The 230,686-nt window shown below is 64.3% G+C and carries 205 protein-coding genes, 2 pseudogenes and 1 riboswitch (1 of these 208 running past the window's edge); of the genes and pseudogenes, 132 read left to right on the top strand and 75 right to left on the bottom strand.

Features of this window, described 5'->3' with window-relative positions; genetic code table 11:
* Positions 1-37 precede the first annotated feature (37 nt).
* The 6 genes from CH294_RS27375 to CH294_RS04885 all read left to right on the top strand — a co-directional run bounded on the left by CH294_RS27375 (position 38) and on the right by CH294_RS04885 (position 3,436).
* Positions 38-814 carry a hypothetical protein gene (locus tag CH294_RS27375; protein ID WP_170944585.1) on the top strand — a complete coding sequence of 259 codons (777 nt, stop codon included), beginning with the start codon at positions 38-40 and terminating at the stop codon, positions 812-814.
* Complete coding sequence (locus tag CH294_RS27370) at positions 811-1,392, top strand: cytochrome c oxidase subunit 3 (RefSeq protein ID WP_170944584.1); 582 nt, start codon at positions 811-813, stop codon at positions 1,390-1,392. Before CH294_RS27375 ends, CH294_RS27370 begins: the two co-directional genes overlap by 4 nt.
* Entirely contained in the window at positions 1,389-1,667 is a 279-nt protein-coding gene (locus tag CH294_RS04900) for a cytochrome C oxidase subunit IV family protein (protein WP_249305055.1), read from the top strand. The genes CH294_RS27370 and CH294_RS04900 overlap by 4 nt, the downstream gene beginning before the upstream one ends.
* 95 nt (positions 1,668-1,762) lie before the next feature.
* Complete coding sequence (locus tag CH294_RS04895; RefSeq protein WP_249305054.1) at positions 1,763-2,491, top strand: hypothetical protein; 729 nt, start codon at positions 1,763-1,765, stop codon at positions 2,489-2,491.
* Positions 2,492-2,507: 16 nt separating this feature from the next.
* Positions 2,508-3,158 (top strand): cytochrome c oxidase subunit 3, encoded by a 651-nt coding sequence (locus CH294_RS04890; RefSeq protein ID WP_094737152.1) that lies wholly within the window; start codon positions 2,508-2,510, stop codon positions 3,156-3,158.
* Positions 3,155-3,436, top strand: coding sequence for a cytochrome C oxidase subunit IV family protein (locus CH294_RS04885; RefSeq protein WP_094737151.1), 282 nt, complete (start codon positions 3,155-3,157; stop codon positions 3,434-3,436). The genes CH294_RS04890 and CH294_RS04885 overlap by 4 nt, the downstream gene beginning before the upstream one ends.
* A gap of 13 nt (positions 3,437-3,449) precedes the next feature.
* On the opposite strand, the gene CH294_RS04880 is transcribed toward CH294_RS04885, so the two are convergent.
* Together CH294_RS04880 and CH294_RS04875 are read right to left on the bottom strand one after the other, a co-directional pair.
* Positions 3,450-4,181 (bottom strand): nitroreductase, encoded by a 732-nt coding sequence (locus CH294_RS04880; protein WP_170944583.1) that lies wholly within the window; start codon positions 4,179-4,181, stop codon positions 3,450-3,452.
* A complete protein-coding gene (locus CH294_RS04875; RefSeq protein WP_094737150.1) occupies positions 4,178-5,152 on the bottom strand; it encodes an NADPH:quinone oxidoreductase family protein in 975 nt (324 codons plus the stop codon). The genes CH294_RS04880 and CH294_RS04875 overlap by 4 nt, the downstream gene beginning before the upstream one ends.
* Positions 5,153-5,246: 94 nt before the next feature.
* Between CH294_RS04875 and CH294_RS04870 the strand changes: the two genes are divergently transcribed.
* Positions 5,247-5,681: a nuclear transport factor 2 family protein gene (locus CH294_RS04870; protein WP_094737149.1), complete on the top strand. Its 435-nt coding sequence runs from the start codon at positions 5,247-5,249 to the stop codon at positions 5,679-5,681.
* 78 nt (positions 5,682-5,759) lie between these two features.
* On the opposite strand, the gene CH294_RS04865 is transcribed toward CH294_RS04870, so the two are convergent.
* Positions 5,760-6,800 carry an LLM class F420-dependent oxidoreductase gene (locus tag CH294_RS04865; protein WP_094737148.1) on the bottom strand — a complete coding sequence of 347 codons (1,041 nt, stop codon included), beginning with the start codon at positions 6,798-6,800 and terminating at the stop codon, positions 5,760-5,762.
* A 130-nt stretch (positions 6,801-6,930) separates the two neighbouring features.
* Here CH294_RS04865 and CH294_RS04860 point away from each other — a divergent pair, with 130 nt between their 5' ends.
* The 3 genes from CH294_RS04860 to CH294_RS04850 all read left to right on the top strand — a co-directional run bounded on the left by CH294_RS04860 (position 6,931) and on the right by CH294_RS04850 (position 11,260).
* A complete protein-coding gene (locus CH294_RS04860) occupies positions 6,931-8,583 on the top strand; it encodes an AMP-binding protein (protein WP_170944582.1) in 1,653 nt (550 codons plus the stop codon).
* A 122-nt stretch (positions 8,584-8,705) separates the two neighbouring features.
* On the top strand, positions 8,706-9,866 hold the full coding sequence (locus CH294_RS04855; protein WP_032367203.1) for an acyl-CoA dehydrogenase family protein: 1,161 nt from the start codon (positions 8,706-8,708) through the stop codon (positions 9,864-9,866).
* Positions 9,867-9,937: 71 nt separating this feature from the next.
* Positions 9,938-11,260 (top strand): FAD-dependent oxidoreductase, encoded by a 1,323-nt coding sequence (locus CH294_RS04850; RefSeq protein ID WP_094737147.1) that lies wholly within the window; start codon positions 9,938-9,940, stop codon positions 11,258-11,260.
* Between the two features lie 84 nt (positions 11,261-11,344).
* Here CH294_RS04850 and CH294_RS04845 read toward each other — a convergent pair whose 3' ends face one another.
* The 8 genes from CH294_RS04845 to CH294_RS04810 all read right to left on the bottom strand — a co-directional run bounded on the left by CH294_RS04845 (position 11,345) and on the right by CH294_RS04810 (position 19,886).
* Positions 11,345-12,907: a carboxyl transferase domain-containing protein gene (locus CH294_RS04845; RefSeq protein WP_094737146.1), complete on the bottom strand. Its 1,563-nt coding sequence runs from the start codon at positions 12,905-12,907 to the stop codon at positions 11,345-11,347.
* Entirely contained in the window at positions 12,907-14,064 is a 1,158-nt protein-coding gene (locus CH294_RS04840; RefSeq protein ID WP_094737145.1) for an acyl-CoA dehydrogenase family protein, read from the bottom strand. The genes CH294_RS04845 and CH294_RS04840 overlap by 1 nt, the downstream gene beginning before the upstream one ends.
* Positions 14,065-14,112: 48 nt before the next feature.
* Complete coding sequence (locus CH294_RS04835; protein ID WP_094737144.1) at positions 14,113-15,129, bottom strand: acyl dehydratase; 1,017 nt, start codon at positions 15,127-15,129, stop codon at positions 14,113-14,115.
* Positions 15,126-15,974: a CoA ester lyase gene (locus CH294_RS04830; RefSeq protein WP_037194662.1), complete on the bottom strand. Its 849-nt coding sequence runs from the start codon at positions 15,972-15,974 to the stop codon at positions 15,126-15,128. The genes CH294_RS04835 and CH294_RS04830 overlap by 4 nt, the downstream gene beginning before the upstream one ends.
* A 104-nt stretch (positions 15,975-16,078) precedes the next feature.
* Positions 16,079-17,227 carry an acyl-CoA dehydrogenase family protein gene (locus CH294_RS04825; protein WP_094737143.1) on the bottom strand — a complete coding sequence of 383 codons (1,149 nt, stop codon included), beginning with the start codon at positions 17,225-17,227 and terminating at the stop codon, positions 16,079-16,081.
* Between the two features lies 1 nt (position 17,228).
* Positions 17,229-18,380 (bottom strand): acetyl-CoA C-acetyltransferase, encoded by a 1,152-nt coding sequence (locus CH294_RS04820; RefSeq protein ID WP_094737142.1) that lies wholly within the window; start codon positions 18,378-18,380, stop codon positions 17,229-17,231.
* Between the two features lie 26 nt (positions 18,381-18,406).
* Positions 18,407-19,081 carry a TetR/AcrR family transcriptional regulator gene (locus tag CH294_RS04815; RefSeq protein ID WP_094737141.1) on the bottom strand — a complete coding sequence of 225 codons (675 nt, stop codon included), beginning with the start codon at positions 19,079-19,081 and terminating at the stop codon, positions 18,407-18,409.
* A gap of 7 nt (positions 19,082-19,088) precedes the next feature.
* A complete protein-coding gene (locus tag CH294_RS04810; RefSeq protein WP_094737140.1) occupies positions 19,089-19,886 on the bottom strand; it encodes an SDR family oxidoreductase in 798 nt (265 codons plus the stop codon).
* 92 nt (positions 19,887-19,978) lie between these two features.
* On the opposite strand from CH294_RS04810, the gene CH294_RS04805 reads away from it, so the two are divergent.
* From CH294_RS04805 to CH294_RS04730, 16 genes are all read left to right on the top strand, one after another.
* Entirely contained in the window at positions 19,979-20,431 is a 453-nt protein-coding gene (locus CH294_RS04805) for a MaoC family dehydratase (RefSeq protein WP_032367194.1), read from the top strand.
* Positions 20,432-20,442: 11 nt separating this feature from the next.
* Positions 20,443-21,183 (top strand): 3-oxoacyl-ACP reductase FabG, encoded by a 741-nt coding sequence (gene fabG / locus CH294_RS04800; RefSeq protein ID WP_094737139.1) that lies wholly within the window; start codon positions 20,443-20,445, stop codon positions 21,181-21,183.
* Complete coding sequence (locus tag CH294_RS04795; RefSeq protein WP_094737138.1) at positions 21,180-21,938, top strand: enoyl-CoA hydratase/isomerase family protein; 759 nt, start codon at positions 21,180-21,182, stop codon at positions 21,936-21,938. Before fabG ends, CH294_RS04795 begins: the two co-directional genes overlap by 4 nt.
* A gap of 30 nt (positions 21,939-21,968) precedes the next feature.
* Positions 21,969-22,784: an enoyl-CoA hydratase-related protein gene (locus CH294_RS04790; protein ID WP_094737137.1), complete on the top strand. Its 816-nt coding sequence runs from the start codon at positions 21,969-21,971 to the stop codon at positions 22,782-22,784.
* Between the two features lie 8 nt (positions 22,785-22,792).
* Complete coding sequence (locus CH294_RS04785; RefSeq protein WP_249305052.1) at positions 22,793-23,575, top strand: enoyl-CoA hydratase-related protein; 783 nt, start codon at positions 22,793-22,795, stop codon at positions 23,573-23,575.
* Between the two features lie 65 nt (positions 23,576-23,640).
* Entirely contained in the window at positions 23,641-25,380 is a 1,740-nt protein-coding gene (locus CH294_RS04780; RefSeq protein WP_094737136.1) for an AMP-binding protein, read from the top strand.
* Positions 25,381-25,400: 20 nt separating this feature from the next.
* Positions 25,401-26,675: an aromatic ring-hydroxylating dioxygenase subunit alpha gene (locus CH294_RS04775; protein WP_249305064.1), complete on the top strand. Its 1,275-nt coding sequence runs from the start codon at positions 25,401-25,403 to the stop codon at positions 26,673-26,675.
* A complete protein-coding gene (locus tag CH294_RS04770) occupies positions 26,672-27,202 on the top strand; it encodes an aromatic-ring-hydroxylating dioxygenase subunit beta (RefSeq protein ID WP_094737134.1) in 531 nt (176 codons plus the stop codon). The genes CH294_RS04775 and CH294_RS04770 overlap by 4 nt, the downstream gene beginning before the upstream one ends.
* A complete protein-coding gene (locus tag CH294_RS04765; protein WP_094737133.1) occupies positions 27,199-27,459 on the top strand; it encodes a hypothetical protein in 261 nt (86 codons plus the stop codon). The genes CH294_RS04770 and CH294_RS04765 overlap by 4 nt, the downstream gene beginning before the upstream one ends.
* Positions 27,449-28,747 carry an acetyl-CoA hydrolase/transferase C-terminal domain-containing protein gene (locus CH294_RS04760; protein WP_249305050.1) on the top strand — a complete coding sequence of 433 codons (1,299 nt, stop codon included), beginning with the start codon at positions 27,449-27,451 and terminating at the stop codon, positions 28,745-28,747. The genes CH294_RS04765 and CH294_RS04760 overlap by 11 nt, the downstream gene beginning before the upstream one ends.
* Positions 28,744-29,949, top strand: a complete 1,206-nt coding sequence (locus CH294_RS04755; RefSeq protein ID WP_094737131.1) for an acetyl-CoA C-acetyltransferase — start codon at positions 28,744-28,746, stop codon at positions 29,947-29,949. Before CH294_RS04760 ends, CH294_RS04755 begins: the two co-directional genes overlap by 4 nt.
* 1 nt (position 29,950) lies before the next feature.
* On the top strand, positions 29,951-31,348 hold the full coding sequence (locus CH294_RS04750) for an OB-fold domain-containing protein (protein ID WP_094737130.1): 1,398 nt from the start codon (positions 29,951-29,953) through the stop codon (positions 31,346-31,348).
* Entirely contained in the window at positions 31,345-32,541 is a 1,197-nt protein-coding gene (locus tag CH294_RS04745; RefSeq protein WP_094737129.1) for an acetyl-CoA acetyltransferase, read from the top strand. The genes CH294_RS04750 and CH294_RS04745 overlap by 4 nt, the downstream gene beginning before the upstream one ends.
* Positions 32,542-32,612: 71 nt before the next feature.
* Positions 32,613-33,821 carry an enoyl-CoA hydratase-related protein gene (locus CH294_RS04740; RefSeq protein WP_094737128.1) on the top strand — a complete coding sequence of 403 codons (1,209 nt, stop codon included), beginning with the start codon at positions 32,613-32,615 and terminating at the stop codon, positions 33,819-33,821.
* A gap of 42 nt (positions 33,822-33,863) precedes the next feature.
* The gene (locus CH294_RS04735) at positions 33,864-34,055 is read left to right on the top strand and encodes a ferredoxin (protein ID WP_032367183.1); all 192 of its coding nucleotides are present in this window, start codon (positions 33,864-33,866) and stop codon (positions 34,053-34,055) included.
* Between the two features lie 34 nt (positions 34,056-34,089).
* Positions 34,090-35,343 carry an FAD-dependent oxidoreductase gene (locus CH294_RS04730; RefSeq protein ID WP_094737127.1) on the top strand — a complete coding sequence of 418 codons (1,254 nt, stop codon included), beginning with the start codon at positions 34,090-34,092 and terminating at the stop codon, positions 35,341-35,343.
* Between the two features lie 28 nt (positions 35,344-35,371).
* On the opposite strand, the gene CH294_RS04725 is transcribed toward CH294_RS04730, so the two are convergent.
* On the bottom strand, positions 35,372-36,088 hold the full coding sequence (locus CH294_RS04725) for a TetR/AcrR family transcriptional regulator (RefSeq protein ID WP_032367181.1): 717 nt from the start codon (positions 36,086-36,088) through the stop codon (positions 35,372-35,374).
* Positions 36,089-36,195: 107 nt separating this feature from the next.
* Between CH294_RS04725 and CH294_RS04720 the strand changes: the two genes are divergently transcribed.
* The 11 genes from CH294_RS04720 (at position 36,196) to CH294_RS04670 (ending at position 47,276) form a co-directional block, all read left to right on the top strand.
* Positions 36,196-37,404: a TetR/AcrR family transcriptional regulator gene (locus CH294_RS04720; protein WP_094737126.1), complete on the top strand. Its 1,209-nt coding sequence runs from the start codon at positions 36,196-36,198 to the stop codon at positions 37,402-37,404.
* A 317-nt stretch (positions 37,405-37,721) separates the two neighbouring features.
* A complete protein-coding gene (locus tag CH294_RS04715) occupies positions 37,722-38,405 on the top strand; it encodes an ABC transporter permease (protein ID WP_094633173.1) in 684 nt (227 codons plus the stop codon).
* Positions 38,406-38,477: 72 nt separating this feature from the next.
* Positions 38,478-39,296 (top strand): ABC transporter permease, encoded by an 819-nt coding sequence (locus CH294_RS04710; RefSeq protein WP_052048012.1) that lies wholly within the window; start codon positions 38,478-38,480, stop codon positions 39,294-39,296.
* Positions 39,293-40,492, top strand: a complete 1,200-nt coding sequence (locus CH294_RS04705) for an MCE family protein (protein WP_094737125.1) — start codon at positions 39,293-39,295, stop codon at positions 40,490-40,492. Before CH294_RS04710 ends, CH294_RS04705 begins: the two co-directional genes overlap by 4 nt.
* Positions 40,489-41,502 (top strand): MCE family protein, encoded by a 1,014-nt coding sequence (locus CH294_RS04700; RefSeq protein ID WP_249305048.1) that lies wholly within the window; start codon positions 40,489-40,491, stop codon positions 41,500-41,502. Before CH294_RS04705 ends, CH294_RS04700 begins: the two co-directional genes overlap by 4 nt.
* 16 nt (positions 41,503-41,518) lie before the next feature.
* Positions 41,519-42,514, top strand: a complete 996-nt coding sequence (locus tag CH294_RS04695; protein ID WP_094737124.1) for an MCE family protein — start codon at positions 41,519-41,521, stop codon at positions 42,512-42,514.
* Positions 42,511-43,629 (top strand): MCE family protein, encoded by a 1,119-nt coding sequence (locus tag CH294_RS04690; protein WP_094737123.1) that lies wholly within the window; start codon positions 42,511-42,513, stop codon positions 43,627-43,629. Before CH294_RS04695 ends, CH294_RS04690 begins: the two co-directional genes overlap by 4 nt.
* Positions 43,629-44,729 (top strand): MCE family protein, encoded by a 1,101-nt coding sequence (locus CH294_RS04685; RefSeq protein ID WP_094737122.1) that lies wholly within the window; start codon positions 43,629-43,631, stop codon positions 44,727-44,729. The genes CH294_RS04690 and CH294_RS04685 overlap by 1 nt, the downstream gene beginning before the upstream one ends.
* On the top strand, positions 44,726-46,225 hold the full coding sequence (locus tag CH294_RS04680) for an MlaD family protein (RefSeq protein ID WP_094737121.1): 1,500 nt from the start codon (positions 44,726-44,728) through the stop codon (positions 46,223-46,225). Before CH294_RS04685 ends, CH294_RS04680 begins: the two co-directional genes overlap by 4 nt.
* A gap of 17 nt (positions 46,226-46,242) precedes the next feature.
* The gene (locus CH294_RS04675) at positions 46,243-46,773 is read left to right on the top strand and encodes a hypothetical protein (RefSeq protein ID WP_141216441.1); all 531 of its coding nucleotides are present in this window, start codon (positions 46,243-46,245) and stop codon (positions 46,771-46,773) included.
* The gene (locus tag CH294_RS04670; protein ID WP_052047991.1) at positions 46,770-47,276 is read left to right on the top strand and encodes a hypothetical protein; all 507 of its coding nucleotides are present in this window, start codon (positions 46,770-46,772) and stop codon (positions 47,274-47,276) included. Before CH294_RS04675 ends, CH294_RS04670 begins: the two co-directional genes overlap by 4 nt.
* Position 47,277: 1 nt before the next feature.
* On the opposite strand, the gene CH294_RS04665 is transcribed toward CH294_RS04670, so the two are convergent.
* Complete coding sequence (locus tag CH294_RS04665; RefSeq protein ID WP_094737119.1) at positions 47,278-48,327, bottom strand: MBL fold metallo-hydrolase; 1,050 nt, start codon at positions 48,325-48,327, stop codon at positions 47,278-47,280.
* Positions 48,328-48,479: 152 nt separating this feature from the next.
* Between CH294_RS04665 and CH294_RS04660 the strand changes: the two genes are divergently transcribed.
* Positions 48,480-49,343, top strand: coding sequence for an SDR family NAD(P)-dependent oxidoreductase (locus tag CH294_RS04660; protein WP_094737118.1), 864 nt, complete (start codon positions 48,480-48,482; stop codon positions 49,341-49,343).
* Positions 49,336-50,484 (top strand): CaiB/BaiF CoA-transferase family protein, encoded by a 1,149-nt coding sequence (locus CH294_RS04655; protein WP_249305047.1) that lies wholly within the window; start codon positions 49,336-49,338, stop codon positions 50,482-50,484. Before CH294_RS04660 ends, CH294_RS04655 begins: the two co-directional genes overlap by 8 nt.
* On the opposite strand, the gene CH294_RS04650 is transcribed toward CH294_RS04655, so the two are convergent.
* Positions 50,475-51,086 (bottom strand): TetR/AcrR family transcriptional regulator, encoded by a 612-nt coding sequence (locus CH294_RS04650; protein ID WP_052047992.1) that lies wholly within the window; start codon positions 51,084-51,086, stop codon positions 50,475-50,477. The two genes, CH294_RS04655 and CH294_RS04650, sit on opposite strands and share 10 nt — an antisense overlap.
* A gap of 206 nt (positions 51,087-51,292) precedes the next feature.
* Between CH294_RS04650 and CH294_RS04645 the strand changes: the two genes are divergently transcribed.
* The 8 genes and pseudogenes from CH294_RS04645 to CH294_RS04610 all read left to right on the top strand — a co-directional run bounded on the left by CH294_RS04645 (position 51,293) and on the right by CH294_RS04610 (position 59,522).
* Positions 51,293-51,694 carry an SCP2 sterol-binding domain-containing protein gene (locus tag CH294_RS04645; protein ID WP_032367170.1) on the top strand — a complete coding sequence of 134 codons (402 nt, stop codon included), beginning with the start codon at positions 51,293-51,295 and terminating at the stop codon, positions 51,692-51,694.
* A gap of 17 nt (positions 51,695-51,711) precedes the next feature.
* Positions 51,712-53,259, top strand: coding sequence for an acyl-CoA synthetase (locus CH294_RS04640; protein ID WP_094737117.1), 1,548 nt, complete (start codon positions 51,712-51,714; stop codon positions 53,257-53,259).
* A complete protein-coding gene (locus CH294_RS04635; RefSeq protein ID WP_094737116.1) occupies positions 53,256-54,515 on the top strand; it encodes a cytochrome P450 in 1,260 nt (419 codons plus the stop codon). The genes CH294_RS04640 and CH294_RS04635 overlap by 4 nt, the downstream gene beginning before the upstream one ends.
* 19 nt (positions 54,516-54,534) lie before the next feature.
* Positions 54,535-55,326 (top strand): coniferyl-alcohol dehydrogenase, encoded by a 792-nt coding sequence (locus CH294_RS04630; RefSeq protein ID WP_094737115.1) that lies wholly within the window; start codon positions 54,535-54,537, stop codon positions 55,324-55,326.
* A 6-nt stretch (positions 55,327-55,332) separates the two neighbouring features.
* Positions 55,333-56,727 carry an aldehyde dehydrogenase family protein gene (locus tag CH294_RS04625; RefSeq protein WP_094737114.1) on the top strand — a complete coding sequence of 465 codons (1,395 nt, stop codon included), beginning with the start codon at positions 55,333-55,335 and terminating at the stop codon, positions 56,725-56,727.
* Positions 56,728-56,779: 52 nt separating this feature from the next.
* On the top strand, positions 56,780-57,787 hold the full coding sequence (locus CH294_RS04620) for an ABC transporter ATP-binding protein (RefSeq protein WP_094737113.1): 1,008 nt from the start codon (positions 56,780-56,782) through the stop codon (positions 57,785-57,787).
* An 82-nt stretch (positions 57,788-57,869) separates the two neighbouring features.
* Positions 57,870-59,049: pseudogene (locus CH294_RS04615) on the top strand (acyl-CoA dehydrogenase family protein).
* A gap of 26 nt (positions 59,050-59,075) precedes the next feature.
* On the top strand, positions 59,076-59,522 hold the full coding sequence (locus CH294_RS04610) for a VOC family protein (protein WP_170944580.1): 447 nt from the start codon (positions 59,076-59,078) through the stop codon (positions 59,520-59,522).
* A 24-nt stretch (positions 59,523-59,546) separates the two neighbouring features.
* On the opposite strand, the gene CH294_RS04605 is transcribed toward CH294_RS04610, so the two are convergent.
* Positions 59,547-61,055 (bottom strand): protein adenylyltransferase SelO, encoded by a 1,509-nt coding sequence (locus CH294_RS04605; protein WP_094737112.1) that lies wholly within the window; start codon positions 61,053-61,055, stop codon positions 59,547-59,549.
* Between the two features lie 109 nt (positions 61,056-61,164).
* Between CH294_RS04605 and CH294_RS04600 the strand changes: the two are divergent.
* Positions 61,165-61,584: pseudogene (locus CH294_RS04600) on the top strand (nitroreductase/quinone reductase family protein).
* Positions 61,585-61,597: 13 nt separating this feature from the next.
* Here CH294_RS04600 and CH294_RS04595 read toward each other — a convergent pair.
* The 3 genes from CH294_RS04595 to CH294_RS04585 are packed head-to-tail and all read right to left on the bottom strand — an operon-like array spanning position 61,598 to position 64,762.
* Positions 61,598-62,812 carry an acetyl-CoA C-acetyltransferase gene (locus CH294_RS04595; RefSeq protein WP_094737190.1) on the bottom strand — a complete coding sequence of 405 codons (1,215 nt, stop codon included), beginning with the start codon at positions 62,810-62,812 and terminating at the stop codon, positions 61,598-61,600.
* A gap of 26 nt (positions 62,813-62,838) precedes the next feature.
* Positions 62,839-64,014: an MFS transporter gene (locus CH294_RS04590; RefSeq protein ID WP_249305045.1), complete on the bottom strand. Its 1,176-nt coding sequence runs from the start codon at positions 64,012-64,014 to the stop codon at positions 62,839-62,841.
* Between the two features lie 46 nt (positions 64,015-64,060).
* Positions 64,061-64,762 (bottom strand): GntR family transcriptional regulator, encoded by a 702-nt coding sequence (locus CH294_RS04585; RefSeq protein WP_094737111.1) that lies wholly within the window; start codon positions 64,760-64,762, stop codon positions 64,061-64,063.
* Positions 64,763-64,998: 236 nt separating this feature from the next.
* Between CH294_RS04585 and CH294_RS04580 the strand changes: the two genes are divergently transcribed.
* From CH294_RS04580 to CH294_RS04545, 8 genes are all read left to right on the top strand, one after another.
* Entirely contained in the window at positions 64,999-66,390 is a 1,392-nt protein-coding gene (locus CH294_RS04580) for an MmgE/PrpD family protein (RefSeq protein WP_094737110.1), read from the top strand.
* Positions 66,391-66,437: 47 nt separating this feature from the next.
* Positions 66,438-67,574, top strand: coding sequence for an ABC transporter ATP-binding protein (locus tag CH294_RS04575; protein ID WP_037154151.1), 1,137 nt, complete (start codon positions 66,438-66,440; stop codon positions 67,572-67,574).
* Positions 67,571-69,340 carry an iron ABC transporter permease gene (locus tag CH294_RS04570; RefSeq protein ID WP_094702823.1) on the top strand — a complete coding sequence of 590 codons (1,770 nt, stop codon included), beginning with the start codon at positions 67,571-67,573 and terminating at the stop codon, positions 69,338-69,340. The genes CH294_RS04575 and CH294_RS04570 overlap by 4 nt, the downstream gene beginning before the upstream one ends.
* Positions 69,341-69,365: 25 nt before the next feature.
* Positions 69,366-70,508 (top strand): extracellular solute-binding protein, encoded by a 1,143-nt coding sequence (locus CH294_RS04565; RefSeq protein WP_052078029.1) that lies wholly within the window; start codon positions 69,366-69,368, stop codon positions 70,506-70,508.
* 67 nt (positions 70,509-70,575) lie between these two features.
* Entirely contained in the window at positions 70,576-71,739 is a 1,164-nt protein-coding gene (locus CH294_RS04560; RefSeq protein WP_032405660.1) for an acyl-CoA dehydrogenase family protein, read from the top strand.
* The gene (locus CH294_RS04555; RefSeq protein ID WP_094737109.1) at positions 71,736-73,796 is read left to right on the top strand and encodes a 3-hydroxyacyl-CoA dehydrogenase NAD-binding domain-containing protein; all 2,061 of its coding nucleotides are present in this window, start codon (positions 71,736-71,738) and stop codon (positions 73,794-73,796) included. The genes CH294_RS04560 and CH294_RS04555 overlap by 4 nt, the downstream gene beginning before the upstream one ends.
* A gap of 252 nt (positions 73,797-74,048) precedes the next feature.
* The gene (locus tag CH294_RS04550) at positions 74,049-74,528 is read left to right on the top strand and encodes a carboxymuconolactone decarboxylase family protein (RefSeq protein WP_249305043.1); all 480 of its coding nucleotides are present in this window, start codon (positions 74,049-74,051) and stop codon (positions 74,526-74,528) included.
* Positions 74,525-75,325 (top strand): SDR family NAD(P)-dependent oxidoreductase, encoded by an 801-nt coding sequence (locus CH294_RS04545; RefSeq protein ID WP_094737107.1) that lies wholly within the window; start codon positions 74,525-74,527, stop codon positions 75,323-75,325. Before CH294_RS04550 ends, CH294_RS04545 begins: the two co-directional genes overlap by 4 nt.
* 81 nt (positions 75,326-75,406) lie before the next feature.
* Here the strand turns inward: CH294_RS04545 and CH294_RS04540 are convergent, their stop codons facing one another.
* Positions 75,407-77,566 (bottom strand): acetate--CoA ligase family protein, encoded by a 2,160-nt coding sequence (locus CH294_RS04540; protein ID WP_094737106.1) that lies wholly within the window; start codon positions 77,564-77,566, stop codon positions 75,407-75,409.
* A gap of 124 nt (positions 77,567-77,690) precedes the next feature.
* On the opposite strand from CH294_RS04540, the gene CH294_RS04535 reads away from it, so the two are divergent.
* The gene (locus tag CH294_RS04535; protein ID WP_094619538.1) at positions 77,691-78,629 is read left to right on the top strand and encodes an acyl-CoA thioesterase domain-containing protein; all 939 of its coding nucleotides are present in this window, start codon (positions 77,691-77,693) and stop codon (positions 78,627-78,629) included.
* Positions 78,630-78,679: 50 nt separating this feature from the next.
* On the top strand, positions 78,680-79,321 hold the full coding sequence (locus CH294_RS04530) for a CatB-related O-acetyltransferase (RefSeq protein WP_094737105.1): 642 nt from the start codon (positions 78,680-78,682) through the stop codon (positions 79,319-79,321).
* A gap of 27 nt (positions 79,322-79,348) precedes the next feature.
* On the opposite strand, the gene CH294_RS04525 is transcribed toward CH294_RS04530, so the two are convergent.
* The gene (locus CH294_RS04525; RefSeq protein WP_094737104.1) at positions 79,349-80,008 is read right to left on the bottom strand and encodes an NAD(P)H-dependent oxidoreductase; all 660 of its coding nucleotides are present in this window, start codon (positions 80,006-80,008) and stop codon (positions 79,349-79,351) included.
* A gap of 77 nt (positions 80,009-80,085) precedes the next feature.
* Here CH294_RS04525 and CH294_RS04520 point away from each other — a divergent pair, with 77 nt between their 5' ends.
* Positions 80,086-80,658, top strand: coding sequence for a TetR/AcrR family transcriptional regulator (locus CH294_RS04520; protein ID WP_094737103.1), 573 nt, complete (start codon positions 80,086-80,088; stop codon positions 80,656-80,658).
* Between the two features lie 37 nt (positions 80,659-80,695).
* Here the strand turns inward: CH294_RS04520 and CH294_RS04515 are convergent, their stop codons facing one another.
* Complete coding sequence (locus CH294_RS04515; RefSeq protein ID WP_094737102.1) at positions 80,696-80,950, bottom strand: hypothetical protein; 255 nt, start codon at positions 80,948-80,950, stop codon at positions 80,696-80,698.
* A 161-nt stretch (positions 80,951-81,111) separates the two neighbouring features.
* Here CH294_RS04515 and CH294_RS04510 point away from each other — a divergent pair, with 161 nt between their 5' ends.
* The 4 genes from CH294_RS04510 (at position 81,112) to CH294_RS04495 (ending at position 85,055) form a co-directional block, all read left to right on the top strand.
* Complete coding sequence (locus tag CH294_RS04510) at positions 81,112-81,639, top strand: hypothetical protein (protein ID WP_094608524.1); 528 nt, start codon at positions 81,112-81,114, stop codon at positions 81,637-81,639.
* A 179-nt stretch (positions 81,640-81,818) separates the two neighbouring features.
* Complete coding sequence (locus CH294_RS04505; protein ID WP_249305041.1) at positions 81,819-83,294, top strand: PepSY domain-containing protein; 1,476 nt, start codon at positions 81,819-81,821, stop codon at positions 83,292-83,294.
* A gap of 23 nt (positions 83,295-83,317) precedes the next feature.
* Positions 83,318-83,839 carry a copper chaperone PCu(A)C gene (locus tag CH294_RS04500; protein ID WP_032405980.1) on the top strand — a complete coding sequence of 174 codons (522 nt, stop codon included), beginning with the start codon at positions 83,318-83,320 and terminating at the stop codon, positions 83,837-83,839.
* Between the two features lie 25 nt (positions 83,840-83,864).
* Positions 83,865-85,055, top strand: coding sequence for a Dyp-type peroxidase (locus CH294_RS04495; protein ID WP_094737100.1), 1,191 nt, complete (start codon positions 83,865-83,867; stop codon positions 85,053-85,055).
* A gap of 15 nt (positions 85,056-85,070) precedes the next feature.
* Here CH294_RS04495 and CH294_RS04490 read toward each other — a convergent pair whose 3' ends face one another.
* From CH294_RS04490 to CH294_RS04480, 3 genes are read right to left on the bottom strand one after another with little or no spacing between them, the layout of a single operon-like run.
* The gene (locus tag CH294_RS04490) at positions 85,071-85,673 is read right to left on the bottom strand and encodes a TetR/AcrR family transcriptional regulator (protein ID WP_094737099.1); all 603 of its coding nucleotides are present in this window, start codon (positions 85,671-85,673) and stop codon (positions 85,071-85,073) included.
* 26 nt (positions 85,674-85,699) lie between these two features.
* Positions 85,700-86,860 (bottom strand): TIGR03364 family FAD-dependent oxidoreductase, encoded by a 1,161-nt coding sequence (locus CH294_RS04485; protein ID WP_094737098.1) that lies wholly within the window; start codon positions 86,858-86,860, stop codon positions 85,700-85,702.
* Position 86,861: 1 nt separating this feature from the next.
* The gene (locus CH294_RS04480) at positions 86,862-87,575 is read right to left on the bottom strand and encodes a GntR family transcriptional regulator (RefSeq protein WP_170944579.1); all 714 of its coding nucleotides are present in this window, start codon (positions 87,573-87,575) and stop codon (positions 86,862-86,864) included.
* Between the two features lie 108 nt (positions 87,576-87,683).
* Between CH294_RS04480 and CH294_RS04475 the strand changes: the two genes are divergently transcribed.
* The 6 genes from CH294_RS04475 to CH294_RS04450 all read left to right on the top strand — a co-directional run bounded on the left by CH294_RS04475 (position 87,684) and on the right by CH294_RS04450 (position 93,622).
* A complete protein-coding gene (locus CH294_RS04475; protein ID WP_094737097.1) occupies positions 87,684-88,382 on the top strand; it encodes a phosphonatase-like hydrolase in 699 nt (232 codons plus the stop codon).
* A gap of 41 nt (positions 88,383-88,423) precedes the next feature.
* Positions 88,424-89,392, top strand: a complete 969-nt coding sequence (locus tag CH294_RS04470; RefSeq protein WP_094737096.1) for a phosphate/phosphite/phosphonate ABC transporter substrate-binding protein — start codon at positions 88,424-88,426, stop codon at positions 89,390-89,392.
* A 2-nt stretch (positions 89,393-89,394) separates the two neighbouring features.
* Positions 89,395-90,198 carry a phosphonate ABC transporter ATP-binding protein gene (phnC, locus tag CH294_RS04465; protein ID WP_094608520.1) on the top strand — a complete coding sequence of 268 codons (804 nt, stop codon included), beginning with the start codon at positions 89,395-89,397 and terminating at the stop codon, positions 90,196-90,198.
* A 65-nt stretch (positions 90,199-90,263) separates the two neighbouring features.
* Positions 90,264-91,787, top strand: a complete 1,524-nt coding sequence (phnE, locus tag CH294_RS04460) for a phosphonate ABC transporter, permease protein PhnE (RefSeq protein ID WP_230592738.1) — start codon at positions 90,264-90,266, stop codon at positions 91,785-91,787.
* The gene (locus CH294_RS04455) at positions 91,763-92,779 is read left to right on the top strand and encodes a zinc-binding dehydrogenase (protein ID WP_032405679.1); all 1,017 of its coding nucleotides are present in this window, start codon (positions 91,763-91,765) and stop codon (positions 92,777-92,779) included. The genes phnE and CH294_RS04455 overlap by 25 nt, the downstream gene beginning before the upstream one ends.
* Before the next feature lie 45 nt (positions 92,780-92,824).
* A complete protein-coding gene (locus CH294_RS04450; protein WP_094737094.1) occupies positions 92,825-93,622 on the top strand; it encodes a DNA-formamidopyrimidine glycosylase family protein in 798 nt (265 codons plus the stop codon).
* 118 nt (positions 93,623-93,740) lie between these two features.
* Here the strand turns inward: CH294_RS04450 and CH294_RS04445 are convergent, their stop codons facing one another.
* Both CH294_RS04445 and CH294_RS04440 read right to left on the bottom strand, forming a co-directional pair.
* A complete protein-coding gene (locus CH294_RS04445; RefSeq protein ID WP_249305040.1) occupies positions 93,741-94,364 on the bottom strand; it encodes a GAF and ANTAR domain-containing protein in 624 nt (207 codons plus the stop codon).
* A 271-nt stretch (positions 94,365-94,635) separates the two neighbouring features.
* A complete protein-coding gene (locus CH294_RS04440; RefSeq protein ID WP_027495724.1) occupies positions 94,636-94,806 on the bottom strand; it encodes a CsbD family protein in 171 nt (56 codons plus the stop codon).
* A 143-nt stretch (positions 94,807-94,949) separates the two neighbouring features.
* Between CH294_RS04440 and CH294_RS04435 the strand changes: the two genes are divergently transcribed.
* The 14 genes from CH294_RS04435 to CH294_RS04365 all read left to right on the top strand — a co-directional run bounded on the left by CH294_RS04435 (position 94,950) and on the right by CH294_RS04365 (position 108,086).
* Positions 94,950-95,933 (top strand): YhjD/YihY/BrkB family envelope integrity protein, encoded by a 984-nt coding sequence (locus tag CH294_RS04435; protein WP_037154417.1) that lies wholly within the window; start codon positions 94,950-94,952, stop codon positions 95,931-95,933.
* Positions 95,934-96,061: 128 nt separating this feature from the next.
* Positions 96,062-96,664, top strand: a complete 603-nt coding sequence (locus CH294_RS04430; RefSeq protein WP_094737093.1) for a TetR/AcrR family transcriptional regulator — start codon at positions 96,062-96,064, stop codon at positions 96,662-96,664.
* Positions 96,661-98,244, top strand: coding sequence for a carboxylesterase family protein (locus tag CH294_RS04425; protein ID WP_094737092.1), 1,584 nt, complete (start codon positions 96,661-96,663; stop codon positions 98,242-98,244). Before CH294_RS04430 ends, CH294_RS04425 begins: the two co-directional genes overlap by 4 nt.
* Before the next feature lie 310 nt (positions 98,245-98,554).
* A complete protein-coding gene (locus tag CH294_RS04415) occupies positions 98,555-99,553 on the top strand; it encodes a substrate-binding domain-containing protein (protein WP_032405682.1) in 999 nt (332 codons plus the stop codon).
* Between the two features lie 34 nt (positions 99,554-99,587).
* Positions 99,588-100,577, top strand: a complete 990-nt coding sequence (locus tag CH294_RS04410; protein WP_032376276.1) for an ABC transporter permease — start codon at positions 99,588-99,590, stop codon at positions 100,575-100,577.
* On the top strand, positions 100,574-101,356 hold the full coding sequence (locus CH294_RS04405) for an ATP-binding cassette domain-containing protein (RefSeq protein WP_032376277.1): 783 nt from the start codon (positions 100,574-100,576) through the stop codon (positions 101,354-101,356). Before CH294_RS04410 ends, CH294_RS04405 begins: the two co-directional genes overlap by 4 nt.
* Positions 101,337-102,275 (top strand): PfkB family carbohydrate kinase, encoded by a 939-nt coding sequence (locus tag CH294_RS04400; protein ID WP_094737090.1) that lies wholly within the window; start codon positions 101,337-101,339, stop codon positions 102,273-102,275. Before CH294_RS04405 ends, CH294_RS04400 begins: the two co-directional genes overlap by 20 nt.
* Positions 102,265-102,915, top strand: a complete 651-nt coding sequence (locus tag CH294_RS04395; protein WP_094737089.1) for a nucleoside/nucleotide kinase family protein — start codon at positions 102,265-102,267, stop codon at positions 102,913-102,915. The genes CH294_RS04400 and CH294_RS04395 overlap by 11 nt, the downstream gene beginning before the upstream one ends.
* A 45-nt stretch (positions 102,916-102,960) precedes the next feature.
* The gene (locus CH294_RS04390; RefSeq protein ID WP_242640294.1) at positions 102,961-103,986 is read left to right on the top strand and encodes a LacI family DNA-binding transcriptional regulator; all 1,026 of its coding nucleotides are present in this window, start codon (positions 102,961-102,963) and stop codon (positions 103,984-103,986) included.
* A gap of 8 nt (positions 103,987-103,994) precedes the next feature.
* Positions 103,995-105,017 (top strand): class II fructose-bisphosphate aldolase, encoded by a 1,023-nt coding sequence (gene fbaA, locus CH294_RS04385; protein ID WP_032405687.1) that lies wholly within the window; start codon positions 103,995-103,997, stop codon positions 105,015-105,017.
* 95 nt (positions 105,018-105,112) lie between these two features.
* The gene (locus CH294_RS04380; RefSeq protein ID WP_032405986.1) at positions 105,113-105,520 is read left to right on the top strand and encodes a YciI family protein; all 408 of its coding nucleotides are present in this window, start codon (positions 105,113-105,115) and stop codon (positions 105,518-105,520) included.
* 8 nt (positions 105,521-105,528) lie between these two features.
* Positions 105,529-106,686 carry a DUF6596 domain-containing protein gene (locus tag CH294_RS04375; RefSeq protein WP_094737188.1) on the top strand — a complete coding sequence of 386 codons (1,158 nt, stop codon included), beginning with the start codon at positions 105,529-105,531 and terminating at the stop codon, positions 106,684-106,686.
* A 99-nt stretch (positions 106,687-106,785) separates the two neighbouring features.
* The gene (locus CH294_RS04370; protein WP_249305038.1) at positions 106,786-107,790 is read left to right on the top strand and encodes an alpha/beta hydrolase family protein; all 1,005 of its coding nucleotides are present in this window, start codon (positions 106,786-106,788) and stop codon (positions 107,788-107,790) included.
* A gap of 62 nt (positions 107,791-107,852) precedes the next feature.
* Positions 107,853-108,086 (top strand): DUF2945 domain-containing protein, encoded by a 234-nt coding sequence (locus tag CH294_RS04365; RefSeq protein WP_037154081.1) that lies wholly within the window; start codon positions 107,853-107,855, stop codon positions 108,084-108,086.
* 118 nt (positions 108,087-108,204) lie between these two features.
* Here the strand turns inward: CH294_RS04365 and CH294_RS04360 are convergent, their stop codons facing one another.
* Complete coding sequence (locus CH294_RS04360; protein ID WP_037154078.1) at positions 108,205-110,208, bottom strand: hypothetical protein; 2,004 nt, start codon at positions 110,206-110,208, stop codon at positions 108,205-108,207.
* Positions 110,209-110,249: 41 nt separating this feature from the next.
* Positions 110,250-111,491 (bottom strand): carboxylate--amine ligase, encoded by a 1,242-nt coding sequence (locus CH294_RS04355; RefSeq protein ID WP_032405689.1) that lies wholly within the window; start codon positions 111,489-111,491, stop codon positions 110,250-110,252.
* Positions 111,492-111,707: 216 nt separating this feature from the next.
* Here CH294_RS04355 and CH294_RS04350 point away from each other — a divergent pair, with 216 nt between their 5' ends.
* The 3 genes from CH294_RS04350 to CH294_RS04340 all read left to right on the top strand — a co-directional run bounded on the left by CH294_RS04350 (position 111,708) and on the right by CH294_RS04340 (position 113,669).
* The gene (locus CH294_RS04350; RefSeq protein WP_037154076.1) at positions 111,708-112,049 is read left to right on the top strand and encodes a GNAT family N-acetyltransferase; all 342 of its coding nucleotides are present in this window, start codon (positions 111,708-111,710) and stop codon (positions 112,047-112,049) included.
* Positions 112,050-112,129: 80 nt separating this feature from the next.
* The gene (locus CH294_RS04345; protein ID WP_037154074.1) at positions 112,130-113,065 is read left to right on the top strand and encodes a pirin family protein; all 936 of its coding nucleotides are present in this window, start codon (positions 112,130-112,132) and stop codon (positions 113,063-113,065) included.
* Between the two features lie 28 nt (positions 113,066-113,093).
* Positions 113,094-113,669: a hypothetical protein gene (locus tag CH294_RS04340; RefSeq protein ID WP_032405692.1), complete on the top strand. Its 576-nt coding sequence runs from the start codon at positions 113,094-113,096 to the stop codon at positions 113,667-113,669.
* Here the strand turns inward: CH294_RS04340 and CH294_RS04335 are convergent.
* Entirely contained in the window at positions 113,666-114,598 is a 933-nt protein-coding gene (locus CH294_RS04335) for a hypothetical protein (RefSeq protein ID WP_249305036.1), read from the bottom strand. The two genes, CH294_RS04340 and CH294_RS04335, sit on opposite strands and share 4 nt — an antisense overlap.
* A gap of 80 nt (positions 114,599-114,678) precedes the next feature.
* Between CH294_RS04335 and CH294_RS04330 the strand changes: the two genes are divergently transcribed.
* Entirely contained in the window at positions 114,679-115,293 is a 615-nt protein-coding gene (locus CH294_RS04330) for a TetR family transcriptional regulator C-terminal domain-containing protein (RefSeq protein ID WP_052058708.1), read from the top strand.
* Between the two features lie 14 nt (positions 115,294-115,307).
* Here CH294_RS04330 and CH294_RS04325 read toward each other — a convergent pair whose 3' ends face one another.
* From CH294_RS04325 to CH294_RS04290, 8 genes are all read right to left on the bottom strand, one after another.
* Complete coding sequence (locus CH294_RS04325; RefSeq protein WP_052058707.1) at positions 115,308-116,033, bottom strand: YoaK family protein; 726 nt, start codon at positions 116,031-116,033, stop codon at positions 115,308-115,310.
* A gap of 50 nt (positions 116,034-116,083) precedes the next feature.
* Positions 116,084-116,836, bottom strand: coding sequence for a TauD/TfdA family dioxygenase (locus CH294_RS04320; RefSeq protein WP_032405693.1), 753 nt, complete (start codon positions 116,834-116,836; stop codon positions 116,084-116,086).
* Positions 116,833-117,855 carry a D-alanine--D-alanine ligase gene (locus tag CH294_RS04315; RefSeq protein WP_094737088.1) on the bottom strand — a complete coding sequence of 341 codons (1,023 nt, stop codon included), beginning with the start codon at positions 117,853-117,855 and terminating at the stop codon, positions 116,833-116,835. Before CH294_RS04315 ends, CH294_RS04320 begins: the two co-directional genes overlap by 4 nt.
* The gene (locus tag CH294_RS04310) at positions 117,855-119,141 is read right to left on the bottom strand and encodes an ATP-grasp enzyme (protein WP_094737087.1); all 1,287 of its coding nucleotides are present in this window, start codon (positions 119,139-119,141) and stop codon (positions 117,855-117,857) included. The genes CH294_RS04315 and CH294_RS04310 overlap by 1 nt, the downstream gene beginning before the upstream one ends.
* Positions 119,138-119,932 (bottom strand): class I SAM-dependent methyltransferase, encoded by a 795-nt coding sequence (locus CH294_RS04305; protein WP_037154068.1) that lies wholly within the window; start codon positions 119,930-119,932, stop codon positions 119,138-119,140. Before CH294_RS04305 ends, CH294_RS04310 begins: the two co-directional genes overlap by 4 nt.
* Positions 119,929-121,140 (bottom strand): sedoheptulose 7-phosphate cyclase, encoded by a 1,212-nt coding sequence (locus CH294_RS04300; protein ID WP_037154066.1) that lies wholly within the window; start codon positions 121,138-121,140, stop codon positions 119,929-119,931. Before CH294_RS04300 ends, CH294_RS04305 begins: the two co-directional genes overlap by 4 nt.
* A 25-nt stretch (positions 121,141-121,165) precedes the next feature.
* On the bottom strand, positions 121,166-121,831 hold the full coding sequence (locus tag CH294_RS04295; protein WP_032405698.1) for an HAD-IA family hydrolase: 666 nt from the start codon (positions 121,829-121,831) through the stop codon (positions 121,166-121,168).
* A 113-nt stretch (positions 121,832-121,944) separates the two neighbouring features.
* Positions 121,945-123,468 carry an adenylate/guanylate cyclase domain-containing protein gene (locus CH294_RS04290; protein WP_094737086.1) on the bottom strand — a complete coding sequence of 508 codons (1,524 nt, stop codon included), beginning with the start codon at positions 123,466-123,468 and terminating at the stop codon, positions 121,945-121,947.
* A gap of 152 nt (positions 123,469-123,620) precedes the next feature.
* On the opposite strand from CH294_RS04290, the gene CH294_RS04285 reads away from it, so the two are divergent.
* The 4 genes from CH294_RS04285 (at position 123,621) to CH294_RS04270 (ending at position 128,725) form a co-directional block, all read left to right on the top strand.
* Positions 123,621-124,526: a diiron oxygenase gene (locus tag CH294_RS04285; RefSeq protein ID WP_032405699.1), complete on the top strand. Its 906-nt coding sequence runs from the start codon at positions 123,621-123,623 to the stop codon at positions 124,524-124,526.
* Positions 124,527-124,565: 39 nt separating this feature from the next.
* Positions 124,566-126,062: an FAD-dependent oxidoreductase gene (locus CH294_RS04280; RefSeq protein WP_032405700.1), complete on the top strand. Its 1,497-nt coding sequence runs from the start codon at positions 124,566-124,568 to the stop codon at positions 126,060-126,062.
* Positions 126,063-126,160: 98 nt separating this feature from the next.
* Complete coding sequence (locus tag CH294_RS04275; RefSeq protein WP_032376296.1) at positions 126,161-127,258, top strand: ferredoxin reductase; 1,098 nt, start codon at positions 126,161-126,163, stop codon at positions 127,256-127,258.
* Positions 127,259-127,282: 24 nt separating this feature from the next.
* A complete protein-coding gene (locus tag CH294_RS04270; RefSeq protein WP_032405701.1) occupies positions 127,283-128,725 on the top strand; it encodes an acyl-CoA desaturase in 1,443 nt (480 codons plus the stop codon).
* 90 nt (positions 128,726-128,815) lie between these two features.
* Here the strand turns inward: CH294_RS04270 and CH294_RS04265 are convergent, their stop codons facing one another.
* Positions 128,816-130,168 (bottom strand): MFS transporter, encoded by a 1,353-nt coding sequence (locus CH294_RS04265; RefSeq protein WP_032405702.1) that lies wholly within the window; start codon positions 130,166-130,168, stop codon positions 128,816-128,818.
* Positions 130,169-130,290: 122 nt separating this feature from the next.
* Positions 130,291-131,178, bottom strand: a complete 888-nt coding sequence (locus tag CH294_RS04260) for a DUF5996 family protein (RefSeq protein WP_032376299.1) — start codon at positions 131,176-131,178, stop codon at positions 130,291-130,293.
* A 136-nt stretch (positions 131,179-131,314) separates the two neighbouring features.
* On the opposite strand from CH294_RS04260, the gene CH294_RS04255 reads away from it, so the two are divergent.
* Complete coding sequence (locus CH294_RS04255; protein WP_094737185.1) at positions 131,315-132,136, top strand: class I SAM-dependent methyltransferase; 822 nt, start codon at positions 131,315-131,317, stop codon at positions 132,134-132,136.
* A 4-nt stretch (positions 132,137-132,140) separates the two neighbouring features.
* Here CH294_RS04255 and CH294_RS04250 read toward each other — a convergent pair whose 3' ends face one another.
* A complete protein-coding gene (locus CH294_RS04250; protein WP_032376300.1) occupies positions 132,141-132,581 on the bottom strand; it encodes an SRPBCC family protein in 441 nt (146 codons plus the stop codon).
* A gap of 25 nt (positions 132,582-132,606) precedes the next feature.
* Entirely contained in the window at positions 132,607-133,074 is a 468-nt protein-coding gene (locus CH294_RS04245) for an SRPBCC domain-containing protein (RefSeq protein ID WP_032376301.1), read from the bottom strand.
* A 208-nt stretch (positions 133,075-133,282) separates the two neighbouring features.
* Here CH294_RS04245 and CH294_RS04240 point away from each other — a divergent pair, with 208 nt between their 5' ends.
* From CH294_RS04240 to CH294_RS04230, 3 genes are all read left to right on the top strand, one after another.
* Positions 133,283-135,463: a glutamine synthetase III gene (locus CH294_RS04240; RefSeq protein WP_032376302.1), complete on the top strand. Its 2,181-nt coding sequence runs from the start codon at positions 133,283-133,285 to the stop codon at positions 135,461-135,463.
* A 262-nt stretch (positions 135,464-135,725) separates the two neighbouring features.
* Positions 135,726-136,799, top strand: a complete 1,074-nt coding sequence (locus CH294_RS04235; protein WP_032405705.1) for an alkene reductase — start codon at positions 135,726-135,728, stop codon at positions 136,797-136,799.
* A gap of 279 nt (positions 136,800-137,078) precedes the next feature.
* Positions 137,079-138,158, top strand: a complete 1,080-nt coding sequence (locus tag CH294_RS04230) for an IS110 family transposase (protein WP_094737085.1) — start codon at positions 137,079-137,081, stop codon at positions 138,156-138,158.
* A gap of 32 nt (positions 138,159-138,190) precedes the next feature.
* Here CH294_RS04230 and CH294_RS04225 read toward each other — a convergent pair whose 3' ends face one another.
* From CH294_RS04225 to CH294_RS04215, 3 genes are read right to left on the bottom strand one after another with little or no spacing between them, the layout of a single operon-like run.
* A complete protein-coding gene (locus CH294_RS04225; protein ID WP_032405706.1) occupies positions 138,191-139,696 on the bottom strand; it encodes a tripartite tricarboxylate transporter permease in 1,506 nt (501 codons plus the stop codon).
* 16 nt (positions 139,697-139,712) lie between these two features.
* Positions 139,713-140,246 (bottom strand): tripartite tricarboxylate transporter TctB family protein, encoded by a 534-nt coding sequence (locus CH294_RS04220; protein WP_094737084.1) that lies wholly within the window; start codon positions 140,244-140,246, stop codon positions 139,713-139,715.
* Positions 140,243-141,232, bottom strand: a complete 990-nt coding sequence (locus tag CH294_RS04215; protein ID WP_032376306.1) for a tripartite tricarboxylate transporter substrate-binding protein — start codon at positions 141,230-141,232, stop codon at positions 140,243-140,245. The genes CH294_RS04220 and CH294_RS04215 overlap by 4 nt, the downstream gene beginning before the upstream one ends.
* A 113-nt stretch (positions 141,233-141,345) precedes the next feature.
* On the opposite strand from CH294_RS04215, the gene CH294_RS04210 reads away from it, so the two are divergent.
* The 3 genes from CH294_RS04210 to CH294_RS04200 all read left to right on the top strand — a co-directional run bounded on the left by CH294_RS04210 (position 141,346) and on the right by CH294_RS04200 (position 144,295).
* On the top strand, positions 141,346-141,753 hold the full coding sequence (locus tag CH294_RS04210; RefSeq protein ID WP_230592726.1) for a universal stress protein: 408 nt from the start codon (positions 141,346-141,348) through the stop codon (positions 141,751-141,753).
* Between the two features lie 119 nt (positions 141,754-141,872).
* On the top strand, positions 141,873-143,279 hold the full coding sequence (locus CH294_RS04205; protein ID WP_094737083.1) for a hemolysin family protein: 1,407 nt from the start codon (positions 141,873-141,875) through the stop codon (positions 143,277-143,279).
* A complete protein-coding gene (locus CH294_RS04200) occupies positions 143,276-144,295 on the top strand; it encodes a hemolysin family protein (protein WP_094737082.1) in 1,020 nt (339 codons plus the stop codon). Before CH294_RS04205 ends, CH294_RS04200 begins: the two co-directional genes overlap by 4 nt.
* Positions 144,296-144,610: 315 nt before the next feature.
* Here CH294_RS04200 and CH294_RS04195 read toward each other — a convergent pair whose 3' ends face one another.
* Positions 144,611-145,225: a DUF6764 family protein gene (locus tag CH294_RS04195; protein ID WP_249305035.1), complete on the bottom strand. Its 615-nt coding sequence runs from the start codon at positions 145,223-145,225 to the stop codon at positions 144,611-144,613.
* Between the two features lie 72 nt (positions 145,226-145,297).
* Here CH294_RS04195 and CH294_RS04190 point away from each other — a divergent pair, with 72 nt between their 5' ends.
* Positions 145,298-145,648: a VOC family protein gene (locus CH294_RS04190; RefSeq protein WP_037172591.1), complete on the top strand. Its 351-nt coding sequence runs from the start codon at positions 145,298-145,300 to the stop codon at positions 145,646-145,648.
* Here the strand turns inward: CH294_RS04190 and CH294_RS04185 are convergent, their stop codons facing one another.
* Positions 145,649-146,023: a helix-turn-helix domain-containing protein gene (locus CH294_RS04185; RefSeq protein ID WP_032405713.1), complete on the bottom strand. Its 375-nt coding sequence runs from the start codon at positions 146,021-146,023 to the stop codon at positions 145,649-145,651.
* Between the two features lie 120 nt (positions 146,024-146,143).
* Between CH294_RS04185 and CH294_RS04180 the strand changes: the two genes are divergently transcribed.
* Positions 146,144-146,998, top strand: a complete 855-nt coding sequence (locus CH294_RS04180; protein ID WP_037172590.1) for an SDR family oxidoreductase — start codon at positions 146,144-146,146, stop codon at positions 146,996-146,998.
* Between the two features lie 34 nt (positions 146,999-147,032).
* Positions 147,033-147,650: an FKBP-type peptidyl-prolyl cis-trans isomerase gene (locus CH294_RS04175; RefSeq protein WP_094737081.1), complete on the top strand. Its 618-nt coding sequence runs from the start codon at positions 147,033-147,035 to the stop codon at positions 147,648-147,650.
* Positions 147,651-147,719: 69 nt separating this feature from the next.
* Here the strand turns inward: CH294_RS04175 and CH294_RS04170 are convergent, their stop codons facing one another.
* Together CH294_RS04170 and CH294_RS04165 are read right to left on the bottom strand one after the other, a co-directional pair.
* Complete coding sequence (locus CH294_RS04170; RefSeq protein WP_052078006.1) at positions 147,720-148,349, bottom strand: lipocalin family protein; 630 nt, start codon at positions 148,347-148,349, stop codon at positions 147,720-147,722.
* Entirely contained in the window at positions 148,349-150,352 is a 2,004-nt protein-coding gene (locus tag CH294_RS04165) for an MMPL family transporter (RefSeq protein ID WP_170944591.1), read from the bottom strand. The genes CH294_RS04170 and CH294_RS04165 overlap by 1 nt, the downstream gene beginning before the upstream one ends.
* A gap of 208 nt (positions 150,353-150,560) precedes the next feature.
* On the opposite strand from CH294_RS04165, the gene CH294_RS04160 reads away from it, so the two are divergent.
* Both CH294_RS04160 and CH294_RS04155 read left to right on the top strand, forming a co-directional pair.
* Positions 150,561-151,040 (top strand): MarR family winged helix-turn-helix transcriptional regulator, encoded by a 480-nt coding sequence (locus CH294_RS04160; RefSeq protein ID WP_037154039.1) that lies wholly within the window; start codon positions 150,561-150,563, stop codon positions 151,038-151,040.
* Between the two features lie 279 nt (positions 151,041-151,319).
* Positions 151,320-151,655 (top strand): STAS domain-containing protein, encoded by a 336-nt coding sequence (locus CH294_RS04155; RefSeq protein ID WP_249305033.1) that lies wholly within the window; start codon positions 151,320-151,322, stop codon positions 151,653-151,655.
* 170 nt (positions 151,656-151,825) lie between these two features.
* Here CH294_RS04155 and CH294_RS04150 read toward each other — a convergent pair whose 3' ends face one another.
* From CH294_RS04150 to pruA, 3 genes are all read right to left on the bottom strand, one after another.
* Positions 151,826-152,014 (bottom strand): hypothetical protein, encoded by a 189-nt coding sequence (locus tag CH294_RS04150; protein ID WP_032405716.1) that lies wholly within the window; start codon positions 152,012-152,014, stop codon positions 151,826-151,828.
* Positions 152,015-152,210: 196 nt separating this feature from the next.
* The gene (locus CH294_RS04145) at positions 152,211-153,155 is read right to left on the bottom strand and encodes a proline dehydrogenase family protein (RefSeq protein ID WP_094737080.1); all 945 of its coding nucleotides are present in this window, start codon (positions 153,153-153,155) and stop codon (positions 152,211-152,213) included.
* Positions 153,152-154,801: an L-glutamate gamma-semialdehyde dehydrogenase gene (gene pruA, locus CH294_RS04140; RefSeq protein ID WP_094737079.1), complete on the bottom strand. Its 1,650-nt coding sequence runs from the start codon at positions 154,799-154,801 to the stop codon at positions 153,152-153,154. The genes CH294_RS04145 and pruA overlap by 4 nt, the downstream gene beginning before the upstream one ends.
* A 99-nt stretch (positions 154,802-154,900) precedes the next feature.
* Here pruA and CH294_RS04135 point away from each other — a divergent pair, with 99 nt between their 5' ends.
* A complete protein-coding gene (locus CH294_RS04135) occupies positions 154,901-156,472 on the top strand; it encodes a helix-turn-helix domain-containing protein (RefSeq protein WP_094737078.1) in 1,572 nt (523 codons plus the stop codon).
* A gap of 55 nt (positions 156,473-156,527) precedes the next feature.
* Here the strand turns inward: CH294_RS04135 and CH294_RS04130 are convergent, their stop codons facing one another.
* On the bottom strand, positions 156,528-157,139 hold the full coding sequence (locus CH294_RS04130) for a histidine phosphatase family protein (RefSeq protein WP_094608492.1): 612 nt from the start codon (positions 157,137-157,139) through the stop codon (positions 156,528-156,530).
* Positions 157,136-158,332 (bottom strand): PEP/pyruvate-binding domain-containing protein, encoded by a 1,197-nt coding sequence (locus CH294_RS04125; RefSeq protein WP_094737077.1) that lies wholly within the window; start codon positions 158,330-158,332, stop codon positions 157,136-157,138. The genes CH294_RS04130 and CH294_RS04125 overlap by 4 nt, the downstream gene beginning before the upstream one ends.
* A gap of 73 nt (positions 158,333-158,405) precedes the next feature.
* Between CH294_RS04125 and CH294_RS04120 the strand changes: the two genes are divergently transcribed.
* Both CH294_RS04120 and CH294_RS04115 read left to right on the top strand, forming a co-directional pair.
* Complete coding sequence (locus CH294_RS04120) at positions 158,406-158,801, top strand: DNA-binding protein (protein ID WP_094737076.1); 396 nt, start codon at positions 158,406-158,408, stop codon at positions 158,799-158,801.
* Positions 158,798-159,451 (top strand): transcriptional regulator, encoded by a 654-nt coding sequence (locus CH294_RS04115; protein ID WP_094737075.1) that lies wholly within the window; start codon positions 158,798-158,800, stop codon positions 159,449-159,451. Before CH294_RS04120 ends, CH294_RS04115 begins: the two co-directional genes overlap by 4 nt.
* Here CH294_RS04115 and CH294_RS04110 read toward each other — a convergent pair.
* From CH294_RS04110 to CH294_RS04085, 6 genes are all read right to left on the bottom strand, one after another.
* Positions 159,445-160,467, bottom strand: coding sequence for a LacI family DNA-binding transcriptional regulator (locus tag CH294_RS04110; RefSeq protein WP_094737074.1), 1,023 nt, complete (start codon positions 160,465-160,467; stop codon positions 159,445-159,447). The genes CH294_RS04115 and CH294_RS04110 overlap by 7 nt on opposite strands.
* Before the next feature lie 75 nt (positions 160,468-160,542).
* Positions 160,543-161,871 carry a multiple monosaccharide ABC transporter permease gene (gene mmsB, locus CH294_RS04105; protein WP_032405721.1) on the bottom strand — a complete coding sequence of 443 codons (1,329 nt, stop codon included), beginning with the start codon at positions 161,869-161,871 and terminating at the stop codon, positions 160,543-160,545.
* Positions 161,868-163,406: a multiple monosaccharide ABC transporter ATP-binding protein gene (gene mmsA / locus CH294_RS04100; RefSeq protein WP_037154396.1), complete on the bottom strand. Its 1,539-nt coding sequence runs from the start codon at positions 163,404-163,406 to the stop codon at positions 161,868-161,870. Before mmsA ends, mmsB begins: the two co-directional genes overlap by 4 nt.
* An 8-nt stretch (positions 163,407-163,414) precedes the next feature.
* The gene (gene chvE / locus CH294_RS04095; protein WP_032405722.1) at positions 163,415-164,551 is read right to left on the bottom strand and encodes a multiple monosaccharide ABC transporter substrate-binding protein; all 1,137 of its coding nucleotides are present in this window, start codon (positions 164,549-164,551) and stop codon (positions 163,415-163,417) included.
* 194 nt (positions 164,552-164,745) lie between these two features.
* The gene (locus CH294_RS04090) at positions 164,746-165,549 is read right to left on the bottom strand and encodes a hypothetical protein (RefSeq protein WP_032376325.1); all 804 of its coding nucleotides are present in this window, start codon (positions 165,547-165,549) and stop codon (positions 164,746-164,748) included.
* 32 nt (positions 165,550-165,581) lie between these two features.
* The gene (locus CH294_RS04085) at positions 165,582-165,896 is read right to left on the bottom strand and encodes a multidrug efflux SMR transporter (RefSeq protein ID WP_032376326.1); all 315 of its coding nucleotides are present in this window, start codon (positions 165,894-165,896) and stop codon (positions 165,582-165,584) included.
* Positions 165,897-165,908: 12 nt separating this feature from the next.
* Positions 165,909-165,971: riboswitch (guanidine-III (ykkC-III) riboswitch) on the bottom strand.
* A gap of 120 nt (positions 165,972-166,091) precedes the next feature.
* Here CH294_RS04085 and CH294_RS04080 point away from each other — a divergent pair.
* Positions 166,092-166,799, top strand: coding sequence for a response regulator transcription factor (locus CH294_RS04080; RefSeq protein ID WP_032376327.1), 708 nt, complete (start codon positions 166,092-166,094; stop codon positions 166,797-166,799).
* Positions 166,800-166,825: 26 nt separating this feature from the next.
* Positions 166,826-168,211 carry a HAMP domain-containing sensor histidine kinase gene (locus CH294_RS04075; protein ID WP_037154394.1) on the top strand — a complete coding sequence of 462 codons (1,386 nt, stop codon included), beginning with the start codon at positions 166,826-166,828 and terminating at the stop codon, positions 168,209-168,211.
* Here CH294_RS04075 and CH294_RS04070 read toward each other — a convergent pair.
* Genes CH294_RS04070 through CH294_RS04060 form a run of 3 tightly spaced genes read right to left on the bottom strand, consistent with a single transcriptional unit; the run spans position 168,191 to position 171,154 of the window.
* Positions 168,191-169,333 carry an AbrB family transcriptional regulator gene (locus CH294_RS04070; protein ID WP_094737073.1) on the bottom strand — a complete coding sequence of 381 codons (1,143 nt, stop codon included), beginning with the start codon at positions 169,331-169,333 and terminating at the stop codon, positions 168,191-168,193. The two genes, CH294_RS04075 and CH294_RS04070, sit on opposite strands and share 21 nt — an antisense overlap.
* Positions 169,330-169,740 carry a universal stress protein gene (locus tag CH294_RS04065; protein WP_032405725.1) on the bottom strand — a complete coding sequence of 137 codons (411 nt, stop codon included), beginning with the start codon at positions 169,738-169,740 and terminating at the stop codon, positions 169,330-169,332. Before CH294_RS04065 ends, CH294_RS04070 begins: the two co-directional genes overlap by 4 nt.
* A gap of 34 nt (positions 169,741-169,774) precedes the next feature.
* Positions 169,775-171,154, bottom strand: coding sequence for a CitMHS family transporter (locus tag CH294_RS04060; protein ID WP_032405726.1), 1,380 nt, complete (start codon positions 171,152-171,154; stop codon positions 169,775-169,777).
* A 169-nt stretch (positions 171,155-171,323) separates the two neighbouring features.
* Between CH294_RS04060 and CH294_RS04055 the strand changes: the two genes are divergently transcribed.
* Together CH294_RS04055 and CH294_RS04050 are read left to right on the top strand one after the other, a co-directional pair.
* A complete protein-coding gene (locus CH294_RS04055) occupies positions 171,324-172,988 on the top strand; it encodes a sensor histidine kinase (RefSeq protein WP_032405727.1) in 1,665 nt (554 codons plus the stop codon).
* On the top strand, positions 172,985-173,641 hold the full coding sequence (locus CH294_RS04050; protein WP_037153999.1) for a response regulator: 657 nt from the start codon (positions 172,985-172,987) through the stop codon (positions 173,639-173,641). Before CH294_RS04055 ends, CH294_RS04050 begins: the two co-directional genes overlap by 4 nt.
* On the opposite strand, the gene CH294_RS04045 is transcribed toward CH294_RS04050, so the two are convergent.
* On the bottom strand, positions 173,624-175,006 hold the full coding sequence (locus CH294_RS04045; protein ID WP_094608481.1) for an MFS transporter: 1,383 nt from the start codon (positions 175,004-175,006) through the stop codon (positions 173,624-173,626). The two genes, CH294_RS04050 and CH294_RS04045, sit on opposite strands and share 18 nt — an antisense overlap.
* 74 nt (positions 175,007-175,080) lie before the next feature.
* On the opposite strand from CH294_RS04045, the gene CH294_RS04040 reads away from it, so the two are divergent.
* Positions 175,081-175,605: a helix-turn-helix domain-containing protein gene (locus tag CH294_RS04040; RefSeq protein ID WP_037153993.1), complete on the top strand. Its 525-nt coding sequence runs from the start codon at positions 175,081-175,083 to the stop codon at positions 175,603-175,605.
* 10 nt (positions 175,606-175,615) lie between these two features.
* On the opposite strand, the gene CH294_RS04035 is transcribed toward CH294_RS04040, so the two are convergent.
* Complete coding sequence (locus CH294_RS04035; protein WP_037153990.1) at positions 175,616-176,041, bottom strand: HIT family protein; 426 nt, start codon at positions 176,039-176,041, stop codon at positions 175,616-175,618.
* A gap of 114 nt (positions 176,042-176,155) precedes the next feature.
* On the opposite strand from CH294_RS04035, the gene CH294_RS04030 reads away from it, so the two are divergent.
* From CH294_RS04030 to CH294_RS04010, 5 genes are all read left to right on the top strand, one after another.
* Positions 176,156-177,412, top strand: a complete 1,257-nt coding sequence (locus tag CH294_RS04030; RefSeq protein ID WP_032405732.1) for a bifunctional glycosyltransferase family 2/GtrA family protein — start codon at positions 176,156-176,158, stop codon at positions 177,410-177,412.
* Positions 177,409-179,460, top strand: a complete 2,052-nt coding sequence (locus tag CH294_RS04025) for a glycosyltransferase family 39 protein (RefSeq protein WP_094737072.1) — start codon at positions 177,409-177,411, stop codon at positions 179,458-179,460. The genes CH294_RS04030 and CH294_RS04025 overlap by 4 nt, the downstream gene beginning before the upstream one ends.
* A gap of 78 nt (positions 179,461-179,538) precedes the next feature.
* Positions 179,539-180,789 (top strand): phosphoribosylamine--glycine ligase, encoded by a 1,251-nt coding sequence (gene purD, locus CH294_RS04020; RefSeq protein ID WP_037153985.1) that lies wholly within the window; start codon positions 179,539-179,541, stop codon positions 180,787-180,789.
* A 175-nt stretch (positions 180,790-180,964) separates the two neighbouring features.
* The gene (locus CH294_RS04015) at positions 180,965-181,801 is read left to right on the top strand and encodes a DUF559 domain-containing protein (protein ID WP_094737071.1); all 837 of its coding nucleotides are present in this window, start codon (positions 180,965-180,967) and stop codon (positions 181,799-181,801) included.
* A 104-nt stretch (positions 181,802-181,905) separates the two neighbouring features.
* The gene (locus tag CH294_RS04010; RefSeq protein ID WP_094737070.1) at positions 181,906-183,054 is read left to right on the top strand and encodes a pyridoxal phosphate-dependent aminotransferase; all 1,149 of its coding nucleotides are present in this window, start codon (positions 181,906-181,908) and stop codon (positions 183,052-183,054) included.
* Positions 183,055-183,119: 65 nt separating this feature from the next.
* Here the strand turns inward: CH294_RS04010 and CH294_RS04005 are convergent, their stop codons facing one another.
* The gene (locus CH294_RS04005) at positions 183,120-184,151 is read right to left on the bottom strand and encodes a GntG family PLP-dependent aldolase (RefSeq protein WP_094737069.1); all 1,032 of its coding nucleotides are present in this window, start codon (positions 184,149-184,151) and stop codon (positions 183,120-183,122) included.
* A 49-nt stretch (positions 184,152-184,200) separates the two neighbouring features.
* Between CH294_RS04005 and CH294_RS04000 the strand changes: the two genes are divergently transcribed.
* Positions 184,201-184,839 (top strand): TetR family transcriptional regulator C-terminal domain-containing protein, encoded by a 639-nt coding sequence (locus CH294_RS04000; RefSeq protein ID WP_052065041.1) that lies wholly within the window; start codon positions 184,201-184,203, stop codon positions 184,837-184,839.
* Positions 184,840-184,863: 24 nt separating this feature from the next.
* Positions 184,864-186,282, top strand: a complete 1,419-nt coding sequence (purB, locus tag CH294_RS03995; protein ID WP_094737068.1) for an adenylosuccinate lyase — start codon at positions 184,864-184,866, stop codon at positions 186,280-186,282.
* Here the strand turns inward: purB and CH294_RS03990 are convergent, their stop codons facing one another.
* Positions 186,283-187,074, bottom strand: a complete 792-nt coding sequence (locus CH294_RS03990; RefSeq protein WP_037153978.1) for an HAD-IIA family hydrolase — start codon at positions 187,072-187,074, stop codon at positions 186,283-186,285.
* Positions 187,075-187,171: 97 nt separating this feature from the next.
* Between CH294_RS03990 and CH294_RS03985 the strand changes: the two genes are divergently transcribed.
* Both CH294_RS03985 and CH294_RS03980 read left to right on the top strand, forming a co-directional pair.
* A complete protein-coding gene (locus CH294_RS03985; RefSeq protein ID WP_094737067.1) occupies positions 187,172-188,203 on the top strand; it encodes a serine/threonine-protein kinase in 1,032 nt (343 codons plus the stop codon).
* A gap of 20 nt (positions 188,204-188,223) precedes the next feature.
* Complete coding sequence (locus CH294_RS03980; RefSeq protein ID WP_032405741.1) at positions 188,224-188,640, top strand: HIT domain-containing protein; 417 nt, start codon at positions 188,224-188,226, stop codon at positions 188,638-188,640.
* Between the two features lie 63 nt (positions 188,641-188,703).
* Here CH294_RS03980 and CH294_RS03975 read toward each other — a convergent pair whose 3' ends face one another.
* The 6 genes from CH294_RS03975 to CH294_RS03950 are packed head-to-tail and all read right to left on the bottom strand — an operon-like array spanning position 188,704 to position 213,415.
* Positions 188,704-189,825: an ABC transporter substrate-binding protein gene (locus CH294_RS03975; protein WP_170944578.1), complete on the bottom strand. Its 1,122-nt coding sequence runs from the start codon at positions 189,823-189,825 to the stop codon at positions 188,704-188,706.
* A gap of 49 nt (positions 189,826-189,874) precedes the next feature.
* Positions 189,875-199,324 carry a non-ribosomal peptide synthetase gene (locus tag CH294_RS03970; protein WP_094737065.1) on the bottom strand — a complete coding sequence of 3,150 codons (9,450 nt, stop codon included), beginning with the start codon at positions 199,322-199,324 and terminating at the stop codon, positions 189,875-189,877.
* On the bottom strand, positions 199,317-208,904 hold the full coding sequence (locus CH294_RS03965) for a non-ribosomal peptide synthetase (RefSeq protein ID WP_170944577.1): 9,588 nt from the start codon (positions 208,902-208,904) through the stop codon (positions 199,317-199,319). The genes CH294_RS03970 and CH294_RS03965 overlap by 8 nt, the downstream gene beginning before the upstream one ends.
* Before the next feature lie 55 nt (positions 208,905-208,959).
* Entirely contained in the window at positions 208,960-210,747 is a 1,788-nt protein-coding gene (locus CH294_RS03960; protein ID WP_094737063.1) for an ABC transporter ATP-binding protein, read from the bottom strand.
* A complete protein-coding gene (locus CH294_RS03955) occupies positions 210,744-212,474 on the bottom strand; it encodes an ABC transporter ATP-binding protein (RefSeq protein WP_249305031.1) in 1,731 nt (576 codons plus the stop codon). Before CH294_RS03955 ends, CH294_RS03960 begins: the two co-directional genes overlap by 4 nt.
* Positions 212,471-213,415 carry a methionyl-tRNA formyltransferase gene (locus tag CH294_RS03950; RefSeq protein WP_094737062.1) on the bottom strand — a complete coding sequence of 315 codons (945 nt, stop codon included), beginning with the start codon at positions 213,413-213,415 and terminating at the stop codon, positions 212,471-212,473. The genes CH294_RS03955 and CH294_RS03950 overlap by 4 nt, the downstream gene beginning before the upstream one ends.
* Positions 213,416-213,657: 242 nt before the next feature.
* On the opposite strand from CH294_RS03950, the gene CH294_RS03945 reads away from it, so the two are divergent.
* The 9 genes from CH294_RS03945 to CH294_RS03905 all read left to right on the top strand — a co-directional run bounded on the left by CH294_RS03945 (position 213,658) and on the right by CH294_RS03905 (position 224,996).
* Positions 213,658-214,731 carry an ABC transporter substrate-binding protein gene (locus CH294_RS03945; protein ID WP_094737061.1) on the top strand — a complete coding sequence of 358 codons (1,074 nt, stop codon included), beginning with the start codon at positions 213,658-213,660 and terminating at the stop codon, positions 214,729-214,731.
* 70 nt (positions 214,732-214,801) lie between these two features.
* Positions 214,802-216,673 carry a siderophore-interacting protein gene (locus CH294_RS03940; protein ID WP_141216439.1) on the top strand — a complete coding sequence of 624 codons (1,872 nt, stop codon included), beginning with the start codon at positions 214,802-214,804 and terminating at the stop codon, positions 216,671-216,673.
* A 135-nt stretch (positions 216,674-216,808) separates the two neighbouring features.
* Positions 216,809-218,113 (top strand): SidA/IucD/PvdA family monooxygenase, encoded by a 1,305-nt coding sequence (locus tag CH294_RS03935; RefSeq protein ID WP_094737059.1) that lies wholly within the window; start codon positions 216,809-216,811, stop codon positions 218,111-218,113.
* Positions 218,114-218,118: 5 nt separating this feature from the next.
* On the top strand, positions 218,119-219,183 hold the full coding sequence (locus CH294_RS03930) for an iron chelate uptake ABC transporter family permease subunit (RefSeq protein WP_094737182.1): 1,065 nt from the start codon (positions 218,119-218,121) through the stop codon (positions 219,181-219,183).
* Entirely contained in the window at positions 219,180-220,244 is a 1,065-nt protein-coding gene (locus CH294_RS03925) for an iron chelate uptake ABC transporter family permease subunit (protein WP_094737058.1), read from the top strand. Before CH294_RS03930 ends, CH294_RS03925 begins: the two co-directional genes overlap by 4 nt.
* A 13-nt stretch (positions 220,245-220,257) precedes the next feature.
* Positions 220,258-221,073, top strand: a complete 816-nt coding sequence (locus tag CH294_RS03920; protein WP_094737057.1) for an ABC transporter ATP-binding protein — start codon at positions 220,258-220,260, stop codon at positions 221,071-221,073.
* A gap of 72 nt (positions 221,074-221,145) precedes the next feature.
* Positions 221,146-222,186: an ABC transporter substrate-binding protein gene (locus tag CH294_RS03915; RefSeq protein WP_052078010.1), complete on the top strand. Its 1,041-nt coding sequence runs from the start codon at positions 221,146-221,148 to the stop codon at positions 222,184-222,186.
* Positions 222,187-222,237: 51 nt separating this feature from the next.
* Complete coding sequence (locus CH294_RS03910; protein ID WP_094737056.1) at positions 222,238-224,055, top strand: siderophore-interacting protein; 1,818 nt, start codon at positions 222,238-222,240, stop codon at positions 224,053-224,055.
* 47 nt (positions 224,056-224,102) lie between these two features.
* Positions 224,103-224,996: a siderophore-interacting protein gene (locus CH294_RS03905; RefSeq protein WP_094737055.1), complete on the top strand. Its 894-nt coding sequence runs from the start codon at positions 224,103-224,105 to the stop codon at positions 224,994-224,996.
* Here CH294_RS03905 and CH294_RS03900 read toward each other — a convergent pair.
* Positions 224,993-226,186, bottom strand: coding sequence for an FAD-dependent monooxygenase (locus CH294_RS03900; protein WP_094737054.1), 1,194 nt, complete (start codon positions 226,184-226,186; stop codon positions 224,993-224,995). The genes CH294_RS03905 and CH294_RS03900 overlap by 4 nt on opposite strands.
* 116 nt (positions 226,187-226,302) lie before the next feature.
* Between CH294_RS03900 and CH294_RS03895 the strand changes: the two genes are divergently transcribed.
* From CH294_RS03895 to CH294_RS03885, 3 genes are read left to right on the top strand one after another with little or no spacing between them, the layout of a single operon-like run.
* Complete coding sequence (locus tag CH294_RS03895; protein WP_032405755.1) at positions 226,303-227,343, top strand: iron ABC transporter substrate-binding protein; 1,041 nt, start codon at positions 226,303-226,305, stop codon at positions 227,341-227,343.
* A gap of 3 nt (positions 227,344-227,346) precedes the next feature.
* The gene (locus CH294_RS03890; protein ID WP_249305029.1) at positions 227,347-228,915 is read left to right on the top strand and encodes an ABC transporter permease subunit; all 1,569 of its coding nucleotides are present in this window, start codon (positions 227,347-227,349) and stop codon (positions 228,913-228,915) included.
* On the top strand, positions 228,912-229,967 hold the full coding sequence (locus CH294_RS03885) for an ABC transporter ATP-binding protein (RefSeq protein ID WP_032405756.1): 1,056 nt from the start codon (positions 228,912-228,914) through the stop codon (positions 229,965-229,967). Before CH294_RS03890 ends, CH294_RS03885 begins: the two co-directional genes overlap by 4 nt.
* Here the strand turns inward: CH294_RS03885 and CH294_RS03880 are convergent.
* Both CH294_RS03880 and CH294_RS03875 read right to left on the bottom strand, forming a co-directional pair.
* Positions 229,964-230,530 (bottom strand): hypothetical protein, encoded by a 567-nt coding sequence (locus CH294_RS03880; RefSeq protein WP_094737053.1) that lies wholly within the window; start codon positions 230,528-230,530, stop codon positions 229,964-229,966. The genes CH294_RS03885 and CH294_RS03880 overlap by 4 nt on opposite strands.
* A 10-nt stretch (positions 230,531-230,540) precedes the next feature.
* Positions 230,541-230,686 carry the final stretch of an MDR family MFS transporter gene (locus tag CH294_RS03875; protein WP_094737052.1) on the bottom strand. 1,258 nt of this gene lie beyond the right edge of the window, so 146 of the gene's 1,404 nt are visible here — the last part of the coding sequence; its start codon lies off the right edge, out of view — the gene reads right to left on this strand; its stop codon occupies positions 230,541-230,543.

Below are 230,686 nucleotides of genomic sequence, written 5' to 3'. Positions count from 1 at the left end.
GTGTCCCACCTCTCCGAACCTCGAAGGAGCTCATGCTGTGGCAACTCCAACCACCTCGACGAGCGTCAGTCCGATCGATCGATCACCTGCCGTTACTGCGGGCAACGGGATCGACTACACAATTCTCCGCGTATGCGTGTACTCCGGAGCCGCCTACGTCGTGCTCGGCCTGCTGGGATTCGCGGTGTTCGCCGGATTCTGGCCGCCGCCTGCGGAGAGTCTGTCGGCGCGGGAGATCGGAGACTTCTTCCGCGAGAACAGCGTCGACATCCGCATCGGCATGGTGTTGATGGCGATGTGCGGGCCGTTCTACTTCGTCTGGAGCGCAGTGCTTTCCAAGATCGTGAGCCGCATCGAGGGTTCGATGGGCGTGCTGTCGAGCGTCGAACTGCTGGGCGGCCTGCTGACCGGGCTCGTCACGTTCACCCCCGCAGTCATCTGGGCGACGGCCGCATTTCGCGTCGACGCTCGGTCGGACGAGACGATTCAACTCTTCTACGACTACGGCTGGCTGTTCTTCGACCTGACCTTCGTCTGCTCGTCGTTGCAGAGTGTCGCGTTGGGAGTGGCAATTCTGCGGGACCGACGCTCGACGCCTCTGTTCCCCAGCTGGGTCGCGTGGGTGTGCTTCCTCACCGCAGTGACCTACGTGCCGTTGGTCGGGGTCCCGTTCTTCCGGTCGGGTCCCTTCGCATGGCATGGCCTGATCAACTTCTGGGCCGTGTTCGTCATGTTCTTCATCATGATCTTCGTCGTGAGTCCGTACGCGTACAGGGCATTGCGCGTTCTGCAGGCGGAAGATTCACGAGTGTGATCGACGTCGGACATGCTCGTGCGAAATCCGGGCGGTTGCCCGGTATCGAGGGCGTGTGGGTGCTCATCTGTGGTGACCTGGCCATCTTCACGCTCCTGTTCGGATCGTTCATGCATGCACGGTCGACAGCGGTTCCGGAGTTCGAGTCCGGACGGCAATTCCTCTCTCCCGACTGGGGTGGGCTCAATACCCTCGTTCTGCTGACGAGTTCGTGGTTCGTCGTCCAGGCGCTCCTTGCCCTGCGGGCGGGAAGGGTCGGGGAGGGGCGGCGCTGGATCGGTGCAGGGGCCGCACTCGGCGCCGTGTTCGCAGTCTCGAAAGCCTTCGAGTACGCCCGGGAGATGCGGCACGGAGTCACCCCTGCGTCGAGCGAGTTCTCGATGTACTACTACTCGCTGACCGGAATCCACCTGGTGCACGTCCTCTGTGGCACCGTGGGTTTGACGGTCTTCGCGCTCGTCCACACACGCGCTGCACGCGCGGGTGCTTCCGCAGGATTCGAGAGCATGGCGATCTACTGGCACATGGTGGATCTGCTGTGGATCTTTCTGTTCCCGATGCTCTACCTTCTGAAGTGAAAGCGCTACGTCCGGTTTCCTCGGTCACCGGCGTGTGGCTGCTGTTGATGACCGCCACCGTCCTCACCACGTGGGTACTCTCCGACTTAGCTGTCGGCGGGGAGGTCGCCACAGTGGTCGTCCTGCTCATCGCGGGCTCGAAGGTCCGGCTCGTGATGCGGTACTTCATGGAATTACGCGATGCCGGTCGGATTCCACGGGTGATACTCGACGTCTGGGTCCTCGGGGTGACACTGATGATCGTCGGCTTCTACGTGCTCGCCCCGATGGGCTGAGGGACCATTGACTCCTCGCTGCGGCCTACGTTACGTTTCTAATCCACAATCGAATCCGGCCTCCATGTGCGGAAAGACCATCGGAGACAAATCGAATGAACCCACGTGTGCTCACGGTGTGCGCTTTCGGCGGCCCGGCTGCGGTGATCGTCACTCTTGTCGGTTGGTCGATCGCGGGGGTGCTGCCGCTGCCGATCGGCCCGGGCGCTCCACAGGCCGAGGTCATGAGCTTCTACCTCGACAACAGTGTCAGAACCGGTACGGGCTTCGTCATCGCCTCGCTGGGAATCGTGCTCTATGCGCCGCTGGTCGCACTGACGACCATGCACATGCTGCGCATCGAGGGTAGAAGGCCGGTCCTGGCCTTCACTCAGTTGGCCACCGGCACAGCGACATTGCTCATCAACGGACTGCCCATGCTGCTGTGGGCACTGGCGACGTTCCGGGCCGACCGGAGCGCCGATACCGTGTTGCTTCTGCACGACATGGGATGGCTCATCCTCTTCCCGGGCATCATGTTGTTCTGCCTGCAGAACATCTCGATCGGACTGGCGGTCGTCACCAGTGACGGCTCGGTCTTCCCGCGGTGGCTCGGATATCTGAACTTCTTCGTCGCGCTGTCGTTCGTTCCCGATCCGCTCGCCTTCTTCTTCCACTCGGGCCCCCTCGCATGGAACGGCGTCTTCGTGTTCTGGCTCGCACTGACGACCTACTGCATCTTCTTGTGTGCGATGACGTGGGCATGCCTGCGGGCCAACGCCACACTCGGCAGCGCGCTGGACCGCCCACGCCGTCGGGACGAGACCGTACTGTCCTCCTCATGAGGGCTCCGAGATCGTCATGAGCGAGCGTATGCCCGAATTCCTCTGGGACGATGAAGAATCCGACAGCAGATCGGTAGTGGCCGAGCGAGGTGTGCCGCGCCCGCAGACACCGGGACTGCCCGCGGAAACGGGCCTGTGGCTGTTCGTACTCGGGGACATGACGGTCTTCGGATGGTTCTTCCTCGTGTTCATGTGGGAGCGCCGCCGCGACGAGGGTCTGTTCGTGAGGTCATCGGCTGCCCTGTACCAACCGATCGGCGTGGTCAACACCCTTGTCCTTCTGGTCAGTTCGCTGCTGGTGGTACTCGCGCTGCATGCACATCGGGTCGGTCGTCGGCCATCGGCAATTCGGTACCTCGGTGGTGCAGGTCTGTGTGCCGTCACCTTCGCCGGACTGAAGGCAGTCGAGTACACGCTCGAGATTCGGGCCGGCCATACGCCGACCGAGAACACGTTCTTTCTCTTCTACTTCGCGCTGACCGGTATTCACCTGGTTCATGTGCTGGTCGGTGCGTTGCTTCTCGGGGGATGGTGGCGAGTCGCGCGACGCGACAACTCGTGGAGCCGTGACCGTCTCTTCGTCGAATCGGCTGCAGTCTACTGGCACATGGTCGATCTGCTGTGGATCGTCATCTTCACTCTCGTCTACTTGGTGGGTGCCGAATGAACGTCGAGACCACGACCTTCCCGCAGCGGGCGGTGATCGTATGGGTGCTGTTGGTGGCGTTGACGATCTCGACGTTCTGGCTCGGCACACACCAACCGTTCGGCAGCACCGACACACGGGTTGGGTCGGCGCTGGTGATCGCGCTGGCCTTCGCCAAGGTGTATTTCATCGTCGCCGATTTCATGGAGGTGCGGCACGCCCCCCGCGCGCTGAAGATTGCCTTCGGCATCTGGTTCACCGCGATCGGTGGTGCCATCGTGGTGCTGAACCTCGTCTGAGCAGGATTCCTCGTCAGGACTCGATCCAGTCGACCACCTCGTCGATGTCGGCCCGGCTGGTTCGGAAGCTGTTCGTCGGGTCGTCCGTGTCGGCGTATCCGAACGAGATTCCGCAGACGATCGTACGGTCGGTTGCGAGGCCGAGTTCGGCGCGAATCACGCTCGGGTACATGGCCAGCGCGGCCTGTGCGATGCTACCGACCCCGTGGGCCGTCGCCGCAAGCAGGAAGCTGCTGACGTATCCGCCGCAGTCGACGGCTCCGTAGGAACCGAGCGCCTCGTCGGAATGCACGATCGCTACGTGCGGGGCGTCGAAGAACGAGAAGTTGCGAAGCGACTGCTCCATCTGTCGCTGGTGGTCACCGCGTTCGATGCCGAGCGCGTTGTAGAGCTGCAGACCGCTCTCGCGACGACGCGTCCGGTGCACATCCCGGTACTCACGGGGAAAGGGGATGTCCGGTGAATCCGTGCGGCCCTCCGTTGCGGCCGCGGTCAGGGCGCTCCGGAGCCTGTCCGTTCCCGCACCGCTGGTGATCGAGAGCTGCCACGCCTGGCTGTTGCACCAGGACGCCGTCCGCTGAGCGGTGTCCAGAATCGACCGAATCGTGTGGCGTGGTACGGGTTCGGGCATGAACGAGCGGCAACTCGTGCGCACCGCCATCAGATGATTCAGGGTGTCGACGGCGCCGTGTGGCAGCTCGGACGAGCGGCGGGTATCGAGCACGGATCGGATGTCGTTCGTCATGAGATTCCTTCGATGATGGTGGTGCCGAGTTTGTCGCGTCCCGCGACCAGACGTACCGCGTCGGCGGCGTCGTCGAGCGTGAAGCGTCCGGTGATGGGCGGGGTGATCCGGCCGGAGGCGAGCAGTTCTTCCAGTGCGTCGCGGTTCTGGGCGGCCTGAACGGGTTCGCGGTTCTCGAAGTCGGCGATCTCGTATCCGATGATGGACGAGCCCTTGAGCAGAACCAAATTCATCGGTACCCGGGCCGGCCCGCCGGCGGCAAATCCCACGATCACGAACCGACCGCCGTAACCGGTTGCCCGAAGCGCAGGTTCGGTGACGTCTCCTCCGACCATGTCCAGTACTACGTCCGCGCCCTGTGGGCACACGGCCTTGAGGGCATCCTTGAACCCGGGTTCGGTAGATGACACCACTTCGTCGGCCCCGATGTCACGGCAGAACTCCAGCTTGTCCGCTGTGGACGCGCAGGCAATCACTCTGGCACCGAGTGCTTTTCCGATGAGGATGGCAGCGCTGCCCACACCACCCGAGGCTCCCAGGACCACCAGGTCCTCGCCTTCCCGCAGCGAGCCCTTCGAGACGATCGCGTCGTATGCCGTCCGGTAAGGCACACCGGCCAAGCAGGCGAGGTCGAAGGGGAGGGCATCGGGGGTCGGGCGGAGCTTGTCCTCGGATATCGCAATGCGCTCGGCGAAGCCTCCGACGAATGCCAGTCCGTGTACGCGATCGCCCACCGAGAATCGCGTGCACGCATCTCCTACCTCGACGACGACGCCGGCAACGTTGTTCCCCGGAACGAACGGACGAGGCACGGGAATCTGATAGATCCCCCGCATGACGAGGGTATCGACGAAGTCGACCGAGGCCGCGCGTATGTCGAGCAGTACCTGGCGCGGCCCGGGGAGCGGGTCGGCGACCTCCTGCACGCGCAACTCGTTCAGGTCTGCGTCGTCACAGAGCAGGGCCTTCATGGCGAGTCCTTCCGGAAATGTCGACCGGGTGTCACGAATTCCGTGACAATAATCGAATCTAGGATAGATTATTTGCAACTACAGAGGAGAGATCATGACGCCCCATCCTACCGACCCGGAGTTCACTCAGGCGTTTTCGAAGGCGTGGACCGACGACCCCGATGCCTTGGTGGAGTTCTTTGCACCCGAAGCCTACTACCGCGACATGGCGTTCGAGCCGAAGTATGTTGGACGTGAGGCAATCTCGAAATTTCATCGGTACATGTTGAAGTTCGCACCCGACTCGTTCATCGAGTTCGAGGACATTCGGGCCGCAGATGGCCGCTTCTACGGAAAGTGGCGGTGGTCCGGTACCTACGGCGGCCCCCTCCGGTTACGCAACGGGAAGGTGATCGATGCGTCGGGCAAGCAGTTCACGGTGTTCGGGGTGGCGATTTGCGAGTACGGCGACGACGGAAGACTGACGAGCCACGAGGACTATTGGGACCTGGTAACCGTCCTCGACCAGGTCGGCGTCACGATCGCCTGACCGAGAGTTACTTCCCTGCTTGCTTGCCGGTCGTGATCGGTGAGCCCGGTGCCGACCGGTAGCGGCACCGGGCCGAGATCATCCGATCAGGTTGCGGAGCAATGCGATCTGGGCAATGCGCTCGGCCGAGTCCTTCGTGACCGGGGTGACGTTGAGTGTGGTGACGCCGGCCTCGGCGAACGCGGCGATTCGTTCCTTCACGTAACCGGCGGGTCCGATGAGGTTGACGGCTCGGGCCAGGTCGTCGGGTACCGCAGCGGCCGCCTCGTCCTTTCTCCCCGCGAGATACAGGTCCTGGATCGTCGCCGCCTCGGCTGCGTAGCCGTATCGGCATGCCAGATCGTTGTAGAAGTTCTTGCCCTTCGCTCCCATGCCGCCGATGTACAGCGCCAGATGCGGTTTCACTCCGGCGAGGTATTTGTCTGCGTCCTCACCGATGGCCAAGGTCGGTCCGGCATAGATGTCGAGCTCGCCCAGCGACGGATCCCGTCTGGCCTTGCCCGCGGCCAGCGCATCGCCCCACACCGAGTGCGCCTTCTCCGGGGCGAAGAAGATCGGTTGCCAGCCTTCGGCGATCTCGGCCGTGAGCTCGACGTTCTTCGGCCCGATAGCCGCAACGAGGATCGGGATCTTCTCTCGCACCGGATGATTGATGAGTTTGAGCGGCTTGCCGAGTCCGGTTCCCCTGTCGGCCGGAAGCGGAATCTGGTAGTGCTTGCCCTGGTGCTGAACGCGCTCCCGTCGCCACACCTGTCGGCAGATGTCCACCACTTCTCGGGTACGAGCGAGGGGAGCGTCGTAGGTGACCCCGTGAAAGCCTTCGACCACCTGCGGACCGGACGCACCCAGGCCGAGGACGAATCTGCCGTCCGATACGTAGTCGAGGCCTGCGGCAGTCATTGCTGTCAGTGACGGTGTGCGGGTGTAGATCTGGATGATGCCCGACGCGAGCTGCACCGTCGAGGTAGTGGCAGCAAGGTAGCCGAGTTGGCTGACGGCGTCGAAGGAATACGCTTCCGGGACGAAGATGATGTCGAGCCCGACCTTCTCGAGCTCGGCCACCTCGGCTGCGGACTCTCGGAAACCGCCCGAGTAGTCGATCATGGTTCCGATTCGCATTGCTCTCCTGATCGGTGTTCTCGCGGTGAACTTCACCGACGTATTCTCGTAATTTTTAATCCACATTATGTAAAACTGCAAGGACGCGATCAGGAGTCGCGCGCTGGTCTGTGCTCGAAACGGAGGACATATGACAACACTGGAGACTCGCCCGGCCGATCGAGAGCGCGATCCTCTCGTCATGTCGTTCTGGGAACGAGACACGAGCTCGGATCTGGTCGACCACACGGTGGGTGGCGTACTCGCCGAACGCGCGGTCACTCACTCCGCGGTGACCGCGCTGATCGGAACTCGCCACGGAGACGGCGCGGAGCTTCGCTTGACCTACGCCGAACTGTACGAGGAGGCGCTGAAGGTGGCGACGGCTCTGCGGCAGCTGGCCGAGCCGGGGGAGTTCGTCGCCCTGTGGGCACCGAACAACGTCGAGTGGCCGATAATTCAGTTCGGTGCGGCCCTCGCAGGCGTCGTCCTGGTTGCGTTGAACCCGGTTCTTCGACCCGGCGAACTCGACTACGCACTCGGACACTCCGGCGCACGCGTTCTGATCCATGCGGATTCGAGCCGCGACTACGACATGGCCGAGGTGGCGTCGAGCATCGCGGGGGATCGATCGGACTTGATCGTGATCAGCCTGTCCGAGCGCGCTCGCTGGCGGGCGGACGAGGTAGCCGCCGATACGTTGTCCAACGTTCCCCACGATCCTCTCGCGCCCGTCATGATGCAGTACACCTCGGGGACCACGGGAAAGCCGAAGGGGGTGCTGCTCTCTCATCGATCTCTGGTCAACGTTGCCAAGCTCACGATGGAGTACGTCGGGATCGAGTCGGGATCGGTCGCGGTCAATCCGCTGCCGATGTTCCACACCGCGGCGTGTGTGGTCGCAACGCTCGGGCCGGTGTGGGTCGGTGGCACGGTGGTCCTGATCGAACAGTTCGCCCCAGCTCCGGTGATCGAGACCGTGCGGCGTGAATCAGCGGACCTGTTGTTCTACGTGCCGGCCGTACTCGGTGCCATCCTCGAATCCGTTCGAGGTCACGAGGGCAACGCACCGCACGTGACCACGATGTTCGGCGGGGCCGCACCAGTGCCCTCTGCGATGATCGAATCTGCCGAGAGAGTGTTCGGATCGGCGGTGTTGAATGTGTTCGGGCAGACAGAACTATCGCCGGTGCTGTCCGCGACCCGGCGGACCGATTCGCGGCGGGACCAGTTGACGACCGTCGGACACCCGTTGGCCCAGGTGGACTGCAAGGTGATCGACCCGGTGACGGGCGACGTGCTGCCGATCGGCGAGGTCGGTGAAATCTGCGCTCGCGGTTACCTGCAGTTCCTGGAGTACTGGAAGGATCCCGACGCGACCGCGCGAGCGCTGGACCGCGACGGCTTCGTGCGCACCGGCGATCTGGGCTCGATGGACTCGCGCGGCTACCTGACGCTGGCCGGTCGGCTCAAGGATCTCATCATCAGGGGAGGGGAGAACATTTCCCCGCTCGAGATCGAGTCGGCGCTGCTGGCCGTCGATTCTGTTCTGGACGCCACCGTGATCGGACTTGCCGACGCCCGGCTGGGTGAGGTGGTGGCCGTGGTGGTTCGAGCTCGCGGTGAGGCCGCCGCGGACTTGCGCGAGCAGCTCGAGCGGCATGCTCGGGCGGTCCTGTCGCCGTACAAGGTGCCGAGTCGGTGGTTCCTGGCCGAAGAATTACCGCTGACTCCGACCGGCAAGATCCGTAAGTTCCGGGTTGTCGAGGGCATTCGGAACGACGAGTTCCACGAGTTGCTCTGACTTCGCCGTCTGCGGCAGAAGCGAGGACTCGGTTGACTCCGATATATTTTTATCTATATTAGATTATGAACGAGCTGGTGCGATCGCGCCGGCCACCCACACGAACAAGGGACGGTCCAGCCGTGCAGGGTCTGATCAACGACAACGACGAGCACCGCCTGATCCGAGAGAGCGTCGCCAAGATCGCGGACCGATACGGTGCCGCGTACTTCCTCGAGCGCGCGCGGGCGAACGGGAACATCGACGAGCTGTGGAAGGAACTGGGAGAATCCGGCCTTCTCGGAGTGCATCTACCCGAGGAATTCGGCGGCGGTGGCGGCGGAATGGCCGAGGCCGTGGTTGTCGTCGAAGAACTCGCTGCGCACGGTTTCCCGCTGCTGATCTGGGTCATCTCACCGGCCATCTGCGGCTCCATCGTCAACATGCACGGGTCGACCGAGATGAAGCAGAAGTGGCTGCCGGCGCTGGCCGACGGATCGAAGAAGATGTCCTTCGGACTGACCGAACCCGATGCGGGCTCGAACAGTCATGCTCTGAAGACGACGGCGACACGCGACGGCGACGGCTGGGTACTCAACGGCGGAAAGTACTACATCTCGGCGGTGGACGAGGCCGACGCGCTTCTCGTGGTGGCCAAGGACGTCGAGCATTCGACGGGCGAGCGCAAGGCGCTGTCGCTCTTCGTCGTTCCGACCGATACTCCCGGCCTGACCCTGCAGAAGATCGACACCGCGATCGTCTCGCCCGACAAGCAGTTCACCGTGTTCCTCGACGGCGTGCGGGTGGGACCTGACGCACTGATCGGTGCGGCCGGCCAGGGATTGAAGCAGGTGTTCGCCGGACTCAATCCTGAGCGGATTCTGGTCGGTGCCATCTGTGGTGGGGTCGGTCGGTACGCGCTGGACAAGGCCGTCGACTACGCCAAGACCAGGGAGGTCTGGTCGGTTCCGATCGGGTCGCATCAGGGTGTGGCCCACCCGCTTGCGGCAGCGCAGATCGACGTCGAGCTCGGACGTCTCGCCACGGCGAAGAGTGCCGAGTTGTTCGATGCAGGCAAGCCGTCGGGCGAGGCCGCGAACATTGCCAAGTACGCGGCCTCCGAGGCCGCTCTGAAGGCGCTGGACCAGTCGATCCAGACACACGGTGGAAACGGACTCACCCACGAATACGGCTTGGCGGAGTTGTGGTTCGTCACTCGCTTGATGCGTACGGCACCGGTGAGCAAAGAGATGGTCCTGAATTTCGTCGCGCAGACCACCATGGGGCTGCCGCGCTCGTACTGACACCCCGTACCGACACAAAGCCAACGCGCCGAACTGGTTTCGGTGAGCTGATCCTCGAGGAGCACAGAACGATGAGTACACCGGAAACACAGCAGTTCGATGTCGTGGTGGTCGGTGCGGGCGCAGGTGGCCTGTTCACCGCAGCTCGGCTGGCGCACAAAGGGTATCGGACTTTGGTGGTGGAATCCCTCGACAAGGTCGGCGGACGCGCATCCACCGACGAGATCGACGGATTCAAGGTCAACAACGGCGCAATCGTCATCGAGTTGGGTGGCATCACCGAGGAGACGTTCGCGGAGGTCGGGGCGAAATTCGACATCCGGATGCCGTCCCCTCCGATTCTGTACAGCATCGGTGGCAAGAACGTCGACGTCACCGGTGGCGGGTGGGGCTTCCTGCTCTCCAAACTGACCCGACAGGGTGCCAAATTGGTCAGCGGCCTCGGTGCTGCCCGCAACGACAGCGGCATGCCCGAGGACGAGCTGTCCACCGCGGAGTGGGTTTCGAAGTACACGAAGAACGAAGGTGTGCACGGGATCTTCCGCAACATGTGTGCGTCGGTGTTCGCCGTCAGCTCCACCGAGCTCCCTGCGAAGGTGTTCCTGACCTACTTCACGCGCAAGAGTGCGTTCAAGAAGTTCGGCTTCCACCCCCAGGGCACCATCGGTGTCTGGCAGTCGCTGGTCGAGTCCATCGAAGGCAACGGCGGGCAGGTGTGGCTGTCGACGTCCGCAGACCGCATTCTCGTCGAGGACGGCGTGGTGCGCGGAATCGTGGCAACACGCGGTGGAGTCGAGACGACGGTCGAGGCGCGCGTGGTGATCAGCGACGTCGGTCCGAGCGCAACGCTGAAGCTGACCGGCGACGACGCCGTGGGTGCGGATTACGCCGCCCAGGTACGTGCGGCCGATCGTCCGTGCTCGATGATCGCGGTGAACTTCGCCAGCCAGGAGCGCCTCGTCGACGTTCCCGGAATGCTGAGCTTCGCGAAATCGCGTCGCCTCGCGTACATCGCCAACTTCACCGAGACCTGCCCCGAAATGGCTCCGGACGGGTGGAACCTGTACGTGGGTGGCGCAATTCCCGAACCGTCGGTCGGCGATTTCGATTCCGACACCGAGGTCGAACTGGTCATGGAGGACCTGCGCGACGCGATCGAGAACTTCGACTCACGTGCACGGGTGCTCTCGGTCAACGTCACTCGTGACGGCTGGCCACCGCAGCGGGCAGTGGCCGGCTTCGATCTACCGAACACGACACCGATCACGGGCCTGTGGAACGTGGGTGACGGAGTGAAGGAATTCGCCAACGGCGGAACCACTGCCTGCGCTGAAACGGCAAAGATCGTGGCCGACAGTGTGATCGAGAGCTTCCCTCTCGTTCACCAGAGCTGAACCGAACTCGGCCGGTGCCGATGCCTCCACGAAGGCATCGGCACCGGCCGAGTCGTTTCGAAGCCGGGATCGAAGACGCCAAGCTCAGATCGGGGAGATGGATCTGAGCTTGTGCGGCACCCGCGGTGGGCGACGGGCAGCGACGCGGGAAAGTGTCTCGGCTATCAACCGGCGAGACTGCGACGGCAGTACGACGTCGTCCAGCCCGAATCCGTCGGCCGCATGGAACGGGTCGATGTTCTTCTCGAACCCGGCGATCAGCTCCGCCCGTCGAGCAGCCGGATCCTCCGCGGATTGCCAGTCACGGCGATAGGCGATGTCGACGGCTCCGTCCACCGGCATCGCGCAGATCTGCGCGGTGGGCCATGCCAGAGCCAGATCCGGTGAGTACCCGCGCCCACCGCCCATGGCGATGTACGCGGCGCCGTAGGCCTTCCGCACCACGATGCTGATTCGCGGAACGGTGGCCTCGGCCAGCTCGTACACCAGACGGCCGCTGCGCCGGGCCAATTGTGTTGTCTCGGCTGCCGATCCGATCAGGAATCCCGGCAGGTCGATCAAGATCAACAGCGGTAGACCGAAGGCATCGCACACCGCGATGAAGTGTGCCGCCTTCTCGCAGGCGGCACTGTCGAGTGCGCCGCCGAGGTGCAGGGGCTGATTGGCCACCACTCCGACGGCGCGACCGTCCACTCGAGCGAAGGCCGTCACCACGTTGGGTGCTGCCGTTTCGCGTAGCTCCAGTATCGAATCCTCGTCGCAGATGCCGCGAACGGCATCCCGCACGTCGTAACCATGACGTCCGCTCAGCGGAACAAGAGTGTCCAGATCGATGTCCTCGGGCCACCGGGCACCCATGATCCGAGGCGGGGCCTCGAGCGAATTGGACGGGAGGAAGCTCAGATACGCGCGGACTGCGTCGATCGCCTCGTGCTCGTCCTCCGCAGCGAAGTCGGCGACTCCGCGGCCGGCCTGAACCTCGGCACCGCCGATCTCCTCGTTGGTCATGTGCTCTCCGGTGGCTGCCGCGACGAACGGTGACGAGGACATTCCCAGGGTCGAAATGCCTTTGACCATCACGACGAAGTCGCACAGGGCCGCCAGATTCGTTCCGACTCCGAAGCCGGGACCCATCATGACGGTCACGATCGGTACCAATCCGGACAGGTCGTCGAATTGCTGAAACAGCGGTGAGCCGAGCGCCGCGTGCCGGGAGTCGAGACCTTCCTGCATTCGGTGCCCGCCGCTGTCGCTCAGCACTATCAGGGGAATGCGGTCCAGCAATGCGCGTTCGGCGCATCGCGACAGCTTGGCCATGCCGACGGCCCCGGTGCTCCCGCCCAGAACCGTGAAATCGAACGCGGCGATGGCCGTTGCCCTGCCGTCGACATAGCCGATGCCGGTCACCATGGCGTCGGCCGGTGCCACCAGGGCTGGGCTGCCCGGTTGCGACGGCCCTGGGCCGGCCAGTGCGCCGAACTCGAAGAACTCGCCCTCGCCGGTCAGCAGGTCGATTCGTTCACGCGCTGTGAGTTTTCCGCGACGGTGCTGATGTTCGACGGCGTCCGGCCGAGCGACATCCGTCCCAGCGCGGTGTCGACTGTTCACTTCCTCGTGCAGGCACTGCCGCGCAGCGTCGTCACTCATCAGCTGTCCAGGCCACCGCGTGCCACGAGCTGAGAGACGATGACGTTTCGCTGTATCTCGTTGGTGCCTTCGCCGACGATCATCAGCGGTGCGTCGCGGAAGTATCGCTCGACGTCGTACTCGGTGGAATATCCGTAGCCGCCGTGGATGCGAACAGCGTCGAGGGCGATCTCCATGGCGACCTCCGATGCGTACAGCTTGGCCATGCCGGCTTCCATGTCGCACCGTTCGCCTGCCTCGAACTTCTCGGCGGCGTAGAGCACCAGCTGGCGAGCAGCGGTGAGCTTGGTGGCCATGTTCGCGAGGTAGTTTCCGATCGACTGGTGCTTCCAGATGGGCTTGCCGAAGCTCTCTCGGTCCTGCGAGTAGCGAAGTGCCGACTCGAGCGCAGCCCCGGCCACGCCCAAAGCCCGTGATGCGACCTGGATTCGGCCGGTCTCGAGGCCCTTCATCATCTGCGCGAAGCCTTTGCCCTCCGCCCCGCCGAGTACGGCGGACACCGGTACGCGGAAGTCCTCGAATGTCAGCTCGCAGCTCTCGACACCTTTGTAGCCGAGCTTGGGCAGATCACGCGAGACCGTCAGTCCTGGGCCGTGTTCGACGAGCAGGATGCTGATACCGCGATGTTTCGGCTCGGCCGTGGGATCGGTCTTGCACAGCAACGCGATCAGCTGCGAGCGGCGGGCATTGCTGATCCACGTCTTGGATCCGTTCACCACGAAGTCGTCGCCGTCCTTGCGCGCCACCGTCGTCATCGCCTGGAGGTCGGAGCCACCGCCCGGTTCGGTCAGCGCCATGGTGGCTCTGATCTCGCCGGTGGCCATCCGAGGCAGGTAGTGACTCTTCTGTTCTTCGGTCCCGAACGCGAGGATCAGTTTGGCGACAACGGTGTGTCCGCCCATTGCGCCGGCGAGGCTCATCCAGCCTCGGGACAGTTCCTCGGTGACCCTGGCATAACAGGGCATGCTGACGGGCGCTTCACCGTACGGTTCGGGAATCGCGAGTCCGTAGATCCCCATTTCCTTCATCTGCTCGATGAGCGCTTCGGGGTACGTGTTCGAGTGCTCGAGCACGTGGACGACAGGAAGCACCTCTTTGTCCACCCACGCTCGAACGGCATCGACGATCATTGCCTCGTCTTGAGATAGCGCGCTCATGGTTTCCTCTCGATCGTTGTCAGGTAGGCAAGGCAGGAATGCGGGCGATCAGGCCATCAGGGCGGAGAAGCGCCAGTCGAGTACGTCGGTGGAGTCCCCGTCGCCGACCGAGTGCACGACCGAGCGAAGGTGCAGGATCCCGCCCTCGCTCAGCGGTTCGGCGCGTTCGACGAATACGGTGCTGGTCAGGGTGTCGTTCTCGCGGACGGGTGCGAGGTGATCGCACGATGCCCAGCCCAGAACGGTGACGATGTTCGGCAGTGCCCGCGTGGCCTGAGCCAGCGCAAGGCCGATGGTGTGACCTCCGTACACCAGCCGTCCGAGCGGGCCGGAGCGCTGATCATGGTGTGTTGCTGCGATATTGAGACTCAGACGCGCCAGTTCCGGTGCGCTGGAGACGACGTCGGCGCTGCACTCGAATGTCACGCCCGCGAGCTCCGGCGAGAAGTGCGGTCCGTTCGCTCCTGTCCGGAACGTCGGGAGGTCGAGCCCGCCGGCGATGGCGTCGCCCTCCTTGGTGCCGGCAGGTGCGGTGGGCTCGAGAGTGTCGTCGTGACGCACTCGTCCTTCGTCGGGGTCGTCGCCGATCGGCAGCATGGCGCATCGATGGAAGTCCAAGACGGTACGCCCGCGCTGATCGGTGGACTTCATGTGCAGCGCTGCCAGCCCGGTCGATCGACGTCCTGGCTTCGGTGAGTTCTCGCGTAGGCCGGTGACGGTGGTGACCGTGGTGAGCGAATCGCCGATTCGTGGGAGCGTGTGGAAGCGCAGACCCCGATAGAAGAGGTTTGCCTTCACATGATGTGTGGCCGTGGTGGATTGGCCGATGGCGACGTCGCAGACCAGCGCCGGGTTCACCAGGGTGCCGCCGTGGCCGGCGACGCGTCGAGACAGACCGGCATCGAGTGGTAGGCGGAGCCGAATCCCGAGTATCGATTGATGAACTGCGGCCATTCCGTCGGTGAAGGTCACCGTCGGGGCCGTGTCGAACACGTGGCCGACCGACAGTTCGTCGAAGTACGGGCCACCGACCAGGACGGGGGACCGTACGGTGTTCTCGCTCATCGCCGACCGGCCTGCGCCAGTACGCGACGGGCTGCGACAGCAACGGCCTCGTCCAGCATCTGTCCGTCCAGCAACGCCGCGCCCGCACCCGCGTCCTCGGCAACCGCGAGTGATTCGACGACGCGCCGAGCGTGCTCCACCTGTTCGGCAGTGGGTGTGAACGCCGTTGTCACCGTGGCGATCTGTGCCGGATGGATGACCCATTTGCCGTCGAAGCCCAGCTGGGCCGACCACGTCACCGCACTCCGGAACTTCTCGTCGTCGGCGATCCCGAGGGCCGGGCCGTCGATGGCAGCAACCCCTGCCGCGCGGGCCGCGAGCAGAACCCGATCTTGGATGGAGATCCACTGTCGGATGTCCGCGGGGGATCGTCCGATCGCTGCGCCGAGGTCCGCGTAACCGATGATCACCGCACTCAGTCGCTCCGAAGCGGCGCAGATCTCGCGCGCGTTCAGAATCCCCTCGGGTGTCTCCAACAGGGCTTGAATCCGCAGTCCCGAGTTGTGCTCGAGAGCCCGGTCGACATCCTCGATGTCCCTGCGCGAGTGGACCTTCGGAAGGACGATGCCGGTGAGGTGAGCGCACTGCGACACAGCAGCCACGTCGTCCGCGTACCAGGGAGAGTCGGGCGCATTGATGCGTACCGACACGGTGCGCCCGGCCGCATGCTCGTCGGCCAGACGCACTGCCGTGTCGCGAGCCATCTGCTTCTGCGCCGGCACCACGGCATCCTCGAGATCGAGAACGACCTCGTCGGCGTCCGAGTGCAGGGCTTTGAGCGCTTTGCGTTCGTCGGATGCCGGTGCGATGAGCACCGATCGCCTTCGATGGCCGCTGAGGGACATTCCACTCCGTCCGAGGTCCGTGGTCTCGTCGGCTCGATACCCGACGAGGTGGTCGAGAACGGTGACGCCCGAGGATCTGTGCACTCGAGCGTCACCGTTGTCTTTCATGCGATCAGGTCGCGACCGATGATCTGCTTCATGATTTCGGTGGTGCCGCCGTAGATCGTCTGGATGCGAGTGTCCACGTACGCTTTTCCGACGGCGTATTCGTTCATGAATCCGTACCCGCCGTGCAACTGCAGGCACCGATCGATGACCCGCTTCTGCAGTTCGCTGACGAACCACTTGCCCTTGGCTGCATCGACGTCACTGAGGGTGCCGTCGTTGTACGCGCGCACAGAGCGATCGACGTAGGCCTCGGCGATGTCGATCTCGGTCGACATCTCGGCCAGCTCGAACTGAATGTGCTGGAAGGTCGAGATCGGCTTGCCGAATGCCTTGCGGTCCTTGCAGTACGCCACGGTGATGTCGAAGATCGCCCGGGTGGTGGCCAGCGCCATGGCGGTGACCCCGAGCCGCTCCCTCGGGAGGTGGCCCATCAGATACTGCAGTCCGAGCCCCTCATCACCGAGAAGGTTGCTCGCCGGAACACGCGCATCCTCGAAGAACAGTTCCGCGGTGTCCTGGCCGGGGAGGCCGATCTTGTCGAGCTTGCGGCCCCGCTCGAAACCCGGTGTGTCCCGTTCGACGACGAAGAGGCTGAAGCCACGCGAGCCGCCCTCGGGGTTGGTACGCACGGCGACGACGAGCAGATCGGCCATGATTCCGCTGGAGATGAACGTCTTCTGGCCGTTGAGGATGTACTCGTCGCCCTCGCGTCGGGCAGAGGTCTTGATGCCACGCAGATCGCTTCCGGTTCCCGGCTCGGTCATCGCCAGCGCGCCGATCTTCTCACCGGAGGCGATCGAGGGCAGCCACCGCTGCTTCTGATCGTCGGTCGTCAGATCGAGCAGGTACGCCAGGAACAGGTCGTCCTGCAGAGCGACGGTGAGGCCGAACGACAGTGCGTTGATGCGGGCGACTTCTTCGCACACGACCATGCGGTATCGATAGTCGGTCTCGCCGGAACCGCCGTACTGCTCGGGGATCTGGATTCCGTACAAGCCCTGCGAGGCGGCCTTCGCGAAGACCTCACGGTCGATCCACCGGGCCTCGTCCCACTTGTCCTTGTGCGGCTCGACCTCGCGAGCGAGGAAGTCGCGCACCGATTCCCGATAGATCTCGTGATCCTCGGTGTAGAGCTGACGATCCATGTCAGAGCCTTTCGATGATGGTGACGTTGGCCTGGCCGCCGCCCTCGCACATGGTCTGCAGGCCGTAGCGTCCGCCGGTGCGCTCCAGCTCGTGCAGCATCGAGACCATCAGCCGTGCCCCGGTGCAGCCGATCGGGTGACCGAGAGCGATCGCGCCGCCGTTGGGATTGACCTTCGCCGGGTCGGCACCGATGTCGGCCAACCAGGCGAGCACGACCGGCGCGAATGCCTCGTTGATTTCGACGACGTCGATGTCGTCGATGGACATGCCCGTCTTCTTCAAGGCGTGCTGTGTTGCCGGAATGGGAGCGCTCAGCATCATCACCGGGTCTGCTCCGAGGACGGACATGTGGTGAATACGGGCACGCGGAGTGAAGCCGTACTGTGCGACGGCGTCCTCCGAGGCGATCAGCAGGGCGGCCGAGCCATCCGAGATCTGGCTTGCGGCAGCGGCAGTCAGGGTGCCGCCCGGGGTGAGAGTCTGCAGCGAGGCCATCTTCTCGAGGGTGGTGTCGGCGCGCGGGCCCTCGTCCGTCGAGACCCCTGCGAACGGGGTGATCTCACGCTCGAAGTGCCCGGCGGCGATGGCAGCAAGCGCGCGTTGGTGGCTGCGCAGCGCAAACGCCTCGCTGTCCTGGCGGCTGATGTTCCAGCGCTCGGCGATCATCTCGGCTCCGCGGAACTGCGAGATCTCTTCGCTGCCGTATCGAGCGGCCCAGCCGTCGGAACCGGTCCAGGGATCGGTGGAGCCGAAGGGCTCGCCGGCGGTGAAGGCGCTCAGAATCGGGTACTGGCTCATTTTCTGGACGCCGCCGGCGACGATCAGGTCGGTGGTGCCGCTCATGACGCCCTGCGCAGCGAAATGCACTGCCTGCTGGGCGGATCCGCACTGGCGGTCGATCGTGACGCCGGGAACCGTTTCCGGCAGACCGGCGGCGAGGGCTGCGGTCCGGGCGATGTCGCCTGCCTGCGAGCCGATGTTGTCCAGGCAACCGAGGATCACGTCGTCGATCGCGGCTGGATCGAACGAATTGCGCTCGACGAGCGTCTTGATGACGTGTGCGGCCATGTCGGCCGGATGTGACTGTGCGAAACCTCCTTTGCGGCGTCCCACAGCGGTACGGGTGGCGTCGACGATATAGGCCTCGGGCATGTGTCCTCCTGGTTGCTGGCGATATTTCAAGAATTTAACATAGAATCAAAAGTGGAACCACCGTCGCCCGGATCTGCGGGGATCCCGAAAAGCCCGGCGCATACGATGCTTTGCGCAGTGGCGACCAACACGTCGATCGAGTCGGTCGAGGTGCGCCACCACTCCGGCGTCCAGTTCAGTGCCCCGATGACGAGCATGCGCGCAATCCCGAGGTCGAGGTCCGGTAGGAGCAGGCCCTCGCTGCGTGCGGTTTCGAGGAGCGTGCGCCACATCCGGTGGTACCTGTCGCTCTCCGCCTGCTGGGCACCGCGGACCTGTTCCGTCAGCTGGCTGGTGTTCCGAGTGACCGCCGTGGCGAACTCCGACAACTCGAGTTCCACCCGCAGGTGCGCCTCGACCGCAACTCGGATTCGTTCACGGGGCCCGGCATCATCGGGAACCGAGGCCAGGGCGGACTCGACGTGCTCGCGCACTCGACGCTGACCCACTCGCATGACCTCGGCGATCAATTCGTCCCGAGACGCGAAGTAGTAGTAGACGCCGGGAGTTCGTACTTCGGCCTCGGCGGCGATATCGGACAATCGGGTGGCTGCATACCCTTTGGTGCTCAACACCGTGGCCGCAGCGGTCAATATTCGCTGGCGAGTGGCATCGCCGCGATCGCGGGTGAGCGACGAGGTTCTGGTGTTGCTCGGCTTCACGGCGTGCTCATGGCATCGTGTATCCGCCGCTGACGGAGAACATCTGACCGGTCACCTGGCGGGCGGCGGATTCGGAGGACAGCCACAGAACCGACTTGGCGACGTCGTCGGCGGTCGTCAGCCGGCGTAGGGGAGTGTCCTTCTGTAGATACTCGATCTGCTTGTCGTCGAAGACGGCGTCCTGGCCGACCGACCACAGGCTTCCGCTGCCTACCGCCTCCGGTCCGTCCGGGATGACCAGGCCGGGGCAGACGATGTTGGATCGAATTCCGTGCCTGCCCTGCTCTTTTGCGGTCGTTCGGGCCAGCGCGACCACCGCCGCTTTGGTGGCCCCGTAGATCCCCTGGCGAATCTGTCCGAACGCCGCGTCGCTGGCGATGAAGACGATCGAGCCGCACCCCGCCTCGGTCATCGGCTTCAGGGCTGCCTGGGTGGTTGCTACCGCGGTGTAGAAATTCACCTCGACGGTCCGTTGCCAGCGTGCGCGATCGGTGTCCTCGCTCAGGAACCCCGGCACGCTCCACCCCGCGTTGTTGACCAGGACGTCGATGCCGCCCCAGTTGCTCGTGACCGTGTCGACGGCTGCGTCGGCGGCGTCCGGGTCGGTCAGGTCGCCCGCGCAGACCAGCGCGGACTCCGCACCCAGGGCGAGGGCTTCTGCGGCAACCTTGTCCGCCTGCTCGCCGTCGATGTCGCTGATGACGATCCGGCAGCCTTCCTCCGCAAAGGCGTGGACGATGCCCCGTCCGATGTTGGACGCGCCTCCGGTCACCAGCACCCGCGCGCCGACCAATCCGAGATCCATTCTTGCCCCTTCGCTGCCGTCCGACGATTGACTGGACGCTTACTTTAATTTAGATTCAATTCAAATACTATACCTACGAGATGGGGCGCTGTATGAAGATCTTCGAGGGGTTGCACGAGCTGAAGGACGCAGCCGGATGCGATCTCGGAACCACCGACTGGCTGGTCGTCGACCAGGAGCGGGTCGATCTGTTTGCCGATGCAACCGGCGATCATCAGTGGATCCATGTCGATCCCGAGCGAGCTGCGTCCGGGCCGTTCGGAGGCACCATCGCCCACGGCCTGCTCACGCTGTCGCTGCTGCCGCTGTTCCTGAACCAGCTCTACCGGGTCGACAACATTTCGATGGCTGTGAACTACGGAATGAACAAGGTGCGTTTTCCCAGCCCGGTTCGTGTCGGTGCCCGGCTCTCGGCCTCCGCCCGGATCGACAGTGTGCAGAGCCTGGAGGGTGCGGTGCAGGCGGTGTTCGTGACGACGATGAACGTCGAGGGTGCCACCAAGCCGGCGAGCGTCATCGAGTCCGTCGTGCGGTACATCGGATGAGCGGGCACGTAGTGGACGTGGCCCTGGTGCAGGGTAGGACGGCGATCGTCACCGGTGCAGCCCAGGGGATAGGCCTCGAGATCGCTCGGGTGCTGCACGCAGGTGGTGCGTCGGTCGTCCTGGCGGATCTCGACGCCGCAGCGGCCACTGCAGCTGCAGTGGCCCTCGGTGACCGCGCAATCGGAGTCGGTGCGGACGTCACGGACGAGGCCGCGGTCAACCGCCTGGTGGCGAGGGCCGTCGAGCATTTCGGCAGCCTCGACATCATGGTCAACAACGCAGGAATCACGCGGGACGCGTCCCTGAAGAAGATGACGGTCGACAATTTCGATGCTGTGATCACCGTCCATCTGCGTGGTACCTGGCTCGGTGTTCGGGCAGCGTCGGCCGTGATGCGCGAGCAGAAGTCCGGGTCGATCATCAACATCTCGTCCCTGTCCGGGAAGTCGGGCAATCCCGGCCAGACGAACTACAGCGCCGCCAAGGCCGGCATCGTCGGCCTGACGAAGGCAGCGGCCAAGGAGTTGGCACACCACAACGTGCGGGTGAATTCGGTACAGCCCGGGCTGATCCGAACGGCGATGACCGAGGCGATGCCGCCCGAGGTGTTCGCCGAGCGCGAGGCCGCGATCCCGATGAAGCGCGCGGGAGAACCTCGGGAAGTGGCCAATGCAGTGCTCTTCCTCGCCAGTGAGTTGTCGAGCTACATGACCGGCGGCGTCCTCGAGGTCGGCGGAGGTCGATTGATGTGAGCGTCGTCGACACCGTCGTGGACGGCCGCGTCGGCCGAGTCTTTCTGAATCGGCCCGAACAGATGAATGCCATCACGATCGAGCTGGGTCGTCAGTTGGAGGATGCGATCCGGACCCTGGGAACTCGGCCGGATGTCTGCGTCGTCGTCGTTCGCGGCCGGGGCGGAAACTTCTGCGTCGGTGGTGACTTCGGCGAGGTCGAGAGATTGCGGGAGTCGGGCCCGGCGGCATTGCAACCCTTGTTCGACAACTTCGGCGCGGCCTGCGCCGCGATTTCGGAGGTCGAGGTGCCGGTCGTCGCCGTCGTCGAGGGCTACGCCATGGCAGGCGGATTCGAGTTCATGCAGGCTGCCGACATAGTGCTGGTACGCAACGACGCCAAGATCGCGGACAATCACTCGAATTTCGGCCAGGTACCCGGTGGTGGCGGGTCGCAGCGGCTACCCCGACTCGTCGGAAGGCAACGGGCACTGGGGCATATCCTCTCCGGCGATCGTCTCTCGGGCCGGGATGCAGTCGAGTGGGGAATTGCCTATCGCGGGTTCGAGCCCGACGAATTCGATTCCGGTGTGGACGGTTTCGTTCGGAGACTCACCGAAAAGCGCAGGGACGCACTCGTGGGCATCAAACGGTTGGTGTGCGATGGGTCCGCGACATCTCTGAGCGAGGGCCTCGCCATGGAACGCAAGGCCGTTGTCGCCCACATATCCGGCGAGGCCGGGGGCTCCGGTGTATCCAGCTTCAACAGCAGGTAGTCCAACGCATCCCCGAGGAAGAGGAATTCGATGACAGTGAGCAACACATTGATCGAGACCGGTCCGGTACTGCTGGAGGTCGAGGATTCGGGCGTCGCGCGACTGCGGCTCAATCGCCCGGAATCGTCCAACGGAATGAACGTCGAGTTCCTGGTCGCGCTGCACACAGCGATTCTCCGATGCCACTCCGAGCCCACCGTGAAGGTCGTCGTCATCTCCGGGGAAGGCCGGAACTTCTGCACCGGCGGTGACGTGAAGACCTTCCAGTCCAAGGGAGCCGACCTACCGGAATATCTTCGGGAAGCCACGGCGTGGCTGCAGATCGCCACATCTGCACTGATTCAGCTGAAAGTCCCGGTCATCGCCGCGGTCCACGGATACGCCGCAGGCGGCGGGGGTTTCGGCCTGGTGTGCGCAGCCGACCTGGTGATAGCAACGGAGTCGGCGAAGTTCTTCTCCGGCGCGGTCCGCGTCGGGATGGCACCGGATGCGGGCGTGACGGTGACGTTGACCCAGCTCGTCGGACTGCGCAAGGCGATGGAAATCTTGCTCACCAACTCGGTGTTGTCGGCGGCGGAAGCCAAGGACTGCGGAATCGTGACGTCGGTCGTCCCCGACGCCGAGTTGCCCAGCGCAGTAGACGAACTCGCGCTCGGTCTGGCGCAGCTGCCCCCTCTCGCGCTGGCCGCGACCAAGCGGTTGGTGTGGGCCGGTATCGGTGCAGGCGTGGCAGGTCAGCTTCCCGATGAAGCGCGAACGGTATCGGAGCTGTCCGGAACGGCAGACGCGCTCGAAGGACTGGCGGCCGTGCTCGAGCGTCGTACCCCCACGTTCGTCGGGCGGTGAGTCGAACTGTGGCGACGGACGAACACACCCTGGTGACGGTCGAGGATCGAGACAGCGTCCGAGTTCTCACACTCAACCGTCCGCAGGTGAAGAACGCGATCGACATGCCACTGCGCGTAGTCCTTGCCGAGGCAGTGGAAGCGGCGATGGACGACGACTCGGTGCGAGCGATCGTGTTGACCGGTGCAGGCGGGGCGTTCTGCTCGGGTGGTGACATCTCGACGATGGCGCGGCAAGCTCCCGAGCTGACCCGCCCGCGAGCGCAGGCGGCGCAGCGGGTGATTCGTGCACTCTGGCGAGGTAAGCCGGTGATCGCGGCCGTGGAGGGCCCGGCATTCGGGGCGGGCACGGCGCTGGCGCTGGCCTGCGATCGGGTGGTCGCCGCGCGAGACAGCCTGTTCGGCACCACGTTCACCGGGGTGGGGCTGGCAGGGGACATGGGAATCTTCACCAGCCTGCCCGATCGCATCGGAATCGCAGCAGCGAAGCAGTTGCTGATGTTCCCGCGGCGCATCTCGGGATCGGAAGCGGGCGAACTCGGTCTGGTCGATTCCGTCGTCGAACCCGGTGCCGCTCTCGACGCCGCGCTGTCCGATGCGGCCGCTGCGGCAGCAGGTCCCCCGTTGGCGTTGGCGGCGATCAAGGCGACATTGGCGAGCGGGATCGTCGACCGCGATGCGCGGCTCGATCTGGAAGTGGAGAACCAAGCGGTTCTGTTCGACACCGAGGACTTCGCCGAGGGTGTGCAGGCATTTCATGCCAGACGTCGACCGAACTTCACAGGTCGGTGAACGAAGGATCCAATGCTCGACTCGTCGTCGTATATTAATCTAATCAAGAATAAAGTGAGGCTGGCATGACTACCGGTATCGAGGATCGGCGCACTGCGCTGATGAGCGAGCATCCCGAGTGGATACCGCGCACTCTGGACGGCTGGCTCGACGAGTGCGCTGCGCGCTATCGGAACCGCCCGCTGGTGCTGACGGAGGAGGTCACGTACTCGTACGCCGACGTGGCCGAACAGTCACGCCGCTTTGCGGACGGCTTGGCTTCGCTCGGGGTCCAGCGAGGCGACCGGGTCGGCCTGCTCATGGCCAACCACCCCGAGTTCGTCCCCCTCAAGTTCGCGATCGCGCGCGTCGGAGCGATCGCCATCCCCTTCAATTATCTGTACCGCCAGAACGAACTGGAATACGTTCTGCAGCAGTCCGAGTGCCGGGTGCTGATCACGATGAACGCGTACTCGACGCTCGATTACGTGGCCATGCTCGACGAGATCGCGCCGGGGTGGGATTCCCTGTCGTTCGCGACACGGCCCGATTCGGCCGCCGACGCGGTGCCCGCTCTGCGTTCGGTCGTCGTGCTCGACACCGGTGGTACTCGACGCGTGAGTGCCATGACCGTGGCCGACCTGTCGGACCTCGGCATCGAGAATGCCGACGCGGCCGTGGGCCACGGTGCGGATCCGACCGACATCGGCGACATGCTCTACACCTCGGGGACCACAGGTTCGCCCAAAGGTGTACTCGTCACCCACGATGCGGTGCTGCGCACCGGGTATGCGTCCGCGTTGACCAGAGCGTACGAGGACGGACGTCGAATCCTGTTCTCGCTACCGTGCTATCACATGTTCGGCTACGTCGAGGGTCTGCTGTCGGTCATGTTCGTCGGCGGTGCCATCGTTCCCCAGACCTCGTTCAGCCCCGTCGGCTATCTCGCGGGAATCGAACGATTCGGGGCAACGGACATTCTCTGCGTGCCGACGATGGCTGTGGCGATCGTCGAACATCCCGACCGGCACAAGTACGATCTCCGGTCACTGACCGCGATCCTGTGCGGATCGGCCCCGGCCCCGGTGTGGCTGTGGGAGAAGGTCGAACGTGAATTCGGCGTCTCCGAGATCGTGACCGGATACGGCATGACCGAGTGCGGCGGGGCAATGACACTCACGCTGCCCGAGGACCCGCTTTCCCTCACATCCGATACCGTCGGCCGGCCCAAACTCGCCGGCGCGGCCAGCATCGAAGGATCGGACTCGTTGGTGGTCTATCGCACCGTCGATCCGCTCACCGGTGAACTGCAGCCGAACGGCTCCGAAGGCGAACTGGTGTCCTCGGGTCCCTCGACGATGAAGGGGTACTGGAACAAGCCCGAGGAAGCTGCGGCGGCGCTGCGGGGCGGGTGGCTCCACTCGGGCGACCTCGGCCTGGTCCGAGACGACGGGTACCTCCAGGTGACCGGGCGCAGCAAGGAGCTCTACAAGAGCGGCGGCGAGCTGGTCATGCCGAAGGAGATCGAGGATCTGCTCGCGGCTCACGAGGGCATCAGCCAGGTCTTCGCGATAGGCCTGTTGGACGACCGATGGGGCGAGATCGGTTGTGCCGTCGTGGTTCGTGCACCCGGCTCGACCGTCACAGCAGCCGAGCTGATCGAGCTGTGCCGATCGAATCTGGCGCGATTCAAAGTGCCGAAGAAGGTCGTCTTCCTCGACGCCGAGGAGCTTCCGACAACCCCGACCGGCAAAGTGCAGAAGTTTCGACTGGTGCAGCTGGCGACAGCGGCAGCAGCACAATCCATGGAAGGAAGTGGAGTATGACCGCAGTCGTCCCCGCAGGGATGGACACCACCGGTACCGGGAGTCCGTCAGGGGAGTCGAAGTACTCCCGATTGATCGAGCCGACCCGTGTGCACGGATCGCTCTACACCGATGAACAGATCTTCGCCGAGGAACTTGCCAAGATCTGGTACACCACATGGGTGTTCGTGGGTCACGAAAGTGAGATCCCCGAGCCCAACGACTACATCCGCAAGAAGCTCGGCCTGCAGGACGTGGTCATGACCCGTGACCGCGACGGCGAGGTGCATCTGTTGCTGAACCGGTGTGCACACCGAGCGAATCTGGTGTGCGACGACGCGCGCGGCAACTCGAGTTCGTTCCGTTGCCCGTACCACGGGTGGACGTACCGCAACACCGGTGAGCTGCTGGGGTATCCGTACAACAAGGGGTACGGCGGCAAGAACAACCTCGACCTGACCATGGGAAAGGTCCCACGAGTCGCGTCCTACCAGGGCTTCGTGTTCGGCAGCTTCGCACAGGACGGACCCAGCCTCGTCGAGCACCTGGGCGGAGCCGCCGGTGAGATCGATCGGCTCGCGAATCTCTCGCCCGAGGGAAAAGTCGAACTCACCGCAGGGTGGCTGCAGCACAAGACCAAGGCCAACTGGAAGCTGCTGACCGAGAACGAGACCGACGGTTATCACCCGCAGTTCGTCCACGGATCGATATTCGGCGTGACCGGCTCGCCGATCGGCGCGCTGTACAGCGATGCGTCGACGGCCGTGACGCGAAACCTCGGAAACGGCCACAGCGAGAACGACCTTCGACCGGAGTTCCGCAAGTTCGACGAACCGATGCGCTGGTTCGGTACCACGGAATCTCGCGTACCGGATTACGTCGAGGCGATCCGGGCCCGTCACGGTGACGATGCCGAACGAATTCTCGTCGAGGGCGCACCCCACGTCATGGTGTTCCCCAACCTGTTCATCGCCGAGATCCAGGTCTTCAACATTCAGCCTGTCGCCGCGGACGAGTGCGTGCAGTATGCAACCGCGGTGCAGCTCGCCGGAGCGCCGGAACTGAACAAGCGCATGATCTCTCAGTCGATCGGCTCCGTCGGACCGGCCGGAATGCTGCTCGCGGACGACACCGAGATGTACGAGCGAAACCAGCGCGGCGTCGGCATGCTCGCACCGGAGTGGCTCGACGTGCGTCGCGGTATCCATCGCGAGCAGACCGACGAGAACGGGTTCACGATCGGCACGGCCACGGACGAGGTCGGGATGCGCGGCTTCTGGGCTCACTACAAGAAACTGATGGAGGCCGACCAGTGAAAACAGCAGAGATCGCCGACGGACTCGTCGATGTGCCGGCAGGAACCGATCTTCGTGAGGTCGAGCAGTTCCTCTATCGGGAAGCACGATTCGCCGACGAGAACGATTACGACTCGTGGGAGGCGTTGTGGACCGACGACGCCATCTACTGGGTTCCCGCCTCGGACATGGACTCGGACCCGCTGACCTGTGTGTCGATCATCTACGACAACAGGAATCGTATTTCGACCCGGCTGAAGCAGGTTCGTACCGGAAAGCGGTATGCCCAGGCACCGCCGTCGCACATGCGTCGCCTGCTGTCCAACGTCGAGATTCTGGGCGGCCGTCGTTCCGCGGCAGGCGATGTCGATATCGAGGTCGGGTGCAATTTCATCGTCTTCGAGTCCAGGACACGCGGAAACGAGATCTGGGGCGGACGCACCACGTATCGGTTGCGACGAACGGAGACCGGCTTCGCGCTGGCCTACAAGAAGGTCGTGCTCGTCGATCACGACAAAGCCGTTGCCACACTGGGTTTCTTGATATGACGGTGGTGGGGACAGGCAGTTCCGACGCAGGCGATACCTCGCCCGGCGACATCGTCGGCAGCGAGTTCGCCGAAGTCGAGGTGACGTTCGACCGCTCCGGCAACGGCATCCGTCTTCGCCTGGAGGATCTGCGGACCGGGCGGGTTCGGTTTCTCGATGCGTTGGAACTGGAGACCATCGTATGGCTCAGCGACGGCCATCTGAATCAGTTGCTCGATCCGTCGTCCGACAGATGGAACAACGACAGTGCCGGGTAGCGTGACCGGCGCAGAACAGTCACTCGATCTCACGCGGTTCGTTCGGCCCGGCGACACCATCGTATGGGGCCAGGCGTGCGGTGAGCCGCAGACCTTGACCGATCTTCTTGTCGCACAACGCCACGAGATCGGTCCGGTTCGGTGTTTCGTCGGAATTCCGGCTCGGTCGATCCTGCAGCCGGAGTCGGTCGACGGACTCTCGTTGTCCTCGTACTGCGGGACGGGTAGCAATGCTGCACTGCACCAGGCGGGACTGCTCGAGATCTCGCCGGTGCACTACTCGCGCATTCCGGAATTGTTGACCTCCGGTCCGGCGCGGGCCGATGTGGTTCTCGTTCAGGTCTCGGCTGCCGACGAGACCGGTCGACATTCGATGAGTCTGACCGACGACTACCTCTCGGCCGCCATCGATTCGGCCGCCGTCGTGATCGTCGAGATCAACGACAGGGCACCGGTGGTCGCGGGCGCCAGGACTCTCGGCCCAGAGGAGTGGACCGCGGCCGTTCGCAGCTCGCGTGAGCCGGCGCAGATGGAGTCGGCCCGCGCGAGCGACGCCGTGCACGCCGTCGCGCGGAACGTGGCGTCGTTGATCGAGGACGGAGCGACCCTTCAATTCGGGATCGGTGCCGTACCCGAGGCAGTGTTGCGTGAGCTGCACGGTCGACGTGATCTCGGTATCCACAGTGGCGTTCTCAACGAAGCCGCCATGGAACTGATGGAGTCGGGAGCGGCCACCGGAGCACGCAAGTCGCTCGACCGCGGCATTGCCGTCGCGGGGTTCGTCACCGGTACGCGTCGACTCTTCGACTTCGTGGATCGAAACCCCGCCGTGAACGTCAGATCGACCGGCTACACCCATGATTCGGCGATACTGTCCGCGCAGCATGCTCTTGCCGCAATCAACTCGGCCATCGAGGTCGACCTGTTCGGAGCGGTCAATGCCGAGGTCGCGGCGGGCAAGTACGTCGGTGCAGTCGGCGGGGCCATGGACTTCCTGCGCGGTGCGGCCGCATCACGTGGCGGACTACCGATCGTGGCTCTGCCGTCGGCGGCCCGCGGGCGGAGCAGAATCGTGGCCGCACTCGGCGGTCCGGTAAGCACACCACGGGCCGACGCGGCAATCATCGTGACAGAGAACGGTATTGCCGACCTTCGGGCGTTGTCGCTCGAACGCCGGGTCGAGGAAATGCTGAGGCTGGCCGACCCGGTGCACCGCGGCGAACTCGCGGCCGCGGCCGAGCCGATTCTTCGAGGAGAACATCAGTTGACGAGAGGAACTGCCAGATGAGACGCGCAGCAATCGTGGCACCACTGAGAACCCCGGTGGGTGCCTTCGGCGGTGCCCTGCGCCCGGTTCCGGCCGAAAACCTGGCCTCGGCGGTGATCCAGGCCGTGGTGGCTGCGTCGGGAGTCGATCCCGAACGGATCGAGGACGTGGCGTTCGCCCAGTCGTATGCCAACTCCGAGGCCCCGTGTATCGGACGATGGGCGGCGCTCGACGCCGGACTCCCGGTGGCAGTTCCCGGCTTTCAGACCGACCGGCGATGCGGGGGCGGGCTGCAAGCGGTGGTCACCGCGTCGATGATGGTCCAGACGGGCGCGGCGGACGTCGTCCTTGCGGGTGGGGTCGAGTCGATGAGCAACATCGAGCACTACACCACCTCGGCTCGCTGGGGTTCTCGGTCGGGAAACCTCGCACTGTACGACCGGCTCGATCGCGGGCGGGAACGGTCGCAGCCGGAATGGCGGTTCGGGCGTATCAGCGGAATGATCGAAACGGCCGAGAATCTGGCGCAGAAGTACGAGATATCCCGAGAACGGGCAGACGAGTTCGCGGTGCGCAGTCACCGCGCCGCCGCTCGAGCATGGGCGGACGGTTCGTTCGACGCCGAGATCGTCCCGGTGAATGTTCCCCAGCGCAAGGGTGATCCGATCACGGTCACCCGGGACGAGGGGGTTCGACCCGACTCGTCGATCGAGACCCTCTCTCGCCTGCGTCCCCTCATCGCCGGGGGAACGGTCACCGCGGGAAACGCGGCCCAGCAGAACGACGCGTCGAGTGCCTGTCTGGTCGTGGCCGAGGACAGGTTGGACGAGTTGGGTCTCGAGCCCATCGGCTTCCTGCACAGTTGGGCGGCCGTCGGATGCGAGCCGTCGATGATGGGGATCGGACCGGTCGGCGCGGTGCAGAAGTTGTTCGCCAAGAACGGCCTGGGTTTCGCGGATCTGGATCTGATCGAGATCAACGAGGCCTTCGCTGTACAGGTTCTGGCGGTGCTGTCCGGCTGGGGTCTGACACTCGACGACGTCGATTCCAGACTCAACGTCAACGGTTCCGGTATTTCCCTCGGGCACCCGATCGGTGCCACCGGTGGACGCATCATGACGACGATGCTGAACGAGCTGCAGCGTCGCCAGGGGCGGTACGCACTCGAGACCATGTGCATCGGCGGCGGCCAGGGAATCGCCGCCATGTTCGAGAGGGCCTGACATGACTGCCGAGTTGGTGTCCTACGCCGCGTACCTCCCCACCTATCGACTGGGACCCGAGGACATCGGTGGCCGAGTAGGAGGAGCAGATCGGGTGGTGGCCTCGTTCGACGAGGACAGCACGACCATTGCCGTGGAGGCAGCCTCCGCCGCGTTGGCGGAGCAGTACGTACCTTCCACGATGTACTTCGCGAGCTCGTCTCACGCATACGCGGACAAGACCAATGCCGTTGCGGTTCATGCTGCCTTGGGGTTGCCCTCCGACGTGTTCTGCGCGGATTTCGGCGGCACCGGAAAGTCGTCGATGGCGGCCATCAGGTGCGCGGCCGAATCCGGCGGTATGGCCGTCATGTCCGACGTGCGGACCGGGCGACCCGGTTCCTCGGACGAGCGGTCGGGCGGCGACGGCGGAGCTGCATTCGTCTTCGCCGAGACCACCGAACAGGGTGCCGGAATCGCAGCACTGCTGTCCACGGCGTCGTCGACGCTCGAATTCCTCGATCGCTGGCGGGATCCGGCGTCGATCGGCGGCAACCAGTGGGAAGAGCGGTACGGCCAGGAGGAGTACACCCCGTTGATCGCGGAGGTGCAGCGCCGGGCGCTCGCTGCCGCGGGGGTCGATGCACCGGACCACGTCGTACTCACCTCGCCGAACAGTGGAATCCGAAAGCGGCTGACTGCGTTGGCCTCCGGATCCGTCTCGACGGTCACCTCGACGTTGGGGTTCAGTGGTGCCGCCGACGTCGGGATCGCGCTGGCGGAGGTATTGGACTCGGCTGCGCCGGGGGAGACCGTTCTGGTCCTGTCCGCGGTCGACGGATGCGACGCTCTGGTTCTGCGCGTCCTTCCCGGCATCGTGAACCATCGTGCGAGACGTCCTGTTGCCGAACAACGCAGCGGCGGACACCGGATCTCGTATCTGACCTACCTGTCGTGGCGTGGGCTCGTCGACCGTGAGCCGCCGCGCCGGCCCGAACCCGATCGACCGGCCGCTCCGCCCTCGGGGCGCGCGACGGCATGGAAGTTCGGATTCGTCGGATCCGGTTGTGATCGTTGCGGATTCGTCCACCTTCCGCCCGCGAGAGTGTGTCGCGGTTGCGGCAGCGTCGACTCCATGCACCCGGAATCTCGGCGAGGTGCGCGCGGGACGGTGGCTACGTCGACGATCGATCGCCTCGCGTTCTCGCCGTCGCCTCCGGTGGTGGAGGCGGTCGTCGACTTCGACGGCGGTGGCCGGTACTCACTGGAGGTCGCCGACGGCGCGGCGTCCTCGGTAACAGTGGGAAGTCGCGTCGAGCTGTCGTTTCGACGGCTGTTCACCGCCGGGGGAGTGCACAACTATTTCTGGAAGGCGCGACCGGTGATCGAGGATCGTTCGTCAGTGGAGGAGTCGGTATGAGCAGCAATGGGATTCGAGACCGCGTTGCGGTGGTCGGGATGGGCTGCACCGCCTTCGGAGAGCGATGGGACAAGTCCGCCGACGATCTCGTGATCGATGCCGTACAGGAATGTCTGCCGGCCGACGGACGGCTGAGCCTGGCGGACGTCGACGCGTACTGGCTCGGCACTCTCGGATCCGGACAGTCCGGACTGGCGTTGAGCAGGCCGCTGGGCATCGACTACAAACCCGTCACCCGGGTCGAGAACTACTGCGCCACCGGCTCCGAGGCCTTCCGCAATGCGTGTTACGCGGTCGCCTCCGGTGCCTACGACACGGTGATGGCCGTCGGCGTCGAGAAGCTCAAGGACTCGGGCTTCTCGGGGTTGCTGCGTGCGGATCCGCCTGCGGACGGCACAGCCAGTGAGCTGTCACTCACGGCACCGGCGGCGTTCTCGTTGCTCGATCCTGCCTACTGCGCGAAGTACGGCGTCGATCCGAACGACATGCGCAGCGCGATGACGCACGTGGCGTGGAAGAACCACATCAACGGGTCGAAGAACGACAAGGCTCAGTTCCGGAAGGAAGTCGAACGCTCGACGATCGAAGGTGCCCCCAAGGTGGCAGGAAGACTCGGTGTCTTCGACTGCTCGGGAGTGTCCGACGGGGCTGCCTGCGCGCTGATCGTCCGGGCCGAGGACGCGCTGAACTACACGGACACACCGATGTACGTCAAAGGCCTCTCGCTGGCTGCGGGGCCGATGCGAGGTGCGGTGGATCCGGCCTACGACTTCACGACCTTCCCCGAGGTGGTCCACAGTGCGCGCGACGCCTACGCACAGGCAGGTATCGAGGATCCGCGCCGAGAATTGTCGCTGGCGGAGGTGCACGACTGCTTCACTCCGACCGAGATCGTCCTGATGGAGGACCTCGGCTTCAGTGACCGGGGACTGGCCTGGAAGGAGATGCTGGCCGGAGATTTCGACTCCGACGGCAGCCTTCCCGTCAACCCGGACGGCGGCCTGAAGTCCTTCGGGCATCCGGTCGGTGCCAGCGGGCTGCGGATGCTCTACGAGTGCTGGTTGCAGTTCTCCGGGCGCGCAGGGCGTCGCCAATTGGACGATCCAAGGCTGGCGCTGACTCACAATCTGGGTGGTCGTCCCGGCGGTTGCGTCTCCTTCGTCTCGGTCGTCGGCAACGCGCCGAGTCGATAGTCGAGCAGCGCCTTGACGTGCGCGGCTATTTTTATTTATATTAAATTCGACAACCACGACGAAGGGGCATCATGGCGGAGGCCGGACCGATCGAGACCGCTCGCGCGCTGTATGCGGCGTTGGCCAGTGGTGACCGTGAGGTGCTGAAGAACGTCTTGCATCCCAGCTTTCGTGGCCACGCAACGGAGGGGCTCCCGTTCGGCCTCGGCGGAGACTACTCCGACGCGGCAGACATGCGGCGGAATTTCTGGGGTGGCATCGCCAAGGAATATTCGGCGGCGGCCCGCCCGGAAGAATTCGTCGGGCTCGAGGACGGACGGCTCTACGTGGCGGGAAGGTATGTCGGCACCGGTAGGTCGACGGGTGCCACCCTGGACGCGGAGTTCGTACACGTGCTGACCTTCGTCGACGGCAAAGTCTCGAAGCTGGTGCAGCTGACCGACTCACAACGCTGGCACGAGGCAGTCGATCGAACAGCGCGAGGCGAACGGCAACTGACGACCATCCGATATCGCGTCGAACAGTCGGTTGCGCGCATCACCCTCGATCGGCCCGAACAGCGCAACGCCATCGATCTCGCCCTGGCCGAGGACACGCTCGAAGTGGCCCGACGGTGCGCGGCGGATCCGACCGTGCGAGCGGTGCTCATCGAAGGATCGGGAACCAACCTCACTGTCGGCGGCGACATCACCTACTTCGTCGACGGCGACCCCGAGCAGATCGGCCCGCTGCTGCGGCGGATGACCGGCCCGTTCCACGAAGCGTTTCGGCTGTTCAGCATGCTCGATGTACCCATCGTGACTGCTGCGCAAGGTGCCGTTGCCGGCGGCGGTCTCGGCTTCGTGTTCGCCGCCGACTTCGTGCTGGCGGCTCCGAACGCGCATTTCTCGACGGCGTTCGCAGCGATCGGATTGTCCGGCGATGGGGGCGGAAGCTGGTACCTGCCCCGGCTCGTCGGACCACGGCGGGCCGCGAAGATGTTCTTCCAGAACTACCGGGTAGGAGCCGAAGAGGCGGTGGAGTGGGGGCTGGTGACCGAGGTCGTCGACGCCGACCAGCTGGCCCACACGGCCTTCTCGCTGGCAGTATCGCTTGCGTCGGGACCCACTCGAGCCTTCGGGAAGATGCGCCGACTACTTCGCGAATCGTCGACCAACACCCTGTCCGAGCACTTGCTCGACGAGATCGACGCTCTTGCGATCACCGGCGGGACGTCCGACGCGCGAGGTGCCATCGCCGCGTTCGTCGGTAAGCAAGCACCACAATTCGAAGGTCGCTGACCGTACCCAAGAGGGGCGGTGAGCCGAGTGAAAGGAAATACGATGAAGGTCGTCGTCGATCGAACGAAGTGCACCGGATTGGGCATCTGCGAATCCCTGGCACCTGCCTTTTTCGAGGTGGATGATTCCGGTGATCTGCTCGCGCTCAAGGAGGACATCGAGCCCGACGAGTTGGCCGAGGTCGAGGAAGCCATTGCCGGCTGCCCCACCGAAGCCTTGCGAATCGAGCACTGACCGTGTTCGACACCCCCGGCAAGGTCACCGTCACATGACCGTTGTGTCGGCCGACAGCAGGCATCTGGTTGTCGTCGGTGCCTCGCTGGCCGGACTCAGAGCGGTCGAGAGTGCGCGGAAAGCCGGATTCGAAGGCGCGATCACCCTGATCGGTGCCGAGAAACATCTTCCGTACGACCGGCCGCCGCTGTCCAAGGCATATCTCGAACCCGGTGTCGACGGGTCGAGCCCGGACGTCCCCTTCTTTCGTACTCCCGAGACCTTCGCCGACGAACTCGACGTGACGATGTTGCTCGGCAACCCGGCCACCGGGTTGAGTATCGAGGAAAGAACTGTGCAGGTGGGGGATTCGGACATCCCGTTCGATCTGCTGATCATCGCGACCGGGGCCCAGGCGCGAGCTCTGTCCGGTACCGAACATCTCGACGGAGTGCACGGACTACGCACCATCGACGATGCGATCGCCGTTCGGGCTGCACTGGATTCGGGTGCTCGGACAGTCGTCATCGGCGCGGGATTCATCGGGTCCGAGGTGGCCTCCAATGCCAACAAGCGTGGTATCCCCGTCACCGTCGTCGAGGCGCTGGCGACTCCCCTCGTGCGCGCGATCGGACCGTCGATGGGTCCGGCGATCGCGTCGCTGCACAACCGTAACGGCACCGAATTGCGGTGTGGAGTCGGAGTGGACCGCGTCGAAGGGAACGGCCGGGTCGAGCGGGTCGTGTTGGCCGACGGAACCGTGCTCCCGGCAGAACTGGTGATCGTCGGTATCGGCACCGTTCCTGCCACCGGGTGGCTCGAAGGCTCGGGATTGACCCTGGACAACGGGGTCCTGTGCGACGAGACGCTGTTCACCGGAATTCCCGGCATCTACGCAGCCGGTGACGTGGCCAACTGGCGCAACCCACTCTTCGACCGCCACCAGCGGCTCGAACACTGGACAAGCGCGGCGGAGCAGGGTGCTGCTGCGGCCAGAAACGCACTGGATCCGGCGGCGGCCAAGCCGTACTCGACGGTCCCGTACTTCTGGTCGGACTGGTACGACAGCCGCATCCAATTCGTCGGAATCACCGATGCCGACGAGGTCGTCCTGGTGGAGGGTGATGTCGACGTCCCCGGCAAGTGGGTGGCGCTCTACCGCAAAGGCGAGACCGTCGTCGGCGCACTCACCGTGAACGGACAGGCGGACATCATGAAGTACCGCGTGCTCATCTCGAAGAAGACGGACTGGTCGGCAGCGTTGGAGTTCGCGGAGAAGCGCAAACTGATCGCGGCGGCGAAAGTCTGACCGTGACGAGGCCGGTGACTCGCTCCGGTCAGATCGCGGTCTGACCGGAGCGGCGACGGGGCCGTGCCGGTGCCGCTGTCTTGCGCGGTGCTGCAGCAGCAGTCGACGTGGTTTTGGGAGACAAGCCGGCCGAGACGATGGACTGGGCGGTGGCGACCACGGTGTCGAGGGAACCCCGGCGTGGGTTCCACCATTCGGCCGCCCAGTTCAATGCTCCGATGACGAGCATCCGCGCCATCTTCACATCGAGGTCGTCGCGAATCTGGCCCTCGTCTGCAGCGTCCTTGAACAGCTTCTGCCAGATCTTGCCGTACTTGGCCTCTTCGGCCACCTGCCGCGCTCGGATCGACTCGGGAAGCTGACCGGCATTGCGAATCGACGCGGTCGTGTAATCCGAGATCTCGAGTTCGTGTCGCAGGTGTGCCTCCACCGCCACCAGAATGCGGTCCATCGGACTCGACGCGGGATCGACCGCGTCCAACACCGCGAGCACGTGCCGGCGCATGTCGGCGATGCCGACCCACATCACTTCCTCGATGAGTTCTTCGCGCGAGGGGAAGTAGTAGTAGATGGCCGGTGCCTGAAGTTCCGCGTATTCCGCGACATCGGTCAGCCGCGTTCCCGCATACCCCTTGATGCTGAGCACATGAGCAGCCGCGTCCAGAATGCGGCCGCGAGTCCGTGCGGATTTCGATTCGGGCAGTTCGCCCTCGTCGGTGAGCTTCGCGGTCGCTTTTCGTGCCATGGTCCGACTATAGATGTGCCGGGCACAATTCACGGTTCCGACCGATGTTGCAGCACTGGATATGGTGCACTGTTCGAACCTGACTTCGAAAGCACGGAACGAGAAGAATGCCTCCGCGGAACGACGCTGCTACCCGGCCCGTCACGGCGCGCGGGCGGGCGCGACGAGAACAGATCACCGCCGTCGCGGCCGAGCTGTTCCATCAGCGTGGCTACGAGGACGTGACACTCGCGGAAGTTGCTCGACGAGTGGATCTCACGGCACCTGCTCTGTACCGGCACTTCTCGTCCAAGGAACAGCTGCTGATGGCAGCGGTGGTGTCGACCCTCGGACCCGCCGAGTCGGTGTTGCGGCAGTACGCCGATCGCGACGTCTCCCATCTCGTCGCGCCGATGATCGACGTCGCGCTCGAACGACGTGAGATCTGGACTCTGGTGCAGCGAGAAATTCGACATCTGGATGCCGACGACAGACGTGCGATCGAGGGCCGCTACGCGATGATCGTGCATACCGTGACCGCATCGGTCTCCGCCTCGCACGCGGACCTCTCCCCCGAGAACTGTCATCTGATCGCATGCGCGATGCTCTCGGTTGCGGGCAGTCCATCGACCGACCCGGTGGACATGGATCTGTCCCGCTACAGAGAAGCGCTCGAGAACATCGAATTCGCATTGCTGTCCTTCGACCTTCGCCGGACTCCGGCGCGCCGTGACGGTGTCGGGGCTCTCGGCGATGGTGCTCGCCCTGGCTCCGATGAGGGCAGGACCGGGTCGAGGGTCACGGCCGTCGAGGACGCGGCCGTCGGACTGTTCTACCGGGTCGGTTACGCCGCGGTGACCGTGGACGACATCGGAGCCGCGGCCGGAATCACGGGTCCGAGTGTCTACCACTACGTCTCGTCCAAATCGGAGCTGCTGGTCGACGTGCTGTTCAGGGCGGTGACGATGGTGGCCGACGGTGCGCGCACGGCTCTGGCGCAGGCTGGGACGCCCGACGAGAAGCTGCGGGTGCTGGTGCGCAGTTATTGCGCAGTCGCTGCCGCGAACCGAGAGTTGTTCGGGGTCTACATCACCGAAGCCGGAAACGTGCCTCTCGGAGACGCTCGTCGGCTCCGTGAGTCGATGGCACGAGATGTCGATCGGTGGGTCGAGGCAGTCATGCGATCGAGGCCGGGACTCGACGTGAACGACGCACGCGTTCGAGTCTTCGCGGCCCGTCGCGTGGTGACCGACATGGTCCGGCTCGAGCGAACCGACGAGGATCGTCTGGCCCACGTCACCGAGTTGCTGGCGCTCACCGTTCTTCAGGAGTCCTGAAACCGACCGAAGGTTTAATTTATCCAAGAATAAAGTTAATGAGCGTTAGGCCTTGCACATCGGCCGACGCTTGTGACAGGCTTCACAGGCGCAAGCGGCCCGCGGGGAAGCCGGTTCGTCGCCGCTGCCGGACAGGCAGGGTGCGCTGCGGGCGCGAAGCGAAATGCGTCCGCGGACAACCGACGTAGGAATCGAGAGGGGACCGGCTTGTCGTGATTTCTGAACGCAAAGTAAAAAACGTGATAGAACAGGCTGCCGTCGGAGCCCCACGTCAGATCGGTAATTTCTACGCGACCGCGCTCGACGTGTTTCGCTTGATGTTCAAGCCGCCGTTCCACTTTCGTGAATTCGTGCAACAGGCGTGGTTCATCGCCAGTGTCTCGATCGTCCCGACTCTCTTGATGGCGATTCCCTTCTGCGTCATCGTGGTCTTCCAGATCAACCTCCTGCTCACCGAAATCGGCGCTGTCGACTTCTCCGGTGCAGGAGCAGGATTGGCTGTGGTTCGCGAGATCGGACCGGTCGTGACCGTGCTGGTGGTGGCCGGAGCCGGTGCAACCGCGATCTGCGCCGACCTGGGATCGAGGAAGATTCGCGAGGAACTCGACGCGATGGAAGTACTCGGCATCGATCCCGTTCATCGCCTCGTCGTTCCACGGGTGCTCGCCTCCATGGTCGTGGCTCTCTTCCTGAACGGTCTGGTGACCACTGTCGGGCTGGTCGGCGGCTACACGTTCGCGGTGTTCCTGCAGGGTGCGACACCAGGACAATTCATCACCAGCATTCCGGTGCTCACCAGTTTCGGCGATCTGATCGTCAGTGAACTCAAGGCTGCAGTGTTCGGACTACTCGCCGGGTTGGTTGCCTGCCACCTGGGTCTTCGTGCCAAAGGCGGACCGAAGGGCGTCGGTGACGCTGTCAACCAAACGGTCGTGTTCAGCTTCGTGCTGCTGTTCCTCGCGAACTCGATCATCACGACCATCTCACTTCAGTTGAAGTAGTCAGGAAGGCCGAGCGTGTTCGATTCGTTGACGAAATCCGGAGCAGGCGGATCCCGTTTTGCTCGCGGAGTACTGCGCACGACGCGAAAACCCCAGGACGCCTTGGTCGGACTGGGTCAGCAGGTGCATTTTCATCTCCGCAGTTTCCTGTGGATCCGACGCACCATCGTGCACTATCGCAAGGAAGTCGTCCGACTCATCGCCGAGGTCTCACTCGGGACAGGCGCTCTGGCCGTGATCGGCGGAAGCGTCGTGGTCATCGGTTTCCTCACTGCAGCAGCGGGATACGAGGTCGGTCAGCAGGGAACGAAGACTCTCGGCAACGTGGGCATCGCCGCGCTCGCCGGGTTCGTCTCGGCATTCATCAATACCCGCGAGGCCATTCCCGTGGTGACCGGAGTGGCGTTGACTGCCACGGTCGGTGCCGGATTCACCGCACAACTGGGTGCCATGCGAGTCAGCGAGGAGATCGACGCACTCGAATCGATGTCGGTGCCGTCCATGCCGTATCTGGTGACGACGCGCATCATCGCCGGCTTCGTGGCGGTGATCCCGCTCTACGCGATCGCGCTCATCATGGGTTATCTCGCAACACAATTGGTCACCGTGGTGCTGGCAGGTGAGTCGAGTGGCACCTACGCCCACTACTTCAACGTCTTCCTCGTGCCCAGCGACGTGCTCTGGTCGCTGCTGAAAGTCCTTGCCATGGCGCTCATCGTGATGTCGGTCCACTGCTACCACGGGTACAACGCCAGCGGCGGCCCGGCAGGCGTCGGTGTGGCAGTGGGGCGCGCGGTCCGAACGTCGCTGATCGCCATCATGCTCGTCGACCTCCTGATCGGTATCGCCGTGTTCGGCGGCCCTGCGTCCAACGTTCGGATTTCGGGATGACGCGCACGCGGACGCGCCCAGCGGGCCAGGTGTCCCCGTCCGTGTATCTGGTACTCGGGGCGGTGCTGATCGTGGCCGTAGTGGCGTTGGCCTGGCTGTCCACTGCGTTCTACCGTGGTTTGTTCACCACAACCGATGCGATCACGCTCGAACTCGACCGATCCGGCCTTCTCATGGATCCAGGGTCGGATGTGAAGCTGCGAGGGGTGGTGATCGGCTCCGTCGACACAGTCGAATATCGGGACGGGAGCGCCGTTCTCACTCTCGCGATCACGCCCGACGAACTTCGGAAGGTCCCGTCGAACGTCGCTGTGCATCTCGAACCGACCACGGTCTTCGGTCGCAAGTTCGTCACACTCGAGATGCCGGCCGATCCGTCGCCGTCCTCGCTGCGTCCGGGGTCGACCATCGACGGCGGCTCCGTCACCGTCGAAGTCAACGACGTGTTCGCGAAACTGGTGTCGTTGCTCGACGTCGTGGACCCGCAGAAGGTCAATGCGACTCTGAGTGCAGTGGCGACCGCCCTCGACGGTAGGGGTGAGCAGGCCGGCACTCTGCTCACCGATCTCGACCGGTACCTCGCACAGTTCAACGGCAGCATCCCCACGCTGCAACGCGACATCCCGAAAACTGCCGACAACCTCGATACCTTCGCCGACGCCACACCCGAATTCCTCTCTCTCGCTGCGAATGTCAGCACGACCAGCGACACCGTGGTCGACAAGCAGGCGCAGCTCACTGCGTTCCTGGTCAGCTTCACCGCATTGGGCAACACGGGCGAGGACTTCTTCCGGAACGTAAAGGAACCGATGATCTCAGCACTGTCCGCACTGAGGCCGACCACGGCTCTGTTGGCGCGGTACTCACCGCAGACCGTGTGCTTCTTCCAAGGTATGAGCCAGAACGTTCCGCGGCTCGAGCAGGTGATCGGTGGAACGAAGCCGGGGCTGAACGTGCAGTCCACCATCATCGTCGGCCAGCCCGAGTACACCTACCCGAACAACCTGCCTCTGGTAGGTCTCGACGACGGACCCAACTGCCGGAGCACTCCCGTCGACTACAGCGATCCACTGCCTCCGCACGTGCAATTCCACGACGGCAGCGAGGCCTACACACGAGAGTTCACCGCCGGTGAACTCGCCGACTCCCCGTTGCTGAAACTGTTGTACGGGCCGACCTTCATCTTCGGCCGATGACCGCCAGAGCTCCGGGCCTGAAGTTGATCGTGTTCATGATCATCACGGCGCTCACGACCGCGCTTCTGGCAACGGTGGTCGGAAACATGAGATTCGGACCGACGCGGACGTTCGTGGGAATGTTCGCGGACGCGTCGGGAATCGTGTCGGGCGAGGACGTCAAGCTCGCCGGGGTCCCGGTGGGCAAGGTGAACTCGGTCGACCTGGCGATGGACGGCTCGAACGTCGTCAGCAAGGTCTCGTTCACCGTGGACCGCGCGATCGTCTTGACCTCGGGCACCACGCTGGCGATCAAGTTCAAGAATCTCATCGGTGATCGATACCTCGAAGTGTCCCAGGGCCCAGGCAGTCTCGACGCCCTTCCCGACGAATCGACGGTGCCCCTGGACAAGACCCAGGCGGCGCTCGATCTGGATGAACTCGTCAACGGCTTCAAGCCGCTGCTGCAGGGGCTCAGTCCCGAGGACACGAACATGTTCACGTCCTCACTCGTCCAAGTGCTCAACGGACAGTCGCAGGTCATCGGTTCGTTGGTGCAGCAGATCGGTTCGCTCACCGGAACTTTGGCGGACAAGGACGAGGTGATCGGCCGAGTGATCACTAACCTGAACAACGTGCTGGTCACCGTCGACAGCAGGCGCGGACAGTTCTCGTCGATGATCGATCGACTGCAGAAGATAGTCACAGGACTGTCCGATGACCGGGTGCGCGTGACAGACGCGATCACGAATGTCGATGCGGTGACCGCGACGCTGTCGTCCGTCCTGAGTGAATCCAGACCCTCTCTGCAACAGGACATCACGCAGTTGGGCGCATTGTCGTCGAACTTGAACGCCAGTAGCGACACGTTGAACATGGTGCTCGGCCAGCTCCCCCAGGCGTACAAGTTGCTCGGCCGTGGCACCTACGGCAGCTTCTTCAACTTCTACCTCTGCGGTGTGGCAATCAAGTTCAGTGACCAGCTCACCACCCCCATGGCCGTATCGCCGACCCAGAGGTGCCAGCAATGATCGAGGGGTACCAGAAATGAAGCCGTTCCGAGACAGGAACCCGGTCCCCATCGGGATCGCAGGAACAGTGGGCATAGTTCTCGCGCTCGTCGTTGCCTTCAACTTCGACTCGCTCCAGTTCCTGAACGGAAGCAACACCTACACAGCGGAGTTCGTCGATGCCTCGGGTCTGCACACAGGAGACGACGTGCAGATCAGCGGTGTCAAGGTCGGAAAGGTATCCGACATCGGACTCGACGACGGTGTCGTCGAGGTGGAGTTCTCGGCGACGACGACCGACGTGGTTCTCGGCGACCGAACCGAGGCCGCCATCAAGGTCCAGACCGCGCTGGGACGACGCTATCTCGATCTGGAGCCGGCCGGTTCCGACGTGCTGCGGCCGGGCTCGACCATTCCACGTGAGCGCACGCGCGCCAGCTTCGACGTCAGTACCTCGTTGTCGGATCTGACCCGAACGGTCACGGACACCGATGTGCCGGACCTGTCGGGAACCTTGGACACCGCCGGTCAGGTCTTCGATCGATTGCCCGCCGATCTGCGCGGATCACTCGAGGGCGTGAACCGGCTCTCGCAGACGGTCTCGTCCCGAAACGACGAGTTGCACTCACTGTTCGAGCACGCCGACGGAGTGACCGGCGTACTCGCCGAGCGCAATACCCAACTCTCGCAACTCTTCACCGATGGCCAAGCATTGTTCACCTCGTTGAACGAGCGGTCGGACACCGTGCACTCGCTGCTACTGAACATTCGATCGGTATCGGCACAGTTGACGGCGACCGTGTCGGAGAACCGTGAGCAGATCGGGCCGACACTCGACCAGCTGAACAAGATCGCGCAGCTGCTGCAGAACAACTACGACAACCTGAACCAGAGCTTGACCAGGGCTGCCCCGTTCGTACGGCAACTGGGCGAGTCGGTGGCGTCCGGTCCCTACTTCCAGGTGATCATCCAGAACGTCGTCCCCACCGATCTACGTGGTCAGCTCCCCAACAGCTTCGGAGGAGAGCGATGAAGCGCGCGAGTCGATGGATGCCCGCCACCGGACCTCTGGTCATCGGTCTGGTCGTGTGCGCTCTACTCGCATCGGTGGCGATCGTGGCCGTGGGACATATGTCGAAGATCAGCGTCACCGCCGATTTCACCAACTCGGTCGGGCTGTACGAGGGAGACCCGGTCACCATAGCCGGTGTCCCGGTCGGAACCGTCGACGCGATCACTCCCCAGGGCGCAACCGTTCGTGTGCACCTGACGTTCGACAGCGCGTACGACGTGCCCGCCGATGCGAGCGCAGCCATCGTCGCCCCGACGCTCGTGACAGGACGTTACGTTCAACTGGCTCCGACGTATTCGGGTGGGCCGACGTTGAGCGACGGTGCCGCCATTCCCGTCGAGCGCACCGCGGTTCCGGTGGAGTTCGACCAACTCAAAGACCAGCTCTCGAAGCTGACGGCAGATCTCGGCCCGGAAGGTCTCAACGCGGACGGTTCGGTCAACGAGCTGCTGGCCTCGTCGGCAGACGCGCTGTCCGGCAACGGCTCCACACTGGGAGAAACGGTGCGAAGCCTGTCCGAGGCGACGACCACGTTGAACGACAGCGGCGAGGACATCTTCGCGACGGTCCGCAATCTGCAGGCTTTCGTCTCCGCGCTCTCGGCCAACGACGAACAAGTCGATCGTTTCGTTCGGCAGTTGGCGGACCTGTCGATTCTGTTGAACAACAACAGAACCGAATTCGATGCAGCACTGCAGGAGCTGGTTCCGGCGATGGAGCAGGTGCGCACGTTCGTGGCGGACAACAAGGACCAGTTGAGTATCGAGGTCACCCAGTTGGTCGACATCACGCAGCTTCTGGTCAATCGTGAGGACGACATCGCCGAGCTGCTGCACGTGGCACCGACAGCATTGTCCAACCTGTACAACATCTGGGATCCGTCGGCCAATTCACTGACCGGAGCATTGGCGGTGCCGGATCGGGTCGACCCGCTCAACTTCATCTGCGGACTGCTCACGACCGTGGGAGCACCCCAGAATCAATGTGCCGACATCGCAGCTCAACTCGGTGGCGTGGCTGCGTACGCGGCTCCACCGGCACCGGCCGCGGACAGCCCCGAAGAAGGTGAACGCTGATGAACAGGCGTGTACGCGGCGTCGCCGCTGCGGCAACACTGGCTGCCATGGGGGCGGTCACGGGATGCTCGTTCGACGGACTCAATTCCTTTGCGCTTCCTGGTAACTCGACCGGGGGAGAGCCGGTGTTCACGATCGAGGTCGAGATGGCGGACGTGCAGAACCTGGTCGGTAACTCCGAGGTGAAGGCAGGCAACGTCACGATCGGAACCGTTCGATCGGTTCGGGTCGATTCTTCGATCGCAGTACTGACCGTCGATCTTCGGCAGGATGCGCATCTCGGCTCGAACTCCACGGCGACGCTGGCGCAGAAGAGCCTGCTCGGTGCGCAGTACCTGGAACTCGCCACGCCGGCGGGGCAGGAGACCGTCGGGCAGCTGCGCGACGGTGACGTCATCCCGCTGTCGCGGACCAGCCGCTTTCCGGAAACCGAAGCGGTGCTGTCCACGCTCTCGCTGTTGCTCAACGGTGGTGGACTGCAGCAGATCAGAACGATCACCCGAGAATCCAACGCTGCGCTCGGTGGCAACGAGCAAGAGGTCAACGCTCTCTTCGGCCGGGTGGCCACCTTCGTCGACGGTCTCGATTCGCAGCGTCAGGACATCGTCAGAGCGATCGACTCACTCGACCGGCTCAGCGGTGAACTCGCTTCTCAGACGGGCACCATCGACCGGGCGGTGACGTCGATACAACCGGCGCTCGAAGTGCTCGACGACCAGCAGCAGTTACTGCGCGACATGCTCGGGTCGGTGGGATCGGCGGCCGCAGTGGCGAACGAGGCACTCGACGCGAGCAAGGACGATCTGACCGCCAACCTGGCCAACCTGGCTCCCACGTTGACCGAACTGGCTGCGACCGGCTCCACACTGGCCAATTCGTTGATCATTGCAGGCACGATTCCGTTCCCGGTCACGACGGCCGCCAACACGATTCGCGGTGACTACATCAACCTGTTCATGAATCTCGACATCTCGATTCCGACTCTGCAGAACGACGTACTCGGCAGCATTCCCGACCCGGCCTCGTTGCTCGGAATACGAACGGCCACCGGCGCGGTCGACCCGTTGCTCGCTCCCGTGGGCGGAGAGGAACCGCGATGACCAAGTTCGTTCGTGCCCAGTTGGTGGTGTTTCTGGTCCTGACGGTCGTGAGCCTGTCGTACGTCACCTACAACTACCTCGGACTCAAACGGGTCACCGGGATCGGGACCTATACCGTCGAGGCCCATTTCGCCGATGCGGCGGGGCTGTACGAGAACGCGATCGTGACGTATCGCGGCATCGACGTCGGGTTGGTCCGCAGTGTCTCGGTCACGCCGACCGATGTGGTTGCCGAGCTCCAGATCGACTCGGAGTATTCGATCCCGGCGTCGTCTGCAGCCGCCGTCAAGAGCGTCTCCGCGATCGGCGAGCAGTATGTGGATTTCACACCGGAATCGGAGGACGGCCCGTTCCTGGTGGACGGATCCGAAGTCTCGGTCGACTCGACGTCGGTGCCGACCTCGACGGGAACGCTGCTGTCCAACGCCCAGGCTCTACTGGCGTCGGTTCCCGGCGAAGACCTGCGTACGACGATCGACGAATCGTTCGACGCCTTCAACGGTCTCGGGCCGGATCTGGCGCGGCTGCTCGACTCGTCCCAGTCGTTGGTCTCACTCGCGTTGGCGAACGTCGATCCCACGGTCCGCCTGATCGAGGACTCGGAACCGTTGCTGGACACCGGCATCGACGTTCGCCCACAGACGCTGTCCTCGGTGTCGGATCTGAACGGGTTCTCCGAGCAGTTGGTGGCGAACGACGCGCAGATCCGCGACACCCTCGACGTCGGTCCCGGCTTTGCCGACACGGTGAGCTCTGCGTTCACCCAACTCCAGCCGGCCCTACCGATGATGCTGGCGAACCTGCAGACCGTCGGTCAGGTTGCACAGGTCAATCTCCCCGGGATCGAACACGTTCTGGTCGTCTACCCGGCACTGTCCTCGGCTGTGGGCAACGTGTTCCGCGAATTCCCGCTCGGGGGAGATCCCGATCGGGGGCAGGGTCCACTGGATGTCAAGCTCGGCAGTACACAGCGGCCTGCACCCTGCACGGAGGGGTTCGGCGGTATCGAGCGCCGCGACCCGTCCGACACCTCGCCCATGGACCCCGATACCAATGCGTATTGCACACTCCCTCAGGATGATCCACGTGCGGTGCGCAGTGCGCGAAACCAGCCGTGTGCTACCGATCGGTCGGTGCGGACAGCAGAGGTGGCCAACTGCCCCCGCGGGCTGCCCTCGACCTGGGCCGAGATGTTGGCACGCCCCAACGGTGCCACGGGCCCCGGCCAGACCGTGCCTACGCCCGTGGTCGCTCCGGTCGCTCCGGCTGCGCCCGTTGCCGAGTCGGTGCCGGCAGCAACGGAACCCACGACCGAAGCGGAGGAGGGCATGTTCGGGTTCCGCGACACGGGCGAATCGGTGCCGTACGACCCGTCCACGGGCAACTTCTTCGCTCCCGACGGAAAGATGTACACGCTCTCCGGCGTCGACGACACGAACAATGGAAAGGAGCTTCGAACATGGCAGGATCTGTGGTTGACCCCACTGAGGAAGTAGCGACACAGGATGAGCCGGTGGAGGATTCCGGTGCAGAGGGCACATCCACCGCAGGCAACGGCGCCGGCCGCCGGCTGACCGCGCTGTGCGCGGTGTTGCTCGTACTGTTCGTGAGTGCAGTGGCCGCGGCGACTGTGTTCACCGTCCAGAGCCGCGACGGTCGTGAGGTCACCGCTCGCAACGACGCGGTGCTCAGCACTGCCCGCGCCGCTGCGGTCAATCTCGTCACGCTTCGTTATTCGTCCGCTCGTGACGACCTGGACCGCATTCTGGCATCGACGACGGGTGATTTTCGGAACCAATTCTCCGATGTGTCCGGCAGTTTCGAGAAGGTACTCGGTGACGGGCAGGTCGACTCGACGGGACAGGTGAACGAAGCAGGCGTCGTCACGTCGGACGAGAACGCCGCGACGGTGTTGGCGGCAGTGACGTCCACCGTGAAGAACACGGAAGCTCCCGATGGGGAGGAAAGGACGTATCGCATGAAGATCAGCCTGGAACACATCGACGAGTCCTGGCTCGTGTCGAACGTGGAGTTCGTCGCATGAGGCGTCCTGGGCGGTGGTCGCGGCGAACCGCGAAGGTCACCGCGTCGATTCTCGGAGTGCTGACGGTCGGAGCGATCGCAGGAGCGGCCTGGACCTGGTCCGAGGCCCGTACGGACGAGCAGATCAGTGCCGCACGGACAGCGGCGACGGCGGTTGCGGGCGAACAGGTTCCGCGTCTGCTCTCCTACACACCCGACACGGTCGATACTGCCTTGACCGACGCGTCCGATGCACTCACCGGGGAGTTCAAGGACCAGTTCGGTGAGCTCTCGACGACGGTGATCGCCCCGACCTCCAAGGACAAGGGCGTGACGACCGACGCCACCGTGGTGGAGTCCTCGATCGTCGACGTCGACGTCGATTCCGCGACCCTGCTCATGTTCGTCAACCAGACGACGACCACCACCGCGGATCCGGCACCCGCTCTTGCCGGCAGCAGAGTCGTCGTGGCACTCGTCGATACCGATCAGGGATGGAAGATCTCGGACCTGCACCCGGTGTGAGTCAGAGTGGGCGGTACGAGTCCGTCGGGCCGTCGGTGGTTCGGGAGACGTAGCCGCGCCATTCGAGGAGGTCTGCGTGCGCGACGGCTTCGAGGATCGCCGTCCACTGCTGGTTCGGGGCCAGTTCGGCCAAACCGATGTTGCGTCTGGTCCACTTCATGGCCGACGCGATGGCGAGTCCGGTCGATGCTCCGGCGTCGATCAGTTCGTGTACTTCACGTAGTCGGGCTTCGTGATGGTCGATCAATTCCTGAGCTCGCTCGTGAACGACCGGCTGCGGGATTCCGTGGGCCGGCATCATCTCGGCCGGAGCATGATCGACGAGCAGTCGAAGTGACGTCAGGTAGGACCGTAGGGCCATCCGGTCCGGGGAGCGCTCGTAAGCGATCGACGGGGTGATCCGGGGCAGTACGTGATCGCCGCTGAACAACAGGTTGCTCGTCTTGTCGTGAAACACCAGGTGTCCGCGTGTATGTCCCGGTGTGGACAGTACTTTGACGACGGTTCCGGACAGTCGAAGGTTCTCGTCCCCGTCGAGGTACTGGGTCGGATGCCCGTACGCCGTGTGTTTCTCGGTGTCGGCAACCGGCGTGGCTTCGAGTCGTCTCGCATGTTCGTCCGCGCCTGCCCCGTCGAGCAATCCGACCTGGTTCGGGAATGCCCCGTCGAGTTCGGCCCACGCCCGAATGCTGTGCTGCTCGTTCCGTCCGAGCAGCAGGGTGGTTCTACGCTCTCGGTGCAGTGCGTATGCCTGGGTGTAGTGGTCCCAATGCGAGTGCGTGACAAGCATTGTCGAGACCTCGTCCATCGAGGAGCCGGCCTCTGTCAAAGCTGTGTTCAGCGACTGCTCGGTGTCCTCGGACACCCAACCCGGGTCGATCAGGGTGACTCCGTCGGTGCCCAACAGGGCGTAGCAGTTGACGCTCTTCAGTTCCGGTATCGGCAGGGGCAGAGGTATTCGCAGGACGTTGTCGGCCACGAATTCCCACTGGCCCACCTCGATCGGAGGTGTGGTGGTTGTGCACTCCGGTGCTCGAGTGGATCCATTCACGGCCGGTACTCCCTCGCTGGTGAAACGGGTCGGGCATTCTCATCGAATTTAACATGTGATAAAAAGTGTCGACGATGCGAGGTTCGCATCGATGGACGCCGTCGATCGGCCGGTGATCTCGAACATCAACTCGAATGCCAAGGAGAATCGACATGCCAGGAGTCAAGGACCGCGTCGTGGTCGTCACGGGAAGCGGCGGTGGACTGGGCCGCGAGTACGCATTGCTGTCGGCCGCGGAAGGCGCTCGGGTCGTCGTCAACGACCTCGGCGGATCCAAGGACGGTTCGGGACGCGGTTCTGCGATGGCGGACGACGTGGTCGCCGAAATCCGCGACGCGGGCGGTGAGGCGGTCACCAACTACGATGACATCTCGACCACCGACGGTGCCCAGCGGGTGATCGATACTGCGATATCGACTTTCGGAGCGGTCCACGGGATCGTCAACAACGCGGGAATCCTCCGTGACGGGTCCTTCGTCAAGATGACCCCCGAATCGTGGGACGCCGTGATGAAGGTGCACCTGTACGGCAGCTTCAACATCACTCGCGCAGCGTGGCCGCACCTGAAGGAACAGGGATTCGGGCGAATCGTGATGGCAACCTCGACGAGTGGCTTGTTCGGGAACTTCGGTCAGGCCAACTACGGCGCCGCCAAAGCAGGGCTGGTCGGGTTGCTCAACACGCTGGCGATCGAGGGGGAGCGAAGCAACATTCTCGTCAACGCGGTCGCGCCGATGGCCGCAACCAGGATGACCGAAGGCATCGCTCCCCAGGACCTTCTGGACACGCTTCCGCCCGCCTTCGTGGCACCGGTGGTCGGATATCTGCTGACCGAGGAGTCGACCACCACGGGCTCGGTTTTCGTCGCGGGCGGCGGAGCGGTGTATCGGGTTGCTCAGTTCCAGAACGACGGCGTCAGGTTCGAGACGCCCCCGTCGGTCGGTGTCGTCGCCGAACGGTGGTCGGAGATCACCGATCTGAGCGGCGCGCGCGTGGGATCGAACCCTCTTGGCTGAGCACCCCGGACCCCTCTCGGGCATCCGGGTTCTCGAGATCGGGGGAATGGGACCTACCCCGTTCGCCGGAATGACCCTGGCGGACATGGGTGCCGAGGTCGTTCGGGTGGAACGTCCCGGCGGACTCGGAGTGTTCCCAGGAAAGCCGGAGCAGGACATCCTCAACCGAGGCAAACGCTCGATCGGTCTCGACCTGAAGTCTCGCGATGCGGTCGATGCCGTGCTGACGATGGTGGAGCGTGCCGACATTCTGATCGAAGGCGGGCGGCCGGGCGTCGCCGAGCGGCTGGGAATCGGACCGAACGACTGCCACGCACGCAATCCCGCGCTGGTCTACGGCCGGATGACCGGTTGGGGTCAGGACGGTCCGCTGGCCACCAGCGCCGGGCACGACATCGGCTACATCGCCATCACCGGCGCTCTCCACGCCATCGGTGATGCGGGCGGCCCTCCGCAGATTCCGCTGAACCTCGTCGGCGACTTCGGTGGCGGCAGTACCTATCTGGTGATGGGCGTCCTGGCGGCATTGCTGGAATCGAGGGTGACCGGGCGTGGTCGCGTGGTGGACGCGGCGATCGTCGACGGCACTGCGCACCTGCTGGCCGGCACCCACGCTCTGATGAACACCGGTACGTGGTCCGATACCCGCGGAGTGAACATGCTCGACGGCGGAGCGCCGTACTACGGGGTGTACAAGACCCGGGACGGCCGACACATGGCAGTCGGAGCCATCGAGCCGAAGTTCTATGCGCTGCTGCTCGACGGACTCGGCGTGACGGGACTGGACCCAGGTGCTCAGAACGACAGGAGCACCTGGGCGGCAACGGCATCGGTGATCGCGTCTGCGTTCATGACTCGGACGCAACGGGAATGGACGGCGGTGTTCGGCGGTACCGACGCGTGCGTGTCACCTGTGCTGAGCATGCTGGAGGCGCTCGATCATCCGCACATCCGCGGCCGTGGTTCTGTGGTGCGGGACAACGGCCTGGTGCAGCCGATGCCTGCGCCGAGATTCTCAGGCATCGAACCGGCCGTCACGGCGGGGCCGCCCGCGGTCGGGCAGCATACCGAGGACGTACTACTGCAGTGGGGTGTCGATCCTGAGCCGTTGCTCGAGTCCGGAGCGGCCTTTCAGGGCTGAGGAGTCGACGGCGCATCCCGACGGGCGGCGTCGAGCAGAAGTCGCAGTGACCATTCGAGGTCCGCGGCATCCTCGTCGTGCAACACCGATTGTTCGAACCCGGTGAGCATCGCGACCCCGGCGAGCGCGTAGCGGCGCGCGAGCTGCGGGTCCGACACGACGTGCTCGAACGCTTCTTCGGCGACGTCGTACCGCTGCAGGTCGACCGTTCGTTGAACGCGCGCCGCGGTGGGATCGACTGCGGCCCAAGCGCGGATGGCGGCCTCGGCACGGTGTGGGAGATTTCCGACTGCCTCCACGAGCATTCCCAACCGTTCGACCGGATCGCTGTGCGCCTGAGCGGTTTCGGCGATCCGCACGGTTCGTTCCTGATACCAGAAGTCGAGGAATTCGGTGCAGAAATCCTTCCACCCTCCGAAGCTGTGGTAGAACGCGCCGGTGGTGACACCGAGGGATTTGCACAGGGCGGCTTGCTTGAAGCCTCCGTAGCCGACCGTGGCCAACAACACGAGGGCGTGTTCGAAGAACGGCCGCTTCAGGTCGCCACCGGCTCGGGGCGGTGGCCCGGGCCGGTGCTCCGGGACGGATGTTCGTTCGTTCACCGTTCGATGATACGGGGCAGGCATGGTCCTGCCGAAACCTCGGCCGTCCGAGGCTTGCGTAATTCCGTAAGTCGAGTTATGTTCGTGTGACGCACCGCACAGGTGCGCCAAGGTGTGAGGGTTTCCGACTCGCTTGTCCAGCATCTGTTTCTAATCAAACAAAGATTAAAAGAGATGATTCTGGCGGTCTACCAGGAGGTTTAGCAGTGAGCTTCACAGACTCGAACGAGGTCAAGAAGTATCTCGGAGGAATCTTCGAGGCCGCGTTCGCAGACGCGGAGATCGGTCCCAAGCTGAGGGACACCGGCATCGTGCTCAAGACGATCTACACCGATCCGGAGTCGATCCTGGTCATCGACACCACGACCGGAGAGGTCACGGGCGGCGACGAATCGTCCGCCTCGACCGCGACCATGCGGATGTCCGCAGACACCGGCAACGCGTACTGGCAGGGGAAGGTCAACCTGCCGCTGGCCATGGCCAAGAGCAAGATCAAGGTCGAGGGCAACGTCGCGTCCCTGCTGAAGTTGGCACCGCTGGGCAAGAAGTTGTATCCGAGCTACGTCGCGGCCCTTCAGGCCGACGGCCGCGACGACCTGCTGGTCTGAAGGGGCTGAGAACAGACATGTATCCCGGCATCCATGCCAAGTCCAACCCGGACAAGCCGGCGGTCATCCTCGCAGGCAGTGGGGAGACCGTCACCTACGGCGAACTCGACCGGCGTTCGACCGTCCTCGCCTCCGCTATGCATCGCCTCGGTCTTCGGAAGGGTGACGGCATCGCGATCCTTGCCGACAACGCCGCAGAGGTATTCGAGATCTACTGGGCTGGAATGCAATCCGGCTTCTACATCACGCCGGTCAACAAGAATCTCGCAGCCGACGAGGTGGCGTACATCGTCACCGATTGTGATGCCAAGGTGCTGTTCGTGTCCGGTGCTCTCTCCGGATTGGGCGCAGACGTTCGCGCACTGTTGCCGACGCTGATGCACGCCTACGCATTCGGAGACGCGATCGAGGGTTACGAGTCCTACTCCGACCTGCTGAGCCAGGGCGGCATTCCGCTCGTCGATCGTCCGCGCGGCGCAGACATGATGTACTCCTCCGGAACCACAGGTCGGCCCAAGGGCATCCGCTCGGCCATGCTTCCGATCCAGGTCGATCAGCCGGGCGACCCGATCGCGGGACTGCTGGGCCACATGTTCGAGGTCGGCCCCGACGACGTGTACCTGCAACCGGCACCGATCTATCACGCAGCTCCGTTGAAGTGGTCCGGTGCCGTCCACGCGCTCGGCGGCACGGTCGTGATGATGGAGAAATTCGATGCGGAGGGCGCGCTCGCGGCCATCGAGAAGTACGGCGCAACGATCGCGCAATTCGTTCCCACGATGTTCGTTCGCATGTTGCAGCTCCCCGAGGACGTGCGGAACCGCTACGGCCATTCCAGTCTTCGGCTGGCCGTTCACGCCGCGGCACCGTGTCCACCCGAAGTGAAGCAAGCGATGATCGATTGGTGGGGCCCGGTGCTGTTCGAGTACTACGGATCCACCGAGCAGAACGGCATGACGTTCGTGTCCTCGGCCGAGTGGCTGCGCAAGCCCGGGTCGGTCGGTAAGGCGGTCGTCGGAGACCTCCACATCTGCGACGAGGAAGGCAACGAGTCGAATCCGGGTGACATCGGAACGGTCTACTTCGCGCGCGAGACCATGCCGTTCGTCTATCACAAGGACGAGAAGAAGACCGACGAAGCACGCCACCCGCATCATCCGACGTGGACGAGCGTCGGCGACCTCGGATACGTCGACGACGACGGTTACCTGTTCCTCACGGATCGAAAGTCGTTCGTGATCATCTCCGGCGGGGTCAACATCTACCCGCAGGAGATCGAGAACGTACTGGCCATGCACGACAAGATCTTCGATATCGCGGTCATCGGGGTCCCGGATGCGGAGATGGGCCAGTCGGTCAAGGCTGTCGTTCAACTCAAGCCGGGCGTCGAGCCGTCGGACGAGTTGGGGCAGGAGATCATCGAGTACGTGCGCGCCCGCATCGCTCGATTCAAGGCACCACGTTCGGTCGATTTCGTCGACGAACTGCCTCGCACACCCACCGGCAAATTGGTCAAGCGTGAATTGGAAAAGTCCTACCAGGTGCAAGGAGCGGTGTCGTCATGACGTCTGTCGTCGAAAGTCCTCGTAGGTCGTACGATCCGCTGTCCGTCTCGCACCTCGGTTTCTGGGCGTCGACTGCCGACGAACGCGAGAAGACGTTCTCGGTGCTCCGTCGGGAACGACCGATCAGCTGGCACCCTCCGCTCGAGGGTGGCCTCATGCCGCCGGAGAACGACGGTGTGTGGGTGTGTACCTCACACGAGTTGATCGCCGAGGTCAGCAAGCATCCGGAGCTGTTCTGCTCGGGACAGGGCTTCCAGTTCGAGGAAGTCCCGGACGACATCCTGGAGGCAGCTGGGTCGTTCCTCGGGATGGACTCGCCGCGCCACGGCGCTCTGCGCAAACTGGTCAGCGCAGCGTTCACCCCGAAGCAGGTCTCGAAGATCCACGATCAGATCAAGCGTCAGGCCGCCAGCATCGTCGACGACGTTCTGCAGACACCGTCGGGAGACTTCGTCACGCAGGTGTCCAAGCGTCTGCCGATGTGGACCATCTACGAAATGATGGGTCTCGACGATGAAGACAAACGCAACGAGGCTGCACACCATGCCGACGGAATGGTCTCGTGGGCGGACGAGGACGTCGCTGCCGGAAGAGAACCGGGTGAGGTACTCAACGACGCCCTCGTCAGTCTGTTGATGTTGGGAATGGACCTCGCCGCCGAGCGTCGGGCGCACCCGCGCAGCGACCTGATGACCAACCTGGTCAACGCCGAGGTCGATGGCAAGAAGTTGACGGACGAAGAGATCGGATCGTTCTTCGTGTTGTTGTCGGTCGCAGGAAACGACACGACGCGCAACACGATCAGCCTCACTCAGCGCGCATTGCAACTGAATCCGGACCAGCGAGACTTCCTGCTCGGAGATTTCGACGGCCGAATCGGCACTGCGATCGAGGAATTCGTTCGCTACAACTCTCCGGTCATGACATTCCGGCGTACCGCCACCCAGGACACCGTGCTCGGTGGAGAGAACATTCGGGCAGGTGACTGGGTCGCGATGATCTACTCGTCGGGCAATCGAGACGAGAAGGTATTCGATCGTCCGGACCTGTTCGATATTTCGCGAAACCCCAACCCGCACCAAGGGTTCGGCGGTGGTGGCCCGCACTTCTGCATGGGAAATTTCGTGGCGAAGATGCAACTGCGCGAGATCTTCGATCAGCTGCTGCATCGCGCTCCCGGCCTCACCGTCGGCGAACCGACGTATTTGGCCGGCAACTTCGTCCACGCAGTGAAATCACTGCCGTACTCCCTCTAGCTTTTCGGAAGGTCAAGACATGTCAGAATTCGCGGGAAAGCGCTACGTCGTCACCGGTGCCGCATCAGGGATCGGCCATTGCGTGGCCGAGAAGCTTCTTGCCGAAGGTGCCGAGGTGTTCAGCCTCGATCGCAACACCCCGACCGCAGCGGTCACCGGGCACATCGAGGTGGATCTGGCGAATCCATCCAGCATCGATGCGGCCATCGAACAGGTCGACGGTACCTTCGACGCGCTGCTCAGCGTGGCTGGCGTCCCCGGAACCGCGCCTGCCGACACGGTTTTTGCGGTCAACTCGCTCGCGGTCCGGCACCTCACGGAATCGTTCCTCGATCGGCTTGGCGAGCAGGGCAACGTGGTCGTGGTCTCGTCCACGGCGGGCTTCGGTTGGCCACAGCGTCTCGAGACCATTCGTGAGGTTCTCGCCACCGACACCTTCGAGGAGGGTGCACAGTGGTTCAAGAGCAATCCGCAGCAGGGCAATGCCTACAACTGGTCGAAGGAAGTCACCACGGTCTACGTCATGTCCATGGGACTGGCATTGCACGAGATGGGATTTCGTATCAACGCCGTCCTGCCGGGCCCGGTGAACACGCCGATCCTGAAGGACTTCCGCGAGACCATGGGTGACGACACGATCGACGGACTCGAAACGATGCTCGGCAGGCACGCGAACCCGGAGGACATTGCGGATGTCGTTCTGTTCCTCGCCTCCGACTCCGCGAGGTGGGTCAACGGCGAGACGATCACGGTCGACGGCGGAACCGGTGGCGCGGTTCTGTCCGGCTCGGTGCCGGTACCGGAGTTCTGAGCCGACATGACAACGACAGAGACTCGCGAAATGTCCTCGCCTGCACTGGAACGACGTGTGCAGGCGTTGCGGGCAGTACATGCGTCGGGCCGGACACGGCCGATCGAATGGCGACTGAAGCAGCTCGAGGGCATCGTTCGCCTCGTCACCGAACGGGAGGCCGATGTCGCCGCGGCGTTGGCGAAGGACCTGGGGCGCAGTCCCGTCGAGGCCTGGCTCGGTGACCTGACGTCGACCAAGGGTGAGGCCGAGTACGCGATCAAGCACCTGCGCCGATGGATGAAGCCCGAGCGAGTTCGTTTGCCGCTCAATCAACTTCCGGGCTCGGCGTGGGTTCAGGACGAGCCGCTCGGAGTCGTTCTCGTCATCGGACCGTGGAACTACCCGGTCTACCTCACGCTGGGACCGCTGATCGCGGCGGTTGCCGCAGGCAACTGCACCGTGGTCAAGCCCTCCGAGCTTGCACCCGCAACCTCGGCACTGTTGGCGACACTGTTGCCGCAGTACGTCGATCCCGACGCCGTCATCGTCGTCGAGGGCGACGGAGCGACAACTCAGGAATTGCTCGCGCTCGGATTCGACCACGCGTTGTTCACCGGTGGCACCGAGGTCGGCCGCAAGATCATGGCAGCGGCGGCACCGACTTTGACGCCGGTCACTCTCGAGCTCGGAGGGAAGAGTCCGGCCATCGTGACCGCCGATGCGGATCTCGACGTGGTCGCACGGCGGATCGCGTGGGTCAAGCTGCTCAACTCCGGGCAGACGTGTATTTCACCCGACTACGTTCTGGTCGACGAGAAGGTGCGCGACCGATTGGTCGAGAAGTTGGTTGCGACCGTGGCGCAGTTCAGGTCCGATCAGGTCGGTGGCCAGCGCATCGTCAACAAACGACAGTTCGACAGACTTGCCGGGTACATCGCGGAAACGAAGGGCAGAATCGTAACGGGCGGTGGCGTCGACGAGGGTGCTCTGACCATCGAGCCGACCATCATCGTCGATCCCGATGTGGCGGAACCGGCGATGTCGGACGAGATCTTCGGTCCGATTCTTCCGGTTGTCGGCTACCGTACGACCGAGGATGCGATCTCATTCGTCAACCGGAGACCGAAGCCGTTGGGGCTGTACATCTTCAGCTCGTCGAAGAAGGCCGCCCGAGACATGACCGACAGAATTCCCGCGGGCGGAGTCGTCATCAATCACGTTGCGCTGCATTGCCTCGTGGCCGCGCTTCCGTTCGGCGGTGTCGGTGCCAGCGGTATGGGTGCGTACCACGGTGAATGGGGTTTCCATACCTTGAGTCACCGAAAGTCCGTGCTGTCGAAGACCCTCAAGCCGGACATTCGAGTCATCTATCCGCCCTACACCGATCGAGCCAAGAAGATCATGAGAAGGATCTTCTGACCCATCGACCTCGAGTAGTTCGGACAGGTTCACAGCAACAAGGGAGTGGTAGATGGGCGTCGAGGTCTCGGTGAGCGGACTCACCAAATCGTTCGGATCGCAGAGCATCTGGAGAGATGTGTCTCTGACATTGCCGGCGGGCGAGGTGAGTGCGCTCCTGGGGCCCTCGGGCACAGGCAAATCCGTGTTCTTGAAGTCGTTGATCGGATTGCTGCGGCCCGAAGAGGGTTCGATCGTCATCGACGGAACCGACATCATGCAGTGTTCCTCGCGGGAGCTCTACGAGATCAGGAAGCTGTTCGGGGTGCTGTTCCAGGACGGTGCGTTGTTCGGCTCGATGAACCTGTTCGACAACGTCGCCTTTCCGCTGCGCGAGCACACGAAGAAGTCCGAGTCCGACATCCGCACCATCGTGATGGAGAAGCTCGAGCTGACGGGTCTGCTCGGTGCGGAGGACAAGCTGCCCGGTGAGATCTCGGGCGGCATGCGCAAGCGGGCCGGATTGGCGAGAGCGCTCGTTCTCGACCCGAAGATCATTCTGGTCGACGAGCCCGATTCGGGGCTCGATCCGGTCCGAACCACCTACATCAGCCAGCTGCTGCTGAACATCAATGCGCAGATCGATGCGACCACGCTGATCGTCACGCACAACATCAATCTCGCTCGAACGGTGCCGGACAACATCGGCATGCTGTTCCGCAAGGAGTTGGTGATGTTCGGACCGCGCGAGGTGCTCCTGACGTCGGACGAGCCGGCCGTCAAGCAGTTCCTCAACGGAACGATGATGGGGCCGATCGGGATGAGCGAGGAGAAGGACTCTTCGCAGATCCGCGAAGAGATGGCACTGATGGAGGCCGGCCACCACCTCGGCGGCGTCGACGACATCGAAGGCATCATGCCGCAGATGGAGCCGACGCCGGGAATGCCGCGTAGGCAAGCAGTCGATCGACGCCGAGAACGAGTGCGGCTGATCGTCGACACCCTCCCGACCAACGCTCGGGCAGCGGTGATGCGCAGTCTCGACGACAACGCTCAGGAATTCGGAACGGTCCGGGGCTGAGCCATCGGCCGCACACTCGGTCGACCACGACCTCACAGTGAAACAGTGGACGGAGGAGCGCGCCTTCCTCGATAGTGGTCTGATGGACACGCTGAATCCCGATGTACCGGATGACGTCTTCGCGGACGTGTTGAAGCAGATCTCGCAGTTCGTTCGGTCACGTGTCGTGCCGCGTGAACTCGAGATCATGAACACCGATTCGATTCCGGGGGGATCTGCGTAAGCAGGCCGCGGAGATGGGATTGTTCGGCTACGCGCTTCCGCAGGAGTGGGGCGGGCTCGGTCTCAATCTGATTCAGGACGTCGAGTTCGCGATGGAGCTCGGTTACACCTCGCTGTCGCTCCGATCGATGTTCGGCACGAACAACGGGATCGCCGGCCAGGTGCTCGTGGGATTCGGTACCGAGGAGCAGAAGGCGACGTGGTTGCCGGGCATGGCATCCGGCGACATCGTGGCGTCCTTCGCGCTGACCGAGGACGGGGCTGGGTCCAATCCAGCGGGGCTACGGACCACCGCGAAAGTCGACGGCACCGGGTGGGTCATCAACGGCAGCAAGCGCTACATCACCAATGCACCGATCGCGAACATGTTCGTCGTCTTCGCCAAGCTGGACCCGAAACCGCAGGCCGGCAACGGTATTGCAGTATTCCTGGTTCCTGCCGACACCGCCGGGATCGACGTGGGCGTCAAGGACGCGAAGATGGGGCAACAGGGCTCCGGGACGGCCGATGTGAACTTCACCGACGTACGCGTCGAGGCCGATGCCTTGGTCGGGGGGAACGGCGACATCGGGTACAAGGCGGCGATGACCTCGCTGGCGCGGGGGCGGGTGCACATTGCCGCGCTCGCAGTCGGTCAGGCGCAGCGTGCCTTGGACGAGTCGGTGTCGTATGCCGCGGCGTCCACTCAGGGCGGTGAGCCGATCGGGAATTTTCAACTGGTGCAGGCGATGATCGCCGATCAGCAGGTCGGTGTCATGGCGGGCCGGGCGATGGTGCGTGAGGCTGCGCGGGCGTGGGTGCAGGAGACCGATCGCCGTATTGCGCCGTCTGCGGTGAAGTTGTTCTGCACAGAAATGGTCGGCAGGGTCGCCGATCTGGCCGTCCAGATCCACGGCGGTGCCGGGTACATGCGGGAGGTTCCGGTCGAGCGCATCTACCGGGATGTGCGATTGCTCCGGTTGTACGAGGGGACGAGCGAAATTCAGCGGTTGATCGTCGGTGGCGGCCTGATTCGGGCCGAACGGAAACGCAACTCGTGAGCGCACCACGCGAAGGTCTTCCTGGCATGTCCTTCAGGATGCTTCGCTCCGACCACGTCGGATTCTCCGTCGGCTCCCTCGACGACGCCCTTCGGTTCTGGATCGACGGTCTCGGAGCGACCCTCGAACGCACCGGTGAGATGGGTGGAGAGTTTCTCGGAGAGGTCACCGGGGCGCACGGCGCGACGGTCCGGATGGCGGTGGTTTCCGTTGCGGGTCAGACGATCGAGCTGTTGGAATATCGCAACGTGGACGGGGAGCCGGGGACGTCGCGACCTTACGATCCGGGTTTCGCGCACCTTGCTTTCGAGGTCGACAACATCGATGCGGTCCTGACTCGCATCGCGGACTTCGGATGGACGGCGCAGGGAACTCCCCAACCCATTGCCGGCGGTGCCAAGGTGGGCACCCGCGTCGTGTACGCAGTGGGCCCGGACGGCGAGACCATCGAATTCATGGAGCCGCCGCAGTGACGACCAGGCCGGGCTACAAAGAGGTCATGTACCGCAGAAAGTCCGAAAACCGGCACTGAAATTCTCGGGCGCAGGCAGGGCGTAGTCCGACCGGTCGTCGCGCCGATCGAACGGTGACGTAACGACGTCCAGCAGGCGCTCGAAAGGTTCGAGATTGCCCTCGGTCGCGGAATTCAGGGCAGCGTCGACCAGATGGTTGCGGGGAATGTATGCCGGGTTGACGCGATCCATGCCGTCGGCGACGGATGAAAGGTCCTGTCCACGTGCCGAAACCGCATTGCGCCAACGCTCGAGCCAATTTCCGGACGCATCGGGTGGAACGAGCGACTCGAACGGAGCCGCGTTCCCGCGCAGATTCTCTGCGAGGGCGCGGAACGTCAGTGTCCAGTCGGCACGGTGATCGGTGAGCAACCGGTGCAGGTCGTCCACGAGCGCCGCGTCCACGCCATCGTCTGCCAGGCCGAGCTTGAGGGCCATCGCCGCCGAGTAGTGGTGTCGGTAGCGGTCCGCGTACGTGTCGAGGACCGCGGTGAGGGCTGTGATGGCATCGTCGGGAGTCGTATTCACCAGTGGCAGTAGGGTTTCGCCGAATCGGGCCAGATTCCAACCGAGAACCGCGGGTTGATTGCCGTAGGCGTAGCGCCCGCCGTGGTCGATGGAGCTGAACACCGTTCTCGGATCGTATGCGTCCAGAAAGGCGCACGGCCCGTAGTCGATGGTCTCGCCGGAGATGGTCGTGTTGTCGGTGTTCATGACACCGTGCACGAATCCGACCGACATCCACTGGGCTACGAGGGACGCCTGAGCATCCACGACGGCCTCGAAGAAGGCGAGGTAGCGATCCTCGGGTGCACGCTCGACGAATTCAGGGTAGTGGCGGGCGATCGCGTAGTCCGCGAGGGTTTGCGCGAGCCCTTCCCGCCGGGCGGCGAACTCGAAGGTGCCCACCCGCAGATGGCTCGACGCAAACCTGGCGAGCACCGCGCCGGGTTGCGGTCCTCCTTCTCGCAGTACCTGCTCACCGGTCGTGACGACGGCGAGTGAACGCGTGGTGGGAATGTTCAGTGTGTGCATGGCCTCGCTGATCAGGTATTCGCGCAGCATCGCTCCCACTACCGCGCGCCCGTCACCGCCACGCGAGAACGGTGTGGCGCCGGACCCTTTGAGATGCAGATCGACTCGATGGCCCCGATCGTCGCGAAGCTCACCGAGTAGCAGCGCACGACCGTCGCCCAGGAGGGGCTGGAAGTTGCCGAACTGGTGACCCGCGTAGGCCATCGCCACGGTTGCAACCTCGGCCGGAGGAATCGACCCGGACAGCACGCCCGCCCCTTCCGGAGTCCGCAGCGCCGCCGGGTCGAGCGCGAGTGACCGGGCCAGGCCGTCGTTGAGGATCAGCACGCGAGGGTCCGGTGCGTGAGTGCCCTGCCACGGCACCGTGACGCCGGGAACCTCGTCGGCCAAGGTGGTCTCGAATCCGAACGAAGGCAGGTTCGCGGTCGGGACTGTCGGCCGCGGCGAAGTTTCGGTCATGGTTCAGGGTTACCACTTGCCGCGGTCCCCAATCCCCGAGGCCTGGGTGACCGTTGCTTTTCCGAGCCGATCAAGTCCGAACGGACGCAGTGCGGGGCATAATCGAAAAATGGCGGACTTCAACCAGATGATCATCGACGAGTTTCGCAGCAACGGCGGACACGTGTCCACGGCGGGCTTCGGTGATGCGCTCGTCGTACTCCACTCCATAGGTGCCAAGAGCGGAGAGGTTCGGTTGAACCCCTTGATGGCGATCCCGGAGGACGGAAGCTGGCTGATCGTCGGGTCGGCAGCCGGCTGACCCAAACACCCCGCCTGGGTGCACAACCTGCGTGCACACCCCGCCATCGACGTCGAGATTCCCGGAGACGGTGCCGTCGAGACCATCTCGGTGACCGTGTCGGAAATCCCAGACGACGAGTGGGACGCGAACTGGCAGAAATTCTTGGACGCGTCCGAGGGCTTCGCGAAGTACGTCGAGACAGCCGAAGGGCGACGGTTTCCGATCTTCCGGCTGACTCCCGCCTGACCCACAACCCCGGTCAGAGCGCTGTGCGCTCGAACACCGCCGCCAGTCCCTGTCCTCCACCGATGCACATGGTTTCGAGCCCGTAGCGGACCTCGCGCCGATCCATTTCCCGAAGCAGTGTCGCCAGAATTCTGGCCCCGGTTGCGCCCACGGGATGGCCGAGCGAAATGCCCGAACCGTTCGGGTTGAGTCGCGAATCGGTGGGCTCGATCTCCCAGGTCCGAAGGACCGACAGCGCCTGAGCCGCAAAAGCTTCGTTCAGTTCGATGACACCCATGTCGTCGAGTCCCAGATCCAGTCGGCCGAGCGCGGCTCGGCTCGCGGGCACCGGTCCGATGCCCATCGTGCGGGGCGGGACGCCTGACACCGCCCACGACGCGAGTCGGGCAAGCGGTCGAAGGCCCAGCTCGGACGCGACCTCGGGGGTCGTGACGATGCACAGCGCCGCGCCGTCGTTCTGGCCGCTGGCGTTTCCCGCAGTAACCGTCGAATCGGGGTCGACCCGCTGGCGTATCGGACGCAGTGACGCCAAGCTCTCCATGGTGGTGTCGGCGCGCGGGTGTTCGTCGATGGCAACGACTGTGGGCTCCCCTTTCCGATTGGGAACCGACACGGGGACGATTTCCTCTTCGAAGACGCCGTTCGCTTGCGCTGCGACTGCTCGACGATGCGAAAGAACTGCCAGCGAGTCCTGGTCTGCGCGGGAGATCGAGAATTCTGAGCGTAAATTCTCGGCGGTTTCGATCATTCCGCCGGGAACCGGGAAGTTCGCTCCTCCTGCGGTGACGCGCGCGCGGGCCAATCGGTCGGCCAACTGGACCGATTCTGCCTTGACGCCCCATCGCATGCCGGTCGCGTAGAACTCGGCGCTGCTCATCGACTCTGCCCCGCCGGCCAGAACGAGAGTGCTGGCTCCGGTTTGAACCTGCATGCACGCGTTGATGATTGCTTGCAAGCCGGATCCGCATCGGCGATCGATCTGTTGCCCGGGGACCTCGATGCCCAGTCCGGCCTGCAATGCTGCCACTCGGCCGAGTGCGGGTGCTTCTCCGTTGGGTGACGCTTGGCCGAGGATCACGTCATCCACGCGGCCGGCCGGAATGCCGGTGCGATGCATTATTTCTCGGATGACAGTGGCCGCGAGTTCCTCGGGGGCTATGTCTCGGAAAACGCCTCCGAACCGTCCGACGGGTGTTCGAAGCGGTTCGCAGATGACGGCGTCTGGCATGTGCATTCCTAACTGGAGGTCAGTGTTCATGGAGATCGAGTTCGAAACAGAGCCCGCCACGTCGATGCTGCGGCCCCGGCCAACAGCCCGCCCGTGAGGTAGAAGACCGCACCCGCCCCGGCCGAACCGGCGAAGGTGCCTGCGACGAGGGGGATGACTACTTGACCGAGGCGATTACCCGTCAGACGAAGCGAGAGAGCAGACGCACGGTTACGTGGGTTCACCAGTCCGGCAACCCAAGTCATCGTCAGGGGTTGCGCAAGCCCCCAGAAGAATCCGGCGATCGCGATCAGTACACCCACTACCCATTGGTTCGGCAGGATCGGGACCAGAACCATGGGAAGAGCAGAGCAGAGGCTCCCGGACACCAGAAGCCACTGTCTGGGAGCCACTTTCAACAGCTGAGTGAGCAGCGTACGTGAGATGATGGCGGCGACGGAGCGAGCTGTCAAGATGACTGTCACGACTACGACGCTGTACCCGTATTGCTCTCCGAATACTGGCAGATATGCGGTCATCAGGTCCATGGACGTCAGAATGATCAAACTCGAGAATACTGCTGGGCGCATGCCTTTCGTCGTCAACATCGTTCGTGTGGACTGTTTTTCGTGCTGCTTGCGCGCGCTGACCGAGGCCCCGCTGATACTCAGTGAGGGTGCCATCGTGAGGATCGACGCCACGACCGCGACGCCGAACATGGCAATCAAGGCTCCTTGTGTGTCCACATGGCCGACGTCGCTGCGTGAGGCGATGAAGCCGACGATCGGTATTCCGATCGACTGGCCCACCGATATCCAGACCGTCAATCCCCCGAAGCGCCGGTCGTAGTCGTCCGGCTTCGACCGGACGGGAATGTAGCCCTGGCTGGACACCATGGTCAGGATGTGGCTGAAGCCCAGCAAGATACAACCGGCAGCCAGTACCACGATCCCCGAGCTCACGATGACGACTGCGACGGCGATGAGTGAGATCGCGGTGCCCAGGCGCAGCATGGTCGCCGCCCGCCGCCCGTCGACCGCCCGTCCGATCTGCATTGCCGCGACCAGTGGAAGCAGCGAATACAGGGCCGTGAGGACTCCGACCGTCAGGGCATCGCCGCCGAGTTCCAACGCTTTGTAGGTGATCATCACACGTACTGCTGCGTACACCGCTTGGATGAGTGCCGTTGTGGCACAGAGCATCACAAACCAAGACTTGATCATCTTCGCTCAGTGTCCCTTGCCGGCTTCGACGCGACCGACAGGGAGGTCACTCATTCGAGAAGTTCTCGATTTCGTCGGCTCCTGCAGCCCGAAGGTCGGGCTCCCGTTCGCGAATGCGGCTGGCGCGGGCCACGTGTTCGGCGGTCAGTCGCCCGGCCTCCTCCGCATCTCCTCGTTCGATCGCGGCGAGAATGCCGTCGTGATCGTGCTGAAGCTCGGCCGCATCTGCGGGTCGACGCCACACGGTGGTGCCCGGGGTGAAACGGGCCCACAGAAGTTCGAGGTGCTGAACGATCAGCGGTGACGTCTGGCCGTAGATGGCGAAGTGGAAGGCTCGATTGAGAACCGATAGTTCGGCGGGAGTGCTGGTACCCGCTGCCTGAGCGGCGGACAGCTCGGCATGTGCTGCCCGGATCGCGTCGAGCCCACGCGGCGTCATTCTCTCCACGGCCATTTCGGCGGCCGTGCGCTCGGCCGCGGCACGGAGGCGATAGAGGTCGCGGGCGGTGTCCGGCGTCATTTCGCGGACCGACGCACCCTTGTGTGCGTCGTAGGAGACGACTCCGTCGGCTTCGAGCATGCGCAGTGCTTCGCGAACCGGTGTGGCGCTGACTCCGTATCGCTTGGCGAGAACGGTCTGTTTGATCAGCTCGCCGGGCTTGATCGCACCGCTGGCCACGTCTTCCTTGAGGCGGTCGACTACGTATTTCGTCCGGCTCACTGGCGGGGCGGAACTGGAGACGCTCATGCCGGGGACCTCTCTTCGTGCGAAGTGCGCTCTATTTTGTCTACACCATCGTGTGTTGACCTTACGCATAAACAGTCGGTTGCACATGGACTATGGACAGTAGACAACACTCTATAGACTGTGTAACGTGCATCACCAGCGCAGGGGAGTGTGACCGGCAACTCACGGTTCGATAACGATGCAGGCCCATCCCACTGGCGAGACAATCACTGACGAGACCGATTACGGAGATGCGAATGAGCTCCCAGGACAATCTGACACTGGATATCGCCGACTGGATCGTGAGGCAGAGCAATGCCCCACTCCCGGCGAACATGGATCATCATGTTCGGCGCATGCTCCTCGATCACTTGGCCGGCGTAGCCGCAAGCGCGGTAGGAGATGTGTCGCGCGCCGTCGGGGTGCACGTCTCGCGGTCATACACAGGCTCCACGTCCACTGCGATCGGTCACGGTCGCACGTCTGCCCTGGGTGCAGCACTGCTCAACGGAACCAACGGCCACGGAATCGAGTCGGACGAGGGGTACACACCGGGTTCGATGCACCCGACCTCGGTGGTCTTTCCGGCCGTGTTCGCAGTCGCTCAAGAGCGTGGGATCAGCGGTGAGCGCGTCCTGATCGCCTCCGCCATCGGAATGGAGCTGGCCTGCAGAATTGCCGACGCAGGCCACCCCGCAACGCGTAACCGCCATTTCCACAACACCCCGATCGCCGGAGTCTTCGGGGCTGCTGCCGCCGTCGCGGTTCTGCTCGAGCTCGACGCGAACGGCGTTGCCAACGCGCTCGGCCTCGCCGGCTCGCACGCCAGCGGCGTCTTCGAGTTCCTGGGCGGTTCGGCCGAGGTCAAGCGCTTCCATCCAGGCAAAGCTGCCCGTGACGGCATCGCCAGTGCCGACTTGGCCGAAGCCGGCCTCACCGGGCCCACCACCATCTTCGAGGGTCGCGACGGTTACTTCGCCGCCTATGCGGGGGACGAAGGCACGGACTGGTTCGCCGATACCCTCACCCGAGGACTCGGTGAGGACTGGGTTCTACTGCGCACCTACGTGAAGCCGTATCCGTGCTGCCGACACCTGCACGGTGCGATCGACGCAGTCCTGGCGATTCGGAACGAACACGCCCTCGATGCAGCCGACATCAGCTCGATCGACGTCGGTACGTTCGCCATCGCCACCCGGCACGCCGGCCGGGTTCTCGACACCATCCTGCAGGCGCAGCTGAGTCTTCCGTTCACCGTCGCCGTCGCTGCCGTCCGCGGAGCCGTCACCATGACGGACTTCGCCGAGACCACCCGGCAGGACGCGGAGATCGTCGCGCTCATGGACATGGTGACCGTTCGTCTGGACGAAGCCGCCGACGCGTCGTACCCCAAGACCGGACGCCCGGCCGAGGTTGCGATCACCACCAAGGACGGACGTCGTTTGGTGCACCGCGTCGAGCAGCCGTACGGGGAGCCGACCAACCCCATGTCCGACGCCGACCTCGAGGTCAAGGCTCGCGGACTCGTCGAGCCGCTCATCGGTTCGGACGGGGCCAAACAGCTGATCGAATCCTGCTGGAACTTCGACACTCTCGAATTCCTCGACGATCTCGACGCCGCAGTGCGCGCGTACTCCACCACCACCTAAGACATCCACTTCCGCCGGTCATCCGTCGGATACAGAAAGGACCTCTCATGGAGGTTGCAGTTCACGACCTCGAACTCGCTTACGGCGATTTCGTAGCCATCAAGAGTCTCGACCTGATCATCCCGGACGGTGAATCGGTGGTCCTGCTCGGCCAGTCGGGTTGCGGAAAGACCAGCACGATGCGCTGCATCGCCGGTCTCGAAATGCCCACCGGTGGGACCATTTCGATCGGTGACAAGACGGTGTTCGACGGCAACTCCGGACGCGTCGTACCGGTGTACAAGCGCAACGTGGGCATGGTCTTCCAGTCCTACGCGGTGTGGCCGCACAAGACCGTCCTCGAGAACGTGGCCTTTCCGCTGAAGATGAAGGGCGTGGCGAAGTCCAAGCGTCGGGCAGAGGCGCTCGCCGTACTCGAACTCGTCGGACTCGCGCACCTGGCCGACCGCGGAGCGAGCATGCTCTCCGGTGGACAGATGCAGCGCGTGGCACTCGCACGTTCCATGGCGATGGCCCCGAGCGTGCTTCTGCTCGACGAGCCACTGTCCAACCTCGACGCCAGGCTGCGCGACGACCTCCGTGTCGAGCTCCGCAGGATCCAGACCGAACGTGGTCTGACGAGCCTCTACGTCACCCACGATCAGCAAGAAGCGCTCGCTCTGGCCGATCGCATCGCGATCATGCAGGAGGGCCGCATCAGTCAGCTCGGCACTCCCGAGCAGATCTACGGGTCGCCGGTGAGCGCCTCGATCGCCAGCTTCCTCGGCGTGACCAATGTCTTCTCGGTCGCGGCCGACTCGACGTCTCGATCGCTTCACCTCACCGGGTCCGAGGTTGTGCTTCGGTCCAGCTCCGACGTGCCCACGGCGGCATCGAGTGCCTGCATTCGACCCGAAGACATTCTCGTCACCCTCGATCAGCCGCGTGACGTTGCCTCGGCCGCAGGCCATTCCGACACCAATCTCCTCGACGGTGTTGTCGAGATCGCCGTCTTCCAGGGCGCAACGATTCGATGCAAGGTCAAGCTCGACGGCGGAGTTCAGCTCGACGCAGTGTGCGCACCACCTGCCGACGGTGTGCTGGCGCCGGGCGCGCGTGTCAAGGTCACCATCGCGGCAGACGCGGTCAAGGTTCTGCCCGACGAAGCACCGGTCGTGGATTCCCGAGTGGCGGTAGCGGCATGAGTGCGTCCCTTCTCGAGAAAGCGGCACCGGAGGCACCGCTTCCACTCGTACCGCGTAAGCGCAACAAGAAGATCGGCCGTCGCGGCAAGTTCGGAAGCCTCCCCCTACTGCTCGTCGTCGCATTCCTCGTGCTCGTACCTGCAGGCTTCGTCCTGCTTGCTGCGTTCAGCGAAACGGTTCCGCGCCCCGGAAGCATCTCGTTCGATCTGACTTTGAAGAACGTCGACGTTCTCCTCGAGGCCGGCGTCCTCGGAGCGACTGCGAACTCCTTGCTCATTGCGGTGTCCGCGACAGCGATTGCCCTGTGCATCGGCGGTTTCCTGGCATTCATCACCGCCAGAACGAACGTCCGCGGAAAGTCCTTTGTCTTTCTCATCGGCCTGATGCCGATGTTCCTGCCGTCGTACGTGGGTGCATTGGCGTGGTCGATTCTCGGAAGTCCGGGAGCAGGTCTGCTCAATGTCGGAGCCCGCGATCTAGGGATGGGCAGCCCGGTGAACATGTACTCCACCGGTGGTGTCGTCATGGTGTTCGCCATGTATTACGCGCCCTACGCCTTTCTCCTGATTCATGCCTCGATGTCGCTGATGAACCCCGACCTCGAAGATGCATCCAGCGTGCACGGAGCATCCACCTGGCGCACGATTCGGTCGGTCACCACCCCGCTGGCCCTGCCGGCGATCATGGGTTCGGGGTTGTTGATGTTCATCTTGATCCTCGAAAACTTCCCTGTCGCACAGGTATTGGCAACCCCCGGGCAGATCGACACTCTGCCCACCTTCATCTACAGGTTGATGAACACCTCGCCGTCCCGCGGTAACGAGGCATCCGTCATCGCGATCGTTCTGGTTGCCGCCGTCATTGCCATCACGATCGTGCAGCGCAAGGTGTTGGCGAAGCGCTCGTACACCACGGTTTCGGGCAAGGGAGTCAAGGCTCGCACCCTCGACCTCGGCAAGCTGCGCACACCGGCACTGCTGCTGGCGTTGCTGTATTTCGTTCTGGCGATCGTGCTTCCGCTGCTCGCCCTGTTCCTGTCGGCCATCCGCAGCTCTCCGTACATGCAGTCGTTCGGTTCCTTGACCGAGCCGGGCGCACTGGACATCACCTCGTTCACGGACGTGTTCTCCTCGGAGACCTTCCACACCGCAGCGACCAACAGTGTCCTGGTGTCGGTCATGGCGGCAGCAGGCGGAACGGTGCTGGCCTTCCTTGTGGGATACACCGTCTACCGCACCAGCTCGTATGCACGCGGTCTGCTCGAAGCGCTGTCGATGGTGCCGCTGGCCATCCCGGCGATCGTTCTCGGTATCGGATTGCTCTGGACGTGGTTGGTCATGCCGGTCCCGGTGTACGGCACGCTCTGGGTTCTGATCATCGGCTTCGTCGCGGTGCAGATGCCACAGGGCTTCCGCGGTATCGCTGCTGCCATCCAGTCGACGGATCGCGATCTGGAAGACAGTGCAGTCCTGTTGGGCGCACGCCGCTTTCGGGCCATCAGCTTCGTCACGATTCCGCTGCTCCGCGTCGCGGTGTCCTCGACGTTCCTGATGCTGCTGATGCTCAGCATGCGAGAGCTCACCGTGCCTCTGTTCCTGTACACCACCGACACCCGCATTCTCTCGATCGCCATCTACGACCAGTTCGAGAACGGTGGAGCGCTCCGCGAGGCTTCCGCGCTGGCACTGATCTACTGCGCGATCATGTTCATCCTCAGTTACCTGCCGCGCCGGATCGGTGCCAAGAGTGGGTCCGGTCATGCGTAACGCAACCGGCTCGAAAGGAATCGAAATGTCTACTCGAAAGGGACGTCTCCCGCGGCTGGCCGGAGCCCTCGTGGCAGCGACCGCACTCGTCGTGACGCTGACAGCCTGCGGCCAGGAAGGCGGTGGCAAAGACGAGCAAGCGCGCGAGCTGTATCGGGCCTCGGAGGTCGACACCAGCAACGGTCTCGTGATCGACGGGGAACTCGTTGCGGACAAGGCACTCTGGGATGCGGCGCAGGGGGGAGTGGTCAAGCTCTACTCCGGTACCGGAAAAGAAGCCGAGGACCTCACTGCGGCGCGATTCAAGCAGGAGACGGGCCTCGACATCGAGCTGACGCGTTTGCCGACGAACAAGCTCGCCGAACGTGTTCTGTCCGAGCAGGGCGCAGGCAAACTCGGTGCCGACATCGCGCGAGTGACCGATCCGCGAGTGGCGAAACAATTCTCCGAACAGGGTGTATTCGTACCGTATGCAACACCTTTCGACGATCTGCTCCGTCAGCAGAACACCGGTTTACGCGACACCTATCTCAACTGCTACTACTTCGTGAACGCAATGGGATACAACGACGCGATCATCGAAGAGGATCAGCCCACCCAGTGGGAGGACCTGACCGACCCGAAGTACAAGGGAAAGCTCGGTGTCGTCGCGGTGACCACCGGCGGAACGCTGAATGCGCTGGCCAACTTCCAGATCTCCACACTCGGCGAAGACTTCCTGAAAAAGCAGGGAGAGCAGAATCCACGCATCTTCGATTCGACGTCCACCGAGGTCGATGCGCTTGCTCGTGGTGAGATATCCATCGCATCGCTGAGCTTCAACAACGCGTTCGCGGCCGAACTCGCAGGTGCGCCTCTCGAATTGGTGATTCCCGACAAGGGCGTGTCGGCGTCGGAAAACTTGATGGGCATGACCGCGAACGGTCTCGCCAATCCCGCTGCTCAGGTGTTCATGAATTGGACGATGTCCAAGTCCGGACAAGGATTCGCAGCGGCACAGGGGTTCGTCCCGGCGCGTACCGACATGGACCCGATCAAAGCGGGCGACAAGTACCAGCTGCCGCAGGCGAATTCGCCGCAGTTCCATCTCTTCACCGAAGAGGAATACGACGAGTTCGCAGCGCGAGACGAAGAGATCTGGAAGCAGGCGTTCGGTTACATGGGCTGATCCGGCCCGAATCGAGAGCGATCTCGCAGACTTCATGAATCTATAGAATATCGAGAGAAGGACAATCATGACCGCAGTGATGACCGACCGTGATGCACTGGTGGATTCGGTTCGCGCCTTCGCGAAACGGCACCTCGCCGACGGAGCCCTCGAACGGGCCCATGACCCCGCGTACTCGTGGGACATCGCTCGCCTGCTGGGCGCGCAAGATCTTCTGGGCCTGACCATCGCCGAGAAGGACGGGGGCCAGGGAGCATCGTTGGCCGACGCGGTGGCCGTCATCCAGGAAGTTGCTCGCTCGTGCCCCAAGAGCGCAGACATCCTGCAGGCCGGTAACTTCGGCGCGATCCGTACCTTCGCCGAGTTCGGTACCGAGGAGCAGAAGCACAAGTACCTGCCGGACCTGTTGTCGGGCAACGCCCTGATCAGCCTCGGCATGAGCGAGCCCGGGGCAGGTTCGGCCGCGACCGAGCTGGAGACCTCGGTGACCGAGGACGGTGACGGGTATCGGCTCAACGGCACCAAGATCTGGGGCACGCACAGCGTCGACGCGACACTGTTTCTGATCTACGTCCGCTTCGGCCCCGGCACCCGCAACATCGGCTCCGTTCTCGTCGAGCGCGGTGCCGAAGGACTCTCGTTCGGGAAGCCGTCGAACTACATGAGCGGCGAGCAGTGGTGCCAACTCTACTTCGACAACGTGTGGGTCCCGCGCGAGAACATCCTGCTCGGACCGGGTGGGTTCAAGAAGCAGATGAGCGGGTTCAACGTCGAGCGCATCGGAAACGCCTCGCGCGCATTGGCTCTGGGGCGACTGGCCTTCGACACCGCGCGTGCACACGTGAGTGAGCGGACCCAGTTCGGCCGCACTCTCAACGAATTTCAGGGCCTGCAGTGGAAGTTCGCCGAGGTGGCGGTTGCTCTCGACGGTGCCGAACTGCTGCTCGAGCGTGCCGTCCGTAACGCCGCGGCCGGCCTGCCGTCCGCGTACGAGACCTCGGTCGCCAAGCTCGCCGCCAACGAGGCAGGTTTCCTCGCCGCCAACGAAGCGATGCAGGCCATGGGTGCCCTGGGCTACAGCTCCGAATCCCTCGTCGAGTACTGCATGCGTCGTACCCGCGGCTGGATGATCGCGGGTGGATCCATCGAGATGTTGAAGAACCGCATTGCCGAGGAAGTGTTCGACCGGAAGTTCAGTCAGCGTGCACCGAGGCAGGAAGACGCCCGATGACCTCGACGCCGGTGGCGGTGCGAAGCATCGTTTCCTACGAGGTCGAGGACAGGGTTGCGGTCCTGACGATCGACAATCCTCCGGTCAATGCGAGTAGCGCAGCGGTTCGGCGAGGTCTGTTGGACGGGCTCGGTGCCGCGAATGCAGACAGTGCGATCGATGCGATCGTTCTCCTCGGAGCGGGCAAACATTTCGTGTCCGGTTCGGATCTGCGAGAGTTCGACGGACCCGTCCCCGAGCCGACACTGCCTACCGTCATCGCGGCAATCGAGGCCTCTGCCACGCCCGTCGTCGCGGCTATCTCCGGCTCGACGCTGGGCGGTGGCTTCGAGCTGGCGCTCGGATGTGACTACCGAATCGCTGCACCTGGGACCGTCGTGGGATTGCCGGAAATCGGCCTCGGAATGATCCCGGGTGCCGGCGGCACGCAGCGACCGTTGCGCATCATCGGACCCTCACGAACGCTGGATCTGATCACCTCCGGCAAGTCCATGCCGGTGCGATGGGCAGCTGACAACGGTCTCGTCGACAGCCTGACCGACGATGATCTGCGCTCTGCTGCAGTCTCTTTCGCTCGGAATTGCTCGGGCAAGCGTGTTCTGATGGACCTTCCGGTCGTATCGGTCGATGAGCCGGGTGAGTTCGAGCAGACGGCACACGCAGTGCTGACGCGGGGACGCGGACGACCGCAGTACGCGGCGGCGGTGACAGCGATTCTGAACGGCGTGGCGCTGTCTGCGCCGTCCGCGATCGCCTTCGAGCGAGCCGAATTCACCAGACTGCGCAACGGTCCTGAAGCGGCGGCTTTGCGTCACCTGTTCTTCGCTCGACGTGAAACGACGAAGGCGAACAAGCCGACGTCGCCGAGGGAAGTCGACTCGGTGGGTGTCGTCGGCGCGGGAACGATGGGAGCCGGCATCGCCCGCGCCTTCGTCGAGGCGGGGAAGTCCGTGGTCCTGGTAGACAGGGATCCCGACATGGCGGTGCGGGCAATCGAGAAGTTGCGTTCGACGTACGAGCGGTCGGTCGCACAGGGGCGGCTTGGCACGCACGATGTCGACGAGCGCATGATGCTCCTGAGCCCCGGTCGTTCGGTCGAGTCCTTGGACGAATGCGACCTCGTCATCGAGGCTGTCTTCGAGGACATGGCGGTCAAGAAGGAACTGCTGCAACGGCTTCAGCATGTGGTTCGTCCGCACGTCACTCTGGCGACAAACACCTCGTATCTGGATGTCGACGAGCTTGCGACGGCGGTCGATCGTCCCGGTCGGGTAGTGGGTATGCACTTCTTCAGCCCTGCGCATCGCGCGGCGGTCCTCGAAGTGGTGCGAGGGCGCGAGACGTCACGTGAGGCATTGGACCGAGCGTTGACAGCGGCGAACGTGTTGAAGAAGCTGCCGATCGTTGCCGGCGTGTGCGACGGGTTTATCGGGAACCGGATCTACAACGCCTATCGTCGCCAATGCGAGCTGATGCTCGAAGAGGGTGCCTACCCGGAGCAGGTCGACCGAGCGTTGGTCCAGTTCGGTTTCGCGATGGGGCCGTTCGCTGTCTCGGACATGTCGGGGCTCGATATCGCCTGGCGGATGCGGCAGGCGAAGAGTGCCGATCGCAATCCCGCCGAACGGTATCCGGACGTCGCGGACACTCTGTGCGAGCAGGGCCGATTCGGCCAGAAGACCGGCGCGGGTTGGTATCGGTACGTAGACGGTTCTCGAACCCCGATCTCCGACCCGGCCGTCCACGAGCTGATCGACCGATCCTCGGCGAGCAAGGGCATCGAACGCAGTTCGTTCACCGACGACGCCATCGTCGACCGTGTTCTGTTGTCCATGGCGAACGAGGCATCGTTGTTGTTGGCCGAAGGCATTGCCGACCGTCCCGGCGATATCGACCTGATGCTGACACTTGCCTACGGATTTCCCTCGCATGTCGGCGGCCTCGGGCCGTGGGTATCGAACCAGGATCCTGCCGAGCTCTCGCAACGGCTCGAACGTCTGGCCTCGGTGGTCGGATCAGGATTCACCGTCGGTGACCCGGCGGTTCTGCGTACGTAGCCAAGCCACGCACGATGACAGCCACCTCGATCTCCGTCGAGGTGGCTGTCGGCGCATGAACGAGATTTCGAACCATCCGTGTCGTACGAATCGTCCGACTCGGAATCAGCGCCGATCGCGACCTACGAAATCCATTGGGGCCAAGAGCTCGTGGAGCCCACAACTTAAAGGAACAGACCATTGGCAAGAGTGCATCCCGCTGCGGGTACCGGTGAGGTAGCCGACCGAGTCAGAGCCCGCAGAGGCGGCCACTTGACTCCGCTCGATGAGGCCCTGCTGCACAGCGAGCCGTTCGCAGACGGATGGAATATATTGCTCGGTGCCGTCAGGTCCAGCATGGCGTTGCCCGGTGTGCTCCGAGAGCTCGCGATCTGCCGCATCGCCGCGTTGAACGGCACCGACTACGAGTGGCGTGCGCACGCCCCGATCGCACACGCAGAGGGGCTGACGGACGAGCAGGTTGCCGCCCTGAGACTCGGCGCCGACACCACGCCGCTGGAGGACGATCATCAGCTCGTCCTCGCCTACACGGACGCGATGACGCGGTCGGTCACGGTGCCGGACGAGCTCAGCGCGGCCGTTCACAAGCGTTTGGGCACACAGCAACTCGTTGAGCTGACCGGCACCATCGCGGCGTACAACATGGTGTCTCGATTTCTCGTAGCACTCCACGTCGGCCACGCCGAGTCGGCGGACACGTCCGAATCAACGGAAAGCGAAGTGACGGCATGACCGGTCGATTGGCAGGCAGAGTTGCCCTGGTAACGGGAGCAGGAAGTGTCGGACCGGGTTGGGGTAACGGTCGTGCGTCCGCGGTGCGCTTCGCCCAAGAAGGCGCGACGGTCTTCGCGGTCGATCTGAACCGGGAGGCACTCGACGAGACCGTGGCACGCTTCGACGGGCCGGCAGGTTCGATCATCCCCCTGCAGTGCGATGTAACCGATACCGCTGCCGTCGAGACCGTCGTGTCCACGTGTGTAGAACAAGCGGGCAGGATCGACATACTGGTCAACAACGTCGGTGGGTCTCGCGCCGGTGGGCCGGTGGAGATGACCGAAGAGGAGTGGAACAAACAGCTCGAATTCAATCTCACGACAACATTTCTCACGTGTAAGCACGTCCTGCCGCACATGAAGGAGGCCGGCACAGGTGCCATCGTCAACACCGCGTCGACATCGGGCATCCGCTGGACCGGAGCTGCACAAGCGGCGTACGCCGCGTCGAAGGCCGGAGTGATCGCATTCACCCGGTCCGTCGCGGTTCAACACGCTCCGTTCGGTATTCGTGCCAACACTGTGATCCCGGGACAACTGCACACGCCGATGGTCGAGGTTCGGCTCGCCGGTCAACGCTCCGGTGGTGACGTCGACAAGCTACTCGAACAACGGCTCTCGCGGATTCCGGTCGGTTTCATGGGCGATGGCCGAGACACCGCGAACGTCGCACTGTTCCTCGCATCCGACGAGGCACGGTTCATCACCGGTACCGAGATCGTCGTCGACGGCGGCATGTCGGCTCGCTGCGACTGAACCTGTGGGAGATCGCACACGGCAAACGAGCGGCCCCGAACCTGTCGGTTCGGGGCCGCTACGGTTCTGGCCGAGTGTGGGTCAGTGGCCTGCAGCAGCAGACCCTACCGTCAACGACTCGCCTCGGTCGGAGCTCGATACTCGACGCACCAGCGCGTCGAGTGCGACGACGCCGGCACCCGCGGGACGGATTGAGACCGGGTTGATCTCGGCTTCCAGCACGTCTGTATGGGACACGGCAAGCTCGGAGACCGCAACGATGGTGGCTGCGAGAGCATCCAGATCGCCTTCCGGAAGTCCCCGGTAGCCGGTGACCACCGAAAGCCCCTTGACCTCACCGATCATCTCGTGAGCGGTCTTCGTGTCGACCGGTGCGAGGCGAACCGAGGAGTCAGCGAAAATCTCGGCCAGCACGCCTCCGGTGGACAGTACGACCAACGGGCCGACGTCAGCGCTGACGCGGTATCCCACCAACGCGTCGGCCAAGCCGCGAGGGGCCATCTGCTGCACGAGAACCCGGTCGACGACGACATCGGGCTGGTGCTCGCCGACGCTGGTGACGATGGATCGAGCAGCGTCGCGCACACCCTGGTCGTCGACCACGTTCAGCACGACCCCGCCGACATCGCTCTTGTGAGGGACTTTGTCCGACAACACCTTCACGACAGCCGGGTAAGCGAAAGGCAGGTTCAGCTCGCCCGCGAGAGAGTCGACGTCGAGTGCGACGGCGGGGCAGAATTCCACGCCGAGCGAACCGAGGAGCTCGCCCGATGCCTTCTCGTCCAGGACGGCGGTCGGTGCCGATGCGTCGACAGCGAACCGAGCTCCGTTCCCGATGGACGCCGGAACGCGACCGTACGTGGCTGCGATGACGTCGGCGCACGACTCCGGAGTGCGGAAGGCCGGGACGCCGGAGGTGTTGAGAAGTGCTGCGGCGTCGGGTGCTTCGGGCAGAGTGAAGGCAACGATGGGCACCGAGTGGTTACCCCGCTCGGAGATCGCCTGCACGGCGAGTTCCGGGTTCAGCCGGGCCGAGGAGCCGATGACGAACACGATCAGATCGAATTCGCCACTCTCCTGCATTGCGTCGAGAGCGTTGGTGACGATGTCGTGTCGTGCGCCGGCCAAGCCGAGATCGGCAATCAGGCTGTGCGGGATGGTGGCTCCGCGCTCTGCCATCGTGGCGACGAGATTCTCACTGGGTCCCGCGATGGTGAGTCCGCGCAGCGCGAGCTGGTCGACCATGATTGCTGCACCGCCGCCGGTGGTCGTCACTACGCCGACTCGAGGGGAGACGGGCGTGGGGGAGACGGGGACGCGTCGCAGCAGGCCGGGTGCTTCGACGAGAGACTCGAAGTTGTAGACCCGAGCGAAACCGCAGGCGCGGAAGAATGCCTCGGACTCGCTGTCCTCGCCGGCGAGTGCTCCGGTATGCGAAACAGAAAGTGCCGCAGCTTCATCCGATCGACCGAGCTTGTAGACCGCGACCGGCTTGCCCGCGGCAGCGGCGGCCTGAGCGAACGACGCGAGGTCTTCCGAATTGCGCAGCGACTCCATGAAGAGGGCGAATGAGGTGACGCCGGGATCGGCAACCATCGACTCGCATAGTGCGCCGAGGGACAGGTCGGCTTCGCCGCCGGTGGAGACCAGTCCGGCGAATCCGATTCCGCGACCGCGAGCGCGGCTGACTAGAGATCCGATGACGCTGCCCGACTGCGACGCGACGAAGATACCGCCGGCAGGGATGTCCGGTTCGCCGAATGCGGCGTTACCCGTGAGCATGACACCAGTGCGTGGGTTCACCACACCCAGGCTGCTCGGTCCGATGACTCGCACGTCGCCCTTGGCCGCGGCCGCACGCAGACGGTCCTCGCGTTCGACGCCCTCGGGGCCTTCCTCGGCAAATCCCGACGAAAGAACTGTGGCGGCAGTGACGCCGAGTCGAGCGCACTCGTCGACGGCAGAGATCGCCGCTTCCGCGCCGGTCATGATGTAAACGTGCTCGGGAACCTCGGGCAGGGCGGACAGGCTGGGCCATGCCTTTTCGCCCTGGACAGTCTCCCTCGTCGGGTTGATGAAGTAGGCGTTCCCGGTATATCCGGCCTGCGCCAGAAATTGCTGCGGACGGGCAGTCGTCTTCTTCGGATCGTTGGATGCCCCCACGATCGCAATCGACTTCGGGTCGATCAGTCTCTGGGCGAACGACCGAGTGCCGTCGGGATCGTTGCGATGTTCGTTCATGGGCTCAACTCCTGGGAGCAATGGGCGGTCGTGGCTTCGGACAGCACGCCTGATGGTGGTGCAGACCACTCGACCGAGGCTGCATGATCTACGTTACACACTCTATAGAGTACTGTCTATCAACATGAGTTCGAGCAGTGGCGATGACGAGGACGCCGAGAACGGCGACAACACGTCCGTCGCGGGCGTGACCAACCGAGAGGATCTGGTGAACAGGCTTGCCGTCGAGCCGTGTCGGGCGCCTGACGATCGACTCGGTCGCACAACCGCGAGCTTCGTGGGGAGACCCGTCGAGGGGTTCACGCAGCGAACATTCGGCGGACACCTGGTTGCGCAGGCTGTGCTTGCAAGCGCTGCGACAGTCGAGGATCCCGAACGCGTAGTGAACTCTCTGCACGCGTACTTTCTCACCTCGGGCTCGCACGAACACCCCTTGCGCTACGACGTCGACGCCGTGCGAGACGGAAGGTCTTTCTCCATCCGAGAAACCACGGTGATCCAGAACGCTCGTAAGCTCACCAGGATCTCGGCGTCGTTCTGTGTGCCCTCTGCGATCGGTATTTCTACCGCCGCGGAAGCCGTTGTGGATCCAGCAGTCCCGGCCCCCGAGACGCTCGAGCCGCTGAATCGGCGTCGTCGTCTCGGTCTGCCGGCCGACGGCATCAAGCTTCCGACTCGCCGGCGTTGGGAGACGGCGTCTCGGCCGGTCGATATCCGGTACATCGACGACTCCCAACGGCGCTGCTTCTGGTTTCGTACCGCAGCCGTCCGCGGTGTCCATCAAAACGTCCACCGGGCGATCCTGGCGTTCGCAAGTGATCGGTCGTTGCTACCCGCCATCGCACACGCACGCGGAGATCTGGCCGGGGCCCACACCATGCGCACGGCGAGTATCGATCACTCGATGTGGTTCCATGCCGACGTGCGGGCCGGCGATTGGTATCTCTACCTTCAGGACTCGCCATTTCACACTCCCAGATCCGGTCTGGCGCGGGGGTCGATCGTGGACGAGAGGGGTCGCCCGGTCGCTTCCGTGGCGCAGCAGGGCCTGATCCTCGAGTAGTTGTCGCGATCAGCCGTGAGGTTGGGTCGGTGCGTGGCTAGTGTCGGAGCATGACCGCTCCTGACGCATCGAACCTGCACCCCATTCCCGGGCAGCCGAGGGTGGTGCTGTTGAAGCCGTTGATTTCCAGCCCGCTCATCGACATCGGCGAGTACACGTACTACGACGATCCGAAGTTCGCCGAGCAATTCGCGACCCGAAACGTTTTGCATCACTACGGACCCGATCGATTGATGATCGGGAAGTTCTGCGCCTTGGCCACCGGAGTCACATTCATCATGAATGGGGCGAACCACCGAATGAGCGGTGTGTCCACGTATCCCTTTCCCATCATGGGTGGTGCCTGGTCCGAGTACTCGGATTTGGTGTCCGATCTGCCGTCGCGGGGAGACACTGTGGTGGGCAACGATGTCTGGATGGGCGGCAACGTCACGGTGATGCCGGGGGTGCGGATCGGGAACGGGGCAGTGATCTCCACCGAAGCCGTTGTCACCAAGGATGTTCCGGATTACGCCGTCGTCGGTGGCAATCCCGCCCGTGTGCTCCGAGAACGGTTCACAGCGGGCGAGATTCGGACTCTGCTGGACATTGCCTGGTGGAACTGGCCCATCGACTCGATCACCGAACACATCCGCACGATCTCCGATGGGTCGGTGGCCGACCTCGCTGCGGTGGCAGCGCGATTCGACTGAGTAAGAGTCGACTACCAGCCGCGACTTCTATACCCCTGCATGTGAATTCGAGTCGACCGGTGCCGGTGTGTTGCGGGTGTCGACGCTCGGGTGCTGATCCTGCACGCGCGCGGCCATGGCAATGCCGATCTCGCTGATTTCGACACCGAGGTCCTCGCGAGTTCTGGAATCCGACTCGTACACAAATGTTGTCGATCCGACTGTAGCCCCGCAGTATTCGACTATGCCGCGCTCGATCTGCGTGCGGAACGCGTCGTGCACGCGATGGCGTTCGAAGCTCTCGGCGTCGTCGCCAGCGATAACTACCAGGTGGACGGTGAGTCGGTCCAGCTTCTTGACGAGCTCGACTCCCGGGTTGTATTCGTACGCCCATCCGCTGACGAAGACCCGATCGATCCACCCTTTCAGCAGGGCGGGCATCGACCACCAGTACATCGGGAAGGCGAGAATCAGATGGTCCGCGCGGTCGATTCGTTCCTGTTCGGCCATGACGTCAGCAGGGGTGGTGCCGTTGCCGCGGAACAGGTTCTGATCGGCGATGGCAAAGCGGGGGTCGAAGTTCTCCGCAGCGAGGTCGGCCGTCTCGACAGCTCCGCCAGTGGTGCGGATCGCGTCCGAAATGGATCTGGCGACGGAGTGGGTGAGGGAGTCGGGATCGGAATGGGAGACTACGACAAGAGCGGTCATGGCTGGTCCTTTCGTTGAGGCAACGGCTATGTACCAAGAGTAGGTTACTATTCGTATATAGCGCAAGGAGGTCCGCGATGGCACGCACGAGACTGTCCCGATCGGACAGGTACGACCAACTGGTCGAGGTCTCGTGGGCTCTCGTCCGGGCAGAGGGGGCGGACGCGCTGACGCTGGGCCGGCTCGCCGAACATGCCGGCGTCGCAAAACCGGTGGTGTACAGCCATTTCGGCTCACGTGCCGAGCTGTTGGCGGCATTGTTCACGGAATTCGACGACCGACAGGCGGCGATGCTCGAGGCTTCTCTCGACACAGCGCCCGCGACGTTGAACGGACGCGCGAGCGCTATTGCCAATTCCTACGTGGGCTGCACATTGGCCACGGGGCGCGAGCTGACGGGAGTGCTTGCCGCGCTGGAAGGTTCACCCGAACTCGAACGGGTCAAGCGCGCATCTGAACGGGCGTACTCCGAACGATGTCGGACCATCCTCGAGCCGTTTGCCTCAGACGGTATCTCGACGCCGTCGCTCACTGCCATCTTCGGTGCCGCGGAAGCGCTGTCGCATGCGGCTGTATCGGGTGCGCTCGCTCCCGAGGAGGCAACTGGGGAGTTGGCGGAGTTGATCGTCGCGATTGTCGGTAAGGCCTGACGCGGCAGGCGGGATGGGAGTGTGAATCGGGTCGCGTCTACTGCGACGTATGCGCGTTCGTGACGGGGAACCGGTTGCGCAACACATCGAGCTGGCGATGCAACTCGTACAGGGCCCGCCTCTGAGTGTGCGCTTCCTCGCTGTGCCACACCTGACTGCGGGAATCTCCGACCCGGGACGCCTTGCGCGCACATCGCTCGGACTCCTCCACGCGAGTCGACGCCGACGCGATCTCGGCAACCAGCATGTCGGCAAACACCCGCGCCTGCGCCTCGTCCGAGCTCTCCGTCATGTGTGTCCTTTCTCGAACAGAGCTGAAGTACTCGAAAGTTCGAGTACCGAAGATGAGGATAACCGCTCCCAAAGAGACCGTCTGACCGGATTCGTGAAGATGTGGGCATCGGTGCCGGCGACTGGCTACTACGCGGCGTAGTCGATAGTAGGATTCCATTCATGTCTGCCTCGGATGGATTCGCGCCCTTGCGCGGTGCCTCCGTGGGCGCTCTGTCTGCGCTGGTCACGGCCACTGCACATACGTTCGGCGGCGGGATGTTCCCGTCCGACGCGGCGATAGTGTTGCTGGTGCTCGTCTGCACGGCGGTCGGATTTGCGACAGCGGCATCACCGACTGCAGCGGCACCCCGGGCTCAGCTGCTGGCCGTTCTGGCCACGGCGCAGGCGATCGGGCACCTGTTGCTTACTGCCGTCGACGGTCACCATCACGGATCGATGCTCACCCAGCAGATGCTCGCCGCGCACGCCGTCGCCGTCCTGGCCGGCGCACTCGCCATTCGTGGAGCCGAGCTCGGACTCCGGCGTGCAGTCACCTCGCTGCGCAGGGTTTTGCCTCTACTGGCGGCCCTCGTCGTCGACGAAAATCGCATCGCTCCGCCGCTCCCGGTGTACCGGGTCCCGGAATCGACTCTATTGCTCGACCTCTCGGGCTGCGGGAACCGCGGACCACCGGCTCGAACTGCCTGAGCACAACCCATCGTCTCACCCGCGCTGCTCGTCAGGCGTCGGTAGTGGGTTGTTGCCGCATTCGGTACCGCACATCGCACTCTTGGTGATTCACGCTGCCTCCGCGCGGCTGGTCCCGTGGGCGATGCCACCTCGCGCATATCTGCGCGCCCACTCATGCCTTCACGAAACGAGTCCTCGTGTCCACACCGGAAATGGAACGCGTCGCCGATCCTTCCCCGCCAACCCGTCCGACCAGCCCTCGCAGTTGGCGTCCGCTGATCTTGCGGCTGCACTTCTACGCGGGCATCCTCATCGCACCGTTCATCCTGATCGCCACCATCAGCGGCGGGCTGTACGCCGTCGCACCGACCATCGAACAACTCATGTATCGGGACTACCTGCACGTCGACGCCACCGGCCCGGCCGTTCCGGTGGCAGAGCAGATACGAGCAGCGCAGGCCGAACAACCCGACCTCACCGTCGCCGCCGTGCGGCCCGCCGCCGAAGCCGGCGACACCACCCGCGTGCTGTTCACCGACCCCACCCTTGGTGAATCGAAGCGCCTGGCCGTCTTCGTCGATCCCGCCACCGCGACGTCCGTGGGCGAACTGACGGTCTACGGCTCCTCCAGCGCCTTACCCGTGCGCACCTGGATCTCCGAACTGCATCGCCATCTGCACCTGGGAGAGCCGGGTCGCCTCTACAGCGAACTCGCGGCGTCGTGGTTGTGGGTGATCGCGCTCGGCGGCCTCTACCTGTGGTTCGAGCGCTATCGACGCAACCGCGACAAGGCAAAACTGTTCACCTTCGATCGTAAGTCGAAGGGCCGCAACAGGTCCTTGAACTGGCATGGCGTAGCCGGGATCTGGATAGCCGTCGGTCTGATCTTCCTGTCCGCCACCGGACTCACGTGGTCCACCTACGCGGGCGAGAACGTTACCGACCTACGCACGGCGCTGAGCTGGACCACCCCGGCCATCACTACGACCATCGGTTCGTCCGACGCGGCGACGACGGGGGATCACTCGGGTCACAGTGGTCATTCGATGGACATGTCGGCCGACGCGTCGACGGCCGAAAACAACGTCGGACGTATCGATTCGGTTCTCGACACTGCAAAGGCCAACGGTATCGACGGGGCGGTGGAGGCGTCGATCCCAGCGTCGGACGACATGGCGTTCGTCGTCGCCGAAACCCGTCAGCCCTGGGTGATGTCGAACAACTCCATCTCGATCGACGGCAGTACCGGCACGGTGATCGACACCCAGTACTTCTCGGACTGGCCCCTCGCGGCCAAGCTGTCGGCGTGGGGTATTCAGTTGCACATGGGAACGCTGTTCGGCGTGGCCAATCAGCTTGCCCTGCTTGCCCTTGCGATCGCACTGGCGTCGGTCATCATCCGCGGCTACATGATGTGGTGGAAACGCCGCCCCACCAAAGCAACCGGTCTCACCGCGGGACGCCCGCCGCTGCGTGGCGGTATTCGACGCATCTCACCGATCGCGGCGGTCGTACTGACGGTGGTCGCGGTCGGGGTCGGCTGGTTCGTCCCGCTCCTCGGGCTGAGCCTGGTGGCCTTCCTCGCCATCGACGTCGTGCTCGGCTCGATCCGTCGAACGCCAACCAGAGCCGCCAATTCTGCTGCTTCCCAACACGAAAGCGAACTATCTTGAAACTCTCCCGACGTACCTCGACGATGGTGGCCGCACTGTCGGTCACCGGTCTGATCCTCACCGGATGCTCCAGCAACGAGCCGGCTGCCGCGGCGAAGGAATCCGATTCCGTCGTTGTCCGCGAGCAATGGGTCAAAGCGGCCGACTCCGGTATGACGGCAGCCTTCGCCGAACTACAGAACACAGGCGACTCCGATGTGCACGTGGTCGGCGCATCGTCACCGGCATCGAGCCGAACGGAACTGCACGAGATGGCAACCGGGGCAGACGGTGCGATGGTGATGCGTCCGAAGGAGGGAGGCTTCGTCATTCCGGCGGGCGGCACGCATGTGCTTGCCGCGGGAGGCGACCACCTGATGTTGATGGATGTGACATCTCCGCTGACTCCGGGAGCCGACGCGGACTTCACCCTCGAATTCGAGGATGCGTCGACGACGACGTTCACCGCGCAGGTCAGGGACTTCTCCGGCGCCCAGGAGAACTACGAGCCCGGCACCATGAACATGGACGGGTCGGCGACCCCTGCGCCGGCGCACGGTGGCTGAGAACGAGAACCGGTCACCACGCTCGATGAGCCGGCGACGCCTCCTCGGAGGAGGCGTCGCCGCGCTCGGCGTCGCGGGCGTGGGAGCCGCGACCGGTTACGGAGTCATCGGCAACCGAGTGGACGAGACGACCACCGGAACCGACACGGTGCCGCACCACGGCATGCATCAAGCCGGAGTCGATACCGTTCCGCCGCAGGCGCACTCGACGTTCGTCGGGTTGAACCTGCAGGATCGCGTCGGGCGCGACGAGCTGATCGGAATACTGAAAGTCTGGACCGAGGACATCGGACGGCTGACAGCCGGTGCGCCCGCGCTGGCCGACACCGAGGCCGAACTTGCGCTTCGGCCTGCTCGCCTGACGGTGACAGTGGGACTCGGCCCCGGTGTGTTCGATGCGATCGGTATGCCGGATCGACGGCCGTCGTGGCTGGCACCGCTCCCGGCGTTCGGGATCGACCGTCTGGAGCCAGGATTCACCGGAGGCGATCTGTTGCTGCAGGTGTGCTCGGACGACCCTGTCACCGTTGCGCACGCTGTGCGGGTACTCACCAAGAACGTTCGCTCGTTGGTGACGATCGCCTGGGCACAGCGCGGATTCCGGCGATCGCGGGGCACCGAGCAATCGGGGACCACAATGCGGAATCTGATGGGGCAGGTCGACGGCACGGTCAATCCAACGGCCGGGAGCACGGACTTCGATGCTCTGGTCTGGGACGACGGTAGCGATCAGCCCTGGATGAAACACGGAACGTCGATGGTGTTGCGGCGCATCCGAATCGAGATGGACACCTGGGACGAGCTGGACCGACCCGGCCGCGAACTGTCGGTGGGGCGAACCCTCGACACCGGTGCCCCGTTGACCGGAACCGCCGAGTTCGACGAGGCCGATTTCGATGCGACCGATCGATTCGGAATTCCGGTGATTCCACCGTCGTCACATATTGCGCGTGCCCGGCACACGCGCGACGGGGAACGCATCTTCAGACGGGCCTACAACTACGACGACCCACCGGCTACGGGGTCGCTGTCGAACACCGGCCTGCTGTTCGCGAGCTATCAGCGTGATGTGCTCACCCAGTTCCTGCCGATTCAGCAGCGCCTCGACGAATTCGATGCGCTGAACGAATGGACCACGCCGATCGGGTCTGCAGTGTTCGCGATCCTGCCGGGAGTGGCCGAAGGTGGTTATCTGGGGCAGACCTTGCTCGGGTGACCGTGACCCTCTGCTTCAGAACGCTGTCGCCAGGGCGACGCCGAGTGCGGTCAACGTGTCGACGAACTCGGCTTCGGTGAATGTCAGAGTGCCGCGCAGCCACCGGTCGAGAAGTTCGGTCGTGCCGGCGACCATCAGTACGGTGGCTGCTTCGGCGCGTGGGTCTCCGGGATCTGCGTCGAGCACTTCTCGCATCAGTAGCGGGGTGAACTTGTCGACCATCTGCCGGCGTCGGGCATCGAGTGCGGGGTTGGCCGATGCCGCGGTGTACAGCAGGGAGGCCCGTGGATCGGCGGTGAGAGCGCGTACCAGGGCCGCGGCGGTGTGCGCGACGCGGTCCTCCGCCGATCCATGTTGCTGCTCCAGCTCGTTCAGCGCGGTTCCCACGGTATCGATCACGTCGTCGAGGGCGGAGACGAGGATGGTGTCGCGATCTCCGAAGCTCTCGTAGAAGTAGCGCTTGGAAAGGCCGGCCCGGGCGCAGATGTCGTCGACCGTGACGGTGGAGACACCGGACTCCGCTACCGCGTCGAGGCACGCTTCGAGCAACTTCTCACGCCGTTCACGTCGGCGTTCGTCGGCGGCGACGCCTCGGTACGGACGGACGACGGGCGGCATGACTACATCTTGACACGAAGATGTGCTCAGTTGTGCGCGGTGAGCCGAGAACGGGAGTCCGGCCGCTGGACCGGCGTCAGAGCGTTGTCGACGCTCGACAGCGCCAGGCCCATGCCGGTGGTCATTCCTATGCCGGTGGTGACGGTGACGATGTGCACGCGATCGAGGGGTTCTTCGAGCAGAAACTCCGAACCCGGTGCCGAGCAGTACGTGCCCTGCCACCGTTCGGTGACGTCGACGCGGTCGACTCCGAACAGTGACTTCGCTTCCGTGAGCAGCACCTCGAACCCCTCCTCGTTTTGAAACGGGGACGTGGTGATCTCGCGAACATGTGTGTCACCCAACAGAATCGACCCATCGGGCTGCGGGGTGTACATCTGGTGCAGATCGAGTTCGACGTAGTCGGGGTGGTCGGCCTGCAGGCGAGCGGCGACGTCTGCGACGGCGGGAAGGTTCTCGAAGCCCGAGTACCGGAGCAGCGACCAACCGGTGAACAGCGGCGAGGGGAGTGGTGCGCGCACTGGGAGGGTGGCGCGCATCATGTGCAGACGGCATCGCACCAGTCCGCCGCGTTCCGCGTACTCGGGGAACAGTCGATCGATGTCGTGGTTGACGGTGACGAACGTGGTGCCTGCGTGCAGGTCGCCGCGCGAAGTGTGGACGATGCCCGGAGCGAACGACGTTGCAGCGGTGCGCCAGTGGAAGTCCACCCCGCAGTCGGCGAGCCAGCGCGCGATGGCCGGCGCGGCGGTACGGGGGTCCACCTGAACGTCGGTCGGCATGTACAGGCCACCCACCACATCGGTGTCGGCAATCGGGAGCCGGTCCAGCACCTCGCGTCGGCCCAACAACACCGTGTGGTCGGGGCCGCGCAACTCGGCGAACTGCTCGAGTACTGCGAACTCGTCCTCGTGGCGGGCAACGCAGTGTGTTCCCGATTCCGCAGCCCAGAAGCCCGCTAGGCGAGCAAGCTCGAGCCAGTGACTGCGACCGGCTCTGGCGTACTCGAGCGCGTCACCGGATTGCGCTGTGATGCAGGCGTGTCCGAAGTTCTGTACCGACGCGCCCGCGACCCGGTCTGCATGATCGACCACTGCCACGGTCAGGCCACGACGGTGAGCGTGGTACGCGTGGGCGAGGCCGACGATCCCGGCCCCGACGACCACGACGTCGTATTTCGTGGTCATCTCAGGCGTCCATGACAGCGGTGAAGGTCATTCGGTCTCCGCGATAGAGCGAACGTCTGTGCTCGATGGGACTGCCGTCGGTGTCGTAGGAGACGCGGCCGAGCAGGAACATCGGTGTCCTCGTGTCGACGGTGAGGAGCGCGGCTTCTCTGGCGTCGGGGAGGACGGTTTCGATGGTATCGACGACGCGTCCGAACGTGATTCCACGCGTGCGTAATTCGGCATACAGAGACGTTCGGTGATCGAAGCTGTCCGGTAGTCCTGGAATCCGATGCGCAGGGATGCGGGTCGTTTCCAGGCCCACTCGGACGTCGCCGGTGGTGAAGACGCGCTCGAGTTGCACCACCTCTGCACCGACGTCGATTCCGAGCAGATCCGCCAGGGCGTCGTCGGCGCGGAACGTATCCCAGCCCACCAGGATTCGGGTTGCGCTCATGCCTTTCTCGCGCGCTGCCTCGGTGTACGAGCCGATGGCGAGCGGCAGTACGACCTTGGGCTCGGCCACCACCGTCGCGCGCCCACGACGCTCGATTCGACCGGCTACCAACAGTTCTCGGATGGCCTGGCGCAGCGTCTCGCGGGAGACGTCGTATCGATCGGCGAGATCACGTTCCGAAGGAAAAGCGTCGCCTGCGGACATGCCGTCGAGCATCGCATCGAGACTTCCGCGCACGATCTGGTGCTTGAGCACCCGGGGTTCGGTGGTCACAACCATGATCCGACCATAGCACCAATTGGTCTAGACCTTATTGTTGCGCGACGTTCACGATTCGTTCACCCGAGTTCCACGCAATGGTCTATACCAAACGGCAGTCTCTTCCTCATGCCGAACTCCACCACCTCGAACACCAGCATCGACATCGAACTCGTCGTCCTCGACATGGCAGGAACGACCGTCACCGACGACGGCCTCGTACTCGATGCATTCGACGCCGCGGCGACGGCCGTCGGACTCGCGACAGACGGACCCGAACGTGACGACGCCCGACGCTACGTACTCGACACCATGGGGCAGTCGAAGATCGAGGTGTTCCGGGCATTGTTCGGATCCGAGGATCGCGCCCAGGCCGCCAACCGGGAATTCGAGTCTGCCTACGACGCGCGCATCGACGACGGCATCGCGCCCGTTCCGGGTGCAGCCCAGGCCATCACGAAGCTTCGTGAATCCGGCATCAGAGTCGTACTGACAACAGGGTTCTCGGCACCGACACAGAAGCGCATCATCGACACACTCGGCTGGCAGGATCTGCCCGACGCATTCCTCGCGCCCGGTGATGCCGGTCGTGGCCGGCCGCACCCCGATCTCGTCCTGTCTGCTGTGTTGCGCGCCGAGGTCAGTGACATCGCAGCCGTTGCCGTCGTCGGCGACACCTCGAGCGACATCCTGTCCGGTCGCCGCGCCGGCGCATCAGTACTCGTCGGTGTGCTCAGCGGAGCTCACTCCGAGGACCTTCTGCGCGAGGCAGGCGCGACCCACGTGCTCGAGAGCGTCGCCGATCTTCCCCCCATCGTTCTGCCGTGAACACTCACTCGACCCAACCTCACCGAACGGAAACCATTGCCATGAACACCACCTCTCGCCGTCGTGCCGTGACCGCCGCGGCCGTACTGTCTGCTGCAGCTCTCGTCGCTGCCGGGTGCTCCAGTTCGTCCGACGGAGCCACCACCGAGCAAGGGTTTCCCGAAACCATCACGCTCGCTGCGATTCCCGCCGAGAACTCGACCGATCTGAAGGCCAGCTACGATCCGGTGATCACACGGTTGGAGAAGGAGACCGGTGCGAAGGTCGAGTTCATCCAGGCCTCCGATTACGCCGGTGTGGTCGAGGGCCTCATCGCAGGCAACGTCGACATCGCATTCTTCGGCCCGTTCGCCTACGTCGTAGCCGGCATCAACGGGGCCGAGATGACGCCGCTGGGAGCCGTCGTCCAGGACGAGGGTGGCAAGCCCGGCTATCAGTCCTACGGAATCGCCCGGTCCGACAATGCGTCGGTGAACGGTCTTGCCGATTACGCAGGCAAGAATGTCTGCTTCGTCGACCCCAGTTCGACATCCGGATTCCTCTATCCGACAGCAGGACTGATCGAGGACAACGTCATCGCCTCGGGTTCGGAGGCCGACATCTCGGCCGCCATGACCCCGATCTATGCCGGCGGGCACGATGCATCGGTACTTGCTGTGAATGCGGGCGATTGCGACGCCGGATTCGCGTTCGACACCATGGTCGACCGGACGATGATCGACAACGGCGAGATTGCACCCGGCGAGCTGAAGACCGTCTGGAAGTCCGATACGATCGCCGGTTCGCTCTTCGCGGCCAACGACGATCTGGGTACCGACGCCATCGCGAAACTTCAGGACGTGTTCAGCGAGGGTATGAACTCGGATGCTTTCGTCGCCGACGGCATCTGCGCCGAAGAATGCCGCATCACCGACGAGGATGCCTGGGGCGTCGTACCGGCGCAGGACAGCGACTACGACGGTGTGCGCAACGTCTGCGAGATCACCGCCTCCGAGAAGTGCAAGGGCTGACGATGTCCACTTCCTTGGACAGGGCCGACGTGGTCGTCAGCGTCCGCAACGTCACCAAGACGTTCGGGTCGACCACCGCGCTTGCGGACGTCAACCTCGATGTGCACCGCAGTGAAATGCTGGTGCTGCTCGGGCTTTCGGGCTCCGGCAAGTCGACGCTACTGCGATGCATCAACGGTCTGCATCCCGTCACCTCGGGCAGTGTCACCGCACTCGACATTCGAGTCGATCTGGCCAACCGTCGCCGGGTGCGCGAACTGCGCAGAGATGTCGGCTTCATCTTTCAACACTTCAATCTCGTCGGTCGGTTGAGTTGCCTCGAGAACGTACTCGTGGGAGGCATCGGCCGCCTGTCGATTCCGCGCTACGGAGCACTCACCTACCCGAAGGTGATGCGAGAAGAGGCTCGGGCCTGTCTCGACCGAGTCGGATTGGCGGACTTCGCCGAACGCCGCGCCGACACTCTGTCGGGCGGGCAGCAGCAACGGGTGGCGATCGCACGCACCCTGATGCAGCGACCGCGGATCGTGCTCGCGGACGAACCCGTCGCATCCCTCGATCCCGAGAATGCGGGGGTGGTCATGGACCTGTTGCAGCGAGTGTGCAGCGAGGAGAAACTGACGGTGGTGTGCACACTGCATCAGGTCGATCTCGCGCTCGGTTGGGCGCACCGACTCGTGGGTCTCCGAGACGGTCGGGTGGTGCTCGATCGCCCGGCAGCAGGGCTCGAGCGCGAGGACATCATGCCGATCTATCAGCGGATTGCCCCCGACGCCGGGAACAGGTCCGCGGTGGCACCGACGTGACCGTCACCTTCGAACCGAGGCCCACGAACGCTGCAGTACAGAACGATCCGCGGCGACGTCGATGGCTGTTCCCGGCGCTGGGCGTCGTCGCGCTCGTTGTCACGGTGCTCTCGGCGGGGTACATCGACTTCGCGCCCACCACGTTGCTCGACGGTCTCGACGACGTCGGCAACCTTGTCGAACGTATGCTGCCGCCTCGCGTCGACGACACCGGCCGGATCGTCTCACTCGCCGTCGAAACATTGCTCATGGCGGTGCTCGGCACCGTGCTTGCGGCGATTGTCTCGGTTCCGTTGGCCTTTCTCGCCGCGCGGAACACCTCGCCGCATCCGATGCTGCACAGTGTCGCTCGGGCGATCATCACCTTCTGCCGGGCGATGCCGGACCTGCTGTTCGCGGTGCTGTTCGTCAGGGCGCTGGGAATCGGGGTGCTGCCCGGCATCCTCGCCCTCGCGCTGCACTCGATCGGCATGCTCGGCAAACTGTTCGCCGATGCCATCGAGGAGACCGACGTGGGACCGCGCGAGGCACTGCGCGCCGCCGGGGCGGGCTACTTTCGAGAGATGATCAATGCGGTTGTACCGCAGGTCGTTCCGGCATGGATCGGAGCGTTCGTCTACCGGATCGACATCAACCTACGCATGTCGGTGGTCCTCGGCTTCGTCGGGGCAGGCGGTATCGGCTTCGCACTGCAGGACGCCCTGCGTGGTTTGATCTACCCGCGTGCTCTCGGAATCGTGCTGGTGATCCTGGTGATCATCGCGGCAATGGAGTTGGCGGCCATGGCTCTTCGCCGCATGCTGCTGGTTCCGTCCGCGGCCGGTCCGCAGCGCGATCGACTGATGCGGATCGGAGCGTCGGCGGTGCTCGTCGTCGCGGTGGTGTCGTCGTTCGTGGTGCTCGAATTGGATCCGCGGTCGCTGCTGACGTGGATCGGGCCGTCGGTCGAAGTGTTCGGAAGAATGATCCCACCGGACTTCTCGTCCCTGGGATCGGACCTGCTCGACGCCGCCGTCCAGACCATCGCCATCGGTGTTGTGGCCACCGCGATCGGGATCGTGTTGTCGATACCCATCGGAGTCCTGGCCGCACGCAACGCAACTCCGCATCCCGTGGTGTATTGGTGCGCGAGGTCCTGGATTCTGTTGGTGCGGGCTGTTCCCGAGTTGATTCTCGCGGTGGTGTTCGTCGCGGCGCTCGGATTGGGTCCGGTGGCGGGAACCTGCGCACTGGCCATCGGATCCGTCGGGTTTCTCGGCAAGCTCGTCGCCGACGCCATCGAGGAGATCGATCCCGGCCCCCTCGAGGCCGTCGCGTCGGTCGGTGGCGGTTGGTGGAATCGGACATTGAGTGCTGTTGTCCCACAGGCCATTCCGTCGATGGTCGGGTCGAGTCTGTATCTGCTCGACGTGAACATCCGTACCTCCACCATCCTGGGGATCGTGGGTGCGGGCGGTATCGGCTTCCTACTTTTCGAGTCCATCAGGACACTGAACTTCGATGTTGCCGGTGCCATCGTTCTGGTGATCTTCGTCGTCGTGTACATCGTGGAAAGGATCTCCGGGTGGATCAGATCGCTGTTGGTGTGACACGGGCTGCACTATGGACGGGTGACGGAATCGAGATGCGGGACATCGAGATTCCCACACTCGAATCGGGTGACCTGCTGGTCCGCATCGATCTCGCGACGGTGTGCGGGAGCGATCTGCACACGGTGTCGGGACGCCGGACCGGTGCGTGCCCGTCGGTACTCGGGCACGAGGCCGTCGGCCACGTGGTAAACGTCGGCGATGTGACATCCCCTGTGGAGGTGGGGGATCGAATCGTATGGTCGGTCACCGTGCCGTGCGGCCGGTGCAGCCGATGCGACAGAGGTTTCACGGCCAAATGCTCGGCCGTGCGCAAGGTAGGGCACGAATCTGCCGAAGGGGCTTGGGTTCTCAGTGGCTCCTACGCCCAGCACATCGTGCTTCCTCGCGGTACCGCTGTGGCTCGTGTTCCCGAGACCATGCCCGACGCCGTCGCCGCACCGGCTGCGTGTGCGACGGCCACGGTCATGGCGGCTCTCGAGGCGGCGGGTGCTCTCGACAGCAGGAGGGTACTGATCGTCGGCGCAGGAATGCTGGGCATCACTGCTGCGGCAGCGGCCACCGAGCGAGGTGCGACGGTCCGCGTGCTCGATCGAGACCCCGAGCGGCAGGACAGAGCCCGTGAATTCGGAGCCTGCGAGGACGATGGTGCACCGACAGATGTGGCCATCGACTTCTCCGGTTCGTCGCCCGCTGTACAGGCTGCGCTGGGCAGACTCGATGTCGGCGGCCGCCTGGTGCTCGCCGGTTCCGTCGCGCCGGGTCCACCGATTACCGTCGACCCCGAAACAGTGGTCCGAAACTGGCTGACGGTCACCGGCGTTCACAACTACGAACCGCGGCATCTCGATCAGGCCGTTGCCTTCCTGCACGACATCGGCGCGAAGTATCCGTGGGAAGCCCTCGTCGAGGCGCCGGTTCCGTTGACGGAACTCGCGTCGGTGTTGCGGCCGACGCCGTCGGGCATCCTTCGATCCTCGGTTGCGCCGTAGCGGAACGCAGGATTGCGTATCCGGAAGTAGGGATACACCACAGGCATGCCCGAAGGTGACACCGTGTTCGCGCTGGCCGCGAGGCTGCGTCGAGCCCTGGACGGCACCACCTTACGGGCCGGCAGATTGAACGTGCCGGCACATGCGGTGGAGAATCTGGCCGGGCGAACCGTCGTCGCGCATCGAACTCATGGGAAGCATCTGTTCACCGATTTCGATGGTGGCACAACGCTGCATACACATCTGCGGATGAGCGGTTCGTGGACGGTGGTACGGGCCGGTCGATCGATTCCGCAGCGTGTGCGTCCGGACGTTCGCGTGCAATTGGCCGTGGTCGATGGGCCCACCGCCTACGGAATTCTGTTGCCGGTAGTGGACTACGGCTTCACACCCGACATGAATGCCCTGGTTGCGCATCTGGGTCCGGACCCGCTGCAGCCGACGTTCGATACCGACACGGCGGTGGCCAACGTGGTTGCTCAGACGGATCGGCCGATCATCGCGACTCTGCTCGATCAGAAGGTGATAGCAGGGCCCGGCAATCTATGGGCGAACGAACTGTGCTTCCTACGCGGACTGTGGCCGTGGACTCGGTCGAGTGACGTGGATGCCGAGAAATTGGTCGCGCTGCTCGAGCGGGCGATGCGTCACTCCGCGTCCGTTCCGGGAGCGATGCAGGTCACCACCGGCGACACACGACGAGGACGCTCGCACTGGGTCGCTGGACGAGCAGGCAAGCCATGTTTGCGATGTGGGACGCACGTTCGGGTGGTCGCTGAGGTCCCCGGTAACCCCGATCGGCGTCGAACCTGGTGGTGTCCGAGATGCCAACCGGAGCATTAGCGACGAGCGGTCGATCGCTGTTGGCTCAACGACATAACCGCCCGCGGGTATCGCGTGTTGTGAGCCGGTACCACCCACAGGCTTCCTCGTACGCGGAAATCGAAACCTGGGGGGCCGGTCAGAAGGTCGAGTTGGTCGGGTGATCGGTCTCGACCAGATCGCGAGCCACCCTGTGCAACGGCAGGTTCTGTTGTTGCGACAGCTTCGCCAGCAGCTCGAAGGCCTGCACCGCGTCGAGATCGTAGCGTTCCATGATCATCCCTTTGGCCTGGCCGATGATGTCGCGGCTGGCCAAGCCTGCACGGAACTGTTCGTTGTCGCGGGCACCGAGCATCGCGATCGCGGCGTGGGCGGCGAGCGCCTCACCGATCTCGACGGCATCGGCGTCGAAAGCCCCGGGTTCGTCGCTGTAGAAAACCAACGCGCCGAGGTCATCGGCGTTGCTGTAGAGCTGAAATGCGGCCAGTGACTTGAAACCTTCGCCGACGGCAAGGACGGCGAATTCCGGCCATCGCGGTTCGGACGTGAGGTCGTCGGACACGACGACGTCGAAATGACGGACCTCGGTGGGAATCGGGCCCTCGTCGAGCTCGTACTGAAGTCGACACAGCTCCTCGGCAACAGGATCGGTGGACGCCACGACGGTTCGCTCACCCTTGCTCACCGTCGTGACGCAACCGACGGTGGCTCCTGGGATCAGCCGAATCGCAGTACGCAGAATTTCACTGATCGTCTCGGGCATGGAACGACGGGTGTCGCGGAGTGACCGAGCGAACTCGGCAAGCGACGATGCATGGGACGTACTGGCAGGGTGCCTATCGGTCGACTGTTGCGACATTCACACTGTCCTCTCGCATGGGACCTCTGCCGTCGTCCGCCGGACAGGTCCATGAACATGCGCCGTCTGCTGGACGCCCTGCCGACCGCTACAGCCGGTTCTGTGCATTTTATACAGGTGCAAAAGCAGAAGGGACCGTCGATCGTGCGATCGACGGTCCCCTCGGCGGAAAGACTTACTTGAAGGTGTCCTTGATGTTCTCGCCGACCTTCTTCACGCCTGCCGAACCCTGATCCTTCTTGCCCTCGGCCTCGAGGTCCTTGTTGTTCGTGGCGTCGCCCACAACTTCCTTGGCCTTGCCGATGGCGTCTTCTGCTGCGTTCTTGGCCTTGTCGATGAAGCTCATGTGAGTTCCTTTCCTCGTCCTGGGTTGGTACTGGTTACTTAGTCGAGGGCTGCCGTCCGAAGCGCACGTGTGCGTGAAGAGATCTAGGTCACACGTGCCGTCGACGTTTCCGCGACGTCGGCTGTGGATACATTCGACCGATGATGGTCGCGAAAGTGGACAGTTATCAGCGCAAACACCCGTCGGCGGGTTTTCCGCTGGCAGTGCTGTACAAGTTTCTCGACGACCGAGGCGGCTACCTCGCTGCTCTGATCGCGTACTACTCGTTCCTCTCGCTCTTTCCGCTACTGCTGCTGTTCACCACGGTGTTGGGGATCGTGCTGGCCGGCGATCCGGAACTGCAGACCCGAATCATCGATTCGGCGATGAGCCAAATCCCCGTGATCGGCGACCAACTCGGTCAGCCCGATCGCCTGAGCGGCGGAACCACCGCCATCGTCATCGGCGTCGTCGGGTCGTTGTACGGCGGACTCGGAGTGTCGCTGGCCGCCCAGTACGCGATGAACACCGCGTGGTCGGTGCCCCGAAACGAGCAACCCGATCCGATCAAGGGACGCCTGCGCGGGCTGTTGCTTCTGAGTACCGTCGGCACGGCAATCATCGGGTTGACCGTCCTCAATGGAGTCGCGTCCTCGGGTGTGTTCGGGTTCGCGGGCGGTGCGTTGGCACTGATCGGTGCGGTGATCGTCAACGTCGTGGTCTTCACAGCAGCGTTTCGCATCGGAACCGCACGTGCACTGAGTGTTCGCGAGGTGCTGCCCGGTGCAGCGATCGCCGCCGTGATCTGGCAGGCGCTGCAGTCCTTCGGCGGGATCTACATTCGCTACGTCGTCGGCAATGCCAGCGCTGCCAACGGAATCTTCGCGATCGTCCTCGGTCTGCTCGGCTTCCTGTACGTCGCATCGGTGCTGATCGTGCTGTGCATCGAAATCAATGCCGTGAGGGTCGATCACCTGCATCCCCGAGCACTGCTCACGCCGTTCACCGACAACGTCGAACTCACCGAAGGGGACAAGAACTCCTACACCGGCCAAGCAGAAGCGCAGCGTAACAAGGGATTCCAGGACATCACGGTTACCTACGACGAGCCGGATTCGGTAGCGGGGGACGACTCGCCGAGTAAGTGACCTGAGCGTCCACTATTCGGGTTCGCGAGCGGGATCCCGTGTTCGGATGCGAATCGTGGACACTGGCGGCACCTGCGAATGTCTGACATAGCTGGGAAAAATTATGCAGCGGTGCTAAAGTAGGGCTCATGCCCTCTGCCAAGGCGGACCGCCCCGAACCCACGTTCATTCAGAACGCCCGTCGCGAACAGCTGATCGAATGCGCTGTCGACGTCATCGCGGAAGCAGGTGTCGAGAAGGCGTCGTTCGTGCGCATAGCAGAGCGTGCCGGCATCAGCCGCGGCGTTATCTCTTACCACTTCGGCAGTCGCGAGGAGCTTCTCGACGGTGTCGTTCGGCTGGTGTACGCACTGGGTGAAGCGGAGGTCGGTCCTCTCGTACGCGCGGCGGGGTCGAGTCGAGAAGCCCTGTTGCAGTTCATCAGTGGCAGCGTCGCGTTCTACGGTGCGTATCCGAGGCACATGAAGGCGTTGTCGGCCATCGTCGCCGCGGTCCCTGTCCGCGGTGAACGAGCCGAGCACGGAGCCGAGATGCTCGAAGTCCATGCCCTGCTCGAAGAGGGTCAGCGCAGTGGTGAATTCCGCCGATTCGATACGCGAATCATGGTGATGACGATTCGCGCCGCTCTGGATGCGGCAGTGTGGCGAGTCGGGGCGGGCGACGATGCGGAGGTGCTTGCGGACGAATTGCGCCGAACGTTCGACGCTGCAACACGATCGGATGACCGATGAGGAGGCTGCTGATCGCCCTCGGTGCAGTCCTTCTGGTGCTCGCCGGGTGCGCGTCGACCTCGGACGAATCCGACAACGCACCCCTCGACGTCGCCACGACCACGGCAACCGTGCACGGCCTTGGCACCGAGAGCACACGACAGTTTCTCGGGATCAGGTACGCCGAGCCTCCGGTCGGTGATCTGAGATGGGCACCGCCGCAACCTCTTCCGATGTCCCGTGCTGACTCCGACGCCGCCGTGGCCGGTTCGGAGTGTCCGCAGAGCTCGACCGAGTCCGGTGGCGCACAGTCGACGGACGAAGACTGCCTTTTCCTGAATGTGACAACGCCGCTGGTGAAGTCGAATGATCCACTGCCGGTGATGGTGTGGTGGCACGGCGGCGGGTTCACGTCGGGATCGGGCTCTGCCTACGAAGCTCAACGGATCGCTTCCGAGGGCAATGTCATCGTGGTAACGGTGAACTACCGACTGGGCATGCTCGGTTATCTGGGCCTACCCGGTCTGCGCGGGTCCGGTAACTTCGGGTTCGCCGATCAGATTCATTCCCTGCGGTGGGTGAACGACAATGCGGCAGCATTCGGGGGAGACCCCGACAACGTCACCGTATTCGGAGAATCCGCAGGCGGTATGGCGGCGTGCGCTGTGTTGACATCGCCTGCGGCGCAGGGCTTGGTGGACAAGGCCGCCATCATGTCGGGCTCGTGTGCGTTGGACTTTCCCGCCGACTCGATCTACCCGGGTGTGCCAGAACAGCGGCCGTACGTTTCGCTTGCAGACAATGAGGCGACCGGAATCGAAGTCGCGAAGCAGCTGGGCTGCTCGGGCTCGAACACCCTCGAGTGTCTGCGGGCTCTGCCCATCGACTCCCTGGTTGCGCAGGGACAGAACTTCTCCGACGACCTCGCCTACGATACCGAGTTGCTCCCCGCCGATCCGGCGCGTGCCGTCGAAGCCGGTGCAGCGCTTGATGTTCCGGTGTTCTCCGGCGGGAACCGGGCTGAACAGAATTCGTTCGTCGGGGGCGCGCTGCTGGCGGACCCGAGCACGGTGACAGCCGATTCTTACCCCACCCTCCTTTCCGATGCATTCGGCTCCGATGCCGCACGGGTCGCGGATCTGTATCCGCTGCAGAACTTTCCGTCCGCGGCGCTGGCATGGGCGTCGGCAACCACCGATGCCGGATGGTCGTGCCCCACGTACCGAAACAACCGAGCGCTGGCAGCGGATGCGCCGGTGTATTCGTACGAGTTCGCCGATACCGGGACCGCCGACGTCAGCGGTGTCGGCGCATCGGGTGTGCCACAGGACGCGGCTCACGCAACCGACATGCCGTATTTCTTCGACATTGCCGGTCACGATTTGCTGAAGACTCCGGCGCAGCACGACCTCGCCCGAACGATGATCGCGTACCTCACCTCGTTCGCCCATACGGGAACTCCCAGTGCCGACGGTGCGCCGCTGTGGCCGCGCACTACCGACACCGCCACTCCAGTGCTGCAGTTCGTCTCCGACAACATCTCGGTGATCGACGCCGATGCCGAGCATCACTGCGACTTCTGGAACACACTCACGCGCTGAGAGGCGTGGGCCGACGATCGATCGACTCCGCAGATGCGCGCGCATTTGTCAGATGCGGGCGGAATAGCTAGCCGATCGGGCACTGGTTCGCGCGCGGATGGCAAACGCGAGCGCGTTTGCGAGAACTGGGGCGGCGAGAACTAGGGCGGCGGCGTCGATAAGCGTGACCCCCGTCACGAACCGGTCAGCCGGTCGGTCAAAAAAGACTCCGAGTTTGTTTTGCGAAAGCGCATGCGCAAGCGCTTGTATGCGCCTTAGGCTCCTGCAATCGAGCGACGCGACCGCGTGGCTAGGGGACAAGGGAGTCCACATGTTCAATCACCGTCGGAAGTCTGCGCTGACGATCGGGACCGTGCTCATGGCCGGTTCGCTCGTCTTCGGCCTGACCGCATGCAGCAGCTCGGACTCGGACAGCGTCAAGGTCGGTCTCATCACCAAGACGGATTCCAATCCGTACTTCGTGAAGCTGCGCGAGGCCGCTCAGGCGCAGGCAGATTCCAGTGGTGCGGAGTTGGTGGCTCTGGCGGGTGCATTCGACGGTGACAACGAAGGACAGGTCGCAGCGATCGAGAACCTGGTGGGACAGGGCGTGAAGGGAATTCTGATCACCCCGAACTCGTCGACCGGAGTGCTCGACGCGATCAAGAAGGCACGTGACGCCGGTGTCGTCGTCATCGCCCTCGACACTGCAACCGACCCCGAGGACGCGGTGGACGCCACGTTCGCGACCGACAACAAGGCGGCAGGCGTCAGTCAGGGCGAATGGGTCAAGGGCACGCTCGGAACCACAGCGCCGCAGGTCATCATGCTCGACGGCACCGCAGGCGGCACTGTCGACACGTTCCGTCACGACGGCTTCCTCGAGGGAATGGGCCTGACCGACAGCTCGTCGGAGATCGTCGGCCAGGAGAACACCAACGGCGACCAGACCAAGGCGCAGACCGCCATGGAGAACCTGCTGCAGCGTGCGCCGGGCGTCAACGCGCTCTACACGATCAACGAGCCCGCCGCGGCGGGTGCGTACCAGGCAATCCAGTCCGCCGGCCGCGCAGATCAGATCACCATCGGCTCCATCGACGGTAGCTGCACCGGCATCGCGAACGTCAAGTCCGGCATCATCGGCGCAACGGTGCTGCAGTTCCCGGCGAAGATGGCCGAGCAGGGCGTCGACGCGGTCGTGAAGTTCGCTCAGGACGGCACCAAGCCCAGTGGATTCAACGACACCGGCTCGCAGCTCGTCACCGACAAGCCGGTAGCCGGCATCGAATCCCAGGACACCGCGTGGGGCGAAGCGAATTGCTGGGGCTGATCGCGAAGTACCGGCGAACACAGGGATCTGATTCGTGAGTACCGATACCGCTGCGCCTCCCAAGGCACCGAGCCGGTTCAACGTGGGCACCATCCTGCGTGAACCGCTGCTCGGGCCACTGGCCGCACTCGTCATTGCCATCATCGTGTTCAGCTCGATTTCGAGCTCGTTCCTCAACCCGCAGAACGTCTCTCTGATTCTCCAGCAGTCTGTGGTCGTCGGCATTCTCGCCGTCGGCCAGACCCTGATCATCCTCACGTCCGGTATCGATCTGTCGATCGGTGCGGTCGCGGTGATGGGAACCATCGTGATGGCACAGTCGGCCGGGGCGAACGGACCGGTCGTAGCGTTGGGTTCGACGCTCGCCGTGTGCGTTGCGTTCGGCGCGATCAACGGCGGATTGGTGACGATGCTGCGGTTGCCACCGTTCATCGTCACGCTCGGCACGTTCACCGCGATCCAAGCAGCCACCAGGTTGCTGGCCGGCTCCGAGACCTACCAGGTGCCGAGCGGACCACTGACGCTGCTGGGTACCTCGTTCAAGATCGGCAGTTTCTCCACCACCTACGGCGTGGTCGTGATGCTGCTCGTGTACGCAGTGATGTGGTACGCCCTGTCCCAAACATCCTGGGGTAGGCACATTTACGCAGTCGGCGGTAGCCCGCAGGCTTCGGACCGCTCCGGCATCAAGTCCGGACGTGTGCTGTTCTCGGTCTACATCGTCACGGGTGTCATCGCGGCGATCGCGGCATGGGCAGCGCTCGGACGGATCCCCAACGCCGATCCGAACGCCTATCAGAACGCCAACCTCGAAACGATCACCGCGGTTGTCATCGGTGGAACCAGCCTGTTCGGTGGCCGCGGGACAGTCATCGGGACTCTCATCGGAACTCTGATCGTCGGTGTGCTGCGCAACGGGCTCACGCAGGCAGGCGTCGACAGCCTGTACCAGAACGTCGCGACCGGCATTCTCGTCATCGTCGCGGTGGCCGTCGATCAATTCGCACGTAGGAGGTCACAGTGAATGCCCCCCTCGCTCTGGAAGCGCGTGGTCTGGTCAAGACCTACGGCAGCGTGACGGCCATCAACGGTGCAGATTTCGAGTTGCGGGCCGGTGAGGTGTTGGCGGTGATCGGCGACAACGGTGCCGGAAAGTCCAGTCTCATCAAGGCTTTGGCCGGGGCTGTCATTCCGGATTCGGGTGAGATCCTGATGAACGGATCGCCGGTGTCGTTCAAGAACACGCGTGACGCGCGAGCGGCCGGCATCGAGACGGTCTATCAGGACCTGGCCGTCATTCCGGCGCTCGACATCGCCTCGAACGTCTATCTGGGACGCGAAATCAAGCGTAAGGGCATCAGCGGCAGCCTCTTTCGGCGTCTGGACATGCCGAGGATGCGGGAGGAGTCGTCGAAGCATCTGCAGGATCTGAAGATCGGTATCAAGTCGGTCAATCAGGCAGTCGAGACCCTCTCCGGTGGTCAGCGTCAGGGCGTGGCAGTTGCCCGGGCAGCGGCGTTCGGACGCGGAGTGATCATCATGGACGAGCCGACGGCCGCGCTCGGCGTGCGGGAATCGGGCATGGTGATCGATCTGATCCGAACCATTCGCGACCGCGGCATACCGGTGGTGCTCATCAGCCACGACATGCCGCACGTGTTCGAGGTTGCCGATCGGATTCACATTCACCGCCTCGGCAAGCGCGCGGGCGTCGTCGATCCGAAGAACCGCACCATGTCCGAGGTCGTTGCGCTGATGACCGGTGCGGAGGAGCCGACCGACGATGAACGCGCAGGCGTCTGAAAGGGATTCTCCGGTAGGAGTTTTCGTTGGACTGGCCACACTCGACGTCATCCATCGAGTGTCGGCCGCTCCGGCACCGAACGAGAAGATCACGTCCAGTGCGCAGTTCGTCGCGGCGGGAGGGCCGGCCGCCAACGCGGCCGTCACCTTCGCCGCGCTCGGCGGCACGGCCGTGCTCGTCACCGCACTCGGCGACGACCCGGTGGCCGAGCTGGTCAAAGCCGATCTGGCCGCCTTCGGCGTCCGCGTGCTCGACGCGGCCCTCGGCACCAGCAGGTCGGTGCCCGTCTCGGCCGTGACGGTGATCGAATCGACCGGCGACCGGTCGGTCGTCTCGGCGGACGCCGTGCATTCCGAAGTTCCACCGCCCGAGGATCTCGAGACGGTAGTGGCCGGTGCCGATGTCGTCCTCGTCGACGGGCACCACCCCTTGATCGCCCGCGCCGCCGCGGAACATGCGGCGGCGCGGGTTACCACCCTGGTCGTCGACGCCGGTCGGTGGAAGCCGGTGATGAGCGAGCTGATCCCGCATGCCACGGACATGGTGTGCTCGGCGGACTTTCGCACCCCCGGCAACTCCGACACGGCTACCACTGCAGCGGCACTCGTCGGAGCGGGCGTGCATACCGTCGTCACCACCCACGGCAGCGAGCCCGTCGAATGGTGGGCCGAGGGGTCGTCCGGCTCGGTCGATGTGGAGCCGGTGACAGCGGTCGACACCGTGGGTGCCGGAGATGCTTTCCACGGCGCATATGCCTACTACTCGACGCAGTCGGGCTCTCTGGCCGAGCGCATCGACAGGTCGGCTCGCGTTGCGGCACTGCGCTGTTCGGTGGTCGGACCCCGAGCATGGCTACACGAACTTCCGCTGACACACTTCACTACCGACGGACTCGAAAGCGACAACGGTGAGCACTGATCAGGACGTACAGAGAGCGACACTCGGAGAGCTCGTGGAGCTGGCCGGGCGACTCGCCGTCGCCGGAGAACGGCGCATACTCGGCCTGACCGGCGCGCCCGGTGCCGGAAAGTCCACGGTGGCGCAGCAACTCGTCGACGCGCTCGGGCCGGAGCGCGCGGTACTGGTTCCGATGGACGGGTTCCATCTGGCCAACGAGGTGTTGATCGACCTGGGCCGGCTCGACCGCAAAGGTGCACACGACACGTTCGACGACGGTGGATACGCACGACTGATCGCGGCGATTCACGACCAGCAACCCGGTGACCCCATCGTGTACGCACCGAGGTTCAGGCGCGAGATCGAGGAGTCCATCGGTTCGGCCATCCCGGTTCCGTCGACTGTTCCGCTGGTGGTCACCGAGGGCAACTATCTGCTGATGGAGTCCGACGCGTGGCCTGCTGCGCGGTCGATGATCGACGAGGTCTGGTTTCTGGCTCCGCACACAAGGGTTCGGCACGAGCGCCTGGTAGCTCGGCACGAGGCCTACGGAAAGTCGCACGAGGACGCGGAGTTCTGGGCACTGGGCTCGGACGAACGGAATGCGGAACTGATCGGGTCGACCGCAGGCCGCGCCGATCGAATTCTGCGTCTGACATGACGGTTTCGCGGACCCGACAGCGCTGGGCCGATTGACGTGCCCACGATGGACGATGTCGCCCGCATAGCAGGAGTGTCGGTGTCGACTGTCTCGCACGTTCTCAATGGCACCCGTAACGTCAACCCGACCACCCGCCAACGCGTCGACGCGGCAATTGTCGAGATCGGCTACCGACGCAACGTCGTTGCCCGCTCGCTCGCCGCGGGCCGAACCAATACGGTAGGGCTCTCGATCGCCGCCTTGACCAATCCCTATTTCGGCAGCTTGGTACACGCCGTCGAGCAACGACTGTCCGAGGCCGGATACGTGTTGATTCTCGGTGATTCGCACGACGAGCCGTTGTCCGAGCGGCGAGTGACCGATTCCCTGCTGGACCGTCAGGTCGACGGCATGATCCTCGCTCCCGCAGCAGGATCGGAGTCGACGACCATTCCGGAGATCGTGCGTAGTGGTACCCCTCTGGTGTTGATCGACCGGATGCTCGATCTTCCGTGCGATCAGGTGGGTCCGGAGAACGACGCCTCGGCCTACGAGCTCACCGCCCACCTCCTCGATGCAGGCCATCGTCGCATCGCGATCGTCCGCGGAATCGAAGGAATCTCCTCCACGAACGAACGGTTCGACGGTTATGCCCGCGCGCTCGCCGATCGGGGAGTCGACCTAGATCCTGGGCTCATCCTCGATGGTAGGTCCAACGTCGAGGTGGCCGAGATGCACGTACGTGCACTGATGTCGAGCTCGAACCGGCCTTCGGCACTGGTGTCGATGAACAACTCGATGACGATCGGTTCACTCAAAGCCGTTCGTGCCCTTGGCTTGTCGATTCCGCAGGATCTCGCGTTCGTATGCTACGACGATTTCGAATGGTCCGATCTGTTCGAGCCTCGCCTGACAGCCGCTGCTCAGGACGTACAGACGATAGGAAGAACCGCAGCCGACCTGTTGCTGAATCGCATCGAGGGGCGGGACGAGACGCCTCGGTCGATCCGAGTGCCGACCACGTTCAACCATCGCAATTCCTGCGGCTGCGCCGCAACCTCGGCCGGAATACCGGCCGCACCCGAAAGATAGGACAGCTCATGCCCATTGCCAGTCCGGATCAGTACGCGGCCATGCTCGACCGTGCGAAGGAGGGCGGGTTCGCCTACCCGTCGATCAATGTCACCGGCTCGCAGACGCTCAATGCAGCGCTGCAGGGCTTCGCCGAGGCCGAGAGCGATGGCATCATCCAGGTGTCGGTCGGCACCGCTCTGTACCTCTCCGGCAACGCCGTGCAGAACCGTTTCGCCGGTTCCAAGGCGCTCGCCCAGTACGCCCACGAAGTGGCGCAACACTATTCGATCTCGGTTGCGCTGCACACCGATCACTGCCCCGCCGAGAATCTGGACGACTGGGTGCGGCCACTGCTGGCCGACGCGATCGACCGACGCGGACGCGGACTCGACCCGCTGTACCAATCGCACATGTGGGACGGTTCGGCGGTGCCGCTCGACGAGAACCTGCGTGTCGCTCGAGAATTGCTCGATCTGTCGGTGCAGGCCAACACGATCCTCGAAATCGAAGTGGGCGTCATCGGAGGCGAAGAGGACGGCGTCTCACACGAGATCAACGAACAGTTGTACTCGACTGTCGACGATGCTCGGGCCACGATCGCCGCGCTCGGCGCAGGGGAGCGCGGTCGATACATGACGGCCCTGACCTTCGGCAACGTGCACGGCGTCTACAACCCTGACTCGGTACACCTCCGCCCAGAAATTCTCGCCGAGATCCAGGCTGTCGTCGGAGCCGAGACCGGTAAGGACAACCCGTTCGATCTGGTGTTCCACGGTGGATCGGGATCCAGTGCAGAAGACATCGCCTCCGCGGTGGCGAGTGGGGTGATCAAGATGAACATCGACACCGACACCCAATACGCCTTCACCCGATCCATCGCAGGGCACATGTTGAGCAAGTACGACCAGGTCCTCAAGGTCGACGGCGAGTACGGCAACAAGAAGGCCTACGACCCCCGATCGTGGGGCAAGCCGGCCGAGACTGCGATGGCGGCGAGAGTGGTCGAGGCGACGCAGATGCTCGGCTCGGCAGGCCGCACGATGCGCTGAGAACAATTTTTCTCGAACATGTCGAATTCTGCGGACCGGTTACGTCCCAGGGTCGAATGCAGAAAGAATGGCTGCATCCGACGCTAGGAGACATCATGGCCAAGTACCTCATGCTCAAGCATTACCGCGGAGCCCCCGAGCCTGCCGACTGGATCCCGATGGACCGGTGGACCCCGGCCGAAGTGCACGACCACATTCAGTTCATGCGAGATTTCGCCGCCGAGCTCGAGAAGACCGGCGAGTTCGTCGACGCGCAGGCCGTGGCCCCCGAGGGAACGTGGGTGCGCTCGGACGGCGAAGGGAAACCTCCGGTCACCGACGGTCCGTTCGCGGAGACCAAGGACCTCATCGCAGGCTGGATGGTGATCGACGTCGACTCCTACGATCGCGCGCTCGAGCTGGCCGGGCAGCTGTCGGCAGCGCCCGGTGCCGGTGGGAAGCCGATCGACGAATGGCTCGAGCTGCGTCCGTTCATGGAGGCTCCTCCCACGATCGCCGACTGACGACCATCATGGATCCCGGAGTGCTGCGGGCACTGACGCCCGCAGTGATCGGCGTCCTCGTCCACCGCGGAGCGGACTTCGCGTCGGCCGAGGACGCCGTGCAGGAGGCGTTGGTGCAGGCGACCTCGACGTGGGCACTCTCGACCGGGGCAGGTGACGCGCCGACGGACCCGAAGGGCTGGCTCGTCACCGTCGCCTGGCGAAAATTCCTCGATGGACAGCGCTCGGAGAAGGCGCGTCGCGATCGAGAAGACCGACTGGCGGCACAGCCGGGACCGGAGAGCGTGGGCGGCGTCGACGACACGCTGCAGTTGTTCTTCCTGTGTGCGCATCCTGCGCTGACTCCGGCGGCAGCGGTGGCGCTGACCCTGCGCGCCGTCGGTGGACTGACGACACGCCAGATCGCCCAGGCGTATCTGGTGCCGGAAAAGACCATGGCGCAGCGCATCAGCCGAGCGAAACGTGCGGTGCGTGATGTGCGTTTCGACGCGCCGGGCGACCTGAGCACGGTACGACGGGTGCTGTATCTCGTGTTCAACGAGGGGTACACCGGAGATGTCGACCTTGCGGCGGAGGCGATTCGGTTGACGCGGCAGCTGGCGACACTGTCCGACGACGAGGAAACGGCGGGTCTGTTGGCGCTGATGGTGCTGCACCACGCGCGCCGTTCGGCGAGAACCGGATCCGACGGTCGACTCATCCCCTTGGCCGAACAGGACCGATCCCGTTGGGACACAGCACTGATCGCCGAGGGCGTGCAAATTCTGCAGGCGGCGCTGGCCCGAGATCGGTTGGGTGAGTTCCAGGCCCAGGCGGCGATCGCCGCCCTGCACGCCGACGCGATGCGAGTCGAGGAGACCGACTGGGTGCAGATCGTCGAGTGGTACGACGAGTTGGTCGCCCTCACCGACAGCCCCGTCGTGCAGCTCAACCGCGCGGTGGCCGTCGGGGAAGCGGACGGCCCCGCCGCCGGGCTCGCGGCGCTGGCCGAGGTCGATTCCACGATCCCGAGGCACACTGCGGCGGCCGCGCATCTGCACGAGAAGGCGGGTGACCTCACGCAGGCCGCGCAGTTGTACGCCCGCGCAGCGCAGTCGGCTCCTTCGTTGGCCGAGCGCCACCATCTGACTCTGCAGGCCGCACGGATCCGTGGTGTGACTCCGTGACGTCATCGACCAAGCGTACGAACCGATCGGTTTCGTAATCTGATCGTTAGCGGTAGAAAGCGGAATCCGTGCGACCCTCGTATGGTGCTGATGTTGCCAATGGGACTGAAGAGAAAGAAGCGAACTCGATCCGCTGCGGTGGTGACGGCCGCCGTGCTGGGATCGATGTTGCTGACCGGAACGTCGGCCCAGGCCCTGCCGGGCAACTCGGGATCGGCCGACGCGGCCGCGGGAGCCGTTGGGATCCATCAGGTGTCGGCCACCCGTGCAGTGCTGAACGTGTTCTCCCCGTCCATGAATCGCGTCATCTCCAACGAGATTCTGCATTCGCCGGGAGGCGGACCTGCCCCGAGCCTGATCCTGCTCAACGGTGCACTCGGCAACGAAGACGGTGTGGGGTGGCTCAACAACTCCGGCGTCGAACAGTTCTTTCTCGACAAGAACGTCACGGTCGTAGCACCCATCGGAGGTCGCTTCAGCTTCTATACCGATTGGCAGACATCCGATCCGGTACTGGGCTCCAACATGTGGCAGACCTACCTGACTCGCGAACTGCCTGCTGCCGTCGACGCCGCCTACGGATCCAACGGTCGGCGCGGTGTGGCAGGACTGTCGATGAGCGGTGGCCCCGCACTGGATCTGGCGATCCAGGCCCCGGATGTGTTCGACGCCGCCGCGTCGTTCAGCGGATGTCCGGCACCGTCGAATCCGCTTGCCACCGCTGGTATCTCGGCGATGATCGCCGGCGGTCTCAACAACCCGTTCAACATGTGGGGTCTGCCCGGAAGCCAGGGATGGCGCGACCACGATCCATCGCTCAACGTCGAACGACTGCGCGGAACCGCGGTGTACGTCAGCTCGTCCCGCGGACTTCCCGGACCGGTGGACCGGATCCCCGAGGGTGCGATTCCCCCGTTCGGCGGAATGGCGGTCGAGGCGATGGTGAACTACTGCACGTCGATCTTCGTCGACGCACTGCGCCAGGCCGATGTGCCGGCCACGGTCTCCCTGCGCGACGAGGGCGCACACACATGGCCGCTGTTCGAGGATCAGCTACGCGAAGCCTGGTTCACCACGCTGGCACCCGCTCTGGGAACCAGGTGATTGCGCCGAGACTCTCGCGGGTACGCGTCGATGGACATCACCGACGAAGGGACCGCCCGAACATGGCGAAAGACGACTTGAACAGTGACAAGGAACTACACAAGGGCGACAAGGTCGAATGGCAGACCCACGGAACCACGACCGAGGGAACGGTGGTGGAGAAGATCACCTCCGAGACCGAAGCCGCAGGCAGAACCGTGAAGGCCTCGAAGGACGAACCTCAATACCGGGTCGAGAGCGACAAGTCGGGCAAGGATGCAGTACACAAGCCGGAATCGCTCGACAAGAAGAACTGAGCGACCACGAGGCGCAAACGCGCGCGCATTCGTCAAGTGCGCGCGGATTCGCGGCCTGTTTCGCGCGCGTTTGGCAAACGCGCGCGCGTTTGCGGATCTCGATGGCGCAGTGCAGTACTCAGGCCTGGGGCACCGATCGTTCTGCGCCCCAACTTCGTTCGATGTAGCCGCGTATCCGATCGATGTCCTCGGCGGGGATTCTCTCCGGTTCGCCGTTCTCGAGCGGATCGGTATGAAAAATGTACAAGCGTGAGGCGAACTGGTCGAACGGCAGCGAGCCTTCGCCTGCGCGTTCGCCGTTGCCCGCCGTTCCCACCACGACGCCGTCTCCCCAGTCCTGCCCGCTGTCGTTGTTCGGGTTGAAGAAATAGACCCGCATGACGCCGTCGGGGTCGGTGGTCACGCGCAGGATGGTGATGGCGTGCCACCCCACATACCGTGCAGCACTGTCGGTTACGGCCACACCGGCGGGCTGCGGATGAATCAGCGGCTGATGCCCGTTGTACTCGGGGTGATACGCCGCGTAGAACTGCCGCAGGAATGCGTCCAGGTCGACGATGTTTCCGGTGGCCACGTCGACGTCGATGTGGAACTCGCGAGCCGACCACCACCCGTGGAACTCCGGGTTGACCCAGCGGTGCGGATCGCCGGGGCGATCGGCGCAGCGCCTGACCATCTCGGCGTAGATGCGGTCGAGGTGCGGAACCAGCAGCAGTGACACCGGATCGAGATCCACCGGGTCCGATGTGGCGACTCCACTGGCGCTCTCGGTCGACGAGATCGATTGCCCCTCGAAGTGCATGACTATTTCCTCGTCACGCGCCGCCCACACCACCATCTGCAGGAGGTAGTCGGGATCGTTGTAGGCCCACATCGACAGTGCCCGCGCCGACTGGCACGTCGGGTTGTCGCCCTGACCGACGCCGAGCGGTTGCCCGAGCATCGACAACAGTCCACCCAGCAAGCGGGACTCCGGTGCCGGGACCGGCCCGAACGTGGTGTTCAACTTGTCCTGCACTGCGGGTGCGAGTTTCAGCGACATCTGCCGCCACAACGACGGCACGATCGGCGGTTGATGCAGAATCCCGCGATCGAGCAGCAGTGCCAATCCGTACAGGCACTGCGCGGTCTCGGGGTACACCGTCTCCTCGATGAGGCGATGGACCAGTTCCGGATAGCGCGTCAGACACGTGCGACCGGTATCCGACAGTCCCAACGCCTCGGGGAGAACGTACGAGTAGTGATCGACGAGGTACTGCGTCAACGTCGCGTGGTACGGCGAGACGAGTCCGGTGTCGTGCATCGCTCGCGCGAATCCGCGGGCCTCGAACTGCAGCGCCTCGACGTCCATCGCCTCGAGCCGCGACCGGTACACCTCCACGCCCGGATCCTCCCGGCACGCATCGGTGGTGCCGAACAGGGCCGTGATCAAGCGGTCCAGGCCTTGCCCGGAGGTGCCGAGGTCGACGGTCGGGTCGTCGCGATAGATCGCGATGCGAGTGACCATATCCTTGATGGTGTCCACCTGAATCGGGCGTTGCCGCAGGATCCGCCAGATTTCCTCGACCAACTCGTCGAGCACGCTGTCGTAGCCGATCTGCCCGGCCACGTACCCGAACAGATCACGGATCAGATGCGCGGTACGACCGAGGCGAACTCGCTCCGACTCGGACGGGGGTGTGAACAGAACGTCGAGATTGACCGCGAGGACCTGAGAAAGGAACCGACGGGCATCCTCGGCGGTGACCGCAGCATGCTCGTACTCGCCCGCAACGATCGCGACCATCCGCAGTTCGCTGGTCGCCTCGAGCACGAAGGTGTCGTCGTTGCCGCTGCGCAGGCTGGGCCCCACGAATCCTGGAACGAGAATGTCCGGCTGCGCCCAATCGGTGCCCGCGAAGAGCCCCGCATTCTCGAGCATCTCGGCGCGCTCACGAATTGCATGACAACCACCGGGCTGCAACAGAACTCGATGCAGCGCGTCGAGAACCCGCCGCACCTTGGTGTTCTTACTGAACTCGGGTGCACCGGCCAACGCCTCGGTGGCGTGGTCGAGTTGGGCCAGTCTCGACATCAAAGCCTTGTCGACCGGAGCCTTGTCGACCGGTGCAGAGTCGTTCATCGTCTGCGTCGTGGGTTCGTGGTCGTTGCCGAGTTGTTGCCTCACACGTAGAAGTCCAGTTCTTCCTGATGTTTCAGCAAGTCACGCATGACATAGGTATCTTCGCCGAAGAAGTACAGCAGTCCCCAGTGGGTGCCGAACGCTGTTCTCTTGGTGACGGTTTCCTCGACGGGTGCCGACAGATCGTTGGTCTCGTAGTAATCGTGCCCGGCCGTCTCCTCCGGAATTTCCAGATGGCTGACGACGCGTCGTCGTGGATAGACGCCGAAGCATCCGGCCACGCCCGTCGCATCGACGACCTCGCGCGGGAAGAAGGCGTCGATCTCCTCCTCGGTGGTCTTCGGGTCGAACGCCAATGCGAGGCCCTGGTACGCGTTGAACCCGTAGGCCCGCTCGAGCAGCTCAAAGACCTTGAAACCCGGTGGGCGGTAAGCAACTTCACCGAAGTACATCTCGCCGTCGCTGGTGACGAAGTACTCGGGGTGAATGAAGCCGAACTCGATGTCGAAGGTCTTGATCAGCTTCTCGATCTGCACCGTGATCTGCTCGCGGTACTTCTCCAGCTCGGGTGTCGCAGGAACGAACACCGAGTATCCGAGGGTGACGTACTCCGAGATGTTGAGAAACTTGATCTTGCCGTTGTGAATCCATGCTTCGACGGCGAACTCCCAGCCGTCGAGGTGCGATTCCATCAGCGCCGGAAATTCCTCGTCGGGAATGGAGTCGACCTCGTCAGGGGTACGAATGACGCGGTGGCCGAGGCAACCGGCCTTGTCGAAGGCCTTGACATGGATCGGGTCGTTGGGATCGCCGTCGAGCTTGAGTAGCGTCTGGTTGACACGTTTCAGGAATCGAATGACGTCCTCACGGTCGTGGGCTTCTTCGAAGATGCCCACCCGAATGCCGCCGAGCTGAGCGCGGCGCTTCATCAAGGACTTGTCGCGCAACAGCATTGCCTGACCGAACAGGCGTGGGTTGCCGAGCAACACCGAGTTGATGGCGCCGGCCCACTCCACTGTCTCTTCGTACAACGGAATCGCGACATCGACACCCTTGTCCTGCAGGGTCTCGGCGATTTCCAGTGAGCGATCGTTGAGTCGCTCGAAGTTCCACGGTAGGTACGGAATGTCGTGCTCGGTGCAGTACGCCTCGGCCCACTCCGGGGCGACGACGACGTAGCGCCGATCGAACTTGTCCAGTGCTTCCACCGCGGCCAAACTCCACCCCAGCAGGGCCACGAAACCCTTGTTCGGGTCTTTCTCCAGCCTGTCTGGCTGAGCCATGAAGTTCCTTCCCCTAGATGATTCATCGGTCGAGGTCCTTCGCTCCACCGTACAGAGGCAGTATCGGCCGGTCGGCACCCCCGTATGCGACTGTCGATCGGGAATGCGGCGGACCGAGGCGTTCGGTACCGGCCACGATCGACAGATTTCCGCCGATCGTGCACGATCGTGAGCAACCAGGTGCGGTTCGCGCCATCGAGGAACGAGGAGCACGAGATGACGGTCGACAAAACCGGTGCCGAGGTCGAGATCGCGCAGCAGGCAGATCGTTTCACCGTCTCGGTCGACGGCACACAGGTCGGCTTCACCGAGTTCGTCGACGACGAGGATGCGCGACGCATCTTCTTCCACACCGAGGTCGACGCGGCGTACGGCGGACGTGGTCTGGCAACGATTCTCGTGCAGCAGGCACTCGACGCCACCCGGGCGGACTCCAAACGCATCGTCCCGATCTGTCCCTTGGTGGAGGCGTTCGTGGGCAAGCACTCGGAATTCGACGACATCGTCGAGCAGCCCACCGACGAGATTCGGCAGTGGCTGGCCGACCAGCAGGGCTGACGGCGGGAATACCGTCGGGCCCCGGTAGGTTGAGCTCGATCAGTAGTTGCAGAGTCAACTACCCTGCCGAAAGGGAAGCCATGCCCGCAGTGACGGTCGACAACATCCTCGCGTTGCCCCGAATCCCCATGCCCGACGCCACCGCCGTACCCCGGCCGGTCCGGTCCGTCACGACGGCCCCGACGGGGTACGAAGGCGAGGGTTTTCCGGTTCGCCGCGCGTTTGCCGGACTGGACATGTCGTCCCTCGACCCGTTCATCCACATGGATCAGATGGGCGAGGTGAACTACGCGCCCGGTGAACCGAAAGGCACGCCGTGGCATCCGCACCGCGGATTCGAGACCGTCACGTACATGATCGACGGCATCATGGAGCACAAGGATTCTCACGGTGGCGGCGGCATCATCAGCGGCGGCGACACCCAATGGATGACGGCGGGTGGGGGAATTCTGCACATCGAGGCCCCGCCGGAGCATCTGGTGATGTCCGGTGGGCTGTTTCACGGCGTTCAGCTCTGGGTCAATCTGCCGCGGGAGAACAAGATGGCGCACCCGCGCTATCAGGACATCACCGGTAGCAAGGTGGCCTTGGCATCGAGTCCCGACGGCGGTGCGCTGGTTCGTGTCATTGCGGGCGACATCGCGGGTCTGCAGGGGCCGGGTTCGACATATACTCCGATTGCGCTCTCGCACAGCACGATCGCACCGGGCGCGGCGCTGACGTTGCCGTGGGAGCGCGAATTCAATGCACTCGTCTACGTTCTCGCGGGCGAGGGCACAGTGGGTGCGGAGAAGCGTCCGATCGGGATGGGGCAGACGGCGTTGTTCGGCCGCGGCGACACGATCGAGATGTCCGCGTCTGCGGTGGGGGAGTCGCTGGAGGTGTTCGTTCTCGGTGGCAAGCCGATTCGGGAACCCGTTGCGATGGCGGGCCCGTTCGTCATGAACACCAAGTCCGAGGTGTTGCAGGCGTTCGAGGACTACCAGGCCGGCCGGCTCGGCGTGCCCACCCGATGATCACCCCGGTCGTGCAACGATCTGCTGCATGACCGACGCCGAGCCCCGTATTCGTAGAACCCGGTTGTACCGCCGGTTGGTGACCCGTGCGGACGGTCCCCTCGAGCCCGCACGGGCAGCCAGGAGGCTCTCTGCCTACGTCTACGGAAACATCCTGATCCTCGCGGCGGTCGCGGCGTCGACGCCCGGCTCGATCGAGCACGGAACAGCTGCGGTCCTGGTTCTGGCTACGGCAGGGACGACGTTCCTGGCGCACGTGTTCGCCGATTTTGTGGCCAGTAGTCAAATACCCGAGGCGCATGGAAATGCCACCGACGAACAACGCAAGTTCAAGGCCGTCGAGGAACTACGTGATGCCGTCCCGATCCTGAGTTCCGGCACCGTCCCCGCGCTGATGCTTGCTCTCGGCTGGTTGTCGGTGATTCCGGCGCAGTGGTCGGAACTGCTGGCCGGCGGTGTCATCGTGGTGCGCATCGCCACGATTCAGATGGTCACGGAGCGAATTCGCGGCAATCCGTTGACCTTCCGTGCTCTTCTCGGTGGGCTGGCCACCGCCACGGTTGCTGCGCTGATCGTGTTGGCCAAGGTGTTTCTGGGGCACTAGCTCCCGAACTCGGCGTACAGCTCCGGCAGGAAGCCGGCGAGGTGGTTCATCTCCTGCCCGCAGTGCAGCATCAGATCTCGGGCCAGATCGAGCCCGAGTACGAGGTCGGTCGGATCCACCGACGCTCCCCGGCGGACGGCGCACGCAGCCTGCTTCACGTCCGGTACGTGCAACCCGCGCAGGTTCAGGTGGAAGCGGCTGCGCATCTCGGCACCACCGTCGACGGGTCTGACCTGATGGGCCAGCCACCCCAGGTCCACCGGTGCGATGGAGCTTCCCACTCGACCGAAGACGATCGTCTGATCCGAGGGAACGTCGAAGCCGTGCGCAATCGGGTCACGAAAACCGATGCCCAGTTGCTGAAGTTTCGGCCCGACGTACTCGTCCACGAAGGTCGTGTTGCCGACGTACTTGGCCTTGTCGGGTATGTCGAGTGCCGTTCGATCCTCCGCGAGAGCGGCGTAGAGGTGGGCATCGGGATGCCACAGCTTGTAGCGAGCGGCTTCGGTGGAATGCCATCCGAACCACCAGTCCCACATCGCCGCTGTCACCCGAGGCATCACCGTGCGTACCGCCACGAACGTCACCCCGTCGGCTCTCTGTCCGTATCCGGTCTCGACCCTGGAATACCCGGTGGGAGCGAGATCGGTTGTGATCGAGTCGAATCCGGGTACCGCGTCGGGTGAGAGCGGGGGGCCTGCGTAGGTATCGGCCACCACGGTCGGCACCGGAGTCGTGTGCTCGGCCATGTAGTGGGCGTACGGCCGGTCTCGGTCGGTGTCGCGGTAGCCCTGGTAACGCTGACCGCATTCGTCTGCAGACCCCACCGTCGGTGCCGCGACCGCCCTCGAGGCAGTCCCGAGGACGGTTGCGGTCACTGCTACTGCCGCCCCCACGACGACCTGACGCCGTGTCGGTTTCCTGTTCATTTGTCCCCCATGCTCAACTTGTGTTGAGAGTAAGTCGCGGGCTCAGGGCATGTCAACGACCAGTCAGTACACTGCCCGGTATGAGTCCTGCCACTCCCAAGGACGACGCATCCAGAGTGCGGCGACGCGACGAGATCGCAACAGCGGCGATCGACGTGCTGGCCACCAAAGGCTTTCGTGGGCTGACGCATCGGGCGGTGGACGAAGCAGCCGGCCTCGGCCCGGGCTCGGTGAACTATCACGCGCCCACCAGAAGTCGATTGCTGCACTTGGCGCTGGGGCAACTGTTCGCCCGCGACTTCGAGATTGCCGGGGCTACGTTCGGCAGTCTGGTCGACGTGAAACCCCTGACCGTGGACGTTGTGGTGACACGAATCGTGGATTTCATCCAAGCGATGACAACGGGCGACGCAGCCAAGCGGGTGATTGCGCGGGCCATCATGCTCGGCGAGGCTCAGCACGATCGCGAGGTGCGCGAGTTGTTCGATACTCAGCGCGGCGCATTCGTCACGTTCGCCCAGTGGATCGTTGCGTCACTGGACTCCGAGGACCCGCAGGCGGAAGCCGAGACACTGGTCGTGATGATCGAGGGCTTGATTCAGCGACAGGTGCTCATCGGATCACGCCTGCCCCGGTCGCTGGTGGAGCAGATGCTGCGAACGATCGTAGGATCGTCAGCGCTGATTGCGGAATAGCGCCGCACGCGTCATCAGCCCAGCAGTGACTTTCGCTCGGTGTGGGTGAACGTGAAGATCGTCGCGCCGAAGCTGATCAGTGCGGTGAGGAGCAGGACCTGCGGCCCGGTGATGACGACGCCGATGAATGCGCCGACCACCCCGCCCAGTGCGAACGACCCGAGAAGGGCTGTGTAGCAAAGCCAGTCGTAGTGTGTCCCGCCCCCGAACAGATGCCGCTCGATACCTTGACCGAGTTTGACCAACGTTCCGGTCACGTAGCTGAGCGGAATGTACGTCTCTTCCTTCTTCGTGAATGCGGTATTGAGCGCGCCGAGTGCGAAGGCCACCAACAGAATCGGGTAGAAGTTCACGTTTGCGGACGACCAACCGGAGATGGCGATATCGATCGTTCCGGCTGCGGCGAGTGCGATGGTGGTCAACACAGTCGCACCGTGCGGATGGTTCGACCAGTAGCGCCGCCTGCAGATCGAGGAGATCACCACGCCCGCGAGAAACGACCCCATCAAGGCCAGTGCAGCCCACGGCGAAGCGCCTGGCGCAACCTCTTTGCCCTCCGGGTGTCCGAAGTGGCCGACGACAGCGCGTTCGGTGTTGCCGGTCATGAAGGTCACGAAATAACCGGCGGAGTGCAAGAACGCCACTGCGCCCACCATCCCCGCGAGTCCGGAAAGAATCCAGGACAGGCGAGCTTCGGCGCCGACGGCTGTTTCGCGGCTGATCGACAAAGGGGAAGTCATGACTCGATTCTCCGGGCGTGGGGCGAACCAGCAACTCTTTGAGTCGTCGGTCACATAACCGACGTGTTCTCCACATTCGCGATCATTCCGCGGTGCATCACCCTGTTTCCGACCACCCCGCTGTGGTCGGCCCGATGCATCACACATCGGTTGTCCCACATCACCAGATCGCCAGGAGCCCACGCGTGCTGCACCACGTTGTCCGCTCGAGTGGAGTGCTCGAACAGGTACCGGATGGTCTCGTGCGTGTCCTCGGAGTTCATTCCGCTGATCGCGACGCATCGGGCCGGTGCCGAGAGCGCGAGTGCAGTGCGGCCGGACACCGGATGTACTGCGAACAACGGATGCTCGGCAGAGGAATCGCTGTCCGACGCCACCCCGGTCACCCGATGCGTCACCGTACGCCCCGCCAGGTTCTCTTTCACTGCCGCAGGCAGCGTCTCGTACGCCGAGTACTGGTCGCTGAACTGTGTGCTGCCGCCGGCTGTCGGTACGCACACAGCTCGTAATGCCGTGTACGCGGGGGGATTCGGCACGTACGTCGTATCGACGTGGAACGTCGACTTCGGCGGCGTGGTGCGGCCGATGTTGCTGACGACATTCAGGTCGGGAAATCCCGGGACCGGAGTCTCACCCTCGGTGAACATGAGATCACCGAACCGGCGAAGGAACTCGATGAAGCGTCGGTCGTCCATCGGTTGGTCACGCAGGATCAGTACACCGTATTCGGCCAGCTGCGTTCGCATGTCGTCGACCGAAGCCGAGTCCAGATCCAGACTGCGAATCTCCATTCCAAGCGTCATGATGCCAACTCCTTCACCGACTGTTCCCGGAGCGAGTGCGCGAACAGGCGGTCGATCGTGATGTCCGCTGCCGCGGCCATCACCGCAAGCACACTCGAGGGTGAGTACGAGCAGTAGAGACCGGCTTCGAGGAACCAGGGTTCCCCGTCGGGATCGATGCGGAAATCGAACAGCCCGTAGTGCCGGCAGCCGAGCGCTCGATAGCACGATCGTGCTGCCGCCCAGACCTTCTCGGTGATCGGATCAGAGGTGTCGACTATCCACGCTTTGGTCTGCTGTTTCGCGACCAGGTACAGATCCCCGTCCGCGGTCCGATTCAACTTGTCGGCACTCGTGCGCACGGAGTCGACGGCGTACTCCTCCAGGGGAAGACACACCAGCTCGCCGTCCACCGCGATGATGCCGCAGCGAACCTCGCGTCCTAGCGGGATATACGATTCCACCAGTGCGGCAGACGAATACGCCAGCGCGTCGCGGATTGCGGAGGCCACAGAGTCGTTGTCCTCGACGAGCGTGACTCCCATCGAGTTGTCCGAGTCGACGGGCTTGACTACGACGGGTAATTCGAGATCGACTGTGCCGCCACTGCGTACCACCATGCCGGCCGGGACGGCGACTCCGGCAGCAGCGACGACGGCACGGGCCAGCGCTTTGTCCGCCGTCATGGCCATGACATCCGGGGTGTTGCCCACGTACGGGACATCCATGAGATCGAACAGGCTGCGGTAGGTCGTCATGCCGGGCAGGCAGAACATCTGCGGCACCATGACGTCGAAGTGCCACGCAGACATGACTTCCACCGCCTGAGCCAAGGACATCTGCGGTGCCGCAGCCACAGTGGCGGAGTCGATCCCGCCGGGAAAGCTCCACAGCCCACCCGGGGAGACGAAAGCCACCTCGAGTTCGTACGCGGGATCGTCTCCGAGCGCGTCGAGGAAGCCCCCCGCGTACACCCGAGACAGATCGCAGTGGAACTCGTCCACCGAAGATCCGACGAGTACCAGGACCGACAGTGCCATCAGTCGCCTCCGTTCTCCACGAGCTTGCCGATGTTGAAGTCGATACGAGACCAGCCGCGACGCGCCGCGAGATTGCGCAACAGCAGGGATGGAATCTGTAGGTGATGCACCAGCAGGTATGGCAGCGGGTCCCAGCCGGTCAGGATTGCGTCCTTGCCGCGAAAAATGGTGCGGAGACGAGGTGCTCGATTGCCCTCGGTGAGCAGACGCCACAGCTCGTGGTAGATCCAGTACGTCGGCCGGGCCGTCGGACGCGGCACGATCATCGGATGATCGTCGTCGAGGTACGCCGCGGCCAGATCGGGATGGTCGTAGAACATCGTGATGGCCGAATGGGTGCGCGGGTTGCATTCGATGGCGTAGACCCGGCCGTCGGCAGCGGACTCGATGAAGTCGAACGACAGCTGCCCGGTGGTATCGAGCGACGAGACGAATGTGTTTACCCAGCTGAGGATTTCGGGCTTGTCGATCATGTCGTAGTTGACCTGGAAGGCAGACGACACGCAGCAGCCGTACACCTGAAGGCGACCTTCGCGCACCGTGCCGTGTGTGCAGTACTCCTGTCCGGCGATGAATTCCTGCAGGATCCACGGGTCGTCCTCGGTGATGTGCAGGCTCCGGGCGAACGAGGAGTTGCGCTCGGGCGTGTGCGCCGACAACCGCGTCAGATCCATTCGGCCGATCGGGTTGTACGAGATTCGCTTGAGGATGTACTCACGACCCGGCGCAAACTCGAACTCGTCGATCTGGGCGGGGTCGGTGATGCGTCGGAAGTCGGGAACACGCAGTCCCAATGACGCTGCGTGCTCGGAGAATCGGGACTTGTCGTCCACCATTCGCACGACGTCCGCGTCGCCGTGGATCACCTCGCAGTGCGCATCGAGGAGCGTACGTGCGTCCGCGTCGTGAATGCTCGCGGCCGGGCTTGCGACGGGCACGAAGACGTCGACCCCTTCGCGGCGAACGATGTCCAGCAGGGCCTCCGCGTATCCCGGATCACCCGGATCGGGAATGCAATGGAAGCGATCGACAGCGCGAGAAAAACGATGTCCGGTCCAGCGGTACTTCGCCGACTCCACCAGGATCACCCGATGCCCGGCGAGATGGAAGGATCGGGCGAGTTGCAGGGCCTTGGTCATCTTTCCGCCACTGATCAGAATCGTTCTGGGTGAACGGGTTCGATGGGTGGCGGGCCGGGTACCGCGCAGCGCCGCCACCCCCACCACCGCAAGATCGAGGGGAAGGGTGGCCGTGAGGCCGATCAGTGCTGCAACGGTGCGGATCATGTGCGCCGGATCAGCGTCACGCCGTCGCGCAGAGGAATCAGAACCTGTTCCACGCGAGGGTCGTCGGCGACGTAGTCGTTGAATTCGGCGATAGCCCGGCCGTTCTCGCTCGGCTGTGCAGCGTAGGGCTGCCCCTGCAGCAAAGTGTTGTCGACGGCGATCACGGCACCGTCGGAGAGCAGATCGCTCTCGAGCAGATACTCCACGTAGGCGCGATATCCGGTCTTGTCGGCGTCGATGAACACCAGGTCGAACGTCCCGTCCAGTCCGCGCAAGGTGTCGAGCGCAGGACCCACCTGCACCGTGATGGCAGATCCTGCAGTCGATTCCGCGAAGCAGGACTGCGCGAACTCGGCCACGTACGGATCCACCTCGCAGGCGACGACCTCGCCGCCTGCGGGCAGCGCCTCGGCCATCGCCAGCGCCGAGTAACCGGTGAACATGCCGATCTCGAGCACCCGCGTCGCCCGGGTCATGTGTACGAGGAACGCCAGGAAGCGTCCCTCCACATGGCCGGAGAGCATTTCCATCTCCAGGGGCCCGGAACCGGAGACCACGTCACGTGATCTCCAGTCCGCAGAGCGGGTCCGCGACGCCAACGTGGCCAGAGCCGCAGATTCGGAGGTGGTGCAGGTGTCGAGATACGGGTCGAGTCCCGCCGCGAGATCGCGGGCCCGATGCACACGGGTGGTCAGCTCGTCGGTCACCCCGGCGTCGAGTAGCGCGGCAATCTCGCCGAGCTCGCGGGCCAGGATTGTCGTCGGGGTGACCGGTCGCGGCTGCGCAGTCACGGCGTCGGTGCGGTGAACATGTCGAGGCCTTCGCCGGCGCGTGGAAAGTCGAGGCAGATCTTCTTGTGCAAGGTCAGCACATCGGCCAGCTCGTTCGCATCCAGGTCGTTGAGGAAACGGCAGGTGCCGATCGGGTCGGGTACTGCGGCGCGCAGAATTCCGTCACGGGTCTTGAGGATCGATGCCGTTGCCTCCGAGAGCAACTCGGGTGTCAGGTAGGGGCTGTCGAGCGCCAGTCCGATGCTGCTCATGACGCCCAGCACTCGATCACGGTCGGCACTCGACAGATGGCCTCTCTGTTCGGCGACGGTCGTCGACAGTGCCATGTCGATATTGATGGCATGACCGTGGAAGAACGGAGCGGGCGGCGTCAGCTCGAGTGTCGGGCTCCACGTGTGGCCGAAGGCGATGACGCGATCGAGGTCGATCTCGTGCAGGTTGGGAGCCTCGAGCTCGAGCATCGTCGCAATGGCCGAGTACGTCAATCGATCTGCCACCGAACGTAATTCGGGTGACCCGTCGAGGTGGCCGAAGCGAGTACGTAGCAGTTCCGGGCCGTACTGCTCCAGCATCTCGAAGATTTCCAGGTTGCCGACGACGGAGATCTTGATCAGCTCCGCCATCCCGTTGCGCACCTGGTCCTCGGGCAGCGTGCCGAGGAACGAGAAGTCGAGAAGCACCTTCTGTGATGCGTGGTACGCACCGAGCCGGTTCTTGTGCTTGCCGTAGTTCACGGCAACCTTGATCGACACGCTCGCGTCGATCAGGCCGATCAACGTGGTGGGAATGCGGATGTACGGGGTGTTGCGTCGGTAGCTGGCGCATGCGAAACCTGCTACGTCAGTGGTCAATCCACCACCGACCACCAGGACCGGCTCGGTGCGGACCAGGCCGAAGGCGTCGAATTCACCGACGATGCGCTCGAAGGTCTCCAGCGACTTCGCGGTTTCCCTGATCTGTACCGGGACCACCGTCAGCGCGATGTCGTGATGATCGAAGTACGCGCGGATTCGGTCCCCGTAGATCTCGTGGACCGACTCGTCGACGACCATCAGCGCGCGTCCGTACGGACGGTAGCTGTCGGCCAATTCGGTGTTCTCGAGGGCGAACACACCGTCGACGTAAATCAGGTCGTACTCGATGCGCTCGTATCCCTCGACGCGAAACGACCTGTCCCCGGCAACTACCTGGGCCTGAAGATTGCTCACAATTACTCCTGGGGTGGATGAAGGGTCAGGCTGAGATCAGAGCGCGCACGCGCTCGGGATCGAGTGCATCGACGGTGTCGGTGGCCGAGCCGAACTCGGTGCCTGCAGTGTTCTCGTTCGGGAATGCGACGCACGTGATGCCTGCGGCTGCTGCCGCCGCCGCGCCGCCGGCGTTGTCCTCGATGGCCACACTGTCGGATGCGTTCTCGCCCAACGTCTTCAAAGCGAACTCGTAGGACGCGGGATCGGGCTTGCCTGCGTCCACCGAGGATGCGTCGACGATGACGTCGAAGGAGTCGGCGGTGAGCTCCGGGCTCAGGGCCGCCAGTAATGCATCGATGTTGTCGCGGGACGTGGTGGTCACGAAGCCCACCTTGATGCCGTTCGCCTTGGCGGAGTCGATCGTATCGGCAACGCCGGGACGCGTTTTCACGTCGGATTCGCCGATCAACCGTTGGAAGATCTCCGATTTGGTGGCGTGCACTGCGGCCGCGTCGACCTCGGTGCCCGTATCGGACGCATATTCGCTGATCCGGTCGGCACCACCGTTCGACCCGAGCATGGAACGGTAGTCCTCACGAGACCAGTTCCAGTTCAGATCATGGGCTGCGAAGGCCTCGTTGAACGAGCGACGTTGCAGTTCGGATGTGTCGACGAGCGTGCTGATCGAGCCGAACAGAATTGCGGACATGGGTGCCTTTCGGAGCGAGAGACGTTGTACCAGTCAATGTCTCGGCATGCGCGATGGGTGAGTTGGTTCGGGGGGTATGCCCCATCGGCACCGAACGGGAAACCTTCGAATTTCTACGGTGTGGCGGGCGGTCCGTGCCGATGGACGGGTGCGGCCAGTACCGTCGGTGTGGAGCGTCCACGCAGCGTCACGGAGCCACCTGTTTTCCAGTGCTTCCTCTCACCCGCGGTTGCGTGATCGAGCACGACCGACGACGTGAGCACATCGGTGTTCGGGTCGTCTTTCGCGAGATCGGTGAGCCGGGCCGCTTGATTGACGGTGTCGCCGATGACGGTGTACTCGAAGCGGGATTCGGCTCCGATGTTGCCTGCGATGACCGGCCCGTACGTCACGCCGATGCCGATTTCGAAGCCGCCGTCGGAGGCGAGGGCGACGGCCAGGGTGCGTGCGGTGCGCAGTGCCGCCGTGGCGGGATCGGGGTGATCGACCGGAGCGCCGAAGATCAGCAATGCGGCATCGCCCTCGAACTTGTTGACGAAGCCGCCGTTACGTTCGCCGTGCTCGACTACCACTGCGAAGAACCGATTGAGAGTATCGACCACTGCCTCCGCGGACTCTCGCTCGGCCATCGCCGTCGAACCCACCAGGTCGATGAACAGCACGGCGACCGTCCTGTTCTCGCCGCCGAGGCGTGGAGCACTCGCCAATGCCCGCTGCGCCACGTCGTGGCCCACGTGCCTGCCGAACAGAGAACGCAGTCGCTCGCGCTCGTCGAGACCGACCACCATCTTGTTGAACCCGTTCTGCAAACGGCCGATCTCGGAAGCGTCGTAGACGTCGACGCGGGTGTCCGTCGCCCCTGCTTCGACGCGTTGCATGGCGGAGCTGACCTGCTGTAGCGGGTCCGATACGGAGCGTCCGACCAGAAACATGCCGCCGAATCCGACGACCAGGGCGATAGCGGACAGCGACACCATCGCGGGAGACAGGTCGACCTCGGGTGGGATGACGGTGTCGATCAATCTGCCGAGCCCGATGAGACCGAGACCCAGAATGGGGATGGCCGTGCTCAATACCCAGATGAGGACGACACGCAGCTTGACGCCGAGCGCGACCGTGTCGGTGACCTCACTGACGTCCATCACCGCGGCGGTGACCGGCCTGAGCGTTCGTTCGGCAACCAGATAGCCCAACGAGCAGGTCGCCAACCCGCCGAAGCTGACCGCGATGGCGACGATGATCGACAACGCTGCGCCTGCCGACGCATTGACCGCCACGAACACGGCGACACCAAGGGCCCACAGCAGAACGTGGACACCGAGCTGACGCAGCGGCAGTCGCACGATGGCGATCGCGGTGTCCTCCGACGGCGTACCGCCGGTATGCAGCCACAGCACGAGCGGCTTGGCGACGCGGAGTCCGAGCACGATCCCGATGCCGATCGCGACCGGCAGATACACGAAGAACGCCAGGTAGTTCCGGTCGGAAAGGATCTCCTCCGAGCCAACGGGCAACGGCAGGATGAACCGCGCCAACACGAACACGATGACCGCCCCGATGGCGTTGGCCGACACCATTCCCGCCGCGTAGAGCCGCATCGGGGTGCGGTCGAGGGCGGCGCGTAGAGCTGCGGTCACCGGTGAATCTCCGTTCTGTGGTTGCTCGAACTCCCGGGGCCCGAAAAAAGAATCGGGGCGATTCCGCACGAGTGACTATCTGTGTCGGCAAGTACCTGGTAATCTCCGTAACAGCTAACCACTCCTGTTCGACGATGAAAGGAACGACGGCGATGACCAGCACACTCTCCAGGAACGACGTTCTCGAGCCCGAGGATGTTTCGGCGCGTTTGCTCGATTCAGCCGCCCAGCTCTCGTACGACCCGGCCGAGGAGGTCGACTGGGAGGCCGATCTCGATCCCTCCCTCTACGGCCTCAACCCGGAGTGGAGCACCCTCTACGGCACGAAGTTGTGGGACGAGATGAGCGAGGAGCAGCGCATCACGCTCACTCGCCACGAGGTCTGCTCGATCATGAGCACCGGCATCTGGTTCGAGATGATCCTGCAGCAGATGGTTCTGCGCGATCAGTACTGCAAGGACTCCTCGAACTCGGACTTCCAGTTCGCGCTCACCGAGATCGCCGACGAATGCCGTCACTCGATCATGTTCGCCCGCGCCTGCCAGAAGATGGGTATCAAGGCGTACCTGCCGCGTCGATCGAGCATCGAGCTCGGCCGTGGCTTCAAGGCTCTCGCATCGGCCGAGGTGGCCTACGGCGGCATTCTCGTCGCCGAAGAAGTTCTCGATGTCATGCAGCGTGACTGGATGCGCGGCGAGAACGTGTTGCCGCTCGTGCGCACCACCAGCAAGATCCACGTCGTCGAGGAATCGCGACACATGACCTTCGCGCGCGCACAGATGCGTGAAGACATCGAGGGGAAGAGCCCGGCTCGCCGTAAGGCCAGCGCGTTGGTCGTCGCGATCGCTGCCCGCCTGATCGTGTCGAACATGGTCAACAAGGAGGTCTACGCGGCTGCGGGCCTCGATGTCGACCGCGCCGTGAAAGAAGCGAAGAACAACGCTCATCACCACACGATGATGCGCACCTCGAGCGAGCATCTGATGGCATTTCTCCTCGACTGCGGTTTGGTCACCAAGCCGGCCGAGATGATCTACCGTCGTCTGCACATGCTCTGACCACTCTTTTCGAGGCCGTGAAGGACATCTGAGAAACCCATGCCGTTCGCGATCACGCAGAACTGTTGCAACGACGCATCCTGCCTGTCGGTGTGCCCGGTCAACTGCATTCATCCCACGCCCGACGAGCCGGATTTCGGCAAGACCGAGCTGCTCTACATCGATCCGCGCTCGTGCATCGACTGCGGGGCCTGCGCGGACGCGTGCCCGGTGGACGCGATCACGCGCGTGTCCCGCTTGACGCCGGATCAGCAGATCTACGCCGACATCAATGCCGACTACTACCGCGACAAGCCTGCAGTAGCGGAGTGGGGTGAGCCCAAATTTCCGGTGTCGACGGTCAACGAACTGCCGCCGGTCAGCATCGCCATCGTCGGGACCGGACCGGCCGCCTGCTACACGGCGCAAGCCCTGTTGCGGGTGCCGGGCACCAGGATCACGTTCTACGACCGATTGCACACCGCGGGTGGTCTCGCGCGCTACGGCGTCGCTCCCGATCACCTCGGCACCCGCCGCATCAGTGAGCACTTCCGGGGGATCTTCGCGCATCCTCGGGTCACGATGAAGCTCGGCGTCGAGGTCGGTAAGGACGTCGATCACGTCGAGTTGGCTCGAAAGTTCGACTCCGTCGTTTATGCCGTCGGTGCCGACAAGGACCGAGCGCTCGACATCCCCGGTATCGACCTCGACAATTCCGTCAGCGCACGCACCCTGGTCGGCTGGTACACCGGGCATCCCGACGTCCCCGCCGACGCGATCGACCTCACCGGCGTCGAGCGGGTGACCGTCATCGGAAACGGGAACGTCGCACTCGATGCAGCGCGCATCCTCACCGCAGACCCGGACCGGCTCGACGGTACCGAGATCGCTCCGCATGCACTGGCCGAATTGCGTCGACACCGCGTCACCGAGGTCGTTGTTCTCGCGCGCCGTGGCCCCGAGTTCGCGGCCTTCACGCGTTCCGAGTGCAAGGCGTTGGTCGATCGACCGGACGTCGACGTGGTGGTGGCAGGACCGGACGGAATTGTCGACGCTATCGATCGATTGCCGCTGTCTGCCTCGGCGTCGGCGCTGGCCGGGGCCGAGCGCGTCGATCTCGGCTCGCGTGCTCGAGGGCGTCGCATCGTCTTCGCGTTCGGGCGGGCACCATCCGCCCTGCACGGAAACGGCTCGGTGGAGTCCATCGAGGTGGGGGTGGGTGAACACGCGGTCACTCTGTCGACGGAGCTGGTTCTGCTCGCGATCGGTTATCGCGGAACTCCGTCGCCGGGCGTCCCGTTCGACGACATCACCGGCACCATTCGCAACGACGGCGGACGGATCACCGCTGCCGACGGCACTCCGGTTCCGGGCAGCTATGTGGTCGGATGGGCCAAACGGGGTGCCACGGGCGGCATCGGCGACAACAAGATCGACGCGGAGGAAACGGCCGAGGCCTTGCTCGCGGACGTCCCGACACGAGGCCCGGCTCGTCCGCTCGGCTGGTACGGCAAAGTGAGCGCCGCTCTCGGTGATCGAGTCTCGCGAGCGCGCTGACCGGCGGTAACTCCGTGTTCTGTTCACTTTGTGTAGCAGTCTGATTCGAGTCTGCGCGATTCGTACGCACGGCGAGCTTCTCGGAGTTACCGTTGAGTATGGCTGAACGGGGGGCCAAGCCCCAGGTTTCTTTTGTAAGACGGACGATGCTGCGCGCAGTCCGATCGTTGTTCAATCCGCTCCGGCCTGACGACTACCTGTCGATGATCAATCCGCTGTGGACCACTCGCGAACTTCGGGGGAAGGTCGAGCGGGTGGTTCCCGAGGGGTCGGAGGCCGTCTCGGTGTACATCCGTCCGGGTTTCGAGTGGCAGGGCCACACGCCCGGGCAGTACGTCCGACTCGGAGTACTCATCGACGGTCGGTACCACTGGCGGGCGTACTCGCTGACATCCGATCCCGACCCTGTCGACGGTCTCGTCAGCGTCAGCCCCAAGCTGGTGCCGTCGGGCACGGTCTCGCCGTATCTGGTGGGCACCATCAGGACCGGCGATATCGTTCGCCTCAGCGAGGTGGAGGGTGAATTCACTCTGCCGAGTCCGGTTCCGGACAAGATGGTGTTCATCAGCGCCGGCAGCGGCATCACGCCGATCATCAGCATGTTGCGCGCCCTCGACCATCACGACCAGGTCCGTGACGTGGTTGTGGTGCATTCGGTGCACAACCGTGAACAGTTGATGTTCGCGGACACGCTGGAGGAATTGGAAGCCAAGCACGACGGGCTGACGGTGAAGCTACGCATCACCAGCGACGAAGGTCGGATGAAGGCGTCGGAACTGGACGAACTGGTCCCGGATTGGCGTGAGCGGGAGTCGTTCTGCTCCGGTCCGGGCGAACATCTGGACGATCTGCGCTCGTACTGGAAGGACCAGGGAGAGTCGGATCGATTCCATTACGAGAGTTTTCAGCCGGTCATCGGCGGCGGAGACGACGCTGGTGAGGGCGGCACCGTCAAGTTCCTAAACAGCAAAAAGGACGTCGAATGCGACGGTGCCACAACGATTCTCGCCGCGGGTGAGGAAGCCGGACTGGATCTGACGTTCGGCTGCCGAATCGGCATCTGCCACACATGCGTAGGTACCCTGAAGAAGGGGCGTTTACGTGACCTACGTAACGGGGATATCTCCGAACCTACGGGGCAAGCGGTTCGGATCTGTGTCAACACCGCTGAGGGCGACATCGAAATCGAACTCTGATCTTCCATTCGAACAGGGGAATGTATGTCTATCGACGAAACCACGAGGCGCGTCACCGACACCGATGAGCCGGTGAACCCGCTGGCGCACCTGAGCGACGAGACGATCGCCGAACTCGCCAAGGAGTTCGACGCCATTCACGACGAGGTGTACGCCAGCCTCGGTGACAAGGACCGGAAGTACATCACATCGGTGATCGCAGCCCAACGTCAGCTGCTGGTCGCAGGGCGCGTGCTGTTGCTCGGTTCCACCAGCAAGCCCGCGTGGCTGGCCGGTACCGCATGCCTCGGGATCGCAAAGATCCTCGAGAACATGGAGATCGGCCACAACGTCATGCACGGCCAGTGGGACTGGATGAACGATCCGGAAATCCACTCGTCGGTGTGGGACTGGGATACCGCGTCCACCGCCAACTCGTGGAAGCACTCGCACAACTACGTGCACCACACGTACACGAACATTCGCGGCAAGGACAAGGATCTCGGTTACGAGATCATGCGTATCGACCCACGTCAGAAGTGGAGTCCCGTCTACCTGGCCCAGCCGTTCTACAACGTTCTGCTGATGGCCTTCTTCGAGTGGGGCGTCGCTCTGCACGACCTTGACATCGAAGCAATTCGCCGCGGTGAGAAGCCGGTCAAGGAACTCGTCGAGGACCTCAAGGGCATCGGCGTCAAGGCACGGAAGCAGTTCGTCAAGGACTACGTGGGCTGGCCGCTGATCAGCGCAGGTGCATTCGCGTTGGCACAGCTGGCGTCGGGCGGTCGTTTGCCGGAGAGCAAGAGATCTCGCCTCGCGTCCAAGCTGCGGGGATCCGCGCGTTTCGGCAAGAACCGCCGGACGGCCGCCCTTTTGGACAGTCGCCTCAGCGGCGTCGAGAGCACGTTCCTCTCGACGGTGGCCGCCAACTTCACCGCCAACATCATCCGCAACGTCTGGTCGAACGCAATCATCTTCTGCGGTCACTTCCCGGATCAGGCCTACACCTTCAGCCAGGAAGAGGTCGAGAACGAGACCCGCGGCGGATGGTACGTCCGTCAGTTGGTCGGAGCCGCGAACATCGACGGCGGACCACTGTTCCACCTGATGAGCGGCAACTTGAGCTACCAGGTGGAACACCACCTGTACCCGGATATGCCCAGCACTCGGTACTCGGACGTCGCGCCGAAGATCAAGGACATCTGCGAGCGCTACGAATTGCCCTACAACACCGGACCGTTCTTCCAGCAGTGGGGCATGGTCCAGCGGACCATCGCGCGATTGGCCTTCCCGGGTGGCAAGGTTCGGCCGAAGCCGGGCCCCTACCGTCCCGAGGAGAGCTGGCGTCGGAAGTTCGCCGAGGGTGCCACCAAGGACAGCGAGGCCGCCAAGACTCGCGGTCGCGTGCCGGCAGAGCATCCTGCGGCGGGACCGGAACACAACTCCGGCGGGGTCGATGTTCAGCCGCCGCCCCGTGGCGACGACTGAGTTTCGTCCGTAGAGAGCCGATAAGAACCGCGGCCACCCGATTACCGGGTGGCCGCGGTTCTTCGATGTTGGCGGTCGGGTCGTGGGCCCTCACGCCATGTCGACATCCTTGGTCTCGATCAATCGCTTGGTGCAGACCAGACTCAGCACCGACAGCAGGGCCAGCATCACGCCGATCGAGATGCTGCCGAACGCGGCCGTGAGCGGTGCGGCAAGCATCGGCGGAATCGCGCCACCGAGAACTCCGGCGAGATTGTAACCCAAACCTGCTCCGGTATAGCGGAATCGAGTCTGGAACAGTTCCGGGAGGAGTGCGCCGGTCGGTCCGTATGCAACGCCGAAGATCGCGAGCGTCACGCACATACCGATCACGAACGCTTCCGGTGAGCCTGTGTCGAGCAACGGGAACAGCGCTATCGACCACGGCACCGCGACGATGCACGCCGCCATGATCACGCGCCGCCGCCCGACGCGATCGGAGTAGGTCGCCGAGAGCGCGATCGCGACCCCGAAGATCACCGCAGCGCCTATCCCGGTGACCAACACGAACGGACGGTCGAACCCGAGGGTCTTGGTGCCGTAGCTCGTCAGGTACGCGGTCCCCATGTAGAAGAATGCGAAGAGTGACGCCAATGCACCTGCAGCGGTGATGATTTCGCGCTTCTGGATACGCCACGCGTCGAAGATCGGCAGCTTGGTCGGTGCCGAGGTCGCCGGAGCTTGCTCCTCGGCGAGCTTGTTGGCCCGAAAGACCGGGGTTTCCTCGATGGCCAACCGCATGTAGAGGCCGATGAGTACCAGGACGGCGCTGAGCAGGAACGGGATTCGCCAACCGTAGTTCAGAAACGTCTCGTTGGTATCGCCCAGTAGCAGTCCCGTCGCCAGGAACGTCGCGCTCGAGAAGATGAAGGCGGCCGATGGTCCCAGCTGGGGGAACATCGCATAGAAGCCGCGCTTGCCCGGCGGTGCGTACTCGGCCGTCAACAATGTCGCGCCGGCCCATTCACCGCCGACGGCAAACCCTTGCCCGAACCGGAGCAGCACCAAGATGATCGGAGCAGCCACGCCGATCGTTTCGGCACCGGGCAGCAGGCCGATGGCGAACGTGGATACTCCCATCAGCAGCAGCGTCGAGATCAACGTCTTCTTGCGACCGATGCGGTCGCCGAAGTGTCCGAACAGCACGGCACCGACGGGCCTGGCGATGAACGCTACTGCGAACGTCGCAAACGAGGCCACGGTGCCGGCCGTGTTGCCGAGCGCTGGGAAGAAGATGGTCGGGAAAACCAATGCGGCAGCGGTTCCATAGATGAAGAAGTCATAGAACTCGATCGTCGTACCGATTCCACTGGCGACAGCGACCCGTCTGACACTGGTCTTGGACTGCACCGCCGGTCTGGTCGGCGTCGAGACGCCCGGATCTCCGGGCGAGACAGCGGTCATGGTTCCTCCGTTTTGTCGGGTATCGGGCGAATGTGCGATACCGAATGCGACGAACGGTAGTGATCCGGGTCACCCGCGGAATACCCCCGGATGGGGGGGAACGGCGACCACTTCTCTCCGACCTACTGCCAGTGGGCAGTCTCGACGGCGGCGCGGTAGGTGTTCTCGAGGAAGGCGAGCAGCAGCGCATCGGGGTCCTCGGCGGTGCGCACGGCCTCGTAGGGGAGGACGTACTCGCCGAGATCGCGATCGAAGTACGCGGGAGCAGTGACGGCCGGATGGCTGTCGTAGCCGTCCGGATTCGGGTAGGCGTAGGCGTAGAACGCGCCCTCCGCTGCCCCGCCCGGCCAGAAGCCGGCGCTCGAGACCTCGTCGCTGTAGGCCTCGTGCATCACCCAGTCCGGACAGTTGGGAACACCACCGGGATGCTGTGGGGCAGACCTACCCGAGAAGCGCGTGACGGCGAGATCGAAAGCGCCCCAGAAGAAATGGACGGGGCTGGACTTGCCGCGAAAGTCGGCGCGAAACTCGGAGAACACGCGATGTGCGCTGACGAGGGCACGCCAGAACCTCTCCATCGCCTCCGAGTCGTAGGAGGCGTGTTCGACGTCCTCCGCGAACGGGGTGGCGTGCGGCAGTTCGACAGGCTTTCCCACGATCGTCGCGTCGACCCCGAGTTGCGTGAGCAGGTCGGTGTATTCGGCGAAGAAGTCTGCGACGGTGCGGGGTTCGAGCTTCATGGTCCGGCTCTGACCATCGGTGGTGGCCAGTACCAGTCGGTGGGCGAGGAAGTCGAAACGAATTTCGAGCCCGCGGTCGCCTAGTGGGATCAGCGATGTCGTCAGTCCGGATGCATCGACGTACAGCGCGACTCCCCACCAATGGTTGAGTGCCGGCGACAGTGCCATTCGGGTCTTGCCGACGATCTGGGTCCATAGATGCACCGTGTCGCGAGTGTCGGACCAGCTCTCGATCGGAAGTTCCGGCCACGCGTCGTACGAAGTTGTCATGCGTCGATGATGCACACACAGCCGGGGGGAAGGCCATAGCTGTGCTACCTCAGGCGAGCCTCAGGATTCGCCGGTACCGTCTGATCCCAGGGGCGAGGCGCGTGTGGCAGCGGTCAGGGAAGAAGAGGTGATCGGCATGTCCACAGACCACAACCGGGATGTGTTCGACAATGCTCGGGTGGCCGCGGCCTATGAGGAGTACGCCGGTCCCACCGATGGATTTCTCGACCGTGGGGAAGCGGCGGCGCTGGTTGCTGCGGCCTCGGTTGCGCGCGGAACACCGGTGCTGGACGTCGGTGTCGGCAGTGGGCGAACCACGGCTCTGCTCCGACTCGTGAGCGATCGCTATGTAGCGATCGATTACGCGCCCAACATGATCGATGCGTTCCGTCGAAATTTCCCGGACCTGCAGGCGCACGTGGCCGATGCGCGCAGTCTGACGGCTTTCGTCGACGGCCAGTTCGGCCTGATCGTGTTCAGCAACAACGGAATAGACACCGTCACCCACAAGGAGCGGGGCCGCGTACTCGCAGAATTTTGTCGCCTGCTGGCCGATCCCGGAGTGTTGGTGTTCTCCACCCTCAACCGCAACGGACCGTCGTTCGGAGAGAAGCCGTTTCAACTGAGCAGGCCTACGCAGCGATTCAGTTTCTCGCCGAAACGGGCAGTGACGGCAATCGGGCGGAGGCTGCTCGATCCTGCCGGTGTCGTTCGCAGCGTCCGTAATTGGTGGTCGGCCAGATCCCGCGTCGACGATCGTGGATCCTGGGCCGTCGCTCCGCTCGCTGCACACGATTTCGCGCCGTTCATGCACTTCACCACTTTGTCGGACGTGCGGTCGCTGGTGTCGGGTGCCGGTTTCACGATCGTGGAGATCTTCGCCGACGACGGTTCGATCGTGGCGGCCGATACCGAGACGAGCTCGGCCGACAACTTTACGATCGTCGCGCGCAAGTAAACCGTCAGCTCAGCCGCTCGAGCGCCTCGGTCATCTTCTCCACGGTGTCCGGCGCGACCTTCGCCTCGAAACCCGCCTTCAAAAACGGACCGGCAACCTTTGCGGCACCGTTGAACTCGACCTGCGCGTGGTAGTCGATCCGGGTCGATCGGTCACCTTCTGCCGTCAGCGTGATGTCGTCGACGCTGGTGGCCGTCTTGTTCTCGCCTTCGAGCACGATGTGATCAGGCTCGTCCGTGACCAAGGTGTAGGTCAACTCCGTGGTGATACCGAACAGTTTCGAGACGTTGTGCCACTGCGTCCCGACGGCGACCGGTCCGTCCGAAATCTGTGTGCAGCTCTGGGTTCCGGGATCCCACGACGGCGCATTGGAAAAGTCACGAAGAAATGCGGCCGCCTTCTCGATCGGAACAGCGGCGGTGAAGGTGCGGGTGACGTCGACCATGAGAGTTCTTTCCTGTCGTTGGAGATCAGTCTTCGAGCGGGACGCCGAGGTGGTCGGCAAGCCGGCGCATGGTGCCGACGATCTGGTCCTCGGTCACCCGCGGAAATCCGGCCATCTTGCGGAACTCCGGGTCGGTGACGCGCGACCAGTCGTACACCTGCGTCAGCGCGGTCCGGTCGTCGGCGACCTCCTCGAGCTCCCAGGACCACCGCGTGCCACGAGGCTCCATGCCCTGGCGATTGGGAATCCAACCGATGCGTCGGTCCTGCTCGAACACGAACAAGGTGTTCTCCATGACGTACTCGCCCAGTTCCGGCTGGTACATATCCATCGCGAAGGTGTCGCCCACCGCGCGCAGAGGCGTCGGGTCGATCGCGCCGCGCAGCATCTCCGAGCCGTCGACCGCGGCCTGGACCTCGGGATTGGCGAGCGCAGTGAACACGGAGGCGGGGGGAGCGTCGATCACGCGCCGGACGGTCAACTCGTCGGTCATGGACACGCCTTTCAGTTGTTTATGCCGGCTATGGAGTTACCCCCGTCGGCGGGGAAAGAAACTCCGATCGCCGTTTTTGCCTCCCCCGTCGGTTTTGCATCGCAGTGGACACAACGACGAAACACGACCGCCACGTCGCATTCGTACAGTCGCCGGGTCGGACTCCGCAAAATCCAGCTGTGGAGCAGCACCTTGTCAAGGGGTAGCCATGAGTGGAAATACCGTACGCCTGCAGGCGATCAAAGACGTCGAGGCGTATGTGCCGCCTGCGGTCAGCTTCGTCGGAGACGAGAAGCCGGGCGAGATCTTCGGTGAGAACGTCTTCAGCAAGGTCGTGATGCAGAAGCGTCTGCCCAAATCGGTCTTCAAGTCCGTGATGGCGACGATCGACAAGGGCAAGAAGCTCGATCCCATGGTCGCCGACGCGGTGGCGTCGGCGATGAAGGACTGGGCCCTCGAGAAGGGTGCGACGCACTACGCGCACGTCTTCTACCCGCTCACCGGGCTGACGGCCGAGAAGCACGACAGCTTCTTCGACCCCGTCGGTGACGGCAGCGCACTCGCCGAATTCGCAGGAAAGACGCTGATCCAGGGCGAGCCCGACGCGTCGAGCTTCCCCAACGGCGGTCTGCGGAACACGTTCGAGGCTCGTGGGTACACCGGCTGGGACGTCACCAGCCCGGCGTACGTCCTCGAGAACCCGAACGGCAATACCCTGTGCATCCCGACGGTGTTCGTCTCGATGACCGGTGAGGCGCTCGACCACAAGACGCCGTTGCTGCGTTCGCAGCAGGCGATGGGCGGACATGCCGAGCGCATCCTGAAGCTCTTCGGGCACGAGAACATCGAGAACATCGTCTCGTTCTGTGGTCCTGAGCAGGAGTACTTCCTCGTCGACCGGCACTTCTTCCTGGCCCGTCCCGACCTGCTCAATGCGGGTCGCACGCTCTTCGGATCGAAGCCGCCCAAGGGCCAGGAATTCGACGACCACTACTTCGGAGCCATCCCCGAGCGCGTCCTCGGCTTCATGATGGACACCGAGCGTGAGCTGTTCAAGCTCGGTATCCCGGCCAAGACTCGGCACAACGAGGTCGCTCCAGGACAGTTCGAGATCGCGCCGATGTTCGAGCGCGGCAACATCGCAGCCGATCACCAGCAGCTGTTGATGACCACGTTCAAGACGATCGCCAAGAAGCACGGTATGGAGTGTCTGTTCCACGAGAAGCCGTTCGAGGGCGTCAACGGCTCGGGTAAGCACGTCAACTTCTCGCTCGGCAACTCCGAGCTCGGATCGCTGCTCGTTCCCGGCGACAACCCGCACGACAACGCGCAGTTCCTGGTCTTCTGCGCCGCCGTCATCCGCGCGGTACACAAGTACGGTGGTCTGCTGCGCGCCTCGGTGGCGTCGGCGACCAACGATCACCGTCTCGGGGCCAACGAGGCTCCGCCCGCGATCATCTCGATCTTCCTCGGTGATCAGCTGGCAGACGTGTTCGATCAGATCGCCAAGGGTGCAGCCACGTCCTCGAAGGGCAAGGGCACCATGATGATCGGTGCCGACACCCTGCCCGTGCTGCCCACCGATCCCGGCGACCGCAACCGCACGAGCCCGTTCGCGTTCACCGGCAACAGGTTCGAGTTCCGCGCTCCCGGCTCGATGCAGACCGTCAACGGTCCGATGGTCACGATCAACACGATCATGGCCGAGGCGCTGGACTACATGGCGACCAACCTCGAAACTGCCGTCGCCGACGGCACCGACTTCGACACCGCCGTGCAGAACCTGCTCACGGAGATCATCACCGAACACGGGGCAGTGGTGTTCAACGGTGATGGTTACTCGGACAACTGGCAGGTCGAGGCCGAAGCACGCGGACTACCGAATCTGCGTACCACCCTCGACGCATTGCCGGAGTTGATCTCCGAGTCGGCAATGGAACTGTTCGAGAAGTACAAGGTGTTCAACCACCGAGAGATGCACTCGCGCTACGAGATCGGGCTCGAGCAGTACGCGTTGACGGTGTTCGTCGAAGCGCGGTTGACGCTGGAAATGGGCCAGACGTCCATCCTGCCCGCGGCGGTGCGCTACCAGACCGAACTGGCGCAGAACGTCAGCGCGCTCAAGGGTGCAGGCGTCGACGACGTGGACATGACTGCGCTGCAAGCAGTCTCGGCTCCACTGTCGGAGCTGCGCGCAGCATTGGCGACATTGAAGGGCGCGCTGGAAGCCGACCCGGGTGGCGAAGCTCTGGCCGAGGCCGTGCATGCCAAGGACGAACTGCTGCCCGCCATGGCTGCGGTCCGTTCTGCGTCGGACACACTCGAAGCAATGGTGGCCGACGATCTCTGGCCGCTGCCGACGTATCAGGAGATGCTGTACATCCTCTGAGTGCGCAACGCAGGAGTGGAGCCTGCGGAACGACCGGATGGGGCAGGAGTGGAGCCTGCGGAACGACCGGATGGGGCAGGAGTGGAGCCTGCGGAACGACCGGATAAGCAGTGGTGTGGCTGAGTGCCGTGTGTGGCACTCAGCCACACCACTGTTGTTCTCGGGGTGAGCAATATCTCGAGGCGGAATAGCTCGGTGGATCTTTCGGGTTCGGAGTGAGCAGTGGCAAAGACTGTGCACGCACTCGTGAGGAGAGAGATCCATGAAGTTGTTTTCCCCGTTGGCGCTCGGTGACTTGAAGCTCGACAACCGGTTGGTGATGGCTCCGCTGACGCGGGTGCGCTCCGGGAAGGACGGCGTGCCGGGCCCGCTGGTGGTCGAGCATTACAAGCAACGCGCATCCCTGGGTCTCATCGTCAGTGAAGGCACCTACCCGAGCCACGCGGGCCAGGGCTTCCCAGGTCAGCCCGGTCTGGTGACGGACGAGCAGATCGAGGGTTGGCGCAACGTTGCCGACGCAGTGCACGCCGACGGCGGACTGATCGTCGCTCAGGTGATGCATGCCGGTCGGGTGACCCACGAGGCGACGACGGGTGGCCGCGAGGTCGTCGGGCCCAGCGCTGTGGCGATCGAGGGAGAGACTCACACGTACGAGGGCAAGAAGGCGTACCCCACCCCGCGTGCGCTACGCGAGGACGAGCTGCCCTCGGTGATTGCCGATTTCGTCCAGGCGTCGAAGAACGCGATTGCCGCCGGGATGGACGGTGTCGAGATTCACGGCGCCAACGGTTACCTGCTCCACGAATTCCTCTCGCCCGCCTCGAACCAGCGGGACGACGCATACGGCGGCTCACCGGAGAACCGGGCGCGGTTCGTGGCCGAGGTGGTCGAGGCAGTGGTCGCCGCTCTGGGAGCCGGCAAGGTTGGAATTCGTATCTCACCCGAGCACAACATTCAGGATGCCCTCGAGACGGACGCCGACGACGTGCGTGCCACCTACCGCGCGTTGGTCGACCGAATCGCACCGTTGGGTCTGGCGTATCTCAGTGTGCTGCACAAAGATCCGGCCGGTGAGCTGGTTCAGGATCTGCGCCAGGCATTCGGCGGTTCGGTCCTCGTCAACAGCGGCTTCGGTGAGATCACCAACCGCGACGAGGCTCTTTCGCTGCTCGACAACGGCATCGGTGACGCCGTCGTCGTCGGCCGTCCGGCGATCGCCAACCCCGATCTTGCCTACCGCTGGCGCGAGGACCTACCGCTGAACGAGCCGGATCCGAGCACTTTTTACACCGATGGTGCCAAGGGCTACACGGACTACCCCGCCCTCCAGCACTGAGGAGTGCCTGCGGCAGTGGTGTGGTCGAGTGCCCCAGAGGCGGGGCATAACCACACAGTGATACTGGTGTGGACCGTTGATGCGTGGTCTGACTCTTAATCACACTGACGTCGATCGTTGACTGTCTTTCAGTGGATGTGTCGGCCTCGCATCGACGGTCACCGAACACACGCGACCGGTCGGGCGGAGTGACTTGATAGGAGCCTGACTCACCAGAGTCCCATCACTGTGGTGTCCGCCGTCCCGGCCGGTGCGTGGCCGCCAGTCGAAGGGACAGCCATGACCATCATCACCGAAAGACCACCCGATGTCAGCCTCACTGTCTACGTCGGGATCGACACCCACAAAGACACCCACCACGCGGCGATCATCGACGCACTCGGCCGGCCTGTCGCAGACCGTCAATTCCCCAGCACCGAAGTCGGGCACCGGGCCCTACTGGCGTGGATCGCCGGGACCGGCGTCGCTGAGAAAGTCGGTGTCGAAGGCACCGGAAGCTACGGCACCACACTGACGACATTCCTGCGCGGCGCCGGACTCGAGGTCGTCGACGTCGACCGTGTCGATCGGAAGGCGCGTCGTTTCCACGGCAAGTCCGATCCGCTCGATGCCCACAGTGCTGCGCAGTCCGTTCTCGCCGGGCGAGTAAAGACGATCCCGAAAACCCACGACGGCGATGTCGAAGCAATTCGGTTCTTGCACAATGCCCGTCACTTCTCGGTCAAGGCCAGAGCCGAAGCGATCACCATGCTCGAAGGCGCGATCGTCAACGCCCCCGAACACATCCGTGCGCCCCTGCGGGACCTACCGACCAAGGCTCTCGTCGAGACCTGTGCACGCATGCGTCCTGGGACAGTCACGCCGGGAAACCTCGACGCCGCGGTCAAGACGTCACTGCGATGCCTGGCTCTGCAGATCCTCGAACTCGGAACCCACGAACACACCCTCAAAATGCAGATCACCACCTTGGTGAACGCGACCGCACCACAATTGCTCGACCGGTTCGGGATCGGATTCGAGACCGCAGCCCAGCTGCTGATCACATTCGGAGACAACCGCGACCGCATCACCAGCGAGGGTGCATTCGCCGCCCTCAGCGGAGTCTCCCCGATCCCGGCGTCATCGGGGAGAACAACCCGCCACCGACTCAACCGCGGCGGTAACCGTCAGGCGAACCGGGCCCTGCACGTGATCGTGATGGCACGCCTCAAACACGACGCAGACACACGCAAATATCGCGACCGACGACTCGCAGAAGGCAAAAGCAAACGCGACATCATCCGCTGCCTCAAACGAGCCGTCGCCCGCGAAATCTACCGGCTCCTCAAGCCTGCAAAACCCCTGAAAAAGAGCACTTGACACTCATAGGAGCATCCACTGCGCGGAGCGCACTAGAAGTCCGCGGTCTTGCGGGCCCTGATCTTGCTGACGATCGAGAACACCACGGCAATGACCATCAGTGCGTAGAGCACGATGGTGATGCCGCTGCTGACGAGGATCGACGGGTCGCCCTCGCTGACGGCCAGTGCGCGTCGAAGCGATTCCTCGGCAAGCGGGCCGAGTATCACGGCGATCAGCACCGGTGCGAGCGGAATCTCGTAGCGCCGCATCATGAATCCGATGATGCCGAGCCCCAGCATGAACATCAGGTCCACGATCGACGCACTCGACGCGTAGACGCCGAGGGCAGCGAACACCGAGATTCCGGCGTAGAGGTAGTTCTTCGGGATCTTCAGCAGCTGGGCCCACAACGGTGCGAACGGCAGATTGAGGATCAGCAACACGATCATCGCCAGGAAGAGGCTGGCCAGCAGGGCCCAGACGATGTCGCCGCTGCGCTCGAACAGGAGCGGTCCGGGTTGCATACCGTACTGCTGGAACGCTGCGAGCATGATCGCCGCTGTGGCGGACGTCGGTAGACCCAACGCCAGCAATGCGCCCATGGCCGTTCCGGCCGTGGAGTTTCCGGCCGCCTCGGGTCCTGCCACGCCACGAATGGCGCCTTTGCCGAACATCGGCTTCTCGCGTTTGCGATCGAGTCGACGCTCGGTGCCGTAGGCCAGGAAGCTCGGCACCTCGGCACCGCCCGCTGGTATGACGCCGAACGGCACACCGAATGCCGTCCCGCGTAGCCAGGCCGGGAGTGCTTCGCGGAACTCCGCCTTGCTCAGCCACGGTCGTCCCTGCGACTTGATCAACGACCGATCCTCGGGCCGCCCGATCTTCGACGCGATGTGGATGACCTCGCCGAGGGCGAGCATCGCCACGGTGATGACGACGATGTGGATGCCGTCGAACAGGGCAGGCACCTCGAAGGTGAATCGTGAAGCGCCCGAGGGTCCGTCGATACCGATCACCGCGAGGGTGAGGCCGATGAGCAGGGCGGTCAGACCTTTGAGGGCGGAATCCGAGACCACCGCCGAGGTTGCGATGAACGCGAACACCGCGAGTGCGAGATATTCGGCGGGTCCGAAGTTGGTCGCCAGCGCCGCAAGCGTCGGGGCGAAGAACACGACCAGGGTCGTGGCGATCATGCCACCGATGAACGACGCGATGGCCGAAGTCGCCAAAGCCTGTGGGGCGCGGCCGTTCTTGGCCATTCGATGTCCCTCGAACGTACCGGCGATGGCGGTGCTGTTGCCGGGGGTGTTCATCAGGATGCCCGAGATGGAATCGCCGAACAGGCCGCCGAAATATACTCCGGCGAACATGATCAGGGCAGCGGTGGGGTCGAGAGTGAAGGTGACCGGCAGCAGCAGGGCCACCGCCATGGCAGAGCCGAGACCGGGCAGCACGCCCACAGCGGTGCCGAGCAACGCGCCGACGAACACCCACACCAGGTTCATCGGAGTCAGCGCGGTGCCGAACCCGTCGAGAAGATTACTCAATGAATCCATCGGAAATTCAGCTCCGTCAGAAGATCTGGGCGAGAACGCCGCCGGGCAAGGTCAGGCCGAGGCCCGCGGAGAATACGATCTGGACGGTGCTCGAGACCAGCAGCGCGACTGCCGCGTCGAACACGTAACGGCGACCACCCAACCCGATCGAGACGCCCCAGAACAGCAACGCTCCGGCGAGAACCCAGCCGAGCGGGTCGAGCAGGGCGATGAACAAGGCCACCGATCCGACGGTGATCGACAGGGTGCGCCAATTGCTCACGGTGCCGGTGTTCGGCTTACCGTCGGCGTCGACTCCGCGGTCGATCACGTCGGGCTTGACCATCAGTTGGATGGTGATCAACAGTGCGACCACGAAGCAGCCGCCTGCAACGATGGCCGGAAAGACCTGCGGGCCAGGTGAAGTGGCGGTCGGCGGAACCTCCATCGTGACGGTTCCGTAGACCAGGAACAGTCCCAGTGCGACGAGGAGCGCCGGAACGATCAATCCGCTACGGCCGGTCCAGAAAGACCGGGACGTGCCGGTGTCGGTGGTCGTTGTTGTTGTCATACCAGCCCCAACTCTTCGAGAATTCCGGTGATGCGTGCCTGTTCGACGTCGAGGAACTCTCCGAACTCGTCTCCCGTCACGACCGATTCCTTCCACCGGTTGCGTTCGACGGCCGTTGCCCACTGCTCGGTCTCGACCATCTCGGTGACGATGTCGACGAGCGTCTGTCGGTCCTCGTCCGAGATTCCCGGGGGTGCAACGATTCCGCGCCAGTTGACGAGGTCGACGTTGTAGCCCTGTTCGATGAACGTGTCCACGTCGAATCCCTCGAGCGGCTCGGGTGCAGCCACTGCGAGTGCACGCACGTTGCCTGCCTCGATCTGGTCGCGGAAGTCGTTGAACCCGCTGACCGCAACGCCGACGGTGTTCGACAGCAGCGACGTCAGGACCTCGCCGCCGCCGGAGTAGGCGATGTAATTGATTGCGGCCGGATCGATGTCGGCTTCCTGGGCCAATTGGCCCGCCACGATGTGGTCGATACCGCCGAGCGACCCGCCGCCGATCGGCAGGCCACCGGGGTTCGCTCGCCAGGCCTCGATCATGTCCTCGAGATTCTGGATCGGCGAGTCCTTCGGGACGACGAACACCTCGAAGTCCTCGGCGAGTTTGGCGATCGGAACGGTGTCGGCCAGAGTCGTCTCGGAGTTGTTGATCGCAATGCCGCCCAGCATCACGGTGCCGGTGATCATCACGGTGGTGGGCTGACCGCTGAGGTTCTCGAGCTGGCTCAGACCGATGGTGCCGCCGGCACCGGGGACGTTGACGACCTGGGCGTTGTTGACGATGCCATCGCTGCGCAGCGCTTGCTGCGACTCGCGGGCGACCAGATCCCAGCCGCCGCCCGCGGCAGCCGGAGCGATCAGTGTCAGTTTGGCTCGGGCATCGGAGCCGCTGGCACTGCGAGCGGCATCGATACCCGCCACGGTCACCGCTCCCACCACCGCCAGGGCACCGACTGTTCGAAGCAATGTGGGCGGTATCGCCATCAGAGACCTTTCGTGTGGTGTGTCACAGCGTCAGGTTAGATACAGTTTGTCCGATTAGTCCAGTTCACAACATTGAGGGCAATCCTCGGTGGATTCGAGCAACGGGAGAGACCGTGTCTTCAGCGAGCACAGCGGTAGCAAGCGCAGTGGCAGTGGCGATGAGCAACACACCGGAGGGGCACGAAGCGCTGCGACGCGGTGCTGCCGAGGCCGAGCTGCGTGGGGCGCAACTGATCGTGTTGTCCGTGGTGGACCGCGATTCCGTGTCGGCGGAGGACCGAAGTGCGGCGCAGGCCGAGGTGGAGCGGACGCTGCCGGGAGCATCGACGACCGTGCGCGTCGAGCCGGACGGCGGCGACCCGGCCGGCGCACTGGTCGATCTCGTTGCCGATGTCGGCGCGGGGATGGTCGTCATCGGGTCCAAGCGTCGATCCGCCGTGGGTAAATTCTTGATGGGAAGCACCGTGCAGCGCGTGTTGTTGGACTGCCCGGTTCCCGTCCTCGTCGTGAAGGCGCCGTGACCCGGTAGTATCGGACAAACTTCACACACACGACCCCGAGGAATCATGGACAGCGATAAACCCGGGCCGGACACGGCTCCCCGCACCACAGCTACTACGTGCGAGGCGGTGTCCGGCGAATGAGCGTTCTGCTCACTCTTCTGCTCGGCCTGCTCGTCGTTTTTCTCATCACCGTCGCAACCGGCTACTTCGTAGCTCAGGAATTCGCGTACATGACCGTCGACCGGTCCCGGCTCAAGGCGCGTGCCGAGGCCGGTGACGCCGTCGCGGCTCGTACGTTGACCGTCACCAAGCGCACGTCGTTCATGCTCTCGGGCGCGCAGCTGGGCATCACGGTCACCGGCCTGCTGGTCGGCTACGTCGCCGAACCGCTGATCGGTCAGTCGTTCGGCGCGATACTGGGCGGCGTCGGTGTTCCGACGGCAGTCGGTGTCGGACTGGGTGCCGTTCTGGCGATCACCTTCGCGACGTTCGTGCAGATGCTCTTCGGCGAACTGTTCCCGAAGAACTTCGCCATCGCCCGCCCGGAGCCGGTGGCCCGCTGGCTCTCGCTCTCGACGACCATCTACCTCAAGCTCTTCGGCTGGTTGATCACCATCTTCGATCAGTCGTCGAATTTGCTGCTCAAGGCGCTGAAGATCGAACCCGTGCACGACGTGGAGCATTCGGCGAATCCGCGCGACCTCGAACACATCGTCTCGGATTCCCGTGAAACCGGCGACCTGCCCGAGGAGTTGTCGACTCTTCTCGATCGCATACTCGACTTCCCGACGCGCACCGTCGAACATGCCATGATTCCGCGTTCACGAGCTGCAACCGTGCGCGACACCGACACCCTCGGTGAGGTGAAAGCGCTGATGGGACAGGAGCATTCCCGGTATCCGGTGCTCGACGAGGACGACGGAATCGTCGGCGTCGTGCACCTGCACGACGTGCTGGGCTCCGTCGAGCCCGATTCGACGCCGATCTCCGGACTCACCCGCGACGCACTGATTCTGCCCGAACTGCAGAGCCTGCCTGACGCGATGCGCGAGCTGCGGGCAACTCGGAACCAATTGGCTTGTGTCATCGACGAATACGGCGGCCTCACCGGCGTCATCACCATCGAGGACCTGGCCGAGGAACTCGTCGGTGAAATCACCGACGAGCACGACGACGGCGTACTCGACCCGAGCCCGGTCAGCGCCGACGACGGCAGCTGGACGATGGCGGGGGAGGTGCACGTCGACGAGGTAGAACGCGCGATCGGGGTGGATCTGCCCGACGGTGACTACGAAACGATCGCCGGATTCGCCATCGCGCACCATGGTTCGCTGCCCGACGTCGGTACCCGCATAGAGGTGGATCTCCCGCCGGACAACGCGGATCTGGCCAACGACGACGAGACGCCGATTCGTTTCGTCACGATCGAGGTGCAGGAGATCGACAGTCACGTGCCGTCACTACTGACCCTCACCATCGACGAGCGGGCAACCGAGCACGACGAGAATTCGGCCGAGTCCGACATTGCAGGAGCACACCGATGAGCAACCTCTGGGTCTTTCTGGCCGTCACCATCGGTCTCATCGCTGCGAGCGCCTTCTTCGTCGCGGTCGAGTTCGCTCTACTCGCGGCCAAGCGGCATCGCCTCGAAGATGCTGCACCGAACTCGCGATCCGCTCGGGCCGCGCTGCGCAGTTCCTCGGAGCTGACGGTGCTGCTCGCCGGCTCGCAGCTCGGTATCACTGTGTGCACCCTCGCCCTCGGTGCGACGACCAAACCGGCGGTGCACTACTGGCTCACACCGCTGTTCGAGGGCATCGGCCTGCCGTATTGGTTCGCCGACGTGCTGGGATTCGTCCTCGCGCTGATCGTCGTCACGTTCCTGCACTTGGTTGTCGGCGAGATGGCCCCCAAGTCGTGGGCGATCGCGCATCCGGAGAAGTCGGCCACGATGCTCGCGCTTCCCATGCGTGGATTCATGTTCGTCACTCGGCCCGTGCTCACGATTTTGAACAACATGGCCAACTGGTGCCTGCGCAAGGTCGGCGTGGAGCCGGCCGACCAGGTGGGGTCCGGGCAGAACGCAGACGATCTCCGCCAGCTCGTCGAGCACTCGGTGAACGTCGGTGCACTCGACGCCAGCTACCAGGCTCAAATTTCGGGAGCGTTGGAACTGCAGGATCTCACCGTCGGCGATCTGGTTGCCGGGAGCGGCACGCCGACCTCGGTGTCGTCGTCGGCCTCGATCGACGACGTGCGGGAGGCGTCCCGGATCAGTGGACATCTGCGCATCCTCGTCAGCGACGAGGACGTGGTGAAAGGTGTTGTACACGTGCGGGACACGTTGACCGAACCTGCGAATCTTTCCGAGATCACGCGACCTGCGTACACCCTGGAGTCCACCACTCCGGTGTACGTGGCGCTCGCGTCGATGCGCGAGACCCGGCACCATCTGGCGCTGGTGGTGGATGCTTCGGTCGGGGTGGGTGACACCGCGCGGACGATCGGCGTGGTGACGCTGTCCGATGTGCTGACGCGGCTTCTGCCCGAACCCGTCTGATTCGATTCCGGCATTCGAACGAGTCATCCCCGACCGGCCTACACGGCCGATCGGGGATGACTTGTCTATACGTCGTATCCGAAGCGAATCAGACCGGGGCGACGACCAGCAGGTGTGCCCAGTACGACGCGACGTCGTGGCCGAGTTGGGGGAGCAGCACGTCGTAGAGCAGGTAGGACATCATTGCCGTCGAACTCCTTGTTCAGCGGGTCGTTGCCGACTCGCATACCGAGACTTGTAGGTCATTGAGACTGTAGATGACCCGGCCTTCGGTGGCATCCATATCGCCTACTCGCGTGCGTTGCTCGGAACGTGTCAGCCGATGCAGCCCTGAAGCGTGGTGAAGCTGCCCGCGATTCCGGCACCGTTGCACACTGCGCCCTCGGGGGTGAGCGTGATGGTCGAGCCCGGTGCGGCCACTGCGATGGAGAGTCCGAGACCGGCGGCGGTGTTCTGCGCGACCGCCCCGGGGCCGAAGGCGATCGCCGCAGGCGCGCCGCCGAAACTGCCGTTGCTGACGGCAGTTCCGCCGTTCAGACCGAGCGCCAGAGCCGCCGCATTGTTCATTGCCTCCGCCGAGCCCCAGCCCTCGAGGCCGAATCCTGCGGCGGCACTGGCACCGTCTGCGGAGCTGTCGCACTGTGATCCTCCGACGAGCGCAGCGATGTCGGCACCTCCTGGCGCTGTGGTGCAGGCGACCGGTGCTGCCGATGCCGTGCCGGGCACCAGGGCTGCGAAGGTACAGGCGAATCCGAATGCTGCCGCTCCGCCGAGAATTCTCTTGGTGTGGAACATGGTGAATGCCTCCCGAGATCGATGCGTCGGCACCGGTGCGCCGAGCGTGATGGTCGCTGGGCCGGTGTTGCTGGGGACCCGACTCCCTGACGTCGAGTCTCGACCCACCCGAGCGCGGTGCGGGTTCGTCGACATCTCGAAAACGTCTCGGTAGGGTAACGCCGAGATAACGCGACGTGCAGCGCGGTCTCTACCTACGATTGCCTCATGATCGGACGCATCGACGAGGTCGTTTTCGACTGCACGGAGCCGGCGTTGCTGGCGCAGTTCTGGGCCGACATACTCGGTGGTCGGCCTGCCATGCGCGACGACTCGTGGCATTTCGTCGATGTCCCAGGGTTCACTCGGCTGGCGTTTCAGCGAGTTCCCGAGGGAAAGTCCGGCAAGAACCGGCTTCATCTCGACGTCGACGTACCCAGCATCGACAGGGCCGTCGAGGAGGCGGTAGCGCTGGGCGCGACAGTGCTCGGCGACCGGCACTCCGACGCAGCCGGATCCTTTCAGGTGCTCCTCGACCCCGAGGGCAACGAGTGGTGCCTGGTGACTCCGCCCAGCTGATCAGCGAGCGTCGTGCTGGGTACGTGATTCGAGGACGAGCGGCATGTTGCCCTCGATGAGTTCGATGAGGTCGCTCAAGCGGGTGCCGACGTCGCGCCCCAGCGGGGTGAGGCTGTACTCCACCTTGGGTGGGATGGTCCCCTGCACCGTCCTTACCACGAGTCCGTCACGCTCCAGCGTCTGCAGGGTCTGCGACAGCATGCGTTCACTGACGCCGTCGACGCGTCGGCGCAACGCGTTGAAGCGATAGTCGCCTTCGGTGAGTGCCGCCAGGGCCAGGACTCCCCACCTGCTCGTGGCGTTCTGCAGGGTCTGTCGCGACGCGCAGTCCCGCGCGAAGACGGACGCTTCGAGGGATTCGGCGGCATCGGGCATATGGCAATGCTAGCGCATGCTGAAACATCAGTGATTACCATCGCAGTTGCACTGCACGAAAAGTAAGTGCATGATGAGGTGGAACTTGAAACCTCAACCCCGAGACACGCAGGAGTCGGCATGACCACAGCAGTAACCGGAGCAACGGGCAACCTCGGCGGACTCGTCGTCGACGCACTCATCACACGCGGCGTCGCTCCCGGCGATATCGTTGCCGTCGTCCGTAACGCAGACAAGGCCGCGCAGCTGGCCGAACGCGGCGTCGTGATTCGGGTTGCCGACTACAGCGACACTGCCGCTCTGACATCTGCATTCGCAGGCGTGGACAAGGTGCTGCTGATTTCGGGATCCGAGGTCGGACAGCGAATTGCGCAGCACAACAACGTGATCGACGCTGCAGAGGCGGCCGGGGTGAGCCTGATCGCGTACACCAGCTTGCTCGCCGCCGACACGTCAGGAGTGAGCCTGGCCCCCGAACACAAGGCGACCGAGGAGCGACTCACCGCGTCGGCGATCCCCGCGGTCTTCCTGCGCAACGGTTGGTACTGGGAGAACTACCTCGGCTCGCTCGCCCAGACCGTCGAGGGTGGGGTTCTGCTCGGCGCAGCGGGGAACGGCAAGATCGCGGCAGCATCGCGCGCGGACTATGCCGACGCGGCTGCCGCGGTGCTGACCATGGACGATCAGGGCGGCAAGATCTACGAGCTCGGCGGCGACGAGCATCTGACCTACGCCGATCTGGCCGCTGTCATCGGTGATGTTTCCGGCAAGCCGGTGGTCTACAAGGATGTGCCGGAGTCCGAGTACGCCGCAATTCTCGAGGGTGCCGGTCTGCCCGATTTTGTGGCGACCATGCTCGCCAGTGCCGACGCCGGCATCTCGCGAGGCGAACTCGATACCGACTCCGGTGACATGCAGGCCCTGATCGGTCGAGCATCCACTCCGGTGGCCGAGGTGCTCCGCGCCGCGATGTGACGGGTGTGCCGGGGACTGCGCCGCTACTTGTAGCGTGGGCGCGGTGAATCAGACGAAGACCCGCACCTTGTTCCTGGCCGCCTCCGCATCGCTCGTTCTCCTGACGGGTGCGTGCAGTTCGGATACGGACAGCTCGTCCCCCGCGACGACGACGTCCGCCTCTGCGTCCGCCTCGGCCGAGGCAGCATCGGCCGGCACATGCCCCACGGCAGCCCCCGACTCGGCCGCAACCCCCGAGTGGACACTGGCCGGGGATACCGGCAACATCGCCGTCGTCGGATCCACCGACACCGCGGCACCGGCGGTCACGGTCGAGGTCCCGTTCAGCGTCGCCGAGACACAGGTGAAGACCCTGACGGTCGGTGACGGTCCGGTCATCGCGGACGACGCCTCGGTGTCGGTCTGCTACACGGGTGTCAACGGACGCGACGGGGAGATCTTCGACAGCAGCTTCGCGAGCGGCCAACCGATCGATTTCCCGCTGAACGGTGTGGTGGCGGGCTTCCAGAAGGCAATCGCCGGGCAGACCGTCGGCTCGACGGTCGCCGTGGCAGTGACGTCGGCCGACGGTTACCCGAGCGGCCAGCCGGCGGCCGGAATCGAGCCGGGAGACAGCTTGATCTTCGCGATCGCGATCCTGTCGGCGAGCTGAGTGCCTCCGGCAGTGGCGTGGTTGTGCGCCCTCCGCGGCACATAGCCACGCCACTGCGGCTCCGCCGCACTACACGGTCGAGAGCTGCTGAATCGTGGTTGCGCCGCCCGGGGTGGGCGTGGTGGTGATGAAGTTCGAGTCGTACCCCAGCGATTCGACGACGCTGCGGATCTCGCGGAACTGATCGACGCTGACGTCGGGCGTGCGCTTGAGCACGAATCCGGACGTGCGGGTGGGGCTTCCCACGAACGCCCACGAGTAGTCGTCGGCGATGTAGGCCACGATGTAGTTGGTCGGCCCCTCCTGGCTTTCCTGCGTGGGCACTCCCGGGAAGCTCACGTGCAGTTGGGCTTTGGTGACCGTGTCGTTGACCCGCGCGTTGCCGACGATGCGGTTTTCCTGACCCGTCCAGGTGGTGCAGGTGTTCTCGACGCGAATGTTGGATTCGTCGATCATCTGGTAGTTCGCCTGGGTGTCGCGGGCGCAGATCAGGTTGAACGGCTGCGGCACCGCGGCAACCTGGTTCCAGGTGCCCAGGTAGCGCTCGACATCGAGTGACGGGATCGGGGCCAGTGGCTCGAGGCCGACCGATCCAAGAGGGCCGACCGGTTGCGCCTGCGCCGGGGCCGCGGCGAGCAGGGCACCTGCGGCCAATACTCCGGCAATTGCGGTGCGGCCCAGTGCGGTACGGATATTCATCAATTCGCTCCTTGTGTTGCGGTTGTGTTTGCGGTCTCGCTGGAATCGATTCTGTTCGGCCACCAGATCTTCGGGCCGATGAGGGTGAACAGGGCGGGGATGACGACGGTGCGCACCACGAAGGTATCGAGCAGAATGCCGAGACCGACGATGATGCCCAGTTGGGTGAGTGTGATGAGCGGCAGGACGCCGAGTACGCAGAACACCGCTGCCAGAACGATTCCCGCGCTGGTGATGACACCACCGGTGGCCGACACCGCCCGTACGATGGCAGCCCTTGTACCGTGCCGCGGCGTTTCCTCGCGGGTACGCGTGACGAGGAAGATCGTGTAGTCCACTCCCAGGGCAACGAGGAACAGGAACGCGAACAGCGGGGTGTTGTCGTCGAGCGCGGGGAATCCGAAGATGTGCAGGCTCACCCAGCTACCGATACCGATGGCGGCCACTGCACTCAATACCGTTGTCGCGACCAGGATCAGCGGTGCGACAACCGCTCGTAGAAGTATCAGAAGTACGGCGAGCACCACCGCGAGGATCGCGGGGATGACCACGAGACGGTCACGAGCTGCGGCGTCGGTGGTGTCGAGTGCCTTGGCGTCGCTGCCACCGACCTGCGCGCCGTCCACTCCGGAGAGTGCGGAGCGGAGGTTTTCGATCACGGTGAAGGAATTTTCGGACGCGGGAGCCGCATCGGTGACCACCGACAGGCGGGTCAGTCCGGTACCGGAATCTGCGACGCGATCGACCGAGACGATCCCGTCTGTGCCCTCCACGATGCCGATGACCTCATCGATGCTCGAGGTGGGCGCCAGAATCGTCGTCGGATCGGCCGAGCCGGCCGGAAAGTGTTGCGAGAGAGTGTCGAATCCTTCGACGGATTCGGCGGTGACACGGAACTGCTCGGTCTGCGAGAGGCCGATCTGAGTGCCGAACAGTGCCGCACAGCACGCCAGTAGCGCGACGATGGTGACCGAGGCCGTTGCCACCGGCCGTCGCGAGACACCTGCTGCGATCGAATGCCACACGCCCTCGGTGGTGGTGTCTCGATCAGATTCCTTGGGGACGAAGGGCCAGAACAGCTTCGGGCCGCACAGCGCCAGCAGTGGCGGCAGCACGAACAGGACGAACACGGCTGCCACGACGAGTCCGGCTGCGGCCAGCGCTCCCAGGCTGCGGGTGCTCGGCAGGATTGCGAGGAGCAAAGTCAGCAGTGCCAGCACGACGGTGGCATTGCTGGCGATGATGGCGGGCCCGGCCTGCCGGACGGCCTGACGAAGGGCGAGGCGGTGGTCGGACTCGCGACGCAGTTCCTCGCGGTAGCGAGAGATCAGCAGCAGCGCATAGTTCGTTCCGGCACCGAACACCAGCACGCTGGTGATTCCCGAGGTCGAACCGTCGAACGAGAGGCCTGTGACCTCGGCCAGGGCAGTGCCGACGGTAGTGGCGAACCGGTCTGCGAAACCGATGACCAGCAGCGGCACCAACCACAGGATGGGCGACCGGTACGTGACGATCAGAAGGACTGCCACCACGAGCGCGGTGACGGCGAGCAAGGTGAAGTTGGCTCCGGAGAACGAGTTCGCAATGTCGGCACCGAAAGCGGGGCCGCCGGTGACCTGAGCGCGCAGGTCCGGTGCGAGGCCGTCGGTCGCGGCGTACCGCAGCTCGGTGATCAGTTCGTTCAGTGTGAAGCCCGACAGCGCGGAATCGACCTGGACGAGAGCGATCGCGGCCTTGCCGTCGGGTGCCACGATCGGAGGAGGTCCCGGCGCGTCGGGCACCGAACGGTCGACGGCCAGCAACCTGTTCTGTGCAGCGGCGGCGGCCTCGATATCGGCCGGGGTCAGGTCTGTGCCGTCGGTCCGGCTCAGAACCAGGATCACAGGGGCGGTGTCGGAGTCCGGAAACTCGGCCAGAAGCTGGTCCACCTGGTAGGACTCGGCAGAGGTCGGCAGCGAATTGGGTGACTGACCGGCCGAATCGTTGCTTCCGACGAGCCCCATCACGGCGGCCGAAAGAATGAGGATCGCGAGCGCAATTGCCCATGATCGACGGTGCGTCACCGCCGCGGCGATGCGATCCCACGCGGCGTTGTTCTCGGTTCGTGTGCTGTCCACGCTCAAAACAATCTCATTTACTTAGATATTAAGCAACTGAATCTGTTGCGGGCAGTACTCTGACGGTGACCGCAGCGAAGGAGTTACCACCGACATGACCGACCGAAACCACCTCGAATCCGCAATATCTGCGGATCTCCGAGCGCTTTCTTCGGTCTCGGAGCAGATCGGTCAAGTTTTCGGAGCCCTACACAGCCTGCGGCCCAACGACTTTCGTGCCCTGCTGCATGTGATGGTCGCGGACGTGGAGGGCGCACCGCTCACTGCAGGTGAACTCGGCACGATGTTGGGGCTCTCTTCTGCGGCCATGACCTATCTCGTCGAGCGCATGATCGCTTCGGGTCACATACGACGCGAATCGGATGCATCCGACAGACGCAAAGTGATTCTGCGGTACGACGAGCACGGGATGGAGGTCGCTCGCGGCTTCTTCGGACCCCTTGGCATGCGAACCAGCGCCGCACTGGCAGACCTTCCCGATGCCGATCTGGCCGCCGCGCATCGGGTGTTCGAATCGCTCATCGGTGCCATGCGTGAACACCACGCCGACCTGGGTAACAGCAGTCGAGCGTAGGGCGCATGCCCGGGTGCGATGTTCGAACCGCTGGTGGGCGGCCTGCTCGAGCCGATGCTGGACTCCGAGCCTGCGAGTGCCGTAAGGTTGGCCGAGGTTGAGCTAACAGCCGGTCACGGGGAAACGCAGCGAAGTCGGCGTCCGGGTCAGGCATTATTCTGCTCCCGCTGCGTCAATCGGTTTCCCCCTCAGTTCGACCGATCGATGGGATCTGCCATGAGTGTTGAATCTTCAGGCAACAAAGTTCGAACCACCCCGGTGACTGTCGCGGAGAAGTCCGTGTCCGTCGCAGCAACCGGAGCAATCTTCACCGCGCACGACGGCCCCGACGGCTCACTTGTCGTCGCCGTCCACGGCGACATCGACATGCGCAGCGCGCCGATGTTCTCCGATTTCGTCTGCAGTCGCGTGTCCAGCAAACGGCACGTCACCCTCGACCTGTCCGATGTCGATTTCTTCGGCATCGCAGGTCTCACAGTTTTCGATGCAGTCCGCGAGTACACGGCCGGCATCGGTGCATCATGGTCGGTCGTCGCAGGACGTTCGGTCTCGCGTTTGCTTCAGGTCGCAGACCTCGAGGCCACTGTCCCGACGTCTCGTCCTTCGAGCGACTAGAAGTACTCCGGCGGTAATCGCCGCGACAAGAGGTGGGCAGCTCCTGTACAGGGGCTGCCCACTGTTGGTTCTGCCCTCGATCACACAACCTCGATTCACAGAACGGACGACCCTGACCGACGGCGTGGCCGAGGCGCAGGATCGTCCGAATGTGTTTCAGCCCAAACGAACTAGTCTTTGGTTCCTTCGGAGTCGCTGAAGAACGCCCACTCGCCGTCGTGCTCCACTTCCAGTCGCCAGCCCAACTCTTCGTTGTCTGCGCGGCTGTCCTTGAACCAGGCATGCGCATCCTCGGAACTGGAGATGTCCTTGGTGTCGACGACGGTTCCGTGCGGATCGATAACTCTGTAGTTTGCCATGAGTTCGGGATGCCCCGATGTCGCGCAACCTAATCCACGTCGGCACGCCGAGGGGAAGCGGCGGTCGGCTGCTGGAGTCCGCAAACGCGCGCGCGTTCGTCGAAGGCGCGCGAAATCGCCTCGAAAACGATGAGATTCTGCGCGCGTCTGGCAACCGCGCGCGCGTTTGCGAGAATCGAGTACTTCGGCGAACCCTCTACTTGCGCGAGATCAACGATCGCGCGAAGAACATCAGGTTGGCGGGGCGCTCGGCCAGTCTGCGCATGAAGTAGCCGTACCACTGCTCTCCGTACGGCACGTACACCCGAACGTGTCGATCGGCGTCGACGAGCCGCCGCTGCTCCTGATCGCGGATGCCGTAGAGCATCTGGAACTCGAAGTCCTCGGACGACCTGCCCGCGTCCGACGCGAATGTCTCGGCGGCCTCGATCATTTCCGGGTCGTGCGAGGCGACCATTGGATAGCCGCGACCGTCCATCAGGATCTTCAGGCACCGGAGGTAGGAGTCGGACACCTCCCGTGCACCCTGAAACGCGACCGACGACGGTTCGTTGTACGCCCCCTTGCAGAGTCGTATCCGTGATCTCGGTCCGGACAATTCCGCGCAGTCCGCTTCGGTTCGCCTCAGGTACGCCTGGAGCACCGTGCCCAGATCGGGAAAGTCGACGCGGAGTTCACGCACGATCGACAGTGTCGAATCGGTGGTCGTGTGGTCCTCGGCATCGACCGTCACCCATACCCCGGCCGCAGCGGCAGCCGTGCAGATCGTCCTGGCGTTCTCCAGCGCCAGGGTCCGATCGATTCCTTGACCGAGAGCCGAGAGTTTGAGTGAGACCTCCAGTGCGTTGGCGTTGCTCCGCCGGGACGAAAAGCGCTCTATCAGAGACAGATACGACTCGACCGTGGCGCGCGCCCGATCTCGGTCGGTGGTGTCCTCACCGAGATAGTCCACGGACACGAACCGACCCGAGTCCAGCAGGGCGTCGACAGCGGTGACGGCCGCGGGCTCCGATTCCCCGGCCACGAAGCGATCGACGAGAGCGCGAGTGGCACGCATTCGCGTCACCGTCGCCTGCAGTTTGGGCGATCGAGCGGCCGCCAGCAGCGCCGGTCGGAGGGGATTGTTCAGCAGGGTGGTCATCGCGTGCCCTCGCCTTCCTGATGTGGGTAGCCGTGGGTGGTCGGCGGGACGAACGTTTCCTTCACGGTGCGGGCCGAGGTCCAGCGCAGCAGGTTCTGCGGTGAGCCGGCTTTGTCGTTCGTTCCCGAGGCTCGGGCCCCGCCGAACGGTTGCTGGCCCACCACTGCGCCGGTCGGCTTGTCGTTGACGTAGAAGTTTCCGGCTGCGAATCGTAGTGCGGCATGGGCCTGTTCGACGGCAGTGCGGTCGGTGGCGATGACCGCACCGGTCAGCGCGTACTTGGATCCGGTGTCGACGGCGCGCAGTGTGTCGGCGTAGGCGTCGGGCTTGCTGTCGTCGTAGACGTGCACGGCCAGGATCGGGCCGAAGTACTCGGTGGTGAAGGCCTCGTCGGTCGGATCGTCGCCGAGGAGAACGGTGGGGGAGACGAAGTAGCCCTCGGAATCGTCGCACGTTCCGCCGGCGGCGATGGTCAGGCTGGGTACGGATTTCGCTCGATCGAGTGCAGCTGCGTTGCGGTCGAACGCCTTTCGATCGATGACGGCTCCGCCGTAGTTCGACAGGTCGGTCACGTCGCCGTACTTCAGCGCCGACACCTGCTCGATGAACGTCTCGCCCATCGCAGCCCACACAGATTTCGGAACGAAGGCCCGAGACGCGGCCGAGCACTTCTGTCCCTGGAAGTCGAAGGCACCACGAATCATGGCCGTGGTCAACACTTCAGGATCGGCGGAGCTGTGCGCGACGATGAAGTCCTTGCCGCCGGTCTCGCCGACCAGCCGAGGGTACGAGTGGTAGTTCGAGATGTTGTTTCCCACCTCGCGCCACAGCGTCTGGAACGTCGCGGTGGATCCGGTGAAGTGGATGCCCGCGAGTCGTGGATCGGCAAGGGCCACTTCGGACACCATCGGTCCGTCGCCGAGGACCAGGTTGATCACACCCGGTGGCAGACCGGCCGCTTCGAGGAGCTGCAGAGTCAGGTATGCGGCCACGGCCTGGGTGGGGGAGGGCTTCCACAGCACGGTATTGCCCATCAGCGCAGGCGCGGTGGGCAGGTTGCCGGCAATGGCGGTGAAATTGAACGGGGTGATGGCATAGACGAAGCCCTCGAGCGGACGGTATTCGACGCGATTCCACACTCCCGGTGCCGATACCGGTTGCTCGGCGAGTATCTGCCGGGCGAAGGTCACGTTGAATCGCCAGAAGTCGATCAGCTCGCACGGTGCGTCGATCTCGGCCTGATAGGCCGACTTGGACTGGCCGAGCATCGTTGCAGCAGCGATCCTTTCGCGACAGGGCCCGGACAATAGATCCGCTGCCCGTAGGAAGACGGCGGCGCGCTCGTCGAACGGGAGATCGCGCCACATCGGGGCCGCAGCAGTCGCGGCATCGATGGCGTCGCGAACATCCTGGTGGCCTGCACCGGCGAAGCTGCCGATGATCGACGCATGCCGGTGGGGCTCCACGACATTTTCGACAGCGCCGTCGGCGACGCGGTGGACACCGCCGATGACCTGGTGAATCTCGACGGGCGATGTCCTGAGCTCGGTCAGGCGGGTCCGTAGGCGGGCACGTTCGGCGCTCCCCGGCGCGTAGGTGTTGACCGGCTCGTTGGTGGGGGTGGGAACTGATGTGACGGCGTCCATGGCTGCTCCTCGTCTTCGCTGTGTGGTGGCAATTGAAGTCCGATTCGGAGGCCGTTCAATCAGCTCATCGGCCAAAGAATCCATGGTCTACTTGTCCGTATGGCCAACGCCGTTTCTCTACGATCGCTACTGACATCTCTGCACAGCGCTGTTGTGGAACTCGTGGTCGCGCCCGCAGGGATCGACATGGCCGTCGAGTCCGTTGCGTTGCTCGACGCCGACGACCTGCGTCTGCCGCCGGGGGCGTCCGCCGATGTGACGCTGCTGGTGGGGGTGAACGAGGCCGACGTGGTGCGGTGGTTCGATGATCTCGCTCTGCGTGCCGCGGCCGACAGACCTCGTGCGGTGCTGACCAAGGTGGCCGACTCGGCTGCACTCACCCATGGTGCGCGCGAGACCGGTATCGCCTTGGTTGCCGTACATCGACAGACGCGCTGGGAGCTGCTGTTGTCGATGACGCGAGGAGTTCTCGACCAGGTGCGGACGCACAGTCCGGACGACGGGACCTTCGGAGCCGACACCGATCTGTACGAACTTGCACAGACGGTGGCGTCGCTGACGAAGGGAATGGTGAGTATCGAGGACGAGCGCTCACACGTGTTGGCGTACTCGGCATCGGACGACGCGGCCGACGAATTGAGAACGCTGTCGATCCTCGGGCGTGAAGGCCCGGCCGACTACCTGCGGGGGCTGCACGAGCGTGGTGTGTTCGATCGTCTTCGGCGCACCGACGACGTCATCGACGTACCCACCGATCACGAACTCGGAATTCGACGGCGCCTCGCGGTGGGGATACGCCGAATATCCGGTAGCCCGACAACTCTCGGAACCATCTGGGTGCAGGAGGGTGCCATTCCGCTCGCCGACGAGGCCGACGGTGTGCTCCGGGGAGCTTCGGCTGTCGCGGCACGGTTGATCACTCGCATCGCGAACGCCCCGACCAACGAGACCCTGCAGATCCAACGACTGCTCGGGGCCAGAGGGGGCGGAGTGGACGTCCCGTCGCTGGCATCCGCGCTGTCGATCCCCGCCACCGGATCGTCGGCAGTCGTAGGATTCGCGTCGTGCGGAGAATTCGACATCGGCGCACTGGCACCGGCGATCAGGTTGCACGCCAGCGCCTTTCGACGTGATTCTCTGGTCACCACCATCGGGGAGAGAATCTACGCACTGTTTCCCGGGGTGGCGTCGGGCACGGGGATTTCGGGGTGGGCCGCCGATGCCGTGGGCCGAATCGAGAGGCGAACCTCGCTGGCATTGCGCGCGGCGGTGGCGTCCCCGATCGCCGACCTCGAAGCCGTGGCCGCCGCCCGATTCGAGGTGGATCGGGTGCTCGACGGCACCACCGGCGAGGTTCGCGTCACCACGCTGGAGGAATCGAGAACTTCGGTGCTGCTGGGAGAAATTCTCGAATTGATCGGCAATCACGAACAACTCCGTGACCCGCGTATTGCCGAGCTCGACCGATACGACGCATCCAACGACTCCCGGATGCGCGAGAGCCTGGAGACGTACCTGACGTGCTTCGGTGACGTTCGGTCCGCGGCCGATCGCTTGCACGTCCACCCGAATACCCTGCGCTACCGCATTCGCCGCGTCGAGCAGATCCTGGACCTCGATCTGACCGATTCCGATGCGCGTCTGTTGGTGGAAATACAGCTCCGTATGTGAGCGAGAGGATAGGGAGTGAGCCTGTAGGAACGCATTGGGGGACAACGAGTTCGACTCAGGGGCGGATGGAAGTCGGGAACCCGGTCCACTGCAATTGTTGCGGCAGGTGGCTCATATCGTTGAACATGACGACGCTCGGCGGTAGTCCTGTCCGGTATTCGATGACGGTCAGTGCGGTGTTTGCGCTGTCGATGCCGAGCCACCGAACGCGTGGTGCGTCGAGGGCGTGTCGGATGAACCATGCAATCGGGTACGCGTGGGTGACGAGCAGCTCGTGGGTGTCGTTCCTGGGCTCGGCTGAATCGGGCGTCGTGGCGAAGCGCCTGATCATGTGATCGGCTGTGTCGGCACCGCTCAGTGCGTCGTCGGCGTCCCAGCCGTCGAAGAACGGAATCCACGACGGGGGTGTCTCGTTCGGTGCCGGCACGTAGGGGACGTTGTCGATCAGTTCGTCGGATTCGATGACGGGGGTGTGAGACCGTCGACGGCGCACGATCTCGTGTGCTGTATCCACTGCACGTGGCAGTGGGGAATGCCAGACGACGTCGAGCGGGATGTGTCCCAGGCGCTCACCGAGGAGGCCGGCTTGTTCGCGACCGACATCGGTGAGTCTTCCGAAGGCGTCGGCGTCTCCGTGACGAGCCAAGTACACGTATCGAGTTGTCATGTGGTGGTGATCGTTCCTTCCTGTCCGTCGATACGGACGATGTTGTTGTTGCGCAATCGATCCGTTGCGTTCGCAACTCCGAGGACCGCTGGGATTCGTAGTTCGCGGGCGACGATCGCGGCATGGGACAGTACGCCCCCGGTTTCGGTCACAACACCCTTCGCTGCTCGCAGCAGGGGTGTCCAGGCGGGATCGGTGTACGGGCACACCAGGATGTCGCCGCGACGTACTCGGCCGAAATCGTGTGGGCCACGGACAATTCGTGCGGTTCCCGTCGCATGCCCATCGCTACCCGGTGTACCGGTGAGAATTGTGGAGGAATCGAATCGTCCATCGGCAGTGGCGGTATGGGGCATTGTGTGGTGACTAGGTAGCGCAGCTGTGATCGGCCTGGCTTGCAGAATCCAGACATGACCTTCTTCGATGGACCATTCGATGTCCTGTGGTCCGCCGAGACTGGCAGCGATCTCTCCTCCGAGCTCGGCGAGCCGTACCGCGGCCCGGTCGTCGAGTGTCGACCTGGTGCGGTCCGAAGGCATGACGTCGCTGGTGAACACTGTGTTCTGGCGGCGATCCGTTCGGGTCCGCTTGTCCGCGATGATCGAGGCGGTGCTCCCGTCATCACCGATGCGGTACCGGTCGGGGGTGACAGTTCCGCCGACTACCGAAAGACCGAGTCCCCACGCTGCTTCGATCTCGGTGTCTCCGCCCGGTGTCGACGGGGTGAACATGACCCCCGAGATGTCGGCGTCGACGAGCTGCTGAACGATGACCGCCATTGCGCCCTGCTGGGGCGAGGCGGACCGAATTCGGGATAGATTCTCGCGGTAGCCGACGGCACGCTCGGAATGCAAAGACGTCCAGCAGGACTGCACCGCGTTCATGATCGAGTCGATGCCCTGAACCCCCAGGACGCTGTCGTGCTGGCCCGCAGCCGATGCTGCCGAACCGTCCTCGCTGTCGGCCGATGAGCGCACCGCCAGCGGAGCATCGCCGAATCCTTCGAGCCAGTCAGCGATGTCGTTGCGTAACGATGTCGCGACTCCAGGGCGATCGCCTGCCGCTGCCCGGTACGTATGGAACGGAACCACAACGCCATCCGGCACAGGATAATTCGCCCGAAGAAGGATTCCCAGCGCATGGGCTTTCCCTCCGCAGCTGGAGAACGTTGCGTCTCCGAGTTTCACGAGCATCCCGACTACCCTTCAACCGACTGGCCATCAACAAAATGTTGACAGCTTTGTCCCGATATTGCAGGCTTCGACCATGGAACGCAAGCGTGAAGTCGCGACATCGTCGAATCGAACGCACCTGGATGCCGAACGCGAACAGCAGGCAACCCAGCATCTTCTGGGCCTCGGTGCGGGCGATCTGGACGCCCGCCCTTGGCGTCCTGTGCCTGCTCCGCCGACTGCGGTCGACATCGCGCACTTCGCTCTGTGGCGTTCGGCCGAGCTCGCTCCGGACGCCGTCATCAGCGCCCTCACCCTTCTGCCCGCCGCCCGTGCGGAAGTCGAAGGTCTCGAATCAGGTCTGCTGTTCGCTGCCCGCAGCGCCGGTCTGACGTGGGCGCACATCGCAGAAGCAATGGGATTCAACTCGAAGCAAGCATGCCAGCAGCACTACACTCGACTCACTGCACGCGATGCTGCCGATTCATGACTGCCACTTCGTCTCCCGATCTTCTGGTCTTGCATTCTGTTCGCATACTCGGGTTCGCCGACACCGCTGTGATTGCACATCGTTTCGGTGTCGACACCGCGCAGGCGGTAGAACTCCTTCTCGACGCGCAGGCGTGCGGATGGATCCAACGCGGTGAGTTCGCGGACATGCGTGGTTGGTCTCTCACGGAATTGGGGAGGACCGTGAACGAACACCAACTTCGCGAGGAGCGCGAGGCGACGGGCCGGACCGACGTGGTGCGGAGTGTCTATCGGAGCTTTCTGCCGCTGAACGAACGGCTGTTGCGAGCATGTACCGATTGGCAACTGCGGCCCACGGACACGAACAGACTCACCGTCAACGACCACAGTGACCGGGTGTGGGATCAGAGAATCCTCGACGAGTTGGCGTCCATCGGCGATGCCCTGAGTCCGCTTGTCGACCAACTGAGTTCGGCTCTCGCACGATTCGCCGGCTACGACAGTCGATTCGGTGCTGCATGGAGACTCGCGCGCGCCGGGGAACACGGTTGGGTCGACCGCACCGATGTCGACTCCTGCCACAAGGTCTGGTTCGAGCTACACGAAGACCTCATCGCGACACTCGGGATAGATCGCCGATCGGAATCAGGTATCGACGACAGTCAGTGATTCGCACGGGCATGTGGGGGACCGGTGCTGGACCTGATCACCAGGCTCGGCTCGATGCTCGAGCGTCGGGTGCTTCGGTTCCCGGTATCGATCTGGTTCAGCAGGATTTCGACGCTTCGGACGCCCACCTCGCTGAATTCCTGGCGGATCGTCGTCAACGGCGGGGAGAAGAATTCCGCGTCGGGAACGTCGTCGAATCCGATGATGCTGACGTCCTGCGGTACTCGTTTGCCCTGTACCTCGAGCGCCCGAAGTATCCCGAGGGCCATGGCGTCGTTGCCGGCGAACACTGCGGTCACGCTTGCGGTTTTGGCCAGATCGCTTCCGGCGGAGAACCCCGATCTCGCAGTCCAGTCGCCGCTCAGGGTGGGAGGCGGTTCGATGCCCGCATCCTCGTGGGCCAGCCGCCATCCGGTCACGCGGTCGGTGGCCTCGTACCACCCGAGCGGTCCTGCAACGTGCCACACTGCACTGTGCCCGAGGCCGAGCAGATGTGCGGTGGCAGCCCGCGCTCCGGCGATCTGATCGACCGAGACGACGGCCAGATCGCCTGCGGGAGAACCTTCGACGGCCACCAGCGGCAGTTCGCGTGCCAGCTCGGCGATGTCGCCGCCATCGGTTCTCAGTGGTGCGATGACGACGACGCCGTCCACGCCTTGCTTCTGCAACCTGCGGACGCAGGTGATGATCGCCGACTCGTCGAACGACGTGGGAACGCCGACCACGACGGAGTAGCCTGCCTGTCTCGCTGCGGATTCGACGCTGTAGAGCGTCGACACCGGACCGTAGAGAGCGTTACCGGTTCCGACGATTCCGATGGTGCTGCTACGGCCGGTGACGAGAGCGCGGGCGGCAGGGTTGGGGCGATAGCCGAGCTCCGAGATCGCTTGATGCACCCTGGTTCTCGTTGCCTCGGTCACATTGGGGTGACCGTTGATGACGCGAGAGACGGTCTGATGGGACACCCCGGCGAGCCGGGCGACATCGGTCATGGCCGGTCCGCGGGTCGGTGTCATCTTTCTGCAGCTCCTCTTGCGTCGTCGAGGACAATCACAGCATGTCCGGTCTCGCACCGCTCGAGACCGTACCGCTCACGTCGTCTTCGTCATCGACGCTGACGTCGGCGGTGCGGTCTCTCCCGGTTGGCCGGGGGAGAACATCTCGGCCGGCACGGGCACGCCCAGATAACTGGTGGGTGACTTGGCCAAGTCGCCCTTACTGCCCTTACCGCTCGCTGCGCGACGCTTGGTCCAGATGTCGAACGCCACAGCGGCCAGCAGAACCAGGCCCTTGACCAATTGAACTCGCTCGCTGGGCGAACCGATGAGCGACATTCCGCTGTTGATGACGGCGATGATAAGCCCGCCGGTGAGCGCGCCGACGATGCGGCCCACGCCGCCCTGCACTGCTGCGCCGCCGATGAATGCCGCCGCGATGGCGTCGAGCTCGAAGCCGTTGCCTGCGGTGGGGCCCGCCTGATTGAGGCGACCGGCGAAGATGATTCCGGCCAGGGCCGACAGCACGCCCATGTTGACGAAGATCCAGAAGGTCACCGGCTTGACCTTGATGCCGGACAGCGACGCGGCATGGATGTTTCCGCCGATGGCGTAGACGTGCCGACCGAACACCGTCTTGCCGGCGAGGGTGGAGTACCCCATCACCAGGACCGCCAGGAGGATGAGTACGTACGGGAGGTTCTTGAAGCGAGCCAACTGCACCGCGATGGCGAGTACGAGAGCGGCGGCGAACGTCATCTTGATCAGGAACAGCGGCATCGCGTCCACGGTCTGGCCGTACTTCTGCCGACCCGTTCGAGAACGCCACTGGCTGAACACGATTCCGGCAACGGCCAGAATTGCGACGAGCAACGTGAAGATGTCTGCCCCGCCCAGTGGTCCGAGTCCCACATTGCCCATGAAACCGGGCAGAAAGCCGTTGGACAGGGTGCGCACCGGTCCGGGGAACGGCCCGATGCCCTGGTTGCCGAGAACGATGAGAGTGACCGCGCGGAAGACGAGCATGCCTGCGAGGGTGACGATGAACGCTGGAATGCCGAAGTATGCGACCCAATAGCCTTGCCAGGCACCGATCAGGCCGCCGACGATCAACGTGATCAGCACCGCCAGTGGCCACGGCACGTTCTGTTGAACCATGAGCACACCGGCAATGGCACCGGTGGCCGCAACGACCGATCCGACGGACAGGTCGATATGGCCGGCGATGATGATCACCACCATGCCGATGGCCAGAATGAGAATGTACGAGTTCTGCACCACCATGTTGCTGATGTTCTGCGGCACCAGAAGCTGACCACCCGTCAGCACGGTGAAGAGCACGATGATCAGCGCGAATGCGATGAAGATTCCGCTCTGGCGAAGGTTGCGCGTGAGCAACCCCCGCACGGTCGACAACTGATTCATCGAAGTACTCCTGTTCCACGGGTCATGAGATGCATGAGCGATTCCTGGGTCGCGTCCTCGCGAGTGACCTCACCGGTGATGCGGCCTGCGGACAGCGCGTAGATCCGATCGCACAGCCCGAGCAGCTCCGGGAGCTCGGAGGAGATCACCAGCACTGCCTTTCCGGCGTCGGCGAGATCGTTGATGATCGAATAGATCTCGAACTTCGCGCCGACGTCGATTCCTCGCGTCGGTTCGTCGAGAATGAGCACATCCGGATCGCTGAAGATCCATTTGCTCAGCACGACCTTCTGCTGATTGCCACCGGAGAGTTTGCCGACCACGGCGGAGACGTTCGGTGCCTTGATGTTCATGCTCTTACGGAAGCCCTCGGCGACCTTGAACTCCTGGTTGTCGTCGACGAAGCCTCCCGTGACCAGTTTGTCCAGCGCCGCGGTGGAGATGTTGCGTTTGATGTCGTCGATCAGATTGAGGCCGTATCGTTTTCGGTCCTCGGTGGCGTATGCGATGCCGTGACGGATGGCATCGTTGACCGACTTGACGTGTATTTCCTTGCCGTACTTGTACAGCCGACCCGAGATGTCGATACCGTAGCTTCGGCCGAATACGCTCATGGCCAACTCGGTGCGTCCGGCACCCATCAACCCGGCAAGACCGACGATCTCACCTCGCCGCAGCGTGAGGTTCGCCTTGTCGACGACGGTCCGGCCCTGCTGGGTCGGACTGTGCACGGTCCAGTCCTCGATGCGCAGAACTTCCTCTCCCACAGTCGATTCGTGAGGGGGAAACCGGTGCTCGAGATCGCGGCCGACCATGAGCGAGATGATGCGATCCTCGGTGACATCCGCGTCTCGCATATCCAGCGTCTTGATGGTCCGGCCGTCACGGATGATCGTGGTTCGGTCGGCAACGGCCGCGATCTCGTTGAGCTTGTGCGAGATGATCACGCACGTGATGCCCTCGTCTCGGAGACCACGGAGAAGGTCGAGGAGATGAGCCGAATCGGAATCGTTCAGTGCCGCAGTGGGTTCGTCGAGAATCAGCAGTGTCACGTCCTTGGACAATGCCTTGGCGATCTCGACGAGCTGCTGCTTACCCACACCGAGGTCGCTCACGACGCTGACGGGGTTTTCCCGCAGCCCTACCCTCTTCAGTAGGGCTGCGGCCTCGGAATTGGTTCGGTTCCAGTCGATGAACCCGCGCTTCGACCGCTCGTTGCCGAGAAAGATGTTCTCGGCGATCGAGAGATGCGGACTCAGTGCGAGTTCCTGATGGATGATGACGATGCCCTCGGCTTCGCTGCTTCGGATGTCGGAGAACTCGCACGCCCGACCGTCGAACACGATGTCGCCGTCGAACGTGTCGTGTGGGTACACACCCGACAACACCTTCATGAGCGTCGACTTCCCTGCTCCGTTCTCACCGCAGATCGCGTGGATTTCGCCGCGATTCACCGAGAGAGTGACATCCTGTAGCGCCTTGACACCGGGAAAGGTCTTGGTGATGCCGCGCATCTCCAAAATCGGGCTCGTCATCGCCGAACTCACTTCAACTGATCCTCGGTGTAGTAGCCACCCTCGACGAGCAGCTTCTCGTAGTTGTCCTTGTAGACGATCTCGGGCTGCAGCAGGTACGCGGGAACGACCTTGTCACCGTTGTCGTAATCGGTGGTGTTGTTGGTCTCGGGAGTCTGACCGTTGAGCATCGCCTGAGCCATCTGGATCGTGACCTCGGCCAGTTGACGGGTGTCCTTGTAGATCGTGGAGTACTGCTCGTCGGCGATGATGGACTTCACGGACGGCACCTCGGCGTCCTGCCCGGTGACGATCGGGTAGGGCTGACCTGCCGTGCCGTATCCGTTGCTCTTGAGTGCGGAGAGGATGCCGATGGACAGGCCGTCGTACGGCGAGAGCACGCCCTGAACCTTCTGGCCCGAGGAGTACGTCTTGGTGAGCAGATCCTCCATGCGCTTCTGGGCGGTGGCCGGATCCCAGCGCAGTGTTGCAGCCGTCTCGAAATCGGACTCGCCGCTGCCGATCTTCAGAGTTCCCTTGTCCAGGTACGGCTTCAGGGTTTCCATGGCGCCGTCGAAGAAGAAGGTGGCGTTGTTGTCGTCCGGCGAACCGGCGAAGACCTCGATGTTCAACGGGCCTGCGGGCGCGTCGGCCTTGTCGGTGCCGTCCTCGTTCTTCAGACCGAGACCGACGAGAAGCGACGTGGCCTGATCGACGCCGACCTTGTAGTTGTCGAATGTCGCGTAGTAGTCGACATTGGGCGAGTTACGAATGAGGCGGTCGTAGGCGATGACGCCGATGCCGTTGTCCTTGGCTTCTTGCAGCTGGGTGGTGATGGCAGTGCCGTCCACGGAGGCCACGATGAGAAGCTTTGCGCCCTGGGTGATCTGGTTCTCGATCTGATTCACCTGGGTGGGAATGTCGTTCTCGGCGTACTGCAGATCGACTTTGTAGCCCTGACCCTCGAGTGCACTCTTGAGGTTGTCGCCGTCGGCGATCCATCGAGCCGAGGACTTCGTCGGCATCGTGACGCCGATCAGCGCTCCGGCGGTGCTGCCGCCTTCGGCCGGAGCCTCGTCTGCGGTCTTGGTGCTCGACCCGCACGCACCGAGCGTGAGGGTGAGTGCCACCGCAGCCGCGGCCATGGATAGGTGTCGAAACTTCATCGTTTCTCCCTGCGTTGTGGAGTAGACCGTGAAGCGGGGCCGTTGGGGTGTCCCGTGTGGTTCGCATCACATCAAAACGAAAGTGTGAGCGATAACATCGGCATTGTCAAAGATTTCTTTTTTGCACCTGCGTGAGCGGTGTGAGCGCTAACATCCGGGGCCCCGAAAACTGGCGGGAGCACCCGTCGGACAGGTCAGTGCAGTTCGTGCACCGACTGCTTGCCGCTCTTGAGCCAGCGCCCCGGCAATCGGCCGACGAGCTCGCCGAGCGGGTGCACCGCCGCCGACAGGATCTCGACGGAATCCTGCAGGATGTCGATCGAGATGCTCATGCGCTCGATGTTGGGAGCCACGGACGTCAATGTTTCGGAGAGCTTGACCAGTTGGTCCAGTGGGCCGCCCTTGGCCGTCAATCTCTCGATTGGACCGTCCTCGGCGAGCAGCGTCTCGAGGATTCCGTCTTCGGCAATGGCGCGTTCGATCAGGCCGTCCTGACGTGTGAGCACCTCGAGGGGGCCGTCCGTTGCCGTCAGTCGTTCGAGCGGACCGTTGGTGGCGGTGATGCGGTCGAGCAAACCGCCTTCGGCCAGCAGTCGTTCGAGGGGACCGTCCTCGGCCAGCAGGCGATCCAGGGGTCCGCCGGGAGCGAGAATGCGTTCGACGGGTCCGCCCGGAGACAACAGGCGCTCGAGGGTGCCGTCCTCGGACGTGAGGCGATCGACGACGCCACCCTGGGCGAGCAGGCGATCCAGTGGCCCGCCTTCCTTGAGGGCATTGCCGAGGGCGCGGTCGTCGGAGGTGAGCTGACCGAGTTGGGCGAGCAGTTGCATCGTGCCGCCGCGCGGATTGGCGAGCGAGGCCACTCCTGCGGTGCCGGACGCGCCGGTGGCCAGCGCCATTCGGGTGGTTGCCAGCGCGACCTCGGCGACGCCGATCGCCTGTTCGGCAATGGCAATTCCGGCGCGCGCGGGCAGTGTGATCGCTGACACCCAGTTCATCGTTTTACTGTAACTGCTCGTAGCTCGGAAAATCAGTGAAGAACCTTCAGTCCCACGACGCATCCGACGATGCCGACCAGAAGCGCGACCTTGAGCAGTGATGCGGCTTCTTCGCCGGTGATCATGGCGTAGGTGACGGTGAGGGTGGCACCGATTCCCACCCAGACGGCGTAAGCGGTTCCGGTGGGCAACGACCGCATCGCGATTGCGAGACCGATCATGCTGAGCACCACCGCGACCCCGAAGACGGCGGACGGTCCGAGTTTGGTGAAGCCCTCGGACTTACCGAGCGCGGTTGCCCAGATCGCTTCGAGAACACCGGAGACGACGAGAATGAGCCAAGCCATGAGAAATCACTCCTTGCACCGTCTTGTCGCTGTTCGGGTACGGTGCGCTCGTCCGATTGTCGGAAGTGACTTGTACGATCGTACCAATTTTGACGGGTGATGGCCAGGAAATGTCGGTCGGTGCCGGCGTGCGCATGTCCGCTCACAGGAACCTCACAGCGAGAGTCCAGCGAACGAGCAGCATCTCGCGCAAAGATGGACACCGTGAGCGAGACACCCGAGGCCCGAGTACTGATCGTCGACGACGAACCGACCATCGTCGAACTGCTGTCGGTCAGTCTGAGGTTTCAGGGATTCGAGGTGGCGACGGCGTCGTCCGGCCCCGAGGCTCTCGACAAAGCGCGTAACTTTCGGCCCGAGGCTCTCGTTCTCGACGTGATGATGCCCGGCATGGACGGGTTCGGTCTGTTGCGCCGACTGCGCGCCGACGGAATCGATGCGCCCGCGCTGTTCTTGACGGCACGCGATTCGGTGGACGACAAGGTGACCGGGCTGACCCTCGGTGCGGACGACTACGTCACCAAGCCGTTCTCGCTCGAGGAGGTCGTGGCACGACTCCGGGTGATCCTGCGCCGGTCGGGCAAGAGCGAGGATGCGCAGCCGTCGCGAGTTGCGTTCGCAGACATCGAACTCGACGACGACACCCACGAGGTGTGGAAGGCTGGGGAACCGGTATCCCTCTCGCCCACCGAGTTCACGCTGTTGCGGTACTTCATGGTGAACGCGGGAACCGTGCTCAGCAAGCCGCGGATTCTCGACCACGTCTGGCACTACGACTTCGGTGGTGAAGTGGGAGTGGTGGAGTCGTACGTGTCGTATCTACGTCGCAAGGTCGACACCGGAGACACTCGCTTGATCCACACACTGCGGGGAGTCGGCTACGTCATGCGCCAGCCGCGGTGACCGGCATTCGAGCTCGCATTCGGAATCTGCCGCTGCGCTTCACTCTGGTCGCAGCGTTGCTGCTCCTGGTCGGACTGGGTCTGCTGGCGTCGGGTGTGGCGGTGACGTCGTCGCTCGAGACGTCGTTGATGCGTCGCCTGGATCAGCAACTGGTCGAAGCGTCCCAGGGGTGGGCGAAACCGGGTGGAGAACGCCCGCCGTTTCCGATCGACGAACCCAGCCCGAATCGACCGCCGACGAACTTCTTCGTGCGTTCCGTGGCGACCGACGGTACCGTCCGCGGCCCGATCAACGATGTGGCCGAAAGTGTTCCGGACCTCTCGGGTGCGCCGTCGGCAACCCCGGAGACCGTCGGTTCCGAGGGCGACCCGTCGAAGGAGTGGCGGGTGATCACGGTGACCAACAGCGAGGGTTCCACCACCGTGGGAATGTCGCTCAGCGCCAACCAGCAGACCGTCAGCAGGCTTGTGGTGCTCCAGTTCTACATCGGCGCGGCCGTGTTGCTGGCTCTCGCCGTGATCGCCTATTTTGTGGTGCGGCGCAGCCTTCGTCCACTGCGTGAGGTGGAGACGACTGCCGCCGCCATCGCTGCCGGAGACCTGCATCGCCGGGTCCCCGAGTGGAGTGAGAAGACCGAGGTGGGCCGATTGTCGGCCGCCCTGAACGGAATGCTCTCGCAGATTCAGCGTGCCTTCGCGGCGACCGCGGCCTCGGAGGAGGCGGCGCGCGCGTCCGAGGACCGGATGCGCCGATTCGTCGCCGATGCCAGCCACGAACTACGAACACCGCTGACGACGATCCGCGGTTTCGCCGAGTTGTACCGGCAGGGCGCGATGAGCGACATCTCGTTGTTGATGACGCGTATCGAAGGTGAGTCGGCGCGCATGGGCCTGCTCGTCGAAGACCTGTTGATGCTCGCCCGCCTCGACGCCCAGCGGCCCCTCGACATGCGCCGCGTCGACGTATTGACCATCGCAGCCGATGCCGTGCACGACGCCAAGGCGGTATCTCCCGCGCGGGACATCTCCCTGAAGGTGTTGGCGGGGCCGGGTATACCCGAAGTCGACGGCGACGACGCTCGGCTGCGTCAGGTGCTCGCGAACCTCGTCGGAAACGCAGTACGCCACACCCCCGAATCGGCGTCGATCACCGTGTGCGTGGGGACGACTCGGTCGTCGGTACTACTCGAAGTCGAGGACACCGGGCCCGGTCTGGCCGAGGACGAGGCCGCGCACGTCTTCGAACGCTTCTATCGAGCCGACTCGTCGCGGACACGCGAGAGCGGCGGCAGCGGGCTCGGACTGTCGATCGTCGCGGCATTGGTGGCGGCGCACAACGGTACCGTCTCGGTGCGGAGCACTCCCGGAACGGGCGCGAGCTTTCGCGTCGAATTACCGAGGCCGACAGGCTGATTCGTCGGCTTCGCGAGATGGCTCCTCGTTCGATCGTGCCTTCCTGCGCTCGGCGAGTTTGGTGTACGCCGCGGCGGCGAGTGGTGCAGCAACGAGCATCGACACCAGGCGGATCACCTGTACGCACGCGACGAAGGTGACATCCGACCCCGTGGTCGCGGACACGGCGAGCACCGCCGCCAGACCGCCGGGTGTGGTCGCGAGATAACCGGTCAGCATGCTGACTCCGGTGATCGCGGACAGCGCCCAGCCGAACAGTGCGCAGACAACCCCGATCGACACGACCAGCAGTGCAGCCCACGGAAAGATCCGTCCGATGGCACGCAGGCTCGCGACGGTGAAGGCAAGGCCCGCTTGCCATCCGATGACGATGAATGCGACCGGCAACAGCACTGCGGGCACCGAGATGTCGACGGGCCACCCGAGTAGTTCGCAGGCACCCGCGACGATCAGTGGCCCCAGGGTGGCGGGCGCGGGCAGTCGGATCAGCCGCGCGAGCACGATGCCGATGACGACGGCACCGATCAGAAAGGCCGTGCCGACGAACCACGGGGTCGTCGACTGCTCCTGGGTTCCTGCCCCGCCGTCGGTGTCGGTATGGAAGGCGAAGGTGACGATCAGGGGCATCGTGACGACCACGAGTGCGACGCGGAGGTACTGGACCACGGCGACGATTCGCTCGTCACCGCCGAGTTCGCGGGCAATGGACACCAGACCCGTTGCACCACCGGCAATCAGGGACAGCGCCCCGGTGACGGGGTCGACGTCGCGGTGCAGTGCGAGCAGTGCACCGCAACCGGCGCTGACGACGAGCGTCCCCGCGCCGACGAGAACGGCGGGAATCCAGTTCTCGCCCAACGCCCCGAGCGTGTCGGTGTCGAGCATCAGGCCGATGGTCACCGCCAGCGTGCCCTGCGCTGCCATCGAAGCGGGCCGGGGTACCGCAACAGGGCCCAGGCCGGTCAGAGCGAAAACCACGGCGACGACGAGAGCGGCGAACAGGGACGGTGCCGTCAGGCCCAGGGCTTCGAAAAGGGCCCAGCCCCCGACGGATACGGCTGCGAGGCCGATCCATCGGAGGCTGTGCCCGAGTATTCGCCTCATCCGTTTCGGAGCACTCACGCTCCGGACTTGACCAGCAGAACAGGAACCGGGATCTCGAGCAGCAGACGCTGAATCGTCTGTCCCATCAGGAACTTTCCGACCGCCGAGCGGTGGCGAGAACCGACTACCAGGATCTCGGACTTCTGCTCCTCCACCAGTGTCAGCAGGGTGTTGACGGCGTCAGGATCGGGCCTGCCCACTGCCACGGTCCAGGAGACGGAGTCGGCGTCATCGATGTCGGTGAGGGCCGTGTCCACTGCGGTGGAGACCGCAGCAGTTTCGGCTGCCTCGGCGGACGGCTCGGCCGATCCCGACAGTGCATGCAGGACGACGAGGTCCGTCTCCCGGATGCGTGCTTCTCGAACTGCGGCCGCCAGTGCTGCGCGGCCCTCGGGTGAATTGTTGTGCAGTACGCCAACAGTCATGACGGTTTCTCCTTCAGGAAGGTGGGGTGGGGGATCAGCCGAAGGGGATCTGGCCGAGAACGATGCCGACGGCCAGCATGGCGAGGGAGACGACCACCGCTCGCCACAGCACCTTCTTGTGGTGATCGGCCAACGACACTCCGGCGAGGGTGACCAGCAGCAGGATGGCCGGAACCAGCGGACTCTGCAGGTGGACGGGCTGGCCGGTGATCGAGGCTCGTGCCATCTCGACCGGGTCGATGCCGTATTTACTCGCGGTCTCGGTCAGGACCGGCAGGATGCCGAAGTAGAAGGCGTCGTTGGTCATGAAGAACGTCAGCGGGATGCTGAGGATTCCGGTGATGACGGCCAGGTACGGGCCCATGCCGGACGGGATGACGTTGAGCAGCCATTCGGCCATGGCCTCGACCATGCCGGTGCCCTGGAAGACGCCGGTGAGGATTGCCGCGGCGAGCACCATGGCGACCACCGAGACGATGGAGGACGAGTGCCGTGCGATCGCGTCGCCCTGCTCCTTGACCTTGGGGAAGTTGACCGTCAGGGCGATGGAGGCAGCGATCATGAACAGAACCGGAATCGGCAGGATGTCCATGACGAGGATGACGAGCAGGATGACCGTCAGAGCAGCGTTGAACCACAGCAGCTTCGGGCGCAGGGTGTCGCGATTGGGATCGAGGCCGTCGAAGAACTGACCCGACTCGCCCTCGTCCGATCCACCGGTTCCTGCTCCGCCGCCGCCCTTGCCGCCCTTGCGAAGACTTCCGCCGCCGGAGGCGACCAGCTCGGGCTCGTAGATCAACTTGCCGATGCGGCGACGCTCCATGATGCCCAGGTGGACGGCGAACAGCAGCACGATGATCAGGCCGACGATCATGGACGGAACCATCGGGACGAAGACGTCGGAGGGTGAGATTCCGAGAGCGGATGCGGCGCGAACCGTCGGGCCACCCCACGGGATGATGTTCATCGTGCCGTTGGCAAGGCCGGCGACCACAGTCAGAATCACCGGACTGACACCGAGTTTGAGGTACAGCGGTAGGAGCGCGGAGGTGACGATGATGAATGTCGTCGAGCCGTCACCGTCGAGCGAGACGACCATGGCCAGGATGGCCGTTCCCACAACCAGTTTCATCGGGTCGTTGCGCACGACGCGCAGGATGCCGCGCACCAGTGGGTCGAACAGTCCGACGTCGATCATGATTCCGAAGAAGATGATGGCGAAGAACAGCAGGGCCGCGGTGGGGGCCAGGGACTTGATGCCGTCGGTGATCATGTCACCGATGCCGAGTCCGGCACCGGCCAGCAGGCCGAAGATGACGGGAACGAGGGTGAGCGCGACGACGGGCGTGGCTCTCTTGGTCAAGATCAAGAACATGAAGGCGGCTACCATGAGGAAGCCGAGTATCACCAACATCGTGCACTCCTTCTCGAAATGTGTGAGGTGGGTCCGGTTGGACTACGTGTTGTGACTGAAGTTACGTAACCGGCATCACATGTTCGCCGTTGTGCGCACTACCCGCGCAAGCAACGTAAAGAGCCTTTTGCGCATTGTGCTCGAGCAGCTCGCGCTCTAGCCTTGGCACGTGCGATTGAGGACTCAAGTGCTGTTGCTGCAGGCTGCGTTGGTTGCGGTGGCGCTGGCAGTGGCCTTCGGGGTGTTCGCGATCAGCAGCGGTGAGCAGGCAAGTGAGGAGTACGGCGAGCGGGCACTCGCGGTCGCGCGCACGGTGGCGTCGGATCCGCAGGTGCGTTCGCTCGTCGAGCAGTTCTCGGCCGCGGACACCGCAGGTACCGATGCTGCGCCGGCCGGGGTGTTGGCCGGCGGCGCACTGCAGCGGGCGGGCGAAAGTGCGCGGGAACGCACCGATGCCCTGTTCGTCGTGATCACCGACGATCGGGGCCTGCGTTTGGCGCACCCCGATCCGACCGTCCTGGGGCAACGGGTGAGCACCGATCCGTCGGGTGCGTTGGCCGGCAACGAGGTGGTCGAGCAGGAGCGCGGCACGCTGGGTGACTCCGTTCGCGCCAAAGTTCCTGTGCTGGCGCTCGGTTCGACCGACGTGGTGATCGGCGAAGTGAGTGTCGGCATCTCCACGACGGCCGTGCGCACCGAACTGGTGAAAGATCTGATCAACGGCGCGCTGGTGACCGGAGCGGTGCTGCTGTTGGGTGTGCTCGGCTCGATCCTGTTGGCGCGCAGATGGAAGCGGCTGACCCTCGGGCTCGAACCGGAAGAATTGGCCGAGCTCGTGCGTGAGCAGGAGGCGGTGCTGCACGGGATCGGCGAAGGCGTGGTGGCCATCGACCCCGACGGCGTGGTCACGGTGGTCAACGACGAGGCGCGCACGCTGCTGTCGATCGACGGCAAGCCCGGGATGCGTGTCGAGGACATCGGTCTGACGCCCAGATTGCTCGAGGTCATCGAATCGCCGACGGCGGAACCGGTACTGGCGGCTGTGAACGAGGTCGTGGTGATCGCGGCTGCTCGAAAGGTGCTGCGCGACAATCGAGATCTCGGTACGGTGCTGACCGTGCGCGACCGAACCGATGTGGAGGCGCTGACCCGTCAGCTCGACGCGGTGCAGTCGATGTCTGCCGTGCTGCGCGCGCAACGGCACGAGTTCGCGAACCGAATGCATCTGGTCAGTGGACTGCTGCACGAGGGCCATCCGGACCGCGCGTCTGAGTACATCGACGAGATTCTGGGTGTGGGACCGAGATCGGAAGCAGTCGAGGGAATCGATGCCGTGTCCGATGCATATCTGCGTTCTTTCCTCACCGCCAAGGCCGCGCACGCCCGTGAGAGTGGTGTGCGCCTGGTGCTGGGGGAGAACACCTGGGTCGGCGGCGAATTGGTCGGACCGGTGGATGTCACCACCGTGCTCGGCAATCTGATCGACAATGCGATCGATGCGGCCCGGCTCGGGGCGCGTCGACCTGCCGAGGTGGAAGTGGAACTGGTGCAGGAAGATTCGACCCTGCACATCGTCGTCGTCGATTCGGGTGACGGCGTCGCGTTGACACCCGAGCAGGTGTTCGTCGAGGGCGTCTCGACCAAATCGACAGCGGATACCCCCGGTGGTCGAGGTGTGGGACTGGCATTGAGCAGACAGATCGCGCGTACCCGTGGCGGCGATGTGACATTGGCCGATGTCGGTGGGCAGATCACGGCAGACAACGACCGTGGCGGCGCGGTGTTCATCGCCACGATTGCCGACGCACTACTGATTCAGGAAGTGACACAATGAGAGTTCTCGTCGTCGACGACGACTTCAGGGTCGCAGATCTGCATGCGGCACTGGTGAATTCGCTCGACAACTACGAGGTGGCCGCGGTGGCGACCAGTATCGCCCAGGCGCGTGAGCTGCTGACGGCACAGTCGTTCGACCTCGCTCTGGTCGACGTGTACCTGCCCGACGGGTCCGGTATCGACCTGGTCCGCGAACTCCCGTGCGACGCGGTGGTGCTCTCGGCCGCGGCGGATCAGCAGACGGTCCGCTCGGCGATGACCGCGGGCGCGTGGACGTATCTGATCAAACCGTTCCCGCGCTCGGCGTTGGTCGACCGGCTCACCGGATACCTGAATTACCGCGGCGCTCTGGATCGTTCGGAGGAACTGACCCAGGCGGACATCGATGGAGGACTCGACGCCCTGCGCCCTCGTGCTGCGGCACCGGTGCCGACCTCGCAGTCGGTCACCCGTGATCTGGTGCTCGACGCGGTGCGCGGTACGGCCGAGCCGATGTCTGCCGGCGAAGTCGCTGCTGCAATCGGAATTTCGCGAGCGACCGCGCAACGCTATCTGGCCACCCTGGTCTCCAAAGGACGGTTGCGGATGCAGCTGCGCTACGGGTCGACCGGGAGGCCGGAGCAGGAGTACTCGTCAGCGCCGGGTGCGTGAGAACGCCACCACCACGGCCCCGAGAACCGATATCGCGGCAGTCACCAGGGCTGCTGTGTTCCAGCCCGTCGTCAATGCCGCTGCGCTGTGATTGCTTGCCGGAACAGCCACCACCGCAACCACGGTGACGCCGACCGCGGACCCGACGTAGCGTGCAGTGTTGTTCGCTCCGCTGCCCATTCCGCCGCGGCCGGCGGGGACGCTTGCCACCGCCTCGCGACCGAGAGCGGCATTGAGTACCCCGCTGGCAATACCTGCTACGAGCAGTCCGGGCAGTAGTCGGGGCCAGGATGCGTTGTCGGACAACCCCGACACCATCACCATTCCTATCGCTACGCCCACCAAACCGACCGCGAGTTGCGTCCGACCGCTCACCGATGCAGGGAGCCTGCGGGCCAACAGAGCGGTGACGACCGACGTCCCGGACCATCCGAACAGCAGCAGGGCTGCCCCGAGAGCATCGATTCCCAATGCGGTGCCGACGAATCCGGGCATGTACGACATCAACGCGATGATCCCGCCGCCGGTGGCGAGTGCCGCGACCGTCGCTGCGAGAAAGGGCGGGTGCCGGAAGAGGGTGAGATCCAGCATCGCCGTCGCACTGCGTAATTCGAGGAACGTGAAGGCGGCCAGCAGTAGTGCGGCGAGGACGAAGAGAACGATGGGAGTGACGGCGGTCCAGCCCTGCCTGCCCTCCACCAACGCGGCCAGCAACGAGGCTATGCCGGTTGCCAACAGCAGCGCGCCGACCGGATCGAGCCCGCGCGGGGCGTCGGACCTGGATTCTTCGACGAGTAGGTGCGCGGCGACGGCGAGTGCGACCGTGGCGACGGCGAGAACCACATAGGCCTCGCGCCAGCTCGCCCAGCGATCGAGTAGGGCGGCCAGCAACGGGCCGAGAGCAATGCCGGCACCGACGCTTGCGCCCCAGACTCCGCTCGCTTTTGCGCGCACGGGACCGGCGGGGTGAGTGTGGGCGATGATGCCCAGGCTCGATGCGATGACCGCGGCACCGCCGAGGCCCTGAAGGATGCGGGCCAGTACGAAAATCAACGTGTTCGGAGACACGGCACTGATCAGCGTGCCGACGGCCAATACCGCGGCCCCGAGTGCGAAGGTGCGGCGACGGCCGAAGTCGTCGGCGACAGTCCCGGTGGTGAGCAGTGCGGCGGCGAGACCGATGCTCATCGAGCTGAGAATCCAGGTACGCCCCGCTGCGTCGGACATCAGATCTGCCGCGGTGCTGTTGATCGTCGCGAGCGGGGCGGTGAAGGCCATCAGGGTCAGCAGGGTGCCGAGGGCTGCGATGGAGAGCGCTCGGGTGCTGTTCGTCGTGCTGGTGGGCGAGAGTGCACTGTCGGTCATTGTCGTCCTTTTGGTCTGGTGATCGAACTGTAAACGCCCAACTTGGTTCGGTCAACAGACTGTACGATTACCTCATGGCACTCGGAATCGACTACGCCCGCCAGGACTGTTCCCTGGCCCGTGCTCTGGAACTGGTCGGCGAGCGCTGGACCATGCTCATCGTGCGTGACTGTTTCTTCGGCGTCCGACGCTTCGGCGATTTCCAGGTCCACCTCGACATTTCCAAGGCGGTTCTCGCCCAACGCCTCGGCGCGCTGGTCGATGCGGGGCTGCTCGAACGGCAAGCCCGAGCCCTCGACGGCGGACACGACGACTACGTCCCGACGCCCGCCCTCGAGCGACTGTGGCCTGCCGTCTTCGCCCTGAGCTACTGGGGTGAGGAACAGACCGCGAAACCCGCAGGGAGGCGTCGACGATTCCTGCACGCGGACTGCGGAACCGACCTCGGGCAACTGGGTATGTGCCCCGAATGCGGGGTGGCGCCCGAGCCCCGCGACATCGACACCGACATCGGGCCCGGGTACGACCCCGACACGCGATCCGACGAGGTGTCGATGCAGCTGCGGACGCGTCGACGCTTGCTCACGCCCCTGCGGTGAGCGAGGTGCGTCAGTTCGGGACGTGAGCCTCGTGGCCGAGGTTGCGCAACGCCGCTCGTAGTTTGTGTGCGGCCTCGTCCTGAGATTCGGCCGACGGATTCGGGTCGGCACCGGAGATGTCGAAGTTGCCCATGTCGTAGGCCGGGAACACGTGCAGGTGCAGGTGCGGTACTTCGAGCCCGGCGATGAGTAGGCCCGCTCGGGGAGCGTCGAACGCAGTCCTGACGGCCTGACCGATGATCTGTGCGACGGCGGTGATCTTGGCGAACGCGGCACCGTCGACGTCCTGCCACTGGTCGATCTCCGCACGTGGAACCACCAGTGTGTGGCCCTGCGTGACCGGCGCAATCGTCAGAAACGCGACCACGTCGTCGTCCTGCCAGACGAAACGTCCCGGAATCTCGCCGGCGATGATCTTGCTGAAAATGGAAGCCATGGGAACAGGATGCACTACCGGGTTCGGGTGGGTAGAGCTCCGCTCCTGCATCTCCCAGCCAATTGCCAGGTCCATCGCAGGGCGATGCAAGGTCCGGGCTCGATTCTGGTCCACATGACAACGAATTCCCTCGCACGAGCAGCAGGCCAGCGGCCCGGCTCGAACGCCACTGCCACTCTCGAGGTGGTCATTCCGGTCTACAACGAAGAAGCCGATCTCGAACAGTGCATTCGTCGTCTGCACGAGCACCTCGAGGACCGAATCCCGTTCCGGTCCTCGATCACGATCGCCGACAATGCCAGCACCGACGGAACGCTCGCCGTCGCGCATCGACTCGCCGACGAGATCGACGGAGTCCAGGTTCATCATCTGGACGAGAAGGGACGCGGCCGGGCACTCAAAGCCGTGTGGCTGGCCTCGGACGCCGATGTCGTGGCCTACATGGACGTCGATCTCTCGACCGACCTCAACGCCCTGATGCCGCTCATCGCACCCCTGATGTCCGGTCACTCGGACCTCGCCATCGGGTCGCGGCTGAACCGATCGTCTCGGGTGGTCCGCGGAGCCAAGCGTGAATTCATCTCGCGCAGTTACAATCTCATTCTCCGCACCTCGCTGCGCGCGCGCTTCTCGGACGCGCAGTGCGGCTTCAAGGCCATGCGTACCGATGTCGCGCAGAAGTTGCTCCCGCTGGTCGAAGACACCGGCTGGTTCTTCGACACAGAATTGCTGGTCATCGCAGAAAAAGTGGGCCTGCGTATTCACGAGGTGCCCGTCGACTGGGTCGACGACCCGAACAGCAGCGTCAACATCGTCGACACCGCCGTCAAGGACCTGCAGGGGTGCTGGCGCGTCGGCCGCGCCCTTGCCACCGGAGTACTGCCTGTCGCCGAACTACGTCGAAGCCTGGGACGGGAGCCGCTCGTGCCCGGTGTACCGCACGGAATGATCAGCCAGATGGTGCGATTCGGCATCATCGGCGTTGCCAGTACCGTCGCCTATGCACTGCTGTACCTCATGCTGCACTCGTTGATCGGGGCACAGGCAGCGAACTTCTTCGGGCTGCTGATCACCGCGGTGCTCAACACGGCGGCAAACCGTGCGTTCACCTTCGGGGTCCGCGGATCGGACGGTGCGGGCAAGCATCAACTGCAAGGACTGGCGATCTTCGGATTCGCTCTCCTCGTCACCAGCGGATCGCTTGCGGTGCTGCACGCCTGGGTTCCCGATGTGTCACGGCACGTCGAACTCGCCGTCCTGATCGTCGCCAATCTTGTTGCCACGGTCTGCCGATTCGTCGCACTGCGGTGGGTCTTCCGTAGCTCGTTGGACGCAGGCTCGGAGTCCGCCCGTTCGGAGAAGAGCCTGTGACGACGACGATCGAGCGGCCGTCCGCGGCCGAATCGTCCGCGCCCGCGGCCACCCCGCGGTGGGAACTGATCGGGCTGGTGGCACTACTTTTCGGCACCGGCGTTGCCTATATCTGGGGACTCGGCGCGTCGGGTTGGGCCAACTCCTTCTATTCGGCCGCGATTCAGGCGGGTTCGGTGTCGTGGAAGGCCTTCTTCTTCGGGTCCTCCGACGCCGCGAACTCGATCACCGTCGACAAGCCGCCGATGTCGCTGTGGTTGATGTCGTTGTCGGTGCGCATCTTCGGGCTCAACACGTGGGCGATGCTGGTGCCGCAGGCTCTTCTCGGGGTCGCCTCGGTGGCACTGCTCCGCGCCACCGTCAAGAGACGCTTCGGCGGAGCGGCCGGTCTGCTCGCAGGCTTGGTGCTGGCCGTGACTCCGGTTGCCGCATTGATGTTCCGTTTCAACAATCCCGACGCGCTGCTCGTGCTGCTGATGATCGCATCGGTCTGGGCGCTGCTGCGAGGCGTCGAGACCGGAAAGACCAAGTGGCTGTTGATCACCGGCATGTTCGTCGGATTCGGCTTCCTCACCAAGCAGCTCCAGGTGATGCTTGTCGTGCCGCCGCTGGCGTTGACCTACCTGATCGCCGGGCCGCCGAAGTTTCTCACCCGATTGCTGCAACTGTTCGGTGCACTGGGCGCGATGATCGTCTCGGCCGGATGGTGGATTCTGATCGTGGAATTCTGGCCGGCGTCGTCCCGGCCGTGGGTCGGCGGTTCGCAGAACAATTCGATCCTCGAACTCACGCTCGGCTACAACGGATTCGGCCGTCTCAGTGGTGACGAGACCGGAAGTGTCACCCCCGGCCGCGGCGGTATGGGCGGCGACATGGCCGGTGGAATGGCCGGGGGCATGCCCGGCGGAATCTGGGGAGAAACCGGCATCTTCCGCATGTTCGACGCCTCCCAGGGCGGCCAGATCGCCTGGCTCATCCCGGCCGCGCTGATTCTGCTGGTTGTCGGACTCGTGTTGCGCGGCAGAGCACCTCGAACCGACGGGCAACGCGCGTCGCTGATCGTCTGGGGTTCCTGGCTGCTCGTCACCGGGCTGACGTTCAGCTTCATGGCCGGAATCTTCCACGCGTACTACACCGTTGCGCTCGCACCCGCCGTTGCCGCGCTGATCGGCATCGGCAGCGTCCTGCTGTGGCGGCAACGCGATACGTACTGGGTACGCGTTGCGATGGCCGTCGCGGTGGCGTCGACCGTGGCGATGGCGTGGGTGTTGCTGCGTCGCAGTGAGAGTTTTGTGCCGTGGTTGAAGTGGGCGATTCTCGTCGTCGGAATTCTGGCGGCGGTGGCTCTGCTGATTCCGGCGCTGACGCGAGGGAGGGTGGCAGCTGCGTCGATCCTGGCGGTGATGTTCGCCGGACTCGCCGGGCCGACGGCCTACGCGGTCGACACGATCAATACTCCGCACACCGGTGCCATCGTCTCGGCCGGTCCGAACACCGGTATGCGCGGATTCGGCGGTATGGGCGAAGGTCGGGGCGGCCCGGGCGGAATGCCCGGCGGTATGCAGTTGCCTGCCGGGGTTCAGTTGCCTGCCGGAATGCAACCGCCTGCGGGTTTCCCGGGTCAGGCGGGGGCTGCCGGCGGCGACGGCGGGGCCGAGATGGGCGGAACGGCTCGGGGTATGGGCGGCGGTATGGGTGGTCTGCTCGAAGGCAGTGCACCGACCGCGGCGATCACCGAGATGCTCGAGCAGGACGCCGACTCGTACACCTGGGTGGCAGCGGCGATCGGAGCCAACACCGCGGCCGGCTATCAACTGGCCACCGAGGATCCGGTCATGCCCGTCGGCGGATTCAACGGCACCGACCCCTCGCCGACTCTCGCCCAGTTCCAGCAGTACGTCGCCGATGGACAGATCCACTACTTCATCGGAGGCGGCGGTATGCCGGGAATGGCCTCGGGTACCTCGGCCGAGATCTCGGCGTGGGTCACCGAGAACTTCACCGCGACCACGGTCGACAACGTGACGTTCTACGACCTGACGCAGTAACACCGAACCATCACGAAAGAGCCCCGCACCCTGACAGGTGCGGGGCGCTTTCGCGCCGAGCAGATAGTCTGATGCACTGTGCGCGTACTAGTCATAGGTTCCGGTGCTCGTGAGCACGCCCTCCTACTTGCGTTGAAGGCCGATCCGTCGGTCGAGAAGCTCTTCGTGGCTCCCGGCAACGCAGGCACCGCGAAGCTCGCCGAGCAGCACGCGGTCGACGTGGCCTCCGGCGAGGCGGTGACCGCGCTGGCGAAGAAACTCGACGCCGATCTTGTGGTCATCGGACCCGAGGTGCCCTTGGTTCTCGGGGTCGCCGACGCGCTCCGCGAGGCAGGCATCGCCGCGTTCGGCCCCTCCGCCGACGCCGCGCGCATCGAGGGGTCCAAGGCCTTCGCCAAGGACGTGATGGCAGCAGCCGGTGTCCGCACCGCGCACAGCGAAATAGTCGACTCGCCCGCTTTGCTGGACGGCGCTCTCGACCGCTTCGGTCCGCACTGGGTGGTCAAGGACGACGGTCTGGCCGCGGGCAAAGGCGTCGTCGTCACCACCGATCGCCTCATCGCCCGCGATCACGCTGCCGAGCTCCTCGAGAACGGTCACCCGGTGCTGCTGGAATCGTTCCTCGACGGTCCCGAGGTCTCCCTCTTCTGCCTCGTCGACGGCGAGAGTGTGGTGCCGCTGCTGCCCGCGCAGGACCACAAACGCGTCGGCGACGGAGACACCGGGCCCAACACCGGCGGCATGGGTGCGTACACCCCGTTGCCGTGGTTGCCCGAGGGCGCGGTGGAGCAGATCGTGCGCGATGTGGTGAAACCCGTTGCCGCCGAGATGGTGAAGCGCGGCGTGCCGTTCTCCGGACTGCTGTACGCCGGTCTGGCGATGGGTGCCGACGGCCCGGCCGTCGTCGAATTCAACTGCCGCTTCGGTGATCCCGAGACCCAGGCGGTGCTGGCGTTGCTCGATTCACCTCTCGGTGAGGTGCTGAACGCGACGGCAACCGGCACTCTCGCGTCGCTGCCGCCGCTGCGCTGGAAGGACGGCGCAGCCGTCACCGTCGTCATCGCCGCCGAGAACTACCCCGGTCGCCCCCGGATCGGTGACGAGATCCTCGGCTCCGACGGCGCTGGCGTCCTGCACGCAGGCACTGCGATCAAGGACGGAGTCGTGGTCTCTGCGGGCGGACGCGTGTTGAGCGTGGTCGGCACCGGATTCGACCTCACCGCCGCCCGCGACGACGCCTACTCCCGAATTGCTGGAATCCGCTTGCCGGGCAGTCACTTCCGCACCGACATCGGACTGGCTGCAGTGGAGGGTCGCATCTCGCTGTAGGTGACCTGGGTGACTCGCAGGTGCGCTGAGTGTCCACAATTTCGCCTACCACACGGGATCCCGTGTGCCGGCCGAAAAAGTGGACACTTACGTCAGCTGTCCACAGGTAGCAGCGTTATCCACATTTCTCGAATCGCCCGCCCACGAGTGGATTTCCGACGCCAGGCTGTAGTCCATGGGGGTATACACGAGGCAGCAGCTGTTGGACACCGGCGTCAGCGAGGGCGCAATTGCGTATCGGACGAGAGCCGGCACACTGACCAGGCTGCTTCCGAGCATCTACTGCACCGGCGAACCGACGTACCGGGACCGGTGCGTCGCCGCTACGCTCTGGCAACCGCACGCAGTGCTGAGCCATCTCGCTGCGGCGTGGTGGTGGAATTTGCTCGAGCACGAACCCGATCACGTGGACATCACAGTTCCTCGCACGTCGAGAACTCGCGGTCCGAAGTGGCTGCGGGCGTACCGACGCAGTCTCACCGAGTCGAGCTTCGCGGACGGTCTGCCGGTCGTGACCATCGAGCAGTCCATCGTCGACGTCGCTGTGTCGCTGACCCGGCCTGAATTAGAGCAGTTCTTCGACTCTGCGCTGAGCCGCGCGGTGAGCTGGCGCGGGGTCGCGAGGCAATGCGAGAAGTCGGCCGGGATGGCCGGTATCACCGAGGTGAGAAAGCAGCTGCGACTGTGTTGCCCGCGCACTCTGTCCGAACCCGAACGCTTGGTGGCTCGGGCACTCACGGCGGCGGGCTACTTCCTCGAGATCAACGCGGAGGTGGGGCCCTACTACGCGGATCTGATGGACCGTCGCGCTCGGGTGATCGTCGAAATCGATGGACGTGAATTCCACAGCGCACCGGGTGTGTTCACCAACGACCGCGTGCGCCAGAATGCTCTGCAACTCGACGGCTGGCTGGTGTTGCGCTATTCGGCGGCGATGGTGCTGACCGACCTGGATTATGTGGTGCGGCAGATCGTCGACACCGTACGACGTCGCCGGAAGGCACTGACGTGAGTGTCCACAATTTGTGCTGTCAGACGGGATCCCGTGGCTGCCGCGAAATAATGGACACTCAGTGCACCTGCGACGGGCGAATCGACGTCAGTAGTGTCGATCGAATGCATAGTGAATCGCAGCGATCGAAGGTCGAGCCGTTTCATGTGATGGATGTGTTCGCGGCAGCGGCCGAGCGGGCACGCACTCACGGCGATGTACTCTCGCTTGCCGCAGGTCAGCCGTCCACCCGGGCACCCGGACCCGTGTTGCGCGCCACCCGGGAGGCCCTGGATGCGCATCTGCTCGGATATACCGAGACGCTCGGGATTCTGCCACTGCGCCGGGCAATCGCCGAGTACCACAGCGCGCGGTACGGCATCACGGTCGACGCCGACGACGTGGTGATCACCACCGGGTCGTCGGGCGCGTTCACTCTGCTGTTCCTCGCTGCGTTCGACGCAGGGGATACCGTCGTCATGGCCAGGCCTGGGTATCCGGCCTATCGAAACACGTTGGCGGCGTTGGGCTGCCGGGTTGTCGAACTGGACTGCGTGGAAGAGACGCGGTTCCAACCGACCGTCGCGATGCTCGAGGAACTGCCCGAGCCGCCCGCCGGGTTGATCATCGCCAGCCCGGCCAATCCCACCGGCACGATCATCGACGCGGATGAGCTGGCCGCGATTGCGCGCTGGTGCGACGAGCACGGCACTCTGCTGATCTCGGACGAGATCTACCACGGCATCTCCTACGGCAATGCGCGTACGTCCAGCGCGTGGGAGACCTCGAAAGAGTCCGTCGCGATCGGATCGGTATCGAAGTACTTCTCGATGACGGGTTGGCGGTTGGGTTGGATGTTGCTGCCGACTCGATTGCGCAGGGCCGTCGAGCGATTGGCATCGAACATGACGGTCTGCCCGCCGGCGATCTCACAGGTTGCGGCCATTGCGGCGTTCACCGAGGAATCTCGTATCGAGTTGGATTCGCACGTCGAGCGCTACGCCGTCAATCGCCGAGTCCTACTCGACGGTGTGCCGGCCCTGGGCATCACCGATCTCGCACCGGCCGACGGTGCGTTCTACGTGTACGCCGATATCGCACACCTCACCGACGACTCGCGGAGTTGGTGTGCGCGTGTCCTTTCCGAGACCGGGGTCGCGCTGGCACCGGGCGTGGATTTCGACACCGTCCGCGGCAACCACACGGTGCGGTTCTCGTTCGCAGGCACCACCTCGGACGTCGAAGAAGCGTTGGAGCGACTACGTCGCATGTGAGCGTTTCCTCGTAGCAGGCTACGAGGCAGGAGTGGAGCCTGCGGAACAACAGGAAGGCCCTGCGCTCACATGCGACGCAGCCGCTCCAGCACCTCGTCGATGTCTGCGGAGTCGACGTCTCGGTGGGTCACGAAGCGCACCTTGCCCGCGACGGTTACTGCGGCGATACCCAATTCGGCCAGCTCCGCCACCGTCTGCACGGGGTCTGTGACCGATGCGAGCACGATGTTCGTCTCCGGCTCCGGCACGTCCCAGCCCTGCTCCCGCAGTCCACGGGCGAGGGTCGCTGCGTTGGCGTGGTCCGTGGCCAGATCACCGATTCGATCCAGCGCAACGAGCCCTGCCGCAGCCAGAACGCCACCCTGACGAACCCCGCCGCCCAACATCTTCCGGACGCGCCGGGCCTCGTGGATTCGTGCGGCGTCGGATACCAACATCGAGCCGACGGGCGCTCCGAGGCCCTTGCTCAGGCACACCTGTACCGTGTCCGCGCCTGCAGTCAACGACGCGATCGGAACATCAAGGGCCACTGCGGCATTCCACAGTCGCGCACCGTCCAGGTGGATCTTCAGACCCGAGTCGCGTGCGGCACCGACGAGTTCGGACCATTCGTCCGGTCCGAACACGGTACCGCCGGCGAAGTTGTGGGTGTTCTCGAGTGAGAGCAACGTGGTCCGCAGCGCGAAGTACGGCCCTGCGCCGCCTGCCTTGGCGCGCACGGTCGACGCGAGGGGACGGCCGGGGCCTGCGTCGTGGGGGAGGGCGTCGGGCATCCCGCCTGCCAACCACGCCGCGGTGCCGAGCTCGGATCCCAGCACATGCGCATGCTCGGGTGCCAGGAATCGATCGCCGCGCTGCAGATGCAGCATCAGCGCAATGATGTTGCCCATCGACCCCGACGGCACCCACAGTGCCGACTCGAATCCGAGCATGCCTGCGACTGCCTCTTCCAGTGCCGCCATCGTGGGGTCGTGATCGAGGACGTCGTCGCCCACTTCGGCGTCTGCCATGGCTTTTCGCATCACCGAATCGGGCCGGGTGATGGTGTCGGAGCGGAGGTCGATCGTTCGATGTGCCACGACCACTGACAATTCCATAGCGCCAAAGCAGTCCGACGAACGGCCTCGAGCTGGCACGATGACTTGAATGTCCGCAGGTCCGACCGAGTCGCAACACAAGGTGTCGGGTGCGACTCCGAAGGGGGTGCGCCGCCGCCAGGCATTGGCGTCGGCCGCTGCGGACCTCCTCGTCGAGGGTGGCTTCGACGCGGTTCGGCACCGATCCGTGGCCGCGCGAGCCGGGCTTCCGCTGGCGTCGACCACCTACTATTTCGAGTCCCTCGGAGACTTGGTTGCTGCGGCAGTCGACGTCGTCGGAACCCGCGAGATCGACGTCATGCGCGGTCGCATCGAGGACGAGGGCAAGTGCTCGAACGAAATGGAATCGACGGTCGACCTCATCGTCGATCTGCTCATCGGGCCACAGGACGGCCACGAGCAACTGATCGCACGATACGAGCGCTTCATCGCGTCGGCCCGGCATCCCGAACTGCGGGAAGTGCAACTGCGGCTGCGTGCTCAGATCGACGACCTGCTCACCGATGTGCTGCGTCGGTCGGGCCGAACCGTGCAGGAAGAGCAGCTACGACGACTCGTGGCGGTGGTCGACGGAGCAGTGGTGGGCGCGCTCAGCGAAGTGGACCCCGATCCTCGTGAAATGGCGCGAAGCATGCTGTTGGCCGTCATCGACATCGTGGCACCGGCGGAACAGGTGCCTGCCGATTAACAGCGCCACGTAAGCTGGACGCTCGTGAGCATCCCGAATGTCCTGGCCACCCGTTACGCGAGTCCCGAACTGGTGGAGCTGTGGTCGCCGGAGCACAAGATCGCCCTGGAACGCCAGTTGTGGATCGCCGTGCTGCGCGCGCAGTCCTCCCTCGGAGTCGACGTACCCAACGCTGCGATCGACGACTACGAAGCCGTCGTCGACCAGGTGGACCTCGCGTCGATCGCCGAGCGTGAGCGGGTCACCCGACACGACGTCAAGGCTCGGATCGAGGAGTTCAACGCCCTCGCCGGCCACGAGCACATTCACAAGGGCCTCACCAGTCGCGACCTCACCGAGAACGTCGAGCAGCTGCAGATCCTCCGCTCGCTCGAACACGTGCACGCGCACGGAGTCGCGGTTGCCAAGCGGCTGGCCGAACGCGCTGCCGAGTACTCCTCGCTCGTCATGGCCGGTCGCAGTCATAATGTTGCGGCTCAGGCCACGACTCTGGGCAAGCGTTTCGCCTCCGCAGCCGACGAGCTGTTGCTGGCCCTGGCCCGGGTTCAGGAACTGATCGCTCGCTACCCACTGCGCGGGATCAAGGGCCCGATGGGCACCTCGCAAGACATGCTCGATCTCTTCGGCGGCGATTCCGCCAAGCTCGTCGCACTCGAGCGCATCGTCGCCGATCACCTCGGTTTCCGGCACACGCTCACCAGCGTCGGCCAGGTCTATCCCCGCTCGCTCGATCACGAGGTCGTCTCCGCGTTGGTCCAGATCGGTGCCGGGCCGTCGTCGTTCGCGCACACCGTCCGACTGATGGCAGGCCACGAACTCGTGACCGAGGGGTTCCAGCCGGGGCAGGTCGGCTCGTCGGCGATGCCGCACAAGATGAACACGCGCTCGTGCGAGCGCGTCAACGGCCTGCAGGTGGTACTGCGCGGTTACGGATCGATGGCCGCCGAACTCGCCGGTGCACAGTGGAACGAGGGTGACGTCTTCTGTTCGGTCGTGCGCCGCGTCGCCCTGCCCGACGCCTTCTTCGCCATCGACGGTCTCATCGAGACCTTCCTGACCGTGCTCGACGAATTCGGTGCCTACCCGGCCGTCATCGCCAAGGAACTCGACCGATACCTGCCGTTCCTCGCGACGACGAAGGTGCTCATGGCAGCCGTGCGCGCGGGCGTCGGCCGCGAGACCGCGCACGAGGCGATCAAGGAACACGCCGTCGCCGTCGCACTGGCGATGCGTGAGCAGGGGCAAGAACCCGACTTGCTCGACCGACTGGCCGCCGACGATCGACTCCCACTCGATCGGGCTGCCCTCGATGCTGCATTGGCAGACAAGACCGCTTTCATCGGTGCGGCCGACGCCCAGGTCAGTGCTGTCGTCTCGGCCGTGGAGCGGTTGATCGCGAAGTTCCCGGGCGGAGCGTCCTACAGCCCGTCGCCGATTCTCTAGTCAGGACAGGACGTCGGGGAGGTCGGCGACGGAGTCGATCACGTGGTCGGGCTCCATCGCGAACTCGTCCGTGATGCGGCGGTCCAGGACATCCTGACGGAACTTCCCGGTGCGCACCAGCACCCCCGTCATGCCGACGACCTGGGCGGCGAGAACGTCGTTGTCCAGGTCGTCGCCGACCATCACGACGTCGTCCGGGTCGACGCCCATCCGGTCGGATGCCGTCCGGAAGCCCAGCGGAGCCGGCTTCCCGATGGCCTTCGCGGTATGGCCCGACGCTTGTTCCATTCCGGCCAGATACATGCCGGTGTCGATGCGCAGACCGGCTCCTGTGCTCCACATCAACGACCGATGCATCGCGACGACGGGTATGCCGCGGCACAGCCAGTCGTAGACGCGACTGAGACGTTCATGGGTGAACTCCGGCCCGGCACCGCCGACAACCACGACGTCGGGATCCTCGGACGTCTCGTCGACGAATTCGATTCCCGGCATGTCGCCGGCGATCTCACCGTTGTTGATCAGCACCACCCGCGCGTCCGGATAGTTCTCACGTAGATGATCCGCGGTGAGCGACGCGGCCGTGACGATCTCGTCGGAATGGACGTCCAGCCCGACATCGCGCAGCGCTCCGGCGATCTGTTCGCGCGTCTTCGAAGTCGTATTGGTCAAGAACGCACGGGCGATGTCCCTGCTGTCGAGAAACTTCAACGTCTCCGCGGCCCCGGGCACCGCTTGCCACGACGTCACCAGGACGCCGTCGATGTCGAAAAGAACCCCGCCGATACCCATCGGCAAACAGTAGTCGGGTTACCGAACGCCTGCAGCCTCAGTCATGTCGTCCACGTAGGGTCGAGCGCGTCCGATGCAGGCAGTGAGGAGCCGGCCGATGGATGCACAACATGTCGAGCGTCGCGCCCGCCATACGGCTGCGAGCGCACTCCTGTCGTCGATGAGTGACCGAGAACTTGCGCGGGCGGTGGCGACGGCTACTCCGCTCGGAACAGGAATCGGCGGTCGCTCGATGGAGATGGACGTCGACGGCGACCGAGTCTTCGTCAAACGTATCCCGTTGACCGACTTCGAGATGATGCCGCAGAACAGGTTCTCGACTGCGAACCTTTTCGGGCTCCCGACGTTCTATCAATACGGGGTGGGGTCATCCGGTTTCGGTGCCTGGCGCGAACTCGCCGCTCACACGATGACCACCGAGTGGGTGCTCGACGGGAAATTTCCTGGATTCCCGTCGATGTATCACTGGCGCATTCTCCCGGACTCGGCCCCCGAAGGATTCGTCGACGAGTTCGGGGGCTTGGAACGCGCGGTGACCTACTGGGAGGGGTCGCCCGCAATACGGAGTCGGTTGGAGGCCATCGGCACCTGCAAGCACAGTGTGGTGGTGTTCCTCGAACACATACCGCACACTTTGGGTGAATGGATTGCCCAGCAGCGCAACGGTTCCGACGGCGATGCGCTCTTCCTGTGGGCCGAGAACGCACTCGCGCGGACCACCGAATTCACGAGTGCGCACGGTTTCGTGCATTTCGATGCGCACTTCGCCAACATCTTGACCGACGGGCGACAACTCTATCTTGCAGATTTCGGACTCGCCTCGAGCTCGACCTTCGACCTGTCCACGCACGAGTCCACGTTTCTCTACCGACACCTGTCGTACGACCGTGTCTACACCGCCGGTCAGCTGCTCCGGACCCTGATCGCCGACCAATTCAGTGAAAGCGAACGCGAAGCTTTACCGCAGAGCTGGATCGGGGGAGTGCGGCCCGAGGGCATATCGCCGGCAATCGAAGCATTCGTCGATCGTCACATCCGCCCGACAACCGTGCTGAATTCCTTTCACCGCAGCCTTGTCGACAACACCAAACTGACGCCGTTCCCCAGGGCAGAGATCGACGGGGACTGAGCACCCTAGAGTCGGTAACTGTGAACCCATACACAATTTTCGCCGAGATCATCGCCGGGACGGCCGAGTCCTCTCGCGTCCACGAGGACGAGACAGTGGTCGCGTTCATGGACATTCGGCCGCTCACCAGCGGGCACGTACTCGTGGTGCCCCGGGAGCAGTTCCGGACCCTGGCGGAGTTGCCGCCGGAAGTCGGTGCCCACCTGTTCGTCGTGGGCCAGAAAGTGGCCGCCGCTGTGCGCGCGAGCAATCCACGCGTCGCCGGCGTCAACCTGTTCCTCGCCGACGGCACGGTGGCAGGCCAGGAAATCTTCCATGTGCATCTGCACGTCATCCCGCGCATGATCGGCGACGGCTTCGGTCTCCGTGCTCGCCCGTCGTCCCCGCAGCGATCCGAACTCGACCGACTGGCGACCGAGATCGCAGCTGCCCTGTAGTGATCACGACCGAACGGAACGGGACCACCGGCAGATGTGCCGATGGTCCCGTGCCCGATACGACTACTCGGCAGTGACCTTCTGTGCCTTGGACAGTGCGTCCGCGTAGACGTTGATCGTGTTGGTGTAGCGGCTGTAGCTCTTGTTGGCGCCGTAGTCCCACAGCACCATCTGTTGCTTGTCGACGGCGGCGATGGTGTCGAAACCGGGGTAGCGGCTCGGAATGTCGGCAAGCTTCACATCAGCTGCGTTGGCAACGTCGTGGTAGACGAATGCGACATCGGCATCGACACTCGACACGTTCTCCCAGGACACCTTCTTCCAGTATCCGTCGTCGGTGCCGTCGGGGGTGTACATCTTCAAGCCCCAGCTTTCGTAGTCGCTGAAGTCCGGATCCGCAGACGGATCGAGGACGTACGCGACATCGAGGGGCCAGACTCCGACTCCGGTGAGGTCCTGGCGTTCGGAGGCAACCTTCTTGAAGTTGTCGACGGCAGCGTCGTAGTCGGCCTTGATGTCTGCCAGTTGCGGGGTGTCGAGGTCGACGCCGAGCGAGGACGCGAGTTCGGCATAGTTCTCGATGGTCTTCGCGGTCGATGTCGTGTCCAAGGTGACCCCGAGGGTCGGAGCGAGCTGATCGATCGTGTCGGCCTTGGACGAGTCGGCCGTGGTGGTCAGCTTGCCGAATTGGCCGAATCGTGGGTTGAACTCACCGATGACCAGATCCGGTTCGAGACTGGCGGCTTTCTCGAAATCGAATGTGCCCCAGCTCTCGCCGACCGATTCGATGCCGGTGAGATCGGAGCAGCTCAAAATGGGGCTGGTGCTCATCGGAGTGGTCGACCAGATGGCGATGGGCTTGATTCCGTACGACATCAGCGCTGCGGCGGATTCCTCGTCGGCGATGATCTTGGTCGGTTGTGAATCGAGCGAAATGGTCCGTCCGCGGCCGTCGGTGTACGTGAACGGTCCTGACGCTCGGTCGACTGAGTCGACGCGGTCGTTCTCGCTGCACGCGGCTGGGTTCGCGTTCAGGTCGACGACCTGGCTGCCGGCGTCGTCGGTGTCGGTGGTGCCGCTGCTGCACGCTGCAGCAGCGAGAAGCACGAGAACCGCGATACCTCCTGTGAGGGCGCGGGGTGCGGATCCGAATCTGCTCGAAGTGTGGGCTCGGGAGTCGATCATGTGTCTGCTTTCGTAGTCGATCGTGGATGGTGGAACGTGCCGAAGGGGGTCATCTACTCCTCTCGAGGATGTACTGGGCGACGGCAGGGCCGATGGCATTCCATCCGCGTGCCTGCCCGAGTGCGAGGTGCGGCAGATCATAAGGATCTACACGAAGTTCACCGCCGATTCGCTCCCGCCACAACGTCTCTCGTTGCGCATCGAAGTCGGGATCGAGCCCTTCGGTGGCGGACACGAGGAGCGCGTCGCCGTCGAACGGTGCGGGGTCTGCCGATGCCGTCAATCGGAGGTGGCGTACATGAGCCGACACGAGTCGCTCTCTGGTGGTGTCGTCGAGTGCGCCGAGGAGCGAGTCGCTGCGCACGTAGTCCGCGATGTCCTCGCGCTGGGAATCCATCTGCTCCTGAGCCGGTGCGTCGGACGGAACGATGAACGAATCCAGCAGCACGAGCGAAGCAACGGCTTCGCCCGCAGCACGGAGCCGTGCTGCCACCTCGTGGGCAATCTGGCCGCCGAACGACCATCCGAGCAGGTGGTAAGGGCCGGAGTGCGACACCTCGCGCATGCGGCGGTACTGGTCGTCGACCAATGCGTCGAACGTGTCGAGTTCTATCTCGCCATCGGACAGGTACGGGTCCTGTAGGGCCACTACCGAAGTGGAGGCAGGAAGGAAACGCACCAGGCCCATGTACGACCACGCCAGGCCACCAGCGGGCTGGAAGCAGAACACCGTGTTCGGCCCTGCGTCGCGTAGACGCAACACCGGATCGAGCATCGTCCCGGATTCCGATTCCGACGCGGCGGTTTCGGCGAGCGCAGCGGGGGTCGGCCGGGCGTAGACGTCTCGAACTCCGATGGACCGGCCGAGCACGGCTTCGAGTCGCCGCGTCAGCCGCACGACGAGCAACGAATGCCCGCCGAGCGCGAAGAAGTCGTCGTCACGGCCTACCCGCGTGGCTCCGAGAATCTCGACGAAGATGTCGGCGATCGCTTGTTCGAGTGCGTTCTCCGCGTCGGCCGAGTCTGCCGCCGTGTTGTCCCACTCCGGTGCAGGCAGTGCACGGGTGTCCAACTTGCCGTTGACGGTCAGCGGTACATCGTCGACCACCGTGATGGAGGACGGAACCATGTATGCGGGAAGCTGCTGACGCAGAGCAGCTTTCACGTTCGCGACGTCGATCGTGGTGCCCTTCTCGGGAACGATGTACGCGGCCAGTGCTGGATCCCCGGCGGATCCCGTCACGGTGACGACCGCAGCGCGAGCGACACGATCCTGCGCGGTCAAGACGTTCGCGATCTCGGCGGGCTCGATGCGATAGCCGCGAATCTTGACCTGATCGTCGGCTCGCCCGAGGTAGTCGAGTGTCCCGTCGGGACGACGTCTCGTGAGGTCACCGGTTCGGTACATCCGGGCACCCGGTGCACCGAACGGGCAGGCGACGAAACGATCCGAGGTCATGGACGGCATCGCGAAGTATCCCCGTGCCAATCCCGCTCCGGCCAAATACAATTCGCCGACCGCACCGATGGGTGCCGGGGACAGGGTGGAATCGAGTACGTACGCCGCGGTGTTCGCGATCGGGCGCCCGAGGCTGGGCCGCGCGGTATCGGCGAGATCGGCACCGAGCGCGTTGATCGTGTATTCGGTCGGCCCGTAGAGGTTGTAGCCGTCCACACCGGGGGCGGAGCGCAACGCATCCCACAGCCCGTCTCCGACGGCCTCCCCGCCGAGCGAGACGAACACCACGCCCGTCGCTCCGGAATCGACCGACCCGGATGCCGAATCCTGGCACCGCTCGCGGTCGAGCAGTCCTTGATCGACGAGATGCTCTCCGTACGTGGGCGTCACGTCGAATGCGTCGATCCGGTGCTCGTCGTAGTACTCGAGCAGTTGTTCCGGGTCGCGCCGCAGATCCTCGTCGATCACGTGCACCTCGTGGCCCGCGAGCAGCCACAGCAGCTGCTCCCAGGAGGCGTCGAACGAGAACGACGTGGTGTGCGCAATCCTGATCCGTCGGCCGCCCTGACGGAGAAGAACCGGCTCGAAGATGGCGGCCTCGTGGTTGTAGAACATGTTCGTCAGACCTCGGTACGGCACGGCCACACCCTTGGGACGCCCGGTGGAACCGGACGTGAAGATGACGTAGGCGAGTTGGTCGAGATCGGTGTGTGCGCCGCGATCGTCGTCGGTCACGGCCGCGCCGGATGCTTCGTCGATTGCGTCACGCGACAGATCCAGCAACACCGTGCTCGGCGCAGTCCGCAGATGCTCGGGAAGCCGATCGACGAGAGACGAATCCGTCAGAATCACAGCGGGTTCGGATACTGCGAGCATGTGACCGACACGGTCCTGTGGGTGCTCGGGGTCGATCGGTACGTACGCACTGTGTGCGGCGAACACCGCGAACAACGCGACCACCATGTCCTCGGACCGGGGTAGCAACAACGCAACCCGACGGTCCGGCCCTGCTCCGAGCGAGAGCAGAACACGGGCGGTTCGGTTCGCGCGCTCGACCAGCTCTGCATAGGACAGGACGACGTCGCCTGCACGGACCGCGGGAAACGAAGCGGATTTCTCGGCCTGACGCAGCAGAAGGTCGTACACGGACAACTCCGGGACCGGTCGCGCCGTGTCGTTGAAGCGGTGCACCAGCAGGTCGCGTTGCGCGTCGGTGAGTGGGTCGCAGCGTGCGACGAGTCCGTCGACGTTCTTCGTGATCGCGGCGAGCGTCCGGGTGAAGGTGTCGATCCACTCGCGTACCGTCGCTTCGTCGACGACGTCCTCCTGGAACATCACCCGCAGCCCGGCGGTCGGGGCCGAGGTGGACCCGGCGTCCGGGTCGACGACTATCGACAGCGGATAGTGCGTCGCGTCGCGAAGTGTCACGTTTTCGACGCGCACCCGGCTGCCCGGCGGACCGAACGGTGTTTCCGGTGAGATCACCGGGGTGTTCTGGAAGACGAACAGTGTGTCGAACAGCGCGCGGTGTCCCGACATCTGCAGCAGCGCCGACAGGGTGACGTAGGGGTGCGTCAGATGAAGCAGTTTGTCCTGCTGGACTTTCTGCAGCATCTCGGTCACCGTGTGCGACGGATTCGAGGTGTATCGCGTGGGAAGAGTGTTGAACAGCAACCCGATCGTGGTGTCTATTCCGTCGATCTCCGGTGGGCGTCCCGACACCACCGACCCGAAGAGCACGTCGTCCGCGCCCAGAATGCGACGCAATGTCATTCCCCACGCCGCCTCGAATACCGTCGAGAGCGTGACGCCCGTGGTGGCAGCGACCTCGAGCAGACCCCGGGACACCGTGGGATCGACGGTGATGCGCAGATCGCGAGAGTTCGACGACGACGTCGCACCGAGTGATCGGCGGCGCGGGGCGACGAGGGTGGGCTCGTCGATTCCCGAGAGATAGCGCTGCCATTCACGCTCGGCGGCCGGCAGGTCCTGTCGCGAGAGCCACGCCAGGTAGGTACCGAAAGACGCTGTGGATCTGCTGCATTCGGCCTCCTCGTCGGTGTAGCTGTCGAGGACGGACATCAGGAATCGCCAGATCGACCACCCGTCGAGCAGAATGTGCTCCGCTGTGAAGACGAGATGATGATGGGTGGGCCCGTCGGACAGAAGGCCGAAGCGAAGAAGCGGCGGGTTCGAGGCGTCGAACGGAATCGACGCCTGCTCGCGGGCGAACAGCTCGACATCGTTGCCGGTTCGGTACGTCCACGGAACATCGAACGTCTCCGGAACCACCTGGACCGCGCGATCACCGATCTCGGTGAAACCCACTGCCACGTTGGGGAATTTGTCGATCGATGCCCTCGCCGCCGCGGCGAGGCGGTCTCGATCGATGTGCCCGGACAGCTCGACCACGGTCTGCGACACGTAGACGTCGGCCTCGCCCTCGCTACCGGCGAGCAGGTGAAACAACAGGCCGGTCTGGAGGGGGGAGAGCGGCCACACGTGCCGTATCGGTCCGAAACTCCGACGCAGCCGAGCCGAATCCACGTCCGACAGTAAAAGGTCCGCCGAATCCCCGTTCCGCCGCGCATCCGCGAGCGCCGTCCGCAAGTGTCGGGCCCAGGTTCGAGCGGCATCCGCCACCGATCGGCCGCCGAGAGCGCGGTCTGCTGCCGTGACACGAGCTCGAATGGACGAGCCTGTCGTCAACGCGAACGTCGGCACCGAACTGCGCAACTCCGAACTGCGCAACTGCGTGGTCTGTGGAGATCGGCCGATCACGAGAACGACGGTGGCGCGCGGCATTTCCGCGAACACACCGACCGTGTGTTCGCTCGTGTGTGCAGCCACGTCGTAGGTCGACGGGTCCGGATCGTCCACGTGTGCGTCCAGAAATTGGTCGATACTTCTCCGGGCGTCCGCGGAGCTCAGATAGAACGGATACCTTCTGCGCAGATGCCCGATCGTGCGGGCGTGTCCATCCCGGTCGGGTTCGTCGATCTCGACCAGCCACGCGTCGCCGGCACCGAGATCGGTGAGAGTGCGCGCCACGGTGATCAGAGCCGCCGCGCGGGTGCGGCCGATATCGAGCGCATCCGCGGTGTCCCACACGTCTTCATCGGCCGTTCCGGGTTCGCCGGCCGCGAACTCGGTGAAGGTCTTGTCCAGCACGTCGTCGCCGAAGTCCAGCCAGGCTTCTGCATGCTCGACGATGTCGAGATCGGTTGCACGAGAATCCAAATCCCGCAGATAGTCCGCGAAGTCGAGACTCGAGTCCACCGCGACGGGCGGCCACGACTCGGCATCGACGAACAACGGATGGGCGCGTAGTACGGTGCCGGACTCGCATTCGGTTGCCGTGACCGGTCTCGCGCCGACGTCGACGGAACCATCGATGGAGCGTGCGATCGCATCCTCCACCGAGGCGATCGCGATGTGCCGCCCACCGTCGTCGTCGCGGACGAGGGTCATCCGCAGAGCATCGAATTCCGCCATCAGACGGTAGGCGGTGGCCGGCGTCCCGCCCGGCACCGTCCATTCGACGCAGGCGTCGTCCGAGATTCCGGCATCGAGCATCCTCAGCTGCGCAGGTGCGAGCCGGGCGGTGCCGGACGATCCTGGAGTGGTCGGTACAGCGATGTCGGCCACCACGAGCCGCGGATGACGAGTTCCCTGCACAAGGACGGCGTGGACACCCGAGAGCAGCGCCCGAGCGGTCGTCTCGGTGAAGAGGTCGCGGTCGTAGACGAGGGTGAGTGAGCGTCGGCCGTCGGCTGTGAACCCTATTCCGAACGTGAGGTCGAACTTCGCCGCCAGCGATCCGCCCCCGAAGGCCGAACGGGTGCCGACGTGTCCGAAGTTCGGACGGATCGGGCGATCGTCGACGTCCGCGATCATGACTTGGAACAACGGGTTGACGCCCGGCGTCCGCGGCGGGTCGAGGGTCGCGACAACTGCCTCGAACGGCACGTCGCGGTGGTCGTACGCCTCCAGATCGCTCGAGCGCACTCGATCGACCAACTCGGTGAACGTCAGCGTGTCGTCGACTGCCGCCGAGAGGACGACCGTATTGACGAAAAAGCCCACCGTGCTGGCCAACTGCGCATCGCTGCGACTGTCCACCGCGGTGCCGATCGGGACGATGTCACCGGAACCTCTGGCCCGCAACACCATTGCGACTGCAGTGTGTAGCAGTACGAGCGGGGTGACCGCATCGTCGCTCGTGGATCGATCGATGGCGTCCGACAGTTCGCCCGACAACGGGACAGTCACCAGTTCTCCGGTGCCGCCGGCGTCGGCCCTGCGCTCGAAGTCGCGCGGGAGCGCAGTGACCGGCGGAACGTGGCCGAGCCGCTCGACCCAGAAGTCGAGGTCGGACCGATCGGTTGCGGTCTCACGCTGCCATCGCGCGAACTGCGCGTACGTCGTGGCGGTGTGTGCGTTCGAGGGCAATGGGTCTGCGGCATTGCCGAGACAGCGCCCGTATGCCGCCGCGAGCTCGTCGACCAGAATCTTCACCGACTCCTGATCGCACGCGATGTGGTGCAGGGTGATGCGCACTCTGCTCGCGTCGCTCGACAGCCGGATCGGCAGCTCGGACTGCAGATCGATGGGCGTCGGCACCGTGACTGTCGGTTCGACGCGGAACATGTCGGCTGCCTCGTCGACCGACAGAACGTGTTGGGTCCAGTCGCCCGAACCGGCCGGATACACCGTGCGCAAAATGGGATGTCGCGCAACGAGATCCAGGCCGGCGTGGCGCAGGGCGACGGGATCGAGAGGCTCGTGCGGTTCGAGATCGAGCGTGAGCAGATACGACGTGGACGGACCGGAAAGGCTCTCCAAGAAGAGTAGTTGTTCCTGCCCGAACGACACCGGTGCCCCGTCGGCATCCGAGTGGTCACCTGGCCTGCCGACGTGAGCACCTGCACTGAAATCGATTGCTGCGCCGAGTGAGGCGACCGTTCGATGGTCGAACAACACGGGCAGACCGACGCGGACTCCGAACTCGGCATGCAGTGCAACCGCCAGGCGTAGTGCCATCAGCGAATGACCGCCGAGAGCGAAGAAGTCGTCGGAAACACCGATGTTCGGTACGGACAGCACCGACGCGAAGACCCGGCACAGACGTGTCTCGATCTCGGTGCGAGGAGCGTCGCGACCCGCGGGGGTCGCTGTCGGTTCCGGGAGCGCTCTGCGGTCGAGTTTGCCGTTCGCGGTGACGGGGACGTCGTCGAGGATGGTCATGTATGTGGGGACCATGTACTCGGGGAGCTTGCTCTGCAACCACGACGTCAGGACCGTCTGCAGCTGTTCGCGATCGACGCATTCGCGATCCGTGGGGATCGCGTACGCACTCAGCACGTCTCCCGAGTCTCGGTGCAGGACGGTGACCGCGGCGTAGCGCACCCTTGGGTGGTCGGACAGTGCCGATTCGATGTCTTCCAATTCCAACCGCATGCCGCGAATCTTGACCTGGTTGTCGGCCCGACCGAGGAAGTCGAGTGAGCCGTCCGACCGCCACCGCGCGAGGTCGCCGGTCCGGTACATCGCCGACCCGTCGGCGGCGAACGGGTTGCCCACGAACCGTGCCGCGGTCAGTGCCGGTGCGTTGCGGTATCCGCGTCCGAGCAGCGACCCTGCTGCGTAGAGTTCGCCGCCGCATCCGATCGGAACCGGGCGAAGTCGTGAATCCAGAACGTAAAGTTGGGTGTTGGGGTTCGGCCGACCGATGGACGTGGCGATTCGGTCGTCTGCGTCGTGGTAGATCACATGGGAGACACCGATGGTCGCCTCGGCCGGCCCGTACCCGTGGTAGAGGGTCGTGACCAGTTGATTCCGAAAGCGGGAGAACAGGTCCGGGGTGAGAACCTCTCCGCCGCACCAGACATGCCGCAACCCGGACAGGGCGTTGTCCGTGTCGAGATGCAGCAGTGACTCGAGCATCGACGACACCAGGTAGACGAACGTCACGCGCTCACGGGCGATGGTGTCGAGGAGATAGAACGGGTCCCGCTCGCCGCCGTCCTTCGCGACGACGACGCGGCCACCGCACACCAGGGGAAGAAGGATCTCGTTGATCGAGATGTCGAATGCCAACGGTGCCTTGAACAGAGCCGCGTCGTCCGCGCCGAAACCGAGGATGTCCGTCCGCTGCCAGTTCAGGCGTTCGGAGATCGCGCCGTGTCGAATCATGGCACCCTTGGGTCGGCCGGTGGATCCCGACGTGAAGATGACGTAGGCCAACCGATCGGCCGAGAGGGCGTCGAACTCGCAGCTGTCCGCCGGGTGCGCGAACTGCCAGGCGTCCAGGTTCACGACCGTCTCGTTCGGCACGACCGAGGGATCGTCGAGGTGTGCCGAATCCGGATGCGAGAGAACGACTCGCGTGCCGGAATCGGTGAGTACGCGTTCTCGTCGGTCCCGTGGCCAGGACGGGTCCAACGGTACGAACGCCCCGCCGGCCCGCAGGACGGCCAAGAGAGAGATCACCATTTCCGCCGAGCGCGGCATGCTCAGGGCCACGATGTCCTCGGCGCGAAGACCGTCCGCGACGAGCGTGGACGCCAGCTGTTCGACCATCGTGGCGGCCTGCTCGTACGTGATGTGGCGCGTGCCGTCGACGATGGCGATGCTGCCGGGACGATCACGCGCGCGCTCGGCGAACATGTCGGGTACCGGGGTTCGGTCGATCACGGCCTCGGTGTCGTTGAAGGCGTGAACGATCCGTGATCCGGTCGGCTCGTCGACCAGTGCCAGTTCGTTGATCGGCCGATCGAGGTCGGCGGCTGTCGCGGCCAGCAGAACGGCCAGTGCGTCGAAGCGTGTGTCGATATCGGAGGCACAAGCGCGGTCGCCTCGCATCTGAACCGTGACGGGCGCGGACGGCCCGATGCAGGTCAGGACGAACTCGAGATCGTGGAACGGCCCCACGCTCAGTGCTTGTCCCGACCAGCAGATTCCGTGCGAATCCACATCCCCGACAATGATGTTCGCTCCAGGACCGAACGAGCGGCCGGTAGCGCTCGACTGCCCCAGCGCGCGATCGCGGATCATGTCTTCGCCGCGGTAGCGCCGGTGGGGATGCGATTCGGCGAGCGAACTCCTGACCTTTCGTGCGACGTCGGCGACGCTGTCGAGCGGCTCGACACGCACCGTCAACGGATGAGTCGTCGAGACGGTGCACGGTTCGGAGCGCAACACGTCCGTGGTCCGTGCGGAGGTGGGCACCGTCAGGGTCACGTCTCGTTCCCCCGACCACCGGTGCACGAACGCCGCGTACACGGCGAGATAGACGTGAGCCGGCCGTACACAGGCGGATTCGGCGAGCCTGCCCAGTGCGCCGATCACGTCGGCCGGCAGGTCCGCTCGTCTCTCGTACACCGACCCGGTGGGGGATGCGGGCATCGGCAGCAACGTGATCGGAGGTGCGGCCGCTGCGAGCCGCGTGCGCCAGAACTCGCGGTCGCGCAGGAACTGCTCGGACTCTCGGTACGAAACATCCTCGGCCACAGCACTGTCGGCGAGCCACGGGCTGCGCTCCGTGGCGCCGTGGACGTACGTGTCGGTGACGGCGGTCGCGAGCATCACCGCACCCGCAGCGTCGAGAACGATGTGATGTGCGCGGAAGTACCACACGTGATCGTTGTCGCTCGACACCAGTACCGAGCTCATCAGCTGATCGAATTCGAGATCCAGCGGGGTGCTCAGATCCTTCGCGGCGAGGACTGCCGTCGTCGCTACTGCATCCTGTCCACGTCCGTCGACCAGCGTGGTGACGATTCTGGCGTCGGACGAGATGCGGACGGGCCTGCCGTCGTCATCGGTGGTGAAGCGGGACCGGCCGCCTCGGTATCGGTCGAGAACCGAGTCGATGGACCTGAGCAATGTTTCGCCGTCGAGGTCCGGGGGAAAGGAGATCTCGAAGCCGATGTTGAACGCGGCGCTGGTCGGGTCGGCCTGGTGCGCTATCCACATGTCCGTTTGCGCCGCGGACAGGGTCGTGCCGACCGAACGAGCGGCGTAGGTGGTGTCATGCACGGAGTTGAGCTCCTTCGTCGGAGGTCGGGCGGTGGTGCGAGCGGATGTCCTCGGGCGACCGGCCGGCGGCAACAGCCGCTACGGCCGCGGCGAGGTCCTGCGCTGTGGTGTCGTCGCCGATCAGTGCGTGGACCGTCACCTCGACCTGTGGGCCGTCGGACGAGGACACTGCCTCGATGCGGTATCCCCGTCCCGACGCCGTGTCGAGAGGTTCGGCCTGCGGTCCGTCCGGCGGCACGATACGGGCGCGCCACAACGTTTTTCGACGAGTATCGATCGCCAACCGCAACCCTTCGTTGCGTTCGCGTAGCGACCTTTCGATGTCGACGAGGTCGTCGGCGGACAACGGGCGAGCAACGGAAGTGCTGACGGTGTGTACGCGTTCGACGACCCCGGCGTTCTTCGCAGCGCGTACCCCGGTAGGCAGTGGCACCGGGGTACCCGGGGCCGACGCCGTCGTGCGTGTGGGGGAGCGGTACTGCGCGGATGCAGCGCTGCGCCGGGCGATGTCGGCCAACGTGCGGAGCTCGAACACATCGCGGACGGTGAACGTCAGACCCGTTCGAGTGGCCTTCGCGGCGAGCAGAACCGCGCTGATGCTGTCTCCGCCCGATCGGAAGAAGTCGTCGTCCAGGCCGATACGCAGACCGAGATCGTTCTCGGCAATGTTCAGCAGCGCGCGCTCGGCGTCGGTATCGGGTGCGCGATGATCACGAGCGTCGAGGGCAGGCTCAGGAAGCGCTCGGCGATCGAGCTTGCCGTTGACGGTGACGGGTATTGCACCGAGCGGGACTATCGCAGCCGGAACCATGTGCTCGGGCAGGCGCTGCCGAAGCCGATCGTCGATATCGACAGGCAGAGAGCCGGATACGCGAGCCACCACGTACGCGACGATCGAACCGTCGCGCACCACGGCTACGGCGGTCTCGATGTCGGGGCATTCGTCGGTGATAGCGGCGGCAACCTCGCCGAGCTCCACCCGCTGGCCGCGAATCTTGATCTGGTCGTCGGCACGTCCGAGGAATTCCACCTCTCCGCTGCGCCGCCACCGGGCGATGTCACCCGTGCGGTAGAGACGATCACCCGGCGACCCGTGCGGATCTGCGACGAATCGCGATGCGGTGAGTGACGGGCGCCGGTGATATCCCTGCGCGAGTTGTATCCCCGCAATGTACAGATCTCCCGCCACGCCGAGAGGAACCGGCCGGAGGTGGGGGCCCAGAATGCGAATACCTGTGTTGTGCACCGGCTTACCGATCGGGACCGACGACCGCGAGTCGATGTCGGCGACGGTGTACGCGGTCACGTCGATCGCGGCCTCCGTAGGGCCGTAGAGATTGTCCAGGCGTGCGCCGGGAAGAGCTTCCCGAGCGCGACGCGCCAGATCCGGGAGCAGTGCTTCACCACTGCAGATGATCCGACGAAGCGAGGTGCACGCGGACGCATCGGTGGCCGAGAGAAACGCGTCGAGCATGGGCGGGACGAAGTGGATGGTGGTCACCGCTTCTTCTCGGACCACCCGGCTGATGTACTGCGGGTCACGATGTCCGTCGGGCTCGGCCACCACGGTCGATGCACCGACGGTCGCAGCGAGAAAGAATTCCCACACCGACACGTCGAAGCCTGCGGGAGTCTTCTGCAGAACCACGTCGTCGTGGCCGAGTCGGTACTCGTCCTGCATCCATCGAAGGTGACCGACGATGGCTCGATGTGTGTTGACGACGCCTTTCGGACGCCCGGTCGACCCCGAGGTGTAGATGACGTAGGCGGCATCGTCGGGTGCCGGGCGAACCAGCGTCGTCGACGGTACCGCGGTCGAGAAATCGAGCGGATCCACCACTGGCGTGGTGGCATCGGCGAACTCGATGTCGCCGGGTCGGCCCACGATCGCAATCGGCCGAGCATCCTCGACGGTGAAGCGAAGCCGGTCGTCGGGGTAGCTCGTGTCCAGAGGCAAATATGCTGCCCCGGAACGGATCACAGCCATGATCGAGACCAACAGTTCGAGCGATCGGGGAACGGCGACGGCGACCACCGAGCCGGGCCGCGCTCCGAACTCGGACAGTCGACGAGCAAGAGCGTCGCTGCGATCGGTCAGTTCACGGAATGTCAGGTCGCTCCCGGCGAACCGAACTGCCACCGCGTCAGGACGGTGTGTTGCACCGCCGTCGAGCAAGTCGATCAGGGTGGCGTCGTCGGCCGGGAACGAGGTGTCGTTCCATCGCGCGACGGCGTCTACTTCGGCAGCTGTGGGACCGCCCAACTCGGCGATCGAGACCGCGGGATCGGTTCCCAGAGCGGTAGCGGTGTTCACCAGCCGTTCCAGCAGAGCGAGGGCAGTGTCGTCGTCGAACACGTCCGTGGCGTAGTCGATCGTCACGGCGAGGCCGTCGACGCCCTCGACGAACTCCACGAGCACGTCGAATTTGGCGGTGCGAGTCGATACGGCCACCGGTTCCAGAACCGAATCTCCCAGTGTCAGTTCGGAGGACCTTCGCGGTGGCACCTGGTGCACCACCATCACGTCGAACAGTGACTCGGAGCCGGATGCGGCGACCACTCGCTCGAACGGCACATGAGCGAGGTCGTATGCGTCGAGCGTCGCGCCGCGCACACGGTCGACGACAGTCCGAAGGCTCGGCGATCCGGACAGGTCGACGCGGAGGACGACGGTGTTGAGGAAGTAGCCGATGGTGTCCGGAGCGCCGACTCGGGCGCGGGTGGACACCGGCAGGCCGATGCAGACGTCGTCACCCGCCCCACTACCGGCCAGAGTCACTGCGGCCACCACCGAGGTGAGCATCGACATCGTCGTACCGGTTTGCGTCGCAACGGACTTCAGGTGCTCGGTTACGTTCCGAGACAGCTGCTGCTGCACGCTTCCCGCAGTTCGGGTATCGGTTCGGTGGGCTCGTCTCGGGCGATCGCGGGGCAGTTCGGTCGATTCGGGTGCCCCGTTCAGTACCCGCATCCACGAGTCGACTCCGGAATCGATGTCGACGGGGTCTTCGACATCTGCGTACTGGGTGGCGTCGGACAGCCATCGGGGACGGTCTCCCTCCGAGCGCGCCGCGTACGCGAACGTCAGGTCGTCGAGCAGCACATCGCGTGACCACTCGTCGAATGCGATGTGGTGCACCACGATCACGAAGTGCTCAGGGGTCGCGAAGCAGCGGATCGGGATGTCGGTACCGAGGTCGAACGCCGTCCTCACGACGTCGGTGACGCTCTCCTGCGTGGAGACCATGATGGAGTCGGGTACAGGCACGATCCTCGCAGTGGGCTCTCCGGCCGGACTCGGATACACCGTCCTGAGAATCTCGTGCCGCTCGACCACGTCTCGCAGCGCTGCAGCGAGCGCGTCGGTGTCGACCGACTCGGATCTGCGCCATACGAGTGGAACGTTGTAGGTCGCTCCGGCGCCACGGACGTTCCAGTCCATCCACATGCGGAACTGGCCCGGTGTGAGCGCCGATCGATCAGGCCGGGCGACGTCGTCGGTCTTCCGGATGTCGCACGGCGACGAGGACTCACACAACCGGGCCACGGCGTGCACGGTGGGCTCGGACATGAACCCACCCAGCGGAATCCGAACTCCCAGCTCACGGCGGATTCGGCCGAGGACAGCGATGGCACCCATCGAGTTACCGCCTGCGGCCAGGAAGTCGGTGGTGCGGCCGACGCTGTGGATGCCCAGTGCGTCGGCGAACGCCGCCGCCACCGCGCTCTCGGTATCGGTTCGGGCAGGCTCGTCGGCAGCCTCGACTCGAACCGGGTCGGGTAACGCACGCCGGTCGAGCTTTCCGTTCGACGTGGTCGGTAGTGAATCCAGACGCACATAGGTGGCTGGAATCATGTGTCGCGGGAGAGCGGTTGCCAACGATCGGACGACGTCGGCGTCGGAGAGATCTGTACCCTCACTCGCGACCACGTACGCGATCAGCGAGCCGTCGCGGACCAGCACGGCAGCATGGTCGATCCCGCGCACGGTCACCAACGCGTCCACGATCTCGCCGAGTTCGACCCGCATGCCGTTCAACTTGACCTGGTCGTCGTCACGTCCGAGGTACACCAATTCACCTGTGGCCGACCAGAGGGCGCGGTCGCCTGTGCGGTACAGCCTGCATCCGTCTCCGGAGTGCGGATCTGCGACGAACCGCCCAGCGGTCAGGGCAGGCGCTCCGGTGTAGCCGCGCGCCAGCTGAACGCCACCGAGGTAGAGATCGCCGGGTGCTCCGGGTGGAACCGGTCGCAGTGCGTGATCGAGGACGTACGTTCCGGTGCTTCTGACCGGCGTTCCGATCGGCACCGACGCGCCCTCGTCGTCACGGTGAACCCGGTGTGCGGTGACGTCGACCGCAGCTTCGGTGGGTCCGTAGAGGTTGTCCAACCTGATGTGCGGCAGTGTGTCGAGAGCTCGTCGGGCAGTGGTGCGCGGCAGAGCTTCCCCGCTGCACACGAGCAGACGAAGTGTGGGGTTGGACGCGTTGTCGAGTGGAGTTCCGGCGAGATACTCGGTGAGCATCGACGGAACGAAATGGGCGATGGTGACCCCGGCATCGTCGATGAGGCGATGAAGATAGTCAGGGTCGGTGTGACCGTCGGGATCGGCGACGACCAGGGTTGCGCCGGTGATCAAGGGCAGGAAGAACTCCCACACCGATACGTCGAACCCGGCAGGCGTCTTCTGCAGGATGCGGTCGTCGATTCCGACGTCGTATCGATCGCGCATCCACTGCAGTCTGTTCACCGCCGCGCGATGAGATACCGCGGTGCCCTTCGGTTTTCCGGTGGAACCGGAGGTGTAGATCACGTAGGCCGTGTTGTCCGGTCGCAGCGGTGCACGTCCCGGCCGGGTACCGGTGGTGGATACGTTCGAGGGGTCGAGGACGGCGACGTCGGTGAACGGAAGGGAAAACTCGGTGCTGAGGACAACGCGTGGATCAGCATCCTCGGCAATGTATCTCAGACGCTCCTCGGGCAACCCCGAGTCGAGAGGAAGATATGCAGCACCCGCCCGGTGCACGGCCACCAGTGACAGCACCAGCTCGTACGAGCGCGGCACATGAACCCCCACCACGTCGTCCGGTCCGACACCTGCATCGAGGAGTGCGCCTGCAAGTGCATCGGCGTCGCGGTCGAGTTGCGCGAAATCGATCGTGCGACCTCGGTGCACCACCGCAACGCGATGGGGGTGCTCGCGGATGGTGTTGGAAACGAGCTCCGGCAGAACGGATTCAGGTTCTGGGGCGTGTTCACCGTGCGCCCAGGTGTCGGCCACGAGACCGATGACGGAGGGGTCGGTGAGGGTACGCCTCGACACCGGGACCGAGAGATCGCCCGATAGGGTTCGAAGAGCGTGAGAGAAGCTGCGCGCGTACTGTTCTGCGAGCTCTGCGTCCACTACGTCGGTTGCATGGTCGACCGAATACGCCATCGACGATCCCCGGTCGTCGACGGTGAACGTGATCGGGAACTTGGCTGTCGCGGTGCTCGGTGCCTCGCGGCGACCGGCCTGCGTTCCCAGCTGCAGCCGGGTGTCCTCGCCGGTGTCGGAGAGGAGGACCGTCATGACCGACGGGACGGTGGTGGCTGCGAGTCCGCACTCGGAGACGACGTCCTCGTACGCGAGTTGCTGGTGGTCGAAGGCGGCGAGATCCGCGGATCGGACGCTGTGCAGGAATCGACCGAGCGTCTCGTCCCCGACCGTCCGGGTTCGCAATATCAGTGTGTTGAGGAAACATCCGATCGAGGCATCGAGCGCCGAATCGGTGCGTAACGACACGGGAGCAGCCACCAGGATGTCCGTGGCACCGGTCATGGCAGACACAGCAAGTGCGGTGGCCGCGTGGCACAGCATGAACAGGCTCACTCCGGCGTCGCCCGCCGCACGACGGAGAGCATCCGCGTCTGCGGACGAGAGTGCGAAGTGAAGCGTCTCGCCGGCGTCACCCACTGCTGCGGTTCGTGCCAGCGGCGACACCGGGGGCTCGGCCAAGGTTCGCTTCCAGTGAGCGCGCATGCGTGACGCCGTGGACGCGGGGTCATCGGATGTCCCGAGAACCTCGTGCGACCAGGAGGCGAAGTCGTCGTATTGCACTGGGAGAGGCGATAGCTCGGGCTCGACATCGTTCGCTCGTGCGGCGTATGCGGCGGCGAGATCGGAGCGGAAGACGGCTTCGGATCGGTCGTCGGTGGCAATGTGATGGAACGCGACGGTGAGGCGGTTGTTCGTTCGGTTCCACCAGGCTCGGACGGGTGGCTCCTCGGTCACGTCGAACACGATCGACTCGGGAGCCGGGGATACATCGATCACGTCGAGCACGGATTCGACCGTGTCGAGAACGACCGGCCGTTCGTGATCGGGGTAGACGGTTCTGAGTATCGCGTGTCGTTCCACCACGTCGAGCAAGGCCGCATCGAGTGCCGTGCTGTCGATCGGGCCGTCGAACTGCCACTCGACAGGAACCGTGTACGACGCGCTGTGTGGTGCCCACTGATGCAGGGCCAGCATTCTGCGTTGTGCGTCGGACAGAACCGGTTCGGACACAGAGTCTCTGGGTGCGAGAGGGACGGACGCCGGTGTCGCGTCGACGAGCCACCGAGCCAGCGCTGCCGGGGTTCGGTGATCGAACACGGCGCTGACCGGGACAGCCTGACCGGTGCGTCGGGCCAGGGACTGGCCGAGACGCACTGCGAGAAGCGAGTCGCCGCCGTGAGAGAAGAAGTCGTCGTCGGCACCCACCCGATCTCGGCCGAGCACATCGGCGAAAGCACTGCACACCGTCGCTTCACGTGGGGTGGACGCAGCGCGGTAGTCCTCGCTCCCGACGAGTTCCGGTTCCCCGAGCGCACGACGATCGAGCTTTCCGTTTGCAGTCAGAGGGAACGATTCCAACACCAGAACGCCGCTCGGCACCATGTATTCGGGCAGATTGTCCGTGGCCCAGGACCGAATTCGCTGCGCGTTCGTCTCGGCTCCGGCGACGGGGACCACATATGCAGCGAGATAGTCCGAACCTGCGGGCGTCGTGCGCACCGTGACTGCACAGTGGCGCACGTCGGGATGACCGGCAAGAACCGACTCGACGTCCTCGAGTTCGAGTCTCATTCCTCGGATCTTCACTTGGTTGTCGACGCGGCCCGCGAACTCGAGAGTGCCCTCCGGCGTCCAGCGCGCCCTGTCGCCGGTGCGGTAGAGACGGCTGCCGTTGTCGCAGAACGGGTTCGCGATGAAACGGGACGCGGTCGACGCCGGGGCGTGAACGTAACCGCGGCCGAGAAGGTAACCCGCTGCGTATAATTCGCCGTCGGTCCCGCTCGGTAGCGGTCGCAGGTCTTCGCCCAGTACGTATAGCTGCGTGTTCGGGTTCGGTGTACCGATAGAGGTCGCGATACGGTCGGCGGTGTCGGAATACACGACGTGCGAGACGCCGATCGTCGCTTCTGCGGGCCCGTACCCGTGGTACAGGGTGGTGTCCAGTTGCCGCCTGAAGCGAGCGAACAGTGAGGGCGTGAGCACCTCACCGCCGCACCACACGTGCCGCAATCCTGTCAGCCGCCCCGCACGGTTCCCTGTCGCGGCGGCGTCGATGTCGAGCAGGATGTCGAGCATCGACGACACGAGGTAGACGAAGGTGACGCTCTCGTTCGCGATCAGGTCGAGCAGTCTGTCCGGATCGCGTTCGTCACCCGGGCCCGCGATGATCACCCGTCCACCGCTGAAGAGCGGAAGCAAGAACTCGTTGACCGAGATGTCGAAGGACAGTGGTGCTTTGAACAGGGCCGCGTCGTCTCTCCGGAAATTCAGCAGTCGATTCATCTGCCAGTCCATCCGAGCGCAGATCGCATCGTGACGGATCATCGCGCCCTTGGGTTTTCCCGTCGATCCCGACGTGAACATGACGTACGCCAACGACGATCCGTGGATGTCCACCTCCGGAACCGTGTTCGCGTGGTGCGAGTGCGCCCAGTTGTCGAGATCGACGGGTACCGACGCGACGGAATCGAGCGCATCGTTGCCGAACCGGGTGCACAGGAGACCGATTCGGGCCTGCGCGGCAACCTCCTCACGCCTGGCCGTGGGCCACGACGGATCCATCGGTACGAAGGCTGCGCCCGCTGCCATCACCGCGAGGGCCGCGACGACGGTCTCGGCGGAGCGGGCGATGCCGATGCCGACCGTCTGTTCCGATGTCAGGCCGCGGGTCGACAATTCGGCGGCCAGCTCGTCGACTCGTCGCTGCAGTTCGGCGTAGGTGATTCGGCGGGTGCCGTCCACCACCGCAACCGATTCGGAGTGCAGACGTGCAGATTCGCGAAACACGGCGGGCACCGTACGCTCCTGCGTCGGCTCGGCCGTGGCGTTGAACGAGTGCACGACAGTCTCGTATTCGCTGTCGGACAGGATGTTCGGTGCCGACACGGGAGTGTCGGAACGAAGAGCGCAGAGGAACGACCGGAGCCGATCGCGGTGCACCCGAGCCGAGGCCCCCGGACCCCGTACGTCGATCACGGTGCCCAGACCCGGCTCGCTCTCGACGGCGAAATCGACGTCGTGCACCGGACCCAGGCGGACTCCACGCATCCGAATCTGCTGATCTCCGAACGATATCGGACTCTTCCAGACCATCATGTTGATACTCGCGCAGTGTGTGGACGAGCCTACCGCTCGACCATGAGCGCGTAGTGCGTCGAGTTCGGGGACCAGAGCCGCATCGACGTCGGACAGTCGGTCGGACGGCTCCATCGTGACGCGCATCGGATGGGTACGGGAGAGCATTCCCAGCTGCTCTCGCCGAACGGAGTTGGACCGGGTGTGAAGGGCCGTCGACACCGTGACGGTTCTGCGGCCCGACACTCGGTACACGTACATCAGCACGGCCGCGGTCAGCGTGCGCGCGTCGGTGGGCAGGTCGATGCCCGACTGCGCCAAATCGAGGGTGGAACAATCTGATTCCGTCGGATCTGCCTTGTCGGCCAGGGCCACAGCGTTCTCGACCCGATCGGCTCGACGCGCGATCTCCTCGGAATCGACCCGTGCGCGATCGCTACCGCGGTACTGCAGTTCCTCGTCGAGGAGCATCCTCGACGACCACGTCGGGGGCCGACCGCCGTTCCACACGTCCGCGATCGCGCGCGTGAGTGCGCGCACCGCATACGCGTCGACGACGATGTGGTGGTAGCCCTGATACCACCGTAGGTGGCCGTTGCCCAGATCGAACACCGTGTGCGTGAACAGTGGGCCGTCGAGCGATCTGACGGTGTCGAGGTCGGATCGGATCGCCTCGTCGGCGGCGGCCGAATCGCATTCGACGCGTTGCACGTTCACCGTCGGCGGTGTGGGAACCTGACGAACCTGCGACCCGTCGTCGGTGAACACCACATGCAGGCTGTCGGCCGCGCGGAGCACGGTGTCGATGCTGTGCACCAATCGCGTCGCATCGGCGTCGGACATCTCCACCAGGTCCACGACCCAACCGATGTTGAACTCCGCGCTGTCCGGGCGCAGCTGCTGGGCCGTCCACACGTCCAACTGCGACGGCGTCAGGTCCAGCGATTCTCCACGGGCGCTGTGCATTCGGTGTGCTCCTCGACATAGTAGATCCGGGTGGACTGTTGATCTCGGGTGCCTGTCAGCCCGGGTTCTGCACCCCGACCACGTCCGAGCCCTTCCACGCGCGCCAGAGTTGCGCGTACGGGCCACCTGCATTGACCAGGTCTTCATGGGTGCCGTGTTCCACCACCCGCCCTGCGTCGAGGACGGCAATGGCATCGGCTGCGGCTGCTTGAGTGAGCCGGTGGGCAACGACGAGTGTCGTTCGCCCGCGCGTTGCGGCGAGCGCGGCACGTTCGAGTGCACGCGCTCCCGAACTGCCTGCTTCTGCTGTGGCCTCGTCGAGGACGGCGACCGGGGTATCGACCAACACCAGACGGGCGAGGGCCAACTGTTGCTTTCGGTGAGCGGTGAGCGAATACCCGTCCTCACCCACGACGGTGTCGATGCCGTCGGGCAGTTCGCGCACCCACGAGGCCGCACCGACGACGTCGAGTGCGTTCCAGATCCTGTCGTCGTCGTGGACGTCACCGAGCGCCAGGCGCAGGTCGTCGACCAACGGCCCAGCGGTGACATGGACGTCCTGGCTCAGGATCGACACGTAGCGGCGCAGTTCCGCTGTTCCGAGATCGTGCAGTGGCACCCCGCCGATGGTCACCGTTCCGGAGTCGGGCTCGATGGATCCCGCTGCGGCGAGTGCAGCAGTGGTCTTGCCTGCACCGGTGGAACCGACCAGGGCCAGCGATGTCCCGGCCGGCACCGTGAGGCTGATGCCGTGCAGAATCTCGTCGCCGGAGACGTACGAATGCCGAACTCCGTCGAGAGTGAGTGTGTACTCGGACGGAGCGGCAACCTGGGGGCGGTCGGGTAGGGCGATGTCGACGACACCGACGAGCCGATTCAGACTTGCACCGGCCGACTGGATTTCGTCGAACAGGAACAAGATGGTGCCGAGGGGGTTGAACAACCGGTGGAAGAGCAGCACTGCGGTGGTGACGGAACCGATCGTCACCTCGTCACGTGAGAACAAGAAATATCCGACAACGAGCAGGATCGACAGGCCGAAGAACTCGGCTCGGTTCTCTCGGCCGACGAAGCGTGTGAACAGTCGGAACACCGAAATGGCCAGTGTGCGTGCCTGGTTGGATGCCGATTCGATCTCGGCGAGGCGTAGGTTCTCGGCTCCGTACGCCCGCACCGTGCGAAGTCCGTGAATACTGCTGGTGAGTGCTTCCGATCGGTCTCCCATCGCGGCCCTTTCGGCGGCGTACAGAGGACCGCTCCGCGGTAGGTACCAGCGAAGTGCGAGCAGATACAGAGGCAGCGCGAGCATACCGGCAACACCGAGGCGGTAATCGAGCCCGAACATGGCCACCACCGATACCGCGACGAGCAGGGCGGCCGAAATCATCGACGGGACCACGTCTCCCGCAGCGCGGGTGATCCGCGCAACGTCGTCTCCGATCCGAGACAGGAGGTCTCCGCGCCCGGTTCGTTCGACCGTGCCGGGGGGAAGGTTCAGCACCCGTTCCAGAGCCGATTCACGAAGTCCCGCAACGATGGTCTCGCCGAGACGGGAAACGGCGTAGCTCGTCCCACCGGAAAACGTTCCTGACAGCACTGCAGCCACTGCGAGGACCGCCACGATCGGGAGGATGGACCCCGCCGTACCGCCGTCGGTCACTTCGTCCACCAGCCGACCGAGAACGAAGAACGGCACCAGCGCGGCCAGCGACGACACGATTCCGGTCACGAGTGCAGCGACGAGAGCACCGGGATGCTGACGAACCCGTGCGCCGAGCCACCGCCGGGACCGACGCGCTTCCGCTATCGGCAAGCGGTGTCGATCCTGCACGTTCGCGTTCATCGTAGAACCGCCTCTGCGTATTCGGCGTTGGTTGCAGTCAGATCGGCGTGTGTCCCGGTGTCGGTCACGTGTCCGTCGCGCAGGACGAAGACGACGTCTGCCGTGGCCAGCAGCGCCGGGGACGACGTGACGACGACCGTGGCGTCGTCCCGATCCGCCGAATGGCGCACTCTCCGAATGCCATCGGCGATGGTCTGTTCGGTCACAGCGTCGACGGCAGTGGTCGGTTCGTGCAGCACGAGTACGGGCGGACGCGCATACAGCGCCCGGGCGAGCGCCAGGCGCTGGCGCTGCCCTCCGGAGAGATTCTGTCCCCGGTCGTTCACTCGGTGTTCGAGTCCGTCACGGTGCACGGTGGCAATCTGATCGGCAGCCGAAGCCGACAGCACGGCGTCGAGGTGCCCTCGATCCGTGTCGGCTTCGAAACCCGCGATGTTCTCGATCAGCGAGCCGGCGAAGAGGTCGGTGGTGTGCGGCTCGGCCAGCACTCTCGTCCGAAACGACTCGCGTGAGACCTCGCGCATGGACACACCGCCGAACATCACGTCACCCGAGTACTCGTCGGAGGCAACTTGCCCGCCGAGAACGGTGGCAAGGGCGTCTCCATCCGAGGGATCGAGCGCGATCACCGCGGCGAATTCCCCTGGACGGACGTCGATGTCGATGCCGGCAAGAGATCGAAAGGTCACGTTCCGCAACGACAAACCCGTCGGCACCGGTACCGATTCGGGTCCGTCGGACAGTAGAGAAGGGGCCGAGAGCACGGTCGACACCCGTTCCGCGGAACCGCGCGCACGCGCAACCACTGCGGGCGCGGACGTCAGCAGGGTGAGCGGCTCGATGAGGAACTGAGCGAGACCGACCACCGCGATGAGCTCCCCGATGGAGATCCGCCCGTCGAGTGCGAACCATCCGGCCAACGATGCGACTCCGGCGGCGATCAGCGCGCTCACGGTAGTCGTGACACCCCGTTGAAGGGCGAGCGACCGGACGGTGGCGAGAGCTGCGTTCAGTGCTGTAGCGCTCGCCGCGCGGTAACGAGCAGACGCGGCATGCTGGGCACCGATCCCTTGCAGAGACCTCAGACCGACCACCAGGTCACCGGCCATCGCGGTTGCCTTGGCAACGCGAGATTGCTGCACCACCGTGCGTGCAGTGATCAGAGGAGTCGCGAGTCGGAGTAGTGCCATGAACAGCGGCGTGCCGAGTAGTACCGCAAGGCCGAGTGGCACGTCGATGACGAACAAGGCGACGGCCGTCGCGAGAACTGCAGTTGCTGCTGCTGCCATGCGCGGAAAGAGATCGAGGAACCACGCCGCCTGTTCGGCGTCGCTGCTCGACACGGTGAGCATCTCGCCGTCGGACATCGGAGTGCGCACCCCGCAGGTGGACAGGACGCGACCGGACACCTCCATGCGCACCAGGTGCGCTTCGCGCTGGAGTGCCAGGTTCAGCTGACGCATCCCGACCTGGAACGCTGTCGTGAGCGCGATGAAGAGCACTGCCAGGGCGGCGATCGACCAGACCAGTTCCGTCGGCCCGCCGTCGGCGATTCCTCGGTCGATGATCACGCCGAGGGCCAACGGCACGGCCGTCTCGGCAATCTGGTGTGCGCACAGCAGGAGGGTTCCGACGGCGAGTCGTCCTCTGTTGCGGGTCAGTGTGCGACGAACGATGCGGCGCGCGGTCAACGGTGCCGGGTTCGCCTGCGCGGTACGAGCGGTCACGGGACCGCGGTCAGGTAGCCGCCGCCGCTCGGAAAGTACTCCAGAGCTTTGTGGTCGGTACCGTCATCGGTTCGCACCCGGTCGATGACCAGTGCGTGGTTTGCGCCGCGGTGGGCATTCGGGCCGGCGACGATCGCCATGCCGTCGCCTTCGCGAATGAACACTCGGCCTGGAGTGCCTCCGTAGATCCCTTGTGACACATGAGCTTCCACGACGGAAATACGTTCGCCGCGATAATGCGTGAATGCGTTCGGGTACGGGTCGGACATCGCTCGAATCAACCGGTCGATGTCGGTGGCGTCCCAGGACCAGTCGATGAGACTGTCCGTCTCGTGCCTCTTGTGAAAGAACGTGCGCTCCGACAGGTCTTGCGGACGCCACCCGGCTGTGCCCGATTCGATGCTGTCGAGGGATTCGAGGAGGACTCGAGGAATGAGATCGATGGTGGCCAGTACCAACTCCGTCGCGGTATCCCTCGGGCCGATCGGAACCGCTGCCTGAGTGAGGATGTCGCCGGTGTCGAGCTCGCCGTCCATCCGGTGGGCAGTCAGGCCGACCTCGGGTGCGCCGCTGATCAGCGCCCACGCGATGGGTGAGAACCCGGTGAATTTCGGAAGGAGGGAGTCGTGAAGATTGAGCGTTCCGTGCGGCGGGTGATCGAAGATTTCCGGCGGGAGCCACGTGCGCCAGTTGTTGGCCACGATGATGTCGGGGGCCCACTGGTGAATCCGGTCGATCAGGGCGTCGTCGGGCCGTCGCGCGAGATGCACGGGCACGTTGTGACCGCGTGCCAGGTCCTCGACCGAGTCGGCCCAAATGCTTTCGTACGCTTGATCACTGGTGGGATGAGTTACCACACCCACCACGTCGTGCCGCGACTCGATCAGCGCCTGGAGCGTCTTGTGGCCCCAGGTCTGATAGCCGAACATCACCACTCGCATGACGAGCCTTTCCTCGGAACGGTTACATCGAACGTCGGTCACCGGAGTCGGCACGGCTGTCGCGCAACCGACGGACCCGACGCCTCAGCGAGGGTAGCCTAGCCTAGCTTCTGAGTGTGCGGCACGGTCGCGCATCGAATGAGGTGAGGCTTGCCTCAATAGTGCTACCTTCTCAGTCGCCTCGCCCGGTCGGGTGCGGCAACCAGTCAGTGCGTGGTCGAGTCGAGAGGTTCCGAGGAACGATGAAGGTTCGTACGAAATGGACGAGGAGCGCCGCGTCGGTCGCGCTCGCAGGCGGGCTGACCATAGCCCTCGCTGCCGGATGCAGCAGTGATACCGCGGAGACGCCTACCGCCGACTCGACGACTTCTGCGCAGGAGTCCGCCTTCCCGGTCACGATCGACTCGGCCCTGGGCTCCGCGACGATCCCTGAGGCACCCAAGCGGATCGCCACCTGGGGCTGGTCGAACCAGGACGCGATTCTCGCCCTCGGTGTCGTGCCCGTCGCCATGCCGACCTTCGACGGTGACCAGTACGGTGCGGACGAACGCGGCATTCTGCAGTGGGACGCGAAAGCGCTCGCCGACCTGGGTGGCGAGACTCCCACGCTGTTCTCCGGTGACGGCACCGGAGCGGTCCCCGTCGAGCAGTTCGCTGCTGCTGCACCGGATCTGATCTTCGCGCCGTACTCGGGACTGAGCCAGGAGGAATTCGACCAGCTCTCCGATATTGCACCGGTCGTCGCGTACCCCGACAAGCAGTGGACAACGTCGTGGGAAGACCAGCTCACGATCGCAGGTAAGGCTCTCGGTAAGGAGAAGGAGGCCGCTGACCTGGTCTCCGGCGTCGAGAATTCCATCGCCGACACCGCTGCGAAATACCCGGCGCTGCAGGGTAAGACCGTCACCATCGCGTTGCCCAACGCTCCCGGCACGTTTGCCGTCAGCAAGGACAACGACGTACGCGTCGAGTTTCTGGAACAGCTCGGACTCGTCGACGAACCCACCATCCAGCAGGCAGACCCGGCCGAGGACCCCGATGCCGTGTACTTCGAGCTCAGCCTCGAGCAGGCATCGCTGTTGAAGTCCGACGTGCTGTTCGTCGTGGCGTACGACAAGGAATCGCTCGCCGGGTTCCTCGCCGAACCCTCAGTCGCGTCGCAGCCCGTGCTGGCGGAGGGCCGGACCGCCTCCACCCAAGCACTCAGCGCCGACAAGAACTTCGCGTTCGGTGGACTGACGGTGCTGACCATCCCGTACATCCTCGACGACGTGGCCTCGGCGCTGAACACTGCAGCCGAGAACGTTCAGGGCTGATCTTCGCCGGGCGACCCCACCCGACGCGTGCACAGGCGCAATCACTTTCGACACCAGGAGCGTGTTCACCGTGGCAAGGTCCCATCGACTTCAGGTCGTCTTTCCCGAAGTCCTGCGTACGGCCACGGTGATCGAGACACGCCAACTGAGTCCGGGTATGCGCAGAATCGTGTTGGGTGGGCCGCAGCTGCGGGAGTTCTCCCGCTACGGCTACCGGTTTCCGGCGCTGCGCAGCGAAGGATTCGACGACTTCGTCCGTCTGTTTTTCCCGCTCGACGACAACGGCACGATGGCATTGCCCGTGCAGCACGAGCGCACGGTGGAGTGGCGGCGGGACCCTCGGCCGGTGACTCGTAACTACACGGTGCGCAGCGTCGACACCGGAAATGCAGAACTGACCCTCGATTTCGTCACCCACGACACCGGAATCGCGTCGACGTGGGGGCGTCGGTGCTCCGTGGGTGATTCCATCCCGCTGCTCGGTCCGGTGCGGTCGGGTCGTGCACCCGCCGACGTGGACTGGGTGTTGCTCGTCGGCGACGAAACGGCGTTGCCTGCCATCGCCCGCTGTCTCGAAGAGGCGTTGCCGGAACAACGTATTCGGGTGTTCGTCGAGGTAGCCGACGTCGAGCGAGAGCTACCGCTCCCGACGGCCGCCGACGCGAAGATCACCTGGGTGCACGGTGACGGCGCAGTCGCAGGCACCGGAGGCCGGCTGGAATCGGCCGTGCGTGATGCGCCCTGGTGGGAAGGAACGGTATTCGCCTGGGTAGCAGGCGAATCCACAGCTCTCAAGGGCATCAGGCGATACCTGCGCGAGGATCGGGCCCTGCCGCCGGAGATGGTCGACATCACCGGCTACTGGCGACGGGCAGAGGTTCCGACCCGCGCGGACGATCCGGAGGTCCCCGATCTGAGCGTCGCCGATGCCGAGCCGTTCGACAAGCTCGCCGAACTGGCGGAGATTTTCTCCCCGTTCGCGATCAGGGCCGCAAATACACTGCGAATCCCTCTGCATGTCTCGCGCGGAGTGTGCACCGTCGATTCACTTGCGTCGGTGACCGGTACCGACAGGCGCGCCTTGGCGAAATTCGTTCGGTATCTGCGTGCCGTCGACGTCCTTGCCGAGGATGCCGATGGCGGGTTGACACTTGCCGACGTCGGCGAAGCGATGCTCGGTGACGACTGGATTTCGCATTGGTTGGACTTGGACGGTATCGAGGCACGGGTGGAGCTGTCGATCACCGGTCTCGTCGACAGCTTGCGCACCGGCACCGCCAGTGCGAGCCTGCTGACCGGCAGGACTCTGAGCGATGACCTCGCCGGGTCGCCCCGTCTCACCGAACTGCATCACAACCACATCGCCGACGAAGCTGCGTTCCTCGGTCCTGCTCTGGCGCAGGATTATTCGTTCGACGGCGTGTCGACCGTGTTGGTGACGGGCGCGGCATCCGGGGTGGTGCTCGGTTCCGTTCTCGCGCGCTACGACGGTATGTCGGCCGGTGTGCTCGGGTTGCCCAGTGAGCTGGAATCGATTCGACGCGACCTCGAGACGTGGCCCGAACTTCAAGAGCGAGTGGAAAATCACCCGCAGAGTGTCATGTCCGAGCCGCGTGCGAACCGCGCGAGCGGTTACGACGCGTATCTGTTGCTCGAGGTCACCGGGCACTATCGCGACGAGGACCTCGCACTGTTGTTGCGCAATGCGGCAACGGGATTGGCCGATAACGGAAAATTGGTCGTCGTCGAGCGGCTGTCGAACGACGGTTCGTTCGACGAGGACCAGGCCGAATTCGATCTACTGATGCTCTGCATGCACGGTAGCGGTGTCCGAACGAGATCCGAATTCGCTTCCGTAGCAGCCGATGCCGGCCTCGCGGTTACGGCGTCGACCCTGGTCGGCTGGGGTATCACGGTGCTGGATCTGCACCGTGTTCCCTGACACCGTCGAAGCCGTTGTGATAGTGCGCTAGTTAGGTTAGCGTTGCCTACTGAAGGCGTGCGCGGATGCTCAGGCACTTTCGTTGCGCGCAGAAACGCGGTCTTGGACCCATTCACTGTCAGGAGCGATTGCACGATGACTGTCGACGACAACTCGCGAGAATACGACCTCACCGAAGACTGCGAGTACGACATCGTCGGTGTCGGATTCGGGCCCTCCAATCTGGGGCTGGCCATTGCGATCGAGGAGCACAACCGAACCTGCGCTCCAACAGAACGATTGACGGCCTGCTTCGTCGAGTCCAAGGGCGAGTTCGCCTGGCACCCCGGCATGTTGTTGCCGGGAACGACGATGCAGATCTCGTTCCTGAAGGACCTGGCCACTCAGCGCAACGCCAGCAGCGAGTACACGTTCCTTGCCTATCTGTCGGAGCAGGGTCGACTCAACCACTTCATCAATCTGCAGACGTTCTTCCCGAGCCGGCTCGAGTTCCACGACTACCTGTCGTGGGCCGCAGGAAAGGTCGACGCGACGGTGCACTACGGCACCCGAGCGGTCGACATCGTCGACACCGGTGACGGATACGGCGTCCGCACCGAGGGCCGACGAAGCGGCACCGTGCGAGGTCGAAACATCGTGCTTGCCGGCGGTTTGACGGCCACCATGCCCGACGGTGTGACCGCGTCGAGCAGGCAATTCCACAATCACGACCTGCTCGGGCACCTGGACCGACTGCCGTCGCGGACGCATCGCACGTTCGTCGTCGTCGGCGCCGGGCAGAGCGCTGCCGAGGTGGTGGACTACCTGCACTCGACCTACCGAGATTCCTCGGTGCACGCGGTACTCCGCAAGTACGGGTACAGCCCGGCCGACGACAGCCCCTACGCCAATCGCATCTTCGATCCGACGGCCGTGGACGACTTCTATTCGTCGTCGCACACGCTGCGTGATCAGTTGCTGCACTACCACCGCGGCACGAACTATTCCGCGGTCGATCTGCCGCTGATCGAAGAGCTGTACGCGCGTGAGTACGCCGAACGGGTCAGCGGGGAGCGCCGGCTTTTCGTGCACGGAGCATCTCGAATGGTCGACGCCGTCGAGGAGCCGTCCGGTGTCCGGGCCGCCGTCGAGCACGGCCCTACCGGGTTGACCGAGGACGTACTGTGCGACGCTGTCGTCTATGCCACCGGCTTCACGTCCCTCGATCTCCCCGAGATCCTCGGTCCGCTGTTCGACGCCGTCGAGTTCGACACGTGCGGTCCGCGCGTGACGCGGGACTATCGGCTCGTCATGCGTGAACCGAGCGCGGGGTCGATCTATCTGCAGGGCGGGACCGAGCACACGCACGGTCTGACCTCGTCGTTGCTGTCCAACATCGCTGTTCGCAGCGGTGAGATCGTGAAGTCCGCCGTGAGCACGAGGGTGCGAACGGTGGTGTGAATCGGGTGCGGACGAGCGTGGGCGACGAGCCGGAACAGCGAGACGTTCCGGCCGAAGTCGTCGGTCTCGCTCGCACGAATGCGCGGCGGGCCGCGGGGTTGTTCGTCGTCATCGGTATTCTCGCCGCGCTGTGCCTGGTGAGTATCGCGGTGGGTACCGAGTACATCCCCCTCGGTTCGGTGTGGCACGGCCTGTTCTTCCCCGACGCGTCGACCGACTCCGTGATCGTCCGCGAACTACGCCTTCCGAGAACGGTTCTCGGGCTTCTCGTCGGAGCCGCGCTCGGGGTTGCCGGTGCACTGATTCAGGCGATGACGCGAAATCCTCTGGCCGACCCGGGCATCCTGGGTGTCAACGCCGGAGCGGCGTTCTTCGTCGCGATCGCAGTCGGCGTGTTGGGTTTCACCGGTATCGACTCCTACATCTGGTTCGCGTTCGCCGGTGCCGCGCTCGCTGCGGTCGCGGTGTACGCACTGGGCTCGATGGGGCGAGCGGGCGCAACGCCGATTCGCCTGACGCTGTCCGGAATTGCGCTCGGTGCGGTACTGGGCGGCATCACCTCGGGCATGCTGCTACTCGACCCGGACGCCTTCGACAGGATGCGGTTCTGGAGCGCGGGATCATTGGCCGGACGCGGCCTGGACATCACAACGGCAACCGGTCCGTTCATCGCACTCGGGCTGTTCCTGGCTGCCCTCGTCGCGCGTCCGCTCAACGCGATCGCCCTCGGTGACGATCTGGCACAGTCGTTGGGGGCACGAGTGATTCGTACGCGCATCATCGGAGTCGTAGCGGTAACTCTGCTCGCTGGTGCCGCGACCGCAGCGGCCGGGCCCATCGGGTTCGTCGGACTGATGATCCCGCACATGGTGCGGTGGTTCGTCGGGCCGGATCAGCGCTGGATTCTGATCTACACGCTATTCGCGGCACCGGGGCTGCTACTGCTCTCGGACGTGGTGGGCCGCATCGTGATCCGCCCCGGGGAATTGCAAGTGGGCATAGTCACCGCATTCGTCGGCGCTCCGGTACTGATCGTGCTGGTCCGCCGGAAGAAGACGAGCGGACTGTGACGCAGGGTCAGCACGGCAACGTGGACTTCGGGCGGCGGCTGTGGATCGTTCGACTGCGTGATCGGGTGGACGGCCGAATCGACATCCGAACGGTGGCGGTCTGCGCTGCACTGCTGCTGGTGACTGCAGCGGTTGCCGTCGTTGCGATCGGTACCGGCGACTACTACATTCCGCCGAACGAGGTGCTCGCCGCGGTGTTCGGCGACGCTCCGCGCATCACCGAGATCATCGTCATGGAGTGGCGGTTTCCTCGGGTGGTCCTGGCGTTCCTGTTCGGAGCCGCCCTCGGTGTATCCGGTGCGGTCTTTCAATCGTTGACGCGCAATCCGTTGGGTAGCCCGGACATCATCGGATTCGCCACCGGTGCGTACACCGGCGCGCTCGTCGTCATCCTCACGCTCGGCGGTGGTTACTACCAGACCGGAGCCGGCGCGCTCGTGGGCGGACTGGCCACGGCCGCGGCGGTGTATCTACTCGCGTACAAGCGCGGGGTGCAGGGCTTTCGACTGATCATCGTCGGGATCGGCGTCAGCGCGATACTGGCCTCGATCAACACCTGGTTGGTCGTCAAGGCCGATCTGGCCGAGGCGATCGCGGCCGCCGTCTGGGGCGCGGGCAGTCTCAACGGGTTGGGGTGGGCGCAGGTGTGGCCCGCGCTGGTGGTGATGGCCGTCATCGCCCCGTGCCTGGCGGTGTTGTCGCGTCGGCTGCCGATGTTGGAGATGGGGGACGACGCCGCACGAGCGCTCGGGGTGCGCGCCGAACCGACGCGTCTGATGCTCGTTTTTCTGGGCGTCGCGTTGATCGCACTGGTCACTGCGGCCGCGGGACCCATCTCGTTCGTCGCGCTCGCCGCGCCGCAACTTGCACGCAGGCTCACCGGCACATCGGGAGTGGCGATGGTACCCGCAGCCTGCATGGGGGCGCTGCTGCTGGTGGTCAGTGACGTTGTCGCACAGCGCGTCTTCGCCCCGACTCAGCTGCCGGTCGGCGTTGTGACCGTGTCGGTCGGAGGCGCATATTTCGTGTGGTTGCTCGCTCGTGAAGGGAGAAAGCAATGACAGGGAGAAAGCGATGACCGAGTCTCGGTTGCACGCGGACGCGATCACGGTCGGATACGACAAGAGCGTGATCATCGAGAACTTGACCGTTGCGATTCCCGACGGCAAGTTCACCGTCATCGTCGGGCCCAACGCGTGCGGTAAATCGACGCTGCTGCGGGCGCTCTCGCGGCTGCTGAAGCCCTCCCACGGAGCCGTTCTGCTGGACGGCACGGCAATCTCGTCGTATCCGGCGAAGGAGGTGGCTCGACGCCTGGGCCTGTTGCCCCAGACCTCCATCGCCCCCGACGGTATCTCGGTGGCCGATCTCGTTGCGCGAGGACGATATCCGCATCAGAAGCTGATCCGGCAGTGGTCGACGGCTGACGAGGCTGCGGTGGCCTTGGCCATGGACGCCACCGGCGTGACGTCGCTGTCGGCCCGGCCGGTCGACGAACTGTCCGGTGGACAGCAGCAACGAGTGTGGGTGGCAATGGTTCTCGCGCAACAGACACCGCTGTTGCTCTTGGACGAGCCCACGACCTTCCTCGACATCGCCCACCAGATCGAGCTTCTCGACCTGTTGGCCACACTGCCCCGCGAGAACGGCAATACTCTGGTCGCGGTGCTGCACGACCTCAATCATGCGTGCAGGTATGCCGATCACATCATCGCGATGAAGGACGGTGCCGTGGTCACAGAAGGTCCGCCGGCCGAGATCGTCACAGCCGAGTTGGTCGAGTCGGTGTTCGGGCTGCCGTGCCGCATCATCGACGATCCGGAATCACACACTCCGTTGGTGATTCCTCGGGTGAGAACGACGACGATAGGCGATACCGCTGACGCATAGTAGGTAAGCCTTGGTTTACACTCGGCAAAACGGACCTTCGGGTTCGAGTGAAGATCTCGAAAGGATCCATCAGTGCCGAGTTGGAAGCAGCCCGAAGCCGGCCGTCGCCGTACACATACCGAGCGACGGGCCCTTCGCGTCGTTGCCCTCGCCTCGGCGGCACTCGTCGCCCTCGGCTCGGCCGCCTGCAGCTCCGAGCCCGCATCGAACGAGGGAGCGGGAACATCTACGAGTGACACCCGGGTGATCTCGACCGACCAGGGCGAGGTGACCGTTCCGGCGGACCCCCAGCGCATTGCGGTGCTGTCCGCGGGCCTGGCGGGCTACCTGTTCACTCTCGATGCTCCCGTCACCATCGCCGACACTCGGCTGCTCGGAGTGACCAATCTCGACGGCGGTTTTCCGCCGCAGTGGGCCGAGAAGGCGCAGGCACAAGGCACTCTGGAGTTGCCGGCCGGAGATCAGCTCGACCTCGAAGCCATCGCACAGGCCGCGCCCGATCTCATCATCGGTGGAGGGCAAGGCTTCGCAGCTGTTCTGGCGCAGCAATCATATGAGCAGTTGACCCAGATCGCACCGACCGTGCTGGTCCCGTCGAGCGTCACTACCTGGCAGGGCGAGCTCGAGGAGGTCGCCGAGGCTGCCGGTGAATCCGACAAGGTCGAGGCACTGATGACGGCGTACGAAGACAGGGTTTCCGAGGTGAAGGATTCGATCGCCGTTCCCGGCGCGCCGGTGTCGTACCTGCTCTCGTTGAGCACGAACGAGCCCTCGTTCATTCCGCAGACCGCGGCATTGCCGACGTTGCTCGAGTCGGTCGGATTCGAGCCCGACGACGTCATGACCAAAGCGAACAACCCGGAGCTGTACGGCTCGGGTGATTCATTTGTGGTCAGCCCCGAACTGCTCGCGCCGATCGCGAGTGCGCCGGTGATGTTCGTGGTTCCGGTTGCCGGGCGCAGTCTGGCCGAGCTGCAAGGAGATCCGGCCTACGCCGCTCTACCTGCTTTCACGTCCGGCACGGTGTACGAGCTTCCGGCCACGAGCTACCGCCCGGACTACGACGGCGTGATGGGCACGCTCGATCTCGTCCAGCAGATGTTCGCCGGATAGCCGACATCGGTACGAGACAACCGTATTCGTTCGACCGAAGGAGAGCCCTCGATGGCGGGGACCGTCCGCGAGCTTCGAGTTTTTCCGATCTGTATGCGGGAACTCGACGTACTGGCCGTGGAAGACGTGACGCCCGGGATGCGGCGCGTGGTCGTGGGCGGTCCGTCGATGGATGCGCATGTGCGTGACGGCGTCGAGCTGCCACCGGTGTGTAGCACCGGATTCGATGACGACGTCAAAGTCCTTCCGGTGGATCCGATCACCGGTAAGCTGCCGTTTCCGGTGCCCGAGAACGCGGGTGACGGAACGGTCGACTGGCCACCGGGATCGTTCCCGTACGGCAGGACCTACACGGTGCGCCGTTTCGATGACGAGCGCCGCGAGATGGCTCTCGACTTCGCCGCCCACGAGGGTGGACTGGCAGCCGACTGGGCCGACACGGTCCGGCCCGGCGAGAAGATTCTCGTTGCCGGACCCAAGCATTCGGCCGGACTGCCCGTCGGCGTCGACTGGATGTTGATCGCCGGCGACGAGACTGCGTTGCCCGCAATCGCGCACTGTCTGGAGAAGTTGCCCGCCGATCTACCTGCCACGGTGGTCATCGAGGTTTCCGAGCACGCACACCGGCAAGAGCTGACAAGCGCTGCGCCGGTGGATATCACCTGGCTCTGTCGGACCGACAGTGGCGGCGAGTCACGCTTGGTGGAGACGGTGCAGCGTGCGCAGTGGCGTCCCGGACAGCCATACCTGTGGGTGGCGGGGGAGGCGTCGACGATCAAACCCCTGCGTCGCTGGGCCAAGGTGGACAAAGAAATTGCGAAGCAATTCGTCGAGATCGCCGGGTACTGGAAGCGACGCGAGATCGCAACCGTTGGATCATCGGCGGAGTCGGCTCCCGATGCCCAGTTACATGAGTTGTCGGAGTTGTTGCCGCCGTTCGCTATTCGCACCGCCGTCACCGTCGGCATCTTCGCCGCGATCGACGGCGGGGCAGGCACGCCGTCGGACATCGCAGCCCAGTGTTCGACGCATCCCGGTGCCACCGCCAAGCTACTGCGGCATCTGGTTCTGATGGGACTGTTGACCACCGACGGCACCCGTTTCGGACTCTCCGAGATGGGTGCGCTTCTCAGCGACCCGGACGCCTTCGTCACTCGGTCGTTGAATTTCGACAGGATTCATTCACGACTGGACATGGCGTTCCTCGGCCTTCTCGACACCGTACGTAGCGGGGCGCCGGCGCGGCAGCACGGCTTCGTCGACAAGATGAGCGAGTACGGGTTCGCCGCTGACTTTCACGAAGAAGCAGCATTCGGTGCCGTGTATCTAGCGCCCGCGCTGCCCGATGCAGTCGACCTGGAGGGAATGCGGACCGTCGCAATCTACGGCGAGGGCGGTGGTGTGTACGCGGATACTCTGGCGCGCATGCACCCCGACCTGACGCTACGTCTCGTCGGACTCCCCGCTCAGGGCGATCGCACGGCAGCCGATGTGGCTCCGTCGCGTCGGGACCTGGTCGAACGCATCGACGCCAGTGAATTCGTTCCGTTGGCCGAGCCTGTCGATCTGGTGATCGCGGCCGACGTGCTCGATTCTCACCCCGACGCCGATGCCCGAGTGCTGCTGAAGGCACTGGGGAATTCGGGGCGGCGGGTGGTGCTGATCACCGACCTGCTCGATCCCGACACCACCGATGACCACGACACAGAGGACGACCTGTTGCGGCTGTGTCTGTACGGCTCGGGTCGTCGCACTGCAGCGGAAGTACGGGAGTTGGTCGTCGGGTCGGGGTTCGAGCCGCCCCGTTTCGGATCGTTGGGTTGGGGCTCGACCATCGCCGAGTTCGGCGGACATGCTTACCGGGGTTAGCCTGAGGGTTCTCGGAAGAAACGACGAGATATGTATCGAGGACGAAGATGAGTGAAGGATCGCGTGGCTTCTACTACGCCGACGTCGTTGCGGTGGAACAGCTCACGGTGCACATGGTGCGCGTGACGTTCGGCGGCGAGCATGTCGCTGCCTACCGCACCCTCGGGGTACCCGACGAGTGTGTCGGCGTCTACTTTCCACGAGAAGGGGAGGTGACGCCGCCGCCGATGACCGAGGTCGACGGCCTGTGGTGGTTCCACGGTCTGGAAAACCCACCGGAGGGCCGCAACTACACCATCCGCCGCCTCGACGAGGCGCGCGGTGAATTGACCGTCGACTTCTTCGCACACGAGGGCGGCGTCGCGGCAACCTGGGCGCAGCAGGCCACCCCGGGGCAGACGGTGCTGTTCACGCGTCCGCGATCCTGGTATTCACCTCCCGCCGACGTCGAATGGCTGCTGCTGGTCGCCGACATGACCGGGTTGCCCGCACTCGGCCGGCTCGTCGAACAGTTGCCGGCCGGGGCGAAGGCTCACGCCATCGTCGAGGTGCTCGAGCGCGGCGACATCCAATCCTTCGAAACTCCTGCCGACGTCACGTTCGATTGGCGCATCGGTTCCGGAAACGGAGACAGCGCAAGCGTTCTCGACGACGCCGCGTTGGCGTACCCGCTGCCCGAAGGACGCGGCTACGTGTGGTTCGCCGGGGAGGCGTCGTCCTCGCGTCGGGTGCGTAAGTACTTCCGTAAGGAATTGGGCTACGACATAGCGCATTTCGACATCATCGGATACTGGCGGGCCGATTCCGAGAAGTGGCTCGAGAAGTACAAGCAATACCAGGAAGAAGCGCTGGCGGTGTACAACGGCGTCATCGAATCCGGCCGCACCGAGCAGGAAGCCAGTGAGGCATTCGACGCGCTGCTCGAGCGGGTCGGGCTCTAACTACGAAATTCGTAGTTCGGCAACTCCAGCGTCGCCGCGTCGGGACCGAGGAATCTGCTCGTGACCGCCTGCACGGGTTTCGATCCGGCGAGACGAAGTACCCCGCGGAATGCGGCCACTCCCGCAGCGGTTTTCGGGTGCGCGACGCGAGGCACGCCGGGCGGCAGCTTCTGGGCCTGCTCGACGAACGGCCGCATCCGCGTCTCGAAGGCTTCGAAGCCTGCGCGATGGTCCTCGGCCCGGGCGAGTTCGCCGGCGAGGACGTAGGCACCGGTGACCGACAACGTGGTGCCCATGCCGCTCAGCGGTGTTGCGCACCAGGCGGCGTCGCCGAGCATCCCTATCCTTCCGTTCGACCAACGCGGGGCCCTCACCTGCGCGAGGTAGTCGACGTAGAGCTCCGAATCCGGTCCGAGCGAATTCACAATTCTGGGTACTTCCCAGCCGACGTCGGCGAACTTCGCCCGCAAGGCGGCAATCACCTGCTCGGTGGACGCGCCTTCGTACCCGCCGTCGTCGGACACCCAGGACAGGCTGAAACGCGTCGTGCCGAGGTTGTCCGGGCGCAGATTGGCGACTCTGGATCCGGGGGCGTTGCACCAACGCCACCAGCCGTCGTCGCTCGGTCCCTTCGGCAACACCCCATAGGCGGTGTACAGGCCGACCGGCGTGGTCTCCGCTTCGGCAGGAAACACCAGTTCTCTACTGCTGGAACGGACTCCGTCGGCGAACAGGACGAGATCGAACCTTTCCGCTGCGGTCGACGCGAACGTGACGTCCACGCCGTCGGCATCCTGAACCACGCCGACGACACGATCGCCGTACCGGTATTCGGTTCGCGGACCGGCTGATTCGACGAGAATCCGAGCGAACTCGCCGCGCAGAATCTCCAACTCCGCTGTCGGTCCGTCGTGAGATCCGTCGCCGGCCGGGAAAGCGGCAATGGTGGCGTCGTTGTCGTCGACGAATCGGGTGCCCTTCTCGGTGGTGCCGTTGGCGAGCAACGTCGCGTCCATGCCCATCCGCCGCAGCACCTCGCGGCCCGATCCACGAACATCGATGTTCTGGCCGCCGAGTCGCAAGTGCGGAGCGCGTTCGACGACGGTGACGTCGTAACCGGCCTTGTCGAGCCAGAAGGCCACGGTGGGTCCGGCGATGCTGGCACCGGTGACGAGCACTCGAGAAGTCATGGGACGGGCATGCCCGGGCGGCTGGTCGTTCAATCCCGAAAGGGAAAGTAGCTGAGCCTCACCTTGGTGGTGTACCTTCTCGGATTGTCCGGTTCATCCTTTTCGTCAGGAGTCCAGTGTTCACAGTCCGTCGTTTGGCCCTGCTCTCGTGCAGCGCAACCCTCGTCCTCGGTCTCACTGCGTGCAGCTCGGGCTCCACCGACGAGGCCGCGTCCACATCCGAGTCCGCCACCGCAGACACCGCGCTGGTGGTGTACTCCGGCCGCGGTGAAGAACTCGTCGACCCGCTGATCGAGCGTATCGGCGGCGGTATCGAGGTCGACTACTCGGGCAACACCAACGCCCAGGCCGCGAAGATCCTCGAAGAGGGCGACGCGACGCCGGCCGACGTCTTCTACGGACAGGACGCAGGCGCCCTCGGCGCTCTCGACGAGGCAGGCGCACTCGCGCCGTTGCCCGAGGACATCCTCTCGCTCGTCCCCGAGCAGTACCGCGGCACCGACGGCACCTGGGTAGCCACCTCAGCACGGGCCCGCGTGCTGGCCTACAACTCCGATTCGGTGCAGGCAGCAGACCTGCCGACCGGCATCGACGGACTGCTCGATCCCCGCTGGCGCGGACAGATCGGCTACGCACCGACCAACGCGTCGTTCCAGGCTTTCGTCACTGCCCTCCGCGTGCAGCGCGGTGAGGACGGTGCTCGCACCTGGCTCGAAGGATTCGTCGCCAACGAGCCCGTTGCGTTCGAGGGCAACGGCCCGCTGCTGACCGCCGTCAACGATGGACAGGTCGCCACCGGCCTCCTCAACCACTACTACTGGTACCCGTTCAAGGACGAGAACGGTGCCGACGCTCCCGTCGAGCTGCACTACTTCGAGCCCGGTGATCCCGGCGCACTGATCAACGTCGCCGGAGCCGGTGTGCTGGCTGCGTCGGACAACCAGGAGGCCGCATTCGACTTCGTCCGTGAGCTGCTCTCGACCGAATCGCAGACCTACTTCGCGAACGAGACCGCCGAGTACCCCGTCATCGACGGCGTCACCTCGGACTACGACCTGCCGCCGCTGTCCGACTTGGGCTCGACCGATCTCGATCTGGGCCGGCTCTCGTCCCTCGAGGAGACCCAGACCCTGCTCACCGACGTCGGAATCATCTAGTCGGTGCTCGATTCTGCACTCCAGCCGCTTCGGCGGCGCCACTTCGGCGGTCGTCCCGTTCTCGGGACGGCCGCGTTGTGCGTGGGAGCGCTGACGCTGACGCCCTTGGTGTACCTGTTCGTCCGAGCGTTCGACGGCGGTACCGAGAAAGTGCTGCGACTGCTCCTGCGGCAACGCACCCTCGATCTTGTTGTCCGGACGGCCACACTCGCACTCACCGTGGTGGTCGCCTCCGTTGTGGTGGGGGCGCTGCTGGCCTGGTTGACCGTGCGGACCGATCTACCGGGTCGACGCATCTTCTCGATGATCCTCGCGGCACCGTTGGCCATCCCGTCGTACGTCTCCGGCTACCTGTGGATCGCCGCATTTCCCTCACTTGCAGGGTTTTCCGGCGCTGCGCTGGTGCTCACGTTGTCCTGCTTCCCGTTGGTGATGTTGCCGGTGTCCGCGGCGTTCGCCACCGCGGACCCGTCGTTGGCCGAAATGTCTCGCACCCTGGGCCGCGGGGCGGTGCGCACCGCATTGACCGTCGAGTGCCGTCGCGTCGTTCCGGCGGCGGCAGCAGGTGCACTTCTGGTGGCGCTGTACACCATCAGTGACTTCGGGGCAGTTGCGCTGATGCGATACGACGCCTTCACTCTGGGCATCTACAGCGCCTACCGCGGCGGGCTCGATCGCACCGCGGCCGCTGTTCTCGGGTTGGTCCTCGTGGTGGGCGCGTTGGTGTTGACCCTCCTCGAACGGCGCGCTCGACGCGGGGCCACGGCGCGCGTGGGATCGGGTACCGACCGAACCGCGGAGCCGATCGCCCTCGGCCGATGGCGTATCCCAGCTGTCGCTGTCGTCGTTGCAGCACTGAGTGTTTCGGTGCTCGTGCCGATGCTGGCACTGGCGCGATGGCTCACTCGATCGCTGCGCTTCACCGTCGACTGGTCGGACGTGCTGGCTGTCAGCGCCAAGACAGTCCAGTACTCGGCGACTGCTGCCCTGGTGGTAGCCGTGCTCGCGTTGCCGGTCGCGCTGTTCGCGGCCAGATCCACCTCCCGAAGTGCCCGCACCGCCGAGTTGTCCACGTACATTGCGCACGGTCTCCCGGGTATCACCGTCGGACTCGCCACGGTGTTTCTCGGAATCAGGTTCCTGCCGTCGTTCTACCAGACCGCGGTACTGCTGGTGCTGGCGTACGTGGTGCTGTTCCTGCCGTTGGCCGTCGGTAGTACCAGGGCCGTCGTCGACGCCACTCCTGTTGTTCTCGAGGATGTTTCGCGAACGCTCGGCGCCGGACGTGTGCGCACCGACCTTCGGGTGACGATTCCGATCGCCGTACCCGGCATCGCCGCCGGGGCCGCGCTGGTCTTCCTGACCGTCGCCAAGGAATTGCCGGCGACCCTGATGCTGCGCCCTCGCGGAGTCGATACCCTCGCGACCACGCTGTGGTCCACCACCGAGGCGTTCCGATACGGCGAGGCGGCTCCCTATGCCGTGGCGCTGATCGTGATCTCCGTGGTTCCGACGATCGTCCTGACGCGGGCGCTGGGGCGCACGACACGGAAGCGAGTGGTACTGCGATGAGTACGATGATCTCCGATCTTGTTGCCTCCTACGGCAGTACCACGGTGTTGCACGGCATCGATCTGGATCTGGGCGACGGTGAGATGCTCGCCGTGCTCGGTCCCTCCGGCTGCGGCAAGACGACTCTGCTGAGATCGATCGCGGGCCTGCACCGTATCGATGCGGGTCGCATCACCTCCGACGGGCGCGACCTCTCCGTTGCCGGACGTGTCCAGGTACCCCCGGAGAAGCGGGGGATAGGCCTGATGCCACAGGAAGGTGGACTGTTTCCGCACCTGACGGTCCGCCGAAACATCGAATTCGGTTTGCGCACAGGGTTCGTGCGGCCGTACCTGTCCGGCCGAGCGGAGCGGTCGCGACGCGTCGACGAGATGCTCGAGCTCGTCGGACTGCCCGACGCGGGTGCGGTTCGACCCAGCGAACTCTCGGGTGGTCAGCAGCAGCGCATCGCGTTGGCGCGTGCGCTGGCTCCGGCTCCGTCGGTGGTGCTGATGGACGAGCCGTTCGCCGCTCTCGATGCAGGACTGCGCACCTCGATCAGGCAGGACGTTCGAGAATTGTTGAAGGCCAGCAAGACCGCGTCGATCCTCGTCACCCATGACCGGGCCGAAGCGCTCGGCACGGCCGATCGTGTCGCTGTACTACTGGGCGGGCGCTGCGCCCAGGTCGACACGCCGCGCGAGGTGTACGAGCGGCCGGCCACGCCCGCCGTGGCGCAATTCGTCGGCGACGCGTACTTCGTCGATGCTGTGGGCCACGGCGATTACGTCGAGACGATCCTCGGACGAATCGAGACCACCACTCGCGCAACAGGAGACGGGCAGGTTCTGCTACGCCCCGAACAGTTGGTGGTCTCGGATCCGGAGGACGGCGCATTCGTCGTCGAGCACGAGTTCTTCACCGGCCCCGAGTCCTCGGTGACCCTGCGGCACAGCGATACCGGGCTGCGACTGCGGGTCATCGCCCGCACCTCCGATCGATTCACCCCCGGCGGCGTCGTGGACGTCTCCGTGACATCTCCGGTGCACTGGTTCGAGGGCTCTGCGGACTAGGTTCGCAACTCCACGAGCGGGATCGGATTCTCCTGGCCGGGCCAGGTGCCGACCAGGTGCGGCAGCTCGGTGGCAGTAGTGTCGATCACCCGTCGGACATACAGGCGCGGTGACGTCGACGGGTGCCCACCGGTACCCCGGACCCGAGTAGTGGATTCACGTACCGTTCGAGCACCATCGGGCGAGTGCACCACCAGTTCCGCCTGATCGGCACCGTCGACGATGGCCGCGGTGGTCACTGCCACGTACACCGGATCGCCGACGCCGTCGTAGACCCAACGCGTGCCCAGTACCGAATGTTCCATCGTGGCAACGAGATAGGACTCGGCTCCGTCCACTGGGGCATTGCGATAGGTCAGGGGTACCTGAAACACCGTGCCCGACGCCGTCCGCACGAGATGGGTTTCGACGCCGACCTCCCCGGCCGGATCGTCGAAACGATATGCGCCGACGGCCTCGAGGCCGGTGATATCCCTCTGAGCTGCCCACTCCTGCGTCGGAATCCAGGCTGCAATCGCGTCCAGTTTCGAGGGAACGAGCGTGGCGCGATGAATGATGGACATACAGAGAACGCTACTTTGCCGCACGCTTCGGCATCAGTACGGCTGCGACGGTCATCAGGACGGCGGCGACCAACACTCCGATGAAGACCAGATGGATGGCGTTGGACAGTTGTTCGGGTTCGGGATCCCCCGACACTCGCGCGTTGACGATCGCGC

The organism is Rhodococcus sp. 14-2483-1-1 (assembly GCF_002259335.1).
In the GTDB taxonomy this organism is placed as follows: Bacteria; Actinomycetota; Actinomycetes; order Mycobacteriales; family Mycobacteriaceae; genus Rhodococcoides.
This window is presented reverse-complemented; position numbering and strand designations above follow the sequence as displayed.

What these genes read in the sequence shown, in the direction of transcription:
- CH294_RS04090 (WP_032376325.1), bottom strand. Translation starts at nt 165,549, where the DNA reads ATGAACTGGGTGTCAGCGATCACACTGCCCGCGCGCGCCGGAATTGCC.
- CH294_RS04720 (WP_094737126.1), top strand. Translation starts at nt 36,196, where the DNA reads ATGCCTCCGCGGAACGACGCTGCTACCCGGCCCGTCACGGCGCGCGGG.
- CH294_RS04575 (WP_037154151.1), top strand. Translation starts at nt 66,438, where the DNA reads ATGGAGGTTGCAGTTCACGACCTCGAACTCGCTTACGGCGATTTCGTA.
- CH294_RS04510 (WP_094608524.1), top strand. Translation starts at nt 81,112, where the DNA reads ATGTCTGCCTCGGATGGATTCGCGCCCTTGCGCGGTGCCTCCGTGGGC.
- CH294_RS04160 (WP_037154039.1), top strand. Translation starts at nt 150,561, where the DNA reads ATGACCGACCGAAACCACCTCGAATCCGCAATATCTGCGGATCTCCGA.
- CH294_RS04150 (WP_032405716.1), bottom strand. Translation starts at nt 152,014, where the DNA reads ATGGCAAACTACAGAGTTATCGATCCGCACGGAACCGTCGTCGACACC.
- CH294_RS04190 (WP_037172591.1), top strand. Translation starts at nt 145,298, where the DNA reads ATGATCGGACGCATCGACGAGGTCGTTTTCGACTGCACGGAGCCGGCG.
- CH294_RS04595 (WP_094737190.1), bottom strand. Translation starts at nt 62,812, where the DNA reads ATGCCAGACGCCGTCATCTGCGAACCGCTTCGAACACCCGTCGGACGG.
- CH294_RS04820 (WP_094737142.1), bottom strand. Translation starts at nt 18,380, where the DNA reads ATGCCCGAGGCCTATATCGTCGACGCCACCCGTACCGCTGTGGGACGC.
- CH294_RS04355 (WP_032405689.1), bottom strand. Translation starts at nt 111,491, where the DNA reads ATGGCTCAGCCAGACAGGCTGGAGAAAGACCCGAACAAGGGTTTCGTG.
- CH294_RS04685 (WP_094737122.1), top strand. Translation starts at nt 43,629, where the DNA reads ATGAACAGGCGTGTACGCGGCGTCGCCGCTGCGGCAACACTGGCTGCC.
- CH294_RS04260 (WP_032376299.1), bottom strand. Translation starts at nt 131,178, where the DNA reads ATGACAACTTCGTACGACGCGTGGCCGGAACTTCCGATCGAGAGCTGG.
- CH294_RS03935 (WP_094737059.1), top strand. Translation starts at nt 216,809, where the DNA reads ATGACTGTCGACGACAACTCGCGAGAATACGACCTCACCGAAGACTGC.
- CH294_RS04475 (WP_094737097.1), top strand. Translation starts at nt 87,684, where the DNA reads ATGCCGAACTCCACCACCTCGAACACCAGCATCGACATCGAACTCGTC.
- CH294_RS04870 (WP_094737149.1), top strand. Translation starts at nt 5,247, where the DNA reads ATGACGCCCCATCCTACCGACCCGGAGTTCACTCAGGCGTTTTCGAAG.
- mmsB (WP_032405721.1), bottom strand. Translation starts at nt 161,871, where the DNA reads ATGAATCAGTTGTCGACCGTGCGGGGGTTGCTCACGCGCAACCTTCGC.
- CH294_RS04135 (WP_094737078.1), top strand. Translation starts at nt 154,901, where the DNA reads ATGGCCAACGCCGTTTCTCTACGATCGCTACTGACATCTCTGCACAGC.
- CH294_RS04350 (WP_037154076.1), top strand. Translation starts at nt 111,708, where the DNA reads ATGACGGTCGACAAAACCGGTGCCGAGGTCGAGATCGCGCAGCAGGCA.
- CH294_RS04790 (WP_094737137.1), top strand. Translation starts at nt 21,969, where the DNA reads ATGACAGTGAGCAACACATTGATCGAGACCGGTCCGGTACTGCTGGAG.
- CH294_RS04570 (WP_094702823.1), top strand. Translation starts at nt 67,571, where the DNA reads ATGAGTGCGTCCCTTCTCGAGAAAGCGGCACCGGAGGCACCGCTTCCA.
- CH294_RS04045 (WP_094608481.1), bottom strand. Translation starts at nt 175,006, where the DNA reads ATGACCGACAGTGCACTCTCGCCCACCAGCACGACGAACAGCACCCGA.
- CH294_RS04690 (WP_094737123.1), top strand. Translation starts at nt 42,511, where the DNA reads ATGAAGCGCGCGAGTCGATGGATGCCCGCCACCGGACCTCTGGTCATC.
- pruA (WP_094737079.1), bottom strand. Translation starts at nt 154,801, where the DNA reads ATGGACGCCGTCACATCAGTTCCCACCCCCACCAACGAGCCGGTCAAC.
- CH294_RS04860 (WP_170944582.1), top strand. Translation starts at nt 6,931, where the DNA reads ATGACAACACTGGAGACTCGCCCGGCCGATCGAGAGCGCGATCCTCTC.
- CH294_RS04170 (WP_052078006.1), bottom strand. Translation starts at nt 148,349, where the DNA reads ATGAATATCCGTACCGCACTGGGCCGCACCGCAATTGCCGGAGTATTG.
- CH294_RS04285 (WP_032405699.1), top strand. Translation starts at nt 123,621, where the DNA reads ATGACCAGCACACTCTCCAGGAACGACGTTCTCGAGCCCGAGGATGTT.
- CH294_RS04775 (WP_249305064.1), top strand. Translation starts at nt 25,401, where the DNA reads ATGGACACCACCGGTACCGGGAGTCCGTCAGGGGAGTCGAAGTACTCC.
- CH294_RS04635 (WP_094737116.1), top strand. Translation starts at nt 53,256, where the DNA reads ATGACGTCTGTCGTCGAAAGTCCTCGTAGGTCGTACGATCCGCTGTCC.
- CH294_RS04885 (WP_094737151.1), top strand. Translation starts at nt 3,155, where the DNA reads ATGAACGTCGAGACCACGACCTTCCCGCAGCGGGCGGTGATCGTATGG.
- CH294_RS03920 (WP_094737057.1), top strand. Translation starts at nt 220,258, where the DNA reads ATGACCGAGTCTCGGTTGCACGCGGACGCGATCACGGTCGGATACGAC.
- CH294_RS04205 (WP_094737083.1), top strand. Translation starts at nt 141,873, where the DNA reads ATGAGCGTTCTGCTCACTCTTCTGCTCGGCCTGCTCGTCGTTTTTCTC.
- CH294_RS04555 (WP_094737109.1), top strand. Translation starts at nt 71,736, where the DNA reads ATGACCTCGACGCCGGTGGCGGTGCGAAGCATCGTTTCCTACGAGGTC.
- CH294_RS04580 (WP_094737110.1), top strand. Translation starts at nt 64,999, where the DNA reads ATGAGCTCCCAGGACAATCTGACACTGGATATCGCCGACTGGATCGTG.
- CH294_RS04780 (WP_094737136.1), top strand. Translation starts at nt 23,641, where the DNA reads ATGACTACCGGTATCGAGGATCGGCGCACTGCGCTGATGAGCGAGCAT.
- CH294_RS04165 (WP_170944591.1), bottom strand. Translation starts at nt 150,352, where the DNA reads ATGGGGCTCGTCGGAAGCAACGATTCGGCCGGTCAGTCACCCAATTCG.
- CH294_RS04490 (WP_094737099.1), bottom strand. Translation starts at nt 85,673, where the DNA reads ATGCCGCCCGTCGTCCGTCCGTACCGAGGCGTCGCCGCCGACGAACGC.
- CH294_RS04005 (WP_094737069.1), bottom strand. Translation starts at nt 184,151, where the DNA reads ATGGAATTGTCAGTGGTCGTGGCACATCGAACGATCGACCTCCGCTCC.
- CH294_RS04115 (WP_094737075.1), top strand. Translation starts at nt 158,798, where the DNA reads ATGACTGCCACTTCGTCTCCCGATCTTCTGGTCTTGCATTCTGTTCGC.
- CH294_RS04825 (WP_094737143.1), bottom strand. Translation starts at nt 17,227, where the DNA reads ATGGATCGTCAGCTCTACACCGAGGATCACGAGATCTATCGGGAATCG.
- CH294_RS04755 (WP_094737131.1), top strand. Translation starts at nt 28,744, where the DNA reads ATGAGACGCGCAGCAATCGTGGCACCACTGAGAACCCCGGTGGGTGCC.
- CH294_RS04265 (WP_032405702.1), bottom strand. Translation starts at nt 130,168, where the DNA reads ATGACCGCTGTCTCGCCCGGAGATCCGGGCGTCTCGACGCCGACCAGA.
- CH294_RS04370 (WP_249305038.1), top strand. Translation starts at nt 106,786, where the DNA reads ATGGGACTGAAGAGAAAGAAGCGAACTCGATCCGCTGCGGTGGTGACG.
- CH294_RS04520 (WP_094737103.1), top strand. Translation starts at nt 80,086, where the DNA reads ATGGCACGCACGAGACTGTCCCGATCGGACAGGTACGACCAACTGGTC.
- CH294_RS03990 (WP_037153978.1), bottom strand. Translation starts at nt 187,074, where the DNA reads ATGGGTATCGGCGGGGTTCTTTTCGACATCGACGGCGTCCTGGTGACG.
- CH294_RS03945 (WP_094737061.1), top strand. Translation starts at nt 213,658, where the DNA reads ATGAAGGTTCGTACGAAATGGACGAGGAGCGCCGCGTCGGTCGCGCTC.
- CH294_RS04255 (WP_094737185.1), top strand. Translation starts at nt 131,315, where the DNA reads ATGTCCACAGACCACAACCGGGATGTGTTCGACAATGCTCGGGTGGCC.
- CH294_RS04670 (WP_052047991.1), top strand. Translation starts at nt 46,770, where the DNA reads ATGAGGCGTCCTGGGCGGTGGTCGCGGCGAACCGCGAAGGTCACCGCG.
- CH294_RS04400 (WP_094737090.1), top strand. Translation starts at nt 101,337, where the DNA reads ATGAACGCGCAGGCGTCTGAAAGGGATTCTCCGGTAGGAGTTTTCGTT.
- CH294_RS04010 (WP_094737070.1), top strand. Translation starts at nt 181,906, where the DNA reads ATGCATAGTGAATCGCAGCGATCGAAGGTCGAGCCGTTTCATGTGATG.
- CH294_RS04480 (WP_170944579.1), bottom strand. Translation starts at nt 87,575, where the DNA reads ATGGTTGTGACCACCGAACCCCGGGTGCTCAAGCACCAGATCGTGCGC.
- CH294_RS04320 (WP_032405693.1), bottom strand. Translation starts at nt 116,836, where the DNA reads ATGACGCTTGGAATGGAGATTCGCAGTCTGGATCTGGACTCGGCTTCG.
- CH294_RS04640 (WP_094737117.1), top strand. Translation starts at nt 51,712, where the DNA reads ATGTATCCCGGCATCCATGCCAAGTCCAACCCGGACAAGCCGGCGGTC.
- CH294_RS04250 (WP_032376300.1), bottom strand. Translation starts at nt 132,581, where the DNA reads ATGGTCGACGTCACCCGCACCTTCACCGCCGCTGTTCCGATCGAGAAG.
- chvE (WP_032405722.1), bottom strand. Translation starts at nt 164,551, where the DNA reads ATGAAGTTTCGACACCTATCCATGGCCGCGGCTGCGGTGGCACTCACC.
- CH294_RS04200 (WP_094737082.1), top strand. Translation starts at nt 143,276, where the DNA reads ATGAGCAACCTCTGGGTCTTTCTGGCCGTCACCATCGGTCTCATCGCT.
- CH294_RS04835 (WP_094737144.1), bottom strand. Translation starts at nt 15,129, where the DNA reads ATGAGCGAGAACACCGTACGGTCCCCCGTCCTGGTCGGTGGCCCGTAC.
- CH294_RS04680 (WP_094737121.1), top strand. Translation starts at nt 44,726, where the DNA reads ATGACCAAGTTCGTTCGTGCCCAGTTGGTGGTGTTTCTGGTCCTGACG.
- CH294_RS04330 (WP_052058708.1), top strand. Translation starts at nt 114,679, where the DNA reads ATGAGTCCTGCCACTCCCAAGGACGACGCATCCAGAGTGCGGCGACGC.
- CH294_RS04495 (WP_094737100.1), top strand. Translation starts at nt 83,865, where the DNA reads ATGAGCCGGCGACGCCTCCTCGGAGGAGGCGTCGCCGCGCTCGGCGTC.
- CH294_RS04030 (WP_032405732.1), top strand. Translation starts at nt 176,156, where the DNA reads ATGACAACGAATTCCCTCGCACGAGCAGCAGGCCAGCGGCCCGGCTCG.
- CH294_RS04875 (WP_094737150.1), bottom strand. Translation starts at nt 5,152, where the DNA reads ATGAAGGCCCTGCTCTGTGACGACGCAGACCTGAACGAGTTGCGCGTG.
- CH294_RS04315 (WP_094737088.1), bottom strand. Translation starts at nt 117,855, where the DNA reads ATGGCACTGTCGGTCCTGGTACTCGTCGGATCTTCGGTGGACGAGTTC.
- CH294_RS04660 (WP_094737118.1), top strand. Translation starts at nt 48,480, where the DNA reads ATGCCAGGAGTCAAGGACCGCGTCGTGGTCGTCACGGGAAGCGGCGGT.
- fbaA (WP_032405687.1), top strand. Translation starts at nt 103,995, where the DNA reads ATGCCCATTGCCAGTCCGGATCAGTACGCGGCCATGCTCGACCGTGCG.
- CH294_RS04180 (WP_037172590.1), top strand. Translation starts at nt 146,144, where the DNA reads ATGACCACAGCAGTAACCGGAGCAACGGGCAACCTCGGCGGACTCGTC.
- CH294_RS04845 (WP_094737146.1), bottom strand. Translation starts at nt 12,907, where the DNA reads ATGAGTGACGACGCTGCGCGGCAGTGCCTGCACGAGGAAGTGAACAGT.
- CH294_RS04000 (WP_052065041.1), top strand. Translation starts at nt 184,201, where the DNA reads ATGTCCGCAGGTCCGACCGAGTCGCAACACAAGGTGTCGGGTGCGACT.
- CH294_RS04145 (WP_094737080.1), bottom strand. Translation starts at nt 153,155, where the DNA reads ATGACCACCCTGCTGAACAATCCCCTCCGACCGGCGCTGCTGGCGGCC.
- CH294_RS04535 (WP_094619538.1), top strand. Translation starts at nt 77,691, where the DNA reads ATGAGTTCGAGCAGTGGCGATGACGAGGACGCCGAGAACGGCGACAAC.
- CH294_RS04195 (WP_249305035.1), bottom strand. Translation starts at nt 145,225, where the DNA reads ATGTCGACGAACCCGCACCGCGCTCGGGTGGGTCGAGACTCGACGTCA.
- CH294_RS04295 (WP_032405698.1), bottom strand. Translation starts at nt 121,831, where the DNA reads ATGTCCGCAATTCTGTTCGGCTCGATCAGCACGCTCGTCGACACATCC.
- CH294_RS04280 (WP_032405700.1), top strand. Translation starts at nt 124,566, where the DNA reads ATGCCGTTCGCGATCACGCAGAACTGTTGCAACGACGCATCCTGCCTG.
- CH294_RS04415 (WP_032405682.1), top strand. Translation starts at nt 98,555, where the DNA reads ATGTTCAATCACCGTCGGAAGTCTGCGCTGACGATCGGGACCGTGCTC.
- CH294_RS04450 (WP_094737094.1), top strand. Translation starts at nt 92,825, where the DNA reads ATGCCCGAAGGTGACACCGTGTTCGCGCTGGCCGCGAGGCTGCGTCGA.
- CH294_RS04625 (WP_094737114.1), top strand. Translation starts at nt 55,333, where the DNA reads ATGACAACGACAGAGACTCGCGAAATGTCCTCGCCTGCACTGGAACGA.
- CH294_RS04360 (WP_037154078.1), bottom strand. Translation starts at nt 110,208, where the DNA reads ATGAACGACTCTGCACCGGTCGACAAGGCTCCGGTCGACAAGGCTTTG.
- CH294_RS04605 (WP_094737112.1), bottom strand. Translation starts at nt 61,055, where the DNA reads ATGACCGAAACTTCGCCGCGGCCGACAGTCCCGACCGCGAACCTGCCT.
- CH294_RS04560 (WP_032405660.1), top strand. Translation starts at nt 70,576, where the DNA reads ATGACCGCAGTGATGACCGACCGTGATGCACTGGTGGATTCGGTTCGC.
- CH294_RS03960 (WP_094737063.1), bottom strand. Translation starts at nt 210,747, where the DNA reads ATGAACGCGAACGTGCAGGATCGACACCGCTTGCCGATAGCGGAAGCG.
- CH294_RS04220 (WP_094737084.1), bottom strand. Translation starts at nt 140,246, where the DNA reads ATGACAACAACAACGACCACCGACACCGGCACGTCCCGGTCTTTCTGG.
- CH294_RS04185 (WP_032405713.1), bottom strand. Translation starts at nt 146,023, where the DNA reads ATGCCCGATGCCGCCGAATCCCTCGAAGCGTCCGTCTTCGCGCGGGAC.
- CH294_RS04745 (WP_094737129.1), top strand. Translation starts at nt 31,345, where the DNA reads ATGAGCAGCAATGGGATTCGAGACCGCGTTGCGGTGGTCGGGATGGGC.
- CH294_RS04080 (WP_032376327.1), top strand. Translation starts at nt 166,092, where the DNA reads ATGGACACCGTGAGCGAGACACCCGAGGCCCGAGTACTGATCGTCGAC.
- CH294_RS04610 (WP_170944580.1), top strand. Translation starts at nt 59,076, where the DNA reads ATGTCCTTCAGGATGCTTCGCTCCGACCACGTCGGATTCTCCGTCGGC.
- CH294_RS04130 (WP_094608492.1), bottom strand. Translation starts at nt 157,139, where the DNA reads ATGACAACTCGATACGTGTACTTGGCTCGTCACGGAGACGCCGACGCC.
- CH294_RS04525 (WP_094737104.1), bottom strand. Translation starts at nt 80,008, where the DNA reads ATGACCGCTCTTGTCGTAGTCTCCCATTCCGATCCCGACTCCCTCACC.
- CH294_RS04630 (WP_094737115.1), top strand. Translation starts at nt 54,535, where the DNA reads ATGTCAGAATTCGCGGGAAAGCGCTACGTCGTCACCGGTGCCGCATCA.
- CH294_RS04375 (WP_094737188.1), top strand. Translation starts at nt 105,529, where the DNA reads ATGGATCCCGGAGTGCTGCGGGCACTGACGCCCGCAGTGATCGGCGTC.
- CH294_RS04545 (WP_094737107.1), top strand. Translation starts at nt 74,525, where the DNA reads ATGACCGGTCGATTGGCAGGCAGAGTTGCCCTGGTAACGGGAGCAGGA.
- CH294_RS04335 (WP_249305036.1), bottom strand. Translation starts at nt 114,598, where the DNA reads ATGAACAGGAAACCGACACGGCGTCAGGTCGTCGTGGGGGCGGCAGTA.
- CH294_RS03950 (WP_094737062.1), bottom strand. Translation starts at nt 213,415, where the DNA reads ATGCGAGTGGTGATGTTCGGCTATCAGACCTGGGGCCACAAGACGCTC.
- CH294_RS04125 (WP_094737077.1), bottom strand. Translation starts at nt 158,332, where the DNA reads ATGCTCGTGAAACTCGGAGACGCAACGTTCTCCAGCTGCGGAGGGAAA.
- CH294_RS04365 (WP_037154081.1), top strand. Translation starts at nt 107,853, where the DNA reads ATGGCGAAAGACGACTTGAACAGTGACAAGGAACTACACAAGGGCGAC.
- CH294_RS04735 (WP_032367183.1), top strand. Translation starts at nt 33,864, where the DNA reads ATGAAGGTCGTCGTCGATCGAACGAAGTGCACCGGATTGGGCATCTGC.
- CH294_RS04565 (WP_052078029.1), top strand. Translation starts at nt 69,366, where the DNA reads ATGTCTACTCGAAAGGGACGTCTCCCGCGGCTGGCCGGAGCCCTCGTG.
- CH294_RS04085 (WP_032376326.1), bottom strand. Translation starts at nt 165,896, where the DNA reads ATGGCTTGGCTCATTCTCGTCGTCTCCGGTGTTCTCGAAGCGATCTGG.
- CH294_RS03885 (WP_032405756.1), top strand. Translation starts at nt 228,912, where the DNA reads ATGAGTACGATGATCTCCGATCTTGTTGCCTCCTACGGCAGTACCACG.
- CH294_RS04325 (WP_052058707.1), bottom strand. Translation starts at nt 116,033, where the DNA reads ATGACTTCCCCTTTGTCGATCAGCCGCGAAACAGCCGTCGGCGCCGAA.
- CH294_RS04890 (WP_094737152.1), top strand. Translation starts at nt 2,508, where the DNA reads ATGAGCGAGCGTATGCCCGAATTCCTCTGGGACGATGAAGAATCCGAC.
- CH294_RS04050 (WP_037153999.1), top strand. Translation starts at nt 172,985, where the DNA reads ATGAGAGTTCTCGTCGTCGACGACGACTTCAGGGTCGCAGATCTGCAT.
- CH294_RS04750 (WP_094737130.1), top strand. Translation starts at nt 29,951, where the DNA reads ATGACTGCCGAGTTGGTGTCCTACGCCGCGTACCTCCCCACCTATCGA.
- CH294_RS04040 (WP_037153993.1), top strand. Translation starts at nt 175,081, where the DNA reads ATGGCACTCGGAATCGACTACGCCCGCCAGGACTGTTCCCTGGCCCGT.
- CH294_RS04235 (WP_032405705.1), top strand. Translation starts at nt 135,726, where the DNA reads ATGAAGTTGTTTTCCCCGTTGGCGCTCGGTGACTTGAAGCTCGACAAC.
- CH294_RS04805 (WP_032367194.1), top strand. Translation starts at nt 19,979, where the DNA reads ATGAAGATCTTCGAGGGGTTGCACGAGCTGAAGGACGCAGCCGGATGC.
- CH294_RS04230 (WP_094737085.1), top strand. Translation starts at nt 137,079, where the DNA reads ATGACCATCATCACCGAAAGACCACCCGATGTCAGCCTCACTGTCTAC.
- CH294_RS04725 (WP_032367181.1), bottom strand. Translation starts at nt 36,088, where the DNA reads ATGGCACGAAAAGCGACCGCGAAGCTCACCGACGAGGGCGAACTGCCC.
- CH294_RS04240 (WP_032376302.1), top strand. Translation starts at nt 133,283, where the DNA reads ATGAGTGGAAATACCGTACGCCTGCAGGCGATCAAAGACGTCGAGGCG.
- CH294_RS04515 (WP_094737102.1), bottom strand. Translation starts at nt 80,950, where the DNA reads ATGACGGAGAGCTCGGACGAGGCGCAGGCGCGGGTGTTTGCCGACATG.
- CH294_RS04500 (WP_032405980.1), top strand. Translation starts at nt 83,318, where the DNA reads ATGGTGGCCGCACTGTCGGTCACCGGTCTGATCCTCACCGGATGCTCC.
- CH294_RS04880 (WP_170944583.1), bottom strand. Translation starts at nt 4,181, where the DNA reads ATGACGAACGACATCCGATCCGTGCTCGATACCCGCCGCTCGTCCGAG.
- CH294_RS04225 (WP_032405706.1), bottom strand. Translation starts at nt 139,696, where the DNA reads ATGGATTCATTGAGTAATCTTCTCGACGGGTTCGGCACCGCGCTGACT.
- CH294_RS04435 (WP_037154417.1), top strand. Translation starts at nt 94,950, where the DNA reads ATGGTCGCGAAAGTGGACAGTTATCAGCGCAAACACCCGTCGGCGGGT.
- CH294_RS03880 (WP_094737053.1), bottom strand. Translation starts at nt 230,530, where the DNA reads ATGTCCATCATTCATCGCGCCACGCTCGTTCCCTCGAAACTGGACGCG.
- phnC (WP_094608520.1), top strand. Translation starts at nt 89,395, where the DNA reads ATGTCCACTTCCTTGGACAGGGCCGACGTGGTCGTCAGCGTCCGCAAC.
- CH294_RS04530 (WP_094737105.1), top strand. Translation starts at nt 78,680, where the DNA reads ATGACCGCTCCTGACGCATCGAACCTGCACCCCATTCCCGGGCAGCCG.
- CH294_RS04540 (WP_094737106.1), bottom strand. Translation starts at nt 77,566, where the DNA reads ATGAACGAACATCGCAACGATCCCGACGGCACTCGGTCGTTCGCCCAG.
- CH294_RS04700 (WP_249305048.1), top strand. Translation starts at nt 40,489, where the DNA reads ATGACCGCCAGAGCTCCGGGCCTGAAGTTGATCGTGTTCATGATCATC.
- CH294_RS03900 (WP_094737054.1), bottom strand. Translation starts at nt 226,186, where the DNA reads ATGACTTCTCGAGTGCTCGTCACCGGTGCCAGCATCGCCGGACCCACC.
- CH294_RS04275 (WP_032376296.1), top strand. Translation starts at nt 126,161, where the DNA reads ATGGCTGAACGGGGGGCCAAGCCCCAGGTTTCTTTTGTAAGACGGACG.
- CH294_RS04120 (WP_094737076.1), top strand. Translation starts at nt 158,406, where the DNA reads ATGGAACGCAAGCGTGAAGTCGCGACATCGTCGAATCGAACGCACCTG.
- CH294_RS04585 (WP_094737111.1), bottom strand. Translation starts at nt 64,762, where the DNA reads ATGAGCGTCTCCAGTTCCGCCCCGCCAGTGAGCCGGACGAAATACGTA.
- CH294_RS04810 (WP_094737140.1), bottom strand. Translation starts at nt 19,886, where the DNA reads ATGGATCTCGGATTGGTCGGCGCGCGGGTGCTGGTGACCGGAGGCGCG.
- CH294_RS04590 (WP_249305045.1), bottom strand. Translation starts at nt 64,014, where the DNA reads ATGATCAAGTCTTGGTTTGTGATGCTCTGTGCCACAACGGCACTCATC.
- CH294_RS04740 (WP_094737128.1), top strand. Translation starts at nt 32,613, where the DNA reads ATGGCGGAGGCCGGACCGATCGAGACCGCTCGCGCGCTGTATGCGGCG.
- CH294_RS04485 (WP_094737098.1), bottom strand. Translation starts at nt 86,860, where the DNA reads ATGACCACGAAATACGACGTCGTGGTCGTCGGGGCCGGGATCGTCGGC.
- CH294_RS04865 (WP_094737148.1), bottom strand. Translation starts at nt 6,800, where the DNA reads ATGCGAATCGGAACCATGATCGACTACTCGGGCGGTTTCCGAGAGTCC.
- CH294_RS04065 (WP_032405725.1), bottom strand. Translation starts at nt 169,740, where the DNA reads ATGACTGTTGGCGTACTGCACAACAATTCACCCGAGGGCCGCGCAGCA.
- CH294_RS04445 (WP_249305040.1), bottom strand. Translation starts at nt 94,364, where the DNA reads ATGCCCGAGACGATCAGTGAAATTCTGCGTACTGCGATTCGGCTGATC.
- CH294_RS04470 (WP_094737096.1), top strand. Translation starts at nt 88,424, where the DNA reads ATGAACACCACCTCTCGCCGTCGTGCCGTGACCGCCGCGGCCGTACTG.
- CH294_RS04840 (WP_094737145.1), bottom strand. Translation starts at nt 14,064, where the DNA reads ATGAGCGCGCTATCTCAAGACGAGGCAATGATCGTCGATGCCGTTCGA.
- CH294_RS04270 (WP_032405701.1), top strand. Translation starts at nt 127,283, where the DNA reads ATGTCTATCGACGAAACCACGAGGCGCGTCACCGACACCGATGAGCCG.
- CH294_RS04340 (WP_032405692.1), top strand. Translation starts at nt 113,094, where the DNA reads ATGACCGACGCCGAGCCCCGTATTCGTAGAACCCGGTTGTACCGCCGG.
- CH294_RS04110 (WP_094737074.1), bottom strand. Translation starts at nt 160,467, where the DNA reads ATGACACCGACCCGCGGACCGGCCATGACCGATGTCGCCCGGCTCGCC.
- CH294_RS04850 (WP_094737147.1), top strand. Translation starts at nt 9,938, where the DNA reads ATGAGTACACCGGAAACACAGCAGTTCGATGTCGTGGTGGTCGGTGCG.
- CH294_RS04830 (WP_037194662.1), bottom strand. Translation starts at nt 15,974, where the DNA reads ATGTCCCTCAGCGGCCATCGAAGGCGATCGGTGCTCATCGCACCGGCA.
- CH294_RS03910 (WP_094737056.1), top strand. Translation starts at nt 222,238, where the DNA reads ATGGCGGGGACCGTCCGCGAGCTTCGAGTTTTTCCGATCTGTATGCGG.
- CH294_RS04245 (WP_032376301.1), bottom strand. Translation starts at nt 133,074, where the DNA reads ATGACCGACGAGTTGACCGTCCGGCGCGTGATCGACGCTCCCCCCGCC.
- CH294_RS04715 (WP_094633173.1), top strand. Translation starts at nt 37,722, where the DNA reads ATGTTCAAGCCGCCGTTCCACTTTCGTGAATTCGTGCAACAGGCGTGG.
- CH294_RS03905 (WP_094737055.1), top strand. Translation starts at nt 224,103, where the DNA reads ATGAGTGAAGGATCGCGTGGCTTCTACTACGCCGACGTCGTTGCGGTG.
- CH294_RS04440 (WP_027495724.1), bottom strand. Translation starts at nt 94,806, where the DNA reads ATGAGCTTCATCGACAAGGCCAAGAACGCAGCAGAAGACGCCATCGGC.
- CH294_RS04895 (WP_249305054.1), top strand. Translation starts at nt 1,763, where the DNA reads ATGAACCCACGTGTGCTCACGGTGTGCGCTTTCGGCGGCCCGGCTGCG.
- CH294_RS04730 (WP_094737127.1), top strand. Translation starts at nt 34,090, where the DNA reads ATGACCGTTGTGTCGGCCGACAGCAGGCATCTGGTTGTCGTCGGTGCC.
- CH294_RS04765 (WP_094737133.1), top strand. Translation starts at nt 27,199, where the DNA reads ATGACGGTGGTGGGGACAGGCAGTTCCGACGCAGGCGATACCTCGCCC.
- mmsA (WP_037154396.1), bottom strand. Translation starts at nt 163,406, where the DNA reads ATGACGAGCCCGATTTTGGAGATGCGCGGCATCACCAAGACCTTTCCC.
- CH294_RS03965 (WP_170944577.1), bottom strand. Translation starts at nt 208,904, where the DNA reads ATGCACAGCGCCCGTGGAGAATCGCTGGACCTGACGCCGTCGCAGTTG.
- CH294_RS04695 (WP_094737124.1), top strand. Translation starts at nt 41,519, where the DNA reads ATGAAGCCGTTCCGAGACAGGAACCCGGTCCCCATCGGGATCGCAGGA.
- CH294_RS04015 (WP_094737071.1), top strand. Translation starts at nt 180,965, where the DNA reads ATGGGGGTATACACGAGGCAGCAGCTGTTGGACACCGGCGTCAGCGAG.
- CH294_RS04425 (WP_094737092.1), top strand. Translation starts at nt 96,661, where the DNA reads ATGAGGAGGCTGCTGATCGCCCTCGGTGCAGTCCTTCTGGTGCTCGCC.
- CH294_RS04620 (WP_094737113.1), top strand. Translation starts at nt 56,780, where the DNA reads ATGGGCGTCGAGGTCTCGGTGAGCGGACTCACCAAATCGTTCGGATCG.
- CH294_RS04310 (WP_094737087.1), bottom strand. Translation starts at nt 119,141, where the DNA reads ATGATCCGCACCGTTGCAGCACTGATCGGCCTCACGGCCACCCTTCCC.
- CH294_RS04380 (WP_032405986.1), top strand. Translation starts at nt 105,113, where the DNA reads ATGGCCAAGTACCTCATGCTCAAGCATTACCGCGGAGCCCCCGAGCCT.
- CH294_RS03975 (WP_170944578.1), bottom strand. Translation starts at nt 189,825, where the DNA reads ATGATCGACTCCCGAGCCCACACTTCGAGCAGATTCGGATCCGCACCC.
- CH294_RS04705 (WP_094737125.1), top strand. Translation starts at nt 39,293, where the DNA reads ATGACGCGCACGCGGACGCGCCCAGCGGGCCAGGTGTCCCCGTCCGTG.
- CH294_RS04035 (WP_037153990.1), bottom strand. Translation starts at nt 176,041, where the DNA reads ATGGCTTCCATTTTCAGCAAGATCATCGCCGGCGAGATTCCGGGACGT.
- CH294_RS03985 (WP_094737067.1), top strand. Translation starts at nt 187,172, where the DNA reads ATGGATGCACAACATGTCGAGCGTCGCGCCCGCCATACGGCTGCGAGC.
- CH294_RS04215 (WP_032376306.1), bottom strand. Translation starts at nt 141,232, where the DNA reads ATGGCGATACCGCCCACATTGCTTCGAACAGTCGGTGCCCTGGCGGTG.
- CH294_RS04060 (WP_032405726.1), bottom strand. Translation starts at nt 171,154, where the DNA reads ATGTTGGTGATACTCGGCTTCCTCATGGTAGCCGCCTTCATGTTCTTG.
- CH294_RS04430 (WP_094737093.1), top strand. Translation starts at nt 96,062, where the DNA reads ATGCCCTCTGCCAAGGCGGACCGCCCCGAACCCACGTTCATTCAGAAC.
- CH294_RS04390 (WP_242640294.1), top strand. Translation starts at nt 102,961, where the DNA reads ATGGACGATGTCGCCCGCATAGCAGGAGTGTCGGTGTCGACTGTCTCG.
- CH294_RS04345 (WP_037154074.1), top strand. Translation starts at nt 112,130, where the DNA reads ATGCCCGCAGTGACGGTCGACAACATCCTCGCGTTGCCCCGAATCCCC.